Source organism: Agrobacterium sp. O3.4 (assembly GCF_041414895.1).
GTDB lineage: Bacteria > Pseudomonadota > Alphaproteobacteria > Rhizobiales > Rhizobiaceae > Agrobacterium > Agrobacterium cucumeris.
Map to the genome: position 1 here is coordinate 2,045,272 of NZ_JALPZP010000001.1, position 228,388 is coordinate 2,273,659.

Below are 228,388 nucleotides of genomic sequence, written 5' to 3' on the forward strand. Positions count from 1 at the left end.
GCACGCACGCGGCGGTCGATCTCCTGCTTGTTTTCCTTCGCGATCTTCATGCCGAAGGCCATGTTGTCATAGACGGTCATATGCGGATAAAGCGCATAGGACTGGAACACCATGGCGATGCCCCGGCGCGAGGGCGGGATTTCATTGACGAGCTGGCCATCAATGAACATCTCGCCGCCGGTGATTTCCTCCAGACCGGCGATCATCCGCAGAAGCGTCGATTTTCCGCAGCCGGACGGGCCGACGAAAACGATGAATTCGCCCTGCTCGATCGAAAGATCGATGCCGTGCAGGACCTTCACCTGCCCGTATGATTTGCGGATATCCTTGAGAACGAGACTTGTCATGGGTGGTCCTCCCTATTCTGTCAGGCGTAACGGGCGAAGAATGCGCCCCATGCCGGAAGTTCTACGCTTCTGCCTTCAAGGCCGCTTGCAAAGCCATGACCTTCGAGAACCTCCCAGTTCCCTTCCGGCAGCGTGGCTTTTGCCGGCGTTGCGGACAAGTTGAAGAGGCAAAGCACGGTTTCGTTGCCCAGCTTGCGGGTATAGCTCAGCACCTCACCCTGCACGGGGTGGAATTCGATACCACCCTTTGCGAAGGCCGGGTGCTGCCTGCGGAAAGCGAGGAAGCGGCGGTAATGTTCCAACACCGAAGCTTCATTGCCCTGCTGGGCGCTGACGGCGCGCTGCTTATGCTCGGCCGGAATGGGCAGCCATGTCTTGTCGGCTGTCGAGAAACCGGCCTGTGCGTGGCCGGCATCCCACACCATCGGCGTGCGGCAACCGTCGCGGCCCTTGAATTCCGGCCAGAACTGGATGCCGTATGGATCCTGCAAATCCTCGAACGCGATATCGGCTTCGGTGAGGCCGAGTTCTTCGCCCTCATAGATGCAGACGGAGCCGCGCTGCGTCATCAGCAGCGCCGAAAGAACCTTGGCGAAAGCGTCCTTATCCTCGACATGCTCGCCCCAGCGGCTGACATGGCGCACGACATCATGGTTGGAGAAAGCCCAGCAGGCCCAGCCTTCCGGTGCGGCTCTCGCAAAATCCGCCTGCACATCGGCGACGCGCTGCGGGGTCAGCGCATCGGGTGCGAGGAATTCGAAGGCGTAACACATCTGCATCTTGTCATCGCCGGAAGTATATTCACCGACGATTTCGAGGCCGCGCTGACTGTCGCCCACTTCGCCAACGGCGGCGATGTCTGGAAACTCGTCCAGCACCGCGCGGAAGCGCTTCAGGAAGGCGATGTTTTCCGGGCGGTTCTTGTCGTAGAGATGTTCCTGGAAGTTATAGGGATTGACCGCAGGTGCCGTGGAGGCATTGCGGCGCTCCGGCGCCAGCGCCGGGTTATCGCGCAGCTCAAGGTCATGGAAATAGAAGTTGATGGTGTCGAGGCGGAAACCGTCGACGCCGCGCTTCAGCCAGAAACGGGTGATGTTTAGCAGCTCTTCCTGCACTTCAGGGTTATGCAGGTTGAGGTCCGGCTGCGAGGTCAGGAAGTTGTGCATGTAATATTGCATGCGGGTCGGGTCCCACTGCCAGCCCGGACCGCCGAAAATCGACAGCCAGTTATTGGGCGGCGTGCCATCCGGCTTGCCATCCGACCAGACATACCAGTCCGATTTCGCATTGTTGCGGCTGGCGCGGCTTTCCACGAACCATGGGTGCTGGTCAGACGTGTGCGACATGACGAGATCGATCATGACGCGGATGCCAAGCCGGTGGGCTTCGGCAATCAGCCCGTCGAAATCGGCAAGCGTGCCGAACATCGGATCGACATCGACATAATTCGAGACGTCGTAACCGAAATCCTTCATCGGCGAGGTGAAGAAGGGCGAAATCCAGATCGCATCGGCACCGAGGCCGGCAATATGCGCCAGCCGGTCGGTTATGCCCTTGAGGTCGCCGATGCCGTCGCCATTGGAGTCCTGATAGGAGCGCGGATAGATCTGATAGATAACAGCGCCGCGCCACCAGTCCTTGTTGGGCGTCAAAGCGGAAGTCACCGAAGCGGTCATGGAAGTGTCCTGTCTGGTATGGGCGTTCATGGAATGTCAGCCTCCCTTGACGGAGCCTGCAAGCAGGCCACGCACGAGATAACGTTGAAGAGCAAAGAAGACGCAAAGCGGCACGATGATGGTGACAAAGGCCGAAGCGGTGAGGATTTCCCAGTTGCCGCCGCGCGAGCCGAGCAACGCGTTGAGCGCACCGGTCAATACCAGTTCGTCCTTCTGCGTGCCGAGGAACACCATGGCGACGAGCAGGTCGTTCCAGGTCCACAGGAACTGGAAGATGGCGAAGGAGGCAAGCGCCGGGAAGGAGAGCGGCAGGATGATCTTGACGAAGATTTCAAAATCGCTGGCACCATCCACGCGGGCGCTTTCGATGATCTCTTTCGGCAGGCCGGAAATATAGTTGCGCAGCAGATAGATGGCGAGCGGCAGGCCGAAGGCGGTGTGCGCCAGCCAGATGCCGGCATAGGTCTTGGACGGCACGCCAAAGATGGTGCCGATTTCATTATAGAGCCGCAGCAGCGGGATCAGCGACATCTGCAACGGCACGACGATGAGGCCCACCACCATGGCAATCAGCAGATTGCGGCCGGAAAAGCTCATCCATGACAGCGCATAGGCGGCGAAGGCCGCAATGAGGATGGGGATGACGGTTGCCGGCACGGCGACGGTGAGTGAGTTGACGAAGGACTGGCCGATGCCTTCCGAGGTCAGAACCGTGCGGTAATTGTCGAGCGTGAAGACGGGCGGCGTCGCGACGGAAATATAGACGCGCTTGCCGCGCGCGCCCTCGAAGCTCGAAGCCCTGCTATATTCGTAAGTGCCGTCCGTATTGACGAGCAGGGTTTCGCCATCGCCGATATCGGCCGGTTCGCCGGCGTTGAATGCTCTCGGTTCCTGAACGCGCACGCCGAAGGCGGAGACTTTTCCGCCCGCGCCGTTTTCGAAGACATTGCCTGATATCACATAGCGGCTGCCGTCCTGCTTCTGCACGGAAGCATCAGCGAGGCGCACTGCCGAGGTCTGTTCGGAGCTGGAGAAGGCCGTCCACCAGCCTGACACGGTAATCTGGTCCTTGTCGCGCAGCGAGCTGACGAGAATGCCGAGCGTGGGTAAGAGCCAGAGAAGCACGACGACGAGAACGCTGGCATGGACGATGAGGCGCGGCAGGCCGACGCGGCGCAGGCGTTTGACGATATTCATCTCAGCGGCCCTCCATCTCGCGGTTCGCCTGGCGGATGTTCCAGACCATGATCGGGGTGACCGCCGCCATGATGATGAGCGCGATAACAGCACTTCGGCCGCTGTCGCCGCCACCGCGGAACATCCAGTCGAACATGAGGTTGGCGAGAACCATGGTATTCCACTGGCCATTGGTCATGGTCAGCACGATATCGAAGACCTTGAGCACGAGAATGGTGATCGTCGTCCAGACGACGGCGATGGTGCCCCAGATTTGCGGCACCATGATCTTCCAAAAAATCTGCCAGCCATTGGCGCCGTCTATGACAGCCGCCTCGATGGTTTCTTCCGGAATGCCGCGCAAAGCCGCCGACAGGATGACCATGGCGAAACCGGTCTGGATCCAGATGAGGATGACCATCAGGAAGAAATTGTTCCAGAAGGGCATGGAAATCCAAACCTCCGGGCTACCGCCGAAAAACTCGACGATGGCGTTCAAGAGGCCGATCTGCACCTGACCTTCGGCACGGTATTCATAGATGAACTTCCAGATGACGGATGCGCCAACGAAAGAAATCGCCATCGGCATGAAGACGATGGATTTGGCGATGTTGCCCCACCAGATGCGGTCGGTCATGACGGCAATGACGAGGCCGAAGAAGGTGCAGGCGGCCGGCACGACGGCGAGCCAGAGGATGTTGTTGAAGATCGACTGGCGGAAACCGGCGTCGAAAAACGCCCAGCGATAATTGGCGAGGCCGACGAATTCGCTGCCTGTGCGATCATAAAAGGACAGGATCAGCGTGGCGATGACGGGATAGACCAGATAGACCAGCAGCAGGATCAGCGCCGGGCCGATGAACAGCCAGGGCCGGACGGCGGCGCGGCGGTTTAGATTGCGGGATGCGTGAATGACATCTCCCGATCGGACGGGAAAAATCACCTGCAGCGCCTTGTCGGATAGCCAGTAATAGGCAGCGCAGGCAAAAACGCCCGCTACCATGACGCCGATGGCAGACACGAGTTGTTGAGCCATGTTCCCTCCCTGATCCTCTCCGCGCCGCGTTGATTTATGCGGTCGTCGGGGCAGTTCCATTTGGTAAAGGCCCGGCAGCGTGCCGCCGGGCCTGATCCGATTGTTACTTCAGGCCGTCCCAGGCCTTCTGGATATCGGCGGCGACCTGATCGGCGGACTTGCCACCGACGAAATCGATCATGCCGGTCCAGAACGCGCCGGCACCGATCTTGCCGGGCATCAGGTCGGAACCATCGAAACCAAAGCTTGTCGCGGTCGTGAGGATTTCCCCCTGGCGCTTCATCTGCTCATTGGCATAGGTGTCGACATTCACACCCTTATACGGCGTCAGGAAGCTGGACTGCGCCATCCATACTTCGTGGGCGATCGGGGTCTTCAGGAATTCGACGAATGCCTTGGCCGCAGGTGCTTCCTTGGTGACCGTGACGAGCGTGCCGGCGCCGAGAACCGGTTTCCCGAGGTCAGGTTTGGACGCGTAAGTCGGCATGTAGAAGAAATCCGCATCCGTTCCGACCTTGGTGCCTTCAGGGAAGAAGGACGGAATGAACGATGCCTGATGGTGCAGGTAGCATTTCGGCGGAATGTCGAAGAGACCCTTGGGGCTGTCGCGGAAGTCGGTGGAGGCCACGGCTGCAACGCCGCCGCTCACGTATTTTTCATTCTTGGCGAATTTGCCGAACTCGTTGATCGCCTCGACCACGGCCGGATCGGTGAACTTCACCTCGTTGGTCGTCCACTTCTGGTAAACGTCCAGCGGCTGCGTGCGCAGCATCAGGTCTTCCACCCAGTCGGTTGCCGGCCAGCCGGTCGCACCGCCAGAGCCGAGGCCGATGCACCAGGGCGTGCCGCCATCGGCTACGATCTGGTCGGTCAGCTTGAACAGGTCTTCCATGCTCTCGGGCACTTTATAGCCCGCTTCCTCGAAGTTCTCAGGCACATACCAGACGAGCGACTTCACATCGGCCTTGAAGGGGAACGCAAAGTAAGCCTTGTTACCGTCCTTGCCCTTGTAGCTGCCGAGATCGACCCAGGACTGGCCCGCGCCGTAATTTTCCTTGACCCAATTGGCGGTCTCATCACCGAGCGGCACGAGGAAGCCCTTGGCCGCGAGATCGGCCAGAAGGCCGGGCTGCGGCAGGATGGCGATATTGGGCGGCGAACCCGCCTGCGTATCGATGACGATCTGCTGCTCGTAATTTTCCGACGAGGAATAACGGACGTTCACGCCGGTCGCGTCAGCGAAATAGGCAAGCACCGACTGAAACAGCGCCTCGTCCTCGCCGCGCCAGGGCCCGAAAATCGTCAGCGTCTGACCTTTCAGGTCGGCATGGGCCGCCTTGAAGTCCTCGTAGCTTTTCCAGTTGAACTTGGCATCCTGGCCAGGCGCGAATTTCAGGTCAGCGGCAAAGGCCGCACCCGACAGCAGCACCATTGAGGCCGCCGTCGCCAAAAGAGTCTTCCGCATGTGATTTACCTCCCATCACATAAAAGGCTCAAAGCGTCCTCTCTCAATCAAAGCGCTTTGGCTGTCTATTCATCTCATTGTCATCAAGATGGAGTCAAGAGGCTGTTTCCGAGGAAACGTTGCCGCACCGCGTGAATAGTCATATTTATTTAGGAAGGCGGCTATCGTTTTCGATTGAGAAAAGCAGCGGAGGCTGGTAAAAATCTAAAGCGCTTTGGGAATATGAGGAGAGGCTTTGCCGGCTCCTGAAGCGCGTGCATGGAGGAAATTCAAGACATGAACCTGAAACAGTTGTCGCAACTGCTGGGCATTTCGCAGACCACCATCAGCAGGGCGCTCAACGGCTACCCGGAGGTGAGCGCGGAGACGCGCCGCCGCGTCATGGAGGCCGCCGAGAAGACGGGATATCGCCCGAACGCGGCGGCGCAGCGGCTGGCAACCGGCAAGGTCGGCTCCATCGGACTCGTCATGCCGATTGGCGAGCACCACCGTTCCGATGTGCATTTCGGCGAATTCTTAAGCGGTCTCGGCGAAGAAGCCTCACGCAGCGGTTTTCATCTCGTCATCATGCCGACGGAACCGGAGAAAGAACGTGAAGCCCTGCGTGGGCTCGCCGCAAGCGGCAGCGTTGATGGCATCTATCTCGCCTATATGAAAAAGAACGATGCGCGCATTGCCATGATGCAGTCGCTCTCCCTGCCCTTCCTCGTGCATGGCAGATCTGTCGGCGTGGAGGAGACTTATCCCTATCTCGATGTGGACAATGAGGGCGCGTTTCGTGATGCGACCCAGCTTCTCCTCCAGCTCGGCCATAAGCGCATCGGGCTTTTGAACGGCCCGGAGGGCTACGACTTTACCTATCGGCGCTGTCTCGGGGTGGAGAAGGCACTGGATGCAAGCGGCCTCGCCCTGCACCCGGCCAATAAGCGGCACAGCAGCATGACGGACGAGGAGGGTTATCTCGGCATGGAGGCGCTGCTGTCTCAACCGGAAAAGCCGACCGCCATTCTCTGCGCCAGTACCGCGCTTGCGCTGGGCGCGATCCGCTCGATGAACCAGCGGGGGTTAAAACCCGGCAAGGACATTTCGCTTATCGCCCATGACGACGTGCTGCCGCTACTGAAGCCGGATAATTTTTCCGTGCCGCTGACGACCACACGCTCGTCGCTAAGGGCGGCGGGCGTGCGCGTCGGCCAGCGCCTGATCAACCGGATCAAGTTCGAGCAGATGGAGCCCCATCAGGAGCTCTGGAAGGCGGAGCTTGTGGTACGCGCTTCGACGGGACCGGCTCCGAAAGCGTAGCAGCCGGCCTTCATCCCCCGCCCGTCATACCGGCCTTGAGCCGGTATCCAGCCAGCCCAAGTCCTTGGGCTGAAAAGAGTCGTCTCGCCGCGCAGACGCGCGTCGGCTGGATTCCGGCTCAAGGCCGGGATGACGGTAGTGAGGGCCAGCGCACAGAAATTCCTATGCCGTAGAGTTCGATCGAACGCGTCAGGCTTAAAACTTCGGAGCCGTCCGGCCAAGCTTGCGATAGGCGGCGATGACGGTGTTGGCCATCAGCATGGCGATCGTCATCGGACCGACACCGCCGGGCACCGGCGAGATGGCGGCGGCCACGGCGCTTGCCTCGTCGAAGGCGACATCGCCGACCAGCTTGGACTTACCTTCGCCCTTTTCGGGAGCAGGAATACGGTTGATGCCGACATCGATGACGGTTGCGCCCGGCTTCACCCAGTCGCCCTTGACCATTGCCGCGCGACCGACGGCCGCGACGAGAATATCGGCCGTCTTGCAGACGGTGGCGAGATCTTTGGTGCGCGAATGCGCCATGGTGACGGTGGCATTGGCATTAAGCAGAAGCTGGCCCATGGGCTTGCCGAACAGGTTGGAACGGCCGATGACCACGGCATTGAGGCCGGAAAGATCATCGCCGTGAATGCTGCGCACCAGAAGCATGGCGCCGGCCGGCGTGCAGGAAATAAGCCCGGTGGCGAGATCGCCCGTCGCCAGCTTGCCGGCGTTCAACACGCTCAGGCCATCCACATCCTTCTCGGGCAGAATAGACTGGATGATCTCATCGGAATTGAAATGCTTCGGCAGGGGAAGCTGCACCAGAATGCCGTGAATGGAGGCGTCGGCGTTCAGTTCGCCAACCAGCTTCAGAAGCTCACCTTGCGTCGTCTCTTCCGGCAGCGTGTGCTGAATGGAGTTGAAGCCGCATTGCTTGGCCATCTTGCTCTTGGAGTTCACGTAGGCATGGCTGGCCGGATCATTACCGACGATGACGACTGCGAGACCGGGCTTCACGCCCCGTTCCGCCTCGAGCGCTTCTGCCGATATGCGAACCGCCTCCGTTACCGAAGCCGCCTTCGCCTTCCCGTCAATCACAACTGCCATGCGTCTTGCTCCTGCTGGATTACGTTGGCCCCGTATGGTGCCCCCTTTGCAGGAATGCAAGCAAAAATACAGCCTCATCAGGCAGTTTTACGGTAGTCATCCTGGTGATCGGCGTAATCGGCGAGACGCTCCTTCAGATGCGCCAGCTCGCGTCTCAATTCCGCCAATTCCTCGGCTTCGGCCTGTTCATGATCGAAGTGCCCTGCAAGGGCCTCACTGAGCAATGGCGGAAGTTCAGCCGACATTTGAGTGGCGCTTCTGACCGTTCGGTTACCCATCAGCACCTGCCGCACGCGCTCGTCAAGCGGCATATCATCGGCATCATTTGCAGCCTCGCCATAATAGTCAGCGAAGGCGTCTTCAGGCTGGACATGATCTTCCGCGGCAAAGTCTTCAAGATCGTCGAAAACCGCCGGCTCGATTTGCTCGAATTCGGAAAATTGCAGCGATTGCTCCGGCCCGTCCATGGAAGCGGGAAGTAGCGCTTCATTTTCAACGACCAGCGCGTCCTCTTGCTCCTCGTCATGGCGACGATAGCTCAGGAGATAGAGGCCGCCCAGCAGACCGATCAGGCCGCCGCCACCTGCCATCATCGCCGCCTGCGTCAGATCACGCGACAGTTCGCCCGGTCCGGCCTTCTTTGCAAGGCGGGTCTCGATGGCGGGCGTGGAGGAAGAAGACAGATCGCGGCGCTCGCTCGCTTCCAGATAGGCATTTCTCGCCGTCTCAAGCTCAGCCTGCAATCGCGAAAGCTCACCAGGTGCGACGCCCAGAGCCTCTAAGCGGTCAAGGTGCTTCTTACGCTCGCCATTCGCGGTCGCAATCTCCTGGGCGATGCGCTTTTCATCCACCCGCAAACCTTCAACCAGTTGGCGCAATGCGGGAGCTGCCAGCACCTGTACGGCATCCACCGCATTCTGGGCGGCGATGCGGCGCGGGTGTTTCGGGCCATAATCAACCGAGACACTGGCAAGCGCCATGCTGGCGGTCGCGTGTTTCTGCCTGATATCCTCAAGCGCTGCAAAAGCCACGCCGGACGGCAAGGGCTTCGACAAAATGTCATTCGGCTTGAGGGCGGAGGCCACCGCCAAATCCGCCTGAAGCGACTGCTGGTGCTGCGTGCTGCCCGCAAGACTGTCGTTTACGTCACGCAACTGCTGCTCGAGCTCGTGCACCTCAGAGAGAACGACATCGCCATGGCGCATCTGGAAGCCGTTCAATGCCGCTTCCGCTTCGTCCAGTCTTTTGCGCGCTCGCTCCGTCTCACGCATGGCGGGCGTCATGGTGCCGGCCTTGCCATCCGCCATGACCCGCATCGACAGATAGTCGGTCAGCCGCATCGCGCTTTCCGGCGTCGCGGCCTTTGCGGTCACGATCAGCGTATTTTCATCCGGCGTCAGTTCCAGCCGGATCGCCTCACCCACTGCGCCATTCAATGCTTCTCGCGGGGAAAGCGGACGTGCGTCCGCGCCTGTCAAAAGATCGACGAGCAGGCCAAGCTCACCCTGATTGCGAACGCCGACCATATCGGAGGGTTTCAGCTTCAAATCGCCGCTGACCCGGTCAAGCCCGGCGGGAGATAACAGGGTACGTCGTGCCATCGCCAGAAAACGGGCCGCATCGGGCGCGTCATAGGACGTCTGGGTGATCTCGATGCGGGCCTGTGACACATATCCGCGAAAACCGGAATCGATCAGCAGCAACGGAAGAGCCGCGCCGGTAACGGTGGCGGCAACGACGCAACCAGCCGTCAAAAGCCGCAGACAATGCCTGCGCCATTGCGACGGGGGCACGGCAAAATCGTCCTCGTCGGGACGGGTCGCCATCATGTCCGGACTGTTATCAACCATCTGAAGCCGTCTGCCACCCTCGGTGCCGCCCGCAACGGGCGACTGTCAAAACCTTACGAGAGGTTAAAGGATCGTGGCAAACAAATGGTTAACGCGGGCTCCGCGAACCCGTCTCAGCTTTGCCGAGTGCAATGTGCCAGGGTTCGGCGCAGAGGCTGTAAAGCCAGCTCATATGCAGCTTGCGGAAGATTTCCGGCATGCCCGCCACTTCGGACGACAAGACCTTGAACAATGAACCGACCGCGATTGCGACGCGCACATCCTGACGGCTGACGGTTCGGTGCAACCATTTTTCCTGATTTTCACCGCTCATGCCGGCAAGCAGAACATCAACCTTCACCCCGGAGGCATCCCGACCCAGCATCACGAAATCATGCCACGGCGCGTGGGCACGCAGCTTTGCCAGCACTTCACTGAGCTGCGCCGCATCATCGCCGGCAACACCGATCCGTTTCGGCACCGCCATATAGGTCAGAAGCGCCATGACGAAAGCGACGTCGTCGATCGCAGCGGACAGAGGTTTGCCATTTTCCACAAGGGCGGCGGCATTCATCGCCTTGCCCTGTGGCAGAAGCAGGCAGCTTTCCAGAATCTCGCGGTAAGCGATATCCTTGAGAGACAGCTTGGCTTTATCGATGGTGAGGAAGGAGAGCATCGTGTGCCCTTCGCAAGTCGAAGCCCGGCCGCTGACCAGTTCCAGCGCCCCATTCCAGTCGAGATCACAGACACGCAGCCCGTGGATATTCCGTTGCGATCCCGGCCGCGCAAAACCTGCCGCGAAATTCATTGCCAACCCCCGAATGCCAAATCCATCTCCGCCGATCCGGCGCATGGTAGCGGGACGGCGGCTCATGGATTTGTTTATACAGGTGCAGGTTGAAGTTATGCTGAAAGCAATCGCTCGAATATTCGGGCGCGTGGCAAGGAACGGTTAACCAGACCGGAAAACCGACCGTCGGCGGACGCGTGAGCCGCGCCCTGCGGCGTCAGTGGCTGGGCGCGGCGGCCGCTTCTTTTCCAGCCTCGGCCTTCTCGCCCTCGACGATCTTGACCGAACGGGGCGTGCCATTGCCATTCTGCTCGCGAATATCTGCCTTCGACAGATAATCCAGCTGCTCGATCAGCACATCCTCGACCACCTCGTCATCAAGCCTCTTGTTCAGCCCCTCACGGATGCGCTGCTTGAAAGCCTCGGGATCGAAGGTGGAAATATTGGCGATGTTGACCATGGAAGAACCCGCCAGAAGCGTGAACAATTCGTCGGTCATCAGCTGCGTGGCCGGCAATTCGATCTTCGCCATCTTGTCCTTGTCGACACGCAGCGAAATACGGCTGAGGAAATAGCCGTTCACCCCGCCATCATTGATGACGGGAATGGTGATGCTTTCACCCTTGACCAATTGCAGATTGGTCTTTTTCTCGCCCGCCTCATCTCCCGGCGCCGTCGCCATCTGGACGGAGAAATACACCGCGCCGAGCGTGACGGCGCAAACCCAGACGCCGGTGAGAAGAAGCTTCAACATCAGGAGGCGGCACCGTACATGAACTGTTCCTGCGAATAGGTGCCGTCCGTATCGGCTTCCTGGATCGCGTTCTTGAGCAGGTCCGCAACAGCGCGAACCGCGTTCAGATGCGCCTCAACGCGGCTGGCATTGGTCGCGAGCTTGGACTTGATGCCCTTCACCTGCTCCAGATAACCACCGGCGATGTCTTCGCGCGGTGTATCGCGAAACAGCATGGTGAGTTCATACAGGCAACGGCTTTTATGGGCGTTGGAAACCTTGAAGTCGAATTGCGGATCCTTACCGATATTCTCGTTCTCATTGTCGATGATCATCTCAAGGCGGCCGAGAACGGATTGGATACGGTGGTCGTTCGACATAAGGTCCATGCTTGTCTCCTCGTTAAGGTTTTTCATTCTCAAGCCTCGTCCGTTTTATCATTGGAAACGCCGAGGACCTGCCGCTCGAACTCCGCCACCATCCGAATTGCAGCATTATGGTCTTTTTCATTCATCGATACGTCGGTGATGCCTTTGCTTTCGGCTTTTCTCAACGCATCCTTGTAGGCCTGTTCGGCAATGCCGACGCCGCCATTTCTGGAGATCGTGTCGGCAAACTGTTCTGCCATCATGCTCTTCCAGATTTCGCCGGCATTACCCTTGCCATACACTTCCTCGCTGTCTTTCGGCAGCATGTTGGCAACAAAAGTCTGGAGAACCGAGGCTTCATATTTCCGGTAAGTCTCAGGAATCTCGGTGCGCGCGGAGCGAATATTGGTGTCGCCAAGGCCCGCCTTCGAAGAGGCGCCATCCAGCATATCAACGGCGGCGCCAAAGCCCTTGCCCGCATCTGCAAGGCTGGTTGCGGCGAAGGCAGCCTTGTTCGCTTTGAGTTTTTCCTGGGCGATCTGTACTTCCTGGGGGTCCGCAGCGCGCACCACATCCATCACCAGATCACTTATCACCGATATCGCCACGTCCCGATCTCCCGAGCTGACGAACATGTGGCATGGAAGCCGACGCGTCCGTTCAATCAAGAAACATCGCCGGAGACGTCTTTCGAACGCCCGCGATGCAACAATGGAACGGACTATGGATCGCCAACCTTGCTGGAGGCTGGTGTCCGGGATGCGTTTGTCATTTCAAGCAGATCATAGATTGCATTGTCGTCGGCTTCGCGGTCCTCGAGATCGCGGGCAATGTGCATTCTGTCCTCAAGCCGGTCAGCCTTGGTCTTTTCCTTCAGCACCTTGTTTTCCTGCAATTGCTGCACGCCGGCAAGCTGGCGGTCCTTGACGACAAGGCGGCCGTAACGATCCGAATAATGTCTGGAAAATGTCTGATGCACCGGCTCCATGGAACTCATGGCCTCCAGCACGTTATCCATGGATTGCGCCACTTCGGTACGCACGCGGGTGGTATCGGCAAGCTCCACCTCGGCCATTTTTTCCATATGGCGCTGGACCGTTACCAGACGCTTGAGTTTTGCCGAGCGCTTGTCCGAAGCCATGGCTTTCTCCAGATCAAAAACCGATGAAGACCGGGCCGAAACCATCCACGAACTGACGGATGAGGGCCGCGACCGACAAATAAAGCATGAAAAGACCGCCCGCCAGAACGAAAGGCGTCGAGATGAAGTAAACAGGAATCTGCGGTGCCAGCTTGTTGATGAGACCGACCGCAACGTTGAACATCAGGCCGTAGATCACGAAGGGGCTGGCAAGCCGCAGCATGATGGAGAACGATGCCCTGAGCGTATCGGTGAGCGTGATCAGCATCTTCTGGCCGCTGATAAGCGCCCCGACCGGCGTGGCGGTATAGGAATCAACCAGCGCTTTCAGGACGATATGGTGGAAATCCAGCATGAACAGCACCAGCAGGCCGCCGAAGGTGATGAAGTTGGATATCTGGTTTTCCTGCACCTCTTCGATGACATCCGCACCGCCTGGGGCGCTGAGACCGATGGAGGCGCCGATGAGCGCACCCGTGAACTGGAAACCGAGCGTATAAAACCGCGCGATCAGGCCATACATCGCACCGATGACGATCTCGGTGAAGATGAGGCCGACGACCGTGGCCTGGCTTGCGCCGGAGACTCTCGGATAGATCGTATCCCACAGCACCGGCAGAAGCGCCATGGACACCGCAACGCACAGCAGCATGCGGATTTGTGGTGATATGCGCGAGCTGGAAAAGCCCGGCATGGTCATGAAGCAGGCGCCGATACGGCAAATGGCAAGGAACAATGCGATAATTGTCCCTTGCGGGTCGGTTATCATGAAATGGCGCCCAGGATCTTGATCTCCAGCCCCTTGGCCAGTTCCACATGTGAAAGAACCGGCAGGGTCGCAAAGAGTCGCTCGATAATCATGCGCACATAGGACCGCGTTTCCGGCGAGGTTACAAGGACAAAGGGCAGTCCGCGATCCATGAATTCACGGATAACTTTCGAAGCCTGCTCCGAAAACTCCTCGAGATGGCGGGGATCGATATCGAATTCGACGATTTCGCCCTTCTGGTCGCGCTTCAGCGCCTGATGGAAGACCATGTCCCACTTGTTGCCGAGGCGCAGAACACGCAGCACGCCATTGTCGGCGAGATCGCCGCAGAGCTGCTGCGACATGCGCACCCGCACGTGTTCGACGATCTGTTCCGTCTTGCGCACATGCGGCGCGAGTTCGGCAACGGCTTCCAGAATGAGATGCAGGTTGCGGATCGACACGCGTTCGGCGAGCAGCAGTTTCAGAACCGCCTGCAGACCGGAATAGGACATATGCGACGAGCAGATTTCGTCGGCCAGCTTCTTGTATTCCGGGTCGAGCCTGTCGATCAGGATCTTGACGTCCTTGTAGGACAGAAGCTGCGGCAGGTTATTGCGGATGACTTCACTCAGATGCGTCAGCACGACAGAGACATTGTCGATCGGATGGAAACCTTCGCGCTTCAGATCCTCGGTGAAGGTTTCAAGGATCGAGACGGCCGGCATGCCGAAGGCCGGTTCGCGGATTTCGTCGCCGGGAATGCTCGGCTTGCGTCCTGCCCCGGTCACCACGAGAACATCGCCGACACGCAGATTGCTCGACGCGATGGTCGTGCCGTGGACGCGGATCTGGTAAGCCTTTTCCGGGATCATGATGTCGTCGGAGACCTTGATCTCCGGCACGACGAAACCGTATTGGGTCGCAAATTTCTTGCGCATCTTGCCGACGCGGAAGGCCAGTTCCTGATGCGCCCCGAGCAGGCGGGTCGACACCTGCTTGCCGAGCGCCAGTTCGATCTCGGCGGTTTTCAACACCTGCTTGACCGAATCCTTTTCCGCTTCGGTGGTCTGGAGAACCTTGTTCGCCTCCTCCTGACGGCGGAGCGCGTTTTCGGCTTCGGCCTGGCGCGGAATATACCAGCTGCCGAAGGCCATGATGCCGCCGAGGAAGATAAAGGGCAGGAAGGGAAGACCCGGAATAATCGCCAGCAGTCCCATCAGCATGGCCGAGACCATCAAAGCGCGCGGATAACCGCTCAGCTGATTGACGACAGCCTGATCCGTGGAGCCGGCGGTGCCGCCGCGCGACACCAGAAGGCCGGCCGCCAGCGAGACGATAAGGGCCGGGATCTGCGAGACGATACCGTCACCGACCGAAAGCTTGACGAAAACATCCGCCGCTTCGCCGATCGGCATGCCGTGGCGGAAGTAACCAATGATGATGCCGCCGAAAATATTGATCGCGGTGATGATGAGGCCGGCAATCGCATCGCCGCGGACGAATTTCGAGGCACCGTCCATTGAGCCGAAGAAGGAGCTTTCCTCTTCCAGTTCGCGGCGACGGCGCTGCGCTTCCTTTTCATCGATGATGCCGGCGGACAAATCCGCGTCGATCGACATCTGCTTGCCGGGAATGGCGTCCAGCGTGAAGCGGGCGCCGACTTCGGCGATACGCGTAGCACCCTTGGTGATGACGATGAAGTTGACGGTGATCAGGATCAGAAAGACGATCAGACCGATGACGAAGTCGCCCGACATGACAAGGCTGGAAAAGCCGGCAATCACGCCACCCGCCGCCGTCGGTCCCTCGTTGCCATGCGAAAGAATGACACGCGTCGTCGCAATGTTCAGCGACAGGCGGATCATCGTCGCGATCAGCAACACGGTCGGGAAAGACGAGAAATCCAGCGGCCGCTGAATCCACAGTGCCACCATCAGGATGAGGACGGAGAGCGCGATGGAAAAGGCCAGCCCGATATCCACCAGCATGACCGGAATGGGCAGGAACAGAACGCAAAGGATCGCAATGATGCCCAATGCGAAACCGATATCCCGCATGCTCGGACTTACCTTGGGCAAGGAGATGACTGGTGGTTGCGCCATAAAATCGTCCTGTCTCTTCATGAGAAGGGCGACGGAAAAGCCGCCGCACGGTTCGCGGCACCGGCTTTTCGAAATTGCGCGCGCAATTCGGTCCGATGCTTCAGCCTATCACTAGTCGCTGAAGCTTGCGCGAGGGTGGCATCCGCAGCGGGCGGATATCAGAAGCCGGACTGGACGCGCGAAAAGACGAGATTGGAAAAAAGGGCGATCTGCGCACCCACAAAGGGGGCGGCGATGCCAAGCACGAGCATGATCGTGACGATTTTGGGGACAAATGTCAGCGTCATTTCCTGAACCTGGGTCAGGGCCTGTATGAAGGCAATGGCGACACCGACGATCATGGCGGCCAGAACGGCCGGACCGGCCGCGACGAGAACAGTCCAGACTGCTGCCTGCATGATATCAAGCGCATCGGCCTCGTTCATCGTCGCATCCTTTATTCAGAAGGGCGGCATCATACTGCCCCTACATTATCACGAATCGGCAGGCTTATCCGAATCGGTACCACCTTCAGGTTTAGTCTCGATCGGGCCGTTCGAGAAGCTCACACCGGCCTGCAGCAGCACTTTGTCACCAGCTTCGGTAATGGCGACAACGCCGTCCGAATAGACCTCGACTTCCTTCACCACACCGGTGACCTTGTCGTCGGCGCTCTTGACCGTCTTGCCGACCAGATCGGAAGCGCGCGTCAGGGCTTCGGCCTGCAGCATGCTCTTCAGATGGGTGTTGGTCTTGATCGTCTGCTCAACCTGCGAGAAGCTTGCCAGCTGCGACATCTGCTGACCGGCATCCATCGGGCTGGTCGGATCCTGGTTCTTCATCTGGGCGATGAGGAGCTTCAGAAAGCTGTCGTAATTCAGCGAAGCTGCGTTCTTGTCATTGCTGCTCGCCCCGGCATTGGCCCAGGGGTTAGAGGCTGCCGAGTTGACTGCATCTACCGCCATGGTGCGATCTCCTTGCGAATCTGTTCGATCGTTGCGGGGGTCATTTCCTGATTGTTGAGGATTTTTTCCTCAGTCGGATAAAGACCGCGAATGGCCTTCAGCGCCTCAAAAGCCTTGCCCGAGGCAACCAGCCCGTCGATCCGCTTGAGTTCCGCCAATATCTCATCATGCTGGAAGCAGTTCAGCAGCATGCTCACGGACTTGCGGAACATGTTCGTAGACTGTTCACGCCCTTCCGGGTTGATGAGGATCATCTGCGCGATGAAATAAAGCTGCCTCAGCGGCGTTGTCGCCTGCTCCGGCTGCAGCACGTGGTTTTCAAGCAGGAACGTGACATCGTTCAGGAATTCGAGCGCCACTTTGCGATCCACCCGCAAAACCGCACCGTTGATGAAAATCTTTTCGCCTGATTTCAGCGAGATTCGAAGTGTACTTTTCATTTCAGTCCATCCCTGATGATGGTTGTCACGTCAATTATGCCCTGGAAATTCGTCGACTGACGTTTCCGGATCAGTTCGCACTCTTTCAAAATCCAGATCGCGATCGAGATCAGATTGGCCCTCAGCTCCATAGCCAGTTGGTTGTCCGGCTGCTTGAGGTCCTCAATGAAGCGGATCCAGACCCGCCGAGTGTAAAAAAGTGCTTCGATCGTATGGCGCTGGGAAGACGAATCCTTCGCTTCCACAAGCAGTTCGATCGATTTGGTCAACGCCTGTCGCTCGCGATCCTTCGCGTCTGCGACACCATCCTCCATGATTTCGGCGTAGGAAAACTGGTACATTCATGTATCCTTTATCTGCCGCCACCCCTGTTCATCAGAGGTAGTTCACCAGACTCATTTTTTGCAGACGCGACGTCAGGCTGTAGGCGATTTCGATCTGCTGCTGCAGCAGGTCGAGACGGGTCTTCGCTTCGTAGGTATCGATACCTTCGATATCCAGCAGATGCGTCTCGATGATCTTCTTCTGCGCCGCCAAAGAGTCGTTAGACTTCTTGACACGTTCCTGAGAGAGACCGAGGCCGCTGGCCTGCTGGTTCAAACCGTCGATTGCGGTACCGATTGTCGTAACCGCGCGGGTGGCGACAGCTTCACGGACATCGCTCGGAACCTTGTCATCGAGGAAGGTCATCGCCGTCATTGCCGTCATCGCGAAATAACGCATGCCCTGCGAATTGCTGTTGGTCGATGTCTCGATCACTTCGTTCTGGCTGATCCGGCTCGTCATGTTGGTGTCGCTGGCCTTGGAGCCGAACGTCGTCCAGAAATCAACGTTCTGACCGGTGGCAAGACTGCTATGCGGCGGATTGGTGACCGTCGTGGTGCCGTTGAATACGCCTTCCATATGGGTCATGAAGGCGTTGACCTGATCCTTGGACAGGTTGGCGATGCTTCCGACCGGCGGCGTCTGCGTCGCCATGAAATGGTTCAGCTCATCATTATAAGCGGTCTTCAGCGTCGAACCATCGGCGAAATAGTCATCGACCGGCTTCACATCCGTATTCGTGCCGGAAAACAGATATTCGCCATCGACGGCAGTGTTCGCGAAGCTGGTGAAATTGTTGAGCGCATTGGTGATTTTCTGGTTGACGGTGGCAAGCGTGGGCTGCGCGCTGCTGGTATTCGGCACCAGAACGCCGAGGATTTCCTGGGCGGCCTTTGCCATGCCGTCCAATGCGGTCTGCGACGATTCAAGACGTTGCGTCGCAAAGGAATTGACCGTGACAAGCGACGAAATCCGCTCCACATCCCGATTGAGATCGAGGCTGCGGGCCGTGTTGGCGCCGAGCGTGACGCCGAGATCCGCGTGCTTGCCCGTTGTCAGTTCGGTATTGAGCTTGGTCATCTCAAGCTGGGCCTTGAGGATGGTGCTGCGCATGCTGTTCTGCATCGCCAGCGATGAAATGAATGACGTTTTCATCTTTTACCTCACCATGTCCATCAAGGACTTGAGCATTTCATCGACGGTGGTCACCAGCTTGGTGGCTGCCTTGTAAGACTGCTCGATATCCATGAGCAGCGACAGCTCCTCATCCAGGCTCACCGCCGTGTTGTTCGAATAGGAGGCGGCGGAGCGCTCATAGAGCGCGCTTTTCGCTTCGTTCGCCGAAGTCGCACCGGATCGTTCCTGTTCGAGCCAACCCATCGAGTTGGTGCCGTATTTCAAGATGCTGGTATTCGTATCGATACGTGTCGACGCGGCAAAATTCATGGGCGCGTCGAATGCGGTCACATAGCTGTCGATCAGGGCGGAAAAGCCAGTGCCGCCCGTAGCTGTGGTATTGACAATATAAGCGGTACCGTTGATGCCGCCGTCGCGCAACAATTCCGGGTTTCCACCTTTCGAAATAATTAACGCGGAGTTGACGTTAATGCTGGCAGCAAGTCCCGGAACGATAACGCCAGCGGGAGGAATTTCGCTTGTGGCCGTTGCTCCCGCCCATGTGAAGAGGCCAGGTTTCGCCGTCAGGGGCGTCGCGGGCGGTGCCGGCTGCGTGATCGGCTTTTCCGCAAACATGGAGATCAGGCCACGGGCGATTTCGTCGAGCTGGCTTTGCATGGTCGGCGCCAGATCGTCGCGAACCTGCATCAGACCCTGCAGTGATCCTTCCGCTGTCGTGTTGCTGCCATTGCCGGCCTTGAGCGCCACGCCGTCCACATAGATCGCATTGCCAGTGGTCGTCGCATCGTAGCCCGGCTGCGCCTTGAAGGTGACCTTGCGCGGCACCACCTCGAAGAGGGTCGCGCCTTCCGTCGTGTAAAGCGCCACATCGTTGTTTGGACGATTGACGACATTGATGCCGATGATGGACGAAATGTCCTTCAACAGGGTCTCGCGCTGATCAAGGGCGTCGCTCGGATCACCGCCGATCGCCGTCTGCGCCTTGACCTCGTTATTGGCTTCCTCGAATTTTGCGAGCAGGCCGTTCAGCTTGTCGACCTGAAGGGAGATTTCCTTGTCGGCGCGCAAACGCATCGCCTGCAATTCGGAAGACGCCTTGTTCAGGGAACTGGCGACATCCGCCGCCGAGGTCACAGCCGTTGCCGCAAGGGCAGCGTTACTCGGCTTGGCGGCGTAACCGCTCAGGCTCTTCAGCAATTCCTTCATGTAGGTGGACGGCGAACTTTCATAATTGTTGCCGCCGAAAATGCTCTTCATCTCCTCAAGGCCGGTCAGAACGGTGTTCTGACCGGTGGCCAGCGAGGCGCTGGAGATCGTCTGCCTGAGAAGACTTTCATTCTGGGCACGGCCATTGGAGACGATACTCGCTCCGGCCATGGTCGTGCCGAGAATGGCGGTTCGCTTGACGTAATTCGCATTGCCGACATTGGCAATATTTTTCGAAGTAACGTCTGTCTGCTTACCTGTATTATTGAAAATCGACTGCGCAGTATTCATTGCTGACGTGAGCGACATTCATCTGTCCTCGTAGGAATTACTATCTCTTCAGATTGATCAGGACATCCATCAAATCCGATCCAGTCTGGAAGACCTTCGAATTCGCGGTATAGATACGCTGGGATTCAATCATGTCGGTGAGTTCACTGGCGATATCGACGTTTGAGCCTTCCAGTGCACCCTTCTGGATGTAACCGAAGCTGCCCGTCTGCGCGAAACCGATGGTAACGACGCCCGACTCGTTGCTGGGCAGATAGACGTTGCCGTTCTGCGGGCTGAGGTTGTCGACGCTCGGCACGGTTGCCAGCGCCAGCTGGTAGATGTTGCGGCGGCCACCATCCTGGTAAACCGCGGTCACCACACCGTCCTTGCCGATTTCGACATCCTTGATCTGGCTCGGACCATTACCGTTCAGGATCGCGGTGCCGGGCGTGAACTTCGAGGAGAACTGCGTCATTTCGGACAGATCGATCTTGATCGACTGCGGTACGCCGCTGACCTGGTCGTCGATGGTGATAGATGTCGGAGATGCAGGGGTTCCGGTTTTCAGCTTGTTGGTCGCCGGATCGAAGACCAGCGTTACCTTCTCCTGCACCAGATTTGCAGCCGGTGTTGCCGTATATGGGAAACCGCCATTCGTCGACTGATCCTGACGATAGACCGACACTTCCCATTGCGGATTGCCGGACGCGTCATTGTCGATGCGCGTGTAATAGAAATCGTAAAGGACTTTGGCACCACCGCTGTCAAATGCCGTCAGCGATGTCTTTGCGCCGATCTTTGCGGTTGCGACGTTGTCACTGGGGCGCGAACCCGTCGGCACGATTGCTTCGTCACGATTAAGGTTGGCCGGGAAGCTGCCCTGCGTCGAGGGCGATGCCGTCAGACCGAAGTTGTTGACGTTGATGGCCTCAAGACCGGTAAAGCCGTTAACGACGGCAGCCGGCGGGTTGGAGCCGTAGGGGTAACCCATCAGCTGGAAGCCCGCTGCGTTTTCCAGATAACCTTCGGCATTCTTCACGAAGGAACCGGCGCGTGTGAGGTAAGGCGTGCCTGCACCATCCTGAACCACGAAGAACCCGTTGCCCTGGATGGCAAGATCGGTGCTCGAAGTGGTGTAGGAGAGGTTGCCCTGCTCCGAAATGCTGTAGCGTACGTTGGACTGCACGCCGCCGGAGGCGTAGCTGCCCGACGAAGAGGGCAGAACGAGCGAGGAGAACGACGTCGATGCGCGCTTGTAGCCGGTGGTGCTTGCGTTGGCGATGTTGTCGCCCACGGTGCCCAGCTTGTTCGCCTGCGCATTCATGCCGGACACACCGGTTCGCATAGTGCCGAAAATACTCATTCAAAAACCCTCGTGGTCATCTTTCAGGGAGAAGGTAAAGCGTTTGGCTTGCGTGAAGCTGTCTGAAATACCGCGTTTGAAAAAGACCACGCGGGTCAATGAAGATCATTGCCAATCAATGCTGTAGCCGAGGAACCGCTTGGAATCGACCGGGTCGTAGCCGAGCTTCTTGCGCAGTTTCTTGCGCAGCTTGCTGATGTGGCTTTCGACGACATTCTCTTCGACGTCGTCATCGAAGATGCCGTAGATGGCATTGAAAATCTGCGTCTTGGAGACGCGGCGTCCGCGATTGGCGATCAAATATTCCAGGATGCGGCGCTCGCGACGCGGCAAGGGAAATACTTCACCACCGACTTCCGGATCACGGCCATCGGAGAAAACCCGGATAGGTCCGGCATCGGTGAAGTTGGAGATGACCTGCAGCCGGCGACGGATCGCCGCCGCACGCGCCAGGATTTCACGGGGGTGAACCGGTTTGCGCACGACATCGTCGACGCCGCTGTCGAACAGTGCCAGCGTCGATTCCAGCGAGGGCTGGTCGCTGACCGCGATAACCGGCGCCGTCGTGCGATCCCTGATCGCCTTCGGCAAAGAGAAGCTCCGGTCGCCCTGGCCGATCAAAAAGGCCTCCACGGCCGCAAGATCGCTTTCCGCTGCCGTCGAGACCCATTCCCCGAATTCAACCGGATCGAACCCGGTTGAGGGGATGCCTTCACGCCCAAATAGAGATGTATAGCCGTCTTTAACGAGCTCGCGCTCATCAACCACTACGATCATTCGTCCGCCTCCGAATCAGTGTGGTGTTTTCCAATGAGGCATTGATAAGAATCGGGGGATTCAGCGACAACTGTAGGAAATCATCGATAGTTATTAATAATTGATTAACTATTTTGTGCCGATTTGATCTATATATAGTGGTCGTTAACCATATATGGCACAAAATTTTTGTGTAAAAATTTTAAAATTACGAAAAAACCGCTTGCAGCGCCTTTTTTTGATCAATCTATCGCCACATTTCAAATTACGAGTCCTGCGGCCCTTAAAGACAATTTCAGGTTGTCATCCGTCGCAGAAATTTTTCGCGTTGACAGTCCATTTTCCGTAGCCTGTCGCCACCAGATTGGCGATGACCCGACAGACATATTTCTTCTGCGCGGGGTCATTGTTCGGACCGGCATGGTAACGGGCAACCGCCATGGTCCAGGTTTCATGCCTGTTATGGAGGTTGCGCAGGAACATGGCGGCATATTCGACATTGCGGCGCGGGTCGAACATTTCGCGCGCGGATGTGAAGTTTTCGCCGTGAAAATAGTGGTTTATCTGCATGCATCCGAGGTCGATCAGCTTGGCGCCATTGCGCTTCGCCGTCTCGAAAGTGGTCAATGCCTCCTCCGTGGATGCGGCAAATACCGGTTTTCCTTCAATATTCATGGCATTGGGGTCAAGCCGCCCCTTACGGCCCGTCTCGGTCAGGCCAACGGAATAGAGAATTCCCTCCGGCACGCCATATTTGCGGGCGGCGGACTGGATTTCCCTTTCACAGACACCTGATGTTGCCGAAGCCGAGGCTTTTTCAGAGGTAGACGCCATTGTCAGCAGAAGAACGGCCAGAGCCGAGAGCGCCATCCATGCCTTCATTATGCACCCCCAAATTATCACCATTGCCTTGCCGGCCATCGCGTGCGCCGGACTCGTCACGGTTGCGGCCCGCAGCTGCCTGTTGGCCCTGCTGCTGCGCCTGCTGATTTTGCTGATTGTTGCCTTGTGTGCCCGTTTGGTCACTCTTGTCGGAAGAAGAGATGCTGATGGTGATGTTATCGACCGTCAGACCCTGCGCTTTCAGGCCATCAAGAATGCTCTTGCTGTCTTCCTGAAGCTTTTTATAGGCAGCAACGCTCTCCACCGTCATGTGAACGGCGAGCTCGTCACCGGCCAGACGCAGCGACATCGTCACCGATCCAAGCTCGATCGGCGTCATATGCAGCTTCAGCGTATGGACAACCTTGCCTGTGCTGCTCTGGGCAGCGGCGTTGGAAAGCGACGAGCCGGGCTGCATGGCGCTGACCCATTCCGGATCATTGGCGATGAGACCGGTCAGTGCCGATGCGTTGGTCGATGGCGCCAGGCCGATAAACCGCCGTGAATCGAGCACTGTTATGGTATCGGCCGCCTTGCCGGTGCTTTCCCGGGCATCAAACTCAACGCGGCCTTCACGCTGCACCGTGCTCATATCGAGTGCACGGGACGTGCCGGAGCGCGCGGAGGCGAAGCGGAATGCCGAAGCACCGTTCTCCCTATCCGAGCCGGATTCGGCCTCATTGCCAGCAAGCTCGGCTCGTGTTGGCATGTCCTTGGGCGAAGGCTCCGTCTTGCCACGGACAGTCTCGGTCCTGTCGGACTTGACCGGATCGGCCTTGCCGGCGATCGCCTGCGCGATTTCCTCAAGCGGTGTCTTGGCTGTTGCGATATCGCCGACATTGGTCGCGATCTTATTCAGATCCGCCAGTTTCGGATCAATGGCATCCACCGTCGTTTCCGTATCCTTGTCGGCGTCGTCCTTGAGCTTCTTGCCGGTCTTGCCGTTTTCGACCGATGTGCGCGCCGGTTTCCCCGCGTTCTGAAGTTCGCCTGCCATCTCATGGCTGCGGCCTTCTGCGGAATGGTCGTTGCCGATTACATTCAGGAAGGTCGCAGGCCGCTTCACCGGCGTCTTCGTTTCCTCTTCGCCACCTTCTGGCTGCGCGTGCTGCTCCTCAGCCGAACCTGCTTCCTGCTGATGGCGGGAATGCGGTGCCTGCGTTGGGCGCTCATCGCGAACGGTGGACAGGGCCTCGCCGAAACTTCCGCCCTTGGCATCGTCCCTGACAGCGGCGCTGCCGGCACGCGGATCATTATACGGCGCATTCACTATCGCGTTGATGGTTCCGTCGATCATGGTGCCCCCTCGCCTTTCTTCAACAGGCTGTCGATTTCATCAAGCTTGCTGCGGCCGCTCGTTACGAGTTGCCGCACATCCTCGCCCTCATCGTCAGCCTTGTGGGTTTCAACCCGCCATATGCTCTTTTCCCCAGTGCCGGCTGCCCCATTCGAGGATGGGTCCTGTCTGGCATCCTGCTGGGTCGTCGCCGCACCGACCTCGGCGCCGGGCTGCCCCGGCTGCAACGAGGGTGGGCGAACCACTTGCTCGGCGATCGCCCTTGCTGCATCCCGTAGCGCCCTGTCGCGATCTGAAAGCTGCCCTTCGGGGATCTGCACGATTGTCTCAATCGCGCTCACCACATCGGGCGTGCCGATGTTGGAAAGGCTTTCATAAAGATTTGCCTGCGCTTCCGGCTGGTCCGGCAGGGCGGGAGACAGAGCTTTCGCCTTCAGCGCCGCCATGCGTGCCAGCCCGTCCTTGCCGCTGATTGCCGCCACACGGGAGAGACGCAGATAGGCTTCCTTCTGCCTCTCCGTGTCCATCATGGCGAATGTTTCCTGTATCGCTTCCTCACTTATGGAATCCGCCCGCTTGACCACCAGCGAGACCAGAAGATCGGCAAACTGGCTGGCATAGGGGGAATGCAGGAAGCGCCGCGCGTAACGCTGCGCATAATCGACACCGCGCGCCGCATCACCGTCTTCAACCGCAATCGCCAGAGAGCGGCGAAGAGCGGCCTCCTCCACGATGGTGCCTGGCGCTTCGAGCCGGGCGATGTCGTAGAAACCGAGGGCCGCCAGCGGATCACGCGGGATCGTCACATTGCCGCCGATCAGTGCCAGATAGGCGCCGATCCGGGTGCCGCGGTATTCGGGCACCATGGCTGCAATGCTCTGCGCCACCAGCGTTCCCTTGCCCGAGAGGTATTTGCGCAGGATATCGGCGACGCGACTGTCGAAATTGCCGTCCACATCGCGCGCGACCAGCAATTCCAGCGTCGCCGGATTACCGCCGCTCATGGCATAGACAAGCGCCGCATCGACATTACGCGGGTCCTTGAAGATCGCCGACGGTGCACTTTTAAGCCGCTCATCGATCGTCTGGAGCAGGAAGCGCTGCATTTCCGTTGCCGAATGGTCGCCCATGGCAACCGAATCCTGCACGAATTGCAGGGAGCGCAACATGGCATAGGGCATGAGGCTGTCTTGCGATTGCGAGAATGCCTTGATCGGCTCGGCACCGAGACCGCAAAGCGTCGCCGCGAGAAAAAGCCAACGTTTCGAGGATTTCGTCACACTCACCCCCGATCGGCCTCAAGCAGGATTTCGATACGGCGGTTGGCATCCGCCAGAGGGTCTGCCGGCACCTGCAATCTGCGATCCGCAAAGCCCGAAACCTGCTTCACCCGCTCTTCCGACAGGCCGCCACGCACCAGCATGTAATAGGCGCTGTGCGCTCGATCCATGGAGAGCCGCCAGTTGTCATTGGCTTCACCCTTGAACTGTCGTCCGTCGGTGTGGCCGCGGATCACCACGCTGCCGCCACGCTCCTGAAGCAACTTGCCGATCTTTTCCATGGCCAGAACCATTTCACCCCGGGGTACGGCCGATCCGACATTGAACATTGGCGTCTCCGACTGGTCGGAAATGGTCAGCAGCAACCCGCCTTCGGCCGGCGTCACCACCAGGCCTTCAGAGAGCCTGCCGGTAATGCCTGAAATCTGCTTTTCAATTTCTTCGCGCAGCGTGTCGGCTTTTTGCCATTCGGCGTCAGTGGGTTGCTTCTCATCCGCGGCTTGTTTCTCATCCGGCTGAGATTTTACGAGCGCGGCCTGCTCCGTGGCGTCCGGGCGCTGCTGCGGCACAACGGCGGCAATTTCCATCGGCTTGCCGTCTTGCGAATGATCAGCGGGCTTTTGAGACGCTGCAGCTGACACCGCTTCGGCATCCTTGTCCGCATCCTGCTGCTTCTCCGCCGTCTGCTGCGGCTCCGTCGGGTTCTGCTGCTGGTCGGCGCGGGTGATCTTCACCTGCTGGGTCCAGAAATCGGGATCGAAGGGATCACGATAGGCTTCACCACCGCTTGCGCCCGTCGCCGGGCCGGAATCAGCAGCACCGCCTTCGCCCTTGGCGCTGACATTGGCCTGCTGCCCAACCTGCTGGGCAATTTCCGCCAATACCGAATAAGGGTTCTCGAAGAAATCGGCTTCCGAGAAATTCGACTGTTCGCCAGTCTGGGACGTCAGGTCCTCACCCGTCGCCGCGGCAGAGCCCTGGGTCACCTTTTCCGCCTTGATATTCGACTGGTCCTTTTTCTGGACACCCTCTTCCTTGTCCACGGGCTTTTCCAGCCCCTTGGACGAGGGTTTTTCATCGGACAGTTTTATCGGATTGAAATAGCTGGCGACCGAGGCCTTGGTCTCCTCATTGGCGGCATTGACCAGCCACATGACGAGGAAGAACGCCATCATCGCCGTCATGAAGTCGGCATAGGCGATTTTCCACGCGCCGCCATGGGCGCCATCGTGCCCGCCCTTGTGGCGTTTGACGATGATGATCTCGTTTTTGCCGTGGTGGTGATTTTCGCCTTCACTCATTTCATCACCTTGCGAAGACTGGACGCCCAGGCCGACATGCGGGTCACGAACACGCTTTCACCCAGTTCGACGGAAAGGTCGATGTCCGTGGTCTCGGTAAATTTCATCGTTTCTTCTTCGAAGCCCGGTTGGGCCTTCAAATGTTCGAACAAATCTCTGGGACCTTTGACGACAATCGTGACAGCCTCGCCATCCGGCATGGAAGCGCGCACCACATCCGCCAGCGCCGAAACCGCCTTGAGCGACAGCTCCTCCGTCAGAACCGGGGCAAGGATACCGGCCGTCTGTTCGCTGAGATTGGAAGCGATCGCATCGATGCCCTCACGCAGACCACGGGACAAGAAAACCGCGATCTCCTCGAGATAGACGGAACGCAGGGCCTCCAGTTCGGCCGCATGGGAAGCCACTAAAGCATCCCGCTCGGCCTGCATCTTCTCAGTGATTTCGCGGGTCGCATCGTCGCGGCCACGGGCATAGGCAGCCTGTTTTTCGCTTTCGACATCGACGGTCTCGAATTTATCGAAACCGGCCGCGACATCGCCGAAACCGGACATGCCCTCGGCATCCGCCAGTGGATCGCCAAACGCCAGCCCGGCGGGCTGGCTGTCACCGAAATCCTTGAGATATCTTGCAATGGACGCGCTCATGCACGCCCCCGGCAAAACTGGCCAGAGAGGCGAGACATGTTTCCTTGCCTGCGATTTAAGCCGTTTGGCGGCACCACCGTCATCCTTGCTACCCTGTCCGTCTCTTCCATTACTCCGGCCGGATCACGCCATGCGATCCAGCCGATATTGCCCCGACGTTAGGTGTTCAAACTTGTGCGAGGATGAAGGCGGCCTGTTCCGGAAGCCCGCGCCTTGTCTCCGCACCTGCCCACGCCGGGCCAAACCCGTTACTTGAAGAGCTGGAGGATATTTTCCGCGTTGGCATTGGCGATCGAAAGCGACTGGATGCCGAGCTGCTGCTGCGTCTGCAGCGCCTTCAGCCTGGTCGATTCCTCGTTCATATCCGCATCGACGAGGCGTCCAATACCCTTGTCGATCACGTCCATCAGGCTCGAAACGAAGTTTTCCTGCATATCGATGCGGCTCTGCAGCGAACCAAGGCTGGATGCCGCGCTGGTCATCGCTTCAAGCTGTCCGTCGACAAAGGACATCATCGCATCCAGCACATCGGCTTCGGTATATTGCTCTCCGGTCATCGTTCCCATTTTCTGGGCGAGGTCGGTCAGCTTGTTGATGTCGAGCGTCGATACCGAGATGCCCAGTTTACGGGTGTCGGGATCGACTGCCGAGGAAATGTCGTAGTACCAGTTGGTGTTCGGCGATGTCGTCGTTGCGACCGGAGTGGTGCTGTCGGTGGTTGGAGCAGTGGCACTTGCCGGATCCGTAGAGGTAAGTTTTACCCAGACGTCGTCACCGATCTTCAAATATCCCTGGGTACTGCCAGCATTCGTATAAATGCCCGTTGACTTGAGACTGAAGCCGGCCAAAGCAGCGACTTCGCTATCCTTCAACGTAGCAACCACATAATTCTTGTCGGTCACTGTAGGAAGTGCGGGTAAAGCGGGTGTGTCCGTCGTGCGCATCGTCACTGACGTTTCGTTCTTGCGGAGGAAGCGGGCCTCGGTGTCGAGAATGCCGAATTTTCCGCCGCTCAGATCGAACAGTACGGTGCTCGAATCAAGCGAGTAATCGACCGTCGTTACGCCCACCGCGCCAGCAGCGGTGCGGGTAAACGAGGCAACGATCTTCTTGATGGTCGGCTCTTCGGCCGCCGGCGTCTTGCCATCGCCGATTTTCGCCTGGAGCCAGTTCTCACCGGAGAACGACGCCGATTCTGAAATGCTTTTCAGCTGATCCTGAAGCTGCTTGATTTCTTCCTGGATCTTCGTTCGGTTGCTGCCCACACCATAGGCGGCGACCAGCTTCGCCTTCAGCGACTTCACCGTTTCGATGGCGCTTTCAACGGCCTCGAAGGCGGTATCGACCTTGGCGGCTCCCAGACCCAGCGCATCCTGAACGGCCGAAAGCGCCGTGTTGTCCGAGCGCATGGTCGTGGAGATAGACCAATAGGCCGCGTTATCCGCCGCAGTCTCGACACGGTAACCGGAAGAGACACGCGCCTGCGTTGTCTCAAGGCTCTTGTCGATCATGCGCAAGGTTTGCAGCGCGGCCATTGCCGCCGCATTGGTCATAATGCTGGTCATGGGTTCCACCCAATTCAAAATGTCAGAAGAAATCCGGCGCAGCGCCGAAAACGAGCAGGAGCATCATGCGCATCGGCGATGGTTGAAATGAGCCACCGCGACCTGCCGTTCGTTAACAAATCGTTAATTCGATAGGTACCAAACAACAACGCTGATTTGCAAGGCGTTCCTCGCTTCCCCAGTCGGTTTTGCGCAAAGCGGCAGGCTTCAGGCAAGGTCGGGCGAAAAAGCGATCAAACAAAACCGTTGCGACCGCCATTTCGGCAGTCGCAACGGATAATCATCCGGTGGTGATATTCAGGCCGCCTCGCCCTGGCGGGTCGCAACGAATCGGGCCGCCATCAGGCTTCTGCGCAGGAACTCGGTGTTCTCATCCGGGTTTTCCGACGGGTTCTGAAACGAAACATGATTGATCTCGACCGCCGCATGTTCATTGGCGAGGATCAATTGTGCGTAGACCGTGGCACCCTTCGGTTTGATTTCGAGATCGAGAACGATCTCCGGGGCGCCTTCCCATTCGAGCTTGTATTCGCCACCCGCACCAAAATTGATCGTGCCGGGATGATAATAAAGCTCAGCGGCGGAAGAAACGAGGTCGGCGATGCTGCCATAGCACTCGAATCGGAGCAGCGAAATCAGGTCTGCCGGGTCTAGCAATCGTAATTCGGTAGCGATCGGGTTGATCGCCTCTGCGACGATCATTTCCCGCTGTTCAGAATAGGCGGATTTTTTCATTGGTTTTATTGAACCCGTATTTTCGATGACTTCATGGCGTAAACCCGATGAACGAGCTCAGCCACAGCCTTATAAAAGGCTGGTGGAATCACACTATCGATCGAGACTTGCGCAAACATGGAGCGTGCGAGCGGTGGGTCTTCAAAAACTGGGATATTGTTTGCTTCCGCAATCTCGCGGATTTTCAATGCGATAAGGTCCTGGCCCTTGGCGACGACGACAGGCGCGTCACCTTCTTCGCGCACGTAACGAAGCGCCACCGCAAAGTGTGTCGGGTTGGCGATGACAAGTGTTGCGCGCGGCACATTGTTGATCATGCGGCGGCGGGCGCGATCGCGGGCGATCGAACGCTGGCGGGATTTGACCACGGGGTCACCCTGCGATTGCTTGTATTCTTCCTTCACCTCGTGCTTCGTCATCTTCAGCTGGCTGAACCAGTGGTGGCGCGTCCACAAGAGATCGACGGCGGCAAGCAATGCGGTCGAAAGCAGGATCACGACCATCATTTTTTTGACGATCTCGACGACCCTGACGAAAATCACCTGCGGATCGGAAAACATCAGGTCGATGAGACTGTAGAAATCGCCGCGCAGCGACATGAACATGATGATCGAGACGATCAATATCTTGAACAGCGACTTGCCGAATTCGACGAAACCCTGCTTGCTGTAGATACGCGTGAACCCCTTTGCCGGCGAGATGCGCGACCATTGCGGACGCACCCTCTCAAGCACTGGCGATGGCAGGTTCTGAAGAAACGACGAGGCAAGGCCGAAGACGATGAACATGATCATGGCCGGCATGAGCAGATAGGCCATGGACGTGCCGAGGAAATAAAGCAACGACAGGGCATCAGGCCGGGTGCTCAAGTCCCATTGTTCGGGCTGACCGAACAGGTCTTTCAGCGTGACGCCAAGCCGGCCGGCGCCATCGGGCAAAAAGAAGACCAGATAACAGTAAAAGGCGAGCGACGAGGCAAAGATCGGCACTTCCCGAGAGAAGGGAAGATTGCCCTTCTCAGCCGCATCGCGGAGCTTTTTCTCCGTCGGGGCTTCTGTTTTACTGTCCTTGTCCTCATCGTCTGCCAAGGCACGTTCCCGGGATCAAAAAAAGGCCCGCCGATCCCGGCAGGCCGTCATCCCGAAACTAACGCCCGAGACCGGCCATCGCAATGGCCGGTTCTGTCCAAAGCGCGGGTTATCAACCGGCTTCCGCTCAAGCGGCGGCCGATTGTTCTTCCGCACCGGCTTCCTTCAGCTGGATCTGGCCGGAATTGGCCAGACGGATCGCTTCCTGGGCGACCGCGCGGCGGGCAATCGCCACTTCGCGGGTATTGACCGAGGCCTGCGGTACGGCAAGATCCGATTCGATCATGCGGCGCTGGCGTGGGCTGATGCTGGACAGCACACATTCCTTGATTTCCATCGTGGCGCCACGCAGCGCCATGGTCAGAACGTCGGCCGAAACATCGTTGAGCAGCATGACGCGGCTGCGCTGCGGCATGAACATGAGGTCGTCGAAGAGGAAGATCTTCGGCTTGACCTTGTTTGCGGCTTCCTTGCTGAGCGTCTCGAGCGAGCTGAGCAACGTATCGACCTGCGGCTTTTCCAGCTCGTTCATCAGATCGGCAACCTTCGTGGAGCCGCCCGCATTGCGTTCCGCCTCGATCTCGTTGATCAGATTGATCACACGCTTCTCGATGATCTGGGCAGCCGTCGGGCTCACTTCCTTCATGTTCACCGTGCGATTCATGATATCGGCGCGCTGCTCTTCGGGAATGGTCAGGAGAACCTTGGCACCGAAGGACGAGGGCAGCATGGAGAGGATATAGGCGATGGTCTGGGGATGCTCGCGCAGCAGGAACTTGCCGACGAATTCCGGCTCCGCCTCCTGCAGGCGATCCCAGATCGAGGCTTCATAGGCCTGGAAGGCGGCACGGCGGCCAAGCAGGCTGTCCACCTCTTCAGGGGTCAGTCCTTCTTCGAGAATGCTTTCAATTGCCTTGGCATTGTCCATGAGACCCGTTCCTTCGGTGAACAGGTCTTCGAACTCCGCCACGATCTGCGCGAGTTCATCCGGAGGAATGACGCGCAGGGTCTGGGCCGAGGAAATGATCATCTGCAATTCGTGCTGCGTGAAAAACTTCAGCAGCTTGCCGGCGACGCCCTTGCCCATGGCAAGCAGCACCGCGGCCGCCTTGTCGGCCTGAGACAACGGCTTGCCCGCAAGGGGGTTACCGAAATCCTCGAAGTCCATCATGGTCTTTCCTCTCCGTCCCCACAGGGATCAGGCTTTTCTGGTACTCATTACTTCAATCAATTTTACGCCGAAGCGCGTATCGTCGTCTTCAAGTACCGTTATCTCACCGCGCGCAATACGGCGGCCATTCACCATGATCTCGACCGGCTCGCCAATCTTGCGGTCAAGCGCAATCGTCGCACCCTCTTCAAGGCTCATCAGCCCCGAAACCAGCATACGGCTGGTGCCGAGAACGATCTGGACATCGATCGGGATGTCCATGATCAGTTCCATGTTTTCGGACAATCCGCTGCCAAGCGGCGCCTTCACACCCGCGACCTGCGGGGCGGCAGCAAAATCATCCATTCCAAAATCGGCCGCTCCGCCACCGAAGGCAGAAAGGTCGGTTTCCGTGGAAGCATCATCCGTGCTTCCGAAATCGCCGAAGTCGCCAAAATCGGACAGCGAACCTTCTGCATCCGTCTTGAGGACGCCACGCAGATCGCCGATAGCCTGGTCGAGGTCGCCGGCATCTTCCAGCGACGGCAGCTCCGCATCATCGGTCACAGGTGTTTTCTTCGTAGCCATGCGCTGATTATTCCCTTTGAAACTTGCGTCAGCCTGCCCAGAGCCCCGAAAGGGCGGGCAGGATTTAACCCATCAGATGTCGCAAAATCTCGTCGTCCGTGCTGACATTGTTCTTCACCCGAACCATGTAGCGCTCACCGGACTTGCCGAATTCGCAATTATAGAGCTTGGAGCCGTTGGCGCTGACCTCGACGCCGATATCGTCCTGCTTCAGATCCTGAAACGGAATGACATCGCCGGCCACCAGTTTGGAAATCGTCCGCAAGGTCAGCGTTTCGAGCTTGATGCGCGCCTCGAGCGTTACCTGCGATCTCTTCACCTGCTGCGAGATCATCTCCATCCATTCCTCCTGCTTCTTCAGCGCCTGGGCCGAAGCCTTGGGTGCGACGATGGAGGTCTTGAGCAGTGGCCGCTGCGGCACGATGAGAGAAAACTCCGATGAAACCTTGCCGATATCGATCTTCATGCGGATGGTGACGCCGTAAAGGCCGGCAATCATCTCGTCGAAGGCGCTTTTTCCATTGGCACTGAACGGCGGGTCGATTGTCGCCTCGAAACCGCCCGGCGCGTTGACGCCGGAACGCAGTACGCCCGCGATGCGGCCAAGAACCATGGCCGCAAGGTCAAGCTCGATGTGCGACAGGTTGCGCTCGTCGGGTTCGCCGATGGTGTCGGGTGCCGCACCCAGCATGCGCTCCATGAGCGCGATGACAAAGCCGTTGCCGACCGCCATCATGAAATTGGGGCACCAGTTGCGCAGCGAACAATCGGCAACCGATACATTCTGACCGACATTGGCGATGAGATCGGTCATCAGCCCCGATTCGGAACCGATATATTCGACGTCGATCGCGATGCCGGTCTCGCTGTGAAAGATATCGGGCAGGAATTCGCTGTAGAGATGACCGATATCGGAGCCGATCCTGGCGATCGTCTTGCGGTCGGAAAGTCCTCCCGTCAGCTTCGCAAGCAGGGCGGTGTCGATGGCGGGGGCTCTTTGCGCTGCAGCTTTTGCCATGGTCATGCCGCCTTGTTTTCGCCGCCGGGATTCATCATCTCCTGCTCGACGGCGTCGATGGACGGCCGCTCGTAGTTGGAGATGGTCTTGCGGCCATATTCAAGCGCGACCTGCGGCACCGAGCCGTTCATGTAGGCGATCAGCGTCTGCTTGACGATGATGTAGAGGCGGTGCTGCTTGGAGCGGACGATCTTGACCTGCGATGCGAGCGGGTTGCAGATCGAGTAGGACAGGATGATGCCGAGCATGGTGCCGACGAGTGCGGCGCCGATGAGGCCACCCAGCACTTCGGGCGATTCGTTGATCTTGCCCATGGCCTTGATGACGCCGAGAACCGCCGCGACGATACCGATGGCGGGGAAGGAATCGCCCATGGTGGTGATCGCGTGGTATGGCTTCAGCTTGTCGTAGAGGATGGTTTCGATTTCTTCATCCATCAACGCCTCGATTTCGTGGCTGCGGGCATTGCCGATGATGATGAGGCGAACGTAGTCGCAGATGAACGAGGTCAGTTCCTTGTTCTTCAGAACCGAGGGCGCCGACTGGAAGATCGAGGATTCTTCCGGATTGTCGATATGCGCTTCGATCTCGTTGCGCGATTTCGTGCGCAGGTCGCGCATCAGCGAATAAAGCACGCCGAGCACGTCGAGATAGTTGCGCTCTTTCGGGACCGAGTGTTTGAAGGCCTCGCCGAGCGCCTTGCCCGAATCCTTCACGACCTTCATCGGGTTCGCCATGATGAAGCCGCCAAGCCCCGCTCCGCCGATAATCAACAGTTCGAACGGCTGAATGAGGACGTCCAGATGGCCGCCCATCGCCATGTAGCCGCCGATGATGCAGCCGAAGGTGATTATAAGTCCAATTACAATATTCATTGATCGACCACGCCCGAACAGTGTTCCATGCCGCCATCTCTAGAAAATGTGGCTTGCGTGAACCTGTCCGCTACGCCTCTTTCATGCTCCTCCGGCAACCAGTTTCGCACAAGCAAGCTACGGCAATATGCCGGCAAAGGCGGACGTGCGCCTTGAGATCGGGATCAAACGAGAGCGGCGGTTCAGTGACTTCCACCTACACCAGCTACAGACTGATCAGTCAGGACATCGGTAAATCGCTTGAGCGCGTGTCGAAGCAGCCTGACGTGGCGCGCGAAACCGAATATTACCGGGCAAAAATCGGCGATGTGAAATCCATCGACGACTTCATGGCCGATACACGCCTTTATAATTACGCGCTGAAAGCCCACGGCCTTGAGGACATGGCCTATGCGAAAGCCTTCATCCGCAAGGTGCTGACGGAAGGCACCTCGGACAAGAATGCCTTCGCCAACAAGCTTTCCGACAATCGTTATGCGGATCTGGCGAAATCGCTGAATTTTGCCGAGCTGGGAAAAGCTGCGACCACGACCGAGGCGGCACAATCGGGCACCATAGAGAAATATGCCCGCCAGACGCTGGAGCAGACAGCCGGCGATGACAATAACGGCGTCCGGCTTGCCCTTTATTTCGAGCGCAAGGCGCCGACGATCAAATCAGGCATGGATTTCCTGGCCGATGACGCGCTCGCGCAGGTGTTCCGCACAGCCTTCAACCTGCCTGACGAATTTGCCGCTGCAAGCGTCGAGAAACAGGCCGCTCTCATCGAAAAATCAGTCAAGATCAAGGATCTGCAGGATCCTGAAAAGGTCGGCAAGCTGCTGGAGCGTTTCACCATCATGTGGGAAATGCAAAACCCCTCAACGACCTACGACCCCCTGGCCGTTTTCGGCTCCTCCAGCGGCTACGGCATTTCCCCGGACCTGCTGATTTCCATCAACTCCCTGAAACTCGGAGGCAAATGATATGCAATCCGGACTATATGTCGCCCTGTCCTCGCAGATCGCGCTGGAGCGCCGTCTCACCACCATTTCCGATAATATGGCGAATGTGAACACGGTCGGCTTCCGCGGCTCCGAAGTGAAATTCGACGAAATGGTCGCCAAGAACCACAATGACATGAATGCCAAGGTGGCCTTCGTTTCACAGGGCAACGACTATCTCTCCACCCGCCAGGGCGCTTTCGAGCAGACCGGCAATTCCTTCGACTTCGCCATCAAGGGCGACGCCTGGTTCTCGATGGAAACGCCTGATGGCCAGATTCTCAGCCGCGACGGTCGTTTCACCATGCGCCCGGACGGCGCGCTGATCTCGTCGAACGGTTATCCCGTCCTTGATGCGGGTGGCGGCCCCATCCAGCTCAATCCGAATGGCGGACCGATCACAGTCGGCCTCGACGGTGCCATCAGGCAGAACGAGAATATCGTCGCCACGCTCGGCATCTTCAGGGCAGATTTCTCGCAAGGTTTCCTGCGCCATCCCAATAGCGGCGTGAAGCCCGTGGCCCAGCCGATACCGGTCGTCAACGATCACGAGGTCGGCGTCGTTCAGGGCTATCTCGAACAGTCGAACGTCAACGGCATTTCCCAGATGACGCAGCTCATTCAGGTCAACCGGGCCTTTGAGAGCATTTCCTCGCTGATGCGCGATACCGAATCCACCTTCGGCGAAGGCATCAAGACGCTTGGCGGCGCGCGTTAAGGAACTGAGCAATGACAATGCCGGAAACCATGCTCTCGGCTGAGGCTATTTCACCGAAGCTTGCCCAACTGGCGAGCCTCGCCGGACACTATGCCGATCCGGAGTTTTCGGTGGCGCCGGGCGGCCATGTCCGCACCATCGCCGCCGGACACTATACGGTTTCCGGCCTGTCGCGGCATGTGAGGCTTGGCGAGTTCGTCGCCCATCGCAGCACGACAGGCATCCATCTCGGCGAAGTCGTGCGTGTGGAGCCGGATATCTGTTACGTCTGCCCCATCGAACCCGGTGAACCGATCGGCATCCACGACACCGTCATCCGCAAGGGCGCTTTCCGCGTCGCGCCTGACGACAACTGGTGCGGGCGCACCATCAATGCACTTGGCGAATCTATCGACGGCCAGGGGCCGCTTTCCTCGGGTACCGAGCGCCGGTCGATCTCCAACAACGCGCCGCCATCCATGACGCGCAAGCGTGTGGAGACGCCTTTCAAGACCGGCGTGCGGGCAATCGATATTTTCTCTCCCTTGTGCCTCGGCCAGCGCCTCGGCATTTTCGCCGGTTCGGGCGTCGGCAAATCCACGCTGCTGTCGATGCTCGCCAAGGCCGACGCTTTCGACAAGGTAGTGATTGCGCTGGTCGGCGAACGCGGACGCGAAGTGCGCGAATTCATCGAAGACACGATGGGCGAGAATATGAGCAAGTCCATCGCTGTCGTTGCGACGAGCGATGAAAGCCCGATGCTGCGCAAGATGGCGCCGCTTTCCGCCGTCACCATTGCCGAGCACTTCCGCGACAAGGGCGACAACGTCCTTCTCATCATCGACAGCGTCACCCGTTTTGCCCATGCGATCCGCGAAGTGGCGGTTGCCTCCGGCGAGCCGCCGGTGGCGCGCGGTTATCCGGCCTCGGTCTTTACCGAACTGCCGCGCCTTCTGGAACGGGCGGGACCGGGCGCCGAAGGCACCGGCACCATCACCGCCATCGTCTCCATTCTGGTCGATGGCGACAACCACAACGATCCGATCGCCGATTCGACCCGCGGTATTCTCGACGGCCATATCGTGCTGGATCGAAGCCTTGCCGAAGAAGGCCGTTATCCGCCGATCAATCCGCTCGCCTCGATCTCGCGTCTCGCTAAGAAGGCATGGACGCCGGACCAGGAAAAGCTGGTCTCGCGCCTGAAGGCGCTGGTGCATCGCTTCGAGGAAACGCGGGATCTGCGGCTCATCGGCGGTTACCGGCCCGGCACCGATCCCGATCTCGACATGGCGGTAAAGCAGGTGCCGATCATCTACGAAACGCTGAAACAGCTTCCAAACGAACCGGCCGCGCAGGACGCCTATGCCGATCTCGCGACGGCGCTGCGTGGCGGAGTGCAGAACAATCAGCCGCAGGTAAACCCGAGAATGAGAGGCTGACGCCGTGAAAAAGAAAAAGATCGACAATGGCGACGTCGAGGATGCACGGCCGCAGCCGCCTTTCTTCACGCTCGACCGCATTCTGGCCTGGACGGGAATTGGGCTTGCCGCAGCGGCCGCCTTTTTCCCCTGGTATGTGTTCTTCAATGAAGACAAGTTTGGGATAAAGGTGGCGGGCGGTGACCGCACACGCGACCTGCCCCACACCGGCCCCCGCGAAGTCTTCAGCGTTTCGCCTATGGCCATGACCAACCGCAACAAGGAAGACATGCCGCCGCCGGCCGAACTACCTGACATGCTGACGACGGCGACAGTCAACGCCAGCGGCAAGGAAAAGCAGAACGATCTCGCCGCCCGAGTGGAAGACCAGCCCTTCCCCGGCCAGACGTCGTTCCGCCTGCTGCATGTTTCCAACGGTCGGGCGCTGATCGAGGATGGATCGGGCATGTATATGGTGCGGGTCGGCTCGACATTACCCGACAATGCGCTTCTGACCAAGATCGAGCAACGCGGCGGCGAATGGCAGATCGAAACATCCTCGGGTAAAACTTATCGTCCTGAAAAATAGACGAATTTTCTTCCTTGAAAAAAAGGCGCGCCGCCTCTGCGGACGCGCCTTTTTTGTTTCACAGATGACCGTTCTGCCGCCGTTCGGCGCTTTCGTCCTTGCCCGCAAGTCTGACGCAAGATTAGCCCCTTAGGTTCGGGCCATACGAGATGGAGAAGTCTATGCAACCGATTCAACTGTTCGATCTGGCATCCCGCCAAGCGGAATGGCTGAGCGTGAGGCAGGAAGTCGTGGCGACCAACATCGCCAACGCCAACACCCCCAAGTTCCACGCCAAGGATGTCAGCCCTTTCGAAGCGGTCATGCAGGCCACCAGCCAGCAGGTCGGCATGGCAAAGACCCATCCCGCGCATTTTGGCGCGAGCAACCTCAGCGAAAATATCGCCGTGCGTGACAACCCGGTCAATAACGAGATCGGCATGCAGGAATCCGGCAATTCGGTCGCGCTTGCGGAAGAAATGACCAAGACCGGCGAGATCAAGCGGCAGTACGACCTGAACGCCAATCTGGTCAAATCCTTCCATCGCATGATGCTGATGACGGTTAAGAGGTAAACCATGGATCCCTTGAGTGCGGCGAGCAAGATCGCGGGCAGCGGCCTGGAAGTGCAGTCCACCCGACTGCGCGTCGTGTCCGAAAACATCGCCAACGCCAGATCGACCGGCGACACCCCCGGCGCCGACCCCTATCGCCGCAAGACCGTTACCTTCGGTTCCGAGCTCGACCGCGTCAGCGGCGTGGAGCGCGTGACGGTGAAGAAGCTCGGCGTCGACCGTGGTGACTTCGTCAACGAATATGATCCCGGCAACCCGGCCGCCGACACCAACGGCATGGTGAAGATGCCGAACGTCAACATCCTGATTGAAATGGCCGACATGCGCGAAGCAAACCGCAGCTATGACGCCAACCTTCAGGTCATCCGCCAGACACGCGACCTCGTCGCCTCCACCATTGACCTTCTGAAGGCATCGCAATGATCGACGGCATCAAGCAACTCAGTTCCCTTTCGCTCACGCGCGGCGCAAGCGACATCTCCTCGCTGACGGAAAGCGTTTTCGGCAGCCAGCAGACGACGCCCGCCCAGCAGACGGGCGCAAGCTTCGCGAGCGTTCTCGGCAACGTATCGCTGGATGCGATGAACAACCTGAAGAAGGCGGAAGTCGCCTCCTTCGAAGGCATTCAGGGCAAGGCGAACACGCGTGAAGTGGTCGATGCCGTGCTTTCGGCCGAGCAATCGCTGCAGACCGCCATCGCGCTGCGCGACAAGATCGTGTCGGCCTATCTCGACATTACCAAGATGCAGATCTAGCCCAGCGGGAATATTGATATGAGAGCTCTTGCAATCGCCGCCACCGGTATGGACGCCCAGCAGACCAATCTGGAAGTCATCGCCAACAACATCGCCAACATCAACACCACCGGCTACAAGCGCGCGCGTGCGGAGTTCACCGATCTGCTCTACCAGACCGAGCGCATGCAGGGCGTGCCAAACCGCGCCAACCAGGCGATCGTGCCGGAAGGTGCCAATATCGGTCTCGGCGTACAGACGTCCGCCGTCCGCAACATTCACACCCAGGGCAACCTGATCGAGACCGGCAACAAGCTGGATGTGGCGATCATCGGCCAGGGCTGGTTCCAGATCGAGGCAGCTGACGGTTCGACGCTCTACAGCCGCGCCGGCGCTTTCAACAAGAACGCCGACGGCAATCTGGTGACGGTCGATGGCTATAATGTCATTCCCAACATCAACATCCCGACCGACGCGCAGGACATCACCGTTACCCGCACGGGTCAGGTGACGGCCCGTATCGGCAATGCCGCTGACTTCACCGAACTTGGCCAGCTGACCATTGCCAACTTCGCCAACGAAGCCGGCCTGAAGCCGCTCGGCGACAACCTCTTTGCCCAGACGCCGGCTTCCGGCGACGCGGTCATCGGCGTGCCTGACGATCCGAGCTACGGCTACATCAAGCAATCCTACCTTGAAGGCTCGAACGTCGACGCCGTCAAGGAAATCACCGACCTGATCACGGCGCAGCGCGCCTATGAGATGAATTCCAAGGTCATCACCACCGCTGACGAAATGGCATCGATTGTCAGCAAGAACCTGAAGTAAGAACGGAAAGGCAGGCGGACATGAGGTTTGGCCGAAAAAATAACAGCTGCAGAACGGCGCTCGTCCGTATGTGCCTGGCGTCTGCCTTTTCACTGGTTGCCATGGCGCCGGCTTTCGCCCAGGCGCCGATGGCGTTGGTTCCCACCCGCACCATCTATCCGGGCGAGGCGATTACGCCCGAGCAGGTGAAACCGGTGGAAGTGACCAATCCCAACATTTCCTCAGGTTACGCGACCGATATCAGCGAAGTGGAGGGCATGATCTCCAAGCAGACCTTGCTTCCCGGCCGCACCATTCCGGTTGCGGCATTGCGCGAACCATCGCTGGTGGTGCGCGGCACCAGCGTCAAGCTCGTTTTCACCATCGGCAACATGACGCTGATGGCGTCGGGAACGCCGATGACCGACGGCTCACTGGGTGAAGTGGTTCGGGTGCGCAACATCGATTCCGGCGTGATGGTCAGCGGCACGGTCATGAAGGACGGAACCATTCAGGTGATGGCGAAATGAGATTGCTTCGTATCCTGGCCGCGGCCATTCTGTTTTCGGCCCAGCCGTTCCTTCCCGTACCCGCAGCCCATGCCGATACTTCCCGCATCAAGGATATCGCATCGCTGCAGGCCGGACGCGACAACCAGCTGATCGGATACGGTCTCGTCGTCGGCGTGCAGGGCACGGGCGACAGCCTGCGCTCCTCGCCATTCACCGAACAATCCATGCGCGCGATGCTGCAGAACCTCGGCATCACCACGCAGGGCGGCCAGTCGAATGCCAAGAACATCGCCGCGGTGATGGTGACGGCCAATCTGCCGCCATTTGCCAGCCCCGGCAGCCGTGTCGACGTAACGGTCAGCTCGCTCGGCGACGCCTCTTCGCTGCGCGGCGGCACGCTGATCATGACCTCGCTTTCCGGCGCGGACGGGCAGATCTATGCGGTTGCCCAGGGCGCGCTGATCGTCAACGGCTTTTCGGCGCAGGGCGATGCCGCGACGCTGACACAGGGCGTGACCACATCCGCGCGCGTGCCGAACGGTGCGATCATCGAGCGTGAATTGCCGTCCAAATTCAAGGATTCGGTCAATCTGGTCCTTCAGCTGCGTAATCCCGATTTTTCGACTGCGGTGCGTGTTGCGGACGTTGTCAACGCCTTTGCCCGCGCCCGTTACGGCGATGGTATCGCCGAGCCGCGCGATTCGCAGGAAATCGCGGTGCAGAAACCCCGCACCGCTGACCTCACTCGGCTGATGGCGGAAATCGAGAACCTGACGGTGGAGACGGATACGCCCGCCAAGGTCGTGATCAACGAACGCACCGGCACGATCGTCATCGGCGCGGATGTGCGCATCTCCCGCGTCGCCGTCAGCTATGGAACGCTGACCGTGCAGGTGACGGAATCACCGCAGGTCATCCAGCCGGCGCCCTTCTCGCGTGGCCAGACCGCCGTGCAGCCGCAGACGGACATCATGGCGCTGCAGGAAGGCAGCAAGGTCGCCATCGTCGAAGGTCCCGACCTTCGCACGCTGGTTGCCGGTCTCAACAGCATCGGGCTCAAGGCGGATGGCATCATATCCATCCTGCAAGGCATCAAATCCGCCGGTGCCCTTCAGGCGGAGCTTGTGCTGCAATGATGGAACTTCTTAAAAACCAAGCCCTGCCGAATGGTCTTGTCCGGTTCGCAGCCGTTGCCTCCCTGCTTTTCCTGCTGCCGGCCGCCGGCGCCGAAAGCCAACAGAATGTGGTGTCGGAACTGAGCACGCAGGATGAAATCCAGAAATTCTGCACCAACATTGCCGATGCCGCCCGCGACCAGCGTTACCTGATGCAGAAGCAGGAGCTTGAAAAGCTTCAGGCCGACGTCAACGAGCGCATCTCCGTGCTGGAAGACCGCAAGGCGGAATACGAGGACTGGCTGGCGCGCCGCGAGCATTTCCTCGCCCAGGCGAAAGCCAATCTCGTCGATGTCTACAAGACGATGAAGCCGGATGCCGCCGCACCCCAGCTCGAGAAGATGCATGTGGAGATTGCGGCCGCCATCATCATGCAGCTGCCACCGCGCCAGTCCGGCCTCATCCTCAGCGAGATGGATGCGCAGAAAGCCGCCACTGTCGCCGGCATCATGTCGCAGGCAACCGATAAAAACACTTCGAAGGATCCTTCATGAGCACGCGTCGTCTTCCGGCCCTCCTCCTGCCGCTCGCTCTCCTGGCAGGCTGCCAGAACAACCAGACCCTGAAGGAAATCGGCAACGCACCCGCGATGAGCCCGATCGGCAGCGGTCTGCAATTCAGCCAGACGCCGCAGATGGGCATGTATCCCAAGCAGCCGAAACATATGGCGAGCGGCTATTCGCTGTGGAGCGACAGCCAGGGCGCCTTGTTCAAGGATCTGCGCGCGCTGAATATCGGCGACATCCTGACCGTCAACATCCAGATCAACGACAAGGCCGATTTCGACAACGAGACCGAGCGCAACCGCACCAATTCCAGCGGTCTGAACTGGAAGGCCAAGGCGGAAATCTTCGGCTGGACGCCGGAGGCGGACTCCAACATCAAATACGGATCCGATACCGACACCCAGGCCAAGGGCAAGACCAAGCGTTCCGAAAAGCTGACGCTGATGGTGGCCGCCGTGGTGACCGGCATTCTGGAAAACGGCAACCTCATCATCAGCGGTTCGCAGGAAGTGCGCGTCAACCATGAAATCCGCATCCTCAATGTCGGTGGTATCGTCAGGCCGCAGGATGTCGATGCGCAGAACATGATTTCCTATGAGCGTATCGCCGAGGCCCGCATCTCCTACGGCGGTCGTGGCCGCCTGACGGAAGTGCAGCAGCCCCCGGTCGGTCAGCAGGTCGTCGACCTGTTCTCGCCGCTCTGACGCCGGTTTGCGGGAGCGGGACTGACCATGGAAAACGAACAGGCTGAGAGCAAGAAAAAGTCCTCCCCGGTGGTCATGACCATCGCCGGGGTTGTGATCCTGACGCTGCTCGGTGCGGGCGGTGGCTGGCTGGTGGGCGGCATGATCGCCCCGAAGATCGCCGGCGCGGAAGCCGCAGCGCACGCACCGGCCGCTTCGGGTGAAAAGGGCAAGGCCGCCGAGGGCATCGAGAAAATCTCGGCCGAAGCGAACGGCATCGTCCAGCTCGATCCCATCACCACCAACCTCGCCTACCCTTCGACCAACTGGGTGCGGCTGGAAGTGGCGCTGATGTTCAAGGGGCCGGTGGAAGTCGGGCTGGCGGAGGATATCCACCAGGATATCATGGCCTATGTGCGCACCGTTTCCCTTCAGCAGCTGGAAGGGCCGCGCGGCTTTCAATATCTTAAGGATGACATTCAGGAACGAGTTGACCTGCGCTCGCAAGGGCGCGTATCCAAGGTCATGTTCCGGACCTTTGTCATCGAATGATTCGATTTCTTGTAACCATCGCCGTCCTCCTCGCCTTGCCGGGCCTTGCCAACGCCCAGCAATTTCCGTCCGATCTGTTCAATACGCAGATAGACGGATCCGTTGCGGCATGGATCATCCGCACCTTCGGCCTTCTGACGGTTCTCTCCGTCGCACCGGGCATCCTGATCATGGTCACGAGCTTTCCGCGCTTCGTGATCGCCTTTTCGATCCTGCGCTCCGGCATGGGACTGGCCTCTACCCCGTCCAACATGATCCTGCTGTCGATGGCGATGTTCATGACCTTCTACGTCATGTCGCCCACCTTCGACAAAGCCTGGACCGACGGCGTGCAGCCGCTTTTGCAGAACCAGATCAACGAGCAGCAGGCCATAGGACGCATCGCCGAACCCTTCCGCACCTTCATGAACGCCAATACGCGTGACAAGGACCTGAAGCTGTTCGTGGATATCGCCCGCGAGCGCGGACAGGAAGTGATGACCGACAATGTCGTCGATTACCGCGTGCTCGTTCCGGCCTTCATGCTGTCGGAAATCCGCCGCGGTTTCGAGATCGGTTTCCTCATCATCCTGCCGTTTCTGGTCATCGATCTCATCGTCGCCACCATCACCATGGCCATGGGCATGATGATGCTGCCGCCCACCTCGATTTCCCTGCCGTTCAAGATCCTGTTTTTCGTGCTGATCGACGGCTGGAACCTGCTTGTCGGCAGCCTCGTCAGATCGTTCAACTGACGGCATTTGTGCCGAAATAAACTTCGTTAATCCTGTTTGTTAACCCCGCAGCCCCAAGGCAGCGGGGTTTTCGCGTTTTAAGGCTTTGGTTACCAAATTTGCTAGGGGTCGGATAACTATAATCATCAGGCAATAGGTAACCATTTTGAATAACTCCTGAATAACCATAAGTAATTCATCACAAAAGCAACCGCCAAAATTAAGAATTGCGCAATTTTTCGCTGGGAAACTCCAATCCACACACAGCGGGTTTGGTTTCCAGAACATAGTAATTCTGAACCGAGTGGCATGAAGCCGAAACGTTGTGGCCGGTAATACCAAGTCCGGAATGTCCCCACTCCAGTATCTCGTAAAAACAAGGGACACATTTATTATGGCAAGCATTCTTACCAACGCTTCTTCTATGGCCGCTCTCCAGACGTTGCGCACGATCAGCAACAACATGGAATCGACGCAGAACCGCATCTCGACTGGCCAACGCGTCAGCACGGCTTCCGACAACGCCGCTTACTGGTCGATCGCGACCACGATGCGCTCCGACAATGCAGCCCTCGGCTCGGTTTCCGACGCTCTGGGTCTCGGCGCCGCAAAGATCGACACTGCCTATGCCGGTATGGAATCTGCGATCAAGGTCGTTGACCAGATCAAGCAGAAGCTCGTCACCGCCAAGGAATCCACCGCCGACAAGGCAAAGATCCAGGCTGAAATCACCCAGCTCCAGGATCAGCTGACGTCCATCACCTCTTCCGCATCGTTCTCCGGTGAAAACTGGCTGAAGGGCTCGATCGGCAAGGCCGGTGCTGCTGCTGCCGATCTGGCAGTCGGCGTATCGATCGACAAGCAGATCGTTGGCTCGTTCACCCGTGACGCATCTGGCAATGTCCAGACGCAGGCTGTTGATATCAAGCTTGACGGCACGAACGTACTGGTCGACTCCAGCGGCAAAAACCAGGGCCTTCTGGACAAGAACGCTACGAAGGCAACCGTTGCTCAGTGGACGGACGGCAAGTACTACACCGCAACGACGACCCCGCCCGCTGCTGCGACCGCTTCCAAGGTATCGGACAGCGTCTGGACGGACGGTGCCGCTACTCCGAAGTTCTTCAAGGAAGTTGAACCGAACAAGTTCCTGGAAGTAACGGACGCAACCGGTACTGCGCTCGCTGGCACACCGACCGCTCTGACCACGACGGCTGCCGTGTTCGTAACGGACACTTCCGTCTCCAAGGTCGACATCACCAAGCTCGACACCATCAAGACCGGTCTCGGCCTTGCCGCCACGGCGACTAACGAAGACGTACTGGACAGCCTGATCTCGCATGTCGATGGTCAGCTGGAAGGCATGAACTCCGCAGCTGCAAAGCTTGGTGCTCTTTCCTCGCGTATCTCCCTGCAGGAAGACTTCGTCTCCAAGCTGTCGGATACGATGGAAAAGGGTATCGGCCGCCTGGTTGACGCCGACATGAACGAAGAGTCCACCCGCCTCAAGGCTCTGCAGACGCAGCAGCAGCTGGCAATTCAGGCCCTGTCGATCGCCAACAGCGACTCGCAGAACATCCTGTCGCTCTTCCGTTAATCGGACCCAAACGACAAAAACGAGCCGCGCCCGAAAGGGCGCGGTTTTGCTTTATGGGGCGGCCCGCAAACCGCAATATTTCGTTTACCATCCCTGCTTTCAAAGCATTTACCACGATTTGAACGAGGGGCCGTATACCCTCTGAAATTAGGAAATTGGCAAGTACCGGCTGTCAGATTTTGTGCATGGACAAGCGGATAGCCGCTGTCCGGAATGACATGAAACACAGGATCGCAAGCGGTGGCTGACCGTCTTGCAATCAGGTGAAAAGGCAAACGCGACGGAGGCTGACCCAAGCGTATTGTTCCTCTACCAAAGCCGCATCCGGAAACGGGTGCGGCTTTATGGTTTTTTAAGCATTTCCGGTTACACGCGCACGCGCGCAAAGGTTGCGAACCAAATAGTCAGAATGCACTTTTTTAGCGAGTTATTAGATGTTAATTAACTATATGAAGGTTAGCTAAGCCATCGAAACGGTGAGCTAACCTTTAAAAATCAGCCGGTTAGCAGGCATGACGCTGCGCGCTGTTCCCGGTGAAACCGGAATGTCCCTTTTCTAATCAGCCATTCAAGGGGCAAATCTACCATGACAAGCATTCTTACCAACGTCGCAGCCATGTCTGCGCTCCAGACCCTGCGCTCTATCGGCCAGAACATGGAAACGACGCAGGATCGCGTCTCCTCCGGCCAGCGCGTCGGTGAAGCTTCCGACAACGCCGCCTACTGGTCGATCGCGACCACCATGCGTTCCGATAACGGCGCTCTTTCCGCCGTGCAGGACGCTCTCGGCCTCGGCGCCGCCAAGGTTGATACCGCCTATTCCGGCATGGAATCGTCGATTGACGTTGTCAAGGAAATCAAGAACAAGCTGGTTGCCGCCCGCGAACCCGGCGTCGACAAGTCCAAGATCCAGGAAGAAATCTCCCAGCTGCAGGATCAGCTGAAGTCGATCTCCAGTTCCTCGTCCTTCTCCGGCGAAAACTGGCTGCAGGCGAAGATCAGCGACGGCGCCGGTAACCTGACCGACGTCACCAAGCAGGTCGTCGGCTCGTTCATCCGCGACGCTGGCGGCAATGTTTCCGTCAAGACGATCAATGTCGCGCTGACAGCCGACACCGTGCTGTTCGATACGTCTTCGGGCACCGCCGCGAACAAGGCCGGTATCCTTGACACCTTCGCTTATTACTCCAAGTCCGGCACCTACGATCTCTTCAAACTGACTGCCGGCGCTACCGCCGCTACAGCAACGACCAAGGTCGTAGCTGCCGAGACCTATACCGAAGCGCAGCTCAAGGCGAGCGCCCTTGGAAATGGCGCTGCGGTTGCCGACTATGAAGTAATGGCAAACGGCCTGGCGGTCATCAAAAACGCAGCCGCGGGTTCCCCGATTGCCGCAACCGGCACATACCTTAAAGTCGGCGATGACAAGTATGTAAAAATCATCTCGGCAGCTGCCGGCGCCCCCGCCGCCTCCGACGGCCCGACGGCCCCGGTTGTAAACACCTCGATTGGCTCTGTCGGCGGCGTCGCTGTATATCTCGATCAGGGCGCTGCAAGCACTGCAGACAAGCTTGCTTACTCCCTGACATCGCTCGACATCACCAAGGATCTCGTCGGCCCGACCGGTGTGACCCAGACCGCCGAGCAGGCACTCGACACCATGATCTCCTTCGTCGACAAGCAGCTTCAGAGCATGACGTCCGCCGCCGCCGACCTCGGCTCGGTCAAGATGCGCATCGAACTGCAGGAAAACTTCGTCAACAAGCTGACCGACTCGCTCGACAAGGGTATCGGCCGTCTCGTGGACGCGGAAATGAACGAGGAATCCACGCGCCTCAAGGCTCTCCAGACCCAGCAGCAGCTGGCTGTTCAGGCCCTGTCGATCGCCAACAACGACTCGCAGAGCATTCTCTCGCTCTTCCGGTAATCGCAAGCGACATCACTCAAAATGGAAAGCCGCGCCTCGAGCGCGGCTTTTTTCATTCTGATATTTTCAGACTATTCGCATATTAAGATTTTATCGTGAGACGTGAGAATCCTTAGGTCTTCATTAACTATAAGGCGGTTAGCTAGAGCCATCGAAACGGCGAGCTAACCATTAAAAATCAGCCGGTTAGCAGGCATGACGCTGCGCGCTGTTCCCGGTGAAACCGGAATGTCCCTTTTCTAATCAGCCATTCAAGGGGCAAATCTACCATGACAAGCATTCTTACCAACGTCGCAGCTATGTCTGCGCTCCAGACCCTGCGCTCTATCGGCCAGAACATGGAAACGACGCAGGATCGCGTCTCCTCCGGCCAGCGCGTCGGTGAAGCTTCCGACAACGCCGCCTACTGGTCGATCGCAACCACCATGCGTTCCGATAACGGCGCTCTTTCTGCTGTACAGGACGCTCTCGGCCTCGGCGCTGCCAAGGTTGATACCGCCTATTCCGGCATGGAATCGTCCATCGACGTCGTCAAGGAAATCAAGAACAAGCTGGTTGCCGCCCGCGAACCCGGCGTCGACAAGTCCAAGATCCAGGAAGAAATTTCCCAGCTGCAGGATCAGCTGAAGTCGATCTCCAGCTCCTCGTCCTTCTCCGGTGAAAACTGGCTGCAGGCGAAAGTCAGCGACGGCACGGGCAAGCTGACCGACGTCACCAAACAGGTTGTTGGTTCGTTCATCCGTGATTCCGGTGGCAACGTTTCTGTCAAGACGATCAACGTTGCCCTTAGCAACGACACCGTCCTGTTCGATACGTCTTCCGGCGCTGCAAAGGACAAGCAGGGCATCCTCGATTCCTTCGCTTCCTATTCCTCGACCGGCGCTTACAAGAACTTCGAAATTACGACTGGTGTTGGCGCTGCCAAGGCCACCACAGTCAAGGCTGCAATGGTATTCACCGAAGCACAGCTCAAGGGTCTGACGCCCGCTGCTGCTGCTACTCCGGTTACTGCCGTCGCTGATGCGACAACCGGCCTGGTCGTCGTCGCCAACGCGTCGGCAGCCGAGAACGGCGCTTACCTGAAAATCGGTGACGACCAGTTCGTCAAGGTTATGGGTGACGGCACCACCGGCAACGCCACCACTGTTGACACGGCACAGGTTACGGCTGGCACCGTGGCAATCGGCACGACGAAGGATGGCAAGAACGTCTATCTTGAAACCGGCGCCAACAACCAGCTCGCCAAAGCCCTGAACTACTCGCTGACGTCGCTCGACATCACCAAGGATCTCGTCGGCCCGACCGGCGTGACCCTGACCGCCGAGCAGTCCCTCGACGCCATGGTCTCCTTCGTCGACAAGCAGCTCCAGAGCATGACGTCCGCCGCCGCCGACCTCGGCTCGGTCAAGATGCGCATCGAACTGCAGGAAAACTTCGTCAACAAGCTGACCGACTCGCTCGACAAGGGCATCGGCCGTCTCGTGGACGCTGAAATGAACGAGGAATCCACGCGCCTCAAGGCTCTCCAGACCCAGCAGCAGCTGGCTGTTCAGGCCCTGTCGATCGCCAACAACGACTCGCAGAGCATTCTCTCGCTCTTCCGTTAATCGCAAGCGACATCATTCAAATCGGAAAGCCGCGCCTCGAGCGCGGCTTTTTTCGTTTATCGTCCCCCCGAAAGGAATTGAAATTTACCTGGCATTCCGTTTTTCCGCGGACGGCAAAATTGAGCTCACCTCGAGATTATCCAGTAAAAAGCGGGCGAAGCACCAGCCATGGCGTATTGCCATTTGGAACGCCGTATCCGGAGACGGGTGCGGTTATATTATTTTTAACTTTTTTAGATGATTTACACGTAAAAATTTCACAATCACATTTTTACTACTTTAAGTATTTATTAACCATGAAGCGGTTAGCTAGAGCCATCGAAACGGTGAGCTAACCATTAAAAATCAGCAGGTTAGCAGGCATGATGCTGTGCGCCGTTCCCGGTGAGACCGGAATGTCCCTTTTCTAATCAGCCATTCAAGGGGCAATTTATTATGACCAGCATTTTGACAAACGTTGCAGCCATGTCTGCACTCCAGACCCTGCGTTCCATCGGCCAGAACATGGAAGCCACACAGGACCGCGTCTCCTCCGGCCAGCGTGTCGGCGAAGCTTCCGACAACGCCGCCTATTGGTCGATCGCGACCACCATGCGTTCCGACAACGGCGCTCTGTCCGCCGTACAGGACGCCCTTGGCCTCGGCGCTGCCAAGGTTGATACCGCCTATTCCGGCATGGAATCGTCGATCGACGTCGTCAAGGAAATCAAGAACAAGCTGGTTGCCGCCCGCGAACCCGGCGTCGACAAATCCAAGATCCAGGAAGAAATTTCCCAGCTGCAGGATCAGCTGAAGTCGATCTCCAGCTCTTCGTCCTTCTCCGGCGAGAACTGGCTGCAGGCGAAGATCAGCGATGGCACGGGTAAACTGGCCGACATCACCAAGGAAGTTGTCGGCTCCTTTATCCGCGACAACAGCGGCAACGTTTCGGTAAAGACCATCAATGTCGCGCTCGGCAATGACACCGTCCTGTTCGACACGTCTTCCGGCGCTGCGAAGGACAAGCAGGGCATTCTCGACTCTTTCGCCGTCTATTCCTCGACCGGGTCATACAAGAACTTCGAAATCACGACGGGCGTCGGCGCTGCAAAGGCGACTACGGTCAAGGCAGCAGTAGTGTTCAATGAAGCGCAGCTGAAGGCTCTGACGCCTGCAACGGCGGGAACGCCGGTCGCTGTTACCCCTGACGCTACCACCGGCCTCTATGTCGTCACTTTGGGTTCGACGGCAACGGAGAACGGCGCTTACCTGAAGATCGGCGACGATCAATATGTCAAAGTCATGGGTGATGGCACGGCAGCCACCGCTTCAACGGGTACTGCCGCCATCGACACGGCCCAGAAAGCGCTCGGCACTGTCGCGATCGGCACGTCCAAGGATGGTCAGAACGTTTATCTTCAAACAGGAACCGGTAACCAGCTGGCGAAAGCGCTTTCCTACTCTCTGACGTCTCTGAACATCACCAAGGATCTCGTCGGAACGTTGACGAATGCGGACGGTTCCGCACTTTCTGCGAACCAGTATCTCGACGCGATGATCGTATTCGTCGACAAGCAGCTCCAGAGCATGATCTCCGCCTCCGCCGACCTTGGTTCAGTCAAGATGCGTGTCGAACTGCAGGAAAACTTCGTCAACAAGCTGACCGACTCGCTCGACAAGGGTATCGGCCGTCTCGTGGACGCTGAAATGAACGAGGAATCCACGCGCCTCAAGGCTCTCCAGACCCAGCAGCAGCTGGCTGTTCAGGCCCTGTCGATCGCCAACAACGACTCGCAGAGCATTCTCTCGCTCTTCCGGTAATCGCAAGCGACATCACTCAAAATGGAAAGCCGCGCCTCGAGCGCGGCTTTTTCATTATGGTTAAGAGAAATTATTATTTCCTAATTTTTATTAATAGCGATTTAGGCTTTGTTAACCATTCGCCGCCTAAAACCTAGTCATCGAAACGATTGGTTAACCAAGACGAAAAAGAGGTTAACAGGCATCAAGCCGCTCGATCGTTCCCGGCGGCAATCCGGAATGTCCCTTTTCATTTCAGCCAATCAAGGGGCAAATAATTATGACCAGCATTTTGACGAACGTCGCGGCAATGGCCGCCCTGCAGACCCTTCGCGCCATCGGCAGCAGCATGGAAGAAACGCAGTCGCGCGTCTCCTCCGGCCTGCGCGTCAAGACCGCATCCGACAACGCCGCTTACTGGTCGATCGCGACCACCATGCGTTCCGATAATGGCGCTCTGTCCGCCGTGCAGGACGCCCTCGGCCTCGGCGCCGCCAAGGTCGATACCGCCTATTCCGCCATGGAAACCACCGTCGATGTCGTCAAGGAAATCAGCAAGAAGCTGGTTGCCGCCCGCGAAGCAGGCGTCGACAAGGCCAAGATCCAGGAAGAAATCCGCCAGCTTCAGGACCAGCTGAAGAGCATCGGCGAATCCGCCTCCTTCTCCGGCGAAAACTGGCTGAAAGGCAAGATCAGCGACGCCTCCGGTAACCTGACACCCATCACCAAACAGGTCGTCGGCTCCTTCATCCGCGATGGCGCAGGTAACGTCGCCGTCAAGACCATCAACATTCAGGTCGACAACAAGACTGCGCTTTTCGATACGTCCACCGGCGCGACGAAAAACGGCATTCTCGACAGCTCTGCCTATTACTCCGACACCGGCGTTCTGCGCGATTTCGAGATCACGACGACGACACCTGCAGGTGTCGCAACAACCACGCCTTCCACTGCAAAAGTATTTACCCAATCTCAGCTTCTGGGCTTCCCCTCGGGCACGACAACCACGGTTTCCGCTGCAGACGCAACGACCGGCCTCGTAACTGTTGCCGCCGCCACCACTGCACGAAACAACGGCACCTATTTCAAGATCGGTGAAAACGCAGCTGGCGAAGCACTCTATGTGAAGGCCAACAATACGGCACCGACGCCCGCTGGCACCACGGTGACGGCAATTGGCACCGGTGGCTCTTCCAACAACAACATCTATCTCGAAACCGCTGCGGCAACATCGCAGATGGCGCAGAAGCTTGATTACTCGCTGATCGATCTGGACATCACCAAGGACCTCAGCGGCCTGACGGATGCCAAAGGCCAGCCGCTGACAGAGAATGACGGTCTCGACAACATGATCCAGTTCGTCAACACGCAGCTGGAATCGCTCATCAGTGCAAGTGCTGATCTTGGTTCGATCAAGATGCGTCTCGATCTACAGGAAGACTTCGTCTCGAAGCTGACCGACTCCATCGACAAGGGCATCGGCCGCCTCGTTGACGCCGACATGAACGAAGAATCCACCCGACTGAAGGCTCTCCAGACGCAGCAGCAGCTGGCGATCCAGTCGCTCTCCATCGCCAATACCAGCTCCGAAAATATCCTGTCGCTATTCCGCCAGTAAGCGGCGCCCGTTGGCTACGGGCGGTTTCGTCCCGCTCTGGCAGCAGCAGAATATTCGGATATGGAAACCGCGCTTCGCAAGAGGCGCGGTTTTCCGTTTGTCTGGATTTCTGCTCTCTATGGCTTGCAGGAAGCGCTCGGGGAAGTGCGCAAGCAGTGCGCAGCAGGCCAATGCCGCGGCTCTGGAACGTGCGTAATTTCTTGAATCTATGGGAGAAATGGTGCTGCTAGAGAGATTTGAACTCTCGGCCTCTCCCTTACCAAGGGAGTGCTCTACCCCTGAGCTATAGCAGCATCCGGTGCCGAAGCGTGTGCTTCAGCATCAAGCGTGGCGGCCTATTGCCATAGGTTTTTGATGAGCGCAAGTCGCAAAACGATATTCTTCATCAAGCGGGGCAAAAAAGCGTTCCCCCTGTTGAAAAATGTATTTTTCGGATATTGCTGAATTTATGAACGAACATCATGACAAACAGGCGAAGGCTGGGGTTTCCGTGGAGGCTTCCGCAGAGCCGTCCGCCTTGGCGGCTAACGGCAATGCGCAGGCTGGCCCTGGCGAGAAGGCGCGGCAGCGCGAAGCGGAGCGCAAGGCGCGGGCGGCCAAGAAGCTTCGTGAAAACCTTCTGAAGCGTAAACAGCAGGTTCGTGCGCGCCGCGCCGGCGATGCGGACGATACAATCGGTCTGCCTGCCGCAAAAACGGACGAATCATCCTCATAGAGAATTCATCAGCATAAATTGAAACGCCGCGGAAATTCGTCTAAGGACGCGCCTTTCCGCAAGGCATGATAAGAAAGGCGGGCACAGGCCCGTAGGGACGCATGGATCGCATCAGAATTACGGGTGGCAACAAGCTTAACGGCATCATTCCCATCTCCGGCGCAAAAAACGCCGCCTTGCCGTTGATGATCGCATCGCTTCTGACCAGCGACACGCTGACGCTCGAAAACGTGCCGCATCTGGCCGATGTTGAACAGCTCATCCGTATTCTCGGCAATCACGGCGTCGATATTTCCGTCAATGGCCGCCGCGAAAGCCAGGGCGAAGCCTATTCCCGCACCGTCCATTTCACCTGCCGCACCGTGGTCGATACGACGGCCCCTTATGAGCTGGTTTCCAAGATGCGCGCCAGCTTCTGGGTCATCGGCCCGCTTCTGGCCCGTGAAGGCCGCGCCCGCGTTTCCCTGCCTGGCGGTTGCGCCATCGGCACGCGCCCGGTTGATCTGTTTATTGAGGGCCTCGAGGCGCTCGGCGCGACGATGGAAATCGACGGCGGCTACATCAACGCCACGGCCCCCAAGGGTGGCCTGATCGGCGCGGTTTATACTTTCCCGAAAGTCTCCGTCGGCGCAACACATGTGATGTTGATGGCCGCGAGCCTTGCCCGCGGCACCACCGTCATTCACAACGCGGCCCGCGAGCCGGAAGTGGTCGATCTGGCGCAGTGCCTCACCGCCATGGGCGCGAAGATCGAAGGTGCGGGCACCTCCACCATCACCATCGAGGGCGTCACCTCGCTTTCCGGCGCGCGCCACCGGGTTCTGCCTGATCGTATCGAGACCGGCACCTATGCCATGGCGGTTGCCATGGCCGGCGGTGACGTGGTGCTGGAAGGCACGCGCGCTTCGCTGCTCGACAATGCGCTCGATACGCTGCGGCTTGCGGGTGTGACGATCAGCGAGACCGAGACCGGCCTTCGCGTGGTGCGCAACGGCAATGGCATCCAGCCGGTCGATGTTGTCACCGAGCCCTTCCCCGGCTTCCCCACCGATCTGCAGGCGCAGTTCATGGCGCTGATGACCCGCTCGCAGGGCGTTTCCCACATTACCGAAACCATCTTCGAAAACCGCTTCATGCATGTGCAGGAACTGGCCCGCCTCGGCGCGAAGATTTCGCTCTCCGGCCAGATGGCCCGCATTGAGGGCGTCTCCCGCCTGAAGGGTGCGCCCGTGATGGCGACCGATCTGCGCGCCTCCGTCTCGCTGGTCATTGCCGGTCTGGTGGCGGAAGGCGAGACCATGGTTTCGCGTGTCTACCATCTCGATCGCGGTTTCGAGCGCCTCGAAGAAAAGCTTACCCGCTGCGGCGCACTGGTCGAACGCGTCAGCGATTGATCCTTTCATTGCCGCTCATCCGGTTCCTACCCGTTGCAGAGCGGGCCTCGACTGCCTATTTCCAGTACAAGAAATAGACATTGCGGCCCGTGGCCCGCGGAAAAGGAAAAAATGATGAGCGGCCTGAAATTGCTCGCGCTGGATACTGAAGATCTCTCCGTCATCTCGACGCATATGCAGGACAGCGTCTTTAAACTGAAAGACGTTGCCTTCGAGCCGAAGCATGGCCAGTTCACGCTTTCCGCCAATCGTTTCGTGTGGGAAAGCGCCGACAAGAAGAACCTGCCGCCGGAACGCTGCCGCAGCGTGGTTTTCCTCAAGCGGGTATCCGCCGTGCGCTCCTATGGCATCAACCGCACCGACAAGGAGCAGGTCCTGTCGCTTCTCGCCATCCGCTTCGTGCAGAATGGCGAAGGGCCGGATGGAGCCGTTGAGCTGACGCTTTCGGGCGGCGGCGCCATTGCGCTCGATGTCGAATGCATCGAGGCGCAGCTGACCGATGTGAGCGGCGCATGGGAAACCGCCGCCAAACCGCATCACCCCGATAGCGAATAAACACTCCACACCGTCGCAACGGTTGCCTTTCGTCACCGTTTCGATTTATGCCACATACCAGAGCCGCGATTATTGCGCGGCGAGTTCGTGAACCTCGCGGCATCGTCCGCGGGGACAATGAAAGGGTAATGGCGTGGCAATCTGGCTGGAGCAGGCATCGGCTGATTTCGAACAGAAATTCGCAGCCTTCCTGACAACCAAGAGGGAAGTTTCCGAAGACGTCAATGCGACGGTTCGCGACATCATCAACGATGTCCGTCAGCGTGGCGATGCGGCCCTTGCCCATTATTCCCAAAAATTCGACGGCCTCGATTTTACCAAGGTGTCAATGCGGGTGACGGCGGATGAAATCGATGCCGCCTATTCGGCGGTCGACAAAAACATCATCGAAGCCCTCGAACTCGCGGCCCGGCGCATTGAAAAACACCACGCGCGGCAGATGCCGAAGGACGACATCTACGAAGACGATATTGGTGTGGGTCTCGGCTCGCGCTGGACGGCCATCGAGGCTGTCGGCCTTTATGTGCCTGGTGGTACCGCCAGCTATCCCAGCTCTGTCCTGATGAATGCCGTACCGGCAAAGGTCGCCGGCGTGGAGCGCATCGTCATGGTCGTGCCGGCCAATGGCGGCGTGATAAACCCCGCGGTTCTTGCTGCGGCGCGTATCGCCGGTGTTGAGGAAATCTATCGCATCGGCGGCGCGCAGGCCGTCGCAGCCCTTGCCTATGGCACGGAAACCATCGCGCCGGTCGCCAAGATCGTCGGCCCCGGCAATGCCTATGTGGCCGCAGCAAAGCGGCAAGTCTTCGGCACCGTTGGTATCGACATGATCGCCGGACCTTCCGAAGTGCTCGTCATCGCCGACAGGGACAATGATCCGGACTGGCTGGCCGCCGATCTTCTGGCGCAGGCGGAGCATGATCGTGGGGCGCAATCCATCCTCATCACCGACAATGCCGAACTGGGCAAGGCGGTGGAAGCAGCCGTCGAACGGCAGTTGAAGCGCCTCTCGCGCGCCGAAACGGCGGCGGCGAGCTGGGCCGATTTCGGCGCGATCATTCTGGTTGAGAAGCTCACCGACGCCATTCCGCTGGCCAACCGCATCGCCGCCGAACATCTGGAACTCGCCGTCGACGATCCGGATGCGCTGATGACCCACATCCGCAATGCCGGTGCCATCTTCGTTGGGCGTCATACACCTGAGGTGATCGGCGATTATGTCGGCGGCTCCAACCATGTTCTGCCGACGGCGCGCTCGGCGCGCTTCTCCTCCGGGCTTTCGGTGCTGGATTTCGTCAAGCGCACCTCGATCCTGCGGCTTGGGCCAGAGCAGTTGCGCCAGCTTGCACCGGCAGCAATCACCCTTGCGCGTTCGGAAGGGCTGGATGCGCACGCGCGCTCGGTCTCCATTCGCCTCAATCCGGAAAGTTAAGCGATGGCTTCAGGCGATTTCCGGCTCTGCGATGTGGTTCTGGACGATAGTATCGGCCGGTCCACGCCTGACGTGGAGCATGAACGCGCCGTCGCCATTTTCGACCTGATCGAGGAAAACACCTTTGAGCCGGCGGGCCACGATGGCGGACCATACCGGCTGCATATTTCGCTTGTTGATGCCAAGCTGGTTTTCGCGATCAAGACCGAAGACGAAAAAGACGTCTCGACCCATATTCTGTCGCTGACGCCGTTCCGCCGCATCATCAAGGATTATTTCCTGATCTGCGAAAGCTATTATGAGGCGATCCGCTCCTCTACGCCCAGTCAGATCGAGGCAATCGACATGGGCCGGCGCGGCATTCACAATGACGGCTCGCAGACCCTGATGGACCGGCTGTCCGGCAAAATCACGGTGGATTTCGATACGGCGCGCCGCCTCTTTACCCTTGTCTGCGTGCTCTATTGGCGGGGTTAGAGATGAGCGATCCTGCCGCAGCGCCAAACGAGGGACGAGCGCCCAAATCGGTCCTCTTCATGTGCGGCATGAACTCCATCCGTTCCCCCATGGCGGAAGTCATCGCCAAACGGCTGGTCGCGCCCGGCATTTACATCCAGTCGGCTGGCGTGCGGGCCGGCGAGCGCGACCCCTTCGTGGATGCAGTGCTGGAAGAGCAGGGATTTTCGCTCGGCAAACACAAACCGCGCACGCTGGACGAGATCGAGGATGATTTTTTCGATCTGATCATTACATTAACGCCGGAAGCCCATCACGCAGCGCTTGAATTGACGCGCTCGAATTCGCTCGATGTGGTCTATTGGCCGACAATGGATCCGACGGTGATCACAGGCACACGCGAACAGATTCTCGACGCCTATCGCGACGTGCGGGACCATCTGTCGAAACTTATTTCGGAACGCCTGCCGGGGCGGCAGCAGCCGGTGGCGGATACGCTTTCAAAAGAGTGAAAATGGCCGCTGCCTCATGAAAATCATTACTGATTTTCAAGCCAATGCTTTAGAGGTTCACAAATGTGCCGGGATTGTGTAGTTTCCGCGCAATTTTCCCGGACAGGACATGTCCGGCACTATCAACAGGAAGAAAACCCTTACATGACAAAAGAAGAAGTCCTTGAATTCCCGGGCATCGTAACCGAATTGCTGCCGAACGCAACATTCCGCGTGAAGCTTGAGAACGAACACGAAATCATCGCCCACACCGCGGGCCGCATGCGCAAGAACCGTATCCGCGTTCTGGCCGGCGACAAGGTACTGGTTGAAATGACGCCTTACGACCTGACCAAGGGCCGCATCACCTATCGCTTCAAGTAATCCGTTTTCGGCATCGGACGCCCGGGCAGCGCAATGACAAACTCAAAACAAAAGCTCGTTCTGGCATCCGGCTCACCGCGGCGTCTGGAACTGTTGCATCAGATCGGCATCGAGCCGGCACGCCTGATGCCGATGGATATCGACGAGACGCCTGCGAAGCTTGAGCATCCGCGCACGCTGTGTCGTCGTCTGTCGCTGCAGAAGGCCGAAGCGGCGCATGCCGCGCTCAAGAGCGAGCAGACGTGGAAAGACGCCTATGTTCTCGGCTCCGACACCGTCGTGGCCGTGGGCCGTCGCATCGTCGGCAAGGCGGAATATACCGAAGACGCCTCGGCAGCGCTGCATCTTCTCTCGGGACGTAGCCATTGGGTCTATACCGGCATCTGCCTTGTGATACCTGGCGGCAAAATCCGTCAGAAGGTGGTGGAAACCAAGGTGCGCTTCAAACGCCTCTCGACGCGCGAAATCGACGCCTACATCGCCTCCGGGCAATGGCGCGGCAAAGCAGGTGCCTATGGCATTCAGGGCATTGCCGGCGCATTCGTGCAGAAATTGACCGGTTCCTACACCAACGTCGTCGGCCTGCCGCTTTACGAGACCATGTCGCTCTTGTCCGGTGAAGGATTTGAGGTGACATCGGGCTGGCTCGAGGGATAGACCATGGCAAAACCCTCCACTGAAGGCGCCGGTAACGTCACGCCGCTCCGTAAATCCCAGCCGTGCCCGGAATGCGGGCGGCCCTCGACACGCGACGATTATCCGTTCTGTTCGGATCGCTGCCGCTCGCTCGATCTTGCCCGCTGGCTGAATGGCTCCTACGCCATTCCGGTCGCAGACGATGAAAGCAGCGCCGGCGGGCAGGACACGGGTAAAAATACATCCGAATAACACCACCCACCGCCGGAGATTCCGGCGGTGGATTGCATGATATATTTTTTTGAGCTTCCACTTACATCCATATTCACAGGGCTGAAAACGGCCCGAAAATCCATATCAAGAAAGGCTGCCGCCCTACCCCGGTAGCCATAGGGTCCTGCGATGGACGCGAGCCTGCAAAAAAGAGTAAGCCATGGCGCGCTGCTGTTTGCGGTGCTGGCCGTTTGCCTCGCCATATTGGCGACGGTGCTGCTTGCCAACGATAAGAAGCACCTCAGGAGCCTGCTGACCTATTTCAATCTGGCGCCTGCCATCTATTCCGCCGAGCCGCCGCCCAAAGTGAAACCCGTCAAGCGGCAAAAGCTCGCGGCCACGAAGGTCTATCTGCCGCCTCATCTATTGAAATTCGAGAAAACCGGCGACAGGGCATCTTTCGCACGCGATTTCGTGCTTTCCGGCAAGGACCTCTGTGACCGTTTCGCCGCCGAGGGTTTTTCCAACCGACAAGGCTGGCACGCAAGCCCGGTGAATATCCGCAACTTCGAATGCATGGCCGACCTTGCCGAAGGGAATGCGGCGACGCCCGCCGAACGGGCATCGCTGTTCCTTGAGATCAGGGGAGAGCCGTCCGGCGAAATCAGATCCATCCGAATGAAGGCTGTGGCGCCTGAGACGCCTGGTGGTGCCGCCATTAAAGCAAAGCTTGACGATGCGCTGGCCCTGATTATCGGGCAAACCCGCTGGAGCGACCTTGCCGCCATGCTTGAACCGGCACGCGGGATGCAGCCCTATCAGGCACAGCATTTCGGCATTTCGGTCTCCGTCAAGCCGGAGCCGACCGCGCCGCATCGCATGAACGTAATTTTGCTCGCGAATGAACAGTCGCCGGGGCTGAAGCTGACGCGCCGTTTTTTCGACAGGGAGCGATGGCTTCCGGCCGCCAGCGTTTCGGATCGGCCGGTCGTCTATCCTTCCGTCAAGAACAACGCTATCCGCTGATGCGGAACCTGCTCAGCCTATCGCTGCCAGCTTGCGCCGGACCGGGGGAATTCTGTCGCTTTGCTGCGCCTGGCGCTTGGCTTCCCACTGAAGAGCGGTGCGAACGATGATCGCCAGATCGTTGAAACGCGGACGCCAACCCAGCTCCGACTGAATACGGGTGGAATCCGCTACCATCGCCGCAATATCACCCGGCCGGCGCGGGCAATGGATGACCGGGAAATCCTGCTCCGATTCCTGCCGCACCGCGTGCAGCACATCCAGCACCGAATAACCGACGCCATAACCGCAATTCAAGGTTCGGGTGCCGCCACCGGCGCGCAGATGCGCCATGGCCAGCATATGCGCATCGATCAGATCGCTAACATGGATATAGTCGCGAACGCCCGTGCCGTCAGCGGTCGGATAGTCCGTTCCATAGACCTCAACCCGAGCCCGACGGCCGGTTGCGGCCTCGCAGGCGACCTTGATGAGGTTTGGCACGCCCGTTGGAGAAGGACCAGCACGACCCTGCGGATCGGCTCCGGCGACATTGAAATAACGCAGCGCCACATAATTGAAATCATGCGCCTGCACGACGTCGCGCAGCATGATTTCAGAGGCGAGTTTCGACAGGCCATAGGGATTTTCAGGGCTCAGGATCGCCGTTTCCGGCACCGGGCCATCAAAAGGCTGGTTCCCATAGACGGCGGCTGTCGACGAAAAGATGAAATTGCGAATGCCATGGGCGACGGCTGCAGCGACAAGGGCGCGGGTCGTACCGGTATTGTTTTCGTAATATTCGAGCGGACGGCTGATCGATTCAGGAACGCTGAGGGAGCCGGCAAAGTGGAAAATGGTCTCGATCTGGTTTTCTTCGAAAATCTGGTCGAGCAAGGTGCGATCGGCCGCATCCCCCAGATAGAAACGTGCAGCCGGCGCGACAGCCCAGCGAGACCCCGTGGAAAGCCGGTCGACAACAACAACCTCTTCCCCGGCATCGAGCAGAGCCCACACCATGTGGCTTCCTATGTAACCTGCTCCACCCGTGACCAGAACAGCCATGACTTTACTTCCCTGTTTGCTTTTCTTGAGCCCATCAAAGCCAATAATTCTTCATCATTGATTACTTGCACAGCAAATACGCGACCCAGCCCTCAGCCCTCTGAAAAGGTGGCTTACGATTGGTTAGCGCAATGAAGTGCTTTTTATTTATTAGATGAAAATGTTCTCATAAAAGGAACAGAAAGCGCATAGCACAGAAAAGCCCGCACGTCGATGGTTACGCCGTGGGGTTGTAGTTTTGGAGCTTCACTGTGATTTTTTGAGCAAATGTACCTGTCGCGGGGATGTACCAACGCGACAGGCAAACATTGCAGGGAAGACCGAAACCTACCTGCCGAGGATGTAAGCCGCCAGCCGATCGGCTGCATCTTCTATCTGCCTGGGGTTGCGCAGGAAACAGGCGCGTAGAAACAGCTCGCCCCCCGGGCCGAATGCCGTGCCGGGTGCAAGGCCTACGCCGGTTTTATCAACGATATCCAGCGCCGTGGCGCGGCTGTCCGTGACACCGTCTATCTTGAGGAAGGCGTAAAGAGCGCCATCCGGCTTCAGCGTTTCAACCCGGTTCGTTGCAATCAGCGCATCGCAGAGAATATCGCGGGACGCCAGGGCACGTTCGTAGTTTTCGCGAATGAAGCCGTCACCCTGATCGAGGGCTGCGACTGCACCACGCTGCATGAACTGCGCGACGCCCGATGTGGAATATTGAATGAGGTTTTCGATGACCTGGCCAATGGCCGGCGGCGCTGCAAGCCAGCCGACACGCCAGCCGGTCATCGACCAGTTCTTCGAGAAGGAATTGGCGAAGACGATCTTGTCGTCCGGCTCCATGATGTCGAGGAACGAAGGCGCGCGGGTGCCGGCATAGTGATAGAGCGCGTAAATCTCGTCCGCGACGATCCAGAGATCGTGTTTGCGGGCAAGCGCCAGAACATCGCGAAGATTGTCGCGCGTCGCGGTCCAACCGGTCGGGTTGGAAGGCGTGTTGATGAAAAGCGCCTTGGTCTTGCCGGTGATGGCGCTTTCCAGCTTGCCGATATCGAGGTCCCAGCGACCGTCACGGAAATCAATACCGACCGGAACCGCCTTTGCGCCCGCCACGCCGATGGCGGCGACGATATTGGGCCAGGTGGGTGAAAGATACACCATCTCGTCGCCCGGCGAAGTCAGCGCCTGCACGGCAAGCACAATCGCCTGCATACCGGACCCGGTGACGTAAAAATGTTCCGGCGGCAGCGATGCCGCAAAATGCCGTTCGTAATAGCGGCTGAATGCCTGGCGCAGTTCGGGAATGCCGCGCTGCCAGGTGTAGAAGGTTTCGCCATTGTTCAGCCCATCAATCGCAGCCTGATTGATGAAGTCCGGGCTCGGCAGATCGCCTTCGCCGACCCAGAGCGGCAGGAGATTATCCCGCCCCCGGGCATAATTCACAACCTCAACGATGCCGCTCTCGGGAGCCGCCAGAGAGCGTGCACTCAGACTGTTCAAAATGGACATTAAAGACACTCCGTTTGGTGCCTTCTTATCGCATCGAACCGGCCATATGCATGATATTCCGTGAGGCGAACATGGATTTTCTTTATGGATCGATCCCCGGCGCAAGTGAGCCGTCCGCGCAGGTCAGCAAAACCAGGCCGGGGATAATGTCGGTCTCAGCGCGTCTTGAGCAGATCGCGGATTTCGGTGAGAAGCTTGACATCTTCCGGCGGCGGCGCCGCTTCCGTCTTTTCTTCGGCCTTCTTGGTTTCTACCGAAGCGCGAAGCCTGTTGACGCCCTTGACCATCAGGAAAATGATCCAGGCGAGGATGAGGAAGTTGATGAGAACGGTCAGAAAGTTGCCATAAGCAAAGACGGCACCCTGATCACGGGCAGCGGCGAGCGAGGGGGCGGTGACGCCGGAACTCAGCGGCAGGAAGTAGTTCGAGAAATCGAAGCCGCCAAAAATTGCGCCGACGATCGGCATGATGAGATCGTTGACGACGGAATCAACGATCTTGCTGAAAGCCGCACCGATGATGACACCGACGGCCAGATCCATGACATTGCCGCGGGCAATGAAGGTTTTAAATTCGTTTAGCATCCAGATTGTCCCTCTCTCCTGCTTCGAAAGCTGAAGCTATGTGACTGTCCCTACACGCTCAACCATATAGGTTCCCCTTCGCATTTGGAATTCGTCAAGATTGCATTTGTTAGCTTTTTTGCACGCTCGTCTTGAACTTTATGATCAGACCGCGCTCATTCTCAACGGCATGGAATTCGCCTATGCTCATATCAGGGAATTCTTGCATGGGGAGGACGCGTGCTTCCTGGGTGGATCATATTCGGTTCGGCCTTCGCTTATGTCCTGCTGCTGTTTGCGGTTGCAAGCTTCGGGGATAGAAACAGCCGGGAAAGAAACGCCCCTAAGAAGGGGCGGCCGTTCGTTTATGCGCTGAGCCTGGCGATCTATTGCACCTCCTGGACCTATTTCGGCGGCGTCGGGCTTGCGGCGGACAAGGGGCTGGAGTTCCTCGGCATCTATACCGGGCCGATCCTTGCCTTCACCATCGGCATGCCGATCATTCGCCGAATCGTCGAGCTGGCCAAAACGGAAAAGCTGACATCGGTTGCGGATTTCATCGCCGCCCGTTACGGCAAGAACTCCACCGTGGCGATGATCGTCGCCGTCATCGCGCTTGTCGGCGCCATTCCCTATATTGCCCTGCAGTTGAAAGCCGTTTCCAATTCGGTGGCGACGATGGTCGATCCCGGTGACTATGGCATTGGCAGCGGCAATCTCTATTTCCTCGATCTGCCGCTGGTCGTCACCATCGTCATGGCCGGTTTCGCCGTCATGTTCGGCACCCGCCACACCGATGCGACAGAACATCAGGACGGGCTCATCCTGGCGATCTCGATGGAGTCGCTGGTCAAGCTGGTCGCAATGTGTACCGTCGGCTTTTACGTGCTGTTTGTCCTTTTCGACGGGCCTGTGCATCTGTGGCGGCTCGCCACGGAGAATGAACAGGCCATGCGGGCCATATCCTATCACACGCCCGTCAGCCGCTGGATCGTCATGACCCTGCTGTCCGGCTTTGCCATCATCCTGCTGCCGCGCCAGTTCCACGTCACCGTGGTGGAAAACCGCACGCCGGAAGAATTGCGCATGGCGGGTTTCCTGCTGCCGCTCTATCTCATCGCCATCAACATCTTCGTGCTGCCGATCGCGCTCGCGGGCATTCTGACGCTCGGCGCAAACGGCAGCGCCGATCTCTATGTCCTGCAACTGCCGCTTACGCATCAGATGCCGGTCGTATCCCTCATCACCTTCATCGGCGGGTTTTCGGCGGCGACCGCAATGGTTATCGTCGCCTCGGTGGCGCTGTCGATCATGATTTCCAACGACATCGTCATGCCGATCTTTCTGCGGCAGAAGCTGTTGAACCGCTCGCCGCACCGGGACAATTTCGCCAAAACACTGCTCAACATCCGCAGAACGGCGATCTTCGCGGTGATGCTGCTGGGTTACTTTTATTATCGCGCTGCCGACAGCGCGACAGGGCTTGCCTCCATCGGCTTCCTGGCATTCGCCGCCATCGCCCAGATGGCCCCTGCCCTTTTCGGCGGCCTGTTCTGGCGGCGGGCCAATGCGCGCGGTGCAATTGCCGGCCTCAGTTCAGGTTTTTTCGTCTGGGCCTATCTGCTGTTTCTGCCGAGCTTCGGCGGGCCTGACAATTCCGAAGTGGCCGCGAATATTCTCGGTTTCCTGTTTTCCGGCAGCACCGTCTTCAACGGACCGGAAGCCGATCCTTTCGTGAATGCCGTCATCCTCAGCCTGCTCGTCAACAGCATGGCCTTCGTGCTCGGCTCGTTGTCGCGCAACCCGCGGCCGGTGGAGCGCATCCAGTCCGGCATTTTCGTCAAGCGCCACTCGAAATCGCAATTCGCCACACGCGGCTGGAAAACCCGGGTCAGTGTCGGCGACCTCAAAAGCGCGATTGCCCGTTATCTCGGCGAAGAGCGCATGCTGCGTTCACTCGCGACCTATGAGAAGACGGCGGGCCGGAAGCTCAATGACGACCAGCCAGCGGATATGGCGCTGATCCATTTTTCCGAACAATTGCTGGGCAGCGCCATCGGCTCCTCCTCTGCCCGCCTTGTGCTTTCCATCATTCTCCAGAAGGCGGAAGATACCAGCGCAGACACAGCCTGGCTGCTCGATCAGGCGAGTGAAGCCCTGCAATATAATCAGGACATGCTGCAAACGGCGCTGGCGCAGATGGACCAGGGCATCGCTGTTTTCGACAGCTCGCAGCAGCTGACCATCTGGAACCGGCGCTTCCGCACCCTGCTGGATCTGCCGGAACAATTCGGCCAGGTGGGCGTGCCGCTGACGGATATCGTCTCGATGCTGCAGGAACGTGGCGACATGCCCGCCGGAGATACGGACGAGCTGATCACCAGTTTCCTGACCATGGACCTGCCCTTCTCGCTGGTGCTGGCCGGCGGCGAGCGCATCATCGAAGTGCGCTCCAACACCATGCCGGACAAAGGCATCGTCGCCACCTTCACCGACATCACGCAACGGGTAGCGAGCGATCAGGCGCTGAAACAGGCCAACGAGACCCTGGAGCAGCGGGTGGCGGAACGAACCGTCGAACTTACCCGCGTCAACCGCGAACTGGCGGAGGCACGGGCATCGGCCGACGAGGCGAATATCGGCAAGACGCGGTTCTTCGCCGCCGCCGGTCACGACATTCTCCAGCCACTCAATGCAGCGCGCCTTTATTCCTCCTCGCTTGTCGAACGGCTTGGCGCCTCGGGAGAAAGTGACCTCGTCCACAATATCGATTCAGCGCTCGAATCGGTCGAAACCATTCTCGGCGCGGTTCTCGACATTTCCCGTCTAGACACCGGCTCGATGAAAGCGCGCATGACATCCGTGCCGCTGAATGAGCTGCTGAAACGCATCGAAACCGATTTCGCACCGATGGCGCAGGAAAAGAACCTCGACCTCGTGGTCATGCCCACTTCGCTCACGGTCCGTTCCGACCCCAATCTCCTGCGGAGGCTCGTGCAGAATCTGGTCTCGAACGCCATCAAATATACGCTGAAAGGCAAGGTCGTGGTCGGTGCCCGCCGCCGGGGCGGCGAAGTCGTCATTCAGGTGACGGATTCCGGCATCGGTATTCCCGCATCCAAATTCCGCACCGTCTTCAAGGAATTCGCCCGACTGGACGAAGGCGCAAAAACGGCATCCGGGCTCGGGCTCGGGCTTTCCATTGTCGACCGGCTGTCGCGCATGCTGCACCATCCCGTGCAGCTGATATCGACGCCCGGCAAGGGTACGACCTTCCGCATTCATCTGCCGCGTGAATCAGACCGCGTTGCGCCGTCCAAATCGGGTGGCGCGGTCAGCAATGCGGCGGCGAGCGACCGCCTCCAGGGGGTGCGGGTCCTGTGCATCGATAATGAGCCGAAAATCCTCGAGGGCATGACATTGTTGCTGACGGGGTGGGGCTGTGAGGTTCTGCCGGCAGGTTCGGTGGCGACGCTGGAAGAACCGTTCCTGAAACTGACGGCAGCGCCTGATGTCATCATCGCCGATTACCATCTCGATGATGGTGACGGCATCAGCGCCATCCGCCTCATCCGGACTTTCTACGGCAAGACGATCCCTGCCCTGCTGGTGACGGCGGATCGCAGCCCGGAGGTGCGCAGCGATGCCGAAAAATACGGGATTTCCGTTCAGCACAAGCCGGTCAAACCGGCGGCGCTGCGCGCCTATATCAACCAGATATCCAGCACGGCACGGGCGGCGGCGGAATAAAAAAACTCCCGGACCTTGCGATGCGGGAGTCTTTGATTTTGCAAATTGGGGATATCAGGCAGCCCGGTTCAATCGATCCCTGCCCGCCGCCGAACCCTGCTCCATCTGGAAACGCTGGACGAGATCGAGCAAGGCCTCCACCTCGCCGGAGAGCACCCGGCTCGCCGCACTCGACTGTTCGGCAAGGGCTGCATTCTGCTGCGTCATCTGGTCCATCTGGTTGACGGAACCGTTGACGTTGTGAAGCGCGGAAGACTGGTCCTGCGTTGCCGTTGCGATGGTTTCGACATGCTGGCTGACGGTGACGATCTGCTGGCTGATGGCGGAAAGAACCGTGCCCGCCTCCTGCACCAGCTTCGATCCGGTGCTGACTTCGTGCGTCGACTGGTTGATGAGCTGCTTGATTTCGCGGGCTGCATCGGCGGAACGTTGCGCCAATTCACGCACTTCCTGCGCCACTACGGCAAAACCCTTGCCCGCCTCACCCGCACGCGCTGCCTCGATGCCGGCATTGAGCGCAAGGAGATTGGTCTGGAAGGCGATATCGTCGATGACCTCGATGATCTGCTCGATCTTGCGGGAAGCGCCTTCGATGCGGCCCATGGCATCAACGGCATTGCTGACGACCGAGCCGGAACTATCGGCGCTCTGCTTGGTAATGCGAACGGCCTCATTGGCCTCCCGTGCCCGCTCGGCCGACGATCTGACCGTCGCGGTGATTTCCTCGACGGCGGCGGCGGTCTCTTCCAGCGAGGCTGCCTGATTTTCGGTGCGCTTCGACAGGTCAACCGACGACTGCTCGATTTCAAAGCCGCTATGCTGGATGATCAGCGTCCGCTCACGGATCTGCCCCAGCGCATCGCGAAGGTTGAGCAGGGAACCGTTGAAATCCGTGCGCAGCCGGTCCAGACGGCCGGTGAAAGGTGTCTCGATCGTACGGCTGAGATCGCCACGCGAAAGCCTGCCGAGACCGGACGCGATCTCACTCACCGCAAATTCGATCTGGCTATCCAGCTCCTGCTTTTCAGCGTCGTTGCGGTGGCGTTCGGATTCCGCCACGGAGCGCTCATCGGCGCTTCGTCCTTCGATGGCCAGTTTCTCAAGCGCATTCTCGCGGAAAATCACCAGCGCACGGGCGATATTGCCGAATTCGTTGGTATTGGTGGCATAGGGGATTGGCGTGTCGAGATTACCGTCAGAAAGAGACTTTACCGCATCGGTCAGCTTGCCCAGCGGCTTCAGAGTGCGCCTGATGACGAAATAGGCGAGCAGCCCGACGCCAACCATGGCCAGCGCGCCGCAGATCAGCATCAGGTCGCGCAGGCCGAATATCTGGGCTTCGTAGACGGCCATGGGAACGCCGACGAAGAGAATACCGACGGTGGCGCCGGTCTTGTTGGTAACCGGCATGTAACCGGTCATGTAGTTGACGCCGAAAAGCGTGGCAGGGCCGAAATAGGCTTCACCCTTGCTGACTTTTTCGAAAGCAGGATGATCGGTGGCAAGCTTGGTGCCCGCCGCGCGCTCGCCCTTTTCATTTTTCAGATTGGTGGTCATACGGACATATTCACCGGCCTTGGTTTCAAAAACCGTGGCGATGCCGCCGTTTCCGGCTGCCGTGCGGTCGACGAGGTCGTTGTCGCGCAATGTCCCGATACTGGCGCGGCCGACACTCTTCAGCTCTCCATCCCCCATGTCGAGGGTGACGCCACCAACCTTCATCTCGTAAAGGATAGCCATGCTACGCATCGCGCTGTTGGTATCGCGCAGCGCCGTGGTGATGATATTGTCTTTCAGGCGCATGAAGGTGGAAAAACCAACTGCGGCCACACTGAGCATGATCAAGCCGATTGTCAGCGCGACGACCTTGCTCGCAACGGTCTTAAAGAGCCGGTTGTGCATGAAACAGTTCCCCAAAGCCAAACTTATAAAAGTTCTAGTTGGCAACTGTTAAAAAAGAGCGAAGTGCCGATGGCACCTTTTAGGGGTGCAATTGCAAGGGCTGAGCCAGCCTGGCTTAACGGGACGGGAAAGCTCCGTCCGCGATCAATGGATATAGCCGAGCCGGATGGCCTTGGCGATCGCCTGAATACGGTTGACGGAATCAAGCTTGATCGTCGCAGAACCGAGATATGCATTAACCGTGTGCACGGAAAGCCCCAGCTTGACCGCGATCTCTTCACTGATCCGGCCGTCACCCGCCAGTTGCAAGCAGGCGATTTCCCTCTCGCTCAGTGCTTCCGAGGGAGCCGCCTTGCGCTCGTCGAGCGCCAGCATGTCCACCATGATCTCGCAGCATTTGATGTGCTGCTCGATGACGACCTCGTTGTCGAGGACGAGATTGGTGCCGCAGAAAACGATGTAGCCATTGCCGATGGTGCCGAGCCGCACCGGCATGGCCAGCCCGGCATAGGGCAACGTGTCGTTTTCAATCCGGCGTAGCAACGCCGGAACATCGGGAAGATCGGCAAAGCCGCCGGCATTCTTGTTGCGCCAGATAACCGGCAACAGCGACGTCTCGATATGGTCGAGAAGAATATCGCCAACGGCGCGTATGAACTGCGTGCTCTGTTCTGCGGCATTCATGCCCCAGTTTTCCAGCTCGCAGGTCAGCTTCTTCTTGTTGGGAAAACCGGAAGCGGCAGCCTTCGTCACCACGAAATTTCGTGCGCCGACCAGCTTCTGCATGGCGACGAGCTTCGGAAACAGATCCGACCGGCTCGTTGCGACAGGGCTGCGGTAAAACATGCCCGTCTGACCTGTACCCTCATTGTCTTTCGTCTGTACCATCCGTCCGACCATTATACGAGGTTGTTGCGCACGGCGTAGGCAATTGCCTCCGAGCGGGTTTTCGTCGCGGTTTTACGCATCACGCTTGTAATGTAATTATTGATCGTATTGCGCGAAATGCCAAGGATCATCGCAATTTCGTCGCTTGTCTTGCCTTCGGCAATCCAGAACAGGCATTCGAGCTCGCGCTCGGTAAGATCGATATCACGCACGGCCTTTGCTTCGCTGGCGATGCCGAAGCTTACGCAATAACCCGTCAACAGCGCGATTTCTCGCAGACGCTCCGGTGAAGGAACAGCATGTTCGGGAAACAGCAGAAGAAGGGAAAGGCGGATGCGGCCCACGCAGAAAGACAGTGCGGAATATTGCCGGTCGATACCGTAGGGAACAGAAACATCGTCGGGAAGAAACAATAATCGCGGCCGCAGAAGCGAAAGGCATTTTTCCATTTCGCTCGATCTGTTCTGGCTGTTCGTCAGCTCAATGCCGAGCCTGCGCACCAGATCGAAAGGCCAGTCGGATGTGACGATGAATTTCAGACCGGTTTCTTCGAGAAGATCATCCCGCGCCAGCAGATAATGCGAGGCGCCAGCGTAGGTTACGAGCAAATCCAGTGCGCCTGCAACGTTGCCGGCAGCGGCCGTGGCTGCGACGTTCTTGGCAAGCTGATCGCGCGGCAAGGGCTTACCCATGCCCTCCATAGGCTTGGCAGACAGCCTGCGGATATCAACATCGACTTTCAATCGCCTACGCCCTCTTGCTCCCAGCGGGAGATTATACATCGGGATGGAATCATTCCATTCAAGAAGCTTACCAAAATGGAATGGCACGCCCCCGGAGACCGAATCACTTCATTTTATGGAACCGACCGGAATTTGCCATTACCTGACAACAGCCTTTCCACGTATTTCCTCATTCGTCTATTGCTAAAAAAACATACTGAAAAGCTGGCCAATTCATAAACGGCATTCTCAGCCTATTCCCAGCAAACTGTATCGTTGATGAATTTTTTGTAAACACTGTCCTGAAACGAGAATGCCACGGCCCGACGACCAAGGATAGTAAAAAGCCCGAAAATGCGAAAAAGGCCGGGGTAAAACCGGCCTTTTCAAAATCACGCTGCCTTTTCCACTGCCCATTTGCGCAGGATCTTGGCTGCTCTTTCCTCGCTGATTTCCACCATGCGGGAGAGCCTGCGTTCCGGCCCTTCGCGAACCCGGCGGTTGAAGGTGCCTTCGCTGTCGCCACCTGCCAGAAGATCGTCGGTGCTGTCGAAGCCGAAATCCGCTCCGAAACCTTCCATGAGACCACCAGCACCTGCATCCATGCCGGGAGAGAAATCCGGCAGTTCGAGACCGGCGGTCTCCTGGCTGAGCTGACCCGCGGCCGCACCATTGCCGGCCACCGTGCGGACCAGGGGACGCACACCAAGCCAGATGACGAGGAAGGCGACAGCGACGAAGGCGAGCGAGTTGATGATGCCAGCCGAATTGCGGCTCAACACTTCCATGACGCCCGGACCGCTGGCGGCCTCGTCGAGCAATTGCGTTTCGAGGAAGTCCATTGCCGTCAGCGTGACGATATCACCGCGATCGGAAGAGATGCCCGCCGCCGACGTCACGATCTTCTGCATTTCGGCAAGATAGGCGTCGATCTTGGCCTGATCGACGGGTTCGCCGACCATCTTGGCAATGCGACCCTTGTTGACGACCACGGCGACCGAAATCTTCTCGACAGTGTAGCCGTTCTTGACGGTAGCGACCGTTTTCGAGTTGATCTCGTAATTGGTCTGCTCTTCCTTCTTGGCCGACTGGTCGGAGGACTGCGGGCCACCGCCGCCACCCTGCGGGGCTGCCTGCGGCACGTTCTGTTCCACGGTCGCTGCGGTATCCGGCTGCGTTTCCTGGGACTTCTGGTCTTCCTTTACCGTGCGGACAGAGCGTTCGACGCGCGATTCCGGATCATACACGGTCTCCTGGATCTGGCGACTGTCGGTGTTCAGCTGCGCGGTCACGCTTGAGCGGAAATTGTCCATGCCGAGGAAAGGCGCCAGCGCCTTGTCGATATTGGTGGTGATTTCCTGCTGGACATTCTGCGCCAGTGTCAGCGAGCGGTTCATGGCGGCGTTGGTGACATCGTCGCCAGAAGCCAGAAGCTGGCCGGTGGAATCGAGCAGGGTCACGTCATCGACTTCGAGGCCGGGAACGGCCGAGGCGACGAGGTGACGGATGGAGGCGGACGCCTTGCGACCTGCGGTGGCGCTGGCGCGGATCATGACCGATGCGGTGGGCTTCTGTTCGCCACGGCGGAAATTGCCGACGTCAGGCATGACGATATGGACGCGTGCGGCGGCAATCCCGTCGATCTGCTGGATGGAGCGGCTGATCTCACCCTCGAGGGCGCGAACGCGCGTCACTTCCTGCATGAAGGAGGTCAGGCCGAGAGAACCGACATTGTCGAAAAGCTCGTAACCGGCATTGGCGCTATCAGGCAGACCGCGCTCGGCCAGAAGCAGCCTTGCCTTACTGGTCAGTCCAACGGGAACCTGAAGGCTCGAACCGTCGGTTCCGACCTGAAAGTCCAGCCCCGATTCGGCAAGCGCAATGCTGATCTTGTTGAGGTCGCTTTTTTCAAGCCCTACATAAAGGGTCTCGTAAGCGGGACGGTTCACGTAGAGGGCTGCTGCAAGGATAACGGCCATGGACAAAACGCCCACGCCGCCCAGCATCAGCAGCCGTGTCTGACCCAGCGCCGCGATATTCTTCAGGACCTGAGGGATTTGATTTAACAGATTCATTCTGTTCCGCACCGTCATTCATAGAATCCGAGACCTTTTGGCCCCGTAATGACAATAGGGTGCGAAGCTTGCGCGAGCGTTGCCTTTCTCCGCATTCAGCGAGGAAAGGAACGTCGGCTGGAATATGGTCTAGAACAGGTCGAAGTCGCCGGACGCCTTGTCCAGCGGCTGGGAATGGCCGTGGCGGAAGGCCGCGCCCAGCGCCTTCTGCATTTCGGCAAGCTTGACGAGGCTGAGCGCCGTCGAGACATCCACGATCCATTCACCGGGAATGGAACCGGTGATGGTGTCGATGAATTCGGCAAGACCGCGGGTCTTCTGAACGGCGAGATCAATGCCCTGCAGCAGCTTGATGCCATCGCCCGACAATTGACCACTGGTCACTTCCAGCAACTGTGGTTCGATGCGCTCTATGAGATAGGCGACATCGTGCAACTCCGACACCACGCGCATGAGAACATCCGGCAGTGCTTCTTCGAACGGAGCGGTGCCGGCGTGGTCTGCAATCTGCATTGGAAACTCCGTGACTAGAAAAATTCGATGTCGTTGGCGACGGGCTTGGGTGCCGGCACCGGACGCGTTTCCATGGCGACCGTCTTCTGGGTTTCCGCGCCGCTGAGCGGATGCTGACGCGCGCGACCCGAGACCGGCCAGAACTCGATCTTGCGGCCATGCTCTCCGCCCGTGGAGGAGCTTATGACCGGAATGCCTTCATCCTTCAGAAACTGCATGGCGAAGATGGCATTCTGCTCACCGACATTCGAGAAGCTGGCGATTGTCTTCGCGCCGCCGAAAACCTTGGCCTCCAGCCGGTCGCGGCGGGCGCCCTTCTTCAGAAGGCCGTTGATCAGAAGTTCCATGAGATGCACGCCGTAACGCGTTGCATCTCCGCCGGTCACATTGCCCGTTCCCGGCAACAGGAAGTGGTTCATTCCTCCAATGCCGGCAACGGGATCTCTCAGACAGGCGGCCACGCACGAACCGAGTATCGTCGTCATGACCACGTCGGGATCGTTGACAACCTTATACTCGCCCTGAATGATATGTACGCGCTTGGCCGCAGCTTCAATCATTTCAGCGATCCGAAAACCGCCTCGATGGCTGCGCGCATCTTGTCGATGGTGAAAGGCTTGGCCAGCACGTTGTTCGCGCCGAGCTGCGCCGCCTTCTGCACCAGCGCGCGGTCGCCCTGCGCGGTAAGGATGATGAAGGCCGCCTTTTTAAGGGTCGGGTTGGCCCGCACGGCGTGCAGGAAACCAAGACCGTCCATCTTCGGCATGTTGAAGTCGGAGATGACGAGATGATGGGGCTGCTGCTCCATGATCTTCAATCCCTGCTCGCCATCGCCGGCGGCAGTGATCTGCTTGAAGCCCAGCTGTGTCAGCGCATCGCTGAGGAGCAACCGGCTGGTCACCTGATCGTCAACGATCAGAACTTTGATCTTTTCTGCGAGAGACATTAGTCAGCACCTTCTTTGCGGGCAGTGGTTAGTTTCAGGATTTCTTCGCCGATGGAGGCCAGCGGCAATTGCTGTTCGACGGCACCGAGCTCATAGGCCACGCGGGGCATGCCGTAGACGACACATGTTTTTTCATTCTGGCCGACGGTGCGCGCACCGGCATGGCGCATTTTCAGCAGTCCGGCCGCGCCATCGCGGCCCATGCCGGTGAGAATGACGCCGACGGCATTGCGACCGGCAAGCTCTGCCACCGAATCAAACAGCACATCGACGGAGGGACGATGACCGTTCACCGGATCGCGCTCGATAAGCCGGCAGCAGGGTGCTGCCCGGTTGGCGATCTGCAGGTGGCGTTCACCGCCCGGCGCAAGATAGATCTTGCCGGTCTGCAGGCGTGCGCCATCGGTGGCTTCTTCCACGACGGGCGCGCAAATCCGGTTCAGCCGTTCGGCGAAGCTCCGGGTGAAGGTCGGCGGCATGTGCTGGGTGATGACGGTCGGCGGGCAATTGGCCGGAAATTTCTGCAGCACGGCGATCAGCGCCTCGACACCACCCGTGGACGAACCGATGGCCACGACTTTGCGGCCCGCGCGATAATCGCTGACCGGCGTAGGCTGCACAGCCGCGGCGCTTTCCGGACGAGCCGTGCGATAGGCGGCGTGTTGGGAGCGGGCAGCGGCCTTCACCTTGTCGGCAAGATCGCCAAAGGGACGCGCATCGCCCGGAGCCGGCTTGCCGACGCAATCGAAGGCACCGATTTCGAGTGCCGCAAGCGAAGCGTCCGCGCCGCGATGGGTCAGCGACGAGACCATGATCACCGGCATGGGCCGCAGGCGCATGATCTTTTCGAGAAATTCGAGGCCGTTCATTTCCGGCATCTCGATATCGAGCGTCACGACATCGGGGTTGAGCTGCTTGATGGCGGCGCGTGCTTCCATGGCGTTGCCGGCCTGCCCGACCACCTCGACTTCCGGATCTGCCTTGAGGACAGCCGAAATCAGGCCGCGCATCGTTGGACTATCATCGACGACGAGTACCCGTGCGAGTGCGCTCATGCCTTCCTCCCGGATGCGTGACCAATGAAGCGGTAGGTAGTGATGCCGGTATTGTCGAACAGGTTCTTGGCATCGCCGGAGACGCGTTCGGAATGGCCGATATAGAGATGACCACCTTCCGGCAGCAGGCCGGCGAAACGCGACCAGATGCGCGTCTGTGTCGGCTCGTCGAAATAAATGACGACGTTACGGCAGAAGATCACGTCGAAATTGCCTTTGAAGGGCCATTGCGTCATCAGGTTCAATTCGTTGAAGGTGATGAGGCGCTTGACCTTGTCTTCGATGCGGAATTTGCGGCGACCGCCGGCATCGACCTCCGTGAACCATTGCTTGCGCATGGCGGGGGAGACGGTTTCGAGCGCGTTGTCGTCATAGACGCCGGCGCGGGCCTGCGCCAAAATCTTGGGATCGATGTCCGTCGCCAGAATCTTGAAATCGTAATCCGCCGCATTCGGGAACATGGCGAGCACGGTAAGCGCGATGGAATAGGGCTCCTGCCCGTCGGAACAGGCCGCCGACCAGATGCGGACACGCCCGCCGCTCTTGGCCCTTGCGATGAGGCCCGGCAGGACCTCGTCGCGCAGATGTTCGAAATGGTGGTTCTCGCGGAAGAAGCGCGTGAAATTCGTCGTCAGATGCGACAGCATTTCCCGCCGTGCCGGCGCGCCCTCGGTTGAGGAGACCAGCGTGCAATATTCGCGGAAACCGGAAAGGCCGAGATTGCGGATATGCTTCGACAGACGGGAATAGACCAGCGACGCCTTGGTGTCGTTGAGATAGATGCCTGCATCCGCATAGATCATCGCAGCGATCTCCGACAGATCGCGTCTTGTCAGCGGATATTCACCGCTGGCAAGAACGTCGTCCGGAGACTGGCGCTGGTCGCTGAGATTAAGTGCTGCCATGAACGATCCGCTTTCAACCTGTCGCCGCAAGCGACATTTCCTGCTTCAGGGGCTGTCCGCGCGAAGCGCTGACGATGGCATCGACATCCAGAATGAGCGCAACGCGTCCGTCACCGAGAATGGTGGCGGCGGCAATGCCCGGAACATGGGTATAGTTGGCTTCCAACGACTTGATGACGACTTGACGCTGTCCCTGGATCGCATCGACCATCAGGGCGCGCTGGCCACCGCCTTCCGATTCCACCAGAAGCGCCACGCCTTCGACCGGATCGGCCTGGGTCGGACGGAAGTTCAGAACGCGTCCGACATCGACCAGCGGGCAGAAGGAATTGCGGATGGAGATCAGCCGCTGGTTGGAACCGAAGGAGTGGATATTCTTCGCTTCCGGCTGCAGGGTTTCGACGATTGCGGTCAAAGGCACGACGAGCGTCTGACCGGCCACCGTCACCACCATGCCGTCGAGGACGGCGAGCGTCAGCGGCAGGCTCATGGTGAAGGTCGAACCGTGACCGGGGCGCGAGGAGATGCTGATGCGGCCGCCAAGCGCCTGAATGGAACGCTTGACCACATCCATGCCAACGCCGCGGCCGGAAATGTCGGAAATCTTGTCGGCGGTGGAGAAGCCCGGCGCGAAGATCAGATTGTCGATCTCTTCGTCGGTCAGGTTCGCATCGGCGGCAATGAGATCATTGTCGATCGCCTTCTGGCGAACGCGCTCGCGGTTGATGCCGGCGCCATCGTCCTGCAGCTCGATCAAGATGCGACCCGAGCGGTGCTTTGCCGAAAGCTTGATGGTGCCTTCCGGGTTCTTGCCGGCCGCTTCGCGTTTTTCCGGCGTTTCGATGCCGTGGTCGACGGCATTGCGGATCATGTGGGTCAGGGGCTCGGCCAGCTTGTCGATAACCGTCTTGTCGACTTCGGTGTTTTCACCTTCGGTGACGAGGCGGATCTGCTTGCCGATCATGTCTGCGACTTCGCGGACGATACGCGACATGCGCTGGAAGACCGGCTTTACCGGCTGCGCACGGATAGCCATCACGCTGTCCTGGATTTCGCGCGTCAGTTGCTGCAGCTCGTCCAGACCCATATTGACGGCAGAGGTGCCGCTCGCATCGTTCTCGATGACGCTCTGCGACAGCATCGCCTGATTGATGACGAGTTCGCCAACGAGGTTGATGAGGCGGTCGACGCGATCGAGATCGACGCGGATGGTCTGGCCGGCGCTTGCATTGGCGGCCGCATTGGCATTCGCCTGCGCTGCGGCGGGCGCTGCCGCCGCCTCACGCTTTTCGATGGCGGCATTGACGCTCTGGGCGATCTGCGTCGTGGCGACGGCCGCTTCAACGGCTGCGGCAACAAAAGGCTCTTCCACCATAGCTGCTTCGACGGCAGTGTCCGCTTCCGGTCCGCCATCAAGCGCCGAGAGATCGAACGGAACCGGGATCATCGGAAGTTCTTCCTCTTCCGCAGCGGCATCCGAAATAACCGGCGTGATTTCGAGATCGCAATCCCATTCGGCGAATTCGAAGACGCTGCGGATACCCTCTTCACCCTTGTCGGTGGTGATCGAAACCGTCCAGGAGAGATAAGATGCTTCAGGATCGAGCTTGTCGAGCGTGGGCAGTTCCGACAGGTCGCAATTGATGCTCATCTCGCCGATACGCGAGAGATCGCGCAGGAGAAGCGCTGCCTCATTGCCCTTTGAATAAAGCGATGCATGCGGCTTGAAGGTGATCTGGAAGGTCGGTGCTTCCATCAGCGGTGTCGTGTCGTCGGCAAAATCCGAGAAGGAGAACAGCACCGGCTGGAAACCGCTCTCATCCGTCGGCTTGGGCGCGGCGGCTGCCGGCGCCTTGATGGCTGCTGGTGCTGCCGCCGGCGCAGAGGCCTGCACGGTTTCGCCGTTTGCCAGCGCTTCCAGTTCCTTGACGAGGCCACGGGTGCGGCTTTCATCGACGCTGCCGCCGTCTCTCGCCGCATTGGTCAGATCCGCCAACACGTCGGCGGAGCGCAACATGACTTTCAGAACATCCTGTGTGGGCTCCAGCTTGTTGGAGCGAACGCAGTCGAGGGTCGTTTCAAAAACGTGGGCGAAGGCCACGAGATCATCCAGACCGAAGGCACCGGCCCCGCCCTTGATGGAATGAACGGCACGGAAAACGGCGTTGACGGTTTCCGGATCACGGTCGCCGTCATTCAATTTAAGAAGCCCCGATTCCAGTTCAGCGAGCTGCTCCTCGCATTCCTGGAAAAAGATTTCCTTGATTTCGTTCATATCCATCGTGAAATGTCCCGTATCAGGCGGTTACGCGTTCAATGGCATCGATGAGTTTTGCAGGGTCGAACGGCTTGACGATCCAGCCCGTCGCACCGGCCTGGCGGGCGCGGTTCTTTTTTTCTGCATCGCTTTCGGTCGTCAGAACGAGGATCGGGATAGCCCGGTATTTCTCGTTGCGGCGCACGCCCTCGATAAAGCCGAAACCATCAAGACGGGGCATGTTGATGTCAGTCACGATGACATCGGGGTTGCTCTGTTCCAGCACCTCGAGGCCTTCAACGCCATCTTCGGCCTGAATGGTCTCGAAACCGGCATTGTTGAGCGTGACCAGGAGCATGTTCCTGATCGTCCGGGAATCATCCACGGTGAGAACTTTTTTCTTCACTTTTGCATCTCCTTGGGGAGCAAATGGTCAATATCGACGCCTATCAGTTTCATGGTCTTGTCGAATGCATCGGACACCCTGGCAAAACCGAAGGGCTTGCCGTCCTCTTCCCAGGATTTCGCGCCGGCCATCAGGACCTGGACACAAAGCGCACCAATGCGCTCCACCTCGGACGCATCGACCGACAACGGTGCTCCTCTCAGCGTCATCAGCTTGCCGTGCAGCGCCGATGCTTCGTTGAGATCCAGCACCGGTGACAGTTTCAGCGTCGCCTCAGCTGCTTTTCTGGCTGCCATTACATGACTCCCTGGCGTCTGAATTGTTGGTAATCCTGGCCGTAATCCGTGCGGTTATCCGCACGGGCCATAAATGATGTGTCCTGACGATCCGCCACGGCCATTGCCGCCGCCTGGCCCTGACGGGCGATGCGGAATTCCCTGATGGTGCGGCCGAGTTGCAGAATGACAGTGTGAAGCGCATCAGCTTCGGAGGAGCTTTCGCCGATCTCGTTTGCGATCCGGCCGGCCTGCCGCTGCTGTTCGCTGATATCGGCGGCGACTGTTTTCAGGTCGTCAGCCTGTATAGACGTGTGCCGGGAGACTTCGGCGATCATGTCGTTGATACCGGACACCTGCCGGACGACACCGCCGATTGCTTCCTGCGTGCGGTTCACCATGCGAACACCGCCCTCGACCTGCGTCTTGGTGGTGCCGACAAGGCTCTTGATTTCCCTTGCGGCGTCGGCGGAACGCTGGGCGAGCGCCCGGACTTCCTGTGCGACGACTGCGAAACCGCGGCCGCTTTCACCCGCGCGCGCCGCCTCGATGCCGGCATTGAGGGCGAGAAGGTTGGTCTGGAAAGCAATCTCGTCGATTGTACCAATGATCCTGCCGATGTGCTCGGCGGACTGCTCAATGTCAGACATGGCGTCGATCGCCTCGCCAATGGCCTTGCCGCTTTCGACAGCCGCGTCGCGGGCGCGGGAAACCGCCGTTTCCGTCGCCGATATGCGGGCGCCGTTTTCCGCCAGGTTCCCGATCATCGCCTGAAGCGCACGGGAGGTCTCGGCAAGGGCTTCGGCCTGCTGGCCGGAACGTTCTGCGATGGAGCGACCGATATCGGCGAAACGGGCGCTGAGTGTCTCGGCGTCACCGATACCCTGCTGCGCGGATGTCAGCGATGCGCCGATCGTTTCAAGTGCCGCGTTAAACGAGGCGGCAACATCGCGATAGGCTTCCGGCAGATCGCCGCCGATCCGCGCCTTAAGATCGCCGGCGGCAAAGGCCGTCAGGGCCGCACCCAGCAGTGTCGCTGCTTGCGAACGGTCATTGTCGCGCTGTTCCGCCAGTTCACGGCCGTGGCGCAGGCGCAATTCGTTGAAACGCAGCGAGACGGCAATCTCGGTATCGACCATCACCAGACGGACGATGTTCTTCACGACCTCGGCCAGTTCACGGTTCTTCTTGCGGCTGCCGGGCAGGATGGAGCGCGGCGCGTGTTCGGCCACCAGCCCACCAAGCAGATGCTCCAGAACGATGGCATGGCTGGCGATCTGCCAGCGGGGATCGAGCCCCATGCGGCCGGCATTGTCGGAAAGAACCTTCACCCGCTCGGCATAAAGCGCATCGAAACGCGCATCCGTCAGCACACTCCAGTGCGAGGATTGCAGGTCGTGCAGGCGATCAAGCTGGTTTTCGCTTTCGAAGGACGGTGAACAGTCGGGCATCGACTGGAAACGGTTCATCACGTCGCGCAGGCCGGCCTTGACGTAAGGCTCGAGCATACCGCGATAATTGCGCAGGAAATCGGATTGCGTCTCGTCGAGGCCGGCAAAGCGAAGCCGTCCCGCCAGGCTTGCACCTGCCGATCTGCGCGCTTGATCTGATGGCAAGTCCTGCCCCAACCGACGTCCCCAACAACATGACGGCCGGTAAAACCCGGCCAATTGGCCAAGGTTCAGAACGCCAGTACCCTAAAGGGGATTTTTGAACGAACATACCCATCGCGGACGATGCGGCATCGACGCCTGCCTGACCTTCTTGAACCAAGAAACGAAATACCGGATCGGCACCGGTACGGCAGTGCGGCGTCATGCCTGGAAGGGGAGAGAACCCCATTCCGCCGTGGAAATACCATCAATCTTTATGGTTAATTCCTTGCTTGAAAGTTAAGAAACATCAGCTCGAGCGTCAAACGGTAAAATTTGTAAAAGCTTTTAGCCATTGCCGCCCTCACTTTGCCGCAAACGGGCAAAAACGAAAAGGAATCGGCCATCGCGGGCGGTTTTTCCGGCCTGTGCGCTGGACAAGCGCGTGCAGCTTCCCCTAAAACAAATCAACGGGATATTCGCTGAGCGGTGATGCTTTAAAGAGACCTTTACGATCAAGGAGATGCCAACTTGTTATGGATGGAGAAATGCCGCCGTTCAAGGCGCCATCCGCAAGTGTTGATCGGCATCATGGTCGCAAGCCTGCTCGTCATGATCGGCTTTCAGGCACCATCCGGCATCAAGACCCTTTCCAAGACCAGCCGCCTGGAGAGATTGCAGACCGTCGATCTCAGCCGTTCCCTCACTCTTCGCGACAGGGATTGCGATAGCGGCTGCAAGGCCGGGGATGCCAGCTCGGGTCTTCGCCCCGGCAACTTCCCCACTCCCGCTTTGCGGATCAGCGTTGATGCCGGGCCGGCCGTTGCATCTGTTGCCATCGCGCCACAAGCTTTCCGAGACTTTGCGAGCGTGGTTCCAAGAGCGCCCCCGCATATTATCTATTAGTCATTCCGGCGGTCCTCATCATTCGGTTCTCGTGAGCCTTGAGGGATCGGAGTCGTCGGAAACCCGCCGTAGACTCCAATTCCAGAGAAAAACCGCCGCTGCATATGACATTTGCAACCCTTCTTCCATTTATCGTCGCATTGCCCTTCGTCGGCGCCATTCTAACGGCTTTCATGCCGCGTGATGGCGCAGCCGCCGGCCCCGCCTCCGTTGCGGGCGGTGTCGCCCTTTTCGGTCTCGTCAGCAGCATCTTTCTTTATTCCACCGTCAGCGGCGGCGGTGTGCTGAAATATGATGTGGAATGGCTGCCGCAGCTCGGGCTGAATTTCACCCTGCGGCTGGACGGATTTGCGTGGATCTTCGCGATCCTCATTACCGGCATCGGCCTGCTCGTGGTGCTGTACGCCCGTTATTACATGTCGGCCAAGGATCCGATCCCGCGGTTTTTTGCCTTCTTCCTCGCCTTCATGGGCTCGATGCTCGGCGTGGTGCTGTCCGGCAACGTCATACTGCTGTCGATCTTCTGGGAAATGACCAGCATCTTCTCGTTCCTACTGATCGGCTACTGGCACCAGAACGCCGGTGCGCGTGATGGTGCGCGCATGGCGCTGACCGTGACCGGCATTGGCGGCTTCAGCCTGCTGGCCGGACTTCTGATCCTCGGCCACATGGCGGGAAGCTACGATCTCGACAAGATCATCGAGGCCGGTGCGGCGATCCGCGCCCATTCCCTCTATCTGCCGGCGCTTATTCTCATTCTTGGCGGCGCGCTGACCAAGAGCGCGCAGTTTCCGTTTCACTTCTGGCTGCCCAACGCCATGGCGGCACCCACACCGGTTTCCGCCTATCTGCATTCGGCGACCATGGTGAAGGCGGGGGTTTTCCTGCTTGCGCGGTTCTGGCCGGTGCTGGCGGGCACGCCGGAATGGTTCTGGCTGGTGGGCGTGGCCGGCATCATCACCCTGCTGCTCGGCGCTTATTTCGCCATGTTCCAGCAGGACCTGAAGGGCCTGCTCGCCTATTCCACCATCAGCCATCTCGGGCTCATCACCACGCTGCTTAGCCTCGGCAGCCCGCTTGCGGCGGTTGCGGCCATCTTCCACATGGTCAACCACGCAACCTTCAAGGCCTCGCTGTTCATGGCGGCCGGTATCATCGACCATGAAACCGGCACCCGCGACATGCGGCGCTTGAGCGGGCTCTACACCTATCTGCCGGCGACAGCGACGCTTGCCATGGCGGCCAGTGCGGCAATGGCCGGCGTGCCGCTGTTCAACGGCTTCCTCTCCAAGGAAATGTTCTTTGCCGAGGCCGTCGAGACCCATGCCGATTCGCTGCTGGACCGGGCGCTGCCCTATGTCGCGACGCTTTCAGGCGCATTTGCCGTCGCCTATTCGCTGCGCTTCATCCACACCGTCTTCTTCGGCCCCAAGCCCGTCGATCTGCCGAACCCAAATCCGCACGAGCCGCCGCGCTGGATGCGTTTCCCGATCGAGTTCCTGGTTTTCGCCTGCCTGATCGTCGGCATCGTTCCGAGCCTGTCGATCGGCCCGTTCCTGCATTCGGCGGTGCTGTCCGTGCTCGGCGACCAGACGCCTGTCTACAGCCTGTCGATCTGGCACGGTTTCAACCTGCCGCTGATCATGAGTATCGCGGCACTGATCGGCGGTGTGACGATCTATGCGCTGCTTGGCGGCTATTTCTCACGCTGCGATGACGGTCCGCCTATCTTCCGGCATCTGCGGGGCCAGCGCATCTTCGAGCGCATTCTCGTCACCGTGTCCTGGAAATGGGCGCGGTGGCTGGAAAGCACGCTCGGCACGCGGCGTCTGCAGCCGCAGCTGAGACTTCTCATCCTCGTGGCGCTTCTCGCCGGTTTCTCACCACTGTTCCTTTCGGAATTCTCCCTGTCACTACCGCGTGTGACGACCTTCGATCCGATCTTCGCCATCCTTTGGCTGATCGGCATGATTGCCGCGCTGGGTGCCGCCTGGCAGGCGAAATATCATCGGCTTGCCGCCCTCGTCATGCTTGGTGTTTCCGGGCTCGTCACCTGCCTCACCTTCATCTGGCTGTCCGCACCGGATCTGGCCATCACCCAGCTGCTGGTGGAGATCGTGACCACGGTTCTCATCCTGCTTGGTCTCCGGTGGCTGCCGAAACGCTTCGAAAAGGTTGATAGCAGCGACGAGTTGCCGGCGCAGCTTCGCCGCGCCCGCGACTTTCTGCTGGCAGCAGCAAGCGGCATCGGCATGTCCGTCATCGCCTATGCCGTGATGACCCTGCCGGTGCCGAACGCGATTGCCACCTATTTCCTCGAGCGCGCCTATACGGAAGGTGGCGGCACCAATGTCGTCAACGTCATCCTCGTTGATTTCCGCGGTTTCGACACCTTTGGTGAAATCGCGGTGCTGGCCATCGTGGCGCTCACCGTCTTCGCGCTGCTTCGCCGTTTCCGTCCGGCGCATGAAAGCATCGGGCTGCCGGAACAGCAGCAGATGCAGAATGCCTTCGATGCCGAGCGTCCGGACCGCAGCAAGGGCGATACCGTCCGCGACTACCTCTACGTGCCATCGATCGTGATGCAGTGGATGTTCCCGGTCATCATCACCTTCTCGATCTTCCTGTTCATGCGTGGCCACGATCTGCCCGGTGGCGGCTTTGCGGCCGGCATCACCATGGCTATCGCCTTCCTGCTGCAATATCTCGCCGGCGGCGCACGCTGGGCGGAGGACCGCATCCGCATCCTGCCGCTGCGCTGGATGGGTTTTGGCCTGTTGATGGCGACGGCGACGGGTATCGGCTCCTGGTATTTCGGCTACCCGTTCCTGACCTCGTATTTCCAGTATACGGAGATACCCTATATCGGCAAAATGCCCACGGCATCCGCCCTGCTGTTCGATCTCGGCGTCTTTGCGACGGTCGTCGGCTCCACCGTTCTTATTCTCATAGCACTGGCACACCAATCGTTGCGTAACTACCGCGTTCGCACGCCTGAAGCCGCAAAAGCGGAGGACGTGTAATGGAACTCATTCTTGCAATCGGCATCGGCATCATGACCGGCTCCGGCGTCTGGCTCGTCCTGCGCCCACGCACCTATCAAGTCATCGTCGGACTTTCGCTTTTGTCTTACGCCGTCAACCTGTTCATCTTCGGCGTCGGCGGCATCAAGACCAATGCGCCGCCAGTGCTGGTGAACGGTGTGGACAGCTCTTCGCTGGCCGACCCCGTGCCGCAGGCGCTGGTATTGACGGCGATCGTCATCGGCTTTGCCACCACGGCGCTGTTCCTCGTGGTGCTGCTTGCCGCCCGCGGCCTTACCGGCACTGACCATGTGGACGGGAGGGAGACGAAATGATGTCATTCCCCTTCCACATCGTCATCGCGCCGATCCTGCTGCCGCTCATCACCGCCGCCCTGCTGCTGTTCTTCGACGAGCGCCAGCGTGTTGCAAAGGCCGCCATCAGCTTCACCTCCACCGTGCTGTTGCTGGTGGTTGCGATACTGCTGTTCCGCGAGGTGAACTCGACCGTTAATACCGAGATCGCCGCCGTGGTCTCAAGCGGTGTCTATCTGCTCGGCAACTGGCCCGCACCTTTTGGCATCGTGCTGGTGGCCGACCGTCTTTCCGGCCTTATGGTGCTGCTGACGGCGCTGCTGGCCATACCCTCGCTGATCTATTCCATGGCGAAATGGCACAAGGCCGGCGCGCATTTCCATTCGCTGTTCCAGATGATGCTGATGGGCGTCAATGGCGCGTTCCTGACCGGCGACCTGTTCAATCTCTTCGTGTTCTTCGAGGTGATGCTGGCAGCCTCCTATGGCCTGTTGCTGCATGGTTCCGGCCAGCAGCGCGTCAAGGCGGGTCTGCATTACATCGCCATCAACCTCGTCGCCGCCCTGTTCTTCCTGATCGGTGTCAGCCTCATCTATGGCGTCACTGGCACGCTGAACATGGGCGACCTTGCCCATCGCATCGAGGGGCTGAACCCGGACCAGCGCATGCTCCTGGAAACCGGCGCTGCGGTGCTTGGCATTGCGTTTCTGGTCAAGGCAGGCATGTGGCCGCTGAATTTCTGGCTGCCTTCCGCCTACGGCTCGGCCTCTGCCCCGGTGGGCGGCCTGTTTGCCATCATGAGCAAGGTCGGCATTTATGTCATTGCCCGCCTGTCCTTCCTGCTCTTTGGGCAGACAGCTGGGGAATCCGCCGGTTTCGGCCATGATGCCCTGCTCGTCGGCGGCATCGCCACCATCATCTTCGGGGCCATCGGGGTTCTGGCGTCTCAGGCGCTCGGGCGGCTTGCCGGCTTTTCGGTGCTGGTATCGTCGGGAACGCTTCTCGCCGCCATGGGCACCGGCAACCCCACGGTGGCGGCCGGGGCGCTTTATTATCTCGTCAGCTCCACTCTCACCATCAGCGCCTTTTTCATGCTGATCGAGCTCGTTGAACGCGGGCAGGATGCGGGCGCGAACGTTCTGGCCGTGACCATGGAAGCTTATGGCGAGGGCGACGAGGAAGAAGAGGAAGAGGAAGTCGGCGTTACCATGCCCGCCACCATGGCGGTGCTCGGCGCCTGTTTTGCCGCCTGCGGCATTCTTCTGGCCGGCCTGCCGCCGCTTTCGGGCTTCATCGCCAAGTTCTCGATGCTGACCGCCATTCTCAACCCTTCCGGGCTTGGCGCCAATGACAGCATTTCCACGCTTTCCTGGTGGCTGGTTTTCCTGATCGTCTTTGCCGGTTTCGCATCGCTGATCTCGATGACGCGTGCCGGTATCCGCACCTTCTGGGCCTCCATCGAAGGCACCGTGCCGCGCGTTCTCGTCATCGAAATCGCGCCTGTGATGCTGCTGCTCGGCCTGACACTTGCCATGACCGTGCAGGCGGGTCCGGTGATGCGCTACATGCAGGAAACCGCGCGTATCCTCGATCTGCCGGCAAGCTATATTCAGGGCGTCATTTCCGCACCGCGAGCGGGCAGCAACCCGGAGGCGGAACCATGATGAGCCGTCTCCTCCCTTATCCGCTGCTGACGGTTTCGTTGATCTTCTTCTGGATGACGATCAACAGCTTTTCGCCCGGACATCTGCTGCTCGGCACTGGCGTCGCACTCATCGCCTCCTGGGCGATGGCGTCGCTCAGGCCAGCCAAGCCGCGCATCCGCAACTGGCACCGGCTCGCGCAACTGATCCTTATCGTGCTTTACGATATCATCAGGTCCAATATCTCGGTCGTGAAGATCATTCTCTTCAAGCGCGAAAGGGACCGTAAATCCGGTTTCCTGGCCGTGCCGCTCGATATTCGCGATCCCATGGCGCTCGCCATTCTGGCGACGATCCTGACCTCGACGCCGGGCAGCGCCTGGCTTGAATATAATTCCAGCCAGGGCACGCTCCTCCTCCATGTTCTCGACGATGTGGATGAGGCGGCCTGGATAAGCCTCATCAAGAACCGATATGAAAAACTGCTGATGGAGATATTCGAATGAGTTCGATTATCCTTTTCTGGTCCTTTTCGCTGGCGCAGCTGATGCTGGCCATTGCCATGACGATATCAGTCTATCGCATCGCCATCGGCCCGCGCGCCCAGGACCGGGTGCTGGGTATGGATACGCTTTATGTCAACGCCATGCTGCTTCTTTTGACCTTCGGCCTGCGCACCGGCAACGACATCTATTTCGAGGCCTCGCTGCTGATCGCCATTCTCGGCTTCGTCTCCACCGTTGCCCTTTCAAAATTCATGATGCGCGGCGAGGTGATCGAATGAACAACGCTGCAGAATTTCCGCTCTGGGCCGCCATTCTCGTGGCTTTCTTCGTGCTGCTGGGCGCTTCGCTGACGCTGATCGGCACGATTGGCTTTGCCAAGCTGAACAGCTTCTACGAGCGCCTGCACGCGCCCACACTCGGCACCAGCTGGGGCACCGGCGGCATCGTCATGGCCTCGATCATCTATTTCTCCGTCTCCGGCGACCGCTTCGCCTTCCACGAAATTTTCATCGGTATTTTTATGACAGTGACGACCCCGGTGTCGCTGATGCTGCTGGGTCGGGCCGCGCTTTATCGGGACCGGGCGGAGCAGAATTCGGATAATCGGGAGCATCTTTAGGCTAAAGCTCTTTTCGGCGACGAAGTTCTGCGCGCACTCGTCGCCATTTGCCCTGCTCGAAATTTTGGGAATATCGCCACGACCTGTCTTCTTCGATAAAAGCTATTTCTTCGGCGCGTTGGCCATGTTCCTGAATCAGCTCGTCGGTCATTCTTGTTATTTCCGCGTCGGAAATGAACATTGACCGTACACAACTTTCCCACTTCACCCACAAGAAGACGATCAGCACGAACGCGCCGAATGCGATGAGCGAAAGATACTCCGCATGAATATAGGACATATGCAATCTCACGACAGAAATTCCACATACTGCATCAGTATTGCATATTTCTGATTTTCGGCAATGGGAATGCCTTAAGTCGCGCGGTTGCAAAGACGACTGTCCCTTCAGTTCGGAGGGTAGCGATTGGAACTTAGAAAGATTTTCGGCAGTAATATTCGCCATCACCGAAAAGCGTTGGGTCTGACGCAGGAAGCCCTTGCGGAAAAAGCCGATCTTTCGATTGAGATGATGGGACGTCTGGAACGCGGCGACGCCTCGCCCTCATTTGAAACCATCGAGAGTATCGCAAAAGCCCTCGGCCTTCCCGCCATCGCTTTCTTTGGCACCGGTACTGTTATCGCGCCGGAAGGCGAACGCGGTCGCATGCTTCACCGCGTGAATGCAGCGCTTGCGCATATGAATGAGGATGATCTTGTACGTGTCACCCGCATGCTGGAGGCATTCACTGGCAAGCCGTGATCACGGGACCAAATAATGAAAATGAATCAAATGAATACGCAAATCAATCAATCGTCTGATTGCCGCTATGCTCCACTATATATTTAGCTCGGTGAAAAAGCTCATCAAAGGTAACAATCTCTGGGCGATGTAGATTTTTGCGAAATAATTCAAATGAACGATACTTATTTTCATTGAGGCCGTTGTCGGTTTGAAACTCGTTCAAACTACCTATAACAAGCACTGATTTCGGCTCAAAGTTGAAGACTACCTCCCCTGTGGGATCGCCACCACTATTTGTCGGCTGAACCTTTCGAGAATACAGTTCCATTGCTTCCTGGACGGTAGCTTGCGATTGGGCGACTCCACCCGACAATTCCTCCGAAGGTTTCCACGCACCGGAACGATAGGCCTTTGAATCCAAAAGCGCCGTGTCGTGCCTCTTAATTTCCACGTAACAAAGGGCACTCACATAAGCTTGCGTTTTTAGCAGAGCATCTGCCCGTTTACCGACTGTAGCGATAGAATGTCCGACAACAGGTTGTTCTAATCCCCGCCCGTCTAAGTTAGAAAAAAATGAAAAGGATAGCCCATATCCGAAAATCCAGTTATTCTTCTCAAAGAATTTTTGCCAAAGTCCCTCAGCAGTTGTGCATAATCTCGATTGCTGTTTTGCAAAATACTCGGCATCGATTAGTAGACGCTCAAAAACATCAAGCTGTTTTCGCCGATAACCGAGGGCCACTATATCTCTTGTTAACTCTTCACTTTGAACCAATTGCTCTATCATTTCGCGATTTTCTAAAAAAACACGGCGAGCCTGATCCTAATCAATAATTATCTGCCTCAGATCACTATCTGAAATATTCACCTTTCCAGTATCTGGAAAATGGAAATTCTTAATGTTGAGCAAGAATTCAATAAGATTGTCTATTTCTTCGCCAACGAATGAAAAGTGATACTTATCAGATGGCCCAGAAGTTTTATTGAATTTTTGAATAGTTAAGGTGAATATTTGCCTGTCATCTTCGGTAAATTTAACGACTATCTCATGCCTACCTGAAAACGTCTTTCGCAAGACAAGTTCATCATGTTCCCTAGCGTAGACATAGCCTCCGTCTACATCGAAAACCTTGGAAGCAATTCGCATCGAAGGTTCGTTGTTCCCAGGGACTATCCTACGACTTATGTAGGTGCGGTCCGACTGCTTCTTCCAGTGATATTCAGCATCATCTGTCATGCAAAGATTATGCAGCATATTTGCGAATTAAGCGACATTGCTTCACTTGCTATACACAGGTCGATAGTATTAGATTTTTAATCTGACATTGAGGGCGCTGCCATCGAGCACTCGCACCATAATAAAACTTACGTGATGAGGAATGGTGCCCGGAGGCGGATTTGAACCACCGACACGCGGATTTTCAATCCGCTGCTCTACCAACTGAGCTATCCGGGCACTTCAGGTCCTTGAAGAACCTCCGCTTTTGGCGGGCGGGGCTGTTTGGTGCCCCGAAAGTGAGCGGGGTTATAACATCTTGTTCGGACATGGCAAGCGCCATCGCGAAGTTTTTTGACAGTTTTTTCACGAGGGCTGTGGATGGCTGGAATGTCTGCCCGGCGCAGGCCGGATTGCGGCGGAAAAGCCGTTATCGGGCATCTGCCGCACCTTGTGGCATCCGGCCGCTACCCGGGTTCGGCAACAGCCGATCCGGCCCGGCATAGCGACATGGGAAGCGGCAGCTAGGCCGCTTCGTTGCGTCGTGCGGCAAGGCCAAGCGCGAAGGGCACCACGGCCACCAGCGCCGCCATGACGGGCGAGGAAGCGAAGATGCGGCTGGCGAGCGAGGTAACGGCAACCGAGCGCACCACCGTCATCAGGCGGGAATTCTCGCGGTCTCTTTCATGATGTGTCTGTGCAGGCTTGTGGCGTGAATGCCGGGCCGCCTCCAGCCGTTTGACATCACGGCGAATCTTGTCGACCTCTCTGCGAAGCTCTTCCAGTTCAGCCCGCAGTGACGGATCAATGGTATTTGCAGCACGCGTCCTCTTCGTCGTGGTTTTTTCCGTCTTTGCTTCCGCGGCTGTCGCCTCAGCCTCTTCGTCCAGCTCTGCCAGGTGGTCGTCGAGGTCCGTCGGCTTGTCAAAACCGTGGGATCGCAGTGGTGCTTTCATCGCTGTCTCCTAAGGCGTGCTGAATTGCGGCGGCGGGCGTGTTTGCCCGGTCTCGCCTTTTCAACGCCCCAGCCGGGCAAAGGATGCACATAAAGCGATCAGCGCAGTATATTCGGCTCAAAAAAACAGGCCCCGAAGGGCCTGTTTATTGTTCTGCCTTGAAGCCTCAGGCCGCCTTGGCGGCGCTGGCATAGGGATCGAAGCGACCGTAGAAGGTTTCGCCCTTGGCGGCCATGTCCTTCAGAAGCGGTGTCGGCTTGAAGCGTGGGCCGTAGGTCTCGCTAAGTTTCTCGGCGAGTGCCACGAAGTTCTTCACGCCCATGCCGTCAATGTAAGACAGCGCGCCGCCGGTATAGGGCGCGAAACCGAAACCGAGGATGGAGCCGACATCGGCCTCACGCGGGTCGGTGACGATGCCTTCTTCCACCGTGCGGGCGGCTTCCAGCGCCACGGTAACGAGGAAGCGCTGTTTCAGCACCTCCATATCCACGTCCTCAGGCTTCTGCTGCGGATAGAGGTCCTTCAGGCCGGGCCAGAGGGACTTCTTGGCGGGCTTTTCCGGATAATCGTAGAAGCCCTTGGCGTTCTTGCGGCCAAAACGGCCCTCGCCTTCCACCAGCTTCTTCACCAGTTCCATATGGCGCGGATCCACGGCCTTATCGCCGAGATCGGCCACGGTGGCTTTCAGGATCTTGTAGGAAAGATCGATCGCCACCTCATCGTTCAGCGCCAGCGGGCCGACCGGCATGCCGGCGAATTTCGCGGCATTTTCGATCATGGCGGCGGGCACGCCTTCGATCAGCATGTCGTAGCTTTCCGCCATGTAACGCAGCACGCAGCGATTGACGAAGAAGCCGCGCGTATCGTTCACCACAATCGGGGTCTTCCTGATCTTCGCGACGTAATCCAGCGCCACGGCGAGCGCCTTGTCGCCGGTTTCCTTGCCGAGGATGACTTCCGTCAGCATCATCTTCTCGACCGGTGAGAAGAAATGGATGCCGATGAAATCCGCCGGGCGCTTCGAGTTCTTCGCAAGGCCCGTGATCGGCAAGGTGGAGGTGTTGGAGGCGAAAATCGCGCCCTCGGGAAGCACCGCTTCCACGGCCTCGATGACGGCCTTCTTCACATCGCGGTCTTCGAAGACGGCCTCGATGACGAGATTGGCATCCGCGAGTGCGGCGTAATCGGATGTCGGGGTGACGAGGTCGAGCAGGGCCTTGCCCTCCTCCTGCGTCAGCCTGCCCTTGCCGATGGCGGCCTTGACGCTTTCCTCGCAATGGCCCTTGCCCTTGTCGGCGGCTTCCTGATCGCGATCCACCAGCACAACAGGGATGCCGGCGGCAGCGGTGACGTAAGCCACGGCGGCGCCCATGAAGCCCGCGCCGACGACGCCGACCTTCTTGAACTCCGTCTTCGGCTGGCCAGCCGGGCGGCGCGCGCCCTTGCCCAGTTCCTGCATGGAGATGAACAGCGAGCGGATCATGCCGAAGGCTTCCTTCGAGCGAAGGATTTCGGTGAAATAACGCTGCTCCACCTTCAGCGCCGTATCGAAGGGCAATTGCAGGCCCTCATAAACGCATTTGAGGATGGCGAGGGCGGCCGGATAGTTGCCGGCGCTTTCGCGGCGCAGGATGGCCGGTGCGGCGGGCCAGAGCTGGGCAGCGGCCGGCGTCCAGATGCCGCCACCGGGGGCCTTGAAGCCCTTTTCATCCCAGGGTGCGACGGGCTTCAGGCCGTCCTTGATCATCTGCTTTGCGGTTGCAACCAGCTGATCCGGCTCCACCACCTGATGCACCAGCCCCATGGCCTTGGCGCGCGCGCCGGTCAGCGACTGGCCCGTCGTCATCATCTGCAGCGCGGATTGCGCGTCCGTCAGGCGCGGCACGCGCTGGGTGCCACCGGCACCGGGGAAGATGCCGACCTTGACTTCCGGCAGGGCGATCTTGAGGCTCTTGGCATTGGATGCCACACGGCCATGGCAGGCAAGCGACAGCTCGAACGCGCCACCCATGCAGGTGCCGTTGATGGCCGAGACCCATGGCTTGCCGTTGGTTTCCAGCTTGCGGAACAGGCCGGTCATGCGGCCCACGAGTTCGAACAGCTTTGCCGCCGCCTCATCCGGGTTCTTCGCCTTCTCGTCATTGTAGAAGGAGAACATCGACTTGATCATCGAAAGATCGGCGCCGCCGGAAAAGCTGCTCTTGCCTGACGTGAAGACGACGCCCTTGACGGCGCCATCTGCGACAGTCGCGTCAAGAATGGCGTTCAGCTCGTCCATCACCTCAGAGGTGAAGACGTTCATGGATTTTTCCGGCATGTCCCAGGTGACGAGGGCAATGCCGTCTGCGTCCGTCTCGATGGTGAAATTGGTGTAAGTGCTCATTTGGGATTCCTCTTCCCTGAAATTTCCGTGCGGTTACGACAGTCCGATCACGAGGCTGATACAACCGACCACGAGAACGAGAAACACAACCAAACCCCAACGCTCTGCCCGGAGCCGCTGGACGTAGACAGGAGAAACGGGGCGGATGGACGCCTTATGATCCTGTGCCATGTCCTTTTCCAGATTGTGCCGAGCCAGCTGCTGTTCGATCTCGTTCTTGGGTCGCTCGTAAACCTCGCGCCTCATGACCAGCCTCTCAAACCCGCTCGATAACCGTCGCCGTGCCCATGCCCGCGCCGATGCAAAGCGTCACGAGCGCGGTGTTCAGATCGCGCCGCTCCAGCTCATCCAGCACCGTGCCAAGGATCATCGCCCCCGTAGCCCCCAGCGGATGACCCATGGCGATGGCGCCGCCATTGACGTTCATCCGGTCGTGGCTGATATCGAAAGCCTGCATGTAACGCAGCACCACGGCGGCGAAGGCCTCGTTGAGTTCGAAAAGATCGATATCGGCAAGCGACATGCCGGTCTTTTTCAGGAGCTTTTCGGTCACATCCACCGGGCCGGTGAGCATCAGCGCCGGATCGGAGCCGATATTGGCGAATGCCTTTATGCGTGCGCGGGGCTTAATGCCCATCGCCTCGCCGCCCGCCTTCGAACCAACCAGCACGGCGGCAGCGCCATCGACGATGCCGGACGAATTGCCGGCGTGGTGGACGTAGTTGATGCGCTCCACTTCCGGGTGGGCCATGATGCCGACGGCTTCGAAGCCGCCCATTTCGCCGGGCATCTGGAAGGACGGATTGAGCGAGGCAAGCCCCTGCATATCCGTGCCGGGGCGCATATGCTCGTCACGGTCGAGGATCGTCAGACCGTTTGAATCCTTCACCGGAATGACCGACTTGTTGAAATAGCCCTTTTCCCAGGCATGCGCTGCGCGCTTCTGGCTCTCGACGGCATAGGCATCGACATCGTCACGGGAGAAGCCGTATTTGGTGGCGATGAGATCGGCCGAGACGCCCTGCGGCATGAAGAAGGCCGGGAAGTTGACCGAAGGGTCCATGTACCAGGCGCCGCCCGACATGCCCATGCCGACGCGCGACATGCTTTCGACGCCACCGGCAATGACGATATCGTCAGAACCGGCCTTGACCTTGCCGGCTGCGAAGTTGATGGCATCGAGACCCGAGGCGCAGAAGCGCGAGATCTGCATGCCCGGCGCCTTGTTCGAATAACCGGCCTCGAAGGCGGCAGCCTTCGGGATCACCGCGCCGGCATCCATGACAGGATCGACGCAGCCCATGATGATGTCATCGACAGCGGACGTGTCGAGCCCATTGCGGTCGCGGATGGCTTCGAGCGTCTTGGCGGCCAGGCGAACGGAAGGCACCTCATGCAGGCTGCCATCCTTCTTGCCGCGTCCGCGCGGGGTGCGGACATGGTCGTAAATGTAAACGTCGGTCATAAACTCTCTCCCTGCGGCGTGTTTACCGCCAACCTTCTCAGAATGCTTCCGCAGCCAGTTCCATCATGGTGTCCGCGCCGGTTTCGATGCGGGCCTTGCGCAGCGCCGTTTCCGGCATGATGCGCTCCATATAAAACTTCGCCGTGACAAGCTTGGTCTTGAGGTAATCCTCGTCCGAAGCGCTGCCTGCCGCGAGCGCTTCGCTGGCGGCCTTCGCCATGCGCGCCTGCATGTAACCCAGCACAACGATGCCAAAGAGATGCATGTAGTCGGTGGAACCGGCACCGGCATTGTCGGGCTTGGCCATGGCGTTCTGCATGAACCACATGGTTGCGGCCTGCAGGTCGTTCAAGCCCTTCTTCAGGCCCTTGGTGTAAAGGGCGAGCTTTTCATCGGCACGGTTTTCGTCGCAGAAATCGCCGATTTCCTTGAACAGCGTCATCACGGCGCGGCCACCATTCATGCCAAGCTTGCGGCCGACCAGATCTAGCGCCTGAATGCCGTTGGCACCTTCGTAGATCATGGTGATACGCGCATCGCGGACATATTGGCTCATGCCATGTTCTTCGATGTAGCCATGGCCGCCGAAGACCTGCTGCGCCATCACGGCGTGGTCGAAGCCCTTGTCGGTCAGCGCGCCTTTCAGGATCGGGGTCACGAGGCCGAGCAGGTCGTCCGCCACTTGGCGCTGCTTTTCGTCGGCGGCGCGGTGGGCAATGTCGGATTGCAGCGCGGTCCACAGAAGGAAGGCACGGCCTGCCTCATTATAGGCCTTGATGGTCATCAGCGTACGGCGGATATCCGGGTGCACGATGATCGGATCGGCCTTCTTGTCCGGGAATTTCGCGCCGGAAAGCGAGCGGCCCTGAATGCGCTCACGGGCATATTCGACAGCGTTCTGATAGGCGATCTCGCCGACCGAAAGCCCCTGCAGGCCGACACCCAAACGGGCCTCGTTCATCATCACGAACATGGCCGAAAGGCCCTTGTTCTCCGCGCCGAGGAGATAACCCGTCGCCTCGTCATAGTTCATGACGCAGGTGGCATTGCCGTGAATGCCCATCTTATGCTCGATGGCACCACAGGTGACGCCATTGCGCTCGCCGAGCGTGCCGTCTTCCTTCACCAGGAACTTCGGCACGATGAACAGCGAAATGCCCTTGGTGCCTTCCGGCGCGCCTTCTATGCGGGCAATCACCAGATGCACGATATTGTCAGTCATGGAATGTTCGCCGGCGGAGATGAAGATCTTCTGGCCGGAAATCTTGTAAGTGCCGTCGCCCTGCGGCACCGCCTTGGTGCGCAGCAGGCCGAGATCGGTGCCGCAATGGGGTTCTGTCAGGTTCATGGTGCCGGACCATGTGCCTTCCACCATCTTCGGCAGATAGGCTTCTTTCTGCTCCTGCGTACCATGCACGAGGACTGCGGCAATCGCACCCTGCGTCAGGCCGGGATACATCATCAGCGACAGGTTGGCAGACGACATATATTCGCCGATCGCCGCATGCAGCGTATAGGGCAGGCCCTGCCCGCCAAATTCCTGGGGAACAGCAAGACCGATCCAGCCGCCTTCGCAATAGGCGTCATAAGCTGCCTTGAAACCGTCAGGCACGGAAACCGAACCGTCGTCCGCGCGCTTGCAGCCCTGTTGATCGCCGGAAAGGTTGAGCGGGAAAAGTCGCTCTTCGGCCAGCTTCGCCGCCTCGCCGGTAATGGCTTCGATCATGTCAGGGGTTGCATCTTCAAAGCCGGGCAGGTTGTTATACCGCTCGAGGCCGAGAACGTCGTTCAGGATAAAAAGCGTGTCTTTGACTGGGGCCTTGTAAACAGGCATTACCGATGTTCCTCCGCATCGTGGTGCCGGAGACATCCGGCGGATATGGGATGACAATATTTGACGTGCGCGTAAACGTCAAATAAATTTCAGCGGAATGTCGCTGATCCTTTCTCCCAAATGGCTGCTCAGCCCGGTGCAGTCTGCCCCCGCGCCACAAAAGTTAAAAAATTCCAACCATAGTTAACCACTTCTTTACCACGTTTCGTGAATTCTCCGACAAGAGGTAACTGCTTCGTTCATCGGCGCATTTTCCTCCAAGGGGGCGAATACCGGCTCTGGAATTGCTGCATGTTGCAGCGACGGCATGCACAAGGCAGGCAACGTCGCGACAACAACCGGGCATAGCGGGCGGAAGCGAAGCGAGCGAGAAGATGAACGGATTGCGATCGAATAACCAACAGCCAAGCGACAGGTCGTCTCTTGATGCTCTCAATCGCACCATTGAAGGTCTTGAAGCCCGTATTGAGGGGCTGATGAGCCAGAAGTTTCCGCGCGAGCCGCGCCCGAGCCCCGCGCCCGAGCCGAAAGGCGAGGCTTACGCCGCGCCGCGCGAGCCACGCGCCACGGTCACCCCGCCGCAACTTGACCCCGTCAACGAAATCCGCCAGCGCCAGCGGCTTCTCGAGGCGAGCTTCCAGCGCCCGCAGGAACCCGTTGCGCGCCCGGAAAGGACAATTACCCGCCCGCTTGCACCGGAATATCGGCCCAACGTTCAAAACGCGGCGGCCAACCCCGCTCCGCGCGCACGTTCCATTCCGCCCTATCAGGAACCGCAGCGCAATGACGCCGCCCTGCAGGAAATCGCGCAGGCGCTCGTCAATCTTCGCCATGAGCTGAAGCACGATATTTCCGAGGGCGTGGCCCGCGAAGCGCAGGGACTGCGCGCAGAAATCCGCAATATCCGCGCGGTGGCGGAAGACCAGCAGTTCATCGGCGACCTGCGCGATGACATCGCAAGGCTTGCCGGCAGCATCGACCAGCTCGGCAACCTTGCATCTCCTGACGCCTACGGGCTGCGCAACGAGTTCGAAGACCTGCGCCTCACCATTGACCAGCTTGCGCGCGAAGACAGCGTGCACCGGATCGAAAGCCGCTGGAACAACGTGGAGGACACGTTGCGCGGCTTCGATACGAACTCATTGCAGGATGAGATCGTGGCGCTCGCCTATCGTCTTGATGACATCAAGACACAGCTTGGCGGTATGAGCAACAATCCGGCCGTGCGCGTGCTCGAAGAAAAGCTGATTGCGATTGCCAGCGCCGTGGAGCAGCTCGGCAAGCATATGCAGCCCAATGAGGCCGCCTTTACTGAACAGTTTTCCGGTCTCGACCAGCGGCTGGACGAAATCAGCCGCGCCATTGCCGCGACCAATACCCGCTCCAACACGCAGGCGACGGATAATGCGCTGGCGCAGCGGCTGGAAACCCGCCTGAACGGCCTTGCCGAACAGCTCGGCGATATCAACCGCCTTGCCGCCGCCAAGCCCGAGCCGGCGATGGACCTGACCGCCCGCCTTGAAGCGCTGTCCGGCAAGATCGACGAACTCAGCACCGCCCGCGACGCCGCCCAGCTGCATGATCGGCTGGACCAGCTTTCGCTGCTTCTGGAGCGGTCGCAGCGCCCCTCGCAGCAGGCGGAACTGACATCCTTCCTCAGCGATATCTCCCGCAAGATCGATGCGCTGGATCATGGCGCCGTCAATGACGGTCTGGCAGAACGGCTCGATACGCTGTCGCGCCGCATTGAAGACCTCGATTATCGCTACAGCCAGCCGCAGCCGGCATCGGGTCTCAGCGAAAGCGCCTTTTCGCGCCTGGAAGAGCGGCTCGGCAATATCGCGGCGCGTCTCGACGAGACCGCCCATGCGGCCCCCGCCGATAGCGGCGCGCTCACGAGCCTCGAAAACCAGATCGCCCATCTTTCGACGCTGATCAGCCAGCCGGTGCAGATGCAGGCGGCAGGCATGTCGCCGGAACTCGATGCCCGCATGGCGGCGATCGAGGATTATATGGCGTCCAACGACGAGTATATCATCGAAGCTGCACGGCAGGCCGCCGAAGCGGTTCTGGACGCCTATACCCGCAACAATCTCTCGGCCGGCGCAAACCTTGCCGACATGACGATGCTGACCGATCTCGCAACCGATCTGCGCAGCCTCGAAGCCTTGAGCCGCAATACCGAAGAGCGCACGCATCGCACGTTTGAGGCGCTGCATGAAACGCTGGTGCAGATTGCCGGCCGTCTCGACAGCCTGGACAACGCTCCCGCCTACCGCGAAGAGGCCGCGCCCCGCAAGGTTGCGCAGCATATGGTCACGCCCGCCCGCGAAGAAGTGGCGATGCCAGTCGCCATTTTCCCGGAAGAAGGTTATATCGCTGAAGAACAGGCCTTTCTCGACGCCGACGAAAACGAAGCGGATGCGCTGGCCGTCGTGCCGCCTGCCGCTGCAAAACCCGCCAAGGCGGAAAAGAAGAGCCTGCTTGCCGGCCTGACGAAACGGTTCAAGGCCAGCACGGCAAAGACCGTCAAAGCTGCTGAAGAGCCGGTCCCGGCCTCTTCTACCCGCACGCAGGTGGAACCCGCCCCGTCGCTCGACCCGATCGACGTGCTGCCGGCAGGCCAGGAGAACGAACTTCTGGAGCCGGGTTCGGGCGCACCTGACATCAAGAAGATACTGGAACGCGTACGCGCGAGCCAGGTGGCTGCCAGCGGCAAGGCCGTAGATGCCGAAGGACGCACGGATTTCATTGCCGCCGCCCGCCGCGCAGCACAGGCTGCGGCCATGGAAACATCGCCGGAAAAGCTCGAAACCGGCAAGAAGAGCCGCAAGGCCGACACGTCGGCGCTGTCGCGCTATCGTCGCCCGCTACTGCTTGGTATCGGCGCCATTCTTCTCGCCATGATGGCCATGCCACTCGTCAAGACGCTGATCGGCGGCGCGGAAGCCCCGGCACCTGTTATCGAGCAGAAGATGGACAATGCACCGGTCTCGGCACTTCCCGAAACCGGCGACAAGGCCGTGACCATTCCCTCCGATCTCGCCATCGATCCCGAGCAGGCGGCATCGGCCGACAGCATCGAGAATAATGCGCCGGCGCAGAACAGCATTGATGCCCGCACCATTGGCGGCGCACCGCTCGCAGACGAGCCGCCGGTTGCGGATGCGCCGGTCGTGGACCCGGCAACGCCAGACACGGTCGCAAAGAGCGAACCGCAGGCTCCGACGCAAACTGTCACCACCGTTGTTCCACCGCAGGACGCCATCGCGGTTCCCGCCGGCATCGAACCTGCATCTCTGGCCGAAGCGGCCGCCAAGGGCGAAACGCAGGCGCTGTTTGAGATCGCCGCACGCTACACCGAAGGTCGTGGCGTTGCCGCCGATCGTGCGGAAGCGGCGAAATGGTACAAGCTCGCGGCGGATCGTGGCCTGGCGCCTGCGCAATACCGTCTCGCCAATCTTTACGAGAAGGCGAACGGTGTGGAGCGCAACCTTTCCGAGGCCAAGCGCTATTACACACTGGCCGCTGAACAGGGCAATGCCGGCGCGATGCACAATCTCGCGGTCCTGCTCGCATCCGACGCCGCCGGCCAGCCGGATTTCACCGCTGCAGCGCAATGGTTCATCAAGGCTTCGGAACTTGGCGTGCGCGACAGCCAGTTCAACCTCGCCATTCTCTATGCCCGCGGCAGCGGCGTGAAGCAGGATATCGAGGAATCCTACAAGTGGTTCGCGATTGCCGCCAAGGATGGTGATGCGGACGCCGCCCAGAAGCGTGACGAAGTTGCCGGCGCCATGAACCCGCAGCAGCTTCAGAGCGCCAAGGCCAAGGTGGACGCATGGAAGGTCAAACCGCTTTCGGAAGACACCAACAGCGTCAACCCACCTGAAGAATGGGCTGGCAAGGAAGGTGTGAAGACCGCCTCCGTGGACATGGAAAAGGCGATCCGTAACATTCAGGCGATCCTGAACAAGAACGGCTTCGATGCCGGCCAGCCGGATGGCAAGCTCGGCAAGAACACTGTCACCGCCATCAAGGATTTCCAGAAATCCGTCGGTCAGGCACCCGACGGGCGCATCACCAACGAACTGGTGACTGCGCTGCTTGCCCGCAACAAGTAAGCCTTCCCGAACCGGTGAAGCGGCCGCCGTGGCCGCTTTCGCACCACTCGGCGCAGGAATGTGGCTGGCCATCGACACACAGCCGCTATCTTTCCAAATTATCAACGTATTTACCGTTGAATGTTGACAGGTCAGGCCCTCGCGGGCATGACGGATGAAGGCTGGGCATGCCCGGTCTTTTCAGACAGAAAGTGTAAATCGCGGCGCGGCCCCCTCACCCGGACAAGCCCTGCCGCCCGGAACCATTTGCCCGAGGTCCGAGCCGTGACTGTCTATCTGCCGATCGCAGAACTGTCGGTGAACATTTTCATCATTCTCGGCATGGGCGCGGCCGTCGGTTTTCTTTCCGGAATGTTCGGCGTGGGCGGTGGCTTTTTGATCACCCCGCTGTTGATTTTCTACAATATCCCGCCAGTAGTGGCCGTGGCGACGGGTGCCAACCAGGTGGTTGCCTCTTCGGTTTCCGGCTCGATCACGCATTTCCGGCGCGGCACGCTGGATATCAAGCTCGGCAGTGTGCTGCTTGTCGGCGGCCTGGTCGGGGCGACGGTCGGCGTGTGGATATTCTCTTTCCTGCGCAGCATCGGCCAGCTCGATCTCATCGTTTCGCTGCTCTATGTCATCCTGCTAGGCACCGTTGGCGGGCTGATGCTGAAGGAGAGCATTTCGGCGCTGCGCCGCGCCGCCCGCAACGAAACCGTAACGCTGCGCCGGCCAGGCCATCACAACTGGGTGCACCGCCTGCCGCTGAAGATGCGGTTCAAGAAATCGAAGATCTATCTCAGCATCATTCCGATCGTCACCCTTGGTTTCGGAATCGGCATCCTCACCTCGATCATGGGTGTCGGCGGCGGTTTCATCATGGTGCCGGCGATGATCTATCTTCTGCGCATCCCGACCAATGTCGTCGTCGGCACATCGCTGTTCCAGATCATTTTCGTGACCGCCTATACGACCATCGTTCAGGCGGCAACCAACTATTCCGTCGATGTGGTGCTGGCCTTCATCCTGATGGTGGCGGGCGTCATCGGCGCGCAATATGGCGTGCGCGTTGGGCAGAAATTGCGCGGCGAACAGTTGCGCGCGCTTCTTGCCCTCCTTGTCCTCGCGGTTGCCCTTCGTCTTGCAGTCTCGCTGGTGGTGCGCCCGGAAGACCTGTTTTCGGTTGCCCTGGGAGGGCTGGGCTATTGACCTCTCGCCTGCTCATCGCCGCCCTTCTGCTCTTGCCGTGCCTTGCCTTTGGCAGCATGGCCTCCGCCCAGACACCGCCGCTTGCCCTGCCTCCCGGCACGCAGCAGCGGTCATTGCTGGAAAATATCGAAATCGGCGCATCAACGACGGAAATTCCCATCGCCTCCGATTTTCGCGGTGCGGATTTCACTCTCTTCGGCGCACTGAACAATACCGACCAGCTGCTGCTAGCGATCGGCCAATATGACATTGTCGTCACGCTCGAAGGGCCGACCGACTATATGACCGTGCGCAAGAAGGAGCGCGTGGCGGGCATCTGGATCAACACCAGTGCGATCACCTTCACACCGCTGCCGGAATCCTATTCCATGGCCAGCACGCGTGACATCACGGATATCGCCTCGCCCGGCACCTTGCGGGCGATGGGACTGGGCGTCGATCATCTGTCGCTCAAAAGCGCGGTGTTTTCCGGTGTACCGGACAATGTCTTCGATTTTCAGGAGGCATACCGGCGCCTGAAGCTTTCCAGCGGCATCTACCGCAATGACACGACCGGGGTGAGACTTGAGCGCACCGGCCTGTTCTGGGCGACGCTTCGCCTGCCCGCCAACGTGCCGAACGGTGTGCACACAGCGCGCGCCTATCTGTTCAAGAGCGGCAAATTCATCGCCCAGCGCGAGCTGAAACTGCGTGTTGTCAAGACGGGCATGGAACAGGCCATTACCGATGCGGCGCATCAGACGCCGCTTGCCTATGGCGCGCTCTGCGTTCTGCTGGCCGTCGTGACCGGCTGGGGCGCCAGCATCATCTTCCGCAAGGACTGACCGCTTTTTCATCGCGAAAAAGAGAGCGTTTGCCGCCCGCAGCGGCAAAGATAGCATTCGCTTCCTTTAACGGTTTGCGGTAAAATTCAAGGCGTTACAACCACGCACCCAGACAGTGGCGGCCAGCGCGGTTGTGACCGGGATGAAAAGGAGAAATGTCATGTTCAAGCACATTCTCATTCCCACCGATGGCTCGCCGCTGGCGCAGATCGCAATCGACCAAGGGTTCGCTCTCGCCAGGGAGGCAGGCGCAAAGGTGACCGTCGTGACGGTATCGGAACCCTTTCACGTGATTGCGAGCGACGTCGAAGACATTGCCGCCATTGCCGAAGAGGAATTCCACCGTTGCGAGGAGGCGGAGCATCTGCTGCGCGATACGCAGGCGCATGCCGCCGCCATGGGGCTGGATTGCGAAGCGCTGCTGGCGCGAGCGGGACGGCCGGACGAGGCGATCATCGAAATCGCCGACCGGACCGGCTGCGACCTCATCGCCATGGCTTCGCACCGGCGCAGGAGCTTTATCGAGATGCTGCTCGGCAGCGTCACGGCAAAGGTGCTGAAGAATTCGAAGATACCGGTGCTTGTTTACCGGCAATAGAGCATTTCCGTCAAAAGCGCGTAGCGGTTTTGCGTCCGGACGATGCGTAAAAGCGAAGACATAATAGAGATGATACGCTCAGCCGAGCAGATTTGAGAACCGCACCGAATAGATGCGGTCCCGTCCCATCAGATGCGCGACCAGCGCCGCATGATCGAACAGGCCACGCATGGCCTTGTGGCGCAAATCCAGCCCGCCGCTCATCACCCCGAATGCCGGCATCAGCAGACGCGAGCCATCCGTAGCGAAACAGGGCCGCCGCACCGTCTTCTCGCGGCGACGGACCGTGGCGGAGGGATGCAGGTGCCCGGCGATTTCCCCGGTGGCATCGCCCAGCTTCGGTTCATGGCGGAAGGTGAGATTGCCGTAAAACATCTCGTCCACCGAAGAACCCGGCAGATCGACGGTACCGTCAGGGTCGTGATTGCCGTTGATCCATATCCATTCGCGGCCACGCGCCAATTCGCGGATAAGTTCGCGCAGCATCAGCGGCAGGTGCTGCGAACCAACGCGATCGTGGAAATTGTCGCCTAGGCTGACGACGATCTTCGGATCATAGCGGCTGACAAGGGATGACAGGATCTTGAGCGTCGCAATGGTATCGTAGGGCGGCAGCATGCGACCGCGCCGGGCGAAGGCCGCGCCCTTTTCCAGATGCAGGTCGGAGACGACGAGCAGCGACAGGTCCGGCAGGTAAAGTCCGCCGAGCGGATCGCACCAGGCGGCGACGCCATTGATGGCGGTTTCGCTGCCAAGACATTCGAAGCCGTTCGAAAATCGGTCGCTCAGTGTCAGCCGGCTCAGCACTTATCGTTGTTCCTCTATTCAGTCCGATGTTTCAGGACATGGCCTCGGCGATCAATTCGTCGGCGGCCTCGGCCAGCACATCGTCCATCGCCTCGCCCGCCACCGTCTCGCGGCCAATTTCCAGCATGACCGGAACGGCAAGCGGCGAAACATGTTCCAGCGCGCGGTGGGTGGTGTGGCCCTTGATTCGCTTCAGCATATCGCCAAGACGGCCAATGTCCAAAAGCCCCGCCGCCGCATCGCGCCTTGTCGCTTCCAGCAGGATATGATCCGGCTCATGGCTGCGAAGAACGTCATAAATAAGATCGGCGGAGACCGTGACCTGTCGACCGGTCTTTTCCTTGCCCGGATGGCGGCGCTCGATAAGGCCGGAAATCACGGCGCAGTTGCGGAAGGTGCGCTTCAGCATGAAGGATTCGCCCAGCCATGCCTCCAGATCGTCACCCAGCATGTCCTCATCGAGAAGTTCTGCCAGCGACAGGCGGCGGGATTTCAGCCGTCTGCCGATATCCTCCATGGCCCAGATGGCGAGCGAATAATCGGTGGCGACGAAACCCATGGGTTTTGCTCCAGCCCGCTCCAGCCGCCGGGTCAGCAGCATGCCCAGCGTCTGGTGCGCCAGCCGCCCCTCGAAGGGATACATGACCATGAAGAAGCGCTTGCGGAAGGGGAAGGTCTCAACCAGCAACTCGTCGCGTTTGGGAATGATCGATTTTTCCTTCTGGATCGCCAGCCAGTCGCGCACCTGATCCGGCAGCGCGTGCCAGCGGGCAGGATCGGCGAGCATGGAGCGCACCTGATCCGCGAGGTAGGTGGAAAGCGGAAACTTGCCGCCGGCATAGGAGGGGATTTTTGGATCCATGGAGAAGGCCTGCGACACCAGACATTCATTCTCCCTGATGCCTTCGAAGCGTAGCACCTTGCCGGCAAAAAGGAACGTATCTCCCTGTACCAGCTGCTCGAGGAAATGTTCTTCCACCTTGCCAAGCGACATGCCGCCGCGCCCGACCGTGCCCTTGGCATTGCGCTTGACCATGCGGACATTCAGTTCCGCCGCCTCGACGATGGTGCCGAGGTTCAGGCGATATTGCTGCGCGACCGCCGGATTGGAGACACGCCAACGGCCATCCTTCATCTGGCGGATGCGGGCGTAACGCTCATAGGTGCGCAGCGCATAACCGCCGGTGGCGGTGAAATCCACCACCCGGTCAAAGGTTGCGCGCGGCAGGTCGGCATAGGGCGAAGCGCTTGTTACTTCACGATAGAGCTCTTCGGCATCGAAAGGTTCGGCGCAGGCCATGCCGAGTACATGCTGGGCGAGAACATCGAGCGCGCCTTCAGCAATCGGCGGCGTATCCTGCGCACCGATGTAATTGGCATCGAGCGCTGCCCGGCACTCCATCACCTCGAAACGGTTGGCGGGAACGAGGATCGCTTTTGACGGCTCGTCCATGCGGTGATTGGCACGGCCGATGCGCTGGGCAAGGCGGCTTGCGCCCTTCGGCGCGCCGACATGCACAACGAGATCGACATCGCCCCAGTCTATGCCGAGATCGAGCGTGGATGTGGCGACGACGGCGCGCAATTTGTTCTCCGCCATGGCCGCTTCCACCCTGCGGCGCTGGCCGGCATCCAGCGAGCCGTGATGCAGCGCGATGGGCAGATTGTCGTCATTGATGGTCCAGAGTTCCTGGAAAATCCTCTCCGCCTGCGAGCGGGTGTTGACGAAGATGAGCGTTGTCTGGTGCTCTTTCAGCGCCGGATACAAATCCTTCATGGCATAGCTTGCCGAATGGCCCGACCATGGGATGCGTTCTTCCGTCTGCAGAATGGCGATATCCGGTTTTGCGCCACCTTCGACCGTGATGAGACCGGCCGGCGGTTCGCCCTGTCCCTGCGGCGCGAGGTAACGGCGCAGATCCATCGGCTCCGCCACGGTGGCGGAAAGACCGATGAAGCGCACCTCGGGCGCATGTCGGCGCACCCGGGCGAGTGCCAGCGACAGCAAATGACCGCGCTTGGAGGTGACGAGCGAATGCAGCTCGTCTAGCACCACATATTTCAGGTCGCGGAAAAAGCGTTCAGCCTCCTTGTTGGCAAGCAGCAGCGACACCTGCTCGGGCGTGGTCAGCAGAATATCGGGCGGTTTGACCTTCTGGCGCTGGCGTTTGGCCTGCGGCGTGTCACCCGTGCGCGTTTCGATGGAAATCGGCAGGCCCATTTCGAAGACTGGTTTCGTGAGGTTGCGCTCGATATCCACGGCAAGCGCCTTCAGCGGCGAGATATAGAGCGTGTGCACGCCGACGAAACCGGCGCCCGCCGGCACCTTGCCGCGTTCCGCCAGAGCGGTGAGCGAGGCCATGAAGCCGCCCAGCGTCTTGCCGGCGCCTGTGGGCGCGATCAGCAGCATGTTTTCACCACCCCGCGCCCGCGCCATCAGCTCCAATTGATGGGCGCGCGGAGACCACCCTTTTTCTGCAAACCATTTCTGGAATGGAAGGGGCAAGGTGCCGACATGGGTGCCGGAAGTGGGAGACTCGGTGTGTTTCACACCTTCAAGGTAGTGAAAAAGCTGCAAAAAAGAAGAGCGCTACACCTCCGCTTGACAGGAAACCATAATCATGGATAAATAATATCCACGATATTGAGACAACGGGACACGGGAAAGACCGATGAAGCTTGGGGACGGCGTGGAACAAGCCATTCATAGCGTGGGCATGCTGGCGGGCCTTTCCGAAGGCGGCGTGCTGTCCGCAGCGGCGCTGGCGGAATTCCACGGCGTTTCCACGAGCTATCTTCTCAAGCACCTGCAGTCGCTGTCGAATGCAGGCATAGTCGCCACCGTGCCGGGGCCGAAGGGCGGTTACCGCCTGGCCCGGGCAACCGACAAGATCACGCTGCTCGATATCGTGCTGGCGGTCGAGGGGCCGCAGCCAGCCTTCCGCTGCGCCGAACTCCGGCAGCGCGGGCCGAACCCCTTGCCGGGACGATATTTTACCAAGCCTTGCGGCATCAATGCCGCGATGCTGAAAGCGGAGAAGGTCTACCGGGCGGAACTTGCCAAGACCAGCATCGCCGACATTCTGGGTGATCTTGCCGCCAATGACGATGGCGGAATTGCCGCGCGCGGCTGCGCCTTTCTGGAGTTGAACGAGCGCAAGACGATGACGCGCTGAAACCCGAAAAGACACAACCACCGACCGACCTGCCAAGCCAATACCGGTGAGCCTGACAGCTTTCCGGACCGATATTGCATACCCTCAAATAGACCCCAACCACTGGAGAGACCGATGAAAACCCGCATCAACTATGCCAAAGCATCCCCCGAAGCCTTCAAGGCCGTGATGGCATTGGAAAACTACGTCCAGAGCAGCGGCCTTGAGCGCCGCTTCGTTCACCTCATCAAGCTGCGTGCCTCGATCATCAACGGCTGCGCCTTCTGTGTGGACATGCATGTCAAGGAAAGCCGCCATGACGGTCTTGCCGAACAATGGATCAACCTGATGAGCGTCTGGCGGGAATCCACCGTTTATACCGAACAGGAGCGGGCGCTGCTCGGCTGGGTGGATGCGGTGACCAAGATTGCCGAAACCGGCGCGCCGGATGATGCCTTCGAAACCCTCAAGGCGCATTTCTCGGATGAAGATATCGTAAAGATCACGGTTGCCATCGGCGCCATCAATACATGGAACCGCATCGCCGTCGGCTTCCGCTCGCAGCACCCGGTGGATGCGGCTGCGAAAGCAGCCTGACCTTTCGATCTAAAAAGAACGACCGCTACATGGCGATGTAGCGGTCGTTTCTGTGATTGACGGCAAGGGTAAGGTTCATGACCAGCGCGCCGAGGATGGAGCAGAGGATGACGAAAGGCGTCGCGACGAAAAACGAGCAGGCCAGCACCATGCCATCAAAGGCGAGCTGCACGAGGCCGGCACGCCAGCCGAAACGATCCTGCAGATAAAGTGCCAATATGCCGAAACCGCCGAGGCTGGTGCGGTGTCGAAACAGAGCCAGCATGCCGGCGGCAACCGTCAATCCGCCGAAGAGTGCAGCTGCAATCGGATTGATGCTCTCAAACGCGAAAAAGCCCGGCATGTATTCTGACAGCAGCGCCGTCATGGCGATGGCGCAGAAGGTCTTAATGGTGAAGGCAAGGCCGAGGCGGCGGAAGGCGAGATAATAAAACGGCAGATTGGCGAGAAAAAACAGCGCGCCGAAGCTGAAGCCGCTGGCGTAATGCGCCAGAAATGCGAGGCCCACCACACCACCCGTGAGGAGACCCGCAGCGGAAAACAGCGTGACGCCGAGTGAAATCAGCATGCTGCCCGCCAGAATGGCCTGCGCATCTTCCAGCAGCGAATGGCGATCGGGCGCCGACGTCCAAAGGTTCAATCGCCTGCGCGCGCTGGTATCGTCCATGCATTTTCCCCTGACTTGCCAGATATGGCCCGATCTGGCCCCACCTTGCCCAGCTATTGCGCCGAAGCCCGACGAATTTCAAGCGTTCTGCTTAACGCACAACGATGTATCTGTCCGAGCGGTGGTTGATGGCGAGGAATATGTTGAGAACGAAAGCGCCGACGATCGAATAGACCACGGTGGCCGAATCGATGACGAGGAAAGCGCAGAGCATGACAAAGGCGTCGAATGCCAGCTGGATAAGGCCGGCGCGGATGCCGAAGCGGTCCTGAATATAGATGGCGAGAATGCCGATGCCGCCGAGGCTGGCGCGATGGCGATAAAGCGCCAGTAGCCCATAACCCAGAAGCAGACCGCCAAGCAGCGCCGCCCAGAGCGGATTGATGCTGTCGATGACCATCCAGCGCGCCTCCACTTCCGTCAGCACAGAAACAAGGCCGATGGCGATGAAAGTCTTGAACGAAAAAGCGAGACCGAGGCGGCGGAAGGACAGGTAATAAAAGGGCAGGTTGACGAGGAAGAACAGGAGGCCAAAACTGACGCCGAAGGCATAATGAATGAGAAAGGCGACGCCAGCGGTGCCGCCGGTCAAAAGGCCGACCTTGTTCAGAAGATAAAAGCCGAGCGCCGAGACGATGGCACCGGTGACGATGCCCTGCACGTCTTCCACCGGCGCATGTCTGGCCGGATCGGAACTCCACATGCTGTAAACGCTTCTCGTTCTGCTCACGCTTTTCCCTCAGGTTTCCGGCATATTTTGCACTGCAAAAAACCCCGGATCAAGATGGATATGTAAGCAAGGCTGACCTATCGCGAAAAAGGCAAGAAACGGAATGTTCAGCCTCTGGCGCGTGCAAGAAAAAGAATGCCGGAAAGTGGTTTTCCGGCATCCTTGCGAATGGTGGTTTTGCGGATTTCGATAAGGGAAAAGCCCGTCCGCTCAAGAAGGTCGGTCACGTAGCTTTTGGAATGGGCGTAACGAAGGGATTCCCGCAGGATGAACCCTTCTTCATCTCCCGCATCCTCCACCGAGAAGGCGAAAAAGCCCGATGGCTTGAGCAGGGCGGAAACGAGCGGCATGACGGTTTCGAGGCTGCCGAGATACATCATGACGTCGGCGGCGGCGACGAGATCGGCGCGGTGGCGCGCAAGTGCCGGGGTGAACAGTCCGGAGGTCTCTTCTTCCAATGAAAGATCGGCCTGGTCGAGATGATCGTAGAGACCCTTTTCCTCGGCCTTGGCCAGCATGTTCTGCGAAATATCGAACCCCTCCAGCCGTTTTGCGAGGGAGCGGATCTCGACACCAAGAAGACCGGTACCGCAGCCGATATCGACAATGGTGTCGAAGACGCCGCCTTTCGCCTGCCTGTCGATCAGTTCCGCCAGTTTTTGCGGCACGCTGTAATCCAGCTTCTCAACAAGTGAGGTTTCGAAACGGTCGGCATAATCGTCAAACAGCCCTTCCACGTAACGGCTCGGCGGCTGCTCGGGTGTTTCCGCGGCGCCGAGAACCGCAAGTTTCAGTTCGGCTGCAAACAGCCCTTCCCTATCCAGCTCGGCGACTTTCTCGTAAGCCGCCACCGCTTTTGCGGTCTCGCCCGCCTTTTCGTGATATTCCCCGAAGCGAAACCATCCCGCCGTCCACCGTGGCGCCAGTTCAAGCGCCTGTTCCATAAGTTCGGCGGCGGCGGGATAATCACCGCCTTCCGCCAACATGCGGGCATAGTCGGCCCGGCGGTCGGCAATGACGTCACCGGAAGAAAACTGGTTTGGGGCCATCAATGATTCCTGAGAAGATGCCGGCTGTCATTTATCAAGCCATAAAAAAACTCAAGTCCTATTTCATGGCACCCGCGTGGAATTGACTGATATGGCGCGATATAATGCGCGAAAACTTGCATCGAAGCGGTCCGTTTCATATGTCAGGATAAAACAGGAGACTTGCTGATGGCCGGTGAGGTCAACAAAATGCTGGGTGATACGGTGGCCCGCACCGTGGTGAAGCTGCTGGTGGTTTCGCTGCTCGTCGGTTTTCTGATGGCGATCTTCGGATTGACGCCGTGGAACATCATCTATAGCGCGCGTGATTTCGTCGTCGACCTGTGGCGCAGCGGTTTCCATGCGCTGGGCGCAATCGGCGACTACCTGATCCTCGGGGCCACGATCGTCATTCCCGTTTTCATCATCCTGCGCCTGCTGAGCTATCGCCGCTGACATGACCAATACATCATCACTTCAGACGCTTTCCCGGCGCGGCTTCGTGCTGATTTCCGCCGGCTCCGTTCTTTCCGCCTGCGTTTCCATGCCCACCAACAAGGGAATGCCATCAGGCACCCGCGATGAGACGGCGGCGGCGCTGCCGATGGTCAATGACCTGCGCCGCTCTAAGGGGCTTTCGCCGCTTTCCATCAACGGCGCGGCAAGCGGTGCTGCCGCCTATCAGGCCGGCCGCATGGTCAAGGCGCAGAAGATGGCGCATCTGATTGGCCTCACCGACAGTTTCCTTATCCGCATGAAGGACGGCAAGGTGCCGCTTCCGGCAGCGGAAAACGTGGCCGCCGGACAGGACAGCGTCGAGCGGGTCGTCAAGGCCTGGATCGGCTCGCAGCACCATCTTGAAAACATGCTTGGGCCTTATAATGGCCTTGGCGTCGCGGTTGCCTATGATGCCGCCAGCCGCAACCGACCCTATTGGGCAATGGTGCTCTGCGCCTGATCAGATGACGGAAGCGGGGTTCACGGGCAGCCAAGTCGCCGCGCCCCTACCCCGCTCCGGAATCAGCCGAGCTTGCGGTCGGCCCAGCGGTCTACGGTGCTGTCGCGCAGGTCACGAATGGACTGCACACCCTCACGGGCGACCAGCTTCGACAGGCCTTTGACGATGGCAGATGGCAGGCCGGGGCCTTCATAGACCATGCAGGAATAGAGCTGCACCAGATCGGCCCCTGCCCTCACCTTTTCCAGCGCGGTTTCCGCAGACGATACGCCGCCGACACCGATGATCGGCAGATTGTCGCCGACGCGACGGCGCATCTTGGCGAGAACCGTGGTCGAGAGCTCGAACAACGGCTTGCCGGACAAGCCGCCGGCCTCGCCTTTGTGCGGACCGGGCCGCAGGCCTTCGCGGGAGAGCGTGGTGTTGGAGACGATCAAGCCATCGAGGTCATGGGCGAGCGCTTCTTCGGCGACGTCATCCATTCCCTCTTCAGTCAGATCGGGCGCGATCTTGAGAAAGACCGGAATGCGTTTGCCAAAGCGCTCAGCCTGCGCCTTGCGGCGTTCCAGCACCGCAACGAGAAGTGCGGCAAGGCTTTCACGCGCCTGCAGGTCGCGCAGGCCGGGCGTATTGGGCGAAGAAATATTGACGGTGAAATAGGATGCGACCGAATAAAACGCCTCGATGCCCTGCACGTAATCGGCAATACGGTCTTCGCTATCCTTGTTGGCGCCGATATTGACGCCGACGATGCCCCGCAGGCTCGCCTGCTTCAGGCGCTCCAGCGCTGCGGCATGGCCTTCATTGTTGAAACCGAGGCGATTGATGACGCCTTCATCCTCAACCAGACGGAAGATGCGGGGTTTCGGATTGCCGGATTGCGCTTTCGGCGTGACGGTACCGATTTCCGTGAAGCCGAAACCGAGCCGCAGAAGCGGCCCCGGCACTTCGGCGTTCTTGTCATAACCTGCCGCCATGCCGAGCGGATTGGGAAAGACGAGACCGGCAACGGTCTGTTGCAGGCGCGGATCATGCGGCACCATGCACGTGGGCAGAAAGCCGCTTTTCAGCGCGGCGATGGACAGTCCATGCGCCTTTTCCGGATCGACCAGAAACAGGCCCTTGCGGCCGACAGAGGAAAATAATCCGCTCATCATAAAATCTCCGGAAACTGGTGCTGGCCATCATGATCGAGTGAGAGCGGCGTTTCCCAAAGCACGGCGCTCAAGGGAAGCGGGGCATAGAGGTGAGGGAAAAGATCGCCGCCTCTGGAGGGCTCATAGACCAGCCTGTCGCCCAGCGCTGCGCCGTCGACTGCGATCAGAAGCAGATCGACCTGGCCGGAAAAATGCCGCGCGGCGGTCTCGGCCACCTGTTTCGCCGTCGAAAAATGAATAAAGCCGTCGGTCAGGTCGATAGCCGCACCTTCGAACACGCCTTTTGCCCTGGCTGCACTCCACAACGTCTCCGGCACGATTTTATAGATGATCGCGGGCGTTTCCTGCATAGGGCTCTCCAAGGCTTTCCACTCAGCGGGATTTGCCGCAAAGCTCGAAGATTGTCCACAGTTTCCACGGCATTTTTATTGCGGAGGGCTTCAAAGGCCACCTCCCCACAAGCTTTTTCTTGTAATGCGCAAGCGATTGGCGCAACCTTGAGCGGAGGAGCCGGGCGCGTTTCGACCGCCGGCAAGGGAGTGCACCAGTACCCGCGAAAGAACCGCATAACGCCCTTGGGAGGGGGCCAGAATGTCGGAACTTGTCATTATTATTGCAGATGATCACCCGCTTTTTCGCGGTGCCCTCAAACAGGCCGTATCCGGTCTTGATGGGCAGCAGACCATTGTGGAAGCGGGAGATTTCGAAGCCGCCCGAAGTGCGGCAACGGCGCGCCACGACGCCGATCTGATGCTTCTCGATCTCGCCATGCCGGGGGTTAGCGGATTTTCCGGCCTGATGGCGCTCAGGGCGGAATTTTCCAGCCTGCCGATCGTCATCGTTTCGGCAACGGACGACGCAACCACCATCCGTCGATCCATCGAGCTCGGCGCTTCCGGTTTCATTTCCAAATCTTCCGGTATCGATGATATCCGCGATGGCATCCGCGCGGTGCTGGAAGGCGATGTCTGGATACCGGCGGGTCATCAAGGTGAAAAGGAACAGGATTCGGACGTCGCCGATCTCATCGCCCGGCTCAGAACGCTGACGCCGCAGCAGAGCCGGGTTCTCGGCATGCTGGCTGAAGGGTTACTGAACAAGCAGATCGCCTATGAGCTGAATGTTTCGGAAGCCACCATCAAGGCGCATGTCTCGGCGATCCTCCTGAAGCTCAAGGTCGACAGCCGCACGCAGGCCGTCATCCAGCTCGCCAAGATAAATACATCGGCCATGGTGGCGTGAACCAAGGATTTTATTCCTTTCCTTTCTTTACTCCAGGTTGGATATAGTCTAGATTCCGGTGGGTAAACGACAGGAGCTTTTCCGCCACCGGCTCCATCTGCGGGCTTTCTATCATGCTTTCACACGAGACGATCTGGAGCGCCATCGATACGCTAGCCAAGCGTCATGAGCTGACGCCATCAGCACTGGCAAAACGTGCCGGTCTCGATCCCACCTCGTTCAACAAGTCGAAGCGTTTCGGCCCGGACGGACGCAAGCGCTGGCCCTCGACGGAATCCGTATCAAAGGTGTTGGAGGCAACGGGGGCAAGTGTCGATCAGTTTTTCGGCTACGCTTTCGGCAAGGCGCAGACCATGCAGCCTTCCGGTGCCGACAATGCCATTCCGCTTCTCGGCTTTGCGCAGGCCGGTTCCGGCGGTTTTTTCGACGATGGCGGTTTTCCAGCGGGTCAAGGTTGGGATGTGGTGGAATTCCCCTCGTCCCCCGAACGCAAACAGGGCGTCTATGCACTGGAAGTGCAAGGCGAAAGCATGATGCCGCTTTACCGCGACGGCGATATCCTCATTGTGGAACCGGGCGCGCAGGTGCGGCGCGGTGACCGTGTGGTGCTGAAAAGTCGCGACGGTGAGGTGATGGCCAAGGTGCTGGCGCGGCAAAGCCCCAAGAACATCGAGCTTCTGTCGCTCAACCCCGAACACCCGAACCGCAGCTTCGACATGGCCGATGTGGAATGGATCGCCCGCATCATCTGGGCCAGCCAGTAAGCGCGCGGGCAACGAACCGCTGGCGCTATACCGAGCACAATACCTATTCAGAGACCGAGCGCATTTGCGGCGGCATCCATCGTCATGACTTTCGCCCCTCCGGACATCGCCCGGCGCACAAGACTTCGAAGCCTCTCTTCCGGGCAACCGTAAAAACTCGGCGTGGTCGAAACATCATGGGTGAAAATGATGAGCCAGCCGCCATTTTGCAAAACATCCTCCAGCCAGCGGTCAGCGGCATCGAGATAATTTTGATCCGACCGCAATTCGACGGCGGCAAGATTATGCGGATCGACGCTGCCACGGTTGATGCCGGGCATGATGCCGCGGGCGGTTCTGAACCGGCGCCGCAACAGGGGCTGCATGATTGGCGAGGCCATGCCGAAAGGAACGGAGAAATTCTGCCTGTGCCGTTTTTTGTCGTACGATCCTAGCACGCGGTCATTGCGGTCGAAATCTTCTTCAAGCCCGCGCCGTGAAAAGCTCGATAGTTTGCGGTGGGAATAGGTGTGGCAGGCAAGCTCATGGCCGGCGGCTGCAAGCTCGGAACAGCCCTTTGCGGAAATCATCTCCTGCTGTTCATAATGCCCGTCGATAAAAACGCCCGCGATGTAAAATGTCCCGCGAACACCCTCATCCTCCAGAATGCGGGCGCCGCTCGTCCAGGCACTCGCCGGAACATCGTCAAATGTGAAGGAGACGATCGGCTGCGATGTTTCGATCCGCACCGCCGGTCGCGAAAAATACCGCACGAGCCGGTTATTGACCCGGTCTGCAATCGTTCCGATTTTTTGCGTCATACCCAGCCCCCCGGCCTGTCAACGAATTACTGCCCCTGTTCAAGTATGTCGTAAGCCTGATGCCTCAGACAATAAATTGCGATCAGAAGAGACGACCAGATAGGCCCGGTTCCGGTAAAGAAATTACTCTCAAGACACGAAGAAAGTAAGGCATACACCCAGATTCGTCCAAAAAGCCGCGTCAAAGCCGGGTCCGTACCGCGGTCCACCGCCGTGCGAAAATCATTTGCGGGAATGATGACGAGCCATATGACTGTCAGGATGAAAGCCGGCAGGCCGCCATTCAGCAGACTTTCGACATAACCATTATGGGCGTGAAAGGCCGTGACCGCCCAGGTGCCGGCGATATCGGCCTGCGATAAAAGCCGATCGCTCGTCCAGAATGCCTGGAAACCCTGGCCGAAGATCGGCGATTGCGCAAAGGTGTCGAAGGACAGGCGCCATATGTCCGTTCGTCCGGTGAAGGTGGAATCGATGCCCAGGCTTTCGACCAGATTCTGTATGCTTGGAAAATAGGTGGAGCCGACCGCGACGATGTTGAGAAATGTGAGGAGGCCGCCGATCATCAGCAATGTCCGGCCGGCATGTCTTTCCATGATCCAGATCAGCGCGATGGTGACGGGCAGCAGCATCGCGGCGGTTTTCCCGTTGGTTTTCCAAAGGAAGAACCCCGCCAGCAGCGTGATCGCAATGCCGCCAAGCGTTGACCAGGCGTTGCGCAGATAAAGCCCGACCATGAAAAGAATGATCATGGCGGGCGCGGCGGCGTTCTTGTGGTTGAAGATGCCGCGCCAGTCGCCAGCAAGCGCTTTTTCCTCAAGATCATAAGGCTGGTGGACCGCGCGCGCGCGCAGGAAGATCACCCCGAAATAGCAGAGCGCAAGGAGAATGATGGCGAAGACGGCCATCATCCGGTCAAACTGCCGCCGGTCCCTTGGCATGACCACAAGGACGCTGGTGATGAAGCACAGAAGCGCCGTGAAGATCAGGCGTTGCAGCGAGGTGCCGGGCCCCGCCCCAACCACCGAGCAGATCACCAGCCAGGCAAACAGCAACAGGATGGGCAGACGCGGCCGCAGCAAAAGCCCCGTCAGCCGGTGGCGCAGGGCAAACACACCTAAAATCAGCGCGATCACCAGTCCAGTCAGCTGGTTTGCAGCGGCGTGCGGCACAGGCGGAGCGGCAAGGTTCTCAAAAGGCGCTACCGAAATCCAGATATAGAGCATCGTGACGACGAAAAAGATCGCGTCGCGGCGGCCGCCCGAAAGGGACATGGCGCTGCTTTCCGCAGAAATGGACTGCGTATCAGCAAAACGCGGCATGGTCGCCTGCATCGGGAGCGGAAAAACGGATCATTGGCCTGCCTTGTGACGAACAACAAAACCCTTGTGAAACCGGGCCATGTCCAAATAACCATAAACGGTCATTATCATCATTATTGTGCAATTGCTTTAACCCTCTCTTACCTCAAGAAGGCTAAGACAGGAGAAACTGCCATTCATTCGGGTTATTGGCATTCAGATTACTGGCCGATCACCGGCTTTTTCAGTTCGCGAAATATTGCAAGGCAGGGCGGTCATTGTTGAACTTGCCCGGCAATGTCGAAAAAACATGGAGAATGAGGTGTCGTTGAATACGCCGCGGTTCGGCCATCTAGTCAGACTGGGATTGACCTACATGGCATCCGGCGGGGCATTGCTGATGTCCAGCGCCGCCCAGCTTTTGACATTTGCCCTGCTCGCCCGCCATCTCGGTGTCGAACAATTCGCGCTTTACGCCTCGATTACCGCCGTGACCAATCTGGGTGTGCAGATCTGCGGCATTGGCTCGCAGGAATCGCTCATTCGCCGCGTGGCGCAGGATCGCAGCATGTTTCCCGTCATGCTTGGCCACAGTTACCTTTTGAGTGCGGCGACCGGTGTGGTCCTGACCATTATCGGCATGGCAACGATCCCGGTGTTTTTTCCGACCTCGGAAACATTGCTGCACACGCTTATCACCACCTTCCTCATCCTCATCACCAACCTCGTTCTTTTGAAGGTCATTTCGCTTTCCACACAGAGTTTCATCGCCCATTCCGACTTCGCCTCGGCCAACAAGCTGGAAGTGATGTTCGCCGTGGCGCGCACGATTGCCGCCGTGGTCGCCTGTCTCGTTTTCAAGGTGGAAACGGTGGAGGCCTGGGCTTTGTGGAACCTCGCCGCCCACACCATTGCGGCGGTGATTTCCGTGAAGGCAATCAGCAGGCTCGGCAGGCCGGTATTCCGGATTGTGCGTGATGAAATCCGCATCGGCATTCTGTTTTCCACGCAGTTCCTGTTCAAGGCCGTGCGCGGCAATGCCGACATTCTGGTTCTCGGCGCTATTGCCAGCGCCGAGGTTCTGGGCAGCTATTCCATTGCCAGGCGAATTCTCGACAGTTCCTACCTCTCCGTTGAGGCGCTTAACCGCCTGATCTATCCGGGTTCGGCCTCCGCCGCCCTGCAGGGCATCAGCAAGACGATAGAACGTGCCTATAATGTGTTGAAGGCTGCTCTCGTCATCGCAGCCGGCAGCGCGTTGGCGATCTTCATCATCGCACCATTCCTGCCCCTCTTGTTCGGCGACGAATATGTTTCGCTGCCCATCATCACCCGGGTTCTCTGCTGGGCGGTGATACCCATGGCTGTTGCGGCAACAGCGCTTGAAGCGCTAGGCGCATCCGGGCGGCAGGATATTCGCGCCAAGATATGGAACAGCGGTAACCTCATCGGTTCCGTCGTCGTCGCGCTTGCCACCTGGTCTTTCAGCATTTCAGGAACGATCGGCAGCTATTTCATGGTGGAGACCGCCATTGCCGCTGCGGTGTGGATCGCGCTTTTGCGACTGCGCCGTAATGACGAGGCGTTTGCCCCCGCGAAATAGGATGTAACGCCACGGGCGATCTGAACCGGATCGACACAGAAACTATCGTCATCCGCAGCGTTTGCCAGCGTAACGCCGCTATGCGGTTTTCCCGAATGCTCTAATAAAGCCCATAGGGGAAATACCGGCGGTAGATTTCTTCCAGCCGGCCGTTGCGGGAAAGTGCGGCAAGCGCCTGATCGAAGGCCGGCACAAGTACATTATCCGGATCGACGGCCATGATGGAAAGGCCTTCGCCAAGAAACCTGTCGGACATATAAGGGCCGCCAAAGAGCGCGCAGCAGCCTTCGGCGGCGCTTCCCGAAATCCAGAAAGGCAGGCGCAGGCCGTCAGCAAAGACGGCGTCCACCTTGCCCGTCTTCAGGGCTTCATACATGGGTTCATAACCCTCGAAACCTTCAGGCGCGGCTTTGGGAAAAAATGCCTTGAGCATCTGTTCATGCCGCGAACCGGCGACAACTCCCACCTTTTTTCCCGACAGGGCGTCAGCACCGGACCCGGAAAACTTCGCGGCCTTGTTGACCGCAAGACGGGCGGGCAACAGCAGATAGGGGCGCGAGAAGGTAAAACTCTTGCGCAGGTCAGCGGTGGTGGCGATGCCGGAAATAACCGCTTCGCCTTCCCCCATTTCCAGGGCCGCCTCCAGCTCGTCAAACGGTAATGCCTGCACCTGGCATTTGCTTTCCACCTTCAGCTGGGCGCAGATTTCACGCACCAGATCCACATGGAAACCCGCGAGCCGGCCCTCCTGATCGGTAAAATTGAACGGCGGAAAATCAACCGACATCAAAAACCTGATCCGCGGCACGGACGAAAGATCGCCGCCCGGAAATCGCTCCTGCGCATCAAACAGCACCGGCATACGGTTTCCGTCCGAGAGACCTTCGGCACGAGCTTCGCCAATAACACCAAAAAATTGTAAAGCGAAAGCTAAAGTAAAACCAATACCTATATTTCGCGTTACATTCGTCATTCTCATCTATACTGTCCGTGGCAGGATGTGGGACATTACCATGACGGCGGCGGCGATGCATGGATCAATCTAGCCATTATACACGAGAATCGTTTCGCACGACGCCAATGGAACGGAAAATTGCATTTTCATTCTCGGGCGATGATCAGCAATGGAGCGCAGCCGAACAGGCTGAACCCGGGCAGGCCGAACCCGGACAGGCGCAGTTCCTCGTTTCACTGGGCTTCGGCAAACCCTATATCGACGCATTCGAGCAGCGGGCTCTTAAAAACGGCTCGACGGTGGAAGATGAGTTGCTGGCAGGCGGCCTTGTCCAGCCGGACGCTTATTTCGGTGCTTTTGCCAGATTTCTGCGGCTGCCGTTTTTCCCGGAAATCGATCCGGAACGGGTCGAGGATATCAAAACCCTCGATACGCAACTCGCCGAACCACAGTTACTCCGGTTGAAGCCACTGAACGGCAGGCCGCTCCTTCTGATCGTGCCGGAACTGGGACGGTTTGAATTGCTGAAGACCATGCTTGATCGGCATCCGCATCTTTTCGACGAACTTGCCGTTACCACGCCGCAGGCCATGCGCAGCGCAATCTGGAAGGCAGGTGAAACGCGCCGCAGCCAGGAGGCGCAACAACGGCTTTTCAACGCGGCACCGGGCCATTCCGCCAGGATTACATTACAGGGCCAGCAGGGTTTCTACACCGGCATTCTGGTTACGCTGCTGACGCTGTCGTTGCTTTTTTATACGGAAGCGGCCCTGGCTTACATCCACGTCAGCCTGACGATGCTCTATTTCTTCACACTGCTTTTCAGGCTGTTTGCGCTTGTTAATGCTCCGCACGCTCCGACGGAAAACGAAAAACAAGCCCTCCCCGCTCTCCGAAACGACAACGACCTGCCGGTCTACACCGTTCTCGCGGCGCTCTATCGCGAGGAGGCCGTCGTCGAGCAGCTCATCGGCGCGCTGGAGCGTCTGGATTGGCCCAGGTCCCGACTGGATATCAAACTCATCTGCGAAGCGGATGATGACGCGACGATCACCGCCATCAGGCGCGTCAATCCCGGCCCGCATATTGAGCTCATAAAAGTGCCGCCATCCCTGCCGCGCACCAAACCCAAGGCGCTGACCTATGCACTCGCCGGGGCACGGGGCGCCTTCGTTGTCGTTTACGATGCGGAAGACCGCCCCCATCCGCAACAATTGCGCGAAGCCCATGCCACCTTTAGCCGCCAGCCCGACGAAGTGGCCTGCCTGCAGGCGCCGCTTATTATCAGCAATGCACGCTCCTCCTGGCTCAGCGCCTGTTTCGCGCTGGAATATTCCGGCCTCTTTCGCTGCATGTTGCCGGTTCTTGCCGCACACAGGCTGCCGCTGCCACTTGGCGGCACTTCAAACCATTTCCGCACCGCGATATTGCGCCGCGTTGGTGCGTGGGACCCCTATAATGTGACCGAGGACGCCGATATGGGCCTGAGGCTGCACAGGCTCGGTTATCGCTGCGGTGTCATCCGGCGACAGACGCTGGAAGACGCGCCAACCTCGCTCTCCGTGTGGCTGAGCCAGCGAGCGCGCTGGTACAAAGGCTGGCTACAAAGCTGGCTGGTGATGACCCGTGCGCCCCTTACAACTGCACGCCAGATGGGATGGATCGACTATATCGTCTTTCAACTGTTGATCGGCGGCATGCTTTTATCGTCGCTGACCCACCCCCTGCTGTTTCTATCCTTCGCCCTTATGGCCATGGCGATCCTGGAAAGCGGCACAGATATGCTGTTTTCCTGGCAGAGCATTCTGTTCTTCATCGATACGCTGAATATTCTCGGGAGCTACACGATCTTTGTGCTGATGGGCCGAAACAGAATGATAACCTATGAAAAGCAACAGGTCGGACAATATTGGCTAGCGATACCGGTTTACTGGCTGATGTTGTCTTTTGCGGCATGGCGCGCGGTTGTGGAACTGAAAACCAGACCCTTCGTCTGGAACAAGACACCACATATGCCGGCCGTCAAGAATTCGGCCTGACGCGGCATCCGCAATATCGATGAATGCAGTTCTCACACGTATTTTCGGCAACCGCAGAACGCATTCCACCATTGCAGAGGTGCTACTGCATAATCCGGTTTCGGCGGGTTGCCGTCATCGATACAGAATACACCAGAAGCCTTGCCGAATGAGATTTCTCCTCCGGCAAGCTCTGTCACGCCACCACGCGGGTGACCAACGGCCCTACTTGGCGACGAGTTTGTTCTTGATCAGACCGACAATGATCTGAACGATCAGACCACCGACACCGCCGCCAACCAGCTGACCCGCAAGAGCGCCGATATCCACACCACCGGCCGCCGCATTTCCCGCCGCTCCAAGCAACGAGCCAAGTACGGTTCCGCCGCCAATGCCGCCAATGGCGCCTGCAATCAGGTTGCCAAGCGAGCCGAGATCGGAATCCTTGACTATCTTCCCGCCAGCCGTGCCGCCAACCGCACCACCGATCACCTGGGCCAATATCGAAGCAAGATCCATGTCATCCTCCTCAATGGTTTCCCCGACCATTCGGGAAAACAAACTTCCCATTCATGTCTGCGCGGGCAGGAAGGAGCTGGCCTTGGACCCTACTCTTCTTTCTCGCCGAAAAGTTTCCAGACCACAGCACCGATGGCACAGCCGAGGATCGGAGCAAGCCAGAACAGCCACAGCTGCTGCAGCGCCCATCCACCGACGAACAATGCCTGTCCCGTCGAGCGGGCCGGATTGACCGAGGTATTGGTGACCGGAATGGAAATCAGATGGATAAGGGTAAGGGCAAGACCGATGGCAATTGGCGCAAAACCGGCTGGAGCCCTGCCATGCGTCGACCCCAGAATGACGATCAGGAAAAATGCGGTGAGGATCACTTCGATCAGCAGCGCTGATACGAGCGAATATCCGCCCGGTGAATGTTCACCATAACCATTGGCGGCAAAACCACCCAGTTCGGCCCCCGCCTTGCCAGTGACGATGACATAAAGCGCAGCTGCCGCAACAATCGCGCCCAGAACTTGCGCCACAATATAAGGAACGAGGTTCGATACCGGGAACTTGCCGGCCACCGTCAGACCAACGGAAACCGCCGGATTAAAATGACCGCCGGAAATGCCTCCGACCGCATAGGCCATGGTCAGAACGGCCAGGCCGAAAGCAAAAGCAACGCCGAGGAAACCAATGCCAAGCTCTGGAAACCCGGCAGCGAAAACCGCACTGCCGCAGCCACCGAAGACAAGCCAGAAAGTTCCCAGAAATTCCGAAAGAAGTTTGCGACTCATAACACTTCCCCATAATGTTACGACTGCGTCAACTATTACGTGCAATTTAATCGTAGTCAAGTTAAATTGTAGAGATGCACTTGCCACCTAGCGGCGGCCATGCACGACCTGCCCGCGGGCCGGAAAAGATTTCAGCTATATTGGAAAAATGGAGCGGGTTAAGGGAATCGAGCCACTAAACAACATACTGAAATATATATATATAAATTTCTCTATTTAGATAATTTTCCCGCTTAATATACCGTGTTTCTGTTGGATGTTGCTGGACGAACCGTGGTACTTCGAAGCTAACTGGCGGTCATCCAAATTCACCAAGAGCTGCATGTCGCCGTGCTGCATAAATCTTTATGAATCAGATAGTCTTATCCCGTTCACCAAAGTAGGCGGGATAGCATGGTCGACGTCAAAGATGTGATTGAATCAAAGGAAATGCGTGATATTATCGCGGCTATAGACGCGCTGAAGCAACGATGGGCTCCTAAACAACAATCGACCAACCACGTCCACCCAATTGACCTCGCGCTTGTCGGTAAGTACCGGGCCAAAGAAATCTTGCAGATACTGCTCGACAGCCATGATTACTACCCCGGCTACAAGGATGTTCTATCCGTAAGTTTCGGCGGTTGGTTGATCACGCCTCGAGAGCGGCGCGTTCGCGAAGTTATGATGGTGCATGCTGCTCTTGACCATATGGACGATGCCGAATTGAAGTTGGGTTACGCCGAGTTTAATTTGGAAAGAGACATAACGGCACGTTACATCCTCACAAGCATCGATTTTTTGGACGAGATTTATGACGGCTTGGGCGGCTATCAAGCTTTCGCAAACAATCCCTCCTATGAGACACTTTGGGAAGAATTCGAACGCAATGAAAAGGTCATAAGTACTGCTGTCCTCGCCATGACTTTTCTTCATCATGCCGTTGACCGGTTCAGTGCTCGGGGCCGGCCGCTCGTTCCAAGCCTCAACAAAGCGGTGCTCGCGTTGGACGAGTTAAAAGCAACCAAACCGCATTTCCCTTACAAAGAGAGATATGTGTCACGGTCTCTGCTTCACCAGCGATGGAGCCAGAATAAGCAAACACTGGCGTTACTGTATGCAGCGTCAACGATCCGCATCAACCGAAAAACGCTGTTTCAACTTATCTTGGATGGCTTCTTTTCATACAAAAACCACCAGCCTTACCTCGATATTTGGGTGCGCCGCGCTCGCTACGTTGCCGCTCACATCTTTGCGCGTATGAGCGACCTTGATCTCGAACGGAAGACCATGCGCCTCGTTGGCGACGGGCCTACCACCGCATTTGCACCTCCAAAGCTCAACGGTGTCGAGACTGCAGCTTTTGCTAAGGCTTTTCGCGATATTATCAAAAGTTAACGGGATCCCCCTTGTCCGTTCTCGACACCCTGTCCATGGACACACCTTGCTGTTGACGTCCGCTGCTCCCAAACGGCGCCCAGTCGATAGGTCAACGGAACTGAGGCGCTGGAGTTAGTGTTCCCGGAAGGGTGCTCACTTGCCCCGGAGGAGGCAAAGGCAGTGAATCGCCGTTGAATACGCCGACTTGTCTGCCGTTATCAAACTTCGGGCAGGTACAGGCCTCACCAAATCGGGAGGCATTGACGGGGCACATCGACATTGGCGTACCCGGAGGCAGTTCACTGGGTCGGATCACGCACTGCTGAAATTTTGGCACAGTCGGCATGGGTGGGCAGGAGAATGCAGTAATTCCAACCGGAAGGCTGTTTTTTGCCTCGAATACAACATTAGTGTTTTTTGCCAACGCGACACGAGCCCATTCTCGACCCGGTTGTTTGAGGAACGGAGGCAACATAAAGCCTTGCGGCGGAGAGCTTTCTCTCACTCCCATCAAAAGCACTTCTCCGGTGCAGTTGTTCGTCGCAGTGAGGTTTCTTGTATTCATATCCGTTGCAACGGCAAGGCAGTCACATCTTCCGAGGAGAGGTCCCGTGTCGAAGTTCGGTACAACACGCTCCCACCTAATTGCAACCGATGCAGGACCACGCTCTGGTGCCGGCTCGGTCCTGAACGCGTTGAAAACGCTGCACTCTCTGCGAATATCTTCTCCATAGACCACTGTAAGGGAAACGGTGACGTTGCGCGCCCTTTCTCGAGAAATCAGTATGCTATCCTGTCCAGAAAATACTTTCTCACGTGGCTGATAAAGCTGCGTCTGCAGCGATGGATCAGAAGCGTTAGAGCCACCGACTATACGAGAGCGAGAGACGATTGTTTCTCGACTTCCGGGCGGCCGCCAGTTTATCGCAATAGTGAGGAGGTCCGGATCGCTATTAGGCTTTGCATAGCAAGTTAGCTCAGGCTGCTGGAGCACGCATGCCTCCCACGCTTGCACGGCCCGCGCAGACAAGGCCTTCTGAGCTTCATATCGAAATTGATCAGTGCGGCTTGAGTTTGATGCATCGCCACAGTTTTCGCTCTTCCACTCATTGAATTTCTGCGAACTGTGGCCGCCGCTGCCGTCAAATATTCCGTACTGAACCGCCAGTTCCGTATTCGAGGACGAGCTAGCTTGGCTATAGTCCATGTTGCAGAACGAACTTTTCGCAGCCGATGATGCGGAGGCTTGATCAACAACCAACGACTGGTTCATCAGGCTTGAGTTAAGAATTGCATCGCAATCCGCTGCGCCGGCATTTACCGCAGCGAGAAAAAATAAAATGGCGGCACAGTAGCTTCTCTGCATTTCTTCCCCCGCTCAATATAGGTGAAAGTCTACAGGCCAACGCAAAAGTTGCAAGGCAGTGTTTATCCGTCTCCGCCTCCGATGACTTCCGCAACATGTCGGAAGCACACCGATTTGATCCGCTCAATATCGAAGAGCAGGCGCAGGAAGCGACCAAGCCGCGCAGACGGCTCCGCACCGGAGCTCACTCCAGATGCCCAGCATCTCGCTGGACACGTTACCTCGACATTTGGGTGCGCCGGTGCATTCGCAATAACGTCCGTCAGACGACGGCCCTCACGTCCGTTGGGCGGTATCATCGCAAGAATGAGCATATGCATCCCGTCACCCGCATGCCACTCGATGAGTGGAAGATACTAGGTGACAAACTCGACAACATTGGCGGCCTTTATGTCTATCGCGACGGTATTCGAATTCTTCCCTACGGCAATTCGGACGTGGATTGGCTGAACATTGAGCGGCGTCGCACACTCTCGGCAAATGACTGGTTTTTCTCCTACCGGCGCCTCATAGGTGACGTCCGGCTGACTAATAAACACAATGCCAATCTCGTCGAAAAGGCTGGCCGAGAGGGCTTCAGGCAGAACAAGGCCTATCGACAGATGGTCTCGCTGCTAGAACGCCTCTTCGAACGACTTGCGTTCGACTTTTTTCGCGAAAAAGCACGCATTTCCACTGACTTCGATGCCATCCGCAAGAACAAACAGCGCGACTATGAGATCCTTCAGAAGCGTGCGAAGAGCGTCAAGACAGCTAAAGATACGTTTAATGATGCCCTGTCGCGCTTCTTCGAGAGCGCCAGAAGCGGGGAATTCGAGTTTGCGTGCAAAGAGGTGCGATCAGGTTTCGCTGCTCGGCTGAACGGCTTGACCGCCCTCGCCAATCCCGTCGCTGCCGGCGACCGTCTTCTGACGATAGAGGCCGAATTCGAAATTGCAAACAAAGGCCTGCGGGATCGCATATCTATTCCGCGGCCTCGGCAATTTGGAATGAATAAGCGGCAGCAACAGGACTTTCAAGCCTACCTACGTGAACGCGAAAGACTTCTGACCGGACACTACGAGCCGATGGTGGCTGAAATCACCGAGCAAATCCGTAGGCTGCTTACCGATGGCACAACGGAAGTGGACCCCCGTCGTCGGTTGGATGAACCCGTCAAGAGGGAATCAGAGGTGGCACTGTCAAGCGCCGGCGATGCCCGCAAGAAGGTGAGCACCACACTCGAAAAGCTCGACAGCGAGATTCGCGCCACGATCAATCGAAGCTGGGCTGACCTCAGCAACCAAGTCGAGGCCGTCAAATCCGATTTGGCGCGAACCGAGGTGGCTGCACTCACACCGCAGGAAATCGAACACCGGCGCGACCGACTGATCGATCAAGTTCGGGAATCTGCCGGACGTTCCACGCAGTTAATGGATGCTTTGGGTGAGCAATTGCGTTCGGTGATGGAGGGAATGGTAAACCAACACGACTTGTTGGACGTTGCCGCCGCGTTGGAAAGTGAGAATGATGAATTGAAGGAGAGGGTCGATCAATATGCTGACCTAGCCCAGATTGGTCTAGCCCTCGGCCTTGTGCAGCACGAGTTCTCTGGTCAGGTCCGCAACATCAACAGGGGACTCGATGCACTTAAGCCCTGGGCAAGTCGGAACCGTGGGCTTGACGATCTTTACAGCAGGTTGCAGATTAGTTTCGAACATCTCGAATCTTACCTGCAACTATTCGTGCCTCTGAATCGGCGGCTGCAGCGACGACGTGTTCCGGTATCGGGTACTGAGATTGAAGAATTCATTCGGACCGTTTTTGGGCCTCGCTTCGAACGGCATGGCATCGAGTTGGACGCGCCCGACGCTTTCCGCGCTACTACGGTTACTACTTTCCCGTCGACGCTCCTACCGGTGTTCGCAAACGTCGTGGACAACGCAATTTACTGGTTGGGAGAGATGCGCGACCAATCTAAAACTATCAAGTTCGATGTTTCGCCCGTAGGTCTGACGATCTCCAATTCCGGCCCAGGCATCGATCCGCGCGACGCTGAAGGTATGTTCGAATTCGGCATAAGCAACAAGCCGGCGGGCAGAGGAATGGGCCTATACCTGTCGCGAGATGGATTACGTAAAGAAAGAATGGACATCATCCTGGAACGAGCGGCCGGAGACGTTTCGCCGACTTTCGTGATCACGGTTCCCGATGACATGATCCTACGAGCAGGGGGACAGTGAATGAGTTTAGACGCCGCACAAGCGAAGCCCGCCTTTAAGGAGTACGGCCTTAAGGCGACAAAACGTTTCTTGAAGACCGCCATAGTGATTGATGACGAGATCATCGCCGAACCTCCTACGCAACTCCCGGAGGAGGATCTGGCGGAACCTCCTCTCTTTGCGAATGCACCGAACGAGAATCACATCGGTGACGCTTCGCCAGACGTTGTACATCAAGCACTGGGTAACGATGCGGAGGTGAAAATTAGGCCGCTGGCGGACGCGTTTCTGGATAAGCGGATCGTTTGCGGCGTCCTTAAGCCGGAGGTGGCCGACACCGACTCCCAAGTCATAGACCGAGCAGTTCGCGCCGCATCCGTCGCCGACGTCGTGATAATCGACTGGTACCTGCGTCCCAACCAAGACAACCTCGCAAGGTCTATCCTCGAAAAAATACTGACTGAAGATCGGGAACTCAACGGCCGGCTCCGCCTCGTGATCGTTTACACCAGCGCCGACCCGCTCGCTGACCGTCGCAAAGCATTGGGCGAGCATCTCAAGAGAGCGAAGTTCGATGCAGTGGAAGATCCCAACGATGACACCCTTCTGACGATCGGAACTTGCCGGGTCCGGTTCGTGAGAAAGAGGTCTATTAATGTCGGCGTAGCGGTCGAGGACCTGCCGGACTTTGCGGTGGAGGAGTTTGCCAAGCTTAGCCATGGCCTTTTGGCGAATTTCGCATTGCTCGGCATTGCGGCATTGCGGGACGCCACACACCATATCCTCGCCAATCTCGACACTAGCCTTGATACCGCCTTCGTTGGCCACCGCATGTTGCTTGGTCACGTCACTGAGGCGCGTGGCTTTGCGATGAACCTATTCCTTCTTCAAATGAAGAGTGTGCTATCGTTGCCCAAGCATTTGGGCAACGCGCTCGGCGACCAAGAGTTATCGGCCTGGCTTGACGAGCACTTCAGCTATCCTGAGGCGGAGGCACATCTGGAAGCTGCCGGCACGACCAAGGATCAGCTCCGCGAGAGCGTTCTAAAGGGCGCCGGTAGGCTTGATGGTTTTCACAAGTCGCTGTTCTTACCGATAAGCAAGAACGACCCCGCCAAAGTCGGTGATATCGAAAAGGAACTCAGCCAGAACTTTGCTCGATTCGCCACTTTTGTCAGAGAGCCCGGCGGTTTTAACCCACTGCCGGAGGGCTGGTTACCGACACTGACCTTGGGTAGCGTCGTCAAGCAGGTGGGCAGAAAGACCCGATATTTCCTTTGTGTTCAACCTGCCTGCGACACGGTGCGCATCACGGAGAGTCGCTATTTCCCTTTCATCGAATTAGTCGCGAAGAAGGCAGCAAAGTCTACGGAAAACTTGGTTATACGGGATGGAGAGAAGAAGGTTGTGGTGTATGTCAGTACCTCGGCCGGATCTCGGCTGTACGACAAGTTCAAGCCTGACCTCTCCGAGACGGTGCGCGCAGAGTCCGAGGACGGCAGGTTCCTGTTCAACAGCTCGAACGACCACGTCTACTGGTGGCTCGGCGACATCGATCCGCTGAAAGCTCAACGGATTGCAACGGACGTCTCCGGGTCGCTCGCCCGTGTCGGGATCGATGAGTATGAGTGGTTGCGTCTGGGCGGTTCCGCGAAAAAGTAGAGAGGCGGGCAGACGCTGCTGCATCTCTGGCGCGATGGAAGCCAATACCTAGTTCCATAGCCGATTGTTAGGTATGCGCGAAACCGGGCATGCTACCTACCTATTCCAAGGCCTCCTAACCGAGAGACGCCAAGGCGCCCCCAAGTGCCTTGTGATGGCGAGCACCAATGTTCGCAAGGCGCAACGGCACGTGTTACATCAGGGTTATACCCTCATGTGACGAACCAGCGGTTACAGCCACTCATGTAACATCTGGGTTGACAGCGACTATTTGTGACGGGGTAGCGTCAAGCCTAAAGCTTGAGGTGACACATGGCTCGAATTGGGTACGCGCGCGTAAGCACGCTTGATCAGGATTTAGAAATTCAGCAACAGCGGCTTGTAGCCGAAGGCTGCCAGATCGTCCGGTGCGAAAAAGTCTCAGGCGCAAGCCGCCGAGGCCGAACCGAGTTGGCAACGATCATCGAGTTCTTGCGCGAAGATGACGAGTTGATCGTCACCCGACTTGATCGCCTCGGCCGTGACACCCGTGATGTTCTAAACATCGTCCACGAATGTGAACAGCGCGGCGCATACATCACTGTTCTCGAACCACACGTTTCAACAAAAGGCGAAATGGGAAAAGTCATTTAGACCGTGCTCGGCATGGTGGCGCAGATGGAACGGCGCTTCATCAGAGAGCGGCAGCGCGAGGGTATCGAGCGCGCGAAGAATCTCGGTGTATACAAGGGTGGAAGTCGTCGTGTGGATCGCGATCTCGTTATACGCCTATCGACGCAGGGAATGCTGCCATCCGCTATAGCTGCTTCGGTCGGCTGTTCTCGAATGCAGGTCTACCGAATACTTCAAAATTCCGCAGATGAGGGCGGCGTGAACACTGGACCAAAAAGAGAATGATATATCGATAGATAGACTAAAGATTATAATCCAAATATCCGCTGGCAAGTCGATTCCATCCCTGAAGACAGGCGATAGCTGTCCGTCGGAATACCGATATCGCGACGCGCGTTTATCGCTGCTATCCGTCCTGCTTTCACCGTGACGGCGATCTCGCAACTTTTCTGCGCGTCGTGCGCAGAAATGAACTCCCTGCGTCTAATTGTCATATTTTGCATATAGTCCGCTGTCTCAACATATTGTCCCGGAATATGCGCGACAATGGTGCGAAACCACACGCGGTTCCCTTCCTTGTCCTGGCCTGTCGGTGCCCCGAACCTGCTCTGAAAGTCTGCGAGTGTCTTGCCTCGCCATTGGGAGTCAAGTTTTCGGTATGGTGACAGCATCGCAGCGACGACACCGCTATTCGCGTCGTTGATCGCCGACGATGTCTGATTCAATGCGGTGCATCCAGTCAGGAACAGAGATCCGACAATAATGGAGGAGAAGGATTTCAACATCTTCATTAATTATATCGGCGTCTTCTACAATGAATCGGATGACTTACCCCAACCCTCATCAAAACCGCCCTTCGCTATGATCGCCATTAAATATGGATTTGTACTCAGCAAGCGCTTCAATAGTGGATTTAATATCCAAACTATATTCTGGATTCTGCCTTTCAAAATCCGTCAAAACCATAATACTATCATCAATACGATAATTTGTTCGACACATTCCATAGAATGTTTCAAAAATATTCTTTAACCATAGCTTCTCACTATACTTTGCCTTTTTAAACTCTTCTATCAAAGTATCCCCTGAAAAATTTATCGTTTTTCCATAGTAAACAGCAGACAAAACTGCGGATATTCTTTCTTCTGGATCGTTGTCAATACGCGACAAAATCTCAATAATTTCTTTTTCCGTTCTGTTTTCTGGCGATTTGTACTTCACTTGACAGGCCTCCCTTTGGCCGTGAACAGCCCAGCACGGATAAGTGCATTTTTCTCGGACTGCCGCAGCTCGTTCCAAGAAGACGGAACATACCCGTGATATACGCTCTCAAAGTGATTTTGAAACACAACAATTTCGCCTGTGGAACTGTCGTAACCTATACGCGCAGTACTATTCCCGCCGAGCGGCACAGAATTAGACAATGCTTGCCCTCCGTTCGTAGGTTGGGCACTTACCCCCGGACGAATCTGGTCATGTTTTGGATTTGCTTCATACCTACCGCTGAATGCCCCGGTGGGAACGGGTAGAATATCGACCGAACTGAAAACATTGCCACGGTTATCAGCTATGACAACGTTACCGTTTGCGTCAACAACTCGTGCAAAACCAACAGGCAAACCGCCTACATCGTTGCCAACCGCACCGGCGCTAGAAAGTGGTCTGTACCCTTCAGGAACGAGAACGACGGTTCCGTCGGATGCGACAACTCTTCTGTATCCGGCCGTTTGCCCCCCGCTTGCCTCCCCGTGACCTGTTCCAATGCCAGACCGCAAACCGATCACACCGTAGGCGATTTCGGTTACAGTCGCTGACACGTATTTGAGAGCTTGGCCATTTGCGAAACACCCATTCGATTGACCATGGTCCTCGCAGTAACCCACACCAGAAGCGACATCCATGATCTTCTGCTCGAAGACGGTGGAATCTCCTGTTAGCCATCGTTCCATGACCTGATAAGAGAGCAGGCGCTGCGCCAGTGACTCACTGACGCCAAGTTCCTGCAGTTTCATCACATCAAGGTATGCAAAACGCGGGTCATCGTTCAGATCACCCAACAGGTCCTGTACACACTGCCTCGTCCGGCAGGCATCAAGCTGACGGTCCTGATCGAAGTCGATCTGGCTATATTTATCTGACACGGCAGCTTTACACGCAGCAGGATCGCCAGCACTGTCGCAGCCCTTTAGTTCCTTGGCGAGATCCTCACTCTGCTTGTGAGTCAGGAAATTATAATTGACGTTGTCTAGCCCGGCGGCCGCGCCGGTTTCGCCTCCGACCGCCGCGCCGACTATTGCCGCCACCCACTGCGTGATGGCGCTTTTCTGGTCGCCGGTCAGGTTCGGATTGGCGCTCAACACCTGCTGCAAGACGCCATTGACGACTTCGCTCAATCCACCTGCGAGCGCTCCAGATCCGGCATTGCCGCCTGCAAGCTGTGCGACCAAGCCTCCAACTGCCGCATGAAGAGCAATCTTCGCCGGACTGCCTTCGGCAAAACCGAGTTTAGCGGAGATGTCACCAACGGCGATGTTGGCAAGCGCAGAGAGGGCAGCTGCACTCTCCTGTTTCGCCTTCAGACGCTCGATGTCAAATGGGTCGGCTGTTGTGTTGGCTTTAGAGAGGTCCGTGTTGAGTGAGGCCAAATCCTGTGTCTGATTGGTGAGCGTCAGCTGACCTGGCGTCAGTGTGGCGCGGGCAACCCCCTGATCCTCCTCGTTGGCCGGCTGGCCGACCACAGGAACGGGAATGCCGCCGGGCGTCAGGGATATTCCAAGACTGGAGCTCGACGCCTCGGAGCGGTTGGTTATATCCGACCATGTCAGCGAATTGGCAGAAAGCGTATTCTGAGCAGGATCGGCCGTGGAACCTATCACGCCACCGACGAGACCAACATTGCCACCGACCTTGACGTTATATCCTCCAGAGCCCGCGATTAATCCGCTTTGTTCGGAGACGTTGGCATAGTTGCCTTCAACATCGCTTTTCTGAACTCCACCGCCAACCTTGCCCGCCGAGGAAAGATTGAGGCCACCACCAGCTGTCTTTTCGTCGTAGACCATCGTGTCCTGGCGGCTGACGATGTTGAGATCGCCACCGACGGCAGCAGTAACCCGTTCACCGGACACAACAGCTCCCGCAAGCGTGGTGTCGTTGCCAGAAGCCAGTGTGACATTGCCGGTGCCCATGACATGGGTGTTGAGGTGAGTGACGCTGTTAGCGTCCTGCTTGCCGCTGCCTGCTGCAAAACCGCCACTCAGACCGCCGTTCGTAAGATTGACACCAATTGAAGCGTTTGCTGACTGGCTGCTGCTCGATGAGGATGAAGCAGACTGGGCGCTTTCCAACAGAATGGAGCCGCCAGCCATGAGAAGCACATTTCCTGATGCCGGATCGCTTTGGGTGCCTGCTGCAATCTGAACGCCACGACCGGTCAAATCGCCGGAGTTGGCGACAATGCTGACCGAATCCCCTGCTTCAATCGTTGTGACAACCGGCGTTAATGTCGAGAGAGTTGCGCTACTCTTTTGGTATGTGAAGCCGATGGACAGGCTTGCAGAGGCCAGCGGCTGAGAACCGCCGTCGATCTGCTTAAGAATGTCTTTTACTCGATACGCCGCGAGCGCAGACGGTGCGAGAGCATAGGCACCGTTCGGACCGCCAAGCTTTCCGGCAGCGTTAGCGAGACTACCCGCAGCACTCGCGAGGCCGGAGGACACCGACAGGCTGATGCCAGCAAACATCTCCTCATGCAGGCTTTCGTAGTTGGACTTGTCCTGCGCCGAAAGCAGATTGACGTTGCGCTCTGCGAGGATAGCAACATCCCGCTCAGCGGACACCTCAGCCGCTTGAAGGTTGGCATCGCGGCCCGCCGAGATTATCAGATCACGGCCGGCAGAAAGGGTGGATCTGGCACTGGTCTCGGAAGACTGGCTTGTTTGATCAACCGACTTGCCGTAGCCAATGCCCACAGAGGCGCTACCACCGCCTGAACTGAAAGAAAGACCGAAACCGGAGCGCTGCTCCTTCTGCGCCGACGAGGCACTTTCTGCCCCGGGAGTGATATTGACGTCGCGAGCTGCATCAAGGGTGATGTCACTGCTGGCTGCGATAGAGGAGCCGATGACATTCACGTCGTTTTCGCGTGCCGTGAGCGTGACATCGGTCCCCGCCTTCAGCGCAGAGCCAACGTTTAGGGTAGATGATTGGCTCTTTTCTTTCTGCTCCTTGCCCCAGAGCGAAAGGAAGCCACCGCCGGAACCGGCGAACAGACCGGATTTCTTGCTGCTGCTCTCCAGCGCGTGCTGCTCCTCCGCCCCGATGATGGCGACGCTGTCGCCGGCGACGCTAATCGCATCGCCTGCCGTTATGTTCGAGCCCGCTATGACAGCGTTGCCGCCAGCATCCAGCTTGATGTTGCCGGACGCGGAAAGCTCGGAGCCGACTGTGGCTTCATCATAGTTGTACTGCGTCGAGCTCTTTTTCGAGAGGAAGCCCTTGGATGAGGAGCTCTGTTCGAACTCCGCCGTATTCTTGCCCGACGCGATCAGAAGATCGCCGCCCGCGCTGACATTGATATCGGCTTTGCTGGTCTCATCGCCAGCCATCACCTTCGAGGCGGAGACGACGGTATCTCCACCTGAGACGATGGACACGCCCTTCCCGCCGCTGACCGATGAGCCGACGACAGTCTGCGTTTCCGTGTGGCTCGTCGTCTGTTTGCTTCCGCCGAACAGACCGCCCTTTTTCCTGTAGGTGTAATCTATCGTGGTGGTGTCGATGGCCTCAGCGACTGTCACATCGCCGGTCGCCTTCAGACCAACCGTTCCATCGGCAGCAATGTTGCTGCCGATGACGTTGAGGTTGCCACCTGCATTGGCTGAGACCGACCCGCCCGCGGTGATCTCGGAACCCTGGCTGGTGGTTCTCACAACCGTCGTAGAACTCCGCTTGTCGCGCAAAGTGCTGGTCGTTGACCGTTCGGTGACGGAGATATTGATGTCTCCGTCAGACGTCAGGCCGAGATTGCCGCCGGCCGTCACCTTCGCATTGGCGAGCAGAATGCCCTCATTGCCCTTCAGCGAGGCATTACCCCCCGCCGTGAAGGTGCCGCCGATTGCCGCGATCGACGAACCGGAAACAGTAAGATCGCCAGTCGATGCAATCATCCCTGATGTTGCAAGCAGGCCGGTATCGATCGTCACCTGATTGCCCGCGATCAGCGCGCCTGCAGAATTCAATCTTTCCCTGTCATTAGCGGCGAGATGCAGTACCGGCGCAAGAACGCTCGCGCCGTTCACCGTCTGCCACTCATAAACGACGACGGATTCGGTGAGGCTGGCGATCTCCTCAGCCGTCAAAGGTTGGCCGAGCGGGCGCTGCTGCGCTCCGAGATAGGCGGCTCCATTGTCGAGAAGCTGCTTTATCTGGGTAATTGAATCCTGCCCGGTAAAACCTGAGCCCGTGGCCAGTCTGATCTGTTGCTCAATATACTGGTTCTCGAAATAGGCGTCCCCAAGGAACTGGATCTGGCGATCCGGCTGGTAGCCGATGCGACCAAGGAAATAGCTGGAGCCATAGAATTTGGAGACGTCAAGGAAGGCGGCGCGGGTCTCATAGAGGAACGTCTGGCCGGGAATGGTGCCGCCAAAGCCGCCGGACTGTGGGGTGGCGACGCTGCCAAGCGTGAACAGCGCACCGCTTGCCGTCATACTGGACAGTAATGCGGTCGGATTGTTCGAAGGCGCAGGCGCTGCAACGGCAACACGGTCGGCGATTGATCCGGCAATCGCGGTATTGTTGACGGTAGCAAAGCCGGTGATACCAAGTGCTCCGCCCGAGCGGATTGCCGCTGGAACCCCACCGATCGCCTCGACGCTTTCCACGGTTCGTCCGGGGCCGATATCCTTTGACGCATCCCGCGTTCCAAACGGGCTGGGGCCAGGCACGGCGACCTGCCACGAACCTTCCCAACCACCTGTATCGCCGCTTGTTTTCGATTCCTGCCACTCATAGATGACATCAGGAAAATACTGGCAGCCGCCGTGCTGGTTGCAATTGAATGAAGTGGTGCGCTGCAATTGCAGGCCTAGATTGGTCAGCGTGCCGGAGCCAACAAGCGTCATGCCTGCGCCAGCTTCGATGGCGCTATAGGCATTGGTAAGGTCGATGGTGTCGACGGAAAGCGTATTACCCGCCTTGATCAGCGCTGCAGGACTGCCTGAAGATATGAGGCGATCCTCGACAACGTCCCGGTAAACGTGGTGAGCGGGAGATCCAATGACGAATCGCTTACCGGAAAACTCGACAGGCGACGAACAGTCCCCGCAGTCAGCCGCATAATAGGTGTTATACGCGGAAACGAGCGAGTTGGAGATCTGCTGGCTTGTATAGGTGGGAGCAATTGTTCTTTCGTTGCGCAGATTTACGGTAACGATCGACATGTTACGGCCAGCGGAGATCAGGCCGGAACTGTTGACAACGGCTCCGTTCCGCCCGCCAGAAGCACTTCCAGCAATTGTGAGGTCACGACCTGCGACAATCGCCCCCTGATCATTGGCAAGCACGCCGCCCACGAAAAGTGCCGCGTCGTTACCGGCATAGATGAGCCCCGTGGCGGTGTTGGTCAGGTTGCCGGCGATATTTAGGGTAAGATCATTGCCAGCAGCGAGCTGACCGGAGTTGGCAAGCTGCGAAAGCGACAGCGTCAAATCATGAGCAGCCAGAATGTTGGTGGCGCCATTAACGGTGAGGTTACCTGCTGTGATCGCGATATCACCTGACCCCTGAACAGAACGAGCTGTGCTGCTCGCGGTGACAGCATTGAGCCGCGCACCCGTCAGATCTGTCGTTCCAGATGAGGTGAGATCAATGCCACCTGACGTCAGCGTGCTGTTGGTGAGATTGATATTATTGGCATTGACGTAGAGCGTGCCGGATGTGGCAAGTCCGCTCCTGTTATTGGAAAGGTCGGCATTTTGCTGCCTGATCCTGATGTCGCCGCCGGCGGCCGTGCGCTTGTCGAAGCTGATGACACCATTTGTCGAAGACAGCAAAATGTCTCCGTTTGCCTCCAGACTGTCATAGCGGATGTCGCTGCCAGCCGAAGCCTGCAAATTCCCTTCCGCAAGCACGAGCCCGGAAATCCCCAGATCAAGGCCGGAGAGCAGAGCCAAATCACCTTTCGAAAGGAGTGAGCCCGCCGTGATCGCTCCCGAGGCCGCCGTAAGCGACATCGCCGCACCAGACTGGGCCGTGCCGCTGATGGCAATGGAGCCAGCCCCCGACCATAGCGAAACAGGGCCGGCAGCCGACGCGTCGGCCAAGGCAATACGCCCATCTGCCAGAAGGTTGAGTGCGCCACTGGCCCCGAGAGTACCGCTGACATCGATGAAGCCTGCCCCGCCATTAATCAGGATATCCTCTTCTGTACCGATAGAAGCGACCCTGGCGTCTTTCCCCGCCTTGACCGACACCGATTTTTTTGAGGTCAGACGACCGGCCGAAACACTCCCCTTCGAAGAGATGCTGACGCCGTTATTGCCAGAGGCATTGCCGATCGAAATTTTACCGTCTGCCGACAGCGAGAGCTCACCGGCATTGGCCGCCATGTCGCCGCGCATGCGAACGCCAGAGCCCTTTTCCGTGACAACCATCTTGATGCGGCCGGCCTGCATAGCCCCGAGTGCTGAACCATCGATTGCGTATTCAGGTGTCCCGGAGGTGGCATCGAGCGCTGTTGCCTCCCCGGTGGTATAATCGAACTTGCTCTTACCGGCGGTCAGACGCAGGTCCTCGCCATAGATCGTTCCGTCGATCTGGATGGTACGGGACACGACATCGAACAGACTGACTGCACCATCACCGAGCGCAAAATTCCCACCCCCAGGGCCGAAAGTGACATCCCCTGCGTTGACCGTGAATCCATTGAGACGTCCGTCAGTGCCAATGTCGGGTACGCCCGTCGTCAGCGTGGCGCGTGGCGTGTTGATGAAACCGCAGCCGTCGCAGGTGATCCCGTTCGGATTGGCGATGATGACGTCGGCCCGGCCACCGAACACTTCGGTTGGACCGAGAAGCGAACTGCGGTTTTGCGACGTGACCTCATTGAGGATGACCGTGGCGGAACCTTTGCCTTGAAGGTTTGGATTGCCAGGCGTCACGCCACCCAGTTTCGACGTGCCGATCTCACCGTTGAAGTTGTTGAGGATGACGCCGGGCGTGCCGACGTTGAAATTGTTGTATTTATTGTGCGACAGGCCCTGACCGTTGGGCCCGACAATATCGATGAGCGGCACGCCGTTCGGGGCAGCCCCTATCCCGGGGCGATTTACGGAAGAGCCTCCAGCTTCGGGCGTTATGTCCTGTGCATGGAGCAGCACCGGCTGAAGCACGAGCGTACAACTGACGACCGTTGCAATGATTTTTTGAGCCAGCGCTCCGGCATTGGCGAACAACGCGAGGTCGGTTGCTTTGCGTGGAAGACGCTTGAACTGGGATGTCATTGTTGTTCGCCTCTCGTGGCAGACGGAAGTTTGGGCTTAGCGGTCTTTTCTGCTCGTGTCGGCCGGCGATGGCTTGCTGTCGAGTTTCTTGTAGACATCTGCCAGCTTCGACGGTGGGGCCGGGCATTTTTTGCTTCTGGCAATCTCGCCAAGAACCTGATTGCGGTTACGCAATGCGTCGATTTCCAGTTTTTCCGGCGATTTCGGATCCATGAAGAAAAGGGCGGGCCAAAACAGAAGAACACCGGTCGCGCCAAGGACCACGTTCTTACCCTGCGCATCGGATCGTTCTTTCACCGTCGCCAGCACCTGGCGCTCATTGGCCTCGAATTCGCGCTTTATGCCGGCGCAATCGAAAGCGCTGTCGGCCGGGTTGGTCGAGGAGACCGGATTTGCCGCCCGACCACCGCAACCGGAAACGACAATGGCCGTTGCCACCAGCGCGGATACGAAAGGTAATTTGGAGGTGTAAAAAGAAGATCTGATCATAATATTCTCTTTTGAAGCCTACCAGCGTGCCGTTACGCTAGCGAAAATGAGATTTCCGCGTCCGCCACTCACGCTGCTGGAAAATGCCTGGGAGTAGCCGAAATCGGCACTGATGTTGCCGCCCACGAGTTTCGCGCCAACGGTCCAGCTTGCGAGGTGGCCGTCGGAGATATCGAAGCGATCCTGTGAAAACACGCGGCCGTAATCGAGACCGAGGTATGGGCGTAATTCGCCCAGAACGGGCGCCAGACTTGTACCCTCCCATGGCATTGTCCGCCACGTCAGTTCGTTACGGCTGAAAAACCCGTTGTTGCCGAATATGACACTTTCCCTCAGGCCGCGTACGTTGCTGGAGCCACCAAGTCCGATCTGTTCTGCGCCAAACATGTTGTCGGGCGAATATTGGGCATTGAGGAGCGTCGCTAACTCGAACCGCTGGCCAGCGGCCTCGAACGGCCGCGTCGCGCTGACGGTCGTGTTTAATTTCAAGAACCGAGGATCGGCGGTGCCGGCTCCCGGCTCTCCTGCCTCCACGGCGTCGAAGAGATCAAGACCCTTATCAAGGGCAAAATCGAGAGCGATGACGCCACCCAGTATTCTTTGCGAACGCGAGAGGCCCAGAGTGCCTATCGTGTATCGGCGACTTCCAACCTCAATTCGATTGCCGAGAAGGAAGTTGTCGGTCTGCTTGTAGCTGAGACCGCCTCTGAGGGTCGTGATGGAATCCTTGTCGCGCAGAATGACGCGGTCTATGCCAAATCCAACCTGACCTGAATTGCCCGAGGTTTCGATCGGTCCAAAATTGCCGGGAATGGTGCTCTCGTATTCGTACCAGGACCCATTCGTTGAAAAAGTCCAGTAGCCATAAGGTACGCTTGTATTGAGCGAATAGCTGTTGCTGTGCCCGCGACCATCATCGTCCCAAGGATAGTCCGGGCCGCTCCGACCGTAGGAGAAACCCAACTGATCATTGATGCCCAGCAGGTCGTCGAAGCCGAACGAAACATTGGTCTGGGAGTAACCGGTACTCTCTTGACCGAGGTTGTTGTTGGAAATGCTCGCGTACCAGCGCTTGCCCGGCTTGTTCTCGACATTCAGGATGGACGTTCCATCGTCCTTACCCGGCAACATCGAGGTTTTCGCGTCGTTCGATGACAGGCGGTTGATCTGGTCTAGCCCCTGTTCAATATCGCGAATATTGGCGACCTCACCCTTCACGCCGGGAAAAGCCGTAGCGAATGAACCGTTCCGCCCGGCCGGTTGACCGTTGAGGTAGATATCCGAGATCATGCCTTCGACCACCACCAGCCGCAGCACCCCTGTTCCGGCAATATCCTGTGGGGGAACATAGGCACGTGACGTCACGAACCCCTTGTCCAGATAGAGGTCGGTGATGGCCTTGAGCAGGGCGGTAATATCCGCAACACCGATGCATCTATTGTCGTAACGCCGCGTCACTTTTCCGAGATCAATGGCAGACAGCCTTGTCGCGTCTTCGATATCTACACGTGAGATATCGAAGCATGGACCAGCGGACTTCGCGTCGCCTCGTGGTGTCCGGTCCGCACGGCCAATGACGCTATCAGGCGTGACCTGTTTCAGGTTTTCCAGCCGCTGCAGCTGCTGTTGCTGATCCTGTCGCCGGGAAAAATCATCGGCGGGCGACTGTGCAGTTGCAGGCTCCGACACGAGCAGGCTTGCAAAAAGCGAAATGGCAAAGGTCCGCTTGAAACTGTTAGGCGCGTTCCCCGAATTCCCGAAGGCGTTCCGCTCTACCCGCACAGTGACCGGGGACTTGGCGGCAACTCGAACCGCCGAGACAATTGCGAGACAAAAATCCGGAAGGAGTGACGGTCGGCAAGCAGAAATGTGAGCAGCAACGGGCATGTTTAGGAGGCCTGCATTGGAGATGAAGTTTGTCGCGGCAATGCCGCCCATGCTTCACTCTGCAGCTGTCCTTGCTGTCGATCCCCTACCGGGTAAATAGATCAGTTCATCTGACCCAAGAAGCGTTAAAGTAGTATTTTTTATTGCGAGATGATCGTCGCAAGTCATTTGCTTAAAGAAACGATGACACCAAGAAACTCACATAATAATCAATTCTACCAACACTATGGCAGGAATATCATTTTTCATCTGTGAGTTTTAAGCGCGATCAGCCAATTTCAAGCCCTTCGGCTCCTCGAGTCAAACAACAACCAGAAGTTACCGCAATGCGCCTCTCTCTGCAAGACACAGATGAAGACCAAAGTTAAGAGGAAACTAAAAATGCCTCTGGCATTGGGCCGAGTCAGGCAATGCAAGCTCTCATTCTTGCCCGCGGATTCCGAAGATCGTCCGTGACCGCATACGAAGCTGTCGGAGTCTCCCGGTTGCCAAAAATCGCTCGACCTTAAAGTTTTTAGTCAGCAGTCTCAGCCAAGCTTCGGTTTTGGACACGCTCTTCATCCAGCAAGTCCGCCCACCACTGCATCATCTTCACTCGCTCGCCCCAATATGTGGCCCGATTGTAGATACGTCTAACGGCCCGCGTATCGAGATGCGCAAGCTGAGCTTCGATAGCATCGATGCTGAACTCTCCAGACTCGTTCAATATGCTGCTGGAGGAAGAACGAAAGCCGTGGGCGGTATGCTGGGCCTCTGTTACACCCATGCGCCGCAAAGCGGAGTTCATGGAGTTTTCGGATAGAATCTTCTTGCCGGACATCATTGAAGGGAAGACATAGGGCTTATCGCCAAACAGCTCTTTCATCTCCGTGAGAACTTCCACTGCTTGTGTCGAAAGCGGCACATGATGCTCTCTGCGCATTTTGGTTTTCTCTGCGGGTATGGTCCAAACTAACTTATCAAAATCTAACTCCGTCCACTCCATCGAGCGCGTCTCACCGGGACGGGCAAAACACAAGGCTTGGATTTTCAAGGCAGCCACCAACGAGGGCCAACCCTCGTAGCCATAAATGGCACGCATCAAGCCGCCCATCTCAGCCTTCGTCGTTAAGGCGGCGTGGTTGACCGGCACATGGCGTTGGAGAGCCCCACGTAGTGCCGACGTCGGGTCATTCTCGGCCCTCGCTGTCGCGATGGCGTAGCGAAACACGCGACCAATGGCAGCGCGAGTAGCCAGAGCGCTCCACACGGCCGCTCTTTTCAATGCTGATCAGCACGGCAAGAACGTCACGCGCCGTGATCTGAGTAACCGGGTAAGGCCCCAGCTTTTCGGCAAGGTCTTTCAACATCCATTTGTTTTTGGTGATTGTGGGCTCTGCGCGCTTGTCGCGTTTCAGCTTTTCAATGAACTCATCCGCAATGACGCCGAAGGTGTTTCCGGCAGCGGCCTTGGCAGCAAGCTGATCACGCTTCTTCGCCAGCGACGGGTCTAGGCCCTCAGAGAGCTTCTTCTTCGCCTCGTCGCGCAATCGACGGGCGTCCGCCAGCCCCACCGTCGGGTACTGCCCAATCGTCAGTGTTTTTCGCTTTCCGAAAAAATCGTAATCGAAGCGCCAAGACTTGCCGCCGGCAACCGATATGTAAAGATAAAGCCCCTTCTCATCAGACAGCTTGCGCGGTTTGCTGTCGGCTTTAGCGTTCTTAACCTGAATGTCTGTCAGTGCCATTTTACGGTATCGGCTTCCTACCACGATGACGAGTACCGTGATTTTTACCGACAAAATTGCTGGATGTCACTGCATACTGTTGCACGACCTTACGCGCGCGCGAGGCAAAAACGCTGAAAAATCAGCGCTTGGTGGACGTCGTTGATCTTGTTGGAAAGGTGGCTGGAGCGGGTGAAGGGAATCGAACCCTCGTATTCAGCTTGGGAAGCTCGATCTATCTCTATCATTTCAATATGTTATGGGTAAAACTCGTATCTTCGCGTCGAAATTCTCTCAATGTTTTCAATACGGCTGTAAAACTTTACCGGCCCGACAACATGGGGGAGCTACTCCATATTGACTCTCTTCGTAAATGAGAACATTTATAGAACAAACGAGAGAGCAAGAGACATGTCTGACGCGGAAAAGATCATTGTAGTGCAGTTCAAAAAGGGGCGCGGCGGCATCGTGCCGGGCGATATGAGGCCCGCCACCAGCGCAGCATCCGCCGAAAAAATGGCGAGCGCCATGGCACCCCGGCACATAGGCGTTGCGGCATACTCGGTCACCGTGGACGAGGAAAGCGGCAGCATGGCAAATCCACGCTTGCTGGTCTCGCACGGGCAGATCGCCGACTTAATGCCAGACTGATTGACCGGCGGCAGGATGGAGTCGAACCATCTCATGTTTCCACCCGGAAATTGTTTCTTTGTTTCCACCGGGGATTTGTGTCAGCGCGCCAACCGGACGCCTGCCTGCCTGAGCAGTGCACTAGCACGAACTCAATGATTTTGGAATGACAAGACTGGATGGTTACCGCTCTGAAACAGGAGTTTGGAAACGTGCGCCCCAACGCAATCAAACAACCAGACGATATCGCGGCCTATGTTATCCAATGCCATGACGGCGACGCTTTTGCCGCCGTGGAACGAAATCTACCATCTGCAAAATCAGCTATCCATCGCCATCGCAGCCATGGGCCGGGGATATACATGCGGATGGGCTCCACCCCCGTCCGGTGAGAGTTTAGCCCTTGGACTATTTACAAGCGAGTCACCTTCATGGAACTATTCCGGTTTGCGACACTCGATAGCCACGCTCTCTATCCGAGCTATATCGTCGCCGATCCATTTTCCGTGGCTATCTACACCAGAGAAGACGCTGTTCCCGTAAACCCCTGTATCAAAGTATTCTAGATTCACGAAACCAACTGTCGACAGTACGTTAAATAGCTCATGTTTTGAGTATATGTGGCGATGCCCATGCCCGTAAAACATCTTATTAAACGCATCATAAATCGTAGACGAATCGTCATCTACAAATTTCTTAAACCACTCAACATAACGCGTTGCTACAGGCCCATCCGGATAGAAAATTAGCTTAGCCATATTCTCTAGGCACGGCGTTACGATCCTACAGCTCCCCCCTGGCTTCAAAACGCGAAAGGCTTCAGACAGCATGAAGTGACCTTCTGACTTCTGGACATGCTCGATCGCGTGCTCCGAGAAAACGGCGTCAAAAGACTCATCTTCGAAAGGGAATTTTTTGGTAAAGTCCAAAAACATCACAGCGTCATCACCAATCTCTACATCGGTGTTGGTCCAGCCTGTGAGGATATTTAACCCAGAACCTAAGTGCAGTTTCATGCTATACCTTCTATCAACGATATTTCTTATTCAGGTCGTGCTGGAACATCTGCTTCAACTCCCGCCAACGGGCTTCCCAGCCGTTGGCTTTTTGAGACCACAAATGCGCTTTTTGTTGACCGTCGATAAGCAGGCAAAGCCGTTCCTTTGTCAAATCATCCTTGATCAAGTGAACAAACTTCTGCATTCGTTTCGTCTGGGGTATTTGGGTAGCGATGACTTCGAGGCCCGCATTCAGATAATGGTACGCCTTGTCAGGATTAATATGCTTTGTCATCGTATTAGAGACATATGGCAGCAGTCCAACGTGGTAATTCCTAAGTATGGCAGGAAGTTCATCGTTGTCATATTCTCCGTGATAACTAATATAGGATGACGACTCGATAAGTTCCTTCAGTAGCTGCGAGATTTTCTCGTTCTCTTGGTGCACTCTACCGAAAATATCGATCTTGATCCCGTTCAAAGCCATTCGCTTCAAGAGATGAAAATCTACGCGTTCATCAATTGAGCCGATGTATACTATTGGTTGACTGATATCAGCGGGTTCTCCCTTATCCAACCTATCAAGATGCGAAGCGTTTGTAAGCCATCGCGACTTCCGCGGATAAAGAAATTTAATTCCGCAGTCCAGCAACAACTTTCTATCACAAACTCGTCGCCACAAGTAATCAAGCTTAGCGCGCATAATTAAGTCGCGACCTCTAGAGCCGTAACGGAAGTAGTCAAAAACGTCATAGTACACGACGTTTCGCGAAAGTAGCTGCTTTAGCGGTCGAACGAATCTCTTGACCTCCATAGGCGTCCCCAAACCGACGAACACTATTGTTGGTTTATCTCCGAGAAGTCGCACGACCCTACGCGCGACATCGGGACCCAACAAATAGCCCTGAACTTCGTCGATAATATTTTCGTTCAATGTGAGCACGAAATTTTCGCTGCATTGAATATGTAATATATTTGCTCCATCCTTTAGAGCGCTTCTAGCAATATACTTTCGAAAATCCTGCTTGTACGGCTTGTTGTCAATTATTATAAAGTTTATTGACGCCTCATTGTTTAATTTAATGTCTTCTTTGATCACGCAGAATCGGTGGTCAAGCATTTTTTTTACCGATGTCCATACGTCCATCATTGAAATCGTAGATGCGTTTCCAAATATCATCGCAGGAACAACGATACAATTATTACCCCGCGCACCATGTGACTCAATAAAGGTCGCTCCCGAAAATAAACACAAGGTGGGGACATCTAAGCATGCTGCAATGTGTGTTGTTCCAGTGTCATTTCCTACAAACAAATCTAGATCCCGGACAGTTGATATATATTGTCCAATTGAGAGGTTGCCGACCAAATTTATTACGCGATCACTACGCAATCGCTTTTCAATAGTCTCGCCTTCCGATAGCTGTGATGGAGAGCCAAAAACTACTATTGTTGCGTCATACTCAAGAATGAGTCGCTCAGCAAAACTTAAAAAGTTTCTGATGGGCCAATTTTTCGCGACGTCCCCTGATCCGCAGTTAATGCCGACGATAGGGCCACGCCCCATCCTCAACAACGGAGCTGGGACTTCCTTAGAAGCAACTCTTTCAAGGATCGAATACAAGTTATGCATCTCAGTCTGCTTGGCTATCACAGCAGATATTAGAAGCTCTTGTAGTGTCGAGTGGTGCACCCTCTCGCCTCGCCCGAAACTGTATGCGCCGGAAGGAAGTGCAAGGTCCATGTGATGTGACACGCCGTCCGCTGCGAATCCAGCCCTATAACTAGCACCAACTAAGTCTAGTATAAATCTAGTATCAGGCGCATCCCGGAGGTCTATGGCGACGTCAAAACCCTTGAGACCAAGTCTCTTAAAAGAGAAATTGTCAAAATCACCTCGCTCTGCCCATTTCCCGGATTGTTCCGGAAAAAAACGAAAACCGTGCACGACGTCGAATAGTCCAGTTGCCTTAGCGATTGCGACATTCCAAGGACCACACAGCATGGTAATCTCTGCTGCAGGATAGGTATCGCGCACTTTCTTGAAGGCAGATAAGCCTAGAACAAAATCTCCGATATGGTCCAATTTTATCAACAGGATTTTTTTTGGCATTACTACGAGATCGCGCACGATCATAGTTCCTTTTGAGTGACACACAATTTTAATTGCATCTTCTGGGCGCACTAATATTCAAGGTCAACTCTCGGCGGAGGTCAATTCCTGGCTGCGGACAACGTTTTGCAAACTAGCGGCAAAATCGCAACAACTGATTGCAATCATGAGAACCGTGATCTACGTTTTATGCAATTAGTGTTGGCCGACATTCAGTTCTTTGGAGTTGCTTAGCGGGCGGAACTGAAGCGACATTCAGGCTAACCAAGGCGGTTTCGATAAGATCTGCACGATTGGTCAACCGGCCATGCGGCGGTCAAACCATTTATGGAAGAGCGCTTCGACACCACGCGGCCCGAGATAGGCCAAAAGCGCAATCAACCCGGTTGATGCAGGTTGACCAAGATCGGCGTAGGCGGCGGCGCTTTCGCCGATGACCGCCATGCCGAGCGCGACCGGCAGTTCCCAAAACAGTTCGACGCCGAAGAATTTGCGGCGACCTTTCCTCGCCTCATTACCGTGCCACATGAAGCGGCCAAGCAGGGAGGCGATGATAGTGGTGAATGCACCACCAACCCACGCATTCATCAGTTCGATGAAAGAGGTGTACTTTTCCGGCATGTCAGCGACCTTTTCCATGACGGGCGCATTCGTCCCGGTTCCAAACGTCGCCACCACAAAGGCCCGCAACCGTCCGGTCAATTTTCCGTTGATCTTCCTGCGTTGCGCCCCGCGCGCCGATCAAGTCAATTCCGACCACCCGGCGCAGGCCCGATACATCGCCCGGCCCCGAAATCCCACACCCCGCCAGCGCAATCGTCAAAACGATGACGAGCGCTGTCCGCCCGATCCCCTGCCGCATTATTCTGCCTTTCAGTTTTGATGACCGCGCGATAGGTCGCATTCCGGTCGATGAAGAGGATGCCCGCGCCGATGAGAGACACCGCCGCCAGCCCGAGCAAAAGGAAAAGTCCGATTTTCGTCATCAAACCGCGACCTCGCGACCCAGCAAACTATTGACCCGCCGAGAGATGACATCGCGCTTGCGGTAGGCGATGACGCCAAGGACGACCGCCGCAGTAAGCAACGCGATCCACCCCCAGGGCAAACCGAGCGACCATGCAGCAAAGCCGGAACCAAAGAGCGAGCCTGCGCCGCCCTGCACCGCTTCTTTCGTAGCCACCGCGTCACGACGCAACTGCGACAAGGTGGCGGGACCAATGATGCCATCGGCAACAAGGTGCGGGTGCGCAGACTGATATGCCTTGACTGCGGCAGCAGTCTTTTCCCCCATCCAGCCGTCGATAGCGCCGGGATTAAAGCCTTTCGACGAGAGGATAGCCTGTGCTTCCTTAACCACCGGATCGGGCTGCTTCGGTGCAGTCTCTTGGGCGGAGCGCGGCACGCCTTCACCGACGCCAGTGTAGATTCCCTTTTCGAACAAAAGGGCTTCTTCCTTGCGCCTGCGAACGAGGCCGGGCAGCTTCTTGCCCCCAGCCGTATTGTAGTGGGTGGCGAGATAGTCCGCCGCCTGCTTTTGCTTTCCGGCGCGCCAAAATTTCGCCCACTGCCAATCCATGGCGCCAGTGCCGAGATTGAATATCGCGGACACCGCCGCATCCATTTCGTGCTGCTTGCGCGCATCCGGCGACTTGGCGACCACAGCAGGCTCGAATTCATCCCGAAGCACCGCCGCGAAGATGGCTTCCGATTGGCTGGACGTGAGTTTCGTTTTACCCGGCACCAATTTTGTAATGCCAATCTTTTCCAGCTCACGCCGAACAGACCGGCTCCGCATTGTGAAGCCCCGCCCGATAGTGGGGATGCGGACCGGATCAAGATAGCAGGTAAGGGGGTTTCCTTCGTGAGCGTCCATAAAGGCACGCCCACGCGGTGACGTTGTCACAACGGACATGGATATCTCCTAAAGATTTTATGGAAGAGTGGTAGGGCCGCGCCCTAGTTTTCGTCTGTCCGTCCGAAGCGGCGCGGCGTCAGGAATGAGGAAGGCGTGGCCGGGGTGCCGGGCGCACTGTTGGGCGCAACCTTGCCGGTTGCTTTCGAGGCGTCCGGGGTGGTGTTGGAGCCGCCGCTTTCCGTGCCGGCCGATTTTTCGGTTGCGGATTTGCCATCGTAGAGCCTGCCCGAAACCGCCACTTCAAGAGCGCCGGTTTTCGTGTAGGACGTTTTAGCCGTCTTGATGATGTAAGGCACGCCGTCAACGCCGGGCCGAACATTGGCAAACAGCAGAGGCAAGCCTGCATCAATGCCCGCATCGCCGATCACGGTGACAGACACCGAGCCTTCGCCGCGCTGCAATTCCTTAGCCTTTGCCTGCGCCGCCTTATCGGCTTCGGCGGGCGATGCATAGGGTTCCGGCAAACGATAAACGCTATCTCCGTCCGCATCCGCATCCGCGTCGATTTCCACGCGCTCCGCCTTATCGGAATCCTGATAGTACGCCACGACCTTGCTGTATTTCGTGCGGTCGTTAATCTCGACTTTCAGGCTACCGACCTTGATTTTCTCAGGCGTCAGGATGATCGAGCCGAGCGGAGCGCCGGATGCAGAAAGACCGGAGCCAAGCCGGGTGAAAATCAATCGCCTTTGCTTGACCGCGAAGAGGCCGTTATGCCGCTCCGCCAGCCGCCGCAGGAAATTGATGTTGCTTTCGTCCTGTTGCGCCAGCCAGTCATATTCAAAGTCCGCAAGGTCATCATCAACGGCAGGGGTTAACCCGCTTTCGCTGGCGATCTGAGACAGGATGTCGCCGAGCTTCGATTTATCCCATGACCTTTCCTGCCGCTCTTTCAGCTTTCCGCTGCGAAGGTCCGCAGCCTTGCCGGAAATCGACATTTTATAAGGCAGGCAATCTACATTGACTTTGTCTGCGGTGAAGACACCTTTCGGCACGAGATCATCACCGAAGCCCATCTTGACCGAGATGATTGCACCCTTACGCGGGATCGCCAGAAAGTTCGGTGGGCCGTCATTCAGTTCAATGTCCACCGTGTCGGATTTCATACCCTCTTCGTCAGTGACGGTGAGGGAAAGCAAACGCTCATAGAAATGGCCTGCCACCGGCACGCCGTCGATACTAACTTCCACGCGCGGTTTCATGGTCAGTCCCAAAGGCTGGTCAACGGCTTGGCCGTACTGGTAGAAGGAATGTCCGGCATGGTGATTTTTGTGCCGAGCGGGAGTACGGGACCGAGCGCAGCAAGACCCGGATTGGCATCTATGACGGCTTCGACAACTTTGGCTGTGCGCCCATAGAAGGCGAGGCAGGCGAGATCAACGGTCTCGCCCTGCCGCGTGGTGTAAACTGTTGCCATATGGTCACCGGAAAAGTTCGGACAGGAAGGATGCAGCCCGATCCACCAACCCGCCCGCAGTTGGCAGCGTGCCGAAGCTAGAGCGTTTAAGCATGATGGAATAGGCGTTACGTCCCGCCTCGCCCTTCCGATTGATGTATGACTTGTCTTCTTCGACACTCTGCACGGTAAAAACACCGCGTATGTCACCCTGCGCCGCATCTCCAGTCACAAGCATCATTTCGGTTCCGGCCAAGGCTGCGGCAATGATGCCGTCAAGCTGCGTTTGTCCGCCGAATTCTTCGGGGAAAAGAACGCCTGAGATTGTCACTTCGTCGGAAGTGGGGCCGGTCCATTGCTGCTGGTTGAGGGTTTGACCGACCGGCATTTCCACCCAAGGCGTGTTCACCTTGCGTTTGACACCCTGATAGCCAAAGCCTAGCGCCTCGAAGGCGAAATCCCCGAGCATCATTGATGTGTAACCAGACATAAAGACTCCGCGTGAAAATAAGTGTACCCGTTAAACGGGAGTTCAGGGGGAAGGGGTTTTCCGTGTGGCACTACAATTCGAACGGCAAACGAAACGGCCCGGTAGACGGAGCCACGATCATTGACCTTCACAAACGAGGCGAGATTTCAGACGACACGTTGCTTTGGAATCAACAACTCGGGAATCAATGGGCAAGATTCGACACGATTGCAGAGTTCAAGAGTTCAAACGGGAGCGAGCCGCCCCCGCTCCCTGCATCTGCTATCGGCGACCAATGGGCATTTTTGCTGGCGCTGACACCTTTGCTGGTAACTATCGTCGATGCGCTCATTCTCGACACCACAGGAAAGTCTATGGGCGGCGGCGTTGCGATAATTTCCTTTGTTCTTTATGTGCTTTTCGTCACGCTCGACGGTCGTGTAATTGAGCTTGGCGGAAGAAAAAGACAGACGGGAATACTTGGCCCGTGGATTTTACTGACGCCAATCGCGTACAACCTAGTGCGGGATAGGCGACTTAAAAAATCCTACACATTGACTATTGCCTCTGTCGCCTCATTGGCGGCGACAATAGCGATCAGCAGCGGCTGGGTCGGATCAGACATCTATTTGGGCGCTGGAATTCCGGCCTGCGACTCCCGGACATCGACTGCGCAAGTGAAAGAAATATTCCCACGACTCCCGATGAACTTTAGCAAGATGAATGCACTCGCCGTCAACGAAGTAAAGGAGACGGCGAATGAGAATGCGAAGCGGACGTGTACCGCAAAAGTTCTGGCAGATAATGGCGAGACGTATGGCGTCACCTTCACAATAGAAGAGAGAGATGGGCAGTTCCTCTATTTCCTAATGCCGTCCGTCTAGTCGCTAAATAGCCCTTCCGTGCCTGCCGCGATCTGGTTGCCGAGATCAGTAGCCGCAGCCGCCACGGCTTCCTTGGAATCGGCAACACCCGTTATTGTCGCGGTGGCGTACACCGTGACATTCGGTGGCTGCGGGTTCACCACCCGGACATCTTGAGTAGCTGTCGGCCTAGTCATTTCCGAGAGAGACGCTGCATCAATCCTCACAGACTTAATACCCAGATCATCAGCGGTCTTGCCGGGGAGATTGTCGGTGCTTCCACCGAAGCCGTTAGCCCTTGCCGTCCTCGCCGCGTCCAGCGCAAACTGACTTGAGACAGATGGCGGCGCTGGATCGCTTGGAATAGATGAAAAAAACTTGCCGATGCTGTGAAGAGCATCCTCAACGCCGGGCAACCATGCCTTCCCTTGGCTGTATGGCGTATCGCCCGTATAGGCAGCTTTTCCTAGTTCGTATGCGCCAGCACCAGCCCCACCGTAAATGCCCATGCGGGCAAGGCCCAAGAGAATTGAGGACCATCCACCGGCAGCACCGCCAGCGGCGGCGGCGGTTGCTGCGGTTGCCGCCCCGGTTCCGGCAGCAGCAGCGGGGGTACTTCCGCCGACAATCGCAGCGATGCCCCCGGCGACTTTGAGCGCCCCGATCAGGGTGCTTGCACCAGACAAGACGAACAACGCCGCCGCGAGCTTGCGAATGGTGCCAGCCAACATGGAGATACCCATGCCCCATGCAAAAAGCTGGAAGCCGTAACCGGACATTTCCGCGAAAAACTTGGCGATAGGGTTATCCTTTATCGCTTCGTTCAATTCGCGGATGGAAGCGCCCCATTCCTTCGCCCGCATGAAGATTGCTCCAATGCGGTCGGCGGCGTTCGGATCAACAGGCCCAAGCAACAGGTCACCGAGATCGTTCATGAATTCCTTCATGCCGCCGGTATACCCGAAGCCCTGCGCAAACCCCTTCGTGAAATTCGTGATCTGGTCGAAGATGGTCACGCGGTTGCCGAGCGTGTCCAGCACCTCGCCAATGCCCTGCGCGCCCTCGCGGATGGTCGGCAACATGCTGTCACCGATTTCCGAAAAGACATTGGAAATCTTGTTCCCAAGCAGGTCCAGAACGTTTTGCGTGGTGCTAGCGCGCTGGATGTACTCATTGAATGCCGAGCCTGCGTATTTCGTGCGGTCGGCCACGCTGTCTAACGCTTGATCCAGCAGCTTGATATTGCCGACCAGCGGCATGAAGGCGCGCGCTTCGTCGCCGAAGAATTCGGACAGCAACGAAACCTGCTTATCCTTCGGCGCTTTCGCAATCGCCGTCAGCACCTTGCGCATGGTGCCTTTCGCGTCTTTCTGCATATCCTTGGCGATGGACGGCAAATGAAGCCCGAGCGCCTTGGCGGCATCCCGCTGCGACTTCTTGGCAAACTCGCCTTTCGTCAGCGCGCGGATGACGTTCAGCATGGCGGTTCCCGCCGTGCTGGCATCCGAACCGGCGGAGATCATGGCGCTACCCATGGCCGCAAGTTCTTCTTTCGCGAAGCCGCCCATTTCACCAAAGGAGCCGACCCGCAACATAAATTCGGTCACATCCTTGGCCTTGGACGCCATGTTGTTCGACAGATGGTTGATGGCATCGGCCATGTCGCCCGTTTCGGCGACCGTCAAACCAAGCTGCGTTTTCAGCTTGGCGAGGCTTTCGCCTGCCTCACCTGCACCGAGATCGAAGGCGATGCCGACGCGTGCCGCCATTTCCGCGAAGCTTTGCAAGTCTTCGGTCGCAATACCGCTTTCACCTGCGGCGGCGAACAGTGCGGCAATGTCATTTGCGGCCAGCGGGATTTCGCCGGACATGCGCCGGATGCTGCGGCGCATGTTTTCAAACTGTTCGTCGTTGGCTTCGACCACCTTTTTCACGTCTGCAAATGCTGACTCGAAACTGATGGCCGCGCCTGCGGTCGCTTCCAGACCGCGCGTGACCCCGAAATAACCAGCGCCGAGCGCGACCGCCTGTCCAATTAAACCGCGCATCGGTGCAATGGCCGAAGCGGATTGCGCCCGCAGGCCATCCAGCGCCCGGCCAATATGCCTCGCGGTGGCCGTCGCATCATCGATCAGCGATATGCGGAGGCTGCTTTGCTGGACACCCATGGTCACTCTCTCATGATTTTTCGGAATTCCTTGGCAGTCTCGAAGTAAGCCAGGAGTTTACGGGGCGGCCACCGCTCAATCACGTTGAGCGGTGTGTGTGTGGTGTTGGCGACGTAAACGGCGACTATGCGCCAGTCGTGGTCTTCTGGTCGTTTCCCAAAAGCGGCTTTGTCTTAGTGACAATAGCCTTGAAATCGCTGCCCTTGATCTTCTTGAAGGCAGGCAATGGGACCTCAGAAATCAGGGCCAGCAGCGTGACCAGTCGGGCAATGTCCGAAGTGACTTCGTCGGCCACAATGAGATCACCGACCTCCGGTTCGCGGAAGGTCAGTTCGGTATAGGTCTTGCCCTCAAGCTCGACCGGCTTGGCGAGCGTTACAGAAATTGCGTCCATGGTATCACCTGAAAAAATGGCCCGCAGAAAGCGGGCCGGATTGAAAGGATTTGGGGGAGAAAGGAACGCCAGCCGTTACAGCAGCAAGGCGTTGCGGATATCGCCGAACTGCGAGACGCCACCGACTTTGAAATCAAAATCGTCCATCTCGTAAATTTGCTCGCCGTCGATTTCGAGCTTGTAATAGTTCACGTCGACTCCGTAGTCGTTTTCGGAAAGCTCGCCAGCCTTCCACGTCCCTGCATCCGGCTTGAAGACCCTGCCGCGAATGGTCATCACCGCGCTATGCGTGGTGCCGTCCTCGTCCACCAGCGCGCCGGTAATCATGAAGGGCGTTTCTTCGCCGATCTTGATGCCGTGCAGCTTCAAAACCTGCGGGTCCATGCCCGGCATCTTGAAGCTGAATTCCAGAGCGTTGTAACCGAGATGGACCTTGCGGGCCTTGATCATCCCGGCGTTGCGCACGTCCTCGCGGACGGCTTCGGGAACCGGCGGTGTGATATCGCCGATCTGCCCGAGCTTGCTTTGACGATCCGCCCACAGCATGCAGTTTCGCAGGATGTAGGCGGGGAGAGTTTTTTGCGCCATGTGAAAGCTCCTTACGCGGCGACCGAGAGCGCGCCGATTTCGATTGCCCCGTTCACCTCGTCAATCAGCAACTGATAGCGGACGATGTTGCGGTGGGTTGTGATGTGGATTTGCTCCATGAGGCCAACCGGCTCGAATTCGACCCCAAGCAGGGTCTTGCCGTTGACCATCAAGGTCGGATCGTTCTGGTCGGACAGCCAGACGCTACCGCCAAGGATATCTTCGTTCTTCGCGAAGACACGCATTGCGGCGTTTCCGTCTTCGATGAGCATCTTGAAATTGCCCTTCGTGGTCTTGCGATCCACGTAGAGGAAATACAGGTCTTCAAGAGACTCGTTGATCATGTCGGCGGTGGCGCGAACGCTGTCGAACTGCCACAGCGGATCATCAATCGCGAGACGGCTACCCCACGTCCTGAAACCGCCGCGCTCATTGATGATCGTGGCGACCTGATTTTCGTTCAGGTAGTTGCTGTCATCAGGATAGGAGATCGTCCGCGCTACACCGTCGATGGTGCGGATGATCTTGTTCGATACCGACCCGGAGAAGCCTTCCGCCGATGCCACAACACGGGCGCGGACGCCAGCGAAGACAGCCGCAACAGGCTTCGTGACCGGCACGCCGTTGACGTTCTTGATCACCTTCGGATCGATGATGAGGATGCGCCCGCCATTGACCGTCTGGCGGAAGCGCACGGCTTCGGCGTCGGTCGTGTTCGGACCCGAGATATAGGCACGCGCGCGGATTTTCGGGGTGATGGCATTCAGCGCCGAAACGAAGGGGTTCGCCACGTCGCCGACATTGGCGGTGGCGGTCGGCAGCACCTTGCCAGCATCCGCCCCGCCGCCCGTGAAGGTCAGGACAGGCGGTTCCGACATTTTCTTGCCGGGCGTGACGACCTTGACCGAAACAACCTTGTCGGCGTCGGCCCCGGTCCCCATCACGGCTTCCAGCGTCGGCAACGTCTTGCCGGGATCATTGCCGCCGCCCGTCGCCGTAACGACCGGCGCTTCGGTCAGGTTATCGCCCTGCGAAGTCAGCGCCACCGAAACCACGCCGTCCTCAATCCACGCGCCGGTATCTCCGGCAGTGATGATGACACGCGGCTGATAGCCGGTCAGTGCCTTGGCGCGGAGTGCGGCATAAAGGCCGGTCCGGGCCACGGGATCACCGATGAGATTGTTTTGCAGCGTGGCCGCGTCGGCGCTGTCGGGGACACGGTTGACGATGCACCAAGAGCCGCCTTCATTGAAGACCGTGGTAATGTCTTCCAGCAGCGTTCCCGCCGCGCCGAGCGCCGCCGCCGCCGTCAACGACCGCACGATGGTCGGATAATTGAGAGGAAAGGCGGCAGGGTCCGCGTCCGGCGCGATGCCGTTGACGAAGGTAATACCGCTGCGGGTCACGCGTGCGATTGCCGGGGAGTCGGCGCTTTCGACAAGCTTGACGCCATGATGATAGGACAGGTCAACCATTCGGCTGGTCTCCGTTGAAGGTTCCAAATTTTTGAAGGAGGTTTCCGGCTCAAACCCGGAGATGAGGAAGCGCCCCGCCAGATCGGGCGAGGCGGATTATCAGGAGAGCATCAGGCGTAGTTTGCGAGCGCCCATACCCAGAGGTCGTCAAGCTGCGATTGCGTGATGTTTTCAACTTCGGCCATCTGGTTCAAGAGCGGATCAGTGCGCCGATAGTTCTGAGCATCCTCGAAATAAACAATCGCCTGCTGCTTCTCGACACCTTCGGGCATGGCGTCGATATGGGCTTTCACGCCCGCTTTGGTGACGCCGATTTCAGCGGCGGCAAGCCAGAAGCCAAGGCGCGGGATCGGCGGGATATCAGGAGCAGGTGCAACGTATGCTTCTGGCACGTTGCCCGCCGCCAGCCAATCATCCCGCATCCGGCGCAAATGGGTATCGGCAGGGATAGAGAGATCATCTGCCCACGAAGTTCCGTCGCCCATAACAATCAGAATGGACGTAAACGGCGGTGGAGAAGTCCGTCGAATAGAAGTAATCATTCTCAAATCCTCGCGTCAGCGACCCATAGGTTGTTGGCTTGGAAGGTGTCCTGCCTTCCGCTGATGGTCGCCGCAAGGGCGTCTACAGCACCGAAGCCGGTAAACCCTGCACTCACGGCCACAACGGGGACGGCGCGCATTCTCGTGCCCAGATCAAGATAGCAAGTCTTGGTCCTCGTATCAGATGCCGTTGATGTGATGCTGTCGGGAATTGCGACCCTGTTGATGGTCGAGCGGAAATAGTAGCGCAAGCAAGCCCGCCAGACGTCGCCAATGTTGGGAAGTTCCCATTCCGGCAATTGCCCTCCGGCGTAAAGGCCGATGTCAGCCACCTCTACTACATTCCCTACCGTTGCCATGAACGGGGTAAGGGAAGCCGTGGCAACGAAATTTCCGTTGCCCCACTCGTTTTCTTGGGCCGTAAGGAAGCTGCTGCCGCTGGAAAGCGTTATTCTAACGGATATTCCAGAAGCACTGCTGTCCTTCACCCACGTGCCAGTTTTGCACCCCGGAACTACCGCGGTTATCAGCTTATCCTTGTTCGCCTCTGCCGCCGTCACCGTGAACATTTTTACGTAGGATCGGGTGAGGCTAGTGTTGGTGAACGAAAGACCGTAATTTCCCTGAGGAAGCTTCACAACGCCGCGCCATACGAACGGCACAGCGTCAGCCGTTCCGAATTTGAGGTCGGCAACGTCGATACCCTCAATCGGAAATACGACTCCGTAATAGTCTCCCGTGCCATAAGCGGCATCGGAAGTAAGAACGGTTGCTCTGAACCGATACGGCGAACCGCCGGGGGTATCAGATGCGACTTGCCCCGCCCTGAGAACGCCGCCACCCGTCGAATTTACATGGACGCCGTCCATGACGTATTGAGCGGTGCCGACATCGACAGTTGCGCCAAGAGCCCTATCTTGGCAAACTTGGAACGCCGGGTTTAGTTGGCGATTTCGCCGACTGGCTTTCGTTTCAAATGCCGCCTTTTGCGCATCACTGATGGGCTTGTCTTTGTCTGCCGTGTTATCGGCATTGCCCAGACCGACATCAGCCTTCGCCAAGACCACATCACCCGACAGTTCCTTGTCGTTCACCTTGCGCGTGCTAGGCACCTTTCCGGCAAGTCCGTCGGAAAGAGCTTGTGCCGTCGCGTAGTAGGCAGGCTCACGCCCTCCAAATTTGAGAGTGTCGGGAGCCTTGCCGCCTATTATGATCTGGTCAATCTGCTCCTGCGCGAGCGTGATGGATTGCTGCAGATTGGCAATCTGCGGCGCGACGTTGACCTGAATGTAATCAAGCGACGCCTGAATCCCTTGGGCTTTCAGGCTTTCGAATGATGCTTCCAGTTCCTCGCGAGCTTCAAGCCGAGCGTGAAGGTCGGCCATCGTGGCATTCCACAATGGCCGATCTATGAGAGTCTTCGGCCAAGATGGAAGCTGATAGGCGTTAGACCTCTCTGGCATAGTCAAGCACCTCGTCACCTTCCTGCGCAATGATCCCTGCCACCAGCGATCCGCTCATGTTGATTATGTTCAAGGGGTAGAAGGTGAAACGCCCCCACTTCACGATGCGCGAAAGCTTCACATCGTAGGATTTTTCCGTGTCGATCTTGAAAGCCATGGGAACCTCTAAAGCGCAGCAATGAACGCGTCCTGCACGAAGGGCACTGACACGACATTATTGGTGGTGGCCGCAGGGCGCATACGAGCGGCAGTCGCCGACGCCCCGAGCATGTAGGTTGAAAGATAGGTCCGGCGCGCAGGCATCTGCGGGTCAACCGTGATTTCAGTGGTGCTAGGATTGACCACGGTGTTGCCGACCATGATAGCGGGCGTGAACGTGTGGCGGTCAGGATCGAAGGAATCCAGCGTGTATTGCGTCTGAATGCTGGTTGTCGCAAACCCGAACGGAAAGCTTTTACTCACCGCCCGCATGCTGTTGCGGTTGCGGGCAACGCGGGAAATCGCTTTCTGGTCAAGCTGGATCATGGGCTGCAAGTCAGCAGTACCCATCATGACCATGCGCAATTCCACCGATGCAGGAAGGCCGACAAGCGGGTTTGCTGCCGGGTCACCGTCATCCAGTTCCGTCCAGACGGTCGAGCCGGATGGCCGAATTTCCCAACCGAGAGAACAACCACCCGGAACCCAACCGGCGAACAGCATGTCGATCTGCGTCATACCGTCCGCGAGGTTCAAAGCCTGCATCGGAATAACCGTGCGCGGGCTGCGGTAGCGGGCAGCATTCAGCCGAAAGCAGATATCCGTTTCCGTCGAACCCTGTGCAAATGCACCGTCAGTTGTCAGGAACTGCGTTCCGCCGGTGTATTTGTTGGACCCGGAAATGTGCAGCGCATGCGCTCCTGTCGTCACAGTGACGAAAGCGTACCGCTTTCCGCTTTCAAGGAGCGTAATCGGAAGAACCACTTTGTTCCAGCCAACTACGAGATCAGCATGGTTCAATTTACCCTGCGCAAGCACCGCATCAAAACGCGGCATGCCGCCAGTGGTGGTCTCAACGATAAACACGTGCACATCACCGTCAGCGCCGACGCGGGCAAACGACAAGTCAAGACTGGTCACCTGCATCGGCTGCGCAACGAGGAACGATTGACCGTATATGGAACCGTTCACACCCACATCTTCGGTCACATACTGCCAATATGGTTCACTGTAGATTTCATAGCGAACCTGCCTAACACCATAGGTTTGGTGGCCCGGTCCGTAATTTGCACCGACATAGACCACCTCGAAAGTCTCGCCACCGACGTTCAGCATTTGGCCCACCCTGGAATCGCCTCCAAGGCCGGACCAACCCGCCGCGTTCTCGCAAGCGCCCATCGTTGGGCCGTACGTGATGCGGACGCGGGACGCTTCCTTGCGGACAAGCGTGGTTTCGGTGTGCACCAACTGCGAGATATTTAGCGTCGCATCCAGCGAAGTGTTTGCGATACGCGTCACCTCATCAAAGGCAGGCACCATGCGGCGACCACGAAACGCAATCTTCGGGTCGTCTTCCGCCTGCACCTCAAGCCGGGCCTGCGCTTCGGCGGCGAAGCCGAAGCGGACGCCCTCTTCAATCCGCGCTAACCAGTCTACGTGCGTCATGTCCCAACGGTCGGGGATAAGGCCGTCATCGAACACATAGGCGCGCGCCTCGTCCGGCAGATCGACTTTCAGCCGGGCCGCACCGATATCGCGCTGCATTTGGCGAATAATGATCGGACGGGGAATTTCGGTGAGCTTGCCTTGAATATTGACGATCTGCGTTTCAATCGTCTCGGTCCGCATGAAAAGACCGTCAAGATCGACTTCCAGCGCAGTCACGCGGCCTTCGACTTCGTAAAGGGTTTTCACACGGTCGCTGTTGCCGGGTTCGATGGTATCGACCCCGGAAGAGGTCAGCAGCACGAAGGCAATGCAAGCATCTGTAGAGGCCACCACCGGCTTGACCGGAACCGGGTTCGCATCGCCCGGCTGGACGATGAGTTCCACAACCCGGCGGATTGTCTTGGGCGTGGTGCGGTTGACGATCACGCTGGTTTCGGGATCATCGGATGTTTCAAACGGGCGGGTTGCCGTGTCCGTCACCTCCTTACCGCGCAGAAGGATGGCAACCCAACGCTGGTCGGAAGCTGCCGCCGGGATGTAAATCTGGAGGTTCAAATCGTTCGGCGCTTCCTGCGCATAAACGATTTCCCCGGCGACATAGCGGCCCGCCGAAACCGTAATTTCCTGCGCCGACTTACGCGCAACGGTAAATGCGGCCCAATGGGCAGGATAGCCGATAGCATCCAGCCAAAGACCATCCGTCGCGGCCTGCGCCTGCAAACCGATGGCTTCGAAGTCCGCGTGATCGGCGATTTCAGCTTCTGCAAAGGAAGTGCGCTGCATGTGTCGTTACCCTCAATCCAGCCGCTTGCGGTCCATGTAACCGCCGATGGCATGGCTTCCGTCGATGAAAATGTTGTCGTTAAAGGTGATGCCGCGCCGCCATGCGAAGGAAACCGAATAGAGCGTTTCCGGCGTCTTGGCGGTCGTCATGGCGCGCTTGGCGCGGCGGATGGGTTCAGGGTCGATGGCCGTCATCGCCGCCCGCCCGAAGGCGCTGCGGCCAATCTGAAAGCGGTTCTTCGGCGCTGTCAGCGTGACGCGGACGAGGTAATGCGCAACATAGGGCTGATGCGCTATTGGCGTTCGGCCAATCACCGCCCGCCCGAAGGTGAAGCGGTTCGGATGAGCGATACGGTCCACAATTTCCGCATCAACAAACGCAAGGTAGCGTTTCAGCCCGGCAAGCGTGCCTTTCAGCGCACCCAAGGGAGACGCAGGATAGAGGGTCGAAACCCCGGCGCACTGCGCAATCATTTCCCGTTTGCGCTCTTCGGTCCAATCATCAAACCAGAGATCGACCGAATGATGCACGGCCAGCCACGGCAGAAACCGTGCGGGCGTTTGGTAGGGGTCCATCAGAACCGCGTAAGGTATCGGCAGATCATCCGACATACCGGCGGCAAGCGCCTTTTCGAATGGCTCCGCCGATGACGGCAGCAACACACCTACGTCGTTCATGCCCGCACCTCGACAGCGATGTTAAGGCTGGTCATGACAGGCACCTTGTAGGCGTCGGGCTGGATGACGACCGGCGCGAGGTCGCGCACCCGGATAACGCCTTCACCGAAGGCCGCACCCGAAAACAAGGCTTCGGGAATTTCGCCACCGATCAGGATGCGGGCGGTCGCCGCTGCGGTGACACGCTTTTCCGCTTCCTGTCGGACGATATCGGCAGACGGCCCGACCGCCGGAATTTCGAGGACAAGCGAGACCCCATATTCCGTCCGCCCGGCGGCCATGACAGAGATAGCCACAGCTTCCGGCGCACGGTTCGGGTTCGTTACCGACGCCCGGACTGTATCCAGCTCCAAGGAAGTCGGAAGCCTGCCCATCGGGCCGATGACAACAACATCCGTGTCGCCGCGACGGCCATGGACCGCCCGGCCATTCACCCGCGCATCCCAAAGCCCAAGGGCCTTGTCAGCAGATTGTGGCCAAGCCGTCCACGCATCATAAAGGTAGCGACCGGCAGAACCGGCGGACGGCAGATCGTAGGACAGCAGATAACGACGCAACAGTGCGTCATCGCCTTCCATGATCGCCGCCGCATTTGCGGTTGCAGGAACCACGGTCAGGCGGACTATGTTGCGGTTTGCGGCGATGGCATCCAGATTGGACCCCTTCGCATATGCCGCCAGAAGCGACCGGAAAGTGTCATTGACGTTCTGGCGGTCCAGAAGGCGCAGGTATGACCAAGCTTCACCGACGACGCCCGCCGGGTCCGTTTCGAGATCCTGCACGTCATATTCCGGTAGCGACGGATTGACCGCCCGCAGCGTGTTCCAGAACGCGAGGAAGCGGACCTTGAATTCGCTGTAAAGCGTTTCGAAATCCAGCGGGCTAATCGCATCAGGCAACGGCAGGCGCGAAACATCAATCGTCGTCGGTGCGTAAATCGCCATGGTCACTTGCCCGGATAAATGACGCGGACGCTGGCGCTCTCCGCAATGGAGTAATCGCCGCGATGGCCGCGAGGATAATAGGTGCCGAAGATATCGAGCGCGATGACGCCACCGGCATCCGCTTGGGTCACGCGCCCGGCAGTCATTCGGAAGCGCGGTTCCCATTCGAGGATTGCCGTTGCGGCGGCTGAGTAGAGCGCAAGCACGTTTCGCCGCGTCATCTTGCCGTCGATAAAATCAGGGACATTGCTGCCGAAGGTCCGGCGCATGACGCGCGAACCTTTCGGCGTTCTCAGAATTTTGCGGATTGATTGCTCCGTATGCGGCCAATCATTCAGCGGTGCGCCGGTCTGGCCGTTTACGCCGGTTGAGCTTGCCATGGGCGCTATCCTCTTTTTCAGGGAGAACGACATTGCCGAAGGGCGGCGCAAGCTCGCGGGCTTCGTCGTCGGTCAGGGGGATGATTTCGCCAGCCGACCGCCAGCGCCCGGCGATTTCGCAGCCGGTTCGAACCTTGTAGTTTTTCATGGGGTTTCCTCAGTCCACCGCGAAGACTTTTTCCGAGCCTTCGACAATCGGCCATTTGCCGGATGAAGAACCGGACATGACGTGCACTAGATCGCCGATCCGGGCGACACGCTTGCCGCCGTCACCGCCAAGGTGCACGTTCGGCGATTCAACAATCACCTTCGGCGACGTAACTTTCGCCTGCCCCGCCGACGCTTCAATGACGGTATCGCCGATCTTGATATGAAATGGCGTGTCACTGTTCTCGCGTGCGTTGTCGTCGCTATAGGTGGAGAAATCTATCTGCGCATCGGTCATGTCGCCGTTTTCGGAAACAACATCCACCTGTTCGCCGACGCTGTAGAGGACATCCACCTTGACGCCACCGGCAGCGAGGGTTCGCGCCTTGATCCAAGGCGTCAGATAGGGCTTTCCCGCCTGTTCCGACAGCTTGACGCGGTACTTGGATTTGTCGTCACTGACTTCGGCAATCGTACCCTTGCGCCGCCGGTTGCGGTTGCGGCGCTCAAGTTCGGCCATCCGCACATAAAGGTCTGTGATCTGGTCCACTAAACTGGCCATCAGGGCGACCCCTCGAAAGGCGTGATCAACATGGCGTCGGCCTCGTCATGAATAAGACCGTATCGCCGCATGGCGGTCTGCAATTCGCTGGCGTTGCCGGAAAGCTGCGCACGAATAAGAGCGATCTTTTCCGCCATGGACGGATCATTCGGAGCTAGATCACTTTCGCATTTGGCGAGAAACCGGGCGAAAGGCGAACCCGGCTTGAGCGGTTCCCCGCGCAAAGGTTCGGCCACCATACTCGCGGTGACTTTCAGTTGGTGCGCCGCAAGCCGCATCCCGTTGGTATCGCCGCTAATGCGCGACCGTGTGGCCGATTGAAACGACTGGCAAAGAGAGCGGAAAATTACCGCCCATTCATTATCGGGATCGTTGAGGGCATCGCCAGTCTGGCGAAGAGCCATATCAAGAAGAAACTCAAACGTGGCATCCGTCGCAGGCATGCCAAGGATAATACTTTCATCCGTTTCGGAATCGGTGATCGCGTGCGCCGTGGCCACCCCGGACTCGAAGACGATATCAAGAAGACCGGGGGACGATAGGGAGCGAAGTTCAAGACCGTCCACAACCTTAGAACTGTCAGTGTAAACCGAGATAAATTGCTTGTCCTTATCCGTCCGCAATGAACCGTCGGCAGCGATATCGAGTACGCCGATTTCGCTGTCCAACACGTTCGAGCCGACAATGGTGTTTCCCTTGGTCGCTTCCACGGCGGAGATGCGGGCGGCAAAGCGAATGAAGGACATGGAAGCTCCTAAATCTCTTTCAAGGCAACAGCGATAAGGTTGCTGTGCCGGTCGCTGACGAAATCAACCGACCAAGCCGGTTCGCCAGCCCGATCCATCGCCCGCACGCGGTCACCGGGTTTGAGCGCCGGGCCTTCGTATGTCGAACGGTCAATGAACAGGACGGCATCCGCCGCAGCGAAGCGCACACGATGGGGGCCGCTAACCGCATTGCCTGCGGGTCGCGTTGTGTCGTCTTCCGTGTGCAGGGCTTCGCAGCGGATGACGATCTGCGGGCGGTCCGGGTCCGTCTTGCCGTTCACCAAGAACGACAGGCGGACCGTCTCGCCAAAAGCGCCGCCAACCTTACGGTCAACGGCAGCTTCCAGTTTTCGCCAGTCCACCATCTTACTGATGCAAGATGAGGTCGCCGGTCGCCGAAGGATTGGCGGCGACGGCGGCGGCGTAACCGACCTTGGTGTTTGCGCCAGCATTATCGGCGGTGGTCAGCTTGGCACCATCCCAATAAAGGACTGCGCCTTCGGCCCATGCCTGCGCGTTCGTCTTGGGCAGGGTGAAAATGCCCGAGCGGGAAATATTGACGCGCTGGCCAGCCTTGGCGGAAAACTCCGCTACGCCGAACAGCTTGCCGACAAGAACGCCGTCGCCGGAATTGACATCGGCGGGCGCGGTGACTTCCACCGTATCGGCGGGGCCTCGATAGTTTTTCATGGTGATCTTCCTTGCGATCAACGTGACGGAGAAAGGGAGAGCCGAGCGGCTCCCCCAACGAAGTCAGGCAGGCGGCTTACGCTTGGCCGGGGTTGTGATAGCCGAAGCGGAAATCGGTCGCGCCGCAACCGAAGTCGTGTTCCACCGACATGCTGAAACCCTGCGAGCCGAAGGGTTCATCCATGCGAACGCGCGGAGCCTCGTAACCTTCGAGGTAACCCCAACGGTAATTGGAGCCGGTCGAAGGATCGGCGAAGAGGTCCCAGGAATTGTCCGCGATCTGCGACGTTTCCACCAGTTCGAACTTGCCGGAGAAAATATTGACCGTGGAAACCGTGGCGGGCGTGATGGATGCCAGCAGCTTTTCCGCATCGGTCAACTGGTTCGGGCCGACGAGCATGATACGCGCCGGGTTTGCGAGCAACGGCTTGCCATCCAGAGAGGTCTGCCGACCCATCGACTTGCGGCCTTCGCCGACGCTATCGACAGTAATCGCAGAACCAGCAGCCGCAAGGTTCTTATGGTCAGCATGGAAGACGGTTTTGCCGTCAGCAAGCTTGCCGTTGTACGCACCGCCGTAGAAGGTGACTTCTTCGAACAGGGCAACCGAAGCGCCATAGCTCGTCAGCAGTTCGGCGATGGCGCCAAGATCGTCATTGATGAGCATCTGGCGGCTGATATTCAGAGCGATGGCATAGCTGAAAGCCTGCACGGCTTCCTTGCCTTCGCCGAACGAACCGAACTTGATCTTGCCGTTTTCCAGAATCTTTTCCAGCATCGGGAAATCGCCGGTCTTGACGATCGTATCCGGGCGGAAGTCGCGGAAATTCTTCTTGCGGGCGAAGCGCTTGAAGGTCGGCTGCGCCAGAGCATAACGCTGTTCCAGCGTGCGGTTGACAGCGCCTTCGAAGATAACCGGGAAATCCGAAGTCGAATGCGCGGCGCGGCTGAAGATGTTGTCGATATCGCGGGCATTCAGCATGCGGCGGCCGTGGAAATTCACGCAATCGGCGGCGATATCTACCAGACCTTGGCCCATATACTGGCGGGCAGCGGCGGACGGACCAGCCTGCGGGACGGGCGCGCCGAGACCATAAGCGAGCGCTTCGACACGGGCCGAACGGATTGTATCGGCCTCGTCGTTGCCGACATGTACGCGAACGCGACTGTCGGTCGGCGCGGCGCGCTCACTGGTCACCAAGTGATCCAGAAGCAGGCCCCGGAAGCTATCCAGAGAAGTGCCGGAGCGGATATGGTCACGACCAAAGCCCGCGTGCCCGGCACGCTCTGCCAGTTCTTCGATAGCGGTCACGCGCTCGCGTTCGGCACGAACGGCGCTCTGCGCAATGGCCTGCGGGTTGCTCTCGCTGGGCGTCGGCGCGTTCCTCTCCGCGTTTTCAAGCGCGGTAATCTCGGCACGCACACCGTCCAGTTCGGTAAGAATCGCAGAATGATCCTTTTCGATGGCGCGGGCGGCTTCATCGGAAAGCCCCTCCACCAGTTCCGCGCGCTTGCTTTCCGCGCGCGTCGTCAGGTCGGTGGCCTTCGCCCGGAGTGCGAGCAGTGCCGGGGTGGCCTGATAGACATGATCCAGCATGCCGCGCGTCTGCACGAATGCATCGTGACCGAGCAGCGAGGCCGCGTGGGAAGGGTCGGCGGAAAGAATGGTGAAGGCGAGACCGAAGCAGACGATTGCGGCGACGGTCGCGAAAACATATGCAGCCTTTTTCATGGCGTGCGGTTCCTTTTGTATTACCGGGCAGGACAAGCGCCGTCGCCCTGCATCCCCGGTGGAAGTCAGGCGGCGAACTGGAAAAATTGGAATGAGTGTTCAGTCGAAGCGGCGTTCGGCTTCGGCCATGCGCATGCGTGCGGCCCGAAGACCGAGACATGCCGCAGACTGGATAGAGAGGGGGAACGTGGCTTCGCTGGATCGAACCTGCGCGCCGGGATCGGCGGGAACGGTCACAAATGAAATCTCGTTTGGCGTCCAGCGCTCCACGAAAATCTTTTCGACCTCGCCTTTCTTCGCCGCTTCCTCCACCCGGATTTTATCGATGGAGTAACCGACCGACACATTCTTGATGATCTTGTCAGAGACCAGTCCGAACATGCGGTCGGCGGCAAGATCGATTCCGGCCTTTGGGAAACGGATGGTCGCCCATCCTTCGCCCTTTTCGATCCATGCCCGTTCAACAACGGCGATCTGCGAAAACGTGGACCACCGGGAATGGCTGTCCAGAACTGGCGCTCCCAAATTCATGCGCGACAGGTCCAGCGCCCTTTCGCTGACGACAAGGATTTCATCGAACGGGACAGCCGTATCCCATCCGGTATAGCGCAGGCGGCGCACCGCAGCGCCGGTTGTGAAAACCAGCGTAACGGTGCGCGCCTCCGCATCGATAGAACTAACATTCAGGTCCTGCCCGCGAACCTGCATCGGCAGGGACGCAGGCGCTTTGCGCAGTTCAAGTTTCGTCATCGTCGGGGTCCTTGTCATCGTCTTCCGACTTGTCGTCGGGCGGGTCGTCTGTTTCGTCCCGCTGCTGCACCTGCCCGGCCTGAGACATCCGCCGGGGGTCGCTGTCGAGAACAAGCTTGCGCTTGTCGATCTTGGCCGTGTCGGACGCGATTTCGTCCAGCACGTCATCAGGGTTTTCACCCATTTCGGCGATGACGCTGGAGAGCGAACGGAAGCCCGAGCGAACTTCCTTGATGCGGGCGTTCACGTCTTTGAGCGGGTCAGCGGAATAGAAGCGCGGCGGCGACCATTCCACGGCAACCTTGGGCGTCTTGATGATGCCAGCGAAGTAGGCCGCCTCGCAGAACCAGTCCCAAATTGGCTGCAACAGCATCGGAATGATGATGAGCCACTGAACGGCAGACATTGTCCGGCGGAACCCTTCAAGCCCGACCTTACTGGAAGAGTAATTTACCTTGTCGAGCCGACCGGACAGAATGGCGTGGGGAACTCGCCAACCTGCGGCAATGGTATGCAGCATCGAGTTCTTGTACGGATCATAGCTATCCGTCACTGCCGGTTGCGAGAACTCTATGCCCCGACCGCCAACGGCATTGTAGAACATGCCCGGCTCGAATTTTTCGACGCGCCTGCCGTTTACGTCATAGATGCCGGGTTTGGTTGGGCCATTATCCGCCACAGGCATGCCTAGCGGGTCGGCTTCATCACCGCCAGTCATCACGCCGACGATGCAGGCTTCCAGCCGCTTGCGTATCAATTCGGACTGTTCGTAAGACGCGAGATCGTAGGTATCCACCATTGACGGCGCGCCCCACGGCGCGCCCATCACCTGCGTCCGCTTCTTTTCGAAGGCGTGGGCAATGTCTGACGCCGGAACAGGCTTCGAAACAATCGTAGACTTCGGATCAAAAAAGCTGTTGCCGGGATGCGAGCCGAACATCCAATAGGCGCGTTTCCTGCCGAGAGCATCGAATTCGATACCTTGGATGATCTTGCCGCCATCTGAAAGAATACCTTCCTTGGCGGTGTCAATCAGGTCAACTTCAAGCACCTGCAATTGAAGCGGGACGGGCAGACCATCTTCCAGCCTGCGACGGCGGCGGCGAACCAGACCATTCCCGCTTTCAAACATCCCACGGGTCGCGAGGTTGATGAGGCCGTTGAAGTCAAGATCGCCGTCCGCATCGCAAACCTTACTCCATTCCGCAAAAAGCTTATTGAGCTTTTTGTTTTTCGAGCGCGGAATAATGCCGTCGCCGATGGCGTGGGTAACGAGTTCGTGGACGGCCTTTTCCGCATACGGATTGTTGCGGACGAGATCGCGCATGCGGTCCCGAAGATTCCGACTGGCACGCGCAAGTTCTGCGTCCGCCGATGTTGATTGTGCACGCCTGCCGGATTTCAGGCGGCTGGTCTCTGCGCCAGCGTATGCACGGGACATGATCTCCAGTGCGGCGCGGTGCTTTACCCGCCGAAGGCCAGCTTCGGGCGAGAAATAACCAATGGTCCGGTCGAGAACGGTAGCGAGGCCCATTAGTCGAGCGCCGCGTAAATGGTGCGGGAGCCGCCCGACCGTGTGGATTTCAGGGCGGCAAGTGCCTCCCTCATATCTTTGAGAGAGTGATATTCCACCTCGCGGCGCGTGCCGCCAGAGTGGAATATCACCTTTCGCGCGCCCATTGCGATTGCATCTTCAAGCGCAGCAATTTGATCGTCTGTAGTCGCCATTATGCAAGCCACTCCGGTTTCGCGATTTCTTGTGTGTAGGTTGCGACCGCCGCTTCGGGCGGTGTCGAAAGTTCGCCCTCGCGGTGCGCCCAATTGGCGTTGACCATCTGGCGGGCGGCGAAGGCATAAACGGTGCAGTCGAGCGCTTCGTGGCGTCGGCCCGGTATCGGTACGAACTGGCGGCTTGGCTGGCCGCGCAGATAGCGGACCTCCATCTTTTCGCCCGCAAGCTGCTCGTACCAGACTTCCGGCAAGTCCTTTGAAAACCGGATTGACTTGGGCCGGGCCAGCCTGCCGAAAATGTGGCTCTTGATGCCGTCCACGCCGACGATGAAAAGGCGTCCGCCCTTCACGTTCGTTTTGGAGCGCTCAATCCATGGCCGGTTACCCGCAGCGCCCTTGATCGCCAGAACGCGGCGATTGAAGCGCGGGAACGCGAAGCGATAGACCGTTTCCATCGTCTCGCCGTCCGAGCTATCGACGCAAACGGCATCGACTTTGATCTTGCCGCCAAGGGGATGGTCCCATTGCGTGGTCAGGGCGACATCCAGTTCGGCCCATGTGGTATGATCATCGTAGCGACCCCACACAACGGTATGGCCGAGAACGTACGGGATGCCCTCTTTGTCCCAACCGACGAAGGTTGCTTCCAGACGATCATCCTGCACGTCAACGCCGACCGTGATAATCAGCACTTGGATCGGGATATTTTCCAGCCCGAAATCTTCGGCCCGACCCGCAAGCTCGATATCGTCCAGTTCGTCGCCGTCCTCTTTCCACCCTTGGGCAAGGATGGTGTTGACGAAGGTTTGCAAGGTCGAAGGGTCGTTTTTGACCGTAACGAATTCCCGCGCCAGCCGCCCCCAGGAGGCGTTAGGCAGAAGAGAAATCAGGGCGTTCATGCGGAAACCGGCATGATCCTTGATTTCCGGTCGAAGAGCGCGCCAGCGGCCATTCGCCACCATGCCCGGCTTGTGCCGTTCTTCCACCACAGAGCCGCATTCGACGCAAACATAATACGCCTTTTCCGGTTCGCCTTCGGGCCAATGGATATCGGCCCATGTGATTTCATGGAAGTGACCGCACTCCGGGCAAGGCACCTCATAAATACGCCTGTCCGATTGCTCATAGGCCCGCAACACATGGCTGGTCGCCTCGTAAACAGGCGTCGAACCCATGACAATCTTGCGGTCCGCAAACGACAGTGTGCGGCGTTCCGCCAGCAGGATCGGCGACCCTTCCTTCGTCGCATCCATGCCGTCCGCTTCGTCAATGAAAAGGATGCGGACATTGTGACGGCGCAGGTTGCGCGGTGCCTTGGCGGCAATGACTTTCAGGAACCCGCCGGGAAAGCGACGGGCAAGAAGGGTGTTGCGTCCGCCTTCGCTGGTATCGCCGGTCAAAAGACCGCGAAGCGCTGGCGAGGCATCGAAAATCGGTTCAACGTCCGAAACCATATAGTCGCGGCAGTCGGCCTCTGTCGGCAGAAGCGAAAGGATCGGCGACGGGTCGTTCGAACAGAAGCTTGCCATGGCACTGGTCAGCAGCGTCGTGAAGCCGACGCGGACCGGCTTGACCAGCGTTACCCGCTCAATAGCGCCATCGCCAATGGCATCGGCGATTTCACGCTGCGGGGGCCACAGCCGAACCCTGCCGGTCAGCGAAGAAACGCCCTCCGGCAGATGGACGGTATGTTCAATCCATTCCGACAGCCGAAGTTTCGGCGGCGGCAACAAGCTGTCCCATACCGCTCGCCGCAATGTCGCCAGCGCCGTTGTCATCGTCCTCGTCACCAAGTTCGGAAAGCGCCGACCGGATTTCCTGCCCGATCAGGTCAACATCGTAGGTCGTGAGATGCGGCAGCATCTGGCGGCAACGTGAAGGCACTGACAGGACAGCGTTGCGGATGCGTCGGCCTATCGAAACCCACTCGTTTCGCACGTCCGTCATCGAAACCAGTTCGCGGCGCATTGCCGCGTTTTTCATGGCCGTCTGGTCGGCCTGTTCGCGCGCCAGTCGGGCGCGTTCGGCGGTCAGAACATCCGCGCCGTCACCGCCGCGACCGGCGGCAACACCACGCAAATGCTCGCAATAAAGCTGGATGGACTGGCGAAGATCGAAGCGATTCCGTTCTGTCTTCACCACGATTCCACGTTCCACGAAATCCGAGACCGCCCGCTTCGAAACCTTCAGCAGTTCCGCCAGTTCGGATGCGGTGATTTCGATATCGAGCGAAGGCTTTTCCGGTTCGGCAGGTGCCGTTTCGGTATGCAGCGGGAGGCTTTCGCCAGCTTCCGCATGTTTCTTGTGCGATTTGGCCGCGAAACTCGGGCTGACGTTGAACTTTGCCGCCGCCTCCCGAACCGTATGGCCCTCGTCCATGAAGGCCACGACCTGTTCACGCAACTCGTCAGGATAGCTCTTTGCCATCTGATTCCGATTCCATCGAAAGGGCGGTGGAACCCCCCTATAATTTTCTTCACAGAGCGAAATCCCGCAGTCGCCCACACCCGCTACTTGGCCTCTTTTGGGGGAGGACCCGACCGAGGGGGGGGGGTATGGGGCGGGTCGCGACCGGGGGTCGGGGTGGCCGGTCAGGGGACCAGCTTGGCAAGGGCGGCTTCGACCCGCTCTTTCAGCAATGGCGCTGCGATGCGCTGGAAAGCTTCGGCTGTCGCGCCGCTGGTCATTTCCTTCGGGATGAAGACGCCCGAGCGGGCGAAGGTGATCTTCGTGCCGGAGCGATTGAGCCGGTAATAGGCATGGCCGTTGAACTGCGCCACCGGCTTACGGTCGGGGAACTGCCCGCCACGCAGGAACGCGCCGGGATAGAGCGTCGGTTTGCCGAATGGTCGCGCCACGACACCGGTTTCGGTTTCCTTCGGGCGCAGATATTTGAGGCGAATGTTGCCGCCCCGCGTGGTCATGTCATAGACGAACCGGCCCGGCTTTGCGGTTGCCGGATTGCCGATGGCCTTGACGATGGTGGCACGCGGCAAGCCCGTCTGTTTTGTCAATTCGCGGATGACAACGGTTTTCGTCCTGTTGCCGACCTGATTGACGATGCGGGGCAGAACGGTCGGAAAGCGCCGTTTCAGTTCCGCTATCCGGTCGCCGTATTCCGCAAGATTGCGGTCGGCCCATTTCATGGACAGAACAGCCATCGTCAGATTTTCCCGGAAGTTGCCTACACCCTATGCAAACGAAAAAGGCGACCGGGTTAGGGTCGCCTTTCGCTCAAGTCCGCCGATGATATAGCTGTCGCACTGGCCTTGAATCGGTCTCTCTGGCGAGAGGGTCAAGGCAGGGTCTACCCGGCATACCCGCGTGGGAGGTTTAAACTCCACTCGCCGGTCGAAACCGACGCGCTTGCACAGGATCAGCAGATCATCCTGTGCTATGCATAGTCACAACTTTTCGAGCAATGCAAGAGTGGTTTCGACAGGCGTAACCGCACCAAACATCTCTACGGCGATGATTGCCCCGCTCGCAATGCGCTCGCCGTCAACCACCTTATCCTTGCGCAGTTTGGTGACATGGCCGGTGAAACCCGCGAACGGCCCGCCGCTAAAGCGGACCTTATCGCCACGTCGAAAGCTCTTGCAGTGCTCCAAATCAAGATCAAGCTCTTGAGTACCGAAGAGCTTGAATCGATTCATTTCCTCGTCTGATACACGATGCGGCGTGATCATGCCGCCGACGAAGCCCGCCACACCTTCCAGCCGGGCAATCCCGCATACCGCTGCGGGAGAATACACGATGTTGACCAGCACATAACCGGGCATCAACGGGCGCAAAACATCATGGATAACCCGACCACGAACGACCTGTTTACCGACGTTCTCCACGGGCAAAAAAGTTTTCACACCGGCTTTGCTAAGGGCGTCTTCAACAGCTTTTTCCGCCTTGTGCTTCGTCTCCACGACGAACCATTCGTGTTTTCCCGGCTGATTCTCCGCCGCCATGGAAAGCATGGTGACGTTGAGTCGCTTCGCGTTCTGCATCTGGTCGAACAGAGACGCAAAGCGCGACAGGTCATAAAGCTCCGGGTTGACCGGCTTGCTGGCGGCATAAATCTTCACGTTATGCATCATTGGAGCGTCCCTCGCTGATGGTGGTAAGGAATTTGGAAAGCGCGGCGTCAACTGCCGCTTCGAGATCGTCAGCCCCGTCATCGACCGGGGGGAAATAGACCCATTCAGGCGGATGCTCGATAAAGGGCCAGCGGTTGCGCTCATGCAGGTGCTTCCAAGCCGCGAACAGATCGCTGTCGCGGTGCACCTGCCGGAAGTCCTGCACCAAGGGGAGAAGCGAGAGCGAAGTGTTGAAAGGCTCGCGGCGACGGGCAAGGTCGCGCATGGTGTTGACGAGTGGCCAGCCATTGTCACGGCGCTTTTCGAACATAAGCTGTTCGCGGGAAATCATGCCCTTGGCGATACGGGTTTCGTCAAAGCTGGTCACATACAGCAGGCCGGTCGGCTCTTTCGACAACGCCTCAAAGCGCGTTCCCATCCAGAGCTTGCCGCAGACCTTGGCAATGCCATGGGCGTTGATCGGCTCAGCAAGAACATGTTCCGGCAGGTCGCGCCAGTGACGGTTTTTGAGGTAGACCGCTGCGGCCATCAGGTCGGCAGGCTTGGCCCAACGAAGATAGGCAGGCGTCCGCTCCACGCATTCGGCGCGATCTTCCGCCGGAAGCGCGAACCACGCATTGCGGGCAAACTCGACATCGCCCTTTTTCCAAGTCGCGTACCAGAGCGTGAAAGCATGCTCTATCTTTTTTCGATCAACCTTTTTCAAAACTCCCTCTTCCGCGCCAGCGGCTGGAGAGTTTTCTGGAATGTTAGTTGGAAGATTCTTATCTTGGTGGAACTCCTCCACCACCTTCCGATCCTCATTTCCACCACCTTCGGGAACGATTTCCACCACCTTGGCGATGGAACGCGGTGGAACTGTTCCACCACCTTCGGAGGCGCGGGCATCGTCGGAACGTGGTGGAGGATTTCCACCACCTTCGTGATCTTCGCTGCTGGCGGCATTGCCGGAAAGGTCGCGCCCCGGCCAGCGCGCAACATATTCGTTCCGCTTCCATTTCTGGCCGCGAAAACCGTGTTGCGTGACGACAATCCAACCGCTCTCTTCGGCGATTTCGAGGTGTTTCAGGACGGTTTTCTTATCGAGGCCCGTCAGGTCCACCAGTTCCGAAATCGGCGGATAGCAGGAACCGCCGGTCGCATCCATTTTCAGGCCAAGCGTATGCAGCACAAGGCGCGTGATCGGCGGCAGGCCGGATTTACCGACCGCGTGACGCCAAGACCATGCACGCGACATTGCGCCGTGATCCGGTTCCATCACTGTGCACCGCCTTTCCGCACCACGTCGCGCAGGAAAGAGCGCACGGCGTGGACGCCGAGAACCACCGTATGCGGCAATCCGCCGTCCGGCAGGCGCGTGGCGTTGATGGCTGCAAATTCCACGTCCAGCGCGTCCACGCCGAGCGAGAAATGCGCCGCCTGCAAAATCCGCCGAATGTCCGTATGGTCGCGATAAATTACACCCTGCGGCGCGCGCAAAAGCCAGTCCGCGCGCTCCGCATCGGTCCGGCAGTCAGCCAGAATTTCAACGATAGGCATGAGGTCGGTCATCGGCTGATTTCCCGCTCTACCTTGCGCGCCAGAGCGCGGTAGCTGTCCATCGCCTTGCAAAGATCGCCATGCGCCCGGCGCTGGTCGGCAGCAGCCTTTTCGGCGCGTGCGGTCGCTTCCTCGCAGGCGACGAATGCGACTTCCACCAGCTTCGTCTCTTTCAGGAACTCATCATAAAGCGGGTTCGATCCTGCCGGGCCGAAGAACTGGTCGCGAACCTGCGCCACCCAATCACGCGGCACCCCCAAATCCTTCGACACGGCAGCATCCGTCCAGGGGGACTTATAGGCGTCCTTGGCGTAAACCTCATCCAGCTTGTCATTGATTATGCGCCGGTCCTCGCGGCTCATTTCGCGGGGCTTGTCTGCAATCGTCGCTACGGTGTCCGCCATGGCTTTCTGTCCTTTACGCTTGGCCGGGCTGGCGTGGATCGGGCAAAAATCCTTGCGCGGATTGTTGCCGACTACCCATCCCTTGTTCTGGAAGTGCTGAGTTGCCGCGATTGGCGGCTTGCGATTGATCCCGGTTTGATGCGGGAAATAGGCGACCCCACCACAGCACGCGCATGTGATCTGCATGGCTTTGGTGGACTTGTCGCCGTAGGGAATGGAAACCTCTGGAAAGATGCGTTCGCTCACCGGGAACCCCCTCTTTTCCACGCTTCGAAGTCCTTCCGAAAATGCAGGAAGGCGGCTTGCGCGCGCGGGTCGTTGTCGATTTCTTTTTTGCTGGAAATGGCGAGGATGCTTTTCAACCGGGTGTCCGCCTGCGCCTTGTCGCGCACCGGCCCGCCCGCGCCCTTAATTTCAAGGAAGCGCTGGAAGGTGCGGTCGGAAAGCAGCATTGCGGCCTGCGCCGCGTATTTTTTCCGCACGGCGGCGGCTTGCTGCGCCTCCACCTGCTTTTTCAGGTTCCGAACGGCATCAGATGCCCGACCAATAAGGCCCAAAAGGAAGGCGAGGTTTTCCGCCGCCCCGCAAATCAGGTCGCGTTCGTCCGGCAGGGCGTCGGCATGCAACGTGCAGATAAGCGCCTCGTCACCCGTCGAACGGCGGGCGATGACGGCGATGTTGTTTCCGCGCGGCTCGAATGCCCAAACGTCGCCTTCAACGCGAGCCGAAAGGTAGCGCAGGCGGTCAACGGCTTTTAGCTCGCGAGCGCGGGCAGGATCGGCAAGCCTCGTCATCGCGCACCGCCTTGCCGCGCGCGAATTCCCTCAAATGTAGCTAATCGCGCCCGCGCGGCCTGCGCTTCATCCTCATTCCCGGCAGCAAGGGCAGCGGCAAGCCGCAGCTTGGCCGTATGAATGACCGGACCGAACCTGTCTGTTTCGATAGCGCCAAATTTGACCGCAAGGGCGCGCTTCGAAAGGGCGATATCGAAATGAACCCAACTGGCATCTCGATGTTTGCCAAACGAAAGAACAGGATGCCCCTGAATCCATTTGCGCTGCACGCCAATGCGGTCCGCCATGGCAAGCAGTTCATCATCCGCATCCGCCCACATGTGACACATGACCATGTTGCCAAACGGGGCGCGCATGTCGTCAACATAAACGCTCATGCTGCCTCGCTTTCCGCCGTTACGGCGGCTTGCTGAGGCTGGTAATCCTTCCAGTCCACGCGGCGAACGATGGTGGCGCTGCCATAGTTTCCGGCCTCGTCACGTTCCCAAACGAACCACGCCGTATTCATGCGGCTGCTGGCTTTGTTGCCGTCCCATCCGTCGCGGTGCATCATCGGAAGGCGGCGCTTGAAGACGTAGACGCGAGCGGGCGGGCAATCGTCCATGACGAAATTGCGGTCATCGTCCGCGAACCCGCAAAGGAAATTCAGATTGAGCAAAAGCGCCATTTTGCGCGGCTTGTAGACGCGCAGGGCGTAGGCCACGAAGGCATTGAGCATATCGCCGTAAGGCGGATTGGTGACGATATCGTACGAGCCGGCTTCCGGCGGCTGCGAGGTCAAGAAGTCCTGCACCGCCTGCAATTCGCCGTTGCTGTCCGCCGTGCTGTAGTCGTTGATATCGGCCAGCACCACGGCATAATGAAACGCTTCCAGCATACGCGATATCGCGCCGCGCCCGCAGGCTGGTTCCAAGACGCATGCGGTGAATTCTTCCAGCGCCAACAGCGTAAACATCGCCTCCGGCGGCGTCTCGTAAAGGTTCGCCCCGCGCTCTTCCTTCGTGGCGCTGGCCGTGCCGACCGCCGCGCGAAGATTTGCCTTCGTCGGCTCCAGCCCGGCAGCAAGCCGCGCCTGAATCGCCCGTTCGACAATGCCGGGTTCACGATGTTCCGCCGCAGCAAGCTTGCGGGCTTCGTGGATTTCCTTGCGGGACAGGCCAGTTTCATCGGACGTAAAACCGTTTCCATCGGAAACGGTTTTGGGCCTTCCGCCTACCGACGCTTGGCCCGCCGCCTGCGCTTCATCCCATTTATCGGCAATCAGGATTTTCGCGCGTGCTTCGATCAAGAGCGCGTCGGCCTGCATGCGCCGAGCCTTGGCGATCAGCTTTTCCGTTGCGCCGATCTGCTCCGCAAACTGTGCGGCGGTCTTCGCCTGATTGTAGGCGACAGACGCGACGATGCGGGCGTTGATGATATCGCCATCATCAAGAAGCGCTCGGGCCCGTTCTACCGTGGCGACCAGCCCGGAAGCGTCCGCGACCGGCACCACGGCTGTTTCCGTTTCGCGCTCCGGCATGTCGCCCGGTTCCGCAATACCTTCCAGCATCGCCAGCATTTCGCGCGCGCGGTCGGTCGGATAGTAGGTTTTGCCATCCTTCTTATCCCGCGTCAGATAGCCGTTGCTGACGGACTTATTCGCCGCCGCACCCTGCTGCTGCGTCTCCACGGTCACGGTTCCGTCGCGGACGGCGGCAGTGATGACGATAAGCGCGCTTGGGCCGGGCTTGGGGAGTTTGACTTGCTTGTACGGGGCCATCAATGCGCCCTCATCAAACGGTCAAGATACGCCTGCCCCAAGCCGGTCAGCTTGGCGGTGTCACCATCGGCTGTTACATGGAGGTATCCGCAGCGGCGGCATTCTTCGGCGACGATATGGTAAGCGAGGCCAAGGGCGGACAAATCCAACTTGCCGCCCTCGCATTTCACATGCCGCAAAAAGCCCCTTGCACGTTCGGACAAGGGGCGCTTCATCAGTTCGGTGATAGCCGGATCGGTCTGGCGCTTCATTCCGCACCCCCGACGACGCTAAGCCCGACCTTATGACCGCCCTTGGCTTTCACACTGGCGAGCGCCTTGCGAAATGCCGCCAGACCGGCTTCCAGTTCCGCCGCGTCACGGTCCATTTTGGTCGCTTCGGCTGGCGTCACCACCATGTCGGCAATCGCAACCGCGCCGCCGGAAATCAGATCGCCAGCCTTGCGGACCATTTCGGAATAGGTGACGACGACGCACTGTTCGGCGGCGCGTTCATTTTCCGGGTCGGCCAGTCGCCGCCCGTTAAGTTCCGCCATCGCAGAGGTGACGACCGGCACGCCGCATTCGCTTTCCAGCGCATAGACAGCGTGCAGCGGCATCAATTCCGGGTCGGTCGCATTGTTCATGCGCCCGATGTGGCTTTTCGAAATCGAGGAAATTTCCGCAGCACGCTCGATACCGCCCACGAGGCGGATAAGGTCACGTTGCGCGGCTTTGATGCGGTGAAACCATGCGTTTGAAATCATGAGACAATACCTTTCCCGCGCCGGGAAAATCCCGGCGTTTTTCCCGTGGTGGGAATTGATTGGAGATGAGAGTTTCAGGGCGTCAGGAAGTTACGGAGGCCCACATGCAAAACGAGAGGTGCCCGCGCCGGGCGAGAAGAAGGAAAGCGCACCGGCGCGGGTCGCAGCAGGCCGGGAGGATTGGCCGCGCGAAAGGGAAAAGAGGCGGTTCATTCTGCTGCCTCATGGAAAAGCTGCGGATATACGTTGCCTCTTGTCGCAAGATTTGCGGAATAGATCGCCGAAACTTCCAGATTTGTAAGCGCGATAATGATTGGCCAATGGCGATCTGGAATCCCACCTTTCGCCCACTTGTAGACCGCATCCTTTGAGAAGGGGTCGGCAGTCAACCGGCTTGCGTCCGCAATTGCCTTGGGTCCGCCAGCGCGGCTGATGATTTCAGCAATTGTGAGAGTCGGTGACGTGTCCATGCACGCACCAATAATGGATTTAAAATCCAATTACAAGGCAACAGAAATCCAAAACGGAAAATAACTCCGGCTCTATGATGGCAAACATGAATTGGTGGCAAAGATTACAAGAGGCGACGGACGCCAAGGGTTGGAAGAAGAAGGAGCTCTCGAAGCGCTCCGGCATTCCCTATGACAGCGTGAACAAATATCTGCGCGGAGACATCAGCCAGCCTCGCGGCGACACGCTCAAAATTCTAGCTAATACGCTGGGCGTTTCGCATATTTGGCTGAGAGACGGGGTCGAGTTAGCCGACCAACAAAACGTCAAACCCATTCAAAGCCAGCTTGTTGCAGCCGCTGTAATAGGCAAAGTCGAAGCCGGAACCTTCCGAGAGGTTGACGCCTTCGATCAGAGAGAGCGAGAACTAGTCTCCGTGCCGCCCGACGACCGGTTTCCGCATGCGCGACAGATGATATTCGACGTATCCGGCGACTCGATGAACGACCTGAAACCCCGGCCAATCCTCGAAGGTGACAGAATTGTTGCCGTATCGTTCGAAGATATCGCCAACGAGGTAGTGCTGCGAGATGGCATGGTTGTTGTCGTAGAGCGGTCCAAGGACGGCGGCATGACGCGTGAATGGTCAGTCAAGCAGGTGGAAATCTATCAAGACAGGACCGAGTTTCACCCTCGCTCAACGAACGCCAGACACAAGCCAATAGTAATAAATCGAGATTACGCAGCAGATGACGGCACGCAGGTTGAGATTATCGCGCTTGCGCGCCGCATCATAAATGACTTGTCGTTTTAAGAAAGCCAACGGCGTTTGTTTACCTCAAACTCGCGGCACGCCTCGCTAATCTCATTGATTATCCACGGCTGGGGCGGTTCACACATTCGCATGTTCCCCGCGTCATCTAGGAAACTCATAACGGGGATGACGTGAAAATTATCATCGTCATCCGAACCGACAGGCGCGATCCCCGCCACCTTGAATGAGTACCCCCGGAACCGCCGCTTGAGGAAGTCCGCGAAATGCGCTTCGGAAGCCGCTATTTGGTGGCGTTTAGGGTAAGGGGGGACGATAACAAATTCCAAAACTTCTGTTTCCCGCATAGCTTCACTCCTTCACTCCGATTAGTTGCGCAATCGGATTACCGCATGGGCCGCATGAGAACGGAACTTGCGCTAGGAAACCGCTTTCAAGCAGTTCGTCCACATCGCGCGGGCTGTCATCCCCAGGAGGGATTTCGACCACCCTTGACGTCTCGCGAAGGCAATTTTCACACCGCAGAAACAGCGTGAACGTCTTATATTTCATCAGTGCATAGCCCATTTTGTTCTCCTTCCGTTCTAATATTTGCAAAAACGGCCGGAGAGTCGAGTCGTTTTCGCAAGTTGGATTTTATTTCCAATTATTGATTGACAAACTAAGAATTGGATTTATTTTCCAAGTCATCCTAGCCGCTGAACCTCGTTGCGGCTCGGGCAGACTGCCGGGCGGCGCACCCTCGAAATGTGAACCTGCCGCCCGGCTCCCTCAACGAAAGAAGGATGGAGCCTTATGCTTGCAATGTTCAAAAGCCTCGTCGGAGACAAGGCAAAGAAGTTTTCCGGCAAGACCGATTTTCTGGAAGCGGTTTGCGCCGCGTCCGCACTCGTCGCCACCGCTGACGGCGAGCTTGACGACAAGGAACTTCTGGCGGCTGTCGCCGCCGTGAAATCCAACGCCGCCCTTTCCGGCGCGTTCGATGCCCGCGCCATCGAAACGACGATGGACAAGATGTGCAGCCGCGCCGTGGGCCGCGTTGGCAAGGCCGGTCTCTTCAAGGAAATCGAAGATATCAAGGCCGACCACGACATGAGCGAAACCGTGCTTCTGGTCGCGCTGGACGTGGCAGACAGCGGCGGCATTTCCGACGACGAAAAAGCAGTGCTCGCGAAGATCGCGTCCACTGTCGGGCTTGATCTGGCCAAGTACCTCTAACCATGGCTACCGCGAAGAATATCGCCTTGGCGACGGCGGCGAGCCTTCTCGTCACGATGCAGGCCCTCTTCTTTTCCTTCGCCATGGACCTCGTTTCCAGCGTCCTGCTGGTCGCAATCGGCTTCGTCGCAGGCCGGTTGTCCCGCTGAAAAGCCCTCCCGAGCATGAGGCAAAAAGGCTCGCCCAACCCCAATCAGGAGATACCGGAATGCGCATCAATACCGCAAACGACACCGAACTGACGCAGGCGATGGCGGATGCCATCCAGCGCGTGGGCGAAGGCTGCACGAAAGCCGACCTTCGGGAATGGTTCACCGCCGATGAAATCCACCGCTGCGGCGATGCCGCTACTGCCCGTCTCCATGACATGCGCGTTCAGGACGCGCGTGCTGCGGCCTGATGCCGTTTGGCGATGGCCTTCGGGCCATCATCCAACATCATCACCGGAGAGCAAAATGGATACCGATATAAAGAGGCTTCGCAATCGCGCCTTGTATCTGCGTCATTGCGCAGAAGTTGCGGAGCGCAACCTTGTCCCGCCGACTATTGCAGAAGATGAAGACGAGGACGAAACCCCGAAGCCGTTGCATGTGCGCCTTCGCGAAGCTGCAACTGAGGCAATTGCGGCAGCAAGCGCCCTCGAAATGGCGAATGACCTTTGGCAGTACGCCGACGACTTGAGTCGCGCCGCATTGGACGAAGCCAAGAAGCTCGATTGGTACGACGACGCCTACACGGGCTTCTGTGACGGCATGGCCGCAGCCTGAAACATCCGCTCTGGTTTCCGCCTCACGCGAGGCGGCTTCCCGAACGGATGGAGACAGCCTTGATCCAGATATCACCCATGATCCCGACAGAGCGCCCGCAGCAGGCAACGCCCGCCTATGGCCGGTTCTTTCTGGCCTGCGTTTGCGCCGTCCTCATCCTCGCCATCATCGGCGGCGCGGCGCTGTGCGCCACCAGCCTCGCCGAGATCAAGCGCCACCACGCCGCCGCCGGGCGCGCGTGACCTTCCTCCGAACCACAAGGAACCATCCGCATGAAGAAAATACGCGATGCCTCCACCATCATCGGCATGCTGGAAAACGGCCAGCTTAACCCCGCCTTTTCTGCCGAGATCGGCCAGACGCTGGAAAAGCTTTCGGACATGTCCGAGGCCAACCCCATGCAGTCTTTCAAGGGTTCTGTGACCCTGAAACTGTCCCTGTCCGTCAAGGACGGCATGGTGACGATTGCCGCCGATATGGAATCCAAAACCCCGAAGCTGCCGCGCAAGAACTCGGTCTTTTGGGTTGTCGAAGACGGCGCGCTTTCGACGGAGCATCCCCGCCAGCACGACATGTTTTCGCCGCGCGAAGTCTCCGCAGGCTGATTTCCCAACCTTAGCAACCGCGTCCGGCCAGTGACCGGCGCACCAACAGAGGAACCGAAATGGACCAACTCACCCAAACCGCCGTCGCCGAAATCGCAAAGCTCGCGGCGCAGACCAATGCCGCGATTGTGCAGGTTCCGGCACCTGCCGACTCCAAGGGCATTCCCCCGACCGTCCCGGCGCTGCTGGACCCGACCAGTGGCAAGCTGTCTGACGTGTCGGCAGTCTTTGCGCCATGGCGCACCCGCCCCGAGCGCAAGCAGGGCACCGCCAATGTTGAAACGCTGGATTCCTTCGTCAAGCTGGTCGAGCGTCACAAGACGGACAACAGCGTGATCTTTGCCGTGACGGACTGGCGTACCCCCGCCTTCACCGCCGTTATCGACTACCACGGCAACGACCCGGACAACGGCAAGCACCGTGTCCACTATGCGTTCCCGCTTTCCGAAGAGTGGAAAGCTTGGCAGGGAATCCATGGCAAAGCGCTGACGCAAAACGAGTTTGCGGAATTCATCGAAGACCATATCGCCGAACTGGCCTCGCCGGACTCTGACGAGGTGAAAGACCTCGAATTGCTGTTCCGGGCCAAGATTGCCTACCCGAATGAACTGGTAGTGCTTTCGCAGGGCTTGCAGATCAACGCGGAAACCCGCGTTAAGACGGCCCTGAAACTGCAAACGGGCGAAAGCCAGATCGTTTTCGAGGAAGACCACAAGAACGCCAACGGCGACCCGATCACCGTGCCGGGCGTCTTCGTCCTCAACATCGCGCCGTTCTTCCAGGGTGAAAGCATCCGCTTGCCCGTGCGTCTGCGCTACCGCCTTCGTGAAGGCACCCTTTCGTGGACCTGCATGCTTTACCGGCCCGACATCCACATCACGAAGGCCGTCAACTTCGCCCTGCACGAAACCGCCGCAGAACTTGCCCTGCCGAAATTCGCGGGCAAGCCGGAAATGTCGGCCTGATTTCACCCGGAGCGCGGGCGGTCGCCGCCCGCCTCTATCCAGCCAGAGAGAACCCAACCATGTCCGACAATACAAAAATCGAGTGGACCGACGCCACTTGGAACCCGATCACGGGTTGCGCTGTAGTCTCTCCGGGCTGCACCAACTGTTACGCGATGAAACTCGCAGGAACCCGGCTGAAAAACCACAAAAGCCGAGAAGGACTTACGGTCGATACGAAATCCGGCCCCGTGTGGAACGGCAAGGTGCGTCTTAATGCGGAGTGGATGGAACAGCCGTTGCGCTGGAGCCGTCCGCGAATGATCTTCGTTTGCGCCCACGGAGACCTTTTTGCCGAAGGTGTGCCGGACGAGTGGATTGACATGGTTTTCGCCGTGATGGCGAGCGCCCCGCAGCACACGTTTCAGGTCTTGACCAAGAGGCCGGAACGGATGCGCGATTACTTGTTCGCACGCCGACACCTGCCGTTTCCCAATATCTGGCTTGGCACATCTGCCGAGGACCAGACCCGTTATTCTGCACGCTGGCCGTTCATGGAAGATATTGCCGAACGTGGCTGGATGGTTTGGGTTTCTGCCGAACCGCTGTTAGGCCCGCTTCACCTGCTCGCTACGCCGCTTCGGAAAGTCGGCCCCGATGGCAAAGTACACCTTGCACGCCCTCCTATGTGGGTCGTGGCAGGCGGAGAAAGCGGACCGGGCGCACGTCCGATGCATCCCGAATGGATACGCGCCTTGCGCGACCAGTGCCAAATCCATCGCATTCCGTTCCTGTTCAAACAGTGGGGCGCATGGAAGCCCGTGCCTTGGAAGCTTGAGCGGATCGAAACCGAAACTGATGCGGAATATATCGAGCGGTCCGAAAAAGAATGCTCCACGCACGCACTTTCCCGCACGGGATATTTGATCGAGCTTGATCACAAGCCATGGAGTTGGGCGCGCGTGCTACCGCAGCCGGACACCCACCACGCCGTTAAACTCGTAGGCAAGACGGCGGCAGGCCGCTTGCTGGACGGCGTTGAACACAACGCGTTCCCGGGGGGCCGAGTATGACGCGCGAACAGCTTTCCGTTCTCGCCGCCCTGCCGCAACTGGCGCTGTCGATCCGACAGCCGTGGGTCCACTGCATTTTCGAACTGGGCAAGCCGGTCGAAAATCGGACGTGGGCAACGAAGTATCGCGGGCCGGTCTGCATCCATGCCGCCAAGGGCATGACGGCAGAAGAGTGGCTTGACGGTCTATATGTCGCCCGCGCCGCCCTACATCCCGAAGGCCAGACCGGACTTATCTTTCCGGGCCGAAAAGACGAACGCCGCCTGCCGCGTGGCGGCATCGTCGGAACCGTCGAGATCGTGGATTGCGTCACGCGCCACGAAAGCCCGTGGTTCTTCGGCCCTTACGGGTTCGTGCTTGCAAACCCCAAACCCTGCGAATTTATCCCGGTCAAAGGCGCACTTGGCTTTTTCGACTGGCGGAAAAACCTTGAGGTTACCCCATGACAGACATCATCAAAGCAGCGAAGAAGCTTATTGATTGCGTTGAATTCGACATGAACGGTGCAGGCGGCAAGGGTGGCAACGGCGGCTTGCTGTCCGACACGACATTGCGCGCCGCCCACGATTTGCGCGTTATCATCAGCCGCGAGGCGTACAGTCCCGCCGTGCAGGCCATTGCCGCCGAACGTCGCCGCCAGATCGAAAAGGAAGGATGGCTTCCAGAACACGACGACACCCACGTAAATGGAGAACTGGCGCGGGCAGCAGCCGCTTACACCCTTGGACTTTACGCGGTGACCGGCGCTGTTCAGTCTGGCAAAAAATTTCTGCCGTGGGCGAAAACACTTTGGCCATGGGATTTGAAGTGGTGGAAGCCGAAAGACCGGGAACACGATCTGGTAAAGGCTGGCGCGCTTATCGTCGCCGAACTTGAACGGCTGTACCGCGCAGCATTGCCCACTCCACGGAAAGGCGGTGCAGCATGACTAACGCCATTAGCCGCGCCCTTTTGGGCAAGATCGTGGACGAGGTTTTTGACGGCGCTATCGAAGATGCCAGCGTGATTGCTGAAATCTATGCTGTCATCAAGCGCGAGGAAGCCAACTCCGCACAGGTGGAGGACCTGGCGGGCTTCGAAAGGCTGCGCGATGTGACCTATGCCATCCAGCATAACCCGAACTGCCCGGCGAAATATCTTGTTCGCCTTGTCGGAAAATCTGGACGCATCGATCTCAAGCCCTACGGGAATCATCTTCCAAGGGTGAAGCACGAAACGGGTGACGTTCTCGGGTTCGGCAAAACTCTAGATGAGGCCATAGATAAGGCCCTTTCCGCCGCAACACGCGCAAAGCAAGAGGGCGCATAATGGCCGAAGTTACCGGACCCATCTCCACTTTGCCCGGTAGGTCGCACGAAGTTCCCGAAGGCATGACATGCGATCAACACCCGGACCGCCCCGCCGTCGCTCGCATTCAAGGCGAGACGGATTCCTTCGGCTGCGAAATGATCGACATGTGCCAGGAATGTTCTGACGATTACCGGGCATACATGAAATCCGACGAAGCAAAAGAGGCCCGCAAAGGAAATTGCGATTGGTGCAGGCATTTTGCGGACGATCTGCGCGAGGCCCGAGACTATGAAGAAGGCATGTGCGGCCCGGTCTACAGGGTGTGTGGCGCTTGCATTCATCGCGTCAACGAAGAAGCCGCCGCAGAACTAGACTACCTTGACGACCTCGATTTTACCGAACCCGATGACGACTGGTGCACGGTCTGCGGAGACGAAGGCGACATGCACGGTCGTGATGGCGCGTGGCAGGGGTATTGCGGCTGCGCTACCGGCCTCCGATTAAAAGGCGAAGCCGAAGCACGCTACCGCGCGAGGTCGGAGAGCCGCAAATGAAAAAGCCAACCGCCGCCGACAAGGCGAACGTCCTTTCCTTCTGTTTCGTCGCGCTCACCGCATTCAGCGAAAACGCGCTGTCACCGACACAACAAAGATGGGCGCGAGAGCGTGCCGAGAATTGCCTGTGGGCGCTTGGTATTCCCGAATACAAAACGGACCGGGCGACTTACACGGCTCGCGAGCTTGAAGAAGCCATGCCCACTATTGACCTTAAAGCCACCACGCCTTTGACGGAGGCCGGAAATGGCTGACCTCGCCCCAACCCCAAAGAAGAAAAACCGCCGTCCGACGCTTCGAATTCGCGACGTAAACGCTACCCTCGAAGCACTGAAAAAGAACGGCATGACCCCGACCGCGCTAGACACATTGCCAGACGGCACATTTCGATGGCATTTTACACCACCGGCACAGAACGACGAAGACGATCTGGACCGCGAGCTTGCGGAGTTTGACAAAAAGCATGGTTACAGTTGAGCTAAAGGGCATCCACACCGTAAGGGCCAAGGGCAATGTCTACTATTACGCTTGGCGCGGTGGCCCAAGGCTCGACGGCCAGCCGGGAACGGCGGCTTTTATGGCATCCTATAACGAAGCCATCGCCAGCCGTATGGAACCGGAAAGCGGACGCTTCCGCTCAATCATCACCCACTACAAGGCAACCGAGTTCAAGAAGCTCGCCGATTCCACGAAGCGCGTTTGGTCGCCGTGGATTGATCGCATTTCCGAATATTTTGGCAATTTGAGCATTGCGCAGTTCAATCGCGCGGACAAAATCCGCCCCCGCATTCGCCAATGGCGTGGCCAGTATAGCGAGACGCCGCGTGCCGCTGACACTGGCATGCAGGTTCTTTCCCGCATCCTGTCCCATGGCGTAGACCCGATGGGCAAGCTTAGCGCCAATCCCGCCGAAGGCATCAAGCACCTTTACACTTCCGACCGATCCGAGATCATATGGACGGACGCCGACATTGCGCAGGTGAAAGCTGGATGCTCTGACGAGGTGAAATGGGTTATTGACCTTGCCGCGCATACGGGCCTGCGCGTCAGCGATCTGCTGAAACTGTCATGGTCGCATGTCGGCCCCGATGCCATCATCATTTCGACCGGCAAGAGCAAGCACAAGCGCGAGGCGATCATACCGCGCTACGACGCATTGAATGAAATTCTAGAGCGCATCCCCAAGCGCTCGCCGGTCATCCTGACCAGCTCCAAAAAGAAGCCTTGGAAGCCGAGCGGATTGAATACGATGTTTTGGCGGGCGAAAGAAAAGACGAACATGCTGGAACGCGATCTGCATTTCCACGATCTGCGAGGCACCGCCGCGACAAAGTTCTACATCGCAGGGCTATCGGTTCGCGTGATCGCTGAGATTATGGCTTGGGAGGAAGAGACGGTTGAGAAAATTATTCGCCGTTACGTGGGCCGAAATTCCGCCACGAAAGAAATGATCCGGCAGTTAAACGAGGCCAGAACGCGAACATAACTTGTAAAACTGGCTGTAAAACTGGCCTGTTTTCCGAGGGCAAAAAACGGCGGAAAGCCCTGAGAAATAAGGTGGAGCGGGTGAAGGGAATCGAACCCTCGTATTCAGCTTGGGAAGCTGCTGCTCTACCATTGAGCTACACCCGCACCGTAAGACAAGACATCGGACAGTTCGCAACGGGTGTCAAGCACCCGGTACGCTCATTATCCCGCCCGGAAATGTTTGGAGAGTTTCAGGCCCTGGGCCTGATAATTGGAGCCGAGGCCCGTGCCGTAGAGGCCTTCCGGTTTCTGCAGCATGTGCTCGTAAACCAGCCGGCCGACGATCTGGCCGTGTTCGAGGATGAAGGGTACCTCGTGGCTGCGCACTTCCAGCACGGCGCGGCTGCCGGTGCCTCCGGCCTGTGCGTGGCCGAAGCCGGGGTCGAAGAAGCCGGCGTAGTGCACACGGAATTCGCCGACCAGCGGGTCGAAGGGCGTCATTTCGGCGGCGTAAAGCGGCGGCACGTGCACGGCTTCGCGTGAAACGAGAATATAAAACTCATCGGGATCAAGGATCAGTTCGGCGCGGCCGCGGGCAAAAAGCGGCTCCCAGAAATCGAGAACGTCGTGCTGGGCTTTCTTGTCGACATCCACCACTGCCGTGTGATGCTTGCCGCGATAACCGATCAGCCCGTTATCGCCGAAACCCTTGAGGTCGATAGAGAGCGCGATGCCGCCGCCCGTCACGTTGGGGGTTTCGCTGGCGACCAGCGTTTCCGTTTCGTGCAGCTTCAGAAGCTCGCTTTCGTTGAGCAGCGAATGGCCGATGCGGAAACGGATCTGCGACAAGCGCGAGCCGCGGCGCACCACCACGGGGAAGGTACGCGGGCTGATTTCCAGATAAAGCGGGCCGGTATATCCCGCCGGGATCTTGTCGAATTCCTGCGCATTGTCGGTCATCACGCGGGTGAAGATATCAAGACGACCGGTCGAGCTTTTGGGATTGGCTGAAGCCGACATCTCCGCCGGCAGTTCCAGGCTTTCCATCAGCGGAACGATATAAACGCAACCGGTTTCCAGCACGGCGCCCTCAGAGAGATCGACCTCGTGCAGGCTGAAGCGGTTGAGCTTGTCGATGACGCGGGTTCCGGGGCCAGGCATGAAGCTGGCACGAACGCGATAGGCTTTTGAGCCCAGCCGCAAATCGAGGCTGGCGGGCTGCACCTGGTCAACATCGAGCTCGGCCTCGCTTTTAAGCTTGCCGCCCGCAAACAGCGCCCGGATAGCGCCATCCGCCAAAATGCCCGTGGTTCTCGTCATGGTCATCATTCCTTTTTACGGCGACAAAACCAAAAGGAAAGCATTGACGCAAGCCGATAACGGCAGTATGGCAAGCTTATCCCGTGGTGATTTGGCCGGTCGGCTTGCAGCCACGTTAAACAAGTGGCTAAAAAGACCGGGTGCTTGGAACCGGTCTGCTTTTGCGGCCGGTTTTTTTGTTTTGAAGGTGATCACATGAGCAATAAATGGCGCCCGGCAACCCAGCTCGTTCACGGCGGTACGCTACGCTCCCCCTATGGTGAGACGTCGGAAGCGATCTATCTGACCCAGGGTTTCGTCTACGAAAACTCCGAAGCCGCCGAAGCGCGCTTCAAGGGCGAAACGGACGGGTTCATCTATGCCCGTTATGCCAGCCCGACCAATGACATGTTCGAAAAGCGCATGTGCCTGCTGGAAGGTGCTGAAGACGCCCGGGCGCTCGCCTCCGGCATGGCCGCCGTCACCGCCGCCATCATGTGCCAGCTGCGCGCCGGCGACCATATCGTTGCCGCACGCGCCCTTTTCGGCTCCTGCCGCTGGGTGGTTGAGACGCTTGCTCCGAAATACGGCATCGAGTGCACGCTGATCGACGGACGCGATCTCGGCAATTGGGAAAAGGCGATCCAGCCGAATACCAAGCTGTTCTTCCTTGAAAGCCCGACCAATCCGACACTTGAAGTGGTGGATATTGCCGGTGTGGCAAAGCTTGCCAACCAGATCGGCGCGAAGGTCGTGGTCGACAATGTATTTGCGACGCCACTCTTCCAGAAGCCGCTCGAACTCGGCGCTCATATCGTGGTTTATTCGGCGACCAAACATATTGATGGTCAGGGCCGTTGCCTCGGCGGCGTAATCCTTTCCGACAAGAAGTGGATCGAGGAAGAGCTACAGGATTATTTCCGCCACACCGGTCCGGCCATGTCGCCGTTTAACGCGTGGACGCTGTTGAAGGGCATCGAAACCCTGCCGCTGCGCGTCAAGCAGCAGACGGAAAATGCCGGCAAGATCGCCGATTTCCTCGCCGATAGCGGCAAGGTCGCCAAGGTCATCTATCCCGGCCGCGCCGATCACCCGCAGGCCGATATTATCGCGCGGCAGATGTCGGGCGGCTCGACGCTGGTGGCTTTCGAACTGAAGGGCGGCAAGGATGCGGCTTTCGCGCTGCAGAACGCGCTGGAGATCGTGAAGATTTCCAACAATCTGGGCGATGCCAAGAGCCTGATCACCCATCCCGGCACCACAACGCACAAGAACCTTTCCGATGAGGCGCGCGCCGAGCTGGGCATTTCCGGCGGAACTCTGCGTCTTTCCTGCGGTATCGAAGATACGGACGACCTGCTGGAAGATCTGGCGAAGGGGCTTGCAGCCGTTTCCGCCTGAAAATTCAATCCATAAGCACCATGGCCCTACCCTGCGTCGGGCCATGGTGCAGCCGGCTCCGCAGAGGGCAAAATCCTGTGGCGGGCAACCAATATTTACCTTTATCGTTATCCCTAACGGTGGAAAACGGCGCAACAACAGGTGGCGCCCACCCGTCAAGCCGTTCATTTTCTTGACGATAGCCAGAGCCTATAGTGTAGGATAATGGCAACAGGCATAATATCGAGGTGTGGCGCGTATGTATCGTGCTCTGACAAGGGATATCGAGGTGACGGTCGATCCGTATTATCTCGAAGAACAATCCGACCCGGATGACGACCGTTACGTCTGGGGTTACAAAGTCGTGATCTCGAACAACTCTGATATGACGGTGACACTCGTCAACCGCTATTGGCATATTACCGATCAGAACGGCCAGGTGGATGAAGTCTATGGGCCGGGCGTCGTGGGTGAGCAACCGCACCTGAACCCCGGCGACAGCTATGAGTACTCCTCCGGCTGCCCGCTGGACACGCCTTCGGGCCTGATGTTCGGCCATTATGAAATGGAAACCGAAAGCGGCGAGGTGTTCAATGTCACCATTCCCGCCTTTTCGCTGGATTCACCCGGGCTTTTACGGGTGTTGAACTGAGGTTCACGAGCAATTGAAAAGCCGCGCCTTTTAACAGCGCGGCTTTTTACTCAGACGTTTTCAAACTCGCTGATGTCGTAGCGATAGGTGGTGGAGCAGAATTCGCACGTCACCGCAATTGCGCCGTCTTCCTCACTCGCCTTGATCTCTTCAGCGGTGAAGCCGGACAGAACGCCCTTGATCTTGTCACGCGAACAGCTGCAACGATCAAAGATGACCTGCGGATCATAGATGCGCACGCCGCTCTCATGAAACAGCCGATACAGGAGACGTTCGACCGGCACCTGCGGGTCGGTCAATTCGTCGGTATCGACCGTATTCAGCAACGTTACCGCCTCGGTCCAGGCATCGTCTTCCATCGTTTCGTGACCGCCTTCATCGCCATCACCACCGTGGAGATCGCGCATGCGCAGACGCTCCGGCGCCTGCGGCAGGAACTGGGCGATGACGCCGCCGGCACGCCAGCCATGGCGTGGCTTGCCTTCACCGTCACGGTCGAAGAACTCGGCAACGCCGAGGCGCACGCGAGTGGGAAGCTGTTCCGACTGCCGGAAATAAACCCCGGCGATTTCTTCCAGCGACGAGCCATCCAGCGGAACGATGCCCTGATAGGGCTGCATACCCATACCCTGATCGATCGTAAAAGCGAGAATGCCTGTGCCCAGCAATTGTTCGGGTGAGGTGGCGCCGGCAGCGATTGCCTCGGCCAGCCGCTCTTCGTCAAAACGGGCATAGGCGCGCATGCTCTCGGGCGCGGTGAAATCCGCTACCAAAAGGTCCACCGGGCCGTCGCCCTTGGTCTGCACCGTAAGCTTGCCGGAAAACTTCAGGGATGTACCGATCAGCGCCGTCAGAACCGTCGCTTCCGCCAGCAGGCGGGCGACAACCGTGGGATAGTCGTGCCGTTCGAGGATGGCGTTCAGCAGCGGCCCAACCTGCACGGCGCGGCCGCGCACATCCAGACCTTCGACCTGAAAGGGTACGACCTTGTCGTCGCCAGCAAGAACGAGATCGTCGAGTTCAACCGTTACATCTGCCATATCATAACTCCCTGGCGCAGCCGTTGCGCCGCTACCGTCCAAAAGTCCGGCTTTTTGAATGTGCTTTTTCCGCTTGTCGCACAGAGATCCGGGAAGCGAAACCGCCTCCGGGGAAAATCGTGCAAATCTTGATGATGGCCCGCCAGCAAAAAACCGACGAGCCTCTTCGAAGTCCCACAGATGGTAATGTATGCGGCCAAGTTCAAGCACCTGGTCCGGCATCGATCAGAACCGGCAATGGTCGTCAGATGACGCCCATGCACCAGGCAATGACGGACTTCTGGGCGTGGAGCCGGTTTTCCGCCTCATCGAAGACCACCGATTGCGGCCCGTCGATAACGCCGTCCGTTACTTCCTCGCCGCGATGTGCCGGCAGGCAGTGCATGAACAGTGCGTCCTTATCGGCCTTGGCCATCAGCGCTTCATTCACCTGATACGGCTGGAAGATGTTGTGGCCGCGCGCCTTGTGCTCCTGGTTCATCGATACCCAGGTGTCGGTAACGATACAATCTGCCCCGGCAACCGCCTTGTCGGCATCATGATAAAGCGCGATCTCGCCGCCATTATTGCGCGCCCAGTTCAGGAACTTGTCATGCGGTTCAGAGCCCATGGGCACCGCCATGTTCATGCGGTAACCGAAGCGGGCAGAGCCTTCAACGAAAGAGTGCAACACGTTATTGCCGTCACCCGTCCAGGCGATTGTCTTGCCTTTCACCGGGCCACGATGTTCCTCGAACGTCAATATATCCGCCATGATCTGGCAGGGATGGGTGTCGTCGGTCAGGCCATTGATAACAGGCACGGTTGCATGTTCGGCAAGCTCAAGCAGGCGCGAATGATCCGTTGTGCGGATCATGATGGCGTCAACATAACGCGACAGAACCTTGGCCGTATCACCGATCGTTTCCGCACGACCGAGCTGCATTTCCGTACCCGACAGGAACAGGGTCTCACCGCCGAGCTGGCGCATGCCGACATCGAAGGAAACGCGGGTTCGGGTGGACGGCTTTTCAAAGATCATCGCCAGCATCTTGCCAGCCAGCGGCTTTTCCGCCGTGCCGGCCTTGGTGGCAATCTTGCGCGCCCGCGCATCATCGAGAATCGTCCGCAAGTCCTCCGACCCAACGGCCGAAAGGTCTAGAAAATGTTTTGGTGAAGCCATTTCAAACTGTCCCATGCTCGCGAGCCTCTGGGAAGAGGCCCGCCCTTGATTGGTTTCAGGCGATTTTCGCCTGTTTCGCTGTCAGGGAGGCGGCAGCCGCTTCCACTCGCGCCAGCCCTTCGCGGGCCTCTTCCGCCGTGGTGACGAGCGGCGGCAGAAGACGTATGACGTTGTCACCTGCCGGCACGCCGAGCAGGTGCTCCGCGCGCATGGCCTGCAATAGATCACCCGAAGGAACCTTCGCCTTGATGCCCATCAGCAGGCCTTCGCCACGAATTTCCTCGATCACATCAGGATAACGATCCTTGAGCGACGCCAGACCCTGGCGGAAGACCAGTGCGACATCACGAACCTTTTCCAGAAAACCGTCAGCCAGAACGACATCCAGCACGGCATTGCCAACCGCCATTGCCAGCGGATTGCCGCCATAGGTGGTGCCATGCACGCCGGCCGTCATGCCGGAAGCTGCATCCGCTGTCGCAAGGCAGGCGCCAAGCGGGAAACCGCCGCCGATACCCTTGGCAACCGCCATGATATCAGGCGCAACGCCGGTCTGCTCATAGGCAAACAGCTTGCCCGTGCGGCCGACACCCGTCTGGACTTCATCGAAAATCAGGAGAAGGCCGTGCTCGTCGCACAATCCACGCAGAATTTGCAGGAATTCCTTGCTCGGCGCCCGAATACCGCCCTCGCCCTGAATAGGCTCGATCAAAAGTGCGGCCGTCTCAGCCGTGATGGCGGCCTTCAAGGCATCGACATCAGCGAAAGGAACCTGGTCGAAACCTTCGACCTTGGGGCCGAAACCCTCGAGATATTTCTGCTGGCCGCCGGCAGCGATCGTCGCCAGCGTGCGGCCATGGAAAGCGCCCTCGAACGTGACGATGCGGAACTTCTCCGGATGACCCTTTGAATAATGATAACGGCGCGCTGTCTTGATGGCGCATTCCAGCGCTTCAGCACCGGAATTGGTGAAGAACACCTTGTCTGCGAAGGTTGCTTCCGTCAGGCGCTTTGCGAGCTTTTCCTGTCCGGGCACTTCATAGAGGTTCGAGACGTGCCAGACCTTCTCGGCCTGCGTCTTGATTGCTTCCACAAGGTGCGGATGGGCGTGGCCCAGCGAGTTAACCGCAACACCGGCTGCAAAATCCAGATATCGTTCGCCGCTCTCCGTGAACAGCCAGACCCCTTCACCGCGCTCAAAGCGCAGCGGGGCTCTTGAAAACGTATCGAACAATGGCGCGGCGGCTTCGGCCATGGCTGTATCACTCCTTGCGCGGATGCGCTGTCATAAGGTTGTCAATAGGCTTGCGGGGTTATCCCTCGCCTGAAAATCAAAAATGCCGCCTCGCGGCGGCAGGGGCACTATTGTCACTTCGTTTGCCGATGTCAACAAAAGTCCGCGTTTCCCGGGCTTCTCAAGCACTAGTAGGCATCACCGAAAGAGGCCCAAGGTGTTGCCTTTCAGACTCAACTCGCCAGCAAGTTGGGGAAAACCGGAAAATCGATTCCAGATGATTCCCGCGACTCTTGCCACGGAGTCGGGCTGGCACTAGGTTAATCGCTAATTACTAGACTGCATTGCGGCGGAACTAGTCACCTAAAATCTGGCAGAAACCACGCTCGCGGCGCGCCCGTGAGGCGGAGACGGATTCTGCCGAAATATACGCGACAAGCGGAGAAGCGGCATGAACTGGACAGACGAGCGGGTCGAGAAACTCAAGAAATTGTGGGCCGAAGGACTGAGCGCCAGCCAGATAGCAGCGCAGCTGGGCGGCGTAAGCCGTAACGCCGTGATCGGCAAGGTCCACCGCCTCAATCTGCCGGGACGCGTCAAGGCTGGCGGACCGGTCACTTCGGCACGCTCCGCACCCAAGCGCACTGCGGCCCCCGCTCCGCGCGCGACAAATTTCACGGCACGCGTCAACGCGGCACCGGCCCGGACCATGAGCCGTTCGAATGCAGCAACCGCTCTTCACGAAGAGATCGATATCGAAACCGCGCAGGTTCTCGATTACGTTCCTTCCAGAAATGTCGTGACGCCGATTTCCCGTCGCCTGACGCTGACGGAACTGACCGAACGCACCTGCAAGTGGCCGGTCGGCGATCCCTTGAAAGACGATTTCCACTTCTGCGGTTGCGAAGCGCTGGAATCCTCACCCTATTGCAAGTTCCATGCGAAGCTCGCCTACCAGCCGGTCAGTGAGCGCCGCAAGGCTTGAGTGTTGCGGCACGCAATCAGCACTCAAAAACTACGGGCCTTCGGGCCCGTTTTTTTATGACAAATTCAGACCGGCTGCGGAAACAATGCGCCGGCGGAATGTTCGGCCTTTTCCTCCATCACCGATGGCGCCTAGCCCACAATCCGCGCACCAACAGACAGGCGATTGTCCATTCAAAAGGTCAAGACACCGTGTTTGGGGAAGGTTCAAAATCAAAAAGGCCCGATACCGCAATGGTGTCGAGCCTTTTGATCTTTATACGTATGTTATGCTGACTGAAGCTGGTCAGTTCAGCTTCGCTCAGGCTTCCATCGAATATCCGGCACCGCGAACGGTGCGGATGACATCCTGCATGTGCGAAAAATTGAGCGCCTTGCGCAGACGTCCGACGTGAACGTCAACGGTGCGCTCATCCACGTAGATATCGTGGCCCCAGACGCCGTCCAGCAACTGCGAGCGAGAGAACACCCGACCCGGAGATGTCATCAGGAATTCCAGCAGGCGGAATTCCGTCGGTCCGAGACGCACTTCGCGGCTCTTGCGGTGAACGCGGTGGGTTTCGCGATCGAGTTCTATATCGCCGCATTTCAGCACCGACGAAAGAACCTCCGGGCGGGCCCGGCGCAGCATAGCCTTGACGCGGGCCATGAGTTCCGGCGTCGAAAACGGCTTGACGACATAATCGTCGGCACCGGTGGCAAGACCGCGTACCCGCTCGCTTTCTTCACCGCGCGCCGTCAGCATGATGATGGGCAGGCGTTCGGTTTCGGGCCGCATTCTCAGGCGCCGGCACAGTTCGATGCCGGAAACACCGGGCAACATCCAGTCCAGGATGAGAAGATCCGGAATACGTTCCTGCAGCCTGATTTCCGCCTCGTCGCCACGGGGTATCGTGTCGACGTCGTATCCCTCAGCCTCGAGATTGTAACGAAGCAGGACGCTCAACGCTTCCTCGTCTTCCACAACTGCAATCTTGGGCACCATATACTAACTCCGCAAGCTTCTGCCTGTCTGTTATTCGGTCACCGAACCGAGTGTGTTGGAACTATCGTCCTTCGGACGCTCGCCCTCCGGCTGGCTGCCAGTGGCCATGTAATAAATTGTCTCAGCGATATTCGTCGCATGATCACCGATACGCTCGATGTTCTTGGCGCAGAACAGAAGATGCGTGCAGGTGGTGATGTTGCGCGGATCTTCCATCATGTAGGTCAGAAGCTCACGGAAGAGCGACGTGTACATGGCGTCGATTTCTTCGTCACGCTCGCGGATGGCATTGGCCTTCTCGGCGGAACGGGTGGAATAGACGTCGAGCACTTCCTTGAGCTGCACCAGCGCCAGTTCCGACAGATGTTCGAGACCGCGGGCGAGCTTGCGCGGCACGCCGGTGCCGGCAACGGCGATAACGCGCTTGGCAGTGTTCTTGCCGAGATCACCGACGCGCTCGAGATCGCCAGCAATACGCAGCGTGCCGATGATTTCGCGAAGATCGGCCGCGACGGGCTGCCGTCTGGCGATGGTGACGATGGCCTTGTCGCCGATCTCCCGCTCGGAATGGTCGAGGATCGCGTCGTCGGAAATGACCTTCTGCGCAAGCGCAGCATCGGAATTGACCAGCGCGCGCACGGCGTCGGCGCACATCTGCTCGGCCAGACCGCCCATTTCGGCGATGCGGCGCGTCAGGAACTTCAATTCGTCGTCATAAGCGGACAGAATATGCGAATGGGTCGTTGTCTGTGTCATGGTCTAATCCTCCGGCTTGGCCTTCATGCACGTGCACACCAGCGGGGCACGGCAAAGGCACCAGTCTTGTTCGGTTTCGATAAAGCGCCGGCCGGAAATCAGCCGAAGCGGCCCATGATGTAATCCTGCGTACGCTGGTCGTCCGGATTGGTGAACATCTTGTCCGTTTCGTTTTCTTCGACAAGATGACCAAGATGGAACATGGCCGTACGCTGGGAAACACGCGCTGCCTGCTGCATGGAGTGCGTAACGATGACGATCGTAAAATTGGCGCGCAGCTCGTGGATCAGTTCCTCGACCTTGGCGGTTGCGATCGGATCGAGCGCGGAGCAGGGTTCATCCATCAGGATCACTTCCGGGCTGACGGCAACCGCGCGTGCAATGCACAGACGCTGCTGCTGACCACCGGAAAGGCCGGTGCCGGATTCGTGCAGGCGGTCCTTGACCTCGTTCCACAGGCCGGCCTTCTGCAGGCTCTGCTCAACGATCTGGTCCATATCCGCCTTGTTACGGGCCAGACCGTGGATGCGCGGACCGTAGGAGATGTTCTCGTAAATCGTCTTCGGGAACGGGTTCGGCTTCTGGAACACCATGCCGACACGGGCGCGCAATTCCACGACATCGATCGCCTGATCGTAGATATCGTCGGTGTCGAGCGTGATCTTGCCGGTGACCCGGCAGCCATCGATCGTGTCGTTCATACGGTTCAGGGTACGCAGGAATGTCGACTTGCCGCAGCCCGAGGGGCCGATAAGCGCGGTCACCGTATTTTCCCGAACGTTGAGGTTCACGTCGTAAAGCGCGCGCTTTTCGCCGTAATAAACCGAAACGTCCTTGCCGATCATCTTGTACGAAACTTCATTCATTTTCTTGTCCAGCGCCTTTTCAACTGCTGCTTCCGACAACATGTTCATTGCTCAATCTCCCTCTACCAGCGCCGTTCGAAACGGCGACGCAACAGGATTGCGCCAACATTCATGACGATGAGGAACAAAAGCAGGATGATGATAGCGCCGGATGTCCGTTCGACAAAGGCACGTTCCGCTTCGTTCGCCCACATGTAAATCTGTACCGGCAGAGCCGTGGACGGATCCATTGGCGTTGTCGGATAATTTGCAACGAATGCCACCATGCCGATCAAGAGCAGCGGCGCCGTTTCACCCAGCGCATGGGCAAGGCCGATGATGGTGCCGGTGAGAATGCCGGGCATGGCAAGCGGCAGGACGTGATGGAAGATCGTCTGCATCTTCGAAGCGCCGAGACCAAGCGCTGCCGCACGGATCGACGGCGGCACGGCCTTCAATGCTGCGCGTGTGGCAATGATGATCGTCGGCAATGTCATCAGCGTCAGGACGAGGCCACCGACCAGGGAGGCCGAGCGCGGAAAGCCCATGAAGTTGATGAAGACGGAAAGACCGAGCAAACCGTAAACGATCGAGGGAACAGCCGCGAGATTGTTGATGTTCACCTCGATAAGGTCCGTCAAACGGTTCTTCGGCGCGAATTCCTCGAGATAGATGGAAGCTGCGACACCGATCGGCAGTGACAGAACCAGCACGATCATCATCATGTAGAAGGAACCGATCAGCGCCACACCGACACCCGCCGCTTCCGGACGGCTCGAATTGCCGTTGACGAAGATGCCGGTGTTGAAATGTTTGCCAAGCTGGCCACCTTCGGCGAGCTGGTTCATCCAGCCGAGCTGCTGGTTCGAGATGCGGCGGTTGGCCTCATCCACCGTCAGATCGACCTGGCCCTTGAAGGCGCTGTCCACATCGCCCGATGCCAGAAGCGTGACGGTGCGCGTGGTGCCGATAACGGCAGGATCGGCGACGACGATGTCGCGCAGCTGGGTGCGGACGCTGTCGGAGATCATGACGTTGACGGCGCGAAGACCGGCGCGGTCCGTTGGCGCGACGCCGAGAACCTTGGCAACCGCATCGCGGGCGAGAACGGGATAATTGGCCGTCATCAGCTTTGCGGGATTTGCGGCCCGCTCATTCTTCGGATCGATGATCAGTTCGGAAAACTCGACCGGAACGGTGATCATCGTCTGCTGGAAGGCGGTGTAACCCTTGGATACGACCGACCAGAGCAGCAGGAAGAGGAAGATCAGGCCGAAGGAAATCGCTGCCATTCCATAGGCACGGAAGCGGCGTTCGGCGGCATAGCGACGCTTGATGCCGATATCACGGCGCGTGGCGTTGTTTCCGGCGGTAGCGCCGGCTGTGGGAGAAACGATGTCGGTCATTCATATTGCTCCCGGTATTTGCGCACGATGTAAAGCGCGTAGATATTCAGGCAAAGCGTGATGGCGAAAAGCGTGATGCCCAGCGCGAAGGCGACAAGCGTCTGCGGCGAGGTGAATTCAAGGTCGCCGGTCAGCTGGCTGACGATCTTGACCGTTACCGTGGTCATCGGTTCGAACGGGTTGATCTGCAGACGGGCAGCAACACCGGCGGCGAGAACCACGATCATGGTTTCGCCGATCGCACGCGATGCCGTCATCAGCACGGCGCCGACGATGCCGGGAAGAGCGGCGGGAACGATGACCTTCTTGATGGTTTCAGAGCGCGTGGCACCAAGACCGAGAGAACCATCGCGCAACGAACGCGGCACGGCGGTGATGATATCGTCCGACAGCGACGAGACATAGGGAATGAGCATGATGCCCATCACGAAGCCGGCGGTAATGACGCTCTGCGCCTGGATGAAATTGGCGTAGTTGCCGGTTGCGAGACCGTTGATCTGCGTGGAGATGTCTCGCAGGAAAGGACCCACCGTCGTCAGCGCGAAGAAGCCGTAGACGATCGTGGGAATACCGGCGAGTACCTCGAGCAGCGGCTTTGCCACTGAACGCAGGCGCGGCGAGGCGTATTCCGACATGTAAATCGCCGAAAACAGACCGACCGGGACCGCGACCAGCATGGCGACAAAGCCGATATAGAGCGTGCCGGCGAGCAGCGGGATGAGGCCGAACTGGCCGGACGAGTCCGTTGCACCGGCGGCCGCAAAACGCGGATCCCACACGGTTCCGAAAAAGAACTGGTGTGCCGGAACCATGGTGAAGAACTGGATGGCTTCCGTCAACATCGACAGGACGATACCGATGGTCGTCAAGATCGCGATGGACGAGGCGACAAGCAGGGATGCGAGAATGACCCTTTCGACCTTGTTGCGGGCCCGAAAGCGGGGAGCGATCGAACGCAGCGCATAAGCGGCGCCGGCGAATGCGGCCGCCAGCACGATGACGATCATCGCGATGCGGCTTGTCGAGGTCATCGTGTTCAGCGTCTGGGCCGCATCGACCATATAACGCTCGGGATCGCCGGCAATCGCAACGCCTTTCGATGCCAGAAGCGGCCTTACCGTGGCTGTATCCGCATCTGCCTGCGCGGTTTCTTCCGCCGTCAGGCGCTGAAGTCCACGGGCGATGGAGCTCACCATGCCATATGTCAGGCTTTGCTGCGCCTCGGACTGGGCGCGCACGTCTTCGGGAAAATTACCACGCACGGCCGAGGTGATGACCAGCGGGCTGATAACAAGCCATATACAGAGAATGAACGCCGCGGGCAAAACCGCCCAGACGACCGCGTAGGAGCCGTGATAACCGGCACGGGAATGCATGCTGGCGGGGCGCCCGCCAGACAGAGCAATGGCGCGGCGACTGCCGAGCAGATAACTGCCGATGCCGATCAGCACCAGTATCAGCAAAAGGATCGATGTGTTCATTAGAATTCCCTCGGCGTGCCTCAAGAGCACGGTGCGATATCGGGCAAATCAAAAAGTCATCAAAACGAGACCGCTGGACCATCCAGAGATGCCTGCCTTTTGACTGTATGAAAGTCTGGCAAGCGTCAAGGTTGATACAACCTATCCATCTGTAATCCATAAACAATTATGTGGATGGCGATGGATCGGAACTGTCAACCGGAGACAATCGCCGAAGCGGAGAGGCACCGGGCGGAACAAGGGGCGCGGCAGGCCGCGCCCCTCATCTTTATTACATGGAAGCGCCGGCTGCGAACTTGGCGCGGATTTCTTCGCGCTCCTTGTCCGGAGCAGCAACCAGGCCGTAGTTGGCGAGCGGGGAATCCGGGCCGATCATGTCGTCAGAAACGAAGAACTCGACGTATTCCTTGAGGCCCGGGATAACGCCCAGGTGAGCCTTCTTCACGTAGAAGAACAGCGGGCGGGAAACCGGATACTTGCCGCTGGCAACGGTTTCGGTGGACGGAACAACGCCAGAAACAGTGGCAACCTTCAGACGGTCAGCATTGTTTTCATAGAAAGCGAGGCCGAAAACGCCGAGGCCAGTCTTGTTGGCGTCGATGCGGGCCAGCGTTTCGGTGTAGTCGCCGTCGATGTCGACTGCAGCGCCGTCCTTACGGACAGCGATGCACTTTGCAGCTGCCTGCTTGGCATCGGTAACGATCTTCTTGATGGCGTCGGTAGCGCCGGCTTCCTTGCAGCCGTCAGCCATGATCTTCTCTTCGAAGACTTCGCGCGTGCCGTGCTTGGAACCCGGGATGTAAGCGGCGATCGCTACATCAGGCAGTTCCTTGTTGACTTCCGACCACTTCTTGTTGGGGTTGGCAACGAGCTTGCCGTCCTTGACGATTTCAGCTGCGAGAGCAAGGTACAGATCCTTCGGCTCGAGCTTGATGTCCTTGTTGGATGCGTCCATTGCGAAGACGATACCGTCGTAACCGATCTTCACTTCCTGAACGTCGGTAACGCCAGCAGCCTTACAGGCGGCCAGTTCGTCGCTCTTGATTGCGCGCGAAGCATTGGCGATGTCGATGGTGCCTTCACCAACGCCGGAGCAGAACGCCTTCAGACCACCGCCCGTGCCGCCGGACTCAACAACCGGAGCCTTGAAGTTCGGGAAGGTTTCGGCAAAGGTTTCAGCAACGATCTTGGCATAGGGCAGAACCGTGGAAGAACCGGCAACCTGGATCTGGTCGCGAGCAGCGGCGGCGCCAGCGAAGGCGACAGAAGCCACCAGAGCTGCTGCGGAAAATTTAAGGATGTTCATTTGTCTCTCCCGTCGTGGGCTTGTTTGTGGACGCGGCCGATAGCGGCACTCGCTCAAAGCATGCGCTCGGCGACCTTTTCTTAACCACCGTAGCCACATCCTTTTATGTCACTTCAGTGAAAGATTTGTGACAACCTAAATTATTGATTTAATTTATAAAATTTTACGGCATTAAAAGCTGGCAGATATTTTATGTCAGAATCTGACGGTGAAGTCCGTACCGTTGCCCAATTCCGATTTAATGATGAGGCGGGCACGGTGGCGGGTGAGGATATGCTTGACAATGGCAAGCCCGAGACCCGTTCCCTTTTTGGAACGGCTGTCGGCGACACTGACGCGATAAAACCGCTCCGTCAGACGCGGCACATGTTCGGCGGGAATGCCTGGCCCCTTGTCGATGACGCTCACTTCCACCGGCTTGCCGGGTTCAGCGCGGAGCCAGACATCCACGACCTTGCCTTCCTGTCCATATTTGCAAGCATTTTCAACGAGGTTCTGGAACACCTGCACCAGTTCGTCGCGGTCGCCCTGCACTTCCGCCGGCCGGTCGGGCAGATGCAGGGTGATCTCCACATCCAGCTCGTTGGCGAGCGGCAGCAGCGCGTCCCGCACATGACCGATGACGGGGACGAGGTCGACCTTCTGGTCGGGCGCGATATTTGCCCGTAGCTCCAGCCGTGAAAGCGACATCAGATCATCCACCAGCCTGCTCATGCGGGTCGCCTGATCGAGCATGATGGCGAGAAAACGTTCCTGTGCTTTCGGGTCGTTGCGAGCCGGACCCTGCATGGTTTCGATGAAGCCACGCAGCGAGGCGAGCGGCGTGCGCAATTCATGGCTGGCATTGGCGACGAAGTCGCTGCGCATCCGGTCGATGCGGCGAAGCTCCGACACATCGCGGAACGACAATATGTAAAATGGTGGGCCGGCCACCTCCCCCGCATCCGCCCGGGCAATGCGAACGATGAAGACGCGCTCTGATGGAAAACGCTCCGAATGCTCGACCTGATTGGGTTGGCCGGTGGTTATGGTTTCGCGGATGACATCCAGCAGGCCCGGGGATCGCAGGCGGGCGGAAATATGCGCGCCGGGCGGAAGCTGGCCGAACGCCCGTTCCGCCGCACCGTTCTGAAACAGCACGCTGGCATTCTTGTCGAGGATGAAGACCGGCGTATCCAGCACCGCAAGGCCGGCCCTGACGCCGGAAATGACACTTTCCGCAGGCACCTCGGGTTCATCCGTTTCCGCAACCGCAGCTTCATCGGCTTTGGGCACCACTGACCGCTCCCGAACCGCCAGAATGGCGATGATGGCGCAGAGCCAAAGGGCGGCCGGCATATAGGGCGTGTGCAGTTCCGAAACGGCCACGATGGCCAGCATGCTGACGACGAGAACGGGCAACCAGTTTCGGCCAAGCTTTCGTCCCAAAAGCCTTAATCCACGATCGCCTTCCATGACTGCCATTTCAGCCTGCTTTCCACTTTCACCTGACAGCGCATCGAATTCTCATAGGCCAGCTTCATGACAGAGATTCATCACCGCGCATTTTTCACAACGTATATGCGCAAAATCTGTGCCGCAATCGTCCCCGGCGCCGCACCATGTCCCGCCACTCCTCTTTCACTTGAATTCTGCCGGTGGATATGAACTCATTGGCGGTGAGTTGCCTTTACACAACAATAGCCGGAGAACAAATATGGCCGAAGACACGAAGAAGCGAGCGGTGGAGCTTACCATTGGCGGCAAGCCGCGCAGCTTCGACATCGACGATCCGGTTCTTCCCGACTGGGTGGAGGACAAAAAACTCTCCGCAGGTGACTTTCCCTACGACAAGAAGATGAAACGGGAAGATTATGACGCCGCGCTGGAGGCGCTGCAGGTGGAATTGGTGAAGGTGCAGTTCTGGCTGCAGGCCACCGGTAAACGGGTGATGGCGGTCTTCGAAGGCCGCGATGCGGCGGGCAAGGGCGGCGCGATCTTTGCGGCCCGAGCCTACCTCAACCCCCGCTACGCCCGCGTGGTGGCGCTGACCAAACCGACGGAAACCGAACGCGGCCAATGGTATTTCCAGCGTTATATCTCACATTTTCCGACTGCCGGTGAATTCGTTCTCTTCGACCGTTCCTGGTATAACCGCGCTGGTGTCGAGCCTGTCATGGGATTCTGCACCCCCGAAGAACACAAGCGCTTTCTCAAGGAAACACCACGGCTGGAAAAGATGCTGGTGCATGAGGACATCCATCTTTTCAAGTTCTGGCTCGACATCGGACGCGAGACGCAGATCGAACGCTTCCATGATCGCCGCCACAGCCCGCTGAAATGCTGGAAGCTTTCGGACATGGATATTGCGGCGCTGACGAAGTGGGATGACTACACGCAAAAGCGCGACGAGATGCTGGAAAAGACCCACACCGACGCCGCCCCCTGGACGGTGGTGCGCGCCAACGACAAGCGCCGCGCCCGTGTGAACCTTATCCGCCATATTCTCAATTCACTCGAATATGACGGCAAGGACAACAAGGTGATCGGCGAGATCGACGGCAAGATACTGGGGTCGGGACCGGAGTTTCTTAAATAAGACAGGAAGATGATGGCAAGCGCCTCCTGAGGGCGGCGCCTGTCTTTCTTCCTGTCAGCCATTCTTCCTGTCAGCCTTACTGGCCGGGCAGAATGCGCACGGAGTAAAGATTGACCGGACGGCTGTTGCCGTCGATGTCGCTGTTGATGAAGATTTTGCCGGGCGCGTTAGGCGCTAGCGAGCGCTCGAAAGTCGCGTTCAGCAGCATGTCCGCCCGTTCAGCCGTGGCCGTAAAGCGGTGGCGTGAGCAATCGCCAAGCGTGGCGAAATCGCAGGCGACGGAAACCTGCGTCTGCCGGTCGCTGGATGATTGCAGCGTGATGGATATGGTCGAGGACTTGCCCGCCATGTCCCGCATGACTTCCACCGGAACCTCGACGCTGATCGCACCATCCTGCGAAACACTTCTCGACGTTACCTTTATCGCCTTGCCGGCAGGTGTGGCAATGTTTTCGACCGTGGCACGCGGGCCGGCCGAAACTCCGGCGCTGCCGCGCTCGGCATTAAAGAGTTCCACCCAATCATCGGAAAAACCGCGGCCGGCGGAGAGGCTCGGCGCCGGTTCCGCACCGTTGAAGTCTTCCGCCTGGACCTGGGCCGGCGGATTGGGCACGCTGGTATCGCGCTGCGCGGGCGACAGCAGCAGGCCGGACGAATAGACCCACCAGGCGCCGAAACCAATAAAGGCGAGAAGCGTCACATATATGAAAAGCCTTGCAAAAAGCCCGCGGCGCTTGCGGCGGCCAACGGCACCCTCCGGGCGAAAAGCAAGCGAGGCATCGCCCGCGCTGGAGCCTCTCCTGGATGGCTTTGCATTGCGTCGACCGGCGCTTGGCGGCTCCGCAGCAACAGCGACGCCCGGCCGCGCGTCACGCGTTTCGCCACGCAGTTCCGGCTCGATGGCCATATCGCCATGGTGCTGCGGCTGCGAAACGGGATCGACCGAGGGTTCATCATGGGCGACACTCTCCGGCAGTGGTGGCCGCAATTGCTGCTCCACCCTGTTTAGAAGCCGGTCACGCTCTTCATTTTCAATGACATGGATGAGGCTTTCGAGCCGCTGGCGTTGCTGGGCGACGACCTGTGGTTCGTCTATGCCCTGCTTGCGCAGGCCGGCTTCCAGCGCCTGGCGGGATGATTGGTAAATCCGTGCACGAACTTCGGCGTTCGATCTGTCCGATTTTTCCAGAGCATTTCTGATTGCCGTTTCCAGTCCGCTCACGACCGATCCTTGTTTTGTTGCGCTGTGCAAAAATATGCGGCGCTGCGCCATTGGTTTACGATTCGGTAACGGCTATGCCGCGCCTCCGCAAGCATCGTTTGTTATAAAGACCGGATTGGCTTGGGGAAAATCGATCCATTGTGGCGCTGCGAACGCAGATTTGTGACGCCGATACGGCGTGGTTTTCGCTTTCAATCCGTCGCCGAACACGATATTAACTTACGTGCGCGTAAACGTAATTCATGGGAGGAAACATGCTGCCGTCCGTGCTGAAAGACAATCTGCGTCTTCCGGTCATAGCCTCACCGCTATTCATTATTTCGCATCCGCAATTGACACTGGCGCAATGCAAGGCGGGTGTCATCGGCGCTTTCCCGGCGCTGAACGCGCGGCCCGAAAGCCAGCTGGACGAATGGCTGGCGATGATTACCGAGGAGCTTGCCGCGCATAACAGCGCCCACCCGGATCGTCAGGCTGCCCCCTTTGCCGTCAACCAGATCGTGCACATGTCCAATCGCCGACTGGAACATGATCTCGGCCTCTGCGTCAAATATAAGGTGCCGGTGGTGATCTCCTCGCTCGGCGCCGTGCCGGAAGTCAATGCGGCGGTCCATTCCTATGGCGGCATCGTGCTGCACGACGTCATCAATGATCGTCACGCCCGCTCCGCCATCCGCAAGGGCGCAGACGGGCTGATTGCGGTGGCAACCGGGGCCGGCGGACATGCCGGCACGCTGTCACCCTTCGCTCTCGTTCAGGAAATCCGCGAATGGTTTGATGGCCCGCTGCTGCTGGCCGGCGCCATCGCCAATGGCGGCTCCATCCTCGCGGCACAGGCCATGGGCGCGGACATGGCCTATATCGGCTCGCCCTTCATCGCCACTGAGGAGGCACGCGCTTCCGAAGGCTACAAGCAGGCGATCGTGGATGCCCAGGCAAAAGACATCGTCTATTCGAATTATTTCACCGGCGTTCACGGCAACTATCTGAAAAGCTCCATCGTCGCCTCCGGCATGGATCCCGACAACCTGCCCGAAGGGGACCCCTCCAAGATGGACTTCGAAACGGCAACCGGCGGGGCAAAGGCCTGGAAGGACATATGGGGCGCCGGCCAAGGCATTGGCGCGGTCAAGGCCGTGGAGCCGGTGGCAGACCTCGTTGATCGGCTGGCACGCGAATATGAAGCTGCGAAAAATCGCATCTGCACAACGGCCTGACGCCGCCCGTAAACAATAACCAGGCAAAGCTTTTTGCGGAAATTTCAAAAGCCGCGTATTCAAGGCTTGAAATCCGTCAGCATTGCCTGTATCAGCCCGCCATGAAGCTGATCCGCCACAGACGGGTCATGTTCGGGCCGCTTTAGCTCAGTTGGTAGAGCACGTCATTCGTAATGACGGGGTCACGTGTTCGAGTCACGTAAGCGGCACCATTTATTTCCCATGATATCAGTACTGTTCGATCCGTAGCTTCGCTTACGCGTTGGTGATCTTTCACGCCATAGGTACTGCCCATGGTGAAACCAAACAGCCCGCCATACGTTGACCGGCAAGTCACTCTCAACCAGAAAGCCTGTTATCGTGGACGTCATTCGTATTCTTATCGCCATCCTTCTGCCTCCCGTCGGCGTGTTCCTCCAGGTCGGTCTTGGCCTGCATTTCTGGCTCAATATTCTTTTGACACTGTGCGGCTATGTGCCCGGCATCATTCACGCCATCTGGGTGATCCTGCGGAAGTGAAATCCCGGCCATGCGCAATGGGACGTCCGCAACATTTTAGTACGTGATTAAATTCTTATGATCTCTGGAACCTCGTCTTGTCCCTCACGTTAAGGTGATGACAAGCAGCCAAGGAGAAAATCATGAACCAGATCATCTACATCGTCGGCCTCGTCGTTATCGTGCTGGCAATCCTGTCGTTTTTCGGTTTCCGCTGATCCCCGTTGTCAATTCACCCGCTTGCGCATATTCTAAACCGCAGTGACACACGGCTGCGTTCATGGGTTGCTCCGCTGTCGGGTGTATTTCGGGATCGCGTTGCTCTGGGAGGTGCACGATGAAGAACGAGAGATGGACAGAACCGGTCGAGGTCAATCTTGAGGCGAACGGCAAGAGTGTCGTCGCCGGCCCCTTCGAAGCGCTGACGTTGCTCACGGAAGGCTGGCCGAAGATTGGCGGATTAAGCTTTGTGAGAGCCAGGAGCGCCTGCCGCGCCGCCCTTGACGGACGCAAATCGCCGGAGGAAGCTCGTAAATGCTTTACCGATGCGGTTTCCGAGATGCAGAAAAACCCGCATTAAAGCAGATAAACGCAAACGGCTCCTTTTCAGGAGCCGTTTTCTTATGTGGCGTTCCGGGTATGGAAATACCCGGAACGGTTCTCATTCTTGAAGCTGGATCGTGTAACTCTGCCGGACCTTACATCCAGTAGGGCGCGACGCCGTAATAGTCATAAACCTTGCGATCCTTGGCGTTCAGCAGATCGTTATCGTCGAGATTGGCGAAGTGCGGCGCGTTTTCGATCTCTTCCTTGGTGAGATCGATGCGGTAGCCGTCAAGTTCTTCATCGTAGTGCAGCTTTTCCCAAGGCAGCGGGTAATAGTCGTCGCCGATCCCGAGAAAGCCACCAAAGCTCAGCACGGCATAGGCAACGCGGCCGCCACGCTTTTCCAGGATAATGCGCTGGATCGAGCCGATATGTTTGCCGTCAGCGCCATAAACGCGGGTGCCTTCCACCTTGTCGCTGGCGATCAGGCTCGGCGTATCCTTGACATAGGGGTCCTGTCCGGCGCGGGGTTCCTGATGCAACATGACGTCTTCCTCCTTGATTTTCCTCGTTGGTGTCACGTCTTGTAAACCCTGCGACGGAGAAATCGTTCCGCGGCGTTTCAAGCGCTACGGCCAGTATTTTTTTGAAGGAGGATGGAACAAAAAGGCGCTTATTGGCGGATTTTTTGCCAGACGGAGGGCGAAACACCAACCATCTTGCGGAAGACGCGGGAGAAATGCGCCTGATCTGAAAACCCGCTGGCAATGGCAATGTCGGTCAGCGCCATGTCAGGCCTCATCATCAGTTCCTTGACGCGATCGATACGCGCCTGCATCTGCCATTGGTGCGGAGGCACGCCGGTGGAAGCCTTGAAGGCGTGGCTGAAATGGGATTGTGACAGGTTGGTAAGCTCCGCCAGTTCCTCCAGCCGGATAGAGCGCAGGCAATGTTCACGGATATAGTCGGTCGCCGCTCTTAACTGCCAGGCAGCGAGCTTGCTGCGTTTCTTGACCGGTTCCCGCTTTACCTTGAGGAAGTCCGTCAGCAGCGCCAGCACGAGGCTTTCGCCGTAGAGGTCATGCAAGGGGTCTGGATTATCACATTCGGCGGCGATCAGCCGGGCCAGCGCCAGCAGGCGCTCATCCTCGAACATCAGATGCGGATCGAGCAGGCCGTGCGGGTCAAACCCCTGCACCAGCCGCGCGCCCAGCAAACCCGCATCAAAATGCAGATCGAGATGACGCACGAAGGAAACATTGCTGAGCTCCGCATGCACATCCAGATCGGCGGGCACGAAGGAAATCCGGTTCGCCTTGGAGGAACCGTAATTGTCGCGGTGGGAGCGGTTCATCATGAACCGGCCGTCATCGCTCCCGTCCATATCGAGCAGAAAAACAAACCGCGGGTCCTTGCCGACATAACGGCCGCCCGCTTTTGGCGCGCAACGCACATCCCAGAGATCGGCGACAATGCCGTTCCATACCCTGGAGCGCGGGCCGCCGATGACGGCAAAGCCCTCGATCTCATTTTCCATCCGCACGCGGAAAGCCATGGCCTCTTGATCCCGCAAGGCGCAAAGGCGCCTCTATAAACATGATAAATCTATTCATGTTTATAGAGGCAAACTATATTTCCCGCAACTGCTGGCCTGCGGCCAAGCCTTACCACTTCTTTGCGAGCTTGAAGGTGATGGTGCGGCTATCGCCCCAGCCGCAGACCGAGACACCGGCGCAGCTCTTGACATATTCCTTGTCGAAGACATTCGCGACGTTGATGGATGCCGTCCAGTCGTTCTTCTCGTAACGGATCGCGGCATCGAAGACCGCCGCATCCGGAACGCGCAGCGTATTTGCCGCATCCGCCCAGGACTTACCCTGATAGCGCACCCCACCGCCGATGCTGAGGCCTTCAAACGTATCATCGGTGAAGGCGTAATCCACCCACAGGGATGCGGTGTTGGTGGGCACGATCCAGGGGGATTTGCCGATCAGGTTGGGATTGGCATCACGGGTAATCTCAAGATCGGTGTAGGAATAGGAAGCAAGGGCCTTCCAGTTATCGGAAAGATTGACCTTGGCTTCCAGCTCGAAGCCGGTGGATTCCACCTGTCCGAACTGACCGCTCGTGGTGACGCCGCCAGCCGTATAGGACACGATGGCATTGTCCTTGACCAGCTTGAAGACGGAGGCAGTGATGCTGCCATCAAAGAAGGTCGGCTCATATTTGACGCCAGCCTCGAACTGGTGTCCCTCCTCAGGTGCGGCAGGGGTGCCATCCGCAAGCGTATCGATCAGCGGATTGAAGAAGGTGGCGGCCGAGACATAGGGTGTCAGGCCATTGTCGAATTCATAGGCAAGGCCGGCCCGGCCGCTCAACGCATCGTCATTGGAGCGGAAGGACGCGCCTGTTGGCAGCCTGTTGTTCAGCTCCGTATCGACATAATCGTAACGGCCGTTGAGCGTCACCAGCCAGCCATCGCCGAAACGCAGCTGGTCCTGGGCGTAGATGCCGATCTGCTGCTGGGTCACGACATTGTCGGCATAAACGAAATTCGTTCCCTGCGTCGAGCCATAGACTGGCTTGAGCGCGCCGATCGCATTCGATCCGCAGCAGGCCTGCACCTGATCCAGCTTGTAATATTTATAGTCGAGACCAAAGAGCAGCGAATGGCTGACCGCACCGGTTTCGAACTGGCCTTCAATGCGGTTGTCAACGCCGAAACTATCCGCCTTCGACAGGCCGTCATAACCGAAGCGGGTCAGCATATAGTCGTTGGTGGTGGCATCGAGGATCGGCTGGCCATTGGCGTCGGCATTGGCCCAACCGCCCGGATAGGGTCCGGTCTCGTGCTTGTAGAGGTGGCCATAACGGGCGTTCTGGCTGATCTTCCAGCCATTATCGAATTCATGGCTGACTTCGTAACCCACCATCGACTGGTAGACACGGCCATTGTCGATATCCGGTTCGCCATAAAAGGCCTTGCGGTCGAGCTTGCCGAAGGGTGCGTCGACCACGGTGCCGACATAAGGCAGGAAGCCGTTGCCGACATGCACCTGATCGAGCGCCGAGAAATATCCGTAGAGCGTGGCGCTTGTCTGCGCATCCGGCTCGAAGGTGATCTGCGGCATGATGAAGCCGCGCAGATCCTCTGAGTAATCAGTGTAATTATCGCCGCCGGAAACCTTGCCGGTGACGCGGTATTTCCACACGCCCTCAGCATCCACCTTGTCGCCGAAATCGAAACCGAAAAAGGCATTGCCGAAATTGTTGATGCCGATTTCCGTTTCACGAACCGGCGTATCCTGAGTTTGCTTGCGGACCAGCTGCACGATACCGCCGGGATTGGCGCCGCCATACAGCACCGAGGCCGGCCCTTTGAGGACTTCCACCCGCTCCAGACCATAGGCATCCATCTGGAAACCGCCGAAACCATAGCTGAACAGGTTCAGCCCATCGAGGAACACGCCGGTCTGGGTGGCCTGAAAACCGCGAATGTAAAACCAGTCAGTATCCGGGTCGGTGCCGAAGGGCTCAGCCGTCACACCGGGCGTATAGCGCAGCACCTCGTCGATTTTGGTCACGGCGCCGCGGTCATCCATTTCCTGTCGGCCAACAACGGATACGGATTGCGGAATATCTTTCGTTTCCGTGTCGGTTTTCGAACCGGTCGCGCTTTTCTTCGCGACATAGCCACGGACCGGGCCCGTGGCATTTTCCGCCCCCTGACCTTCGACGGTGATTTCCCGCAGAACAGTCGTTTCCTGTGCGTGGCCCATCACCGGCGCCATCAAAACAACGGCAGCCGTTCCCAAAGCCAGGCGGCTCAAAAACATCCCATGCAAATTTTTCAAGATATGCCCCGACACAGATCGCGGCCGACGATCATAGTCGCCAGGCCGCAGCACTTCAATTAAGCTGAGTATTTACATCAGGATTAAGGCGGGATGCTTGTCGTTTTCCGGGAGGATTTGAAGCTTATTGGCCTCTCGCACTGTTTTGTGCCCGTCATTTTATACGGCGGGACCAGCCCTCAACCTTTGCGTCGGCCGATCCTCGCAAGCAGCATGACGGGAAGGATGCCGATGACGACAATCGCCAGTGCGGCGATTGCCGCCTCCTCATAGGTGCCGCGGGCGGCTTCGCCATAGAGGTGGGTCGCGAAGGTCTCGAAATTGAGCGGCCGCAATAACAGCGTGGCGGGGAGTTCCTTGACGCAGTCCACGAAGATCAGCAACGCCGCCGCCGCAAGGGATGCTTTCGAGAGCGGCAAATGGATCTGGCGGAATGTCTGGGTTGCGGATCGCCCGAGTGTTCGCGAGGCGTGATCAAAAGATTGCGGGATACGGCTCAAGCCCGCATCGACGCCGCCGGCTGCAATGGTGAGGAAACGTGCCGAATAGGCGTAGATCAGGGCTGCACCACTGCCGATGAAAATGAGGCCCGTGGATATGCCAAACCAGTTGCGCATGGTCTGGTCGACAAACCGGTCGAAACCACCGAGCGCAATCAGCACGCCGATGGCAATGACAGTGCCGGGGGCTGCATATCCCACCGTGGAAAGACGATAGGACCAAAGCGAGAGACGCCCCGGAGCAAGGCGCATCGCGTAAGCAACCGCAAGGCCGAGAATAAGGGTGATCACCGTCGCCACCCCGGCAAAGACGATGGTGTTCAACGCCTCCTCGGTGAAACGGGCAGACAGGCCGCTGAAGCGGAACCGTTTCCATGCCTCGATGACGAGATAGCTCGCCGGCGCCACAAAACCGATCAGGACCGGCAGGCTGCCAAGCATGAAGGCCCCGCAGGCCTTGAGGCCGGTAAGGCGCACCGGCTCCAGTTCCCGGCTTTTTTGCGCGGAAACCGAATAACGCTGCTTGCGCCGCGCCCAGCGTTCAAACGCCACGAGGGCGACGACGATGAACAGCATGGAGAGCGCAATCTGCGCCGCACCCGGCAGATCGGATTTCGTGACCCAGGTCGTATAGACCGAAACGGTGAGGGTGCGGACGCCCAGAAATTCCGAGGCGCCGATATCGTTCAGCGCTTCCATAAGAGCAAGGCTGACGCCGACCGCGATCGCCGGCCGCGCCAGCGGCACCGCAACCTTCAAAAAAGCCTTCTGTCTGGAAACGCCAAGCGTACGGGCGGCCTCCAGCAGATTGCCGGCCTGTGTGAGGAACATGGCGCGGACGGGAATATAGACATAGGGAAACAGCACGAAGCCAAGCAAAATGATGCAGCCCGTCATCGATCTTATATCCGGCAGACGGAATTCACGCGGGCTGGAGTAACCGAGCAGAAAGCGGATTACTCCCTGCACTGGCCCGATCGGATGCAGAATATCCAGATAAGCATAAGCAACAATATAGGTTGGCATGGCAAGCGGCAGCAGCAGCGCCCATTCCAATATCCGGCGACCGGGAAAATCATAAGCGGTAACCAGCCAGGCCGATGAGGTTCCAATGATACCGGCCAGCAAGCCGACACCGGCAAGAAGGATGACCGTATCCGGCAAGGCCGTCAAAAGAACGGTGGAGCCGAGATGCTCCCACAGGCCGGCAGAACCCTGTACCGCCTGAGAGACCAGCGCCAGAACCGGTACCATGGCGCCGCAGACCGCAACGAGCGACAGGCCCAGCCACCAGAAGGAGGATGAAAACCTTGGTCTTGCGCGGGACGTCAATGGCTGAACGGCGTCTGGATTCATGAGCTTCTTGAAAATACAGGGAAAGGCGCCCGCGGGTGCGAGCGCCTTCCACCTTGTTGCCAATTGGCCTTTACTTGTCGAAACCGACCTTGTCGACCAGTTCGCTCGCCTGCTTGCGATGCGACACGATCTCGGTCAGCGGCTTGTTGTCGATCTTCAGGTCGCCGAAGGAAGCGACGATCTCGTTGAGGCCCGCGCCCTGCTTAACCGGATATTCGTAGTTGGCTTCAGCATAAATCTTCTGGGCTTCGTCAGAAACGAGATATTCCAGAAGCTTGACGGCTTCAGCCTTGTTCGGCGCATTCTTGGCAACGGCCGCACCGGTGATGTTGACCTGCGTACCGCCATTCTTGAAGGTCGGCAGAACCACCTTGATGGCATCGCCCCACTTGACCTGCTCTTCGCCGCCCTTGCCCGAGCGCATCAGACCGACATAGTAGGAATTGGCGATACCGATATCGCAAATGCCGCCGAGGATGTCCTTGGCAACGTCACGGTCGCCGCCGCCAGCCTTGCGGGCCAGGTTTTCCTTCACGCCGGCAAGCCACTTTTCAGTGTCGGCCGCGCCATAATGGGCAATGTAATCGGCAAACAGCGCCGTGTTGTAAGGGTGCTGGCCAGCGCGAATGCAGACCTTGCCCTTCCACTTGGCATCCGCCAGATCTTCATAGTTGAAGGAAGCAAGGTCGAGATCCTTCGCCGCATAAAGAACGCGGGCGCGCATGGAAAGCGCAAACCAGTGACCCTTGGCATCACGAAGTTCAGCCGGCACTGCCTTGTTCAGGGTTTCGGACTCAACCGCCTGGGTAACACCCTTTTCGGCGAGATCAACGAGGTTGCCGGCATCCACGGTCATCAGGACGTCGGCAGGCGAGCTTGCGCCCTCGCTCAGAACGCGCTCAGCCAGACCGTCCTTCAGGAATACGGTGTTGACCTTGACGCCGCTCGACGCGGTGAAGGATTCCAGCAGGGGCTGGATCAGGCCCGGCTCTCTGGTGGTGTAGATATTGAGTTCTGCGGCGCTGGCTGATCCGGCTGCAAAAGCAACCGTGCTGGCGAGCAGGGCAAATCTGGTAAATTTCGTCATGGTCGTCTCCCTCTTCGATGGCGGCAATATAGAGGCAGCAGACATCATACCTGATGGATCAAATCAAGTTTTATTTCGCTGTTTTTCGATGAGTTTGATCACCAAGAGTTGAAAATGATGCGGAAATTTACATGCAAATCCGCTCATTCAACTTCAAGTAAATATCAGAACACCCTTGGGGTCGATACCGAAACGCACCGCCTTGGTCTTGGCGGGTGTGCGTTGCATCGTCCGGACACGCAAATCTCCCGGCAACCCCGGCACGGCAATACCGAGCTGTTCGATCTCACCGAGGAAAACCCGGCTCAATATTTCGCCGGCGATCCCGTCCTTCGCTGCATTGTCCTCGATAATCGAAATCGCGTTGGGTCGAACATAGGCAACGGCTGCAAGGCCATCGGGCAGATCGGATGCATCACCCAGCAGCCCGAGCGGCGTTTCAACGCGCCCCTGTTTTACCCGGCCCTCGATCTTGTTGAAGGCGCAGAAAAAATCGGCGGCATAGCGGGTTTTGGGGTTATCGTGAATTTCATATCCCGTGCCGCTCTGCACGATACGCCCGCGCTGCATCAGCACCACGCGGTCGCCTGCGGACAACGCCTCTTCCGGATCATGGGTGACCATGATTGCCGTGGTGCCCAATTGCCGCAGAAGACCAAGCGTCTCCTCGCGGACATTGTCGCGCAAACCCCTGTCCAGATTGGAGAAAGGCTCATCCATCAGCAACAGGCCGGGCTGCGGGGCGAGCGCACGGGCGAGCGCCACACGCTGCTGTTCACCGCCCGAAAGCGTATGCGGATAGCGTTTGGCCAGATCCTGCAGATGCACGTGCTCGATCATCTCTTCCGCACGGCGGCGGGCGTCTGCCTTAGGCAGGGTTCTGAGACCGAACATGACATTCTGTTCGACTGTGAGATGCGGGAACAGCGCATAATCCTGAAAGACAAAACCGATATTGCGCTTTTCCGGCTCAACGAAAACCGCCGAATCGGCAACGGTCGAACCATTAAGGGAAACACTGCCGTGGTCCGGCGTCTCCACGCCCGCAACGATGCGCAGCAGGGTCGATTTTCCACAGCCCGACCGTCCAACCAGACAAATAATTTCGCCGCGTTCGACGGACAGGTCGATATCGGACAAAACATCCGTATCACCGAATCTTTTCCCAACCGATTTCAGTTCAAGCGCTGCGCTGCCTGCCATTTCCAATCCTGCCCTGCTTTGCGAATTATGTTGATCGCTCAAATCAGGATTAAAGTCAAAAAATCGCACATAACTCCGTTTCATTCACGAGGACGCGAGATGTGCGACAGCAATATTGACGTTTACGTTAGAGTTAAATAGGCTTTACCCATACGATGGACGTCAGGGGATTCCGCGTCTATCATTCGTCACCGGGGAGCGGGAGGAGCGGTCGATCCGGTGGCGCACATGTGGTTCCTTCTATCTCGCCGATATGCCGGCTGGTTGCGGGAGCTTCATGATCATCACGAAGCCTAAAGCGCCCTTGATGCATTCCACCGAATGCACGGCGCGAAAAAGACTCTGGGAGGAGAAGCATGAGTGAATTGTCCCTGGGACAGCCGGAAAATGTCAGCGTAGAAAAGCGTTGGCTGTCGTCCTATCCGCCGGGCGTCCCTTCCGAAATCCCCGTATCGGCCAACGCCTCGCTTGTAGATCTTCTTGAAAAGAGCTGCGTGCAATTTGCCGACCGCAAAGCCTTTTCCAGCATGGGCAAGTCGCTGACCTACCGGCAGCTGGACGCTCAAACCCGCGCCGTGGCCGCATGGCTGCAATCCAGAGGACTGGAAAAGGGTGACCGGGTGGCGGTGATGATGCCGAACATCCTGCAAAACCCCGTCGCGGTTTATGGGATCCTGCGGGCGGGCATGATCGTGGTCAACGTCAATCCGCTCTACACACCGCGCGAACTGGAACACCAGCTGAAGGACTCCGGCGCAAAGGCGCTGTTCGTGCTGGAAAACTTCGCCCATGTGGCGCAGCAGGCGGTGCCGAAAACCGCAGTGCGGCATGTCGTCGTCGCAACCATGGGCGATCTTCTCGGCTTCAAGGGACATATCGTCAATCTTGTCGTTCGCAAGGTGAAGAAGCTTGTGCCCGCCTATGCGATCCCCGGCTCGATCAGCTTCAAGGCGGTGCTGAAGGAAGGCCAGGGATTTTCCCTGAAGTCCGTCGGCCTCACGGCTCAGGATATCGCCTTCCTGCAATATACCGGCGGCACGACGGGCGTCTCCAAAGGCGCGATCCTTACCCATGCCAATCTTCTGGCCAACAAGGCGCAAATCAGCCTGTGGCTGGACGCCGCCTTCAGCAGCCGCAAGGATCGTCCCGAAGTTCTCAACTTCATCTGCGCGCTGCCGCTCTGCCACATTTTTGCGCTGACGGTGAATTCGCTGATGGGCATTGCGCTCGGTGGCCACAATCTGCTGATCGCCAACCCGCGCGATATTCCCGGCTTCGTCAAGGAACTGTCGCATTATCAGCCGCATGTGTTCCCCGGCATCAACACGCTTTTCAACGCGCTGATGAACAATGAGGATTTCCGCAAGCTCGACCTTTCGTCGCTCATCCTCGTTCTTGGTGGCGGCATGGCCGTGCAAAGACCGGTCGCGGAACGCTGGCTTTCCGTGGTGGGCTGCCCGATTGCGGAAGGCTACGGTCTCTCTGAAACATCGCCGGTGGCGACGGTCAATCGCCTCGATTCCCAGGAATTCAGCGGCACCATCGGCCTGCCGCTGTCATCGACGGAGATCGACATTCGTGACGACGATGGCAACAGCTTGCCCATGGGTGAAGTTGGCGAGATTTGTATCCGCGGCCCGCAGGTCATGGCCGGTTATTGGCAACGGCCCGATGAAACCGCAAAAGCCATGACCGCCGATGGCTTCTTCCGCTCCGGCGACATGGGTTTCATGGACGAGCGCGGTTACACCAAGATCGTCGACCGAAAGAAGGACATGATCCTCGTCTCCGGTTTCAACGTCTACCCGAACGAGGTGGAAGAAGTGGCCGCCAGCCATCCCGGCGTCCTGGAATGCGCCGCAATCGGTGTTCCGGACGAACATTCCGGCGAAACGGTCAAACTTTTCGTCGTGAAGAAGGATCAGTCGCTGACGGAAGCGGAGCTCAAGGCCTTCTGCGCCAAAAACCTGACAAACTACAAACGGCCAAAGATCATCGAGTTCCGCACCGAGCTGCCGAAATCCAATGTCGGCAAGATTTTGCGGCGCGAATTGCGCAATCTGAACTGAGCGCCTGAAGCGAATGACGGGAGCCGGGCGACCGGCTCTTTTCTTTTATCCCGGCCCTTTTCTTTTATCAAAGTCGCCTTGATTTGGTCGCCTGAAAAAGAATAGTTTCCTCATCCTTCCACGGAAGCCGAGGAGCACATGATGCAGGCCACCATCGAAAAACTCAAAGCAACGGCAAGCAGCACAGCCGCAACCGATCTTCGCGCCGCCTTTGCGGCCGACGACAAGAGATTCAGCCGTTTCAGCGTAAAATTCGATGACCTGCTGATGGACTACTCCAAATGCGCCGTCAACGAGGAGATCGTGACGCTTCTCGAACAGCTGGCGCGCGAAGGTGGCGTCGAGGCCAAGCGCGAGGAGATGTTCTCCGGCAAGGCGATCAACTTCACCGAAGACCGCGCCGTGCTGCATACCGCGCTGCGCAATCGTTCAAACACCCCCGTTCTTGTGGACGGAAAGGATGTGATGCCTGACGTGAACGGCGTTCTCGCCGCCATGGGCAAATTTGCCGATGCGATCCGTTCCGGCTCCCTGAAAGGTGCGACCGGCAAGAAGATCACCGACGTCGTCAACATCGGCATTGGCGGCTCCGATCTCGGCCCCGTCATGGCGACGCTCGCACTCGCACCTTTCCATGATGGTCCGCGGGCGCATTTCGTTTCCAATATCGACGGCGCACATATTGCCGATACCCTGAAGCTTCTCGACCCGGAAACCTCGCTCTTCATCATCGCGTCGAAGACCTTCACCACCATCGAAACGATGACGAATGCCGCCACCGCGCGCCGCTTCATCGCCGAGAAGCTGGGCGAAGAGGCCGTAAAGCATCACTTCGCCGCCGTTTCCACCGCATTGGACAAGGTCGCCGCCTTCGGCATCGAAAGCGACCGCATCTTCGGTTTCTGGGACTGGGTGGGTGGTCGTTATTCGATCTGGTCCGCCATCGGCCTGCCGCTGATGATCGCCATCGGGCCGGATAATTTCGGCAAATTCCTGGATGGCGCGCATGCGATGGACAGGCATTTCCGCGAGGCGCCAATCCGCGAAAACCTGCCGATGCTGCTCGGCCTCATCGGCTTTTATAACCGCAACGTGCTGAACTATCCGACGCGGGCAATCCTGCCCTATGACCAGCGGCTGTCGCGCTTCCCCGCCTATCTGCAGCAGCTCGACATGGAATCGAACGGCAAGGGCGTCACCATCGACGGCACGCCCGTCGAAGGACAGTCCGGTCCTGTTGTCTGGGGCGAACCCGGCACCAACGGCCAGCACGCCTTCTACCAGCTGATCCATCAGGGCACGAGCGTCATTCCGGCCGAATTCATGATCGCCGCCAACGGTTTTGAGCCCGAGCTGCGCCATCAGCACCAGCTCCTCATCGCCAATTGCCTGGCGCAATCGGAAGCGCTGATGAAGGGACGCACGCTGGCCGAGGCAAAAGCCCAGCTCACCTCCAAGGGCATGGAAGACAAGCTTGCGGATTTCATCGCACCGCACCGCGTCTTCACCGGCAACCGCCCATCGATCACCTTCGTCTACGACAAGCTGACACCATTTGCGCTTGGCCGCCTGATCGCGCTTTACGAGCACCGCGTCTTTGTGGAAGGCGTATTGTTCCGCATCAATTCCTTCGACCAGTGGGGCGTGGAGCTTGGCAAGGAACTGGCAACCGGCCTGCTGCCGGTCGTGGAGGGCAAGGAAAGCGCTGCAGGTCATGACAGCTCGACGCAGGGCTTGGTGAAGGCGCTGGCCGGCCTGGCGGGGTAAAATCTCCGCACCTCGATCTCAAGAAAGCCGGAAGAACGCTTCCGGCTTTTTTAATGCAGCGACCTCAAATATAAAGCGCCGCCATCTTGCGCCATGCACCTGCCCGATGGGCGCGGCCGTCCCAGACATGCATTTGATGGCCTACCTGCTTGTCGGAAAGAACCCGGCTCAGATGATGGTTGTTATTGAGAAACGGGTCTGCATCGCCGATGGTGAAAACCATGTCGATGCGGCGCAGGTGTTCGAGCCGCTGCGGGCAGGTAAGCCCCGGCAGGAAATGGCTTGGCATGTGGAAATAGACGTCATCATCGTAGTAGCCATCGAACAGATCGCCGAAGGATTCCACCTTCATTGTCAGGTCATAACGGCCGGAAAAGGCGACGAGTTTGCGAAACAGATGCGGGTGGCGAAAAACGAGGCTGGCGGCCTGAAACGCACCGAGGCTGCACCCATGAACGATGGTATCGGTATGGGAATTTTTCTCGGCCATCAGCGGCAGTACCTCGCTGAGAATATAGTTCTCGAAGGCTGAATGGCGGCGGATACGGTCAGCCGGGTGATGATGGGCCGCATAAAAGGTCTCTGTCGCCAGCCCCTCAATGCAATAAAGCTGGAGATGACCTGCCTCCAGCTTATCGGCCAGACTACCGACAAGCCCCAGTTCTTCATACTCGAAGAAGCGCCCGTCCCGGGTGGGAAACATCAGCACCTTGGCGCCGGCATGACCGAATATCAGGAGCTCCATGTCGCGATGGAGCCTGTGACTAAACCAACGGAGATATTCGCGTTTCATGGCACCTTGAAAAACCGTCTGACCTTGTCCTTATGGACCGCATCTTGCGATGCGCTGTCAGGGTAATCGAAATGCCCGGCGTCGAGGATGAAGATTTCATTAAATTTTGAGTGCGGCAACGCATTGGCCACTGCGAACTGGCAGGGAGGCGCCACAGATGGATCGAAAAGCGCCGGCGCAACCAGCATCGGCACTTTTATGCGGGCGGCGGCACAGGCGGCATCGAAGAAACGCAAGGTTTCGAGCACATTCGGATGCGCCTTCTGGTATGACTGAACCGAATTCGCACTGCCAACGGTGGGTAATGTCAGCCAGAACGGCCTATGCCCGAATGTCGGAACCACCAGATGACCACGGTCAATGCGCTCATCAAACGGTATCGCCAGGGCGCCGATGCCACCGCCGAAACTGATGCCGCTATACCCCACCTGCCCTTCCAGCCAGGGGTAAAGGGTCACAAGCGTCGAAACGGCGACCCACAGATCATCCACGCAGCCGCCGATGATGTAATCGTCTTTCCTGTCGATATTGTAGAGAACATGAAGCGCTGATTCCGAAGAAATCGGCGGGCAGGCGCTTAACGAGATACCGCGAAAACAGAGAAACAGGACTGCCGTTTCTTCCACCGGCACTTCGAAATCAGGCTCGGAGCGCCCACCATAACCATGGCCGACGACGAGGCCGCGGCGCACCTGGCCTTCGCGCGGAAGAAGCATCCACCCGCCAATGCGGAAGCCGCCGGTGGAGGTGTAGCTGATATCGAGGACATGCCAGCGCGGATGGCTGAGCCTGCTCTTGCGCAGCACCGGCCGAGGATCCGTGGCGAGCGCGCGACGATAGCGCTTTTGCCAGAAATCATCGAAGCCCGGCGGCGCTTCAGGCGGGGTGATGGCCAGCAACTGCTCGCGCTGCATGCCATAGGTCGGATCGAAATCAAAAGGATGGGTCTTCGGAACACTCATGCGATGCTTGTTTCGCGAAAAAACAGCTGACACAAGCGTGATAATATCGAAATACCGGTTTTTTGCGGCTTTAGCACCGGGGAGAGCGCTGAACCATCTTTTCAAAATGGTTCAACCGCGCGCATCAAAGGCCGATTTCATGCGCAAATGGTGGATTCGCGCCAGCGCGTGAGACGGTGACTGCCGCCGCCTTCGCGCCCAGCGCCAAGGCCTTTCTGATCTGCTCTTCCGTCAGCGCGGCAACCTGCGCCTTTGTGAGGATGCCCTGCATTTTAAGCGAAGCGAGAATGCCGGCGTCAAAAGTGTCGCCCGCGCCGACGGTGTCGACGACTTCGACCCGCTCGGAGGCCACTTCCACCTTGAGATTGGCGGTATAACCCACAGCGCCCTTGGCGCCGCGGGTGACGACCACCAGTTTCGCGCCATGATGCAGCCAGTGGCGGGCGAGCGTATCCTCATCGCCTTCCAGACCGAACCAGGCAAGGTCCTCATCCGAGAACTTGACGATATCCGACATGGCGGCCATGCGGCGGATGCGGGCCATGTGGGACTGCTTGTCCTTGATGAAACCGGGACGGATATTCGGATCGAGCGAGATGACACGGCTTTGATGCTCGCGCGTCATCAGCGCCTCATAGGTGCTGCCGCAGGGCTCGGGAATGAGGCTGATGGCACCGAAATGCAACGCTTCGCAATCGGCGCCCAGTGCTGGAAGCTCGGCCTCTGTGATCATCCGGCCAGCGGTGTTCTCGTCGTAAAAAGCGTAAGTCGCGTGGCCATCCACCAGCTTGACGAAGGCGATGGTCGTCGGCCGCGATAGCGTCGCGCAATAGCTGAAGTCCACCTTGCTGGCGCGCAGGGTTTCCCGCAGGATATCACCCATCATGTCATCGGAAAGACCGGTGAAAAAGGCAGAGGGGACGCCGAGACGCCCCAGCGCAATTGCCGTGTTGAAGACCGCTCCGCCTGCATAGGGGGCAAAACCCGCCTCGCCCAGCGTCGTCTGCCGGGGCAGCATGTCAATCAGGGCTTCACCACAACACAGGATCATTACGGTCCTCCTCAAAACAGCAAATCAAATGAACTTAAATCGATTTAGACGAAGATCGATCGGAAGGCCAGCCACAAGCCGGCTGGCCGCATCCGAAATTAAGATTGCGGCAATTCGCTGACGCCGCCATGCTTTGCAGACCAGGGCAGCGGGTTATCGAGGAAGGCTTCAACCCCCGACAGCGTCTTTTCATCGAACAGTTTTTCAGCCCGTGCGACCGCCAGAACATCGCGCCAGGTCGTCAGATAATGCAGCTTGACATTGCCATTGGCGAAGCGCGCTTCGGCCTCTTCGAAGATGCCGTAATAGAAGAGCGCGATGCCATGATCGACAATACCACCCGCCGCACGGATGGCGTCGATGAAGGTGAACATCGAACCGCCGGCCGTCGTCAGATCCTCGATGACGAGAACGCGGGCACCTTCCGGCATATGGCCTTCGATCTGGGCATTGCGGCCATGGCCTTTTGGCTTCTTGCGGCAATAGATCATCGGCAGGCCAAGGCGCTCGGCAAGGAAAGCGGCAAAGGGAATGCCCGCCGTTTCACCACCGGCGACACAGTCGAACTTCTCGAAGCCGGCCTCGCGCATGACAGCCGCCGCCGCGAAATCCATGGCCGCCGAGCGAATGCGCGGGAAGGAGATGAGCTTGCGCATGTCGATATAGACAGGGCTCTTCATGCCCGAAGCGAAGGTATAGGGGCTTTCGGAATTGAAGTGGACCGCCTTGATTTCCCACAACATCTTCGCAACCAGTTCCGCGACGACGGTGCGGTCAGTGAATGTGAAATGGTTCATAGGCGTTCTCCTTTTCGGCCTTGGTTTATCGCTCCGAAAACCCGGGTCGGTTTGCGGAAAGCACAACGTCTTAGTTCAGTGTTGCAGGCATCCTCAGGCGGCACCGGATTTGAGGGTGGATACCTGAAGACCATAACAAAACCGCCGGCAGTGCCGGCGGTCATTAAAAAAATCAGCTTACATCCCAGTGGAGCGGGAACATCGGGTCAAACACCGTCACCGGCCCGGCGCCGGTCTCGATCTTTTCGGGGAAGGAAACCGCTTCATCACGCTTGACCAGCGTGATCGTCTCTTCATTCGGTGCGAGACCATACCAGGCGGGACCATTGAGCGAGGCGAAGGCTTCCAGTTTGTCGAGGGCATTTTCATCCTCGAAGACATGGGCAAGGCAGCTCATGGTGTTGATGGAGGTATAGATACCGGCACAGCCGCAGGCGCATTCCTTGGCGGGATCAACGTGCGGGGCGGAATCCGTACCGAGGAAGAAGCGCGCATCACCCGAAGTCGCGGCAGCCCGCAGGGCCAGCCGGTGCTCTTCGCGCTTGGCGACGGGCAGGCAATAATAATGCGGCTTGATACCGCCGACCAGAATGGCATTGCGGTTGATGATGAGATGGTGGGTGGTGATGGAACCGGCCAGATTGGCCTTGGATGACTTGATGTAGTCCACGCCGTCACGGGTGGTGATGTGCTCCATCGTCACCTTCAGTTCCGGCAGGCGCTGGCGCAGCGGTTCCAGAACCGTATCGATGAAAACCTTCTCGCGGTCGAAAATATCGACCTGTGGCGTCGTCACCTCGCCATGCACGCAGAGCGGCAGGCCAATCTTCGCCATGCGCTCCAGCACCGGCATCGCTCTGTTGAAATCGCGCACGCCGCCGTGGGAATTGGTGGTCGCACCCGCCGGATAGAGCTTTACGGCGGTGATGAGGCCGCTTTTTTTACCCTCTTCCACGTCGTCGGCAACAGTATCCTCAGTGAGGTACAGGGTCATCAGCGGCTCGAAGCGGTCACCCGCCGGGATCGCCTTGACGATGCGTTCGCGATAGGCGCGGGCATCGGCCGTGGTAACGACTGGCGGCACCAGATTCGGCATGATGATGGCGCGGGCGAAATGACGGCTCGTATCCCCGATCACCCCTTCCAGCATGGCGCCATCACGAAGATGCAGGTGCCAGTCATCAGGGCGGCGCAGGGTGAGCGACTTCATCGGGATACCTCGGAGCATGATGGAATTGCGCCCGCTTAGCATCTTTTGTCGCGGGAAAACAGCCGCCAGAGGTCATCGGGCGGCTGTAAATGTCATTTTTTTGAAGCGTGTCTCAGATGTTGCCCGCTTCCGGACCCCAGACATCGGTCATGGCGAAACCATCCGCCAACGGGTCGAAAGGATCGAGACCCACCTGGTGCAGACCGAAGGTGAAGCCGCGCCCGGCAATGGTGGGAATGACGGCCGGACGACCCGCCACTTCGGTGACGGCGGAAAGGCCGACATCAAATTCCGAACCGATGATCGAGCGGGATTTATATTCGTCGCCCACTTTCACCTTACCGCGCGCATAAAGCGTGGCGAGATTGGCGGAATTGCCGGTGCCACAGGGGGAACGATCCGCCCGGCCCGGCCACATGGTGGTGCAGGTGCGGATGGAACCGTCCGCATCCACATCGCGGAACATGACATAAGCGACGCCTGATATGGCGGGGATTTCCGGATGAACGACCGTCATTTCACGGTTGACGAGGTCTTTCAGGGTCATGCCGGCGGCAACGAGTTTCGCGGCATTGGCCTTCTCGATGGTGAGACCGATCTGGCGAACATCAACGAGTGCGTAAAAAATGCCGCCGTAGGAAATGTCCATCGTCACTTTGCCCCATTCGGGCGTGTCGATGCTGACATCCAGCTCATGCACGAAGGACGGCACCATGGTCAGCTTGACCTTTTCGCAGCGCCCGTCATGGCAGGTGGCCGTCGCTTTGACGAGGCCGGCGGCCGTTTCCAGAATAATGACGGTTTCCGGTTCCTGCATTTCTACCATGCCGCTTTCCAGCAGTGCCGTGGTGGCACAGATGGAATTGGAGCCGGAGCTGGCATGCGCCTGATCCGGTTGGAGAATGACGAAAGCGGCGTGCGCATCCGGATGCTTCGGCGGCAGGAGAAGATTGACCGACCCCATCGGCGTACCGCGCGGTTCAAGCGTCAGGAAGCGGCGCAGCGCCTCCCCCTGCGGGTCCGTATTCATCCAGTGAAGCTGTTCAGCAACCGTGTTGCCTGGAATTTTCGGCGCGCCGCCGGTGACGACACGGCCGATTTCGCCTTCGCAATGGACATCGAGAAGCTGGAGGGTGCGTTTCCAACGCATGGGGTCTTACTCCGGAAGTTGGGTTGTTGGCCCGACCATACAGATAAAAATACAAGCTGTATACAAATCTGCGGAGCGTGATGACAAAAACACTTGGCGTTTTCGCCACCCCCATACGCATCATAGTTTAGCGGTTACGGCATTCCGCCCGGTTTCGATTGGCCGCGGCATCGCAGTTCACCCTTGACGACTGCAGCGCCTGATCATCCACCACGGAACCGGCCGTATCGCCCACCGATCCGACTGTGTTCTCCATGGAGCGCCCGAGGCGTTCCACCTGCCGGCCGTAATTTTCCCGCGTGCGCGGATCGAACACCGCAATCGGCGCGCTGACCACCACGCTGGCCGCCGTTCCGACGGTCTGCGCAGCGCCGATGCTGACCGCGCCAAGCGCCTCACCCAGACCGACATCGGAATCCGTCACCGTCTGGCCGGCGATGAGGCGGTCGCCGATCAGGCGGACGACCTCGGGGCTTTCGGCAAATTTACCGTGGTTCAGGCGATCACCTGATTGCAGCTTGGTGAGATCGAGAACGGTGATGCCGGCTTTTTCCAGCTGGCTGCTATAAGGCTCGACGGATGGATCGATCTGGCCAAGGCGGTCGACATTGCCGGAGATGCGGCGCGACAGGCTGAGTGCGCGGTCATCCTGTGAAACGAAAAGGGTGAATTTCGGCGGCGTCTTGCCAAGACTTGCAAATTGCCGGCTGAAGACGTCCACATCGAGATCCGGCGCGGCAAGAATGACGTTGCTGATCTTCGGATCGACCCGGCCGTTGCGGATGGCCATCTGGCGCAGCGCTTCCACCGCAAGCCAGGTACCCATGGAATGCGCCATGACGGTGACCTCGCCGATGGACTTGTCCTTGGCCAGGCGGGTCAGCATCTCTTCAAGCGCATCGCGGGAATAATTGGTGCTTTCTTTGTCGTAGTTATAGTCGAAAATGCTTGCCCGTGATGGCCAGGTGAAGACGACGGGCACAACATCCGTGCCTGAATCATGAACGATCTGGGCGAAGCGATAAACGGATTCTTCGTAGCGATTGTTGAAACCATGCACGAAGACCAGCACGCGGCGGTCCTTCGCGATATGTTTACCGATCCAGCTTCTGGTTTCGGCTTCAGAACGAATAGGCTCCACCGCCACCGTAGTGAAATCCTTCAGTGGGTTCGGCGGCAGTTTTTTCGGCCATTGCACCTGCCCAACTTTGCGGTTGGCATTGGGTGGAATGGAAATGGTGACAGCATCGACCTTCAGGCCCGTTCCACGCTCACCGCCAAAAAGCACGGCGGTGTTTTCCGATGGCGCACGCGTGGTGGCAACCAGAAGATTGACCGGCGTCGTGCCCGCCACCGTCTGCCCCGTCGGCGTCATGACTCCGATGGGACGCCCACCACAGCCTGCGAGCAGGGCGACAATCGCAATTACGGCCACGAAGCGAATGGGCATCACATCACTCTCCTACAACCCAGAGGCAGCCGGATAGCAGCCAGGGGGAGAGAATTTTCTACCGGAGGCGGAACTGCCGCGCCAGCAACCAAAGCGGAGCAGCGGACACTTTCCGCCCCGGTGTGTCCAAACAGACCCAATTGCCGGCTGGGAGGCCGGAGACTCGGCAGCCGGCAAGAGCGTGGGACCTATTACTGCGGCAACATCGTTCCTCTTTCCCGAAGCGCATTATGCCAGGACAGCGCCTCTTCGATGAGATGTGGCGTGTGCCCGCCCCGGGCCGCCGCCCGCTGGAAATAATCCGTCAGCGCATTGCGATAGCTGGGATGCACGCAGTTTGCGATGATAACGGCCGCTCGCTCGCGCGGAGCGAGACCGCGCAGGTCAGCCAGCCCGGTTTCGGTGACGAGAATATCGACATCATGTTCGGTGTGGTCGACATGGCTGACCATCGGAACGACGCTGGAGATGGCCCCACCCTTGGCAATCGACTTGGTGACGAAGATCGACATATAGGCATTGCGGGCGAAATCCCCCGAGCCGCCGATGCCGTTCATCATATGCGTTCCGCCGACATGGGTGGAATTGACGTTGCCGTAAATATCGAATTCCAGCGCCGTGTTGATGCCGATGATGCCGAGGCGGCGGATGACTTCCGGATGATTGCTGACTTCCTGCGGGCGAAGGATCAGCCGGCTCTTGTAGTCTGCCAGCCGCGGCATGACCCGTTCATTCATGGCGGAGGAGAGCGTGATCGACGAACCGGAAGCGAAGGTGAGCTTGCCCGCATCGAAAAGCTCGAAGGTCGAATCCTGCAGGACTTCCGAATACATTTTGAGATCATGAAACGGCGTATCGATGAAACCATGCATCACCGCATTGGCAATGGTGCCGATGCCGGCCTGGAGTGGCTGGAGTTCGTGGGTCATGCGGCCATGACGAACCTCGTTCAGCAGGAATTCGGTGAGATGGCCGGCAATCGCCTTGGTTTCGTCATCCGGCGGCAGCACCGTCGAAAAGCTGTCGCTTTTGTCGCTCAGCACGATGGCGGCGATCTTTTCCGGCGGGACCGGAATGAATGGCAGGCCGACACGGCTGTCCGTCGCCACGACAGGAATGGGCATGCGGGTCGGGCGTTTGGCGGGAATGAAGATGTCGTGCAGCCCCTCCAGCACTTCGGGCTGCGACAGGTTGATCTCAACGATGACCTTATCGGCCAGAATGGCGAAGCTTGCGGAATTGCCGACCGAGGTGGTGGGGACGATACCGCCTTCCGCCGTGATTGCCACAGCTTCGACAATGGCAACATCGACGCCGTGGATCTGACCGCCGCGCAACTGCTCCACCGTTTCCGAAAGATGCTGATCGATGAACATCACCTTGCCGTCGTTGATTGCCTTGCGCAAAGCAGGATCGGACTGGAACGGCATGCGCCGCGCCAGCATGCCGGCCTCGACCATGGTCTTGTCGAGATCGTTGCCGAGGGAAGCGCCGGTCATCAGGGTAATCTTCATGGGATGCGACTTGGCGCGCTCGGCCAGCGCCAGCGGCACGGCCTTGGCTTCACCAGCGCGCGTAAAACCGCTCATGCCGACAGTCATGCCATCCTGAATGAGACTGGCGGCCTCTTCAGCGCTGACGATCCGGTTCAAGAGGGACGCGTTGCGGATACGCTTTTCAAGCATGCACTTCTCCATGATCTGCACTCACGATGGCACGTCATCAAGCTGGCCACCTCTTGGGCGACTATGGCGTGCAGTTTCATCGATGAAACTGACATAGATCAAGGGTGCGGCCGGGACTATGGCCTTAGCCCATCAAATCTCGCGCAACAAACCGCAAGTGGTGCATCGGCGCTACAGGCTGCGGGGTCTCCGCGACATCGCAGCCTCGCCAACCGGCGAGCCTTCCGCAGCATCGTATCGGCGGCGAAACAGGATGAGGCGGGCGAACGCCCCGTCCTATCGCCAAAATCACCCGCGATCAGGGGCCTTCGCAGATGGGGGCCTGACCAAGCACAACCTGCCCCACTTCGGCATCATAGGCGCGCAGGCCGAATGCACCCATTGTGATGACCCGGTAACAGGGGTTGCCACCCGTCCACAGCGGATCGAGAACATCAATATCGGTGATGAAACGATGCGCGCAGGCCTGACCGGAGCTGTAGGCTATGCCTTCGGCCGTCGTGCCGGCCATAGGCACATGGATATGGCCAAAAATGATATGACGCACACCG

228 protein-coding genes, 4 tRNA genes, 4 pseudogenes and 1 riboswitch (2 of these 237 running past the window's edge) are annotated in these 228,388 nt (G+C 58.2%); of the genes and pseudogenes, 84 read left to right on the forward strand and 152 right to left on the reverse strand.

Features of this window, described 5'->3' with window-relative positions; all coding sequences use genetic code 11:
- From M0412_RS09875 to M0412_RS09895, 5 genes are all read right to left on the reverse strand, one after another.
- Positions 1-347, reverse strand: the 5' portion of a protein-coding gene (locus M0412_RS09875) for an ABC transporter ATP-binding protein (RefSeq protein WP_269698629.1). Its footprint begins 742 nt before the window's first position; only the first 347 of its 1,089 coding nucleotides appear in the window; it begins with the start codon at positions 345-347; its stop codon lies beyond the left edge, outside the window.
- Positions 348-367: 20 nt separating this feature from the next.
- Positions 368-2,023: an alpha-glucosidase family protein gene (locus tag M0412_RS09880; RefSeq protein WP_142841168.1), complete on the reverse strand. Its 1,656-nt coding sequence runs from the start codon at positions 2,021-2,023 to the stop codon at positions 368-370.
- 36 nt (positions 2,024-2,059) lie between these two features.
- A complete protein-coding gene (locus M0412_RS09885) occupies positions 2,060-3,220 on the reverse strand; it encodes a carbohydrate ABC transporter permease (RefSeq protein WP_269698632.1) in 1,161 nt (386 codons plus the stop codon).
- Position 3,221: 1 nt separating this feature from the next.
- Positions 3,222-4,235 carry a carbohydrate ABC transporter permease gene (locus M0412_RS09890; protein ID WP_046800613.1) on the reverse strand — a complete coding sequence of 338 codons (1,014 nt, stop codon included), beginning with the start codon at positions 4,233-4,235 and terminating at the stop codon, positions 3,222-3,224.
- Between the two features lie 103 nt (positions 4,236-4,338).
- Positions 4,339-5,700, reverse strand: coding sequence for an ABC transporter substrate-binding protein (locus M0412_RS09895; protein ID WP_269698634.1), 1,362 nt, complete (start codon positions 5,698-5,700; stop codon positions 4,339-4,341).
- Between the two features lie 276 nt (positions 5,701-5,976).
- Here M0412_RS09895 and M0412_RS09900 point away from each other — a divergent pair, with 276 nt between their 5' ends.
- Positions 5,977-7,002: a LacI family DNA-binding transcriptional regulator gene (locus tag M0412_RS09900; protein ID WP_269698636.1), complete on the forward strand. Its 1,026-nt coding sequence runs from the start codon at positions 5,977-5,979 to the stop codon at positions 7,000-7,002.
- 195 nt (positions 7,003-7,197) lie between these two features.
- On the opposite strand, the gene folD is transcribed toward M0412_RS09900, so the two are convergent.
- The 29 genes from folD to motA all read right to left on the reverse strand — a co-directional run bounded on the left by folD (position 7,198) and on the right by motA (position 34,680).
- Positions 7,198-8,097: a bifunctional methylenetetrahydrofolate dehydrogenase/methenyltetrahydrofolate cyclohydrolase FolD gene (folD, locus tag M0412_RS09905; protein WP_269698638.1), complete on the reverse strand. Its 900-nt coding sequence runs from the start codon at positions 8,095-8,097 to the stop codon at positions 7,198-7,200.
- 77 nt (positions 8,098-8,174) lie between these two features.
- On the reverse strand, positions 8,175-9,947 hold the full coding sequence (locus M0412_RS09910; RefSeq protein ID WP_269698640.1) for a GumC family protein: 1,773 nt from the start codon (positions 9,945-9,947) through the stop codon (positions 8,175-8,177).
- An 88-nt stretch (positions 9,948-10,035) separates the two neighbouring features.
- Entirely contained in the window at positions 10,036-10,734 is a 699-nt protein-coding gene (locus tag M0412_RS09915) for a WecB/TagA/CpsF family glycosyltransferase (RefSeq protein ID WP_269698642.1), read from the reverse strand.
- Positions 10,735-10,933: 199 nt separating this feature from the next.
- Positions 10,934-11,470, reverse strand: a complete 537-nt coding sequence (locus tag M0412_RS09920; protein ID WP_046800608.1) for a flagellar basal body-associated FliL family protein — start codon at positions 11,468-11,470, stop codon at positions 10,934-10,936.
- Positions 11,470-11,838 carry a hypothetical protein gene (locus tag M0412_RS09925; RefSeq protein ID WP_269698645.1) on the reverse strand — a complete coding sequence of 123 codons (369 nt, stop codon included), beginning with the start codon at positions 11,836-11,838 and terminating at the stop codon, positions 11,470-11,472. The genes M0412_RS09920 and M0412_RS09925 overlap by 1 nt, the downstream gene beginning before the upstream one ends.
- 29 nt (positions 11,839-11,867) lie before the next feature.
- Positions 11,868-12,425, reverse strand: coding sequence for a rod-binding protein (locus M0412_RS09930; protein WP_046800607.1), 558 nt, complete (start codon positions 12,423-12,425; stop codon positions 11,868-11,870).
- A gap of 113 nt (positions 12,426-12,538) precedes the next feature.
- Entirely contained in the window at positions 12,539-12,958 is a 420-nt protein-coding gene (locus M0412_RS09935; RefSeq protein WP_142841158.1) for a hypothetical protein, read from the reverse strand.
- A gap of 13 nt (positions 12,959-12,971) precedes the next feature.
- A complete protein-coding gene (fliR, locus tag M0412_RS09940; RefSeq protein WP_269698646.1) occupies positions 12,972-13,727 on the reverse strand; it encodes a flagellar biosynthetic protein FliR in 756 nt (251 codons plus the stop codon).
- Complete coding sequence (gene flhA / locus M0412_RS09945; RefSeq protein WP_142841154.1) at positions 13,724-15,811, reverse strand: flagellar biosynthesis protein FlhA; 2,088 nt, start codon at positions 15,809-15,811, stop codon at positions 13,724-13,726. The genes fliR and flhA overlap by 4 nt, the downstream gene beginning before the upstream one ends.
- A 158-nt stretch (positions 15,812-15,969) precedes the next feature.
- Positions 15,970-16,236 carry a flagellar biosynthetic protein FliQ gene (locus M0412_RS09950; protein ID WP_142841153.1) on the reverse strand — a complete coding sequence of 89 codons (267 nt, stop codon included), beginning with the start codon at positions 16,234-16,236 and terminating at the stop codon, positions 15,970-15,972.
- Between the two features lie 48 nt (positions 16,237-16,284).
- Positions 16,285-16,755, reverse strand: a complete 471-nt coding sequence (flgD, locus tag M0412_RS09955) for a flagellar hook assembly protein FlgD (protein WP_142841151.1) — start codon at positions 16,753-16,755, stop codon at positions 16,285-16,287.
- Positions 16,746-17,195 carry a flagellar biosynthesis repressor FlbT gene (flbT, locus tag M0412_RS09960; RefSeq protein ID WP_046800601.1) on the reverse strand — a complete coding sequence of 150 codons (450 nt, stop codon included), beginning with the start codon at positions 17,193-17,195 and terminating at the stop codon, positions 16,746-16,748. Before flbT ends, flgD begins: the two co-directional genes overlap by 10 nt.
- Positions 17,192-17,536, reverse strand: coding sequence for a flagellar biosynthesis regulator FlaF (gene flaF, locus M0412_RS09965; RefSeq protein WP_045021979.1), 345 nt, complete (start codon positions 17,534-17,536; stop codon positions 17,192-17,194). The genes flbT and flaF overlap by 4 nt, the downstream gene beginning before the upstream one ends.
- A 34-nt stretch (positions 17,537-17,570) precedes the next feature.
- The gene (locus tag M0412_RS09970) at positions 17,571-18,674 is read right to left on the reverse strand and encodes a flagellar hook-associated family protein (RefSeq protein WP_142841149.1); all 1,104 of its coding nucleotides are present in this window, start codon (positions 18,672-18,674) and stop codon (positions 17,571-17,573) included.
- Positions 18,675-18,677: 3 nt separating this feature from the next.
- Positions 18,678-20,171, reverse strand: coding sequence for a flagellar hook-associated protein FlgK (flgK, locus tag M0412_RS09975; RefSeq protein ID WP_142841147.1), 1,494 nt, complete (start codon positions 20,169-20,171; stop codon positions 18,678-18,680).
- A 22-nt stretch (positions 20,172-20,193) separates the two neighbouring features.
- Entirely contained in the window at positions 20,194-21,498 is a 1,305-nt protein-coding gene (locus M0412_RS09980) for a flagellar hook protein FlgE (protein WP_269698647.1), read from the reverse strand.
- A gap of 105 nt (positions 21,499-21,603) precedes the next feature.
- Positions 21,604-22,275, reverse strand: coding sequence for a response regulator transcription factor (locus tag M0412_RS09985; protein WP_046800597.1), 672 nt, complete (start codon positions 22,273-22,275; stop codon positions 21,604-21,606).
- A 282-nt stretch (positions 22,276-22,557) separates the two neighbouring features.
- On the reverse strand, positions 22,558-23,124 hold the full coding sequence (locus M0412_RS09990) for a lytic transglycosylase domain-containing protein (protein ID WP_269698864.1): 567 nt from the start codon (positions 23,122-23,124) through the stop codon (positions 22,558-22,560).
- Positions 23,072-24,433: a flagellar hook-length control protein FliK gene (locus M0412_RS09995; protein ID WP_269698649.1), complete on the reverse strand. Its 1,362-nt coding sequence runs from the start codon at positions 24,431-24,433 to the stop codon at positions 23,072-23,074. Before M0412_RS09995 ends, M0412_RS09990 begins: the two co-directional genes overlap by 53 nt.
- A complete protein-coding gene (gene motC, locus M0412_RS10000; protein ID WP_269698650.1) occupies positions 24,430-25,719 on the reverse strand; it encodes a chemotaxis protein MotC in 1,290 nt (429 codons plus the stop codon). The genes M0412_RS09995 and motC overlap by 4 nt, the downstream gene beginning before the upstream one ends.
- Complete coding sequence (locus tag M0412_RS10005; protein WP_269698651.1) at positions 25,716-27,014, reverse strand: MotB family protein; 1,299 nt, start codon at positions 27,012-27,014, stop codon at positions 25,716-25,718. Before M0412_RS10005 ends, motC begins: the two co-directional genes overlap by 4 nt.
- Complete coding sequence (locus M0412_RS10010; RefSeq protein WP_269698652.1) at positions 27,011-27,661, reverse strand: hypothetical protein; 651 nt, start codon at positions 27,659-27,661, stop codon at positions 27,011-27,013. Before M0412_RS10010 ends, M0412_RS10005 begins: the two co-directional genes overlap by 4 nt.
- 248 nt (positions 27,662-27,909) lie before the next feature.
- Entirely contained in the window at positions 27,910-29,226 is a 1,317-nt protein-coding gene (locus M0412_RS10015; RefSeq protein WP_269698654.1) for a flagellin, read from the reverse strand.
- 297 nt (positions 29,227-29,523) lie between these two features.
- Entirely contained in the window at positions 29,524-29,961 is a 438-nt protein-coding gene (locus M0412_RS10020) for a hypothetical protein (RefSeq protein ID WP_142841134.1), read from the reverse strand.
- Positions 29,962-29,966: 5 nt separating this feature from the next.
- Positions 29,967-31,049, reverse strand: coding sequence for a flagellar biosynthesis protein FlhB (gene flhB, locus M0412_RS10025; RefSeq protein WP_142841133.1), 1,083 nt, complete (start codon positions 31,047-31,049; stop codon positions 29,967-29,969).
- A gap of 127 nt (positions 31,050-31,176) precedes the next feature.
- A complete protein-coding gene (gene fliG / locus M0412_RS10030) occupies positions 31,177-32,220 on the reverse strand; it encodes a flagellar motor switch protein FliG (protein ID WP_046800589.1) in 1,044 nt (347 codons plus the stop codon).
- Positions 32,221-32,247: 27 nt separating this feature from the next.
- A complete protein-coding gene (gene fliN, locus M0412_RS10035) occupies positions 32,248-32,787 on the reverse strand; it encodes a flagellar motor switch protein FliN (protein ID WP_269698655.1) in 540 nt (179 codons plus the stop codon).
- A gap of 64 nt (positions 32,788-32,851) precedes the next feature.
- On the reverse strand, positions 32,852-33,811 hold the full coding sequence (locus tag M0412_RS10040; protein ID WP_269698657.1) for a FliM/FliN family flagellar motor switch protein: 960 nt from the start codon (positions 33,809-33,811) through the stop codon (positions 32,852-32,854).
- Positions 33,808-34,680, reverse strand: a complete 873-nt coding sequence (motA, locus tag M0412_RS10045; protein ID WP_046800586.1) for a flagellar motor stator protein MotA — start codon at positions 34,678-34,680, stop codon at positions 33,808-33,810. Before motA ends, M0412_RS10040 begins: the two co-directional genes overlap by 4 nt.
- 185 nt (positions 34,681-34,865) lie before the next feature.
- Between motA and M0412_RS10050 the strand changes: the two genes are divergently transcribed.
- The 19 genes and pseudogenes from M0412_RS10050 (at position 34,866) to M0412_RS10140 (ending at position 53,131) form a co-directional block, all read left to right on the forward strand.
- Positions 34,866-35,645, forward strand: a complete 780-nt coding sequence (locus M0412_RS10050) for a DUF1217 domain-containing protein (protein ID WP_269698865.1) — start codon at positions 34,866-34,868, stop codon at positions 35,643-35,645.
- A 1-nt stretch (position 35,646) separates the two neighbouring features.
- Positions 35,647-36,381 (forward strand): flagellar basal-body rod protein FlgF, encoded by a 735-nt coding sequence (gene flgF, locus M0412_RS10055; RefSeq protein ID WP_269698658.1) that lies wholly within the window; start codon positions 35,647-35,649, stop codon positions 36,379-36,381.
- Positions 36,382-36,392: 11 nt separating this feature from the next.
- Positions 36,393-37,799 (forward strand): flagellar protein export ATPase FliI, encoded by a 1,407-nt coding sequence (gene fliI, locus M0412_RS10060; RefSeq protein ID WP_269698659.1) that lies wholly within the window; start codon positions 36,393-36,395, stop codon positions 37,797-37,799.
- A gap of 4 nt (positions 37,800-37,803) precedes the next feature.
- Positions 37,804-38,367, forward strand: a complete 564-nt coding sequence (locus tag M0412_RS10065; protein ID WP_269698660.1) for a hypothetical protein — start codon at positions 37,804-37,806, stop codon at positions 38,365-38,367.
- Positions 38,368-38,528: 161 nt separating this feature from the next.
- Complete coding sequence (gene flgB / locus M0412_RS10070; protein ID WP_046800582.1) at positions 38,529-38,921, forward strand: flagellar basal body rod protein FlgB; 393 nt, start codon at positions 38,529-38,531, stop codon at positions 38,919-38,921.
- A 3-nt stretch (positions 38,922-38,924) separates the two neighbouring features.
- On the forward strand, positions 38,925-39,344 hold the full coding sequence (gene flgC, locus M0412_RS10075; protein ID WP_046800581.1) for a flagellar basal body rod protein FlgC: 420 nt from the start codon (positions 38,925-38,927) through the stop codon (positions 39,342-39,344).
- The gene (locus M0412_RS10080) at positions 39,341-39,676 is read left to right on the forward strand and encodes a flagellar hook-basal body complex protein FliE (RefSeq protein ID WP_046800580.1); all 336 of its coding nucleotides are present in this window, start codon (positions 39,341-39,343) and stop codon (positions 39,674-39,676) included. The genes flgC and M0412_RS10080 overlap by 4 nt, the downstream gene beginning before the upstream one ends.
- 18 nt (positions 39,677-39,694) lie before the next feature.
- The gene (flgG, locus tag M0412_RS10085; protein ID WP_003503427.1) at positions 39,695-40,483 is read left to right on the forward strand and encodes a flagellar basal-body rod protein FlgG; all 789 of its coding nucleotides are present in this window, start codon (positions 39,695-39,697) and stop codon (positions 40,481-40,483) included.
- 20 nt (positions 40,484-40,503) lie between these two features.
- Positions 40,504-40,992: a flagellar basal body P-ring formation chaperone FlgA gene (gene flgA, locus M0412_RS10090; protein ID WP_142841122.1), complete on the forward strand. Its 489-nt coding sequence runs from the start codon at positions 40,504-40,506 to the stop codon at positions 40,990-40,992.
- 62 nt (positions 40,993-41,054) lie between these two features.
- Positions 41,055-42,110: pseudogene (locus M0412_RS10095) on the forward strand (flagellar basal body P-ring protein FlgI); the annotation flags it as partial.
- Positions 42,107-42,643, forward strand: a complete 537-nt coding sequence (locus M0412_RS10100) for a MotE family protein (protein WP_046800577.1) — start codon at positions 42,107-42,109, stop codon at positions 42,641-42,643. The pseudogene M0412_RS10095 and the gene M0412_RS10100, both read left to right, overlap by 4 nt.
- Positions 42,640-43,359: a flagellar basal body L-ring protein FlgH gene (gene flgH / locus M0412_RS10105; protein WP_046800576.1), complete on the forward strand. Its 720-nt coding sequence runs from the start codon at positions 42,640-42,642 to the stop codon at positions 43,357-43,359. The genes M0412_RS10100 and flgH overlap by 4 nt, the downstream gene beginning before the upstream one ends.
- A gap of 27 nt (positions 43,360-43,386) precedes the next feature.
- Positions 43,387-43,890, forward strand: coding sequence for a flagellar basal body-associated FliL family protein (locus M0412_RS10110; RefSeq protein WP_137083474.1), 504 nt, complete (start codon positions 43,387-43,389; stop codon positions 43,888-43,890).
- The gene (gene fliP, locus M0412_RS10115) at positions 43,887-44,624 is read left to right on the forward strand and encodes a flagellar type III secretion system pore protein FliP (RefSeq protein ID WP_052817083.1); all 738 of its coding nucleotides are present in this window, start codon (positions 43,887-43,889) and stop codon (positions 44,622-44,624) included. The genes M0412_RS10110 and fliP overlap by 4 nt, the downstream gene beginning before the upstream one ends.
- 373 nt (positions 44,625-44,997) lie before the next feature.
- The gene (locus tag M0412_RS10120) at positions 44,998-46,200 is read left to right on the forward strand and encodes a flagellin (protein WP_269698668.1); all 1,203 of its coding nucleotides are present in this window, start codon (positions 44,998-45,000) and stop codon (positions 46,198-46,200) included.
- A 586-nt stretch (positions 46,201-46,786) separates the two neighbouring features.
- On the forward strand, positions 46,787-48,127 hold the full coding sequence (locus M0412_RS10125) for a flagellin (protein ID WP_142841116.1): 1,341 nt from the start codon (positions 46,787-46,789) through the stop codon (positions 48,125-48,127).
- A gap of 269 nt (positions 48,128-48,396) precedes the next feature.
- Positions 48,397-49,734 carry a flagellin gene (locus M0412_RS10130; protein WP_142841114.1) on the forward strand — a complete coding sequence of 446 codons (1,338 nt, stop codon included), beginning with the start codon at positions 48,397-48,399 and terminating at the stop codon, positions 49,732-49,734.
- A gap of 435 nt (positions 49,735-50,169) precedes the next feature.
- A complete protein-coding gene (locus tag M0412_RS10135) occupies positions 50,170-51,534 on the forward strand; it encodes a flagellin (RefSeq protein ID WP_269698671.1) in 1,365 nt (454 codons plus the stop codon).
- Positions 51,535-51,793: 259 nt separating this feature from the next.
- Positions 51,794-53,131 carry a flagellin gene (locus tag M0412_RS10140; RefSeq protein WP_269698672.1) on the forward strand — a complete coding sequence of 446 codons (1,338 nt, stop codon included), beginning with the start codon at positions 51,794-51,796 and terminating at the stop codon, positions 53,129-53,131.
- A 218-nt stretch (positions 53,132-53,349) separates the two neighbouring features.
- On the opposite strand, the gene M0412_RS10145 is transcribed toward M0412_RS10140, so the two are convergent.
- Positions 53,350-53,424: transfer RNA gene (locus M0412_RS10145), tRNA-Thr, on the reverse strand.
- A 155-nt stretch (positions 53,425-53,579) separates the two neighbouring features.
- On the opposite strand from M0412_RS10145, the gene M0412_RS10150 reads away from it, so the two are divergent.
- The 10 genes from M0412_RS10150 (at position 53,580) to M0412_RS10195 (ending at position 60,433) form a co-directional block, all read left to right on the forward strand.
- Positions 53,580-53,846 (forward strand): hypothetical protein, encoded by a 267-nt coding sequence (locus M0412_RS10150; protein ID WP_269698674.1) that lies wholly within the window; start codon positions 53,580-53,582, stop codon positions 53,844-53,846.
- A 101-nt stretch (positions 53,847-53,947) separates the two neighbouring features.
- A complete protein-coding gene (gene murA / locus M0412_RS10155) occupies positions 53,948-55,240 on the forward strand; it encodes a UDP-N-acetylglucosamine 1-carboxyvinyltransferase (RefSeq protein ID WP_269698675.1) in 1,293 nt (430 codons plus the stop codon).
- 114 nt (positions 55,241-55,354) lie between these two features.
- Positions 55,355-55,795, forward strand: a complete 441-nt coding sequence (locus tag M0412_RS10160) for a DUF2948 family protein (RefSeq protein ID WP_046800569.1) — start codon at positions 55,355-55,357, stop codon at positions 55,793-55,795.
- A gap of 133 nt (positions 55,796-55,928) precedes the next feature.
- The gene (gene hisD / locus M0412_RS10165) at positions 55,929-57,227 is read left to right on the forward strand and encodes a histidinol dehydrogenase (RefSeq protein WP_269698678.1); all 1,299 of its coding nucleotides are present in this window, start codon (positions 55,929-55,931) and stop codon (positions 57,225-57,227) included.
- A 3-nt stretch (positions 57,228-57,230) separates the two neighbouring features.
- Positions 57,231-57,704 (forward strand): UPF0262 family protein, encoded by a 474-nt coding sequence (locus M0412_RS10170; protein ID WP_142841103.1) that lies wholly within the window; start codon positions 57,231-57,233, stop codon positions 57,702-57,704.
- Between the two features lie 2 nt (positions 57,705-57,706).
- Entirely contained in the window at positions 57,707-58,195 is a 489-nt protein-coding gene (locus M0412_RS10175) for a low molecular weight phosphatase family protein (protein WP_269698680.1), read from the forward strand.
- Positions 58,196-58,339: 144 nt separating this feature from the next.
- Positions 58,340-58,558: a translation initiation factor IF-1 gene (gene infA / locus M0412_RS10180; RefSeq protein ID WP_004432473.1), complete on the forward strand. Its 219-nt coding sequence runs from the start codon at positions 58,340-58,342 to the stop codon at positions 58,556-58,558.
- A 33-nt stretch (positions 58,559-58,591) separates the two neighbouring features.
- Positions 58,592-59,215, forward strand: coding sequence for a Maf-like protein (locus tag M0412_RS10185; protein WP_142841099.1), 624 nt, complete (start codon positions 58,592-58,594; stop codon positions 59,213-59,215).
- Between the two features lie 3 nt (positions 59,216-59,218).
- Positions 59,219-59,446, forward strand: a complete 228-nt coding sequence (gene yacG, locus M0412_RS10190) for a DNA gyrase inhibitor YacG (RefSeq protein WP_153513162.1) — start codon at positions 59,219-59,221, stop codon at positions 59,444-59,446.
- Between the two features lie 150 nt (positions 59,447-59,596).
- Complete coding sequence (locus M0412_RS10195) at positions 59,597-60,433, forward strand: DUF6030 family protein (protein ID WP_269698691.1); 837 nt, start codon at positions 59,597-59,599, stop codon at positions 60,431-60,433.
- Positions 60,434-60,445: 12 nt separating this feature from the next.
- On the opposite strand, the gene galE is transcribed toward M0412_RS10195, so the two are convergent.
- The 3 genes from galE to mscL form a co-directional block, all read right to left on the reverse strand.
- Positions 60,446-61,477, reverse strand: coding sequence for a UDP-glucose 4-epimerase GalE (gene galE / locus M0412_RS10200; protein WP_269698692.1), 1,032 nt, complete (start codon positions 61,475-61,477; stop codon positions 60,446-60,448).
- A 327-nt stretch (positions 61,478-61,804) separates the two neighbouring features.
- On the reverse strand, positions 61,805-62,971 hold the full coding sequence (locus tag M0412_RS10205; RefSeq protein ID WP_269698693.1) for a pyridoxal phosphate-dependent aminotransferase: 1,167 nt from the start codon (positions 62,969-62,971) through the stop codon (positions 61,805-61,807).
- 155 nt (positions 62,972-63,126) lie between these two features.
- A complete protein-coding gene (mscL, locus tag M0412_RS10210) occupies positions 63,127-63,555 on the reverse strand; it encodes a large conductance mechanosensitive channel protein MscL (RefSeq protein ID WP_142841089.1) in 429 nt (142 codons plus the stop codon).
- A 219-nt stretch (positions 63,556-63,774) separates the two neighbouring features.
- Between mscL and M0412_RS10215 the strand changes: the two genes are divergently transcribed.
- Complete coding sequence (locus tag M0412_RS10215) at positions 63,775-67,284, forward strand: hybrid sensor histidine kinase/response regulator (RefSeq protein WP_142841087.1); 3,510 nt, start codon at positions 63,775-63,777, stop codon at positions 67,282-67,284.
- Between the two features lie 54 nt (positions 67,285-67,338).
- Here the strand turns inward: M0412_RS10215 and M0412_RS10220 are convergent, their stop codons facing one another.
- The 13 genes from M0412_RS10220 to M0412_RS10280 all read right to left on the reverse strand — a co-directional run bounded on the left by M0412_RS10220 (position 67,339) and on the right by M0412_RS10280 (position 80,844).
- Positions 67,339-69,186, reverse strand: a complete 1,848-nt coding sequence (locus tag M0412_RS10220; RefSeq protein ID WP_142841085.1) for a methyl-accepting chemotaxis protein — start codon at positions 69,184-69,186, stop codon at positions 67,339-67,341.
- 144 nt (positions 69,187-69,330) lie between these two features.
- On the reverse strand, positions 69,331-70,032 hold the full coding sequence (gene visR, locus M0412_RS10225; RefSeq protein ID WP_046800731.1) for a transcriptional regulator VisR: 702 nt from the start codon (positions 70,030-70,032) through the stop codon (positions 69,331-69,333).
- Positions 70,033-70,085: 53 nt separating this feature from the next.
- Positions 70,086-70,817, reverse strand: a complete 732-nt coding sequence (gene visN, locus M0412_RS10230) for a transcriptional regulator VisN (protein ID WP_052760248.1) — start codon at positions 70,815-70,817, stop codon at positions 70,086-70,088.
- 371 nt (positions 70,818-71,188) lie between these two features.
- Positions 71,189-72,871 (reverse strand): flagellar basal-body MS-ring/collar protein FliF, encoded by a 1,683-nt coding sequence (fliF, locus tag M0412_RS10235; protein ID WP_161991319.1) that lies wholly within the window; start codon positions 72,869-72,871, stop codon positions 71,189-71,191.
- A 129-nt stretch (positions 72,872-73,000) separates the two neighbouring features.
- Positions 73,001-73,384 carry a hypothetical protein gene (locus M0412_RS10240; protein WP_052816944.1) on the reverse strand — a complete coding sequence of 128 codons (384 nt, stop codon included), beginning with the start codon at positions 73,382-73,384 and terminating at the stop codon, positions 73,001-73,003.
- Positions 73,385-73,398: 14 nt separating this feature from the next.
- Complete coding sequence (cheD, locus tag M0412_RS10245) at positions 73,399-73,944, reverse strand: chemoreceptor glutamine deamidase CheD (protein WP_003493784.1); 546 nt, start codon at positions 73,942-73,944, stop codon at positions 73,399-73,401.
- Positions 73,941-74,330 (reverse strand): chemotaxis response regulator CheY2, encoded by a 390-nt coding sequence (gene cheY2, locus M0412_RS10250; RefSeq protein ID WP_003515008.1) that lies wholly within the window; start codon positions 74,328-74,330, stop codon positions 73,941-73,943. Before cheY2 ends, cheD begins: the two co-directional genes overlap by 4 nt.
- A complete protein-coding gene (gene cheB / locus M0412_RS10255; protein ID WP_142841081.1) occupies positions 74,330-75,385 on the reverse strand; it encodes a protein-glutamate O-methylesterase CheB in 1,056 nt (351 codons plus the stop codon). Before cheB ends, cheY2 begins: the two co-directional genes overlap by 1 nt.
- Positions 75,382-76,290, reverse strand: a complete 909-nt coding sequence (gene cheR / locus M0412_RS10260) for a protein-glutamate O-methyltransferase CheR (protein ID WP_269698714.1) — start codon at positions 76,288-76,290, stop codon at positions 75,382-75,384. Before cheR ends, cheB begins: the two co-directional genes overlap by 4 nt.
- A gap of 13 nt (positions 76,291-76,303) precedes the next feature.
- Complete coding sequence (locus M0412_RS10265) at positions 76,304-78,571, reverse strand: chemotaxis protein CheA (protein WP_142841078.1); 2,268 nt, start codon at positions 78,569-78,571, stop codon at positions 76,304-76,306.
- 16 nt (positions 78,572-78,587) lie between these two features.
- Positions 78,588-78,953, reverse strand: a complete 366-nt coding sequence (gene cheY1, locus M0412_RS10270; RefSeq protein WP_004439870.1) for a chemotaxis response regulator CheY1 — start codon at positions 78,951-78,953, stop codon at positions 78,588-78,590.
- Positions 78,950-79,249 carry an STAS domain-containing protein gene (locus M0412_RS10275; protein WP_077985403.1) on the reverse strand — a complete coding sequence of 100 codons (300 nt, stop codon included), beginning with the start codon at positions 79,247-79,249 and terminating at the stop codon, positions 78,950-78,952. Before M0412_RS10275 ends, cheY1 begins: the two co-directional genes overlap by 4 nt.
- Entirely contained in the window at positions 79,249-80,844 is a 1,596-nt protein-coding gene (locus M0412_RS10280; protein ID WP_269698718.1) for a globin-coupled sensor protein, read from the reverse strand. Before M0412_RS10280 ends, M0412_RS10275 begins: the two co-directional genes overlap by 1 nt.
- A gap of 516 nt (positions 80,845-81,360) precedes the next feature.
- On the opposite strand from M0412_RS10280, the gene M0412_RS10285 reads away from it, so the two are divergent.
- The 7 genes from M0412_RS10285 to mnhG all read left to right on the forward strand — a co-directional run bounded on the left by M0412_RS10285 (position 81,361) and on the right by mnhG (position 87,831).
- On the forward strand, positions 81,361-81,726 hold the full coding sequence (locus M0412_RS10285) for a hypothetical protein (RefSeq protein ID WP_142841318.1): 366 nt from the start codon (positions 81,361-81,363) through the stop codon (positions 81,724-81,726).
- Positions 81,727-81,830: 104 nt separating this feature from the next.
- Positions 81,831-84,749 (forward strand): monovalent cation/H+ antiporter subunit A, encoded by a 2,919-nt coding sequence (locus M0412_RS10290; RefSeq protein WP_269698720.1) that lies wholly within the window; start codon positions 81,831-81,833, stop codon positions 84,747-84,749.
- The gene (locus M0412_RS10295) at positions 84,749-85,084 is read left to right on the forward strand and encodes a Na+/H+ antiporter subunit C (protein WP_065114810.1); all 336 of its coding nucleotides are present in this window, start codon (positions 84,749-84,751) and stop codon (positions 85,082-85,084) included. The genes M0412_RS10290 and M0412_RS10295 overlap by 1 nt, the downstream gene beginning before the upstream one ends.
- Positions 85,081-86,727 (forward strand): monovalent cation/H+ antiporter subunit D, encoded by a 1,647-nt coding sequence (locus M0412_RS10300; RefSeq protein WP_161991318.1) that lies wholly within the window; start codon positions 85,081-85,083, stop codon positions 86,725-86,727. The genes M0412_RS10295 and M0412_RS10300 overlap by 4 nt, the downstream gene beginning before the upstream one ends.
- Positions 86,724-87,212 carry a Na+/H+ antiporter subunit E gene (locus M0412_RS10305; RefSeq protein WP_161991317.1) on the forward strand — a complete coding sequence of 163 codons (489 nt, stop codon included), beginning with the start codon at positions 86,724-86,726 and terminating at the stop codon, positions 87,210-87,212. Before M0412_RS10300 ends, M0412_RS10305 begins: the two co-directional genes overlap by 4 nt.
- A complete protein-coding gene (locus tag M0412_RS10310; RefSeq protein WP_006313274.1) occupies positions 87,209-87,490 on the forward strand; it encodes a K+/H+ antiporter subunit F in 282 nt (93 codons plus the stop codon). Before M0412_RS10305 ends, M0412_RS10310 begins: the two co-directional genes overlap by 4 nt.
- A complete protein-coding gene (gene mnhG / locus M0412_RS10315; RefSeq protein ID WP_006313275.1) occupies positions 87,487-87,831 on the forward strand; it encodes a monovalent cation/H(+) antiporter subunit G in 345 nt (114 codons plus the stop codon). The genes M0412_RS10310 and mnhG overlap by 4 nt, the downstream gene beginning before the upstream one ends.
- Before the next feature lies 1 nt (position 87,832).
- On the opposite strand, the gene M0412_RS10320 is transcribed toward mnhG, so the two are convergent.
- Positions 87,833-88,111: a hypothetical protein gene (locus M0412_RS10320; RefSeq protein ID WP_269698728.1), complete on the reverse strand. Its 279-nt coding sequence runs from the start codon at positions 88,109-88,111 to the stop codon at positions 87,833-87,835.
- Between the two features lie 126 nt (positions 88,112-88,237).
- Between M0412_RS10320 and M0412_RS10325 the strand changes: the two genes are divergently transcribed.
- Positions 88,238-88,573: a helix-turn-helix domain-containing protein gene (locus M0412_RS10325; protein WP_269698730.1), complete on the forward strand. Its 336-nt coding sequence runs from the start codon at positions 88,238-88,240 to the stop codon at positions 88,571-88,573.
- Positions 88,574-88,616: 43 nt separating this feature from the next.
- On the opposite strand, the gene M0412_RS10330 is transcribed toward M0412_RS10325, so the two are convergent.
- The 8 genes from M0412_RS10330 to M0412_RS10365 form a co-directional block, all read right to left on the reverse strand.
- Positions 88,617-89,342: a Shedu immune nuclease family protein gene (locus tag M0412_RS10330; protein WP_269698732.1), complete on the reverse strand. Its 726-nt coding sequence runs from the start codon at positions 89,340-89,342 to the stop codon at positions 88,617-88,619.
- A 36-nt stretch (positions 89,343-89,378) separates the two neighbouring features.
- Positions 89,379-89,792, reverse strand: a complete 414-nt coding sequence (locus tag M0412_RS10335) for a hypothetical protein (protein ID WP_269698734.1) — start codon at positions 89,790-89,792, stop codon at positions 89,379-89,381.
- 143 nt (positions 89,793-89,935) lie between these two features.
- Positions 89,936-90,011 (reverse strand) — tRNA-Phe (locus M0412_RS10340).
- Between the two features lie 284 nt (positions 90,012-90,295).
- On the reverse strand, positions 90,296-90,727 hold the full coding sequence (locus tag M0412_RS10345; RefSeq protein ID WP_269698736.1) for a hypothetical protein: 432 nt from the start codon (positions 90,725-90,727) through the stop codon (positions 90,296-90,298).
- 166 nt (positions 90,728-90,893) lie between these two features.
- Positions 90,894-93,110: a 3-hydroxyacyl-CoA dehydrogenase NAD-binding domain-containing protein gene (locus tag M0412_RS10350; protein WP_269698737.1), complete on the reverse strand. Its 2,217-nt coding sequence runs from the start codon at positions 93,108-93,110 to the stop codon at positions 90,894-90,896.
- Positions 93,111-93,143: 33 nt separating this feature from the next.
- Positions 93,144-93,356: a hypothetical protein gene (locus tag M0412_RS10355; protein ID WP_174375251.1), complete on the reverse strand. Its 213-nt coding sequence runs from the start codon at positions 93,354-93,356 to the stop codon at positions 93,144-93,146.
- 10 nt (positions 93,357-93,366) lie between these two features.
- On the reverse strand, positions 93,367-94,575 hold the full coding sequence (locus M0412_RS10360; RefSeq protein ID WP_269698740.1) for an acetyl-CoA C-acetyltransferase: 1,209 nt from the start codon (positions 94,573-94,575) through the stop codon (positions 93,367-93,369).
- Between the two features lie 37 nt (positions 94,576-94,612).
- Positions 94,613-96,409 (reverse strand): acyl-CoA dehydrogenase C-terminal domain-containing protein, encoded by a 1,797-nt coding sequence (locus M0412_RS10365; protein WP_269698742.1) that lies wholly within the window; start codon positions 96,407-96,409, stop codon positions 94,613-94,615.
- 374 nt (positions 96,410-96,783) lie between these two features.
- Between M0412_RS10365 and podJ the strand changes: the two genes are divergently transcribed.
- The 4 genes from podJ (at position 96,784) to M0412_RS10385 (ending at position 103,146) form a co-directional block, all read left to right on the forward strand.
- Complete coding sequence (gene podJ, locus M0412_RS10370) at positions 96,784-100,533, forward strand: cell division protein PodJ (RefSeq protein WP_269698743.1); 3,750 nt, start codon at positions 96,784-96,786, stop codon at positions 100,531-100,533.
- Between the two features lie 264 nt (positions 100,534-100,797).
- Positions 100,798-101,724, forward strand: a complete 927-nt coding sequence (locus M0412_RS10375) for a sulfite exporter TauE/SafE family protein (RefSeq protein ID WP_269698745.1) — start codon at positions 100,798-100,800, stop codon at positions 101,722-101,724.
- Complete coding sequence (locus M0412_RS10380) at positions 101,721-102,548, forward strand: TIGR02186 family protein (protein WP_142841060.1); 828 nt, start codon at positions 101,721-101,723, stop codon at positions 102,546-102,548. Before M0412_RS10375 ends, M0412_RS10380 begins: the two co-directional genes overlap by 4 nt.
- Positions 102,549-102,708: 160 nt before the next feature.
- A complete protein-coding gene (locus tag M0412_RS10385; RefSeq protein ID WP_006313302.1) occupies positions 102,709-103,146 on the forward strand; it encodes a universal stress protein in 438 nt (145 codons plus the stop codon).
- A gap of 78 nt (positions 103,147-103,224) precedes the next feature.
- Here M0412_RS10385 and pdeM read toward each other — a convergent pair whose 3' ends face one another.
- Both pdeM and M0412_RS10395 read right to left on the reverse strand, forming a co-directional pair.
- On the reverse strand, positions 103,225-103,953 hold the full coding sequence (gene pdeM / locus M0412_RS10390; protein WP_269698751.1) for a ligase-associated DNA damage response endonuclease PdeM: 729 nt from the start codon (positions 103,951-103,953) through the stop codon (positions 103,225-103,227).
- 31 nt (positions 103,954-103,984) lie between these two features.
- Positions 103,985-106,504 (reverse strand): ligase-associated DNA damage response DEXH box helicase, encoded by a 2,520-nt coding sequence (locus M0412_RS10395; protein WP_269698753.1) that lies wholly within the window; start codon positions 106,502-106,504, stop codon positions 103,985-103,987.
- Positions 106,505-106,625: 121 nt separating this feature from the next.
- On the opposite strand from M0412_RS10395, the gene M0412_RS10400 reads away from it, so the two are divergent.
- Both M0412_RS10400 and M0412_RS10405 read left to right on the forward strand, forming a co-directional pair.
- Positions 106,626-107,129 carry an Rrf2 family transcriptional regulator gene (locus M0412_RS10400; protein WP_269698754.1) on the forward strand — a complete coding sequence of 168 codons (504 nt, stop codon included), beginning with the start codon at positions 106,626-106,628 and terminating at the stop codon, positions 107,127-107,129.
- A 114-nt stretch (positions 107,130-107,243) separates the two neighbouring features.
- Positions 107,244-107,705: a carboxymuconolactone decarboxylase family protein gene (locus tag M0412_RS10405; RefSeq protein WP_142841052.1), complete on the forward strand. Its 462-nt coding sequence runs from the start codon at positions 107,244-107,246 to the stop codon at positions 107,703-107,705.
- A 25-nt stretch (positions 107,706-107,730) separates the two neighbouring features.
- On the opposite strand, the gene M0412_RS10410 is transcribed toward M0412_RS10405, so the two are convergent.
- The 3 genes from M0412_RS10410 to M0412_RS10420 all read right to left on the reverse strand — a co-directional run bounded on the left by M0412_RS10410 (position 107,731) and on the right by M0412_RS10420 (position 110,151).
- The gene (locus M0412_RS10410; protein WP_046800530.1) at positions 107,731-108,372 is read right to left on the reverse strand and encodes a YitT family protein; all 642 of its coding nucleotides are present in this window, start codon (positions 108,370-108,372) and stop codon (positions 107,731-107,733) included.
- 91 nt (positions 108,373-108,463) lie between these two features.
- Complete coding sequence (locus M0412_RS10415) at positions 108,464-109,102, reverse strand: YitT family protein (RefSeq protein WP_371338171.1); 639 nt, start codon at positions 109,100-109,102, stop codon at positions 108,464-108,466.
- A 107-nt stretch (positions 109,103-109,209) separates the two neighbouring features.
- Entirely contained in the window at positions 109,210-110,151 is a 942-nt protein-coding gene (locus M0412_RS10420; protein ID WP_269698755.1) for a class I SAM-dependent methyltransferase, read from the reverse strand.
- 168 nt (positions 110,152-110,319) lie between these two features.
- On the opposite strand from M0412_RS10420, the gene M0412_RS10425 reads away from it, so the two are divergent.
- Entirely contained in the window at positions 110,320-110,586 is a 267-nt protein-coding gene (locus tag M0412_RS10425) for a DUF6460 domain-containing protein (protein ID WP_046800527.1), read from the forward strand.
- Position 110,587: 1 nt separating this feature from the next.
- Positions 110,588-111,088: a CAP domain-containing protein gene (locus tag M0412_RS10430; RefSeq protein ID WP_142841051.1), complete on the forward strand. Its 501-nt coding sequence runs from the start codon at positions 110,588-110,590 to the stop codon at positions 111,086-111,088.
- 62 nt (positions 111,089-111,150) lie between these two features.
- Here M0412_RS10430 and M0412_RS10435 read toward each other — a convergent pair whose 3' ends face one another.
- Positions 111,151-112,242, reverse strand: coding sequence for a quinone-dependent dihydroorotate dehydrogenase (locus M0412_RS10435; RefSeq protein WP_269698756.1), 1,092 nt, complete (start codon positions 112,240-112,242; stop codon positions 111,151-111,153).
- Entirely contained in the window at positions 112,242-112,595 is a 354-nt protein-coding gene (locus M0412_RS10440) for a DUF952 domain-containing protein (RefSeq protein WP_142841049.1), read from the reverse strand. Before M0412_RS10440 ends, M0412_RS10435 begins: the two co-directional genes overlap by 1 nt.
- 241 nt (positions 112,596-112,836) lie before the next feature.
- On the opposite strand from M0412_RS10440, the gene M0412_RS10445 reads away from it, so the two are divergent.
- The gene (locus M0412_RS10445) at positions 112,837-113,487 is read left to right on the forward strand and encodes a response regulator transcription factor (RefSeq protein WP_142841048.1); all 651 of its coding nucleotides are present in this window, start codon (positions 112,837-112,839) and stop codon (positions 113,485-113,487) included.
- A 113-nt stretch (positions 113,488-113,600) separates the two neighbouring features.
- Complete coding sequence (locus tag M0412_RS10450; protein WP_046800522.1) at positions 113,601-114,251, forward strand: helix-turn-helix transcriptional regulator; 651 nt, start codon at positions 113,601-113,603, stop codon at positions 114,249-114,251.
- A 47-nt stretch (positions 114,252-114,298) separates the two neighbouring features.
- On the opposite strand, the gene M0412_RS10455 is transcribed toward M0412_RS10450, so the two are convergent.
- Together M0412_RS10455 and uppY are read right to left on the reverse strand one after the other, a co-directional pair.
- The gene (locus tag M0412_RS10455) at positions 114,299-115,051 is read right to left on the reverse strand and encodes a polysaccharide deacetylase family protein (RefSeq protein WP_142841047.1); all 753 of its coding nucleotides are present in this window, start codon (positions 115,049-115,051) and stop codon (positions 114,299-114,301) included.
- A 26-nt stretch (positions 115,052-115,077) separates the two neighbouring features.
- The gene (uppY, locus tag M0412_RS10460; protein WP_142841046.1) at positions 115,078-116,373 is read right to left on the reverse strand and encodes a Wzy-type polysaccharide biosynthesis protein UppY; all 1,296 of its coding nucleotides are present in this window, start codon (positions 116,371-116,373) and stop codon (positions 115,078-115,080) included.
- Between the two features lie 289 nt (positions 116,374-116,662).
- Between uppY and uppX the strand changes: the two genes are divergently transcribed.
- Positions 116,663-117,955, forward strand: coding sequence for a Wzx-type polysaccharide biosynthesis protein UppX (uppX, locus tag M0412_RS10465; RefSeq protein WP_161991313.1), 1,293 nt, complete (start codon positions 116,663-116,665; stop codon positions 117,953-117,955).
- A 100-nt stretch (positions 117,956-118,055) separates the two neighbouring features.
- On the opposite strand, the gene M0412_RS10470 is transcribed toward uppX, so the two are convergent.
- Positions 118,056-118,817 (reverse strand): transporter substrate-binding domain-containing protein, encoded by a 762-nt coding sequence (locus M0412_RS10470; RefSeq protein ID WP_142841045.1) that lies wholly within the window; start codon positions 118,815-118,817, stop codon positions 118,056-118,058.
- A gap of 170 nt (positions 118,818-118,987) precedes the next feature.
- On the opposite strand from M0412_RS10470, the gene M0412_RS10475 reads away from it, so the two are divergent.
- Positions 118,988-120,949: a glycosyltransferase family 2 protein gene (locus tag M0412_RS10475; RefSeq protein ID WP_269698761.1), complete on the forward strand. Its 1,962-nt coding sequence runs from the start codon at positions 118,988-118,990 to the stop codon at positions 120,947-120,949.
- A gap of 204 nt (positions 120,950-121,153) precedes the next feature.
- Here M0412_RS10475 and M0412_RS10480 read toward each other — a convergent pair whose 3' ends face one another.
- On the reverse strand, positions 121,154-121,447 hold the full coding sequence (locus M0412_RS10480) for a hypothetical protein (RefSeq protein WP_046800726.1): 294 nt from the start codon (positions 121,445-121,447) through the stop codon (positions 121,154-121,156).
- An 89-nt stretch (positions 121,448-121,536) separates the two neighbouring features.
- A complete protein-coding gene (aqpZ, locus tag M0412_RS10485) occupies positions 121,537-122,226 on the reverse strand; it encodes an aquaporin Z (RefSeq protein WP_269698764.1) in 690 nt (229 codons plus the stop codon).
- Positions 122,227-122,619: 393 nt separating this feature from the next.
- Here aqpZ and M0412_RS10490 point away from each other — a divergent pair, with 393 nt between their 5' ends.
- Entirely contained in the window at positions 122,620-123,603 is a 984-nt protein-coding gene (locus M0412_RS10490; RefSeq protein ID WP_269698765.1) for a hypothetical protein, read from the forward strand.
- A 91-nt stretch (positions 123,604-123,694) separates the two neighbouring features.
- On the opposite strand, the gene M0412_RS10495 is transcribed toward M0412_RS10490, so the two are convergent.
- The gene (locus tag M0412_RS10495) at positions 123,695-124,951 is read right to left on the reverse strand and encodes a hypothetical protein (RefSeq protein ID WP_269698767.1); all 1,257 of its coding nucleotides are present in this window, start codon (positions 124,949-124,951) and stop codon (positions 123,695-123,697) included.
- 95 nt (positions 124,952-125,046) lie between these two features.
- Between M0412_RS10495 and M0412_RS10500 the strand changes: the two genes are divergently transcribed.
- The 3 genes and pseudogenes from M0412_RS10500 (at position 125,047) to M0412_RS10510 (ending at position 129,711) form a co-directional block, all read left to right on the forward strand.
- Positions 125,047-127,173 (forward strand): ATP-binding protein, encoded by a 2,127-nt coding sequence (locus M0412_RS10500; protein WP_142841041.1) that lies wholly within the window; start codon positions 125,047-125,049, stop codon positions 127,171-127,173.
- Complete coding sequence (locus M0412_RS10505) at positions 127,174-128,814, forward strand: response regulator receiver domain (RefSeq protein ID WP_269698769.1); 1,641 nt, start codon at positions 127,174-127,176, stop codon at positions 128,812-128,814.
- A gap of 312 nt (positions 128,815-129,126) precedes the next feature.
- Positions 129,127-129,711 (forward strand): annotated as a pseudogene (locus M0412_RS10510) (recombinase family protein).
- A gap of 23 nt (positions 129,712-129,734) precedes the next feature.
- On the opposite strand, the gene M0412_RS10515 reads toward M0412_RS10510, so the two are convergent.
- The 7 genes and pseudogenes from M0412_RS10515 to M0412_RS10545 form a co-directional block, all read right to left on the reverse strand.
- Positions 129,735-130,217: a hypothetical protein gene (locus M0412_RS10515; RefSeq protein WP_142841039.1), complete on the reverse strand. Its 483-nt coding sequence runs from the start codon at positions 130,215-130,217 to the stop codon at positions 129,735-129,737.
- Between the two features lie 52 nt (positions 130,218-130,269).
- Positions 130,270-130,647 carry a hypothetical protein gene (locus M0412_RS10520; RefSeq protein ID WP_142841038.1) on the reverse strand — a complete coding sequence of 126 codons (378 nt, stop codon included), beginning with the start codon at positions 130,645-130,647 and terminating at the stop codon, positions 130,270-130,272.
- Positions 130,644-137,930, reverse strand: a complete 7,287-nt coding sequence (locus M0412_RS10525; RefSeq protein WP_237681397.1) for a hemagglutinin repeat-containing protein — start codon at positions 137,928-137,930, stop codon at positions 130,644-130,646. The genes M0412_RS10520 and M0412_RS10525 overlap by 4 nt, the downstream gene beginning before the upstream one ends.
- 36 nt (positions 137,931-137,966) lie before the next feature.
- Entirely contained in the window at positions 137,967-138,419 is a 453-nt protein-coding gene (locus M0412_RS10530) for a hypothetical protein (protein WP_142841037.1), read from the reverse strand.
- Positions 138,420-138,437: 18 nt separating this feature from the next.
- A complete protein-coding gene (locus tag M0412_RS10535; protein WP_142841036.1) occupies positions 138,438-140,357 on the reverse strand; it encodes a ShlB/FhaC/HecB family hemolysin secretion/activation protein in 1,920 nt (639 codons plus the stop codon).
- Positions 140,358-140,820: 463 nt separating this feature from the next.
- Positions 140,821-141,399 carry a site-specific integrase gene (locus tag M0412_RS10540; protein WP_309568459.1) on the reverse strand — a complete coding sequence of 193 codons (579 nt, stop codon included), beginning with the start codon at positions 141,397-141,399 and terminating at the stop codon, positions 140,821-140,823.
- A 111-nt stretch (positions 141,400-141,510) separates the two neighbouring features.
- A pseudogene (locus tag M0412_RS10545) lies at positions 141,511-142,033 on the reverse strand (tyrosine-type recombinase/integrase); the annotation flags it as partial.
- Positions 142,034-142,423: 390 nt separating this feature from the next.
- Between M0412_RS10545 and M0412_RS10550 the strand changes: the two are divergent.
- Positions 142,424-142,663 carry a hypothetical protein gene (locus M0412_RS10550; protein ID WP_207590303.1) on the forward strand — a complete coding sequence of 80 codons (240 nt, stop codon included), beginning with the start codon at positions 142,424-142,426 and terminating at the stop codon, positions 142,661-142,663.
- A gap of 191 nt (positions 142,664-142,854) precedes the next feature.
- Positions 142,855-143,020, forward strand: a pseudogene (locus M0412_RS10555) (dehydrogenase); the annotation flags it as partial.
- Positions 143,021-143,079: 59 nt separating this feature from the next.
- On the opposite strand, the gene M0412_RS10560 reads toward M0412_RS10555, so the two are convergent.
- From M0412_RS10560 to M0412_RS10600, 9 genes are all read right to left on the reverse strand, one after another.
- Entirely contained in the window at positions 143,080-143,658 is a 579-nt protein-coding gene (locus tag M0412_RS10560) for a methyltransferase domain-containing protein (protein WP_142841035.1), read from the reverse strand.
- A gap of 13 nt (positions 143,659-143,671) precedes the next feature.
- A complete protein-coding gene (locus tag M0412_RS10565; RefSeq protein WP_269698777.1) occupies positions 143,672-145,771 on the reverse strand; it encodes a glycosyltransferase family 9 protein in 2,100 nt (699 codons plus the stop codon).
- A 279-nt stretch (positions 145,772-146,050) separates the two neighbouring features.
- Entirely contained in the window at positions 146,051-146,374 is a 324-nt protein-coding gene (locus M0412_RS10570; protein ID WP_142841304.1) for a phage holin family protein, read from the reverse strand.
- Position 146,375: 1 nt separating this feature from the next.
- Positions 146,376-146,615 carry a hypothetical protein gene (locus M0412_RS10575; protein ID WP_269698779.1) on the reverse strand — a complete coding sequence of 80 codons (240 nt, stop codon included), beginning with the start codon at positions 146,613-146,615 and terminating at the stop codon, positions 146,376-146,378.
- Positions 146,500-146,739 carry a hypothetical protein gene (locus M0412_RS10580; protein ID WP_269698780.1) on the reverse strand — a complete coding sequence of 80 codons (240 nt, stop codon included), beginning with the start codon at positions 146,737-146,739 and terminating at the stop codon, positions 146,500-146,502. The genes M0412_RS10575 and M0412_RS10580 overlap by 116 nt, the downstream gene beginning before the upstream one ends.
- Positions 146,739-147,668, reverse strand: coding sequence for a glycoside hydrolase family protein (locus M0412_RS10585; RefSeq protein WP_269698781.1), 930 nt, complete (start codon positions 147,666-147,668; stop codon positions 146,739-146,741). The genes M0412_RS10580 and M0412_RS10585 overlap by 1 nt, the downstream gene beginning before the upstream one ends.
- 44 nt (positions 147,669-147,712) lie before the next feature.
- Positions 147,713-148,873 carry a phage late control D family protein gene (locus M0412_RS10590; RefSeq protein ID WP_269698782.1) on the reverse strand — a complete coding sequence of 387 codons (1,161 nt, stop codon included), beginning with the start codon at positions 148,871-148,873 and terminating at the stop codon, positions 147,713-147,715.
- 2 nt (positions 148,874-148,875) lie between these two features.
- Positions 148,876-149,088 (reverse strand): tail protein X, encoded by a 213-nt coding sequence (locus M0412_RS10595; RefSeq protein ID WP_112951118.1) that lies wholly within the window; start codon positions 149,086-149,088, stop codon positions 148,876-148,878.
- 4 nt (positions 149,089-149,092) lie between these two features.
- The gene (locus M0412_RS10600) at positions 149,093-149,539 is read right to left on the reverse strand and encodes a phage tail protein (protein WP_269698783.1); all 447 of its coding nucleotides are present in this window, start codon (positions 149,537-149,539) and stop codon (positions 149,093-149,095) included.
- A gap of 80 nt (positions 149,540-149,619) precedes the next feature.
- On the opposite strand from M0412_RS10600, the gene M0412_RS10605 reads away from it, so the two are divergent.
- On the forward strand, positions 149,620-150,420 hold the full coding sequence (locus M0412_RS10605; protein ID WP_269698784.1) for a DUF4339 domain-containing protein: 801 nt from the start codon (positions 149,620-149,622) through the stop codon (positions 150,418-150,420).
- Here M0412_RS10605 and M0412_RS10610 read toward each other — a convergent pair.
- The 33 genes from M0412_RS10610 to M0412_RS10770 all read right to left on the reverse strand — a co-directional run bounded on the left by M0412_RS10610 (position 150,417) and on the right by M0412_RS10770 (position 177,642).
- Positions 150,417-152,567: a phage tail tape measure protein gene (locus M0412_RS10610; RefSeq protein WP_269698785.1), complete on the reverse strand. Its 2,151-nt coding sequence runs from the start codon at positions 152,565-152,567 to the stop codon at positions 150,417-150,419. The genes M0412_RS10605 and M0412_RS10610 overlap by 4 nt on opposite strands.
- Positions 152,568-152,691: 124 nt before the next feature.
- Complete coding sequence (locus M0412_RS10615; protein WP_269698787.1) at positions 152,692-152,961, reverse strand: phage tail assembly protein; 270 nt, start codon at positions 152,959-152,961, stop codon at positions 152,692-152,694.
- A gap of 75 nt (positions 152,962-153,036) precedes the next feature.
- Entirely contained in the window at positions 153,037-153,549 is a 513-nt protein-coding gene (locus M0412_RS10620) for a phage major tail tube protein (RefSeq protein WP_269698788.1), read from the reverse strand.
- Positions 153,550-153,560: 11 nt separating this feature from the next.
- Complete coding sequence (locus M0412_RS10625) at positions 153,561-155,024, reverse strand: phage tail sheath subtilisin-like domain-containing protein (RefSeq protein WP_269698790.1); 1,464 nt, start codon at positions 155,022-155,024, stop codon at positions 153,561-153,563.
- Positions 155,025-155,134: 110 nt separating this feature from the next.
- Complete coding sequence (locus tag M0412_RS10630) at positions 155,135-155,566, reverse strand: hypothetical protein (RefSeq protein ID WP_269698792.1); 432 nt, start codon at positions 155,564-155,566, stop codon at positions 155,135-155,137.
- Positions 155,567-155,568: 2 nt separating this feature from the next.
- On the reverse strand, positions 155,569-156,951 hold the full coding sequence (locus M0412_RS10635; protein ID WP_269698794.1) for a hypothetical protein: 1,383 nt from the start codon (positions 156,949-156,951) through the stop codon (positions 155,569-155,571).
- Positions 156,952-157,012: 61 nt separating this feature from the next.
- A complete protein-coding gene (locus tag M0412_RS10640; protein WP_269698796.1) occupies positions 157,013-157,186 on the reverse strand; it encodes a hypothetical protein in 174 nt (57 codons plus the stop codon).
- Positions 157,187-157,194: 8 nt separating this feature from the next.
- On the reverse strand, positions 157,195-159,459 hold the full coding sequence (locus M0412_RS10645; RefSeq protein ID WP_269698798.1) for a hypothetical protein: 2,265 nt from the start codon (positions 159,457-159,459) through the stop codon (positions 157,195-157,197).
- 12 nt (positions 159,460-159,471) lie between these two features.
- Positions 159,472-160,137 (reverse strand): phage tail protein I, encoded by a 666-nt coding sequence (locus tag M0412_RS10650; RefSeq protein WP_269698799.1) that lies wholly within the window; start codon positions 160,135-160,137, stop codon positions 159,472-159,474.
- On the reverse strand, positions 160,134-161,081 hold the full coding sequence (locus M0412_RS10655) for a baseplate J/gp47 family protein (RefSeq protein ID WP_269698801.1): 948 nt from the start codon (positions 161,079-161,081) through the stop codon (positions 160,134-160,136). The genes M0412_RS10650 and M0412_RS10655 overlap by 4 nt, the downstream gene beginning before the upstream one ends.
- 2 nt (positions 161,082-161,083) lie before the next feature.
- Positions 161,084-161,461: a GPW/gp25 family protein gene (locus M0412_RS10660; protein WP_112161072.1), complete on the reverse strand. Its 378-nt coding sequence runs from the start codon at positions 161,459-161,461 to the stop codon at positions 161,084-161,086.
- Positions 161,412-161,609, reverse strand: coding sequence for a hypothetical protein (locus tag M0412_RS10665; protein ID WP_035256191.1), 198 nt, complete (start codon positions 161,607-161,609; stop codon positions 161,412-161,414). Before M0412_RS10665 ends, M0412_RS10660 begins: the two co-directional genes overlap by 50 nt.
- A 9-nt stretch (positions 161,610-161,618) precedes the next feature.
- Positions 161,619-162,170: a phage baseplate assembly protein V gene (locus M0412_RS10670; RefSeq protein ID WP_269698803.1), complete on the reverse strand. Its 552-nt coding sequence runs from the start codon at positions 162,168-162,170 to the stop codon at positions 161,619-161,621.
- Positions 162,170-162,916 carry a hypothetical protein gene (locus tag M0412_RS10675; RefSeq protein ID WP_269698805.1) on the reverse strand — a complete coding sequence of 249 codons (747 nt, stop codon included), beginning with the start codon at positions 162,914-162,916 and terminating at the stop codon, positions 162,170-162,172. Before M0412_RS10675 ends, M0412_RS10670 begins: the two co-directional genes overlap by 1 nt.
- 8 nt (positions 162,917-162,924) lie before the next feature.
- Entirely contained in the window at positions 162,925-163,302 is a 378-nt protein-coding gene (locus M0412_RS10680; protein WP_142841017.1) for a hypothetical protein, read from the reverse strand.
- Position 163,303: 1 nt separating this feature from the next.
- The gene (locus tag M0412_RS10685) at positions 163,304-163,627 is read right to left on the reverse strand and encodes a DUF2190 family protein (RefSeq protein WP_142841016.1); all 324 of its coding nucleotides are present in this window, start codon (positions 163,625-163,627) and stop codon (positions 163,304-163,306) included.
- A gap of 76 nt (positions 163,628-163,703) precedes the next feature.
- On the reverse strand, positions 163,704-165,359 hold the full coding sequence (locus tag M0412_RS10690) for a hypothetical protein (RefSeq protein WP_269698808.1): 1,656 nt from the start codon (positions 165,357-165,359) through the stop codon (positions 163,704-163,706).
- A gap of 99 nt (positions 165,360-165,458) precedes the next feature.
- Positions 165,459-166,109, reverse strand: a complete 651-nt coding sequence (locus M0412_RS10695; protein ID WP_269698810.1) for a hypothetical protein — start codon at positions 166,107-166,109, stop codon at positions 165,459-165,461.
- Positions 166,096-167,643 carry a phage portal protein gene (locus tag M0412_RS10700; RefSeq protein ID WP_269698811.1) on the reverse strand — a complete coding sequence of 516 codons (1,548 nt, stop codon included), beginning with the start codon at positions 167,641-167,643 and terminating at the stop codon, positions 166,096-166,098. Before M0412_RS10700 ends, M0412_RS10695 begins: the two co-directional genes overlap by 14 nt.
- Positions 167,643-167,837, reverse strand: coding sequence for a phage head-tail joining protein (locus M0412_RS10705; protein WP_112200667.1), 195 nt, complete (start codon positions 167,835-167,837; stop codon positions 167,643-167,645). The genes M0412_RS10700 and M0412_RS10705 overlap by 1 nt, the downstream gene beginning before the upstream one ends.
- Positions 167,837-169,570: a phage terminase large subunit family protein gene (locus M0412_RS10710; RefSeq protein WP_346348732.1), complete on the reverse strand. Its 1,734-nt coding sequence runs from the start codon at positions 169,568-169,570 to the stop codon at positions 167,837-167,839. Before M0412_RS10710 ends, M0412_RS10705 begins: the two co-directional genes overlap by 1 nt.
- The gene (locus M0412_RS10715) at positions 169,533-170,267 is read right to left on the reverse strand and encodes a MerR family transcriptional regulator (protein ID WP_269698817.1); all 735 of its coding nucleotides are present in this window, start codon (positions 170,265-170,267) and stop codon (positions 169,533-169,535) included. Before M0412_RS10715 ends, M0412_RS10710 begins: the two co-directional genes overlap by 38 nt.
- A gap of 164 nt (positions 170,268-170,431) precedes the next feature.
- Positions 170,432-171,001, reverse strand: coding sequence for a hypothetical protein (locus M0412_RS10720; protein ID WP_269700072.1), 570 nt, complete (start codon positions 170,999-171,001; stop codon positions 170,432-170,434).
- A gap of 243 nt (positions 171,002-171,244) precedes the next feature.
- Positions 171,245-171,931 (reverse strand): transcription termination/antitermination protein NusG, encoded by a 687-nt coding sequence (locus M0412_RS10725; protein WP_269700073.1) that lies wholly within the window; start codon positions 171,929-171,931, stop codon positions 171,245-171,247.
- Positions 171,921-173,189 (reverse strand): helix-turn-helix domain-containing protein, encoded by a 1,269-nt coding sequence (locus M0412_RS10730; RefSeq protein WP_269700620.1) that lies wholly within the window; start codon positions 173,187-173,189, stop codon positions 171,921-171,923. Before M0412_RS10730 ends, M0412_RS10725 begins: the two co-directional genes overlap by 11 nt.
- Complete coding sequence (locus tag M0412_RS10735; RefSeq protein ID WP_269700074.1) at positions 173,189-173,482, reverse strand: hypothetical protein; 294 nt, start codon at positions 173,480-173,482, stop codon at positions 173,189-173,191. The genes M0412_RS10730 and M0412_RS10735 overlap by 1 nt, the downstream gene beginning before the upstream one ends.
- Positions 173,479-174,120, reverse strand: a complete 642-nt coding sequence (locus M0412_RS10740; RefSeq protein ID WP_269700075.1) for a hypothetical protein — start codon at positions 174,118-174,120, stop codon at positions 173,479-173,481. Before M0412_RS10740 ends, M0412_RS10735 begins: the two co-directional genes overlap by 4 nt.
- Entirely contained in the window at positions 174,117-174,668 is a 552-nt protein-coding gene (locus M0412_RS10745) for a hypothetical protein (RefSeq protein WP_269700076.1), read from the reverse strand. Before M0412_RS10745 ends, M0412_RS10740 begins: the two co-directional genes overlap by 4 nt.
- The gene (locus M0412_RS10750; RefSeq protein WP_269700077.1) at positions 174,665-175,045 is read right to left on the reverse strand and encodes a DUF4031 domain-containing protein; all 381 of its coding nucleotides are present in this window, start codon (positions 175,043-175,045) and stop codon (positions 174,665-174,667) included. The genes M0412_RS10745 and M0412_RS10750 overlap by 4 nt, the downstream gene beginning before the upstream one ends.
- Positions 175,042-176,427 (reverse strand): SAM-dependent methyltransferase, encoded by a 1,386-nt coding sequence (locus M0412_RS10755; protein ID WP_269700078.1) that lies wholly within the window; start codon positions 176,425-176,427, stop codon positions 175,042-175,044. The genes M0412_RS10750 and M0412_RS10755 overlap by 4 nt, the downstream gene beginning before the upstream one ends.
- On the reverse strand, positions 176,427-176,678 hold the full coding sequence (locus tag M0412_RS10760) for a hypothetical protein (RefSeq protein WP_269700079.1): 252 nt from the start codon (positions 176,676-176,678) through the stop codon (positions 176,427-176,429). The genes M0412_RS10755 and M0412_RS10760 overlap by 1 nt, the downstream gene beginning before the upstream one ends.
- Positions 176,675-177,172, reverse strand: a complete 498-nt coding sequence (locus M0412_RS10765; RefSeq protein ID WP_078053412.1) for a hypothetical protein — start codon at positions 177,170-177,172, stop codon at positions 176,675-176,677. The genes M0412_RS10760 and M0412_RS10765 overlap by 4 nt, the downstream gene beginning before the upstream one ends.
- 209 nt (positions 177,173-177,381) lie before the next feature.
- Positions 177,382-177,642: a carph-isopro domain-containing protein gene (locus M0412_RS10770; RefSeq protein ID WP_269700080.1), complete on the reverse strand. Its 261-nt coding sequence runs from the start codon at positions 177,640-177,642 to the stop codon at positions 177,382-177,384.
- Positions 177,643-177,719: 77 nt separating this feature from the next.
- On the opposite strand from M0412_RS10770, the gene M0412_RS10775 reads away from it, so the two are divergent.
- A complete protein-coding gene (locus M0412_RS10775) occupies positions 177,720-178,436 on the forward strand; it encodes a helix-turn-helix domain-containing protein (RefSeq protein WP_269700081.1) in 717 nt (238 codons plus the stop codon).
- Here M0412_RS10775 and M0412_RS10780 read toward each other — a convergent pair.
- Positions 178,433-178,741, reverse strand: a complete 309-nt coding sequence (locus tag M0412_RS10780; RefSeq protein ID WP_269700082.1) for a hypothetical protein — start codon at positions 178,739-178,741, stop codon at positions 178,433-178,435. The two genes, M0412_RS10775 and M0412_RS10780, sit on opposite strands and share 4 nt — an antisense overlap.
- A gap of 4 nt (positions 178,742-178,745) precedes the next feature.
- A complete protein-coding gene (locus tag M0412_RS10785; protein ID WP_209787658.1) occupies positions 178,746-178,961 on the reverse strand; it encodes a hypothetical protein in 216 nt (71 codons plus the stop codon).
- A 228-nt stretch (positions 178,962-179,189) separates the two neighbouring features.
- On the opposite strand from M0412_RS10785, the gene M0412_RS10790 reads away from it, so the two are divergent.
- From M0412_RS10790 to M0412_RS10860, 15 genes are read left to right on the forward strand one after another with little or no spacing between them, the layout of a single operon-like run.
- A complete protein-coding gene (locus tag M0412_RS10790) occupies positions 179,190-179,612 on the forward strand; it encodes a tellurite resistance TerB family protein (protein ID WP_112967344.1) in 423 nt (140 codons plus the stop codon).
- Between the two features lie 2 nt (positions 179,613-179,614).
- Positions 179,615-179,761, forward strand: coding sequence for a hypothetical protein (locus tag M0412_RS10795; protein ID WP_269700083.1), 147 nt, complete (start codon positions 179,615-179,617; stop codon positions 179,759-179,761).
- Positions 179,762-179,820: 59 nt separating this feature from the next.
- On the forward strand, positions 179,821-180,012 hold the full coding sequence (locus M0412_RS10800) for a hypothetical protein (protein WP_080841884.1): 192 nt from the start codon (positions 179,821-179,823) through the stop codon (positions 180,010-180,012).
- Between the two features lie 55 nt (positions 180,013-180,067).
- The gene (locus M0412_RS10805; RefSeq protein WP_269700084.1) at positions 180,068-180,379 is read left to right on the forward strand and encodes a hypothetical protein; all 312 of its coding nucleotides are present in this window, start codon (positions 180,068-180,070) and stop codon (positions 180,377-180,379) included.
- Positions 180,380-180,438: 59 nt separating this feature from the next.
- A complete protein-coding gene (locus tag M0412_RS10810) occupies positions 180,439-180,621 on the forward strand; it encodes a hypothetical protein (protein WP_065687844.1) in 183 nt (60 codons plus the stop codon).
- A 30-nt stretch (positions 180,622-180,651) separates the two neighbouring features.
- A complete protein-coding gene (locus tag M0412_RS10815; protein WP_037089328.1) occupies positions 180,652-180,984 on the forward strand; it encodes a hypothetical protein in 333 nt (110 codons plus the stop codon).
- Positions 180,985-181,043: 59 nt separating this feature from the next.
- A complete protein-coding gene (locus tag M0412_RS10820) occupies positions 181,044-181,949 on the forward strand; it encodes a YfdQ family protein (protein ID WP_269700085.1) in 906 nt (301 codons plus the stop codon).
- 59 nt (positions 181,950-182,008) lie between these two features.
- Entirely contained in the window at positions 182,009-183,001 is a 993-nt protein-coding gene (locus M0412_RS10825) for a phage Gp37/Gp68 family protein (protein WP_269700086.1), read from the forward strand.
- A complete protein-coding gene (locus tag M0412_RS10830) occupies positions 182,998-183,447 on the forward strand; it encodes an ASCH domain-containing protein (protein ID WP_269700087.1) in 450 nt (149 codons plus the stop codon). The genes M0412_RS10825 and M0412_RS10830 overlap by 4 nt, the downstream gene beginning before the upstream one ends.
- Entirely contained in the window at positions 183,444-183,929 is a 486-nt protein-coding gene (locus M0412_RS10835) for a hypothetical protein (protein ID WP_269700088.1), read from the forward strand. The genes M0412_RS10830 and M0412_RS10835 overlap by 4 nt, the downstream gene beginning before the upstream one ends.
- Positions 183,926-184,309 carry a hypothetical protein gene (locus tag M0412_RS10840; RefSeq protein ID WP_269700089.1) on the forward strand — a complete coding sequence of 128 codons (384 nt, stop codon included), beginning with the start codon at positions 183,926-183,928 and terminating at the stop codon, positions 184,307-184,309. The genes M0412_RS10835 and M0412_RS10840 overlap by 4 nt, the downstream gene beginning before the upstream one ends.
- A complete protein-coding gene (locus M0412_RS10845) occupies positions 184,309-184,845 on the forward strand; it encodes a hypothetical protein (protein WP_269700090.1) in 537 nt (178 codons plus the stop codon). The genes M0412_RS10840 and M0412_RS10845 overlap by 1 nt, the downstream gene beginning before the upstream one ends.
- On the forward strand, positions 184,842-185,099 hold the full coding sequence (locus M0412_RS10850) for a hypothetical protein (protein WP_269700091.1): 258 nt from the start codon (positions 184,842-184,844) through the stop codon (positions 185,097-185,099). Before M0412_RS10845 ends, M0412_RS10850 begins: the two co-directional genes overlap by 4 nt.
- Complete coding sequence (locus M0412_RS10855; RefSeq protein WP_142840991.1) at positions 185,092-185,322, forward strand: hypothetical protein; 231 nt, start codon at positions 185,092-185,094, stop codon at positions 185,320-185,322. The genes M0412_RS10850 and M0412_RS10855 overlap by 8 nt, the downstream gene beginning before the upstream one ends.
- Positions 185,309-186,331, forward strand: a complete 1,023-nt coding sequence (locus tag M0412_RS10860) for a tyrosine-type recombinase/integrase (protein ID WP_269700622.1) — start codon at positions 185,309-185,311, stop codon at positions 186,329-186,331. Before M0412_RS10855 ends, M0412_RS10860 begins: the two co-directional genes overlap by 14 nt.
- A gap of 72 nt (positions 186,332-186,403) precedes the next feature.
- On the opposite strand, the gene M0412_RS10865 is transcribed toward M0412_RS10860, so the two are convergent.
- Positions 186,404-186,477 (reverse strand) — tRNA-Gly (locus tag M0412_RS10865).
- A gap of 57 nt (positions 186,478-186,534) precedes the next feature.
- Positions 186,535-187,632 carry a 2'-deoxycytidine 5'-triphosphate deaminase gene (locus M0412_RS10870; RefSeq protein WP_269700092.1) on the reverse strand — a complete coding sequence of 366 codons (1,098 nt, stop codon included), beginning with the start codon at positions 187,630-187,632 and terminating at the stop codon, positions 186,535-186,537.
- A 73-nt stretch (positions 187,633-187,705) separates the two neighbouring features.
- Positions 187,706-187,784: riboswitch (SAM riboswitch) on the forward strand.
- A 43-nt stretch (positions 187,785-187,827) separates the two neighbouring features.
- Here M0412_RS10870 and M0412_RS10875 point away from each other — a divergent pair.
- Positions 187,828-189,012 (forward strand): O-succinylhomoserine sulfhydrylase, encoded by a 1,185-nt coding sequence (locus tag M0412_RS10875; RefSeq protein ID WP_052820249.1) that lies wholly within the window; start codon positions 187,828-187,830, stop codon positions 189,010-189,012.
- Positions 189,013-189,250: 238 nt separating this feature from the next.
- A complete protein-coding gene (apaG, locus tag M0412_RS10880) occupies positions 189,251-189,643 on the forward strand; it encodes a Co2+/Mg2+ efflux protein ApaG (RefSeq protein ID WP_142840988.1) in 393 nt (130 codons plus the stop codon).
- A 50-nt stretch (positions 189,644-189,693) separates the two neighbouring features.
- On the opposite strand, the gene M0412_RS10885 is transcribed toward apaG, so the two are convergent.
- The 3 genes from M0412_RS10885 to M0412_RS10895 all read right to left on the reverse strand — a co-directional run bounded on the left by M0412_RS10885 (position 189,694) and on the right by M0412_RS10895 (position 193,100).
- A complete protein-coding gene (locus M0412_RS10885; protein ID WP_142840987.1) occupies positions 189,694-190,683 on the reverse strand; it encodes an Hsp33 family molecular chaperone in 990 nt (329 codons plus the stop codon).
- Positions 190,684-190,927: 244 nt separating this feature from the next.
- Positions 190,928-191,845 carry an ornithine carbamoyltransferase gene (argF, locus tag M0412_RS10890; RefSeq protein WP_046799462.1) on the reverse strand — a complete coding sequence of 306 codons (918 nt, stop codon included), beginning with the start codon at positions 191,843-191,845 and terminating at the stop codon, positions 190,928-190,930.
- A gap of 55 nt (positions 191,846-191,900) precedes the next feature.
- Positions 191,901-193,100: an aspartate aminotransferase family protein gene (locus M0412_RS10895; RefSeq protein ID WP_142840986.1), complete on the reverse strand. Its 1,200-nt coding sequence runs from the start codon at positions 193,098-193,100 to the stop codon at positions 191,901-191,903.
- A gap of 430 nt (positions 193,101-193,530) precedes the next feature.
- Here M0412_RS10895 and M0412_RS10900 point away from each other — a divergent pair, with 430 nt between their 5' ends.
- Positions 193,531-194,064 (forward strand): GcrA family cell cycle regulator, encoded by a 534-nt coding sequence (locus M0412_RS10900; protein WP_269700093.1) that lies wholly within the window; start codon positions 193,531-193,533, stop codon positions 194,062-194,064.
- Between the two features lie 300 nt (positions 194,065-194,364).
- On the opposite strand, the gene phoB is transcribed toward M0412_RS10900, so the two are convergent.
- The 7 genes from phoB to phoR all read right to left on the reverse strand — a co-directional run bounded on the left by phoB (position 194,365) and on the right by phoR (position 202,306).
- Positions 194,365-195,048: a phosphate regulon transcriptional regulator PhoB gene (phoB, locus tag M0412_RS10905; protein WP_003493692.1), complete on the reverse strand. Its 684-nt coding sequence runs from the start codon at positions 195,046-195,048 to the stop codon at positions 194,365-194,367.
- A 30-nt stretch (positions 195,049-195,078) separates the two neighbouring features.
- Complete coding sequence (gene phoU / locus M0412_RS10910; protein WP_142840984.1) at positions 195,079-195,804, reverse strand: phosphate signaling complex protein PhoU; 726 nt, start codon at positions 195,802-195,804, stop codon at positions 195,079-195,081.
- Between the two features lie 98 nt (positions 195,805-195,902).
- Positions 195,903-196,718, reverse strand: a complete 816-nt coding sequence (gene pstB / locus M0412_RS10915; RefSeq protein ID WP_142840983.1) for a phosphate ABC transporter ATP-binding protein PstB — start codon at positions 196,716-196,718, stop codon at positions 195,903-195,905.
- Between the two features lie 14 nt (positions 196,719-196,732).
- On the reverse strand, positions 196,733-198,055 hold the full coding sequence (gene pstA, locus M0412_RS10920; RefSeq protein ID WP_142840982.1) for a phosphate ABC transporter permease PstA: 1,323 nt from the start codon (positions 198,053-198,055) through the stop codon (positions 196,733-196,735).
- Complete coding sequence (gene pstC, locus M0412_RS10925) at positions 198,052-199,536, reverse strand: phosphate ABC transporter permease subunit PstC (RefSeq protein WP_142840981.1); 1,485 nt, start codon at positions 199,534-199,536, stop codon at positions 198,052-198,054. Before pstC ends, pstA begins: the two co-directional genes overlap by 4 nt.
- Positions 199,537-199,807: 271 nt before the next feature.
- Entirely contained in the window at positions 199,808-200,842 is a 1,035-nt protein-coding gene (locus tag M0412_RS10930) for a substrate-binding domain-containing protein (RefSeq protein ID WP_142840980.1), read from the reverse strand.
- A 195-nt stretch (positions 200,843-201,037) separates the two neighbouring features.
- A complete protein-coding gene (phoR, locus tag M0412_RS10935; protein ID WP_269700096.1) occupies positions 201,038-202,306 on the reverse strand; it encodes a phosphate regulon sensor histidine kinase PhoR in 1,269 nt (422 codons plus the stop codon).
- A gap of 232 nt (positions 202,307-202,538) precedes the next feature.
- Here phoR and ppk2 point away from each other — a divergent pair, with 232 nt between their 5' ends.
- On the forward strand, positions 202,539-203,420 hold the full coding sequence (gene ppk2, locus M0412_RS10940) for a polyphosphate kinase 2 (RefSeq protein ID WP_269700097.1): 882 nt from the start codon (positions 202,539-202,541) through the stop codon (positions 203,418-203,420).
- A 76-nt stretch (positions 203,421-203,496) separates the two neighbouring features.
- Here ppk2 and M0412_RS10945 read toward each other — a convergent pair whose 3' ends face one another.
- Positions 203,497-204,642, reverse strand: a complete 1,146-nt coding sequence (locus tag M0412_RS10945; RefSeq protein ID WP_269700098.1) for a hypothetical protein — start codon at positions 204,640-204,642, stop codon at positions 203,497-203,499.
- A 254-nt stretch (positions 204,643-204,896) separates the two neighbouring features.
- Between M0412_RS10945 and M0412_RS10950 the strand changes: the two genes are divergently transcribed.
- The 4 genes from M0412_RS10950 (at position 204,897) to M0412_RS10965 (ending at position 206,937) form a co-directional block, all read left to right on the forward strand.
- Entirely contained in the window at positions 204,897-205,859 is a 963-nt protein-coding gene (locus M0412_RS10950; RefSeq protein ID WP_269700099.1) for a nitronate monooxygenase family protein, read from the forward strand.
- 136 nt (positions 205,860-205,995) lie between these two features.
- Positions 205,996-206,071 (forward strand) — tRNA-Thr (locus tag M0412_RS10955).
- 148 nt (positions 206,072-206,219) lie between these two features.
- Positions 206,220-206,378, forward strand: a complete 159-nt coding sequence (locus M0412_RS10960; protein ID WP_046799460.1) for a YqaE/Pmp3 family membrane protein — start codon at positions 206,220-206,222, stop codon at positions 206,376-206,378.
- Positions 206,379-206,694: 316 nt separating this feature from the next.
- Positions 206,695-206,937, forward strand: coding sequence for a DUF982 domain-containing protein (locus M0412_RS10965; protein WP_269700100.1), 243 nt, complete (start codon positions 206,695-206,697; stop codon positions 206,935-206,937).
- A 118-nt stretch (positions 206,938-207,055) separates the two neighbouring features.
- Here the strand turns inward: M0412_RS10965 and M0412_RS10970 are convergent, their stop codons facing one another.
- From M0412_RS10970 to M0412_RS10995, 6 genes are all read right to left on the reverse strand, one after another.
- Complete coding sequence (locus M0412_RS10970) at positions 207,056-207,448, reverse strand: PRC-barrel domain-containing protein (RefSeq protein WP_046799387.1); 393 nt, start codon at positions 207,446-207,448, stop codon at positions 207,056-207,058.
- Between the two features lie 128 nt (positions 207,449-207,576).
- Entirely contained in the window at positions 207,577-208,458 is an 882-nt protein-coding gene (locus tag M0412_RS10975; RefSeq protein WP_269700101.1) for an AraC family transcriptional regulator, read from the reverse strand.
- Between the two features lie 109 nt (positions 208,459-208,567).
- Complete coding sequence (locus M0412_RS10980) at positions 208,568-210,757, reverse strand: TonB-dependent siderophore receptor (protein ID WP_269700103.1); 2,190 nt, start codon at positions 210,755-210,757, stop codon at positions 208,568-208,570.
- 179 nt (positions 210,758-210,936) lie between these two features.
- Entirely contained in the window at positions 210,937-212,613 is a 1,677-nt protein-coding gene (locus M0412_RS10985; RefSeq protein ID WP_371338179.1) for an ABC transporter permease, read from the reverse strand.
- A 70-nt stretch (positions 212,614-212,683) separates the two neighbouring features.
- On the reverse strand, positions 212,684-213,700 hold the full coding sequence (locus tag M0412_RS10990; protein ID WP_269700104.1) for an extracellular solute-binding protein: 1,017 nt from the start codon (positions 213,698-213,700) through the stop codon (positions 212,684-212,686).
- Between the two features lie 153 nt (positions 213,701-213,853).
- On the reverse strand, positions 213,854-214,903 hold the full coding sequence (locus M0412_RS10995) for an ABC transporter ATP-binding protein (protein ID WP_269700106.1): 1,050 nt from the start codon (positions 214,901-214,903) through the stop codon (positions 213,854-213,856).
- A 356-nt stretch (positions 214,904-215,259) separates the two neighbouring features.
- On the opposite strand from M0412_RS10995, the gene M0412_RS11000 reads away from it, so the two are divergent.
- Together M0412_RS11000 and pgi are read left to right on the forward strand one after the other, a co-directional pair.
- Positions 215,260-216,972, forward strand: coding sequence for a long-chain fatty acid--CoA ligase (locus M0412_RS11000; RefSeq protein ID WP_269700107.1), 1,713 nt, complete (start codon positions 215,260-215,262; stop codon positions 216,970-216,972).
- Positions 216,973-217,113: 141 nt separating this feature from the next.
- Positions 217,114-218,739 (forward strand): glucose-6-phosphate isomerase, encoded by a 1,626-nt coding sequence (gene pgi / locus M0412_RS11005; RefSeq protein WP_269700108.1) that lies wholly within the window; start codon positions 217,114-217,116, stop codon positions 218,737-218,739.
- Between the two features lie 64 nt (positions 218,740-218,803).
- Here the strand turns inward: pgi and M0412_RS11010 are convergent, their stop codons facing one another.
- The 9 genes from M0412_RS11010 to M0412_RS11050 all read right to left on the reverse strand — a co-directional run.
- Positions 218,804-219,532 (reverse strand): esterase family protein, encoded by a 729-nt coding sequence (locus M0412_RS11010; RefSeq protein ID WP_142840968.1) that lies wholly within the window; start codon positions 219,530-219,532, stop codon positions 218,804-218,806.
- Positions 219,529-220,494, reverse strand: a complete 966-nt coding sequence (locus M0412_RS11015) for an acetylxylan esterase (protein ID WP_142840967.1) — start codon at positions 220,492-220,494, stop codon at positions 219,529-219,531. Before M0412_RS11015 ends, M0412_RS11010 begins: the two co-directional genes overlap by 4 nt.
- Positions 220,495-220,618: 124 nt before the next feature.
- Positions 220,619-221,545, reverse strand: a complete 927-nt coding sequence (locus M0412_RS11020) for a carbohydrate kinase (protein WP_110755598.1) — start codon at positions 221,543-221,545, stop codon at positions 220,619-220,621.
- A gap of 98 nt (positions 221,546-221,643) precedes the next feature.
- A complete protein-coding gene (locus M0412_RS11025; protein WP_006310650.1) occupies positions 221,644-222,342 on the reverse strand; it encodes an orotate phosphoribosyltransferase in 699 nt (232 codons plus the stop codon).
- A 172-nt stretch (positions 222,343-222,514) separates the two neighbouring features.
- Complete coding sequence (gene pyrC, locus M0412_RS11030) at positions 222,515-223,552, reverse strand: dihydroorotase (RefSeq protein WP_269700109.1); 1,038 nt, start codon at positions 223,550-223,552, stop codon at positions 222,515-222,517.
- 112 nt (positions 223,553-223,664) lie between these two features.
- Entirely contained in the window at positions 223,665-224,702 is a 1,038-nt protein-coding gene (locus M0412_RS11035) for a 4-hydroxyproline epimerase (protein ID WP_269700110.1), read from the reverse strand.
- A gap of 127 nt (positions 224,703-224,829) precedes the next feature.
- Entirely contained in the window at positions 224,830-226,152 is a 1,323-nt protein-coding gene (locus tag M0412_RS11040) for an alpha/beta hydrolase (RefSeq protein ID WP_110755605.1), read from the reverse strand.
- A 191-nt stretch (positions 226,153-226,343) separates the two neighbouring features.
- On the reverse strand, positions 226,344-227,837 hold the full coding sequence (locus tag M0412_RS11045) for an acetyl-CoA hydrolase/transferase family protein (protein ID WP_269700111.1): 1,494 nt from the start codon (positions 227,835-227,837) through the stop codon (positions 226,344-226,346).
- A 298-nt stretch (positions 227,838-228,135) separates the two neighbouring features.
- Positions 228,136-228,388: the 3' end of a phosphodiesterase gene (locus M0412_RS11050; protein ID WP_269700113.1), read on the reverse strand. 548 nt of this gene lie beyond the right edge of the window; the window shows 253 of its 801 coding nt (coding positions 549-801); its start codon lies beyond the right edge, outside the window — the gene reads right to left on this strand; it ends in the stop codon at positions 228,136-228,138.

Coding starts and splice junctions, on each gene's coding strand:
- M0412_RS10300 (WP_161991318.1), top strand. CDS start 85,081: ATGATGTCATTCCCCTTCCACATCGTCATCGCGCCGATCCTGCTGCCG.
- M0412_RS10830 (WP_269700087.1), top strand. CDS start 182,998: ATGACGCGCGAACAGCTTTCCGTTCTCGCCGCCCTGCCGCAACTGGCG.
- fliP (WP_052817083.1), top strand. CDS start 43,887: ATGATTCGATTTCTTGTAACCATCGCCGTCCTCCTCGCCTTGCCGGGC.
- flgH (WP_046800576.1), top strand. CDS start 42,640: ATGAGCACGCGTCGTCTTCCGGCCCTCCTCCTGCCGCTCGCTCTCCTG.
- M0412_RS10350 (WP_269698737.1), bottom strand. CDS start 93,110: ATGAGCACTTACACCAATTTCACCATCGAGACGGACGCAGACGGCATT.
- mnhG (WP_006313275.1), top strand. CDS start 87,487: ATGAACAACGCTGCAGAATTTCCGCTCTGGGCCGCCATTCTCGTGGCT.
- M0412_RS10345 (WP_269698736.1), bottom strand. CDS start 90,727: ATGAAAGCACCACTGCGATCCCACGGTTTTGACAAGCCGACGGACCTC.
- M0412_RS10430 (WP_142841051.1), top strand. CDS start 110,588: ATGACCAATACATCATCACTTCAGACGCTTTCCCGGCGCGGCTTCGTG.
- fliR (WP_269698646.1), bottom strand. CDS start 13,727: ATGATAACCGACCCGCAAGGGACAATTATCGCATTGTTCCTTGCCATT.
- M0412_RS10870 (WP_269700092.1), bottom strand. CDS start 187,632: ATGACGAGAACCACGGGCATTTTGGCGGATGGCGCTATCCGGGCGCTG.
- phoB (WP_003493692.1), bottom strand. CDS start 195,048: ATGGTGCCCAAGATTGCAGTTGTGGAAGACGAGGAAGCGTTGAGCGTC.
- M0412_RS10670 (WP_269698803.1), bottom strand. CDS start 162,170: ATGGCCAGTTTAGTGGACCAGATCACAGACCTTTATGTGCGGATGGCC.
- M0412_RS10805 (WP_269700084.1), top strand. CDS start 180,068: ATGGATACCGATATAAAGAGGCTTCGCAATCGCGCCTTGTATCTGCGT.
- argF (WP_046799462.1), bottom strand. CDS start 191,845: ATGGCTTCACCAAAACATTTTCTAGACCTTTCGGCCGTTGGGTCGGAG.
- M0412_RS10275 (WP_077985403.1), bottom strand. CDS start 79,249: ATGGCAGCCAGAAAAGCAGCTGAGGCGACGCTGAAACTGTCACCGGTG.
- murA (WP_269698675.1), top strand. CDS start 53,948: ATGGATCGCATCAGAATTACGGGTGGCAACAAGCTTAACGGCATCATT.
- M0412_RS10635 (WP_269698794.1), bottom strand. CDS start 156,951: ATGGCCGACCTTCACGCTCGGCTTGAAGCTCGCGAGGAACTGGAAGCA.
- M0412_RS10020 (WP_142841134.1), bottom strand. CDS start 29,961: ATGAAAAAATCCGCCTATTCTGAACAGCGGGAAATGATCGTCGCAGAG.
- M0412_RS10875 (WP_052820249.1), top strand. CDS start 187,828: ATGAGCAATAAATGGCGCCCGGCAACCCAGCTCGTTCACGGCGGTACG.
- M0412_RS10470 (WP_142841045.1), bottom strand. CDS start 118,817: ATGCCGGTGCTGTTTGATGCGCAGGAGCGATTTCCGGGCGGCGATCTT.
- M0412_RS10530 (WP_142841037.1), bottom strand. CDS start 138,419: ATGATCAGATCTTCTTTTTACACCTCCAAATTACCTTTCGTATCCGCG.
- M0412_RS10080 (WP_046800580.1), top strand. CDS start 39,341: ATGATCGACGGCATCAAGCAACTCAGTTCCCTTTCGCTCACGCGCGGC.
- infA (WP_004432473.1), top strand. CDS start 58,340: ATGACAAAAGAAGAAGTCCTTGAATTCCCGGGCATCGTAACCGAATTG.
- M0412_RS11040 (WP_110755605.1), bottom strand. CDS start 226,152: ATGCCCATTCGCTTCGTGGCCGTAATTGCGATTGTCGCCCTGCTCGCA.
- M0412_RS10900 (WP_269700093.1), top strand. CDS start 193,531: ATGAACTGGACAGACGAGCGGGTCGAGAAACTCAAGAAATTGTGGGCC.
- apaG (WP_142840988.1), top strand. CDS start 189,251: ATGTATCGTGCTCTGACAAGGGATATCGAGGTGACGGTCGATCCGTAT.
- M0412_RS10825 (WP_269700086.1), top strand. CDS start 182,009: ATGTCCGACAATACAAAAATCGAGTGGACCGACGCCACTTGGAACCCG.
- yacG (WP_153513162.1), top strand. CDS start 59,219: ATGGCAAAACCCTCCACTGAAGGCGCCGGTAACGTCACGCCGCTCCGT.
- M0412_RS10640 (WP_269698796.1), bottom strand. CDS start 157,186: ATGGCTTTCAAGATCGACACGGAAAAATCCTACGATGTGAAGCTTTCG.
- M0412_RS10610 (WP_269698785.1), bottom strand. CDS start 152,567: ATGGGTGTCCAGCAAAGCAGCCTCCGCATATCGCTGATCGATGATGCG.
- M0412_RS11025 (WP_006310650.1), bottom strand. CDS start 222,342: ATGAACCATTTCACATTCACTGACCGCACCGTCGTCGCGGAACTGGTT.
- M0412_RS10840 (WP_269700089.1), top strand. CDS start 183,926: ATGACTAACGCCATTAGCCGCGCCCTTTTGGGCAAGATCGTGGACGAG.
- mscL (WP_142841089.1), bottom strand. CDS start 63,555: ATGCTAAACGAATTTAAAACCTTCATTGCCCGCGGCAATGTCATGGAT.
- M0412_RS10815 (WP_037089328.1), top strand. CDS start 180,652: ATGAAGAAAATACGCGATGCCTCCACCATCATCGGCATGCTGGAAAAC.
- M0412_RS10550 (WP_207590303.1), top strand. CDS start 142,424: ATGTCTGACGCGGAAAAGATCATTGTAGTGCAGTTCAAAAAGGGGCGC.
- M0412_RS10625 (WP_269698790.1), bottom strand. CDS start 155,024: ATGGTTGACCTGTCCTATCATCATGGCGTCAAGCTTGTCGAAAGCGCC.
- M0412_RS10590 (WP_269698782.1), bottom strand. CDS start 148,873: ATGAAACCGCGCGTGGAAGTTAGTATCGACGGCGTGCCGGTGGCAGGC.
- M0412_RS10455 (WP_142841047.1), bottom strand. CDS start 115,051: ATGACGCAAAAAATCGGAACGATTGCAGACCGGGTCAATAACCGGCTC.
- M0412_RS10290 (WP_269698720.1), top strand. CDS start 81,831: ATGACATTTGCAACCCTTCTTCCATTTATCGTCGCATTGCCCTTCGTC.
- M0412_RS09935 (WP_142841158.1), bottom strand. CDS start 12,958: ATGGCTTCGGACAAGCGCTCGGCAAAACTCAAGCGTCTGGTAACGGTC.
- M0412_RS10355 (WP_174375251.1), bottom strand. CDS start 93,356: ATGAGGCGCGAGGTTTACGAGCGACCCAAGAACGAGATCGAACAGCAG.
- cheY2 (WP_003515008.1), bottom strand. CDS start 74,330: ATGTCTCTCGCAGAAAAGATCAAAGTTCTGATCGTTGACGATCAGGTG.
- M0412_RS10580 (WP_269698780.1), bottom strand. CDS start 146,739: ATGACGAAAATCGGACTTTTCCTTTTGCTCGGGCTGGCGGCGGTGTCT.
- M0412_RS10835 (WP_269700088.1), top strand. CDS start 183,444: ATGACAGACATCATCAAAGCAGCGAAGAAGCTTATTGATTGCGTTGAA.
- M0412_RS10425 (WP_046800527.1), top strand. CDS start 110,320: ATGGCCGGTGAGGTCAACAAAATGCTGGGTGATACGGTGGCCCGCACC.
- M0412_RS10175 (WP_269698680.1), top strand. CDS start 57,707: ATGAGCGATCCTGCCGCAGCGCCAAACGAGGGACGAGCGCCCAAATCG.
- M0412_RS10660 (WP_112161072.1), bottom strand. CDS start 161,461: ATGGCAAGCTCAACCGGCGTAAACGGCCAGACCGGCGCACCGCTGAAT.
- M0412_RS10295 (WP_065114810.1), top strand. CDS start 84,749: ATGGAACTCATTCTTGCAATCGGCATCGGCATCATGACCGGCTCCGGC.
- M0412_RS10770 (WP_269700080.1), bottom strand. CDS start 177,642: ATGGACACGTCACCGACTCTCACAATTGCTGAAATCATCAGCCGCGCT.
- M0412_RS09925 (WP_269698645.1), bottom strand. CDS start 11,838: ATGGACCTTATGTCGAACGACCACCGTATCCAATCCGTTCTCGGCCGC.
- M0412_RS11035 (WP_269700110.1), bottom strand. CDS start 224,702: ATGCGTTGGAAACGCACCCTCCAGCTTCTCGATGTCCATTGCGAAGGC.
- M0412_RS10820 (WP_269700085.1), top strand. CDS start 181,044: ATGGACCAACTCACCCAAACCGCCGTCGCCGAAATCGCAAAGCTCGCG.
- M0412_RS10995 (WP_269700106.1), bottom strand. CDS start 214,903: ATGGCAGGCAGCGCAGCGCTTGAACTGAAATCGGTTGGGAAAAGATTC.
- M0412_RS09880 (WP_142841168.1), bottom strand. CDS start 2,023: ATGACCGCTTCGGTGACTTCCGCTTTGACGCCCAACAAGGACTGGTGG.
- M0412_RS10365 (WP_269698742.1), bottom strand. CDS start 96,409: ATGCCTGTTTACAAGGCCCCAGTCAAAGACACGCTTTTTATCCTGAAC.
- M0412_RS10760 (WP_269700079.1), bottom strand. CDS start 176,678: ATGAAGCGCCAGACCGATCCGGCTATCACCGAACTGATGAAGCGCCCC.
- M0412_RS10775 (WP_269700081.1), top strand. CDS start 177,720: ATGGCAAACATGAATTGGTGGCAAAGATTACAAGAGGCGACGGACGCC.
- M0412_RS10725 (WP_269700073.1), bottom strand. CDS start 171,931: ATGATGCATAACGTGAAGATTTATGCCGCCAGCAAGCCGGTCAACCCG.
- pstB (WP_142840983.1), bottom strand. CDS start 196,718: ATGAACATGTTGTCGGAAGCAGCAGTTGAAAAGGCGCTGGACAAGAAA.
- M0412_RS10170 (WP_142841103.1), top strand. CDS start 57,231: ATGGCTTCAGGCGATTTCCGGCTCTGCGATGTGGTTCTGGACGATAGT.
- flgF (WP_269698658.1), top strand. CDS start 35,647: ATGCAATCCGGACTATATGTCGCCCTGTCCTCGCAGATCGCGCTGGAG.
- M0412_RS10405 (WP_142841052.1), top strand. CDS start 107,244: ATGAAAACCCGCATCAACTATGCCAAAGCATCCCCCGAAGCCTTCAAG.
- pstC (WP_142840981.1), bottom strand. CDS start 199,536: ATGAACACATCGATCCTTTTGCTGATACTGGTGCTGATCGGCATCGGC.
- M0412_RS10630 (WP_269698792.1), bottom strand. CDS start 155,566: ATGATTACTTCTATTCGACGGACTTCTCCACCGCCGTTTACGTCCATT.
- M0412_RS09950 (WP_142841153.1), bottom strand. CDS start 16,236: ATGAACGAGGCCGATGCGCTTGATATCATGCAGGCAGCAGTCTGGACT.
- M0412_RS10420 (WP_269698755.1), bottom strand. CDS start 110,151: ATGGCCCCAAACCAGTTTTCTTCCGGTGACGTCATTGCCGACCGCCGG.
- M0412_RS10715 (WP_269698817.1), bottom strand. CDS start 170,267: ATGGCAAAGAGCTATCCTGACGAGTTGCGTGAACAGGTCGTGGCCTTC.
- M0412_RS10665 (WP_035256191.1), bottom strand. CDS start 161,609: ATGAAAAACTACAAGGTTCGAACCGGCTGCGAAATCGCCGGGCGCTGG.
- fliG (WP_046800589.1), bottom strand. CDS start 32,220: ATGATGGACTTCGAGGATTTCGGTAACCCCCTTGCGGGCAAGCCGTTG.
- fliI (WP_269698659.1), top strand. CDS start 36,393: ATGACAATGCCGGAAACCATGCTCTCGGCTGAGGCTATTTCACCGAAG.
- M0412_RS10310 (WP_006313274.1), top strand. CDS start 87,209: ATGAGTTCGATTATCCTTTTCTGGTCCTTTTCGCTGGCGCAGCTGATG.
- M0412_RS10540 (WP_309568459.1), bottom strand. CDS start 141,399: ATGGGCGGCTTGATGCGTGCCATTTATGGCTACGAGGGTTGGCCCTCG.
- M0412_RS10440 (WP_142841049.1), bottom strand. CDS start 112,595: ATGCAGGAAACGCCCGCGATCATCTATAAAATCGTGCCGGAGACGTTG.
- M0412_RS10160 (WP_046800569.1), top strand. CDS start 55,355: ATGAGCGGCCTGAAATTGCTCGCGCTGGATACTGAAGATCTCTCCGTC.
- M0412_RS10850 (WP_269700091.1), top strand. CDS start 184,842: ATGAAAAAGCCAACCGCCGCCGACAAGGCGAACGTCCTTTCCTTCTGT.
- M0412_RS10650 (WP_269698799.1), bottom strand. CDS start 160,137: ATGAACGACGTAGGTGTGTTGCTGCCGTCATCGGCGGAGCCATTCGAA.
- M0412_RS10965 (WP_269700100.1), top strand. CDS start 206,695: ATGAAGAACGAGAGATGGACAGAACCGGTCGAGGTCAATCTTGAGGCG.
- M0412_RS10675 (WP_269698805.1), bottom strand. CDS start 162,916: ATGTCCTTCATTCGCTTTGCCGCCCGCATCTCCGCCGTGGAAGCGACC.
- M0412_RS10385 (WP_006313302.1), top strand. CDS start 102,709: ATGTTCAAGCACATTCTCATTCCCACCGATGGCTCGCCGCTGGCGCAG.
- M0412_RS10585 (WP_269698781.1), bottom strand. CDS start 147,668: ATGTCCGTTGTGACAACGTCACCGCGTGGGCGTGCCTTTATGGACGCT.
- M0412_RS10185 (WP_142841099.1), top strand. CDS start 58,592: ATGACAAACTCAAAACAAAAGCTCGTTCTGGCATCCGGCTCACCGCGG.
- cheR (WP_269698714.1), bottom strand. CDS start 76,290: ATGGCAGCACTTAATCTCAGCGACCAGCGCCAGTCTCCGGACGACGTT.
- flbT (WP_046800601.1), bottom strand. CDS start 17,195: ATGAAAAGTACACTTCGAATCTCGCTGAAATCAGGCGAAAAGATTTTC.
- M0412_RS10010 (WP_269698652.1), bottom strand. CDS start 27,661: ATGAGCGCGTCCATTGCAAGATATCTCAAGGATTTCGGTGACAGCCAG.
- M0412_RS10130 (WP_142841114.1), top strand. CDS start 48,397: ATGACAAGCATTCTTACCAACGTCGCAGCTATGTCTGCGCTCCAGACC.
- M0412_RS10475 (WP_269698761.1), top strand. CDS start 118,988: ATGGATCAATCTAGCCATTATACACGAGAATCGTTTCGCACGACGCCA.
- M0412_RS10895 (WP_142840986.1), bottom strand. CDS start 193,100: ATGGCCGAAGCCGCCGCGCCATTGTTCGATACGTTTTCAAGAGCCCCG.
- M0412_RS10845 (WP_269700090.1), top strand. CDS start 184,309: ATGGCCGAAGTTACCGGACCCATCTCCACTTTGCCCGGTAGGTCGCAC.
- cheD (WP_003493784.1), bottom strand. CDS start 73,944: ATGATTGAAGCTGCGGCCAAGCGCGTACATATCATTCAGGGCGAGTAT.
- M0412_RS11000 (WP_269700107.1), top strand. CDS start 215,260: ATGAGTGAATTGTCCCTGGGACAGCCGGAAAATGTCAGCGTAGAAAAG.
- M0412_RS10690 (WP_269698808.1), bottom strand. CDS start 165,359: ATGAAAAAGGCTGCATATGTTTTCGCGACCGTCGCCGCAATCGTCTGC.
- M0412_RS09995 (WP_269698649.1), bottom strand. CDS start 24,433: ATGATCGACGGAACCATCAACGCGATAGTGAATGCGCCGTATAATGAT.
- M0412_RS10135 (WP_269698671.1), top strand. CDS start 50,170: ATGACCAGCATTTTGACAAACGTTGCAGCCATGTCTGCACTCCAGACC.
- M0412_RS09920 (WP_046800608.1), bottom strand. CDS start 11,470: ATGTTGAAGCTTCTTCTCACCGGCGTCTGGGTTTGCGCCGTCACGCTC.
- M0412_RS09895 (WP_269698634.1), bottom strand. CDS start 5,700: ATGCGGAAGACTCTTTTGGCGACGGCGGCCTCAATGGTGCTGCTGTCG.
- M0412_RS09970 (WP_142841149.1), bottom strand. CDS start 18,674: ATGAAAACGTCATTCATTTCATCGCTGGCGATGCAGAACAGCATGCGC.
- M0412_RS10620 (WP_269698788.1), bottom strand. CDS start 153,549: ATGGCGCAAAAAACTCTCCCCGCCTACATCCTGCGAAACTGCATGCTG.
- M0412_RS09990 (WP_269698864.1), bottom strand. CDS start 23,124: ATGGCGCTCTCGGCTCTGGCCGTTCTTCTGCTGACAATGGCGTCTACC.
- pgi (WP_269700108.1), top strand. CDS start 217,114: ATGCAGGCCACCATCGAAAAACTCAAAGCAACGGCAAGCAGCACAGCC.
- M0412_RS10600 (WP_269698783.1), bottom strand. CDS start 149,539: ATGATGCTCGGGGATTTCGCCTTCGAGGCGCTAGGCTTTGGCTATCAG.
- M0412_RS09890 (WP_046800613.1), bottom strand. CDS start 4,235: ATGGCTCAACAACTCGTGTCTGCCATCGGCGTCATGGTAGCGGGCGTT.
- flhA (WP_142841154.1), bottom strand. CDS start 15,811: ATGGCGCAACCACCAGTCATCTCCTTGCCCAAGGTAAGTCCGAGCATG.
- M0412_RS10575 (WP_269698779.1), bottom strand. CDS start 146,615: ATGCGGCAGGGGATCGGGCGGACAGCGCTCGTCATCGTTTTGACGATT.
- M0412_RS10120 (WP_269698668.1), top strand. CDS start 44,998: ATGGCAAGCATTCTTACCAACGCTTCTTCTATGGCCGCTCTCCAGACG.
- M0412_RS10990 (WP_269700104.1), bottom strand. CDS start 213,700: ATGACGAAATTTACCAGATTTGCCCTGCTCGCCAGCACGGTTGCTTTT.
- M0412_RS10240 (WP_052816944.1), bottom strand. CDS start 73,384: ATGCAGATTGCAGACCACGCCGGCACCGCTCCGTTCGAAGAAGCACTG.
- M0412_RS10750 (WP_269700077.1), bottom strand. CDS start 175,045: ATGAGCGTTTATGTTGACGACATGCGCGCCCCGTTTGGCAACATGGTC.
- flgK (WP_142841147.1), bottom strand. CDS start 20,171: ATGTCGCTCACGTCAGCAATGAATACTGCGCAGTCGATTTTCAATAAT.
- M0412_RS10150 (WP_269698674.1), top strand. CDS start 53,580: ATGAACGAACATCATGACAAACAGGCGAAGGCTGGGGTTTCCGTGGAG.
- M0412_RS10720 (WP_269700072.1), bottom strand. CDS start 171,001: ATGGCTGTTCTGTCCATGAAATGGGCCGACCGCAATCTTGCGGAATAC.
- M0412_RS10505 (WP_269698769.1), top strand. CDS start 127,174: ATGAGTTTAGACGCCGCACAAGCGAAGCCCGCCTTTAAGGAGTACGGC.
- M0412_RS10855 (WP_142840991.1), top strand. CDS start 185,092: ATGGCTGACCTCGCCCCAACCCCAAAGAAGAAAAACCGCCGTCCGACG.
- fliN (WP_269698655.1), bottom strand. CDS start 32,787: ATGGCTACGAAGAAAACACCTGTGACCGATGATGCGGAGCTGCCGTCG.
- M0412_RS10800 (WP_080841884.1), top strand. CDS start 179,821: ATGCGCATCAATACCGCAAACGACACCGAACTGACGCAGGCGATGGCG.
- M0412_RS09980 (WP_269698647.1), bottom strand. CDS start 21,498: ATGAGTATTTTCGGCACTATGCGAACCGGTGTGTCCGGCATGAATGCG.
- uppX (WP_161991313.1), top strand. CDS start 116,663: ATGGAGAATGAGGTGTCGTTGAATACGCCGCGGTTCGGCCATCTAGTC.
- M0412_RS10755 (WP_269700078.1), bottom strand. CDS start 176,427: ATGGCCCCGTACAAGCAAGTCAAACTCCCCAAGCCCGGCCCAAGCGCG.
- M0412_RS10480 (WP_046800726.1), bottom strand. CDS start 121,447: ATGGATCTTGCTTCGATATTGGCCCAGGTGATCGGTGGTGCGGTTGGC.
- M0412_RS10285 (WP_142841318.1), top strand. CDS start 81,361: ATGGAGAAATGCCGCCGTTCAAGGCGCCATCCGCAAGTGTTGATCGGC.
- M0412_RS10595 (WP_112951118.1), bottom strand. CDS start 149,088: ATGGCAACAGTTTACACCACGCGGCAGGGCGAGACCGTTGATCTCGCC.
- M0412_RS10685 (WP_142841016.1), bottom strand. CDS start 163,627: ATGAAAAACTATCGAGGCCCCGCCGATACGGTGGAAGTCACCGCGCCC.
- M0412_RS10015 (WP_269698654.1), bottom strand. CDS start 29,226: ATGACCAGCATTATGACCAATGCGGCGGCAATGGCCGCGCTGCAAACC.
- galE (WP_269698692.1), bottom strand. CDS start 61,477: ATGGCTGTTCTGGTCACGGGTGGAGCAGGTTACATAGGAAGCCACATG.
- M0412_RS10330 (WP_269698732.1), bottom strand. CDS start 89,342: ATGATAGAGCAATTGGTTCAAAGTGAAGAGTTAACAAGAGATATAGTG.
- M0412_RS10785 (WP_209787658.1), bottom strand. CDS start 178,961: ATGGGCTATGCACTGATGAAATATAAGACGTTCACGCTGTTTCTGCGG.
- M0412_RS10560 (WP_142841035.1), bottom strand. CDS start 143,658: ATGAAACTGCACTTAGGTTCTGGGTTAAATATCCTCACAGGCTGGACC.
- M0412_RS10655 (WP_269698801.1), bottom strand. CDS start 161,081: ATGGCGATTTACGCACCGACGACGATTGATGTTTCGCGCCTGCCGTTG.
- M0412_RS11015 (WP_142840967.1), bottom strand. CDS start 220,494: ATGAGTGTTCCGAAGACCCATCCTTTTGATTTCGATCCGACCTATGGC.
- M0412_RS10765 (WP_078053412.1), bottom strand. CDS start 177,172: ATGATTTCAAACGCATGGTTTCACCGCATCAAAGCCGCGCAACGTGAC.
- M0412_RS10195 (WP_269698691.1), top strand. CDS start 59,597: ATGGACGCGAGCCTGCAAAAAAGAGTAAGCCATGGCGCGCTGCTGTTT.
- M0412_RS10005 (WP_269698651.1), bottom strand. CDS start 27,014: ATGAGTGAAGGCGAAAATCACCACCACGGCAAAAACGAGATCATCATC.
- M0412_RS10410 (WP_046800530.1), bottom strand. CDS start 108,372: ATGGACGATACCAGCGCGCGCAGGCGATTGAACCTTTGGACGTCGGCG.
- M0412_RS09985 (WP_046800597.1), bottom strand. CDS start 22,275: ATGATCGTAGTGGTTGATGAGCGCGAGCTCGTTAAAGACGGCTATACA.
- M0412_RS10975 (WP_269700101.1), bottom strand. CDS start 208,458: ATGGCTTTCCGCGTGCGGATGGAAAATGAGATCGAGGGCTTTGCCGTC.
- M0412_RS09915 (WP_269698642.1), bottom strand. CDS start 10,734: ATGAATTTCGCGGCAGGTTTTGCGCGGCCGGGATCGCAACGGAATATC.
- podJ (WP_269698743.1), top strand. CDS start 96,784: ATGAACGGATTGCGATCGAATAACCAACAGCCAAGCGACAGGTCGTCT.
- M0412_RS10100 (WP_046800577.1), top strand. CDS start 42,107: ATGATGGAACTTCTTAAAAACCAAGCCCTGCCGAATGGTCTTGTCCGG.
- M0412_RS10495 (WP_269698767.1), bottom strand. CDS start 124,951: ATGCAGAGAAGCTACTGTGCCGCCATTTTATTTTTTCTCGCTGCGGTA.
- pyrC (WP_269700109.1), bottom strand. CDS start 223,552: ATGAAGTCGCTCACCCTGCGCCGCCCTGATGACTGGCACCTGCATCTT.
- cheB (WP_142841081.1), bottom strand. CDS start 75,385: ATGAGCGCACTCGCACGGGTACTCGTCGTCGATGATAGTCCAACGATG.
- M0412_RS10400 (WP_269698754.1), top strand. CDS start 106,626: ATGAAGCTTGGGGACGGCGTGGAACAAGCCATTCATAGCGTGGGCATG.
- folD (WP_269698638.1), bottom strand. CDS start 8,097: ATGGCAGTTGTGATTGACGGGAAGGCGAAGGCGGCTTCGGTAACGGAG.
- M0412_RS10950 (WP_269700099.1), top strand. CDS start 204,897: ATGCTGCCGTCCGTGCTGAAAGACAATCTGCGTCTTCCGGTCATAGCC.
- flgC (WP_046800581.1), top strand. CDS start 38,925: ATGGATCCCTTGAGTGCGGCGAGCAAGATCGCGGGCAGCGGCCTGGAA.
- M0412_RS10305 (WP_161991317.1), top strand. CDS start 86,724: ATGATGAGCCGTCTCCTCCCTTATCCGCTGCTGACGGTTTCGTTGATC.
- M0412_RS10680 (WP_142841017.1), bottom strand. CDS start 163,302: ATGGTGGACTGGCGAAAACTGGAAGCTGCCGTTGACCGTAAGGTTGGC.
- M0412_RS10570 (WP_142841304.1), bottom strand. CDS start 146,374: ATGCCGGAAAAGTACACCTCTTTCATCGAACTGATGAATGCGTGGGTT.
- M0412_RS10695 (WP_269698810.1), bottom strand. CDS start 166,109: ATGACGAAACTTGAACTGCGCAAAGCGCCTGCGTCCCTGCCGATGCAG.
- M0412_RS10205 (WP_269698693.1), bottom strand. CDS start 62,971: ATGTCCATTTTGAACAGTCTGAGTGCACGCTCTCTGGCGGCTCCCGAG.
- ppk2 (WP_269700097.1), top strand. CDS start 202,539: ATGGCCGAAGACACGAAGAAGCGAGCGGTGGAGCTTACCATTGGCGGC.
- M0412_RS10735 (WP_269700074.1), bottom strand. CDS start 173,482: ATGACCGACCTCATGCCTATCGTTGAAATTCTGGCTGACTGCCGGACC.
- M0412_RS10320 (WP_269698728.1), bottom strand. CDS start 88,111: ATGTCCTATATTCATGCGGAGTATCTTTCGCTCATCGCATTCGGCGCG.
- M0412_RS11045 (WP_269700111.1), bottom strand. CDS start 227,837: ATGCTTGAAAAGCGTATCCGCAACGCGTCCCTCTTGAACCGGATCGTC.
- phoU (WP_142840984.1), bottom strand. CDS start 195,804: ATGACACAGACAACGACCCATTCGCATATTCTGTCCGCTTATGACGAC.
- M0412_RS10525 (WP_237681397.1), bottom strand. CDS start 137,930: ATGACATCCCAGTTCAAGCGTCTTCCACGCAAAGCAACCGACCTCGCG.
- M0412_RS10780 (WP_269700082.1), bottom strand. CDS start 178,741: ATGCGGGAAACAGAAGTTTTGGAATTTGTTATCGTCCCCCCTTACCCT.
- M0412_RS10265 (WP_142841078.1), bottom strand. CDS start 78,571: ATGGATATGAACGAAATCAAGGAAATCTTTTTCCAGGAATGCGAGGAG.
- M0412_RS10930 (WP_142840980.1), bottom strand. CDS start 200,842: ATGAACATCCTTAAATTTTCCGCAGCAGCTCTGGTGGCTTCTGTCGCC.
- M0412_RS10110 (WP_137083474.1), top strand. CDS start 43,387: ATGGAAAACGAACAGGCTGAGAGCAAGAAAAAGTCCTCCCCGGTGGTC.
- flgB (WP_046800582.1), top strand. CDS start 38,529: ATGCAACCGATTCAACTGTTCGATCTGGCATCCCGCCAAGCGGAATGG.
- aqpZ (WP_269698764.1), bottom strand. CDS start 122,226: ATGAGTCGCAAACTTCTTTCGGAATTTCTGGGAACTTTCTGGCTTGTC.
- M0412_RS10450 (WP_046800522.1), top strand. CDS start 113,601: ATGCTTTCACACGAGACGATCTGGAGCGCCATCGATACGCTAGCCAAG.
- flgG (WP_003503427.1), top strand. CDS start 39,695: ATGAGAGCTCTTGCAATCGCCGCCACCGGTATGGACGCCCAGCAGACC.
- M0412_RS09885 (WP_269698632.1), bottom strand. CDS start 3,220: ATGAATATCGTCAAACGCCTGCGCCGCGTCGGCCTGCCGCGCCTCATC.
- pstA (WP_142840982.1), bottom strand. CDS start 198,055: ATGACCGACATCGTTTCTCCCACAGCCGGCGCTACCGCCGGAAACAAC.
- M0412_RS10645 (WP_269698798.1), bottom strand. CDS start 159,459: ATGCAGCGCACTTCCTTTGCAGAAGCTGAAATCGCCGATCACGCGGAC.
- M0412_RS10970 (WP_046799387.1), bottom strand. CDS start 207,448: ATGTTGCATCAGGAACCCCGCGCCGGACAGGACCCCTATGTCAAGGAT.
- motA (WP_046800586.1), bottom strand. CDS start 34,680: ATGAATATTGTAATTGGACTTATAATCACCTTCGGCTGCATCATCGGC.
- M0412_RS10335 (WP_269698734.1), bottom strand. CDS start 89,792: ATGACAGATGATGCTGAATATCACTGGAAGAAGCAGTCGGACCGCACC.
- M0412_RS10220 (WP_142841085.1), bottom strand. CDS start 69,186: ATGCACAACCGGCTCTTTAAGACCGTTGCGAGCAAGGTCGTCGCGCTG.
- uppY (WP_142841046.1), bottom strand. CDS start 116,373: ATGCCGCGTTTTGCTGATACGCAGTCCATTTCTGCGGAAAGCAGCGCC.
- visR (WP_046800731.1), bottom strand. CDS start 70,032: ATGTTTTACCGCAGCCCTGTCGCAACGAGCCGGTCGGATCTGTTTCCG.
- M0412_RS10125 (WP_142841116.1), top strand. CDS start 46,787: ATGACAAGCATTCTTACCAACGTCGCAGCCATGTCTGCGCTCCAGACC.
- M0412_RS10500 (WP_142841041.1), top strand. CDS start 125,047: ATGTCGGAAGCACACCGATTTGATCCGCTCAATATCGAAGAGCAGGCG.
- M0412_RS11010 (WP_142840968.1), bottom strand. CDS start 219,532: ATGAAACGCGAATATCTCCGTTGGTTTAGTCACAGGCTCCATCGCGAC.
- M0412_RS10705 (WP_112200667.1), bottom strand. CDS start 167,837: ATGGCGACTACAGACGATCAAATTGCTGCGCTTGAAGATGCAATCGCA.
- M0412_RS09900 (WP_269698636.1), top strand. CDS start 5,977: ATGAACCTGAAACAGTTGTCGCAACTGCTGGGCATTTCGCAGACCACC.
- M0412_RS10795 (WP_269700083.1), top strand. CDS start 179,615: ATGGCTACCGCGAAGAATATCGCCTTGGCGACGGCGGCGAGCCTTCTC.
- M0412_RS10360 (WP_269698740.1), bottom strand. CDS start 94,575: ATGACCGACGTTTACATTTACGACCATGTCCGCACCCCGCGCGGACGC.
- fliF (WP_161991319.1), bottom strand. CDS start 72,871: ATGAATCTGTTAAATCAAATCCCTCAGGTCCTGAAGAATATCGCGGCG.
- M0412_RS09910 (WP_269698640.1), bottom strand. CDS start 9,947: ATGGTTGATAACAGTCCGGACATGATGGCGACCCGTCCCGACGAGGAC.
- M0412_RS10745 (WP_269700076.1), bottom strand. CDS start 174,668: ATGACGAGGCTTGCCGATCCTGCCCGCGCTCGCGAGCTAAAAGCCGTT.
- M0412_RS10535 (WP_142841036.1), bottom strand. CDS start 140,357: ATGGGCGGCATTGCCGCGACAAACTTCATCTCCAATGCAGGCCTCCTA.
- M0412_RS10730 (WP_269700620.1), bottom strand. CDS start 173,189: ATGGAACCGGATCACGGCGCAATGTCGCGTGCATGGTCTTGGCGTCAC.
- flgA (WP_142841122.1), top strand. CDS start 40,504: ATGAGGTTTGGCCGAAAAAATAACAGCTGCAGAACGGCGCTCGTCCGT.
- M0412_RS10040 (WP_269698657.1), bottom strand. CDS start 33,811: ATGACCATGGCAAAAGCTGCAGCGCAAAGAGCCCCCGCCATCGACACC.
- M0412_RS10140 (WP_269698672.1), top strand. CDS start 51,794: ATGACCAGCATTTTGACGAACGTCGCGGCAATGGCCGCCCTGCAGACC.
- M0412_RS11020 (WP_110755598.1), bottom strand. CDS start 221,545: ATGATCCTGTGTTGTGGTGAAGCCCTGATTGACATGCTGCCCCGGCAG.
- phoR (WP_269700096.1), bottom strand. CDS start 202,306: ATGGCAGTCATGGAAGGCGATCGTGGATTAAGGCTTTTGGGACGAAAG.
- M0412_RS10435 (WP_269698756.1), bottom strand. CDS start 112,242: ATGAGCGGATTATTTTCCTCTGTCGGCCGCAAGGGCCTGTTTCTGGTC.
- M0412_RS10615 (WP_269698787.1), bottom strand. CDS start 152,961: ATGGACGCAATTTCTGTAACGCTCGCCAAGCCGGTCGAGCTTGAGGGC.
- flgD (WP_142841151.1), bottom strand. CDS start 16,755: ATGGCGGTAGATGCAGTCAACTCGGCAGCCTCTAACCCCTGGGCCAAT.
- M0412_RS10700 (WP_269698811.1), bottom strand. CDS start 167,643: ATGGGCCTCGCTACCGTTCTCGACCGGACCATTGGTTATTTCTCGCCC.
- M0412_RS10515 (WP_142841039.1), bottom strand. CDS start 130,217: ATGAAGATGTTGAAATCCTTCTCCTCCATTATTGTCGGATCTCTGTTC.
- M0412_RS10985 (WP_371338179.1), bottom strand. CDS start 212,613: ATGAATCCAGACGCCGTTCAGCCATTGACGTCCCGCGCAAGACCAAGG.
- M0412_RS10860 (WP_269700622.1), top strand. CDS start 185,309: ATGGTTACAGTTGAGCTAAAGGGCATCCACACCGTAAGGGCCAAGGGC.
- M0412_RS10490 (WP_269698765.1), top strand. CDS start 122,620: ATGGTCGACGTCAAAGATGTGATTGAATCAAAGGAAATGCGTGATATT.
- flaF (WP_045021979.1), bottom strand. CDS start 17,536: ATGTACCAGTTTTCCTACGCCGAAATCATGGAGGATGGTGTCGCAGAC.
- M0412_RS10885 (WP_142840987.1), bottom strand. CDS start 190,683: ATGGCAGATGTAACGGTTGAACTCGACGATCTCGTTCTTGCTGGCGAC.
- M0412_RS10790 (WP_112967344.1), top strand. CDS start 179,190: ATGCTTGCAATGTTCAAAAGCCTCGTCGGAGACAAGGCAAAGAAGTTT.
- M0412_RS10445 (WP_142841048.1), top strand. CDS start 112,837: ATGTCGGAACTTGTCATTATTATTGCAGATGATCACCCGCTTTTTCGC.